The sequence below is a fragment of the Flavobacterium aeripolare genome (assembly GCF_013294025.1).
Classification (GTDB): domain Bacteria; phylum Bacteroidota; class Bacteroidia; order Flavobacteriales; family Flavobacteriaceae; genus Flavobacterium.
Genome location: NZ_JABSNL010000001.1, coordinates 283,437 through 458,059, shown reverse-complemented (window position 1 = coordinate 458,059; position 174,623 = coordinate 283,437). Strand labels below are relative to the sequence as shown.

The 174,623-nt window shown below is 35.2% G+C and carries 134 protein-coding genes and 1 riboswitch (1 of these 135 only partly in view); of the genes, 78 read left to right on the top strand and 56 right to left on the bottom strand.

Features of this window, described 5'->3' with window-relative positions; translation table 11 throughout:
- The 3 genes from HNQ00_RS01905 to HNQ00_RS01895 form a co-directional block, all read left to right on the top strand.
- On the top strand, positions 1 to 6,836 hold a 6,836-nt coding region (locus HNQ00_RS01905; RefSeq protein WP_173836543.1), incomplete at its 5' end, for an Ig-like domain-containing protein.
- Between the two features lie 64 nt (positions 6,837 to 6,900).
- A complete protein-coding gene (locus tag HNQ00_RS01900) occupies positions 6,901 to 7,815 on the top strand; it encodes a PorP/SprF family type IX secretion system membrane protein (protein WP_173836541.1) in 915 nt (304 codons plus the stop codon).
- A 15-nt stretch (positions 7,816 to 7,830) separates the two neighbouring features.
- Positions 7,831 to 9,759 carry an OmpA family protein gene (locus HNQ00_RS01895; RefSeq protein WP_173836539.1) on the top strand — a complete coding sequence of 643 codons (1,929 nt, stop codon included), beginning with the start codon at positions 7,831 to 7,833 and terminating at the stop codon, positions 9,757 to 9,759.
- Positions 9,760 to 9,841: 82 nt separating this feature from the next.
- On the opposite strand, the gene HNQ00_RS01890 is transcribed toward HNQ00_RS01895, so the two are convergent.
- Positions 9,842 to 10,282: a KTSC domain-containing protein gene (locus HNQ00_RS01890; protein ID WP_173836537.1), complete on the bottom strand. Its 441-nt coding sequence runs from the start codon at positions 10,280 to 10,282 to the stop codon at positions 9,842 to 9,844.
- Positions 10,283 to 10,442: 160 nt separating this feature from the next.
- Complete coding sequence (locus tag HNQ00_RS01885; RefSeq protein ID WP_173836535.1) at positions 10,443 to 10,691, bottom strand: hypothetical protein; 249 nt, start codon at positions 10,689 to 10,691, stop codon at positions 10,443 to 10,445.
- Positions 10,692 to 10,775: 84 nt separating this feature from the next.
- On the opposite strand from HNQ00_RS01885, the gene HNQ00_RS01880 reads away from it, so the two are divergent.
- Positions 10,776 to 11,324 carry a hypothetical protein gene (locus HNQ00_RS01880; RefSeq protein WP_173836533.1) on the top strand — a complete coding sequence of 183 codons (549 nt, stop codon included), beginning with the start codon at positions 10,776 to 10,778 and terminating at the stop codon, positions 11,322 to 11,324.
- Here HNQ00_RS01880 and HNQ00_RS01875 read toward each other — a convergent pair.
- Both HNQ00_RS01875 and HNQ00_RS01870 read right to left on the bottom strand, forming a co-directional pair.
- Positions 11,321 to 11,716 carry a response regulator gene (locus HNQ00_RS01875; RefSeq protein ID WP_173836531.1) on the bottom strand — a complete coding sequence of 132 codons (396 nt, stop codon included), beginning with the start codon at positions 11,714 to 11,716 and terminating at the stop codon, positions 11,321 to 11,323. The two genes, HNQ00_RS01880 and HNQ00_RS01875, sit on opposite strands and share 4 nt — an antisense overlap.
- Positions 11,713 to 14,556, bottom strand: a complete 2,844-nt coding sequence (locus tag HNQ00_RS01870; protein WP_173836529.1) for a PAS domain S-box protein — start codon at positions 14,554 to 14,556, stop codon at positions 11,713 to 11,715. The genes HNQ00_RS01875 and HNQ00_RS01870 overlap by 4 nt, the downstream gene beginning before the upstream one ends.
- Positions 14,557 to 14,869: 313 nt before the next feature.
- Between HNQ00_RS01870 and HNQ00_RS01865 the strand changes: the two genes are divergently transcribed.
- Genes HNQ00_RS01865 through HNQ00_RS01855 form a run of 3 tightly spaced genes read left to right on the top strand, consistent with a single transcriptional unit; the run spans position 14,870 to position 15,649 of the window.
- The gene (locus HNQ00_RS01865) at positions 14,870 to 15,022 is read left to right on the top strand and encodes a hypothetical protein (RefSeq protein WP_173836527.1); all 153 of its coding nucleotides are present in this window, start codon (positions 14,870 to 14,872) and stop codon (positions 15,020 to 15,022) included.
- Between the two features lie 10 nt (positions 15,023 to 15,032).
- Entirely contained in the window at positions 15,033 to 15,263 is a 231-nt protein-coding gene (locus tag HNQ00_RS01860; protein WP_173836525.1) for a hypothetical protein, read from the top strand.
- Between the two features lie 11 nt (positions 15,264 to 15,274).
- Positions 15,275 to 15,649 carry a YchJ family protein gene (locus tag HNQ00_RS01855; protein ID WP_173836523.1) on the top strand — a complete coding sequence of 125 codons (375 nt, stop codon included), beginning with the start codon at positions 15,275 to 15,277 and terminating at the stop codon, positions 15,647 to 15,649.
- A gap of 117 nt (positions 15,650 to 15,766) precedes the next feature.
- On the opposite strand, the gene HNQ00_RS01850 is transcribed toward HNQ00_RS01855, so the two are convergent.
- Entirely contained in the window at positions 15,767 to 17,002 is a 1,236-nt protein-coding gene (locus tag HNQ00_RS01850; protein WP_173836521.1) for an ATP-binding cassette domain-containing protein, read from the bottom strand.
- A gap of 142 nt (positions 17,003 to 17,144) precedes the next feature.
- Here HNQ00_RS01850 and HNQ00_RS01845 point away from each other — a divergent pair, with 142 nt between their 5' ends.
- The 3 genes from HNQ00_RS01845 (at position 17,145) to HNQ00_RS01835 (ending at position 20,575) form a co-directional block, all read left to right on the top strand.
- On the top strand, positions 17,145 to 18,263 hold the full coding sequence (locus tag HNQ00_RS01845; protein WP_173836519.1) for a vWA domain-containing protein: 1,119 nt from the start codon (positions 17,145 to 17,147) through the stop codon (positions 18,261 to 18,263).
- A gap of 100 nt (positions 18,264 to 18,363) precedes the next feature.
- The gene (locus tag HNQ00_RS01840) at positions 18,364 to 19,827 is read left to right on the top strand and encodes a MoxR family ATPase (protein ID WP_173836517.1); all 1,464 of its coding nucleotides are present in this window, start codon (positions 18,364 to 18,366) and stop codon (positions 19,825 to 19,827) included.
- A gap of 73 nt (positions 19,828 to 19,900) precedes the next feature.
- Positions 19,901 to 20,575, top strand: a complete 675-nt coding sequence (locus HNQ00_RS01835; protein ID WP_254598419.1) for a 2OG-Fe(II) oxygenase — start codon at positions 19,901 to 19,903, stop codon at positions 20,573 to 20,575.
- Positions 20,576 to 20,599: 24 nt separating this feature from the next.
- On the opposite strand, the gene HNQ00_RS01830 is transcribed toward HNQ00_RS01835, so the two are convergent.
- Both HNQ00_RS01830 and HNQ00_RS01825 read right to left on the bottom strand, forming a co-directional pair.
- Positions 20,600 to 21,313, bottom strand: coding sequence for a GYF domain-containing protein (locus HNQ00_RS01830; RefSeq protein WP_173836515.1), 714 nt, complete (start codon positions 21,311 to 21,313; stop codon positions 20,600 to 20,602).
- Positions 21,314 to 21,655: 342 nt separating this feature from the next.
- Positions 21,656 to 38,140 (bottom strand): HYR-like domain-containing protein, encoded by a 16,485-nt coding sequence (locus HNQ00_RS01825; protein ID WP_217425238.1) that lies wholly within the window; start codon positions 38,138 to 38,140, stop codon positions 21,656 to 21,658.
- 350 nt (positions 38,141 to 38,490) lie between these two features.
- On the opposite strand from HNQ00_RS01825, the gene HNQ00_RS01820 reads away from it, so the two are divergent.
- Positions 38,491 to 38,991 (top strand): pyridoxamine 5'-phosphate oxidase family protein, encoded by a 501-nt coding sequence (locus HNQ00_RS01820; RefSeq protein ID WP_173836511.1) that lies wholly within the window; start codon positions 38,491 to 38,493, stop codon positions 38,989 to 38,991.
- A 181-nt stretch (positions 38,992 to 39,172) separates the two neighbouring features.
- Here HNQ00_RS01820 and HNQ00_RS01815 read toward each other — a convergent pair whose 3' ends face one another.
- Positions 39,173 to 40,720: an aldehyde dehydrogenase (NADP(+)) gene (locus HNQ00_RS01815; RefSeq protein WP_173836509.1), complete on the bottom strand. Its 1,548-nt coding sequence runs from the start codon at positions 40,718 to 40,720 to the stop codon at positions 39,173 to 39,175.
- A gap of 376 nt (positions 40,721 to 41,096) precedes the next feature.
- Here HNQ00_RS01815 and HNQ00_RS01810 point away from each other — a divergent pair, with 376 nt between their 5' ends.
- The 3 genes from HNQ00_RS01810 to HNQ00_RS01800 all read left to right on the top strand — a co-directional run bounded on the left by HNQ00_RS01810 (position 41,097) and on the right by HNQ00_RS01800 (position 44,792).
- On the top strand, positions 41,097 to 41,282 hold the full coding sequence (locus HNQ00_RS01810; RefSeq protein ID WP_173836507.1) for a hypothetical protein: 186 nt from the start codon (positions 41,097 to 41,099) through the stop codon (positions 41,280 to 41,282).
- A gap of 65 nt (positions 41,283 to 41,347) precedes the next feature.
- A complete protein-coding gene (locus HNQ00_RS01805) occupies positions 41,348 to 43,558 on the top strand; it encodes a bifunctional alpha,alpha-trehalose-phosphate synthase (UDP-forming)/trehalose-phosphatase (protein ID WP_173836505.1) in 2,211 nt (736 codons plus the stop codon).
- Between the two features lie 157 nt (positions 43,559 to 43,715).
- On the top strand, positions 43,716 to 44,792 hold the full coding sequence (locus HNQ00_RS01800) for a DNA topoisomerase IB (protein WP_173836503.1): 1,077 nt from the start codon (positions 43,716 to 43,718) through the stop codon (positions 44,790 to 44,792).
- A gap of 242 nt (positions 44,793 to 45,034) precedes the next feature.
- On the opposite strand, the gene HNQ00_RS01795 is transcribed toward HNQ00_RS01800, so the two are convergent.
- From HNQ00_RS01795 to HNQ00_RS01735, 13 genes are all read right to left on the bottom strand, one after another.
- Complete coding sequence (locus tag HNQ00_RS01795) at positions 45,035 to 46,840, bottom strand: glycoside hydrolase family 15 protein (RefSeq protein ID WP_173836501.1); 1,806 nt, start codon at positions 46,838 to 46,840, stop codon at positions 45,035 to 45,037.
- 380 nt (positions 46,841 to 47,220) lie between these two features.
- The gene (locus HNQ00_RS01790) at positions 47,221 to 48,003 is read right to left on the bottom strand and encodes an SDR family NAD(P)-dependent oxidoreductase (protein ID WP_173836499.1); all 783 of its coding nucleotides are present in this window, start codon (positions 48,001 to 48,003) and stop codon (positions 47,221 to 47,223) included.
- A gap of 281 nt (positions 48,004 to 48,284) precedes the next feature.
- Positions 48,285 to 49,682 (bottom strand): exonuclease domain-containing protein, encoded by a 1,398-nt coding sequence (locus HNQ00_RS01785; RefSeq protein WP_173836497.1) that lies wholly within the window; start codon positions 49,680 to 49,682, stop codon positions 48,285 to 48,287.
- A 226-nt stretch (positions 49,683 to 49,908) separates the two neighbouring features.
- Positions 49,909 to 50,148, bottom strand: coding sequence for a DUF7218 family protein (locus HNQ00_RS01780; RefSeq protein WP_173836495.1), 240 nt, complete (start codon positions 50,146 to 50,148; stop codon positions 49,909 to 49,911).
- 245 nt (positions 50,149 to 50,393) lie between these two features.
- Positions 50,394 to 53,222: an excinuclease ABC subunit UvrA gene (gene uvrA / locus HNQ00_RS01775; RefSeq protein WP_173836493.1), complete on the bottom strand. Its 2,829-nt coding sequence runs from the start codon at positions 53,220 to 53,222 to the stop codon at positions 50,394 to 50,396.
- Between the two features lie 283 nt (positions 53,223 to 53,505).
- A complete protein-coding gene (locus tag HNQ00_RS01770) occupies positions 53,506 to 53,802 on the bottom strand; it encodes a hypothetical protein (RefSeq protein WP_173836491.1) in 297 nt (98 codons plus the stop codon).
- 131 nt (positions 53,803 to 53,933) lie between these two features.
- Positions 53,934 to 54,368 carry a hypothetical protein gene (locus HNQ00_RS01765; protein WP_173836489.1) on the bottom strand — a complete coding sequence of 145 codons (435 nt, stop codon included), beginning with the start codon at positions 54,366 to 54,368 and terminating at the stop codon, positions 53,934 to 53,936.
- A 268-nt stretch (positions 54,369 to 54,636) separates the two neighbouring features.
- Positions 54,637 to 57,624, bottom strand: a complete 2,988-nt coding sequence (locus HNQ00_RS01760) for a sensor histidine kinase (protein WP_173836487.1) — start codon at positions 57,622 to 57,624, stop codon at positions 54,637 to 54,639.
- Positions 57,608 to 58,351: a LytR/AlgR family response regulator transcription factor gene (locus HNQ00_RS01755; RefSeq protein ID WP_173836484.1), complete on the bottom strand. Its 744-nt coding sequence runs from the start codon at positions 58,349 to 58,351 to the stop codon at positions 57,608 to 57,610. The genes HNQ00_RS01760 and HNQ00_RS01755 overlap by 17 nt, the downstream gene beginning before the upstream one ends.
- 191 nt (positions 58,352 to 58,542) lie before the next feature.
- On the bottom strand, positions 58,543 to 60,327 hold the full coding sequence (locus tag HNQ00_RS01750) for a chloride channel protein (RefSeq protein WP_173836482.1): 1,785 nt from the start codon (positions 60,325 to 60,327) through the stop codon (positions 58,543 to 58,545).
- Positions 60,328 to 60,479: 152 nt separating this feature from the next.
- On the bottom strand, positions 60,480 to 62,174 hold the full coding sequence (gene ggt / locus HNQ00_RS01745) for a gamma-glutamyltransferase (protein ID WP_173836480.1): 1,695 nt from the start codon (positions 62,172 to 62,174) through the stop codon (positions 60,480 to 60,482).
- Between the two features lie 22 nt (positions 62,175 to 62,196).
- Positions 62,197 to 63,882, bottom strand: a complete 1,686-nt coding sequence (ggt, locus tag HNQ00_RS01740) for a gamma-glutamyltransferase (protein ID WP_173836478.1) — start codon at positions 63,880 to 63,882, stop codon at positions 62,197 to 62,199.
- A gap of 55 nt (positions 63,883 to 63,937) precedes the next feature.
- Entirely contained in the window at positions 63,938 to 64,519 is a 582-nt protein-coding gene (locus HNQ00_RS01735; protein ID WP_173836476.1) for an acyl carrier protein phosphodiesterase, read from the bottom strand.
- A 95-nt stretch (positions 64,520 to 64,614) separates the two neighbouring features.
- Here HNQ00_RS01735 and glmM point away from each other — a divergent pair, with 95 nt between their 5' ends.
- The gene (gene glmM / locus HNQ00_RS01730; RefSeq protein WP_173836474.1) at positions 64,615 to 66,015 is read left to right on the top strand and encodes a phosphoglucosamine mutase; all 1,401 of its coding nucleotides are present in this window, start codon (positions 64,615 to 64,617) and stop codon (positions 66,013 to 66,015) included.
- Between the two features lie 77 nt (positions 66,016 to 66,092).
- Here the strand turns inward: glmM and HNQ00_RS01725 are convergent, their stop codons facing one another.
- From HNQ00_RS01725 to recG, 14 genes are all read right to left on the bottom strand, one after another.
- The gene (locus tag HNQ00_RS01725; RefSeq protein ID WP_173836472.1) at positions 66,093 to 66,332 is read right to left on the bottom strand and encodes a DUF1059 domain-containing protein; all 240 of its coding nucleotides are present in this window, start codon (positions 66,330 to 66,332) and stop codon (positions 66,093 to 66,095) included.
- A gap of 269 nt (positions 66,333 to 66,601) precedes the next feature.
- Positions 66,602 to 67,000 carry a DoxX family protein gene (locus tag HNQ00_RS01720; protein WP_173836470.1) on the bottom strand — a complete coding sequence of 133 codons (399 nt, stop codon included), beginning with the start codon at positions 66,998 to 67,000 and terminating at the stop codon, positions 66,602 to 66,604.
- A gap of 101 nt (positions 67,001 to 67,101) precedes the next feature.
- Positions 67,102 to 67,665, bottom strand: a complete 564-nt coding sequence (locus HNQ00_RS01715; protein WP_173836468.1) for a GNAT family N-acetyltransferase — start codon at positions 67,663 to 67,665, stop codon at positions 67,102 to 67,104.
- Between the two features lie 56 nt (positions 67,666 to 67,721).
- A complete protein-coding gene (locus HNQ00_RS01710; protein ID WP_173836466.1) occupies positions 67,722 to 68,582 on the bottom strand; it encodes an SDR family oxidoreductase in 861 nt (286 codons plus the stop codon).
- Positions 68,583 to 68,606: 24 nt separating this feature from the next.
- Positions 68,607 to 69,536 carry an alpha/beta fold hydrolase gene (locus tag HNQ00_RS01705; protein ID WP_173836464.1) on the bottom strand — a complete coding sequence of 310 codons (930 nt, stop codon included), beginning with the start codon at positions 69,534 to 69,536 and terminating at the stop codon, positions 68,607 to 68,609.
- Between the two features lie 74 nt (positions 69,537 to 69,610).
- Positions 69,611 to 70,162 (bottom strand): TetR/AcrR family transcriptional regulator, encoded by a 552-nt coding sequence (locus tag HNQ00_RS01700; protein WP_173836462.1) that lies wholly within the window; start codon positions 70,160 to 70,162, stop codon positions 69,611 to 69,613.
- 230 nt (positions 70,163 to 70,392) lie between these two features.
- Positions 70,393 to 71,190: a DUF1853 family protein gene (locus tag HNQ00_RS01695; RefSeq protein WP_173836460.1), complete on the bottom strand. Its 798-nt coding sequence runs from the start codon at positions 71,188 to 71,190 to the stop codon at positions 70,393 to 70,395.
- Between the two features lie 387 nt (positions 71,191 to 71,577).
- Entirely contained in the window at positions 71,578 to 72,198 is a 621-nt protein-coding gene (locus tag HNQ00_RS01690; protein WP_173836458.1) for an FEKKY domain-containing protein, read from the bottom strand.
- A gap of 247 nt (positions 72,199 to 72,445) precedes the next feature.
- Entirely contained in the window at positions 72,446 to 72,787 is a 342-nt protein-coding gene (locus tag HNQ00_RS01685; RefSeq protein ID WP_173836456.1) for a hypothetical protein, read from the bottom strand.
- Positions 72,788 to 72,904: 117 nt separating this feature from the next.
- The gene (locus HNQ00_RS01680) at positions 72,905 to 73,762 is read right to left on the bottom strand and encodes a bestrophin family protein (protein WP_173836454.1); all 858 of its coding nucleotides are present in this window, start codon (positions 73,760 to 73,762) and stop codon (positions 72,905 to 72,907) included.
- A 63-nt stretch (positions 73,763 to 73,825) separates the two neighbouring features.
- The gene (locus HNQ00_RS01675; protein WP_254598417.1) at positions 73,826 to 75,157 is read right to left on the bottom strand and encodes a TolC family protein; all 1,332 of its coding nucleotides are present in this window, start codon (positions 75,155 to 75,157) and stop codon (positions 73,826 to 73,828) included.
- The gene (locus HNQ00_RS01670) at positions 75,138 to 78,233 is read right to left on the bottom strand and encodes an efflux RND transporter permease subunit (protein ID WP_173836452.1); all 3,096 of its coding nucleotides are present in this window, start codon (positions 78,231 to 78,233) and stop codon (positions 75,138 to 75,140) included. The genes HNQ00_RS01675 and HNQ00_RS01670 overlap by 20 nt, the downstream gene beginning before the upstream one ends.
- A gap of 39 nt (positions 78,234 to 78,272) precedes the next feature.
- Complete coding sequence (locus HNQ00_RS01665) at positions 78,273 to 79,334, bottom strand: efflux RND transporter periplasmic adaptor subunit (protein ID WP_173836450.1); 1,062 nt, start codon at positions 79,332 to 79,334, stop codon at positions 78,273 to 78,275.
- 266 nt (positions 79,335 to 79,600) lie between these two features.
- On the bottom strand, positions 79,601 to 81,706 hold the full coding sequence (recG, locus tag HNQ00_RS01660) for an ATP-dependent DNA helicase RecG (RefSeq protein ID WP_173836448.1): 2,106 nt from the start codon (positions 81,704 to 81,706) through the stop codon (positions 79,601 to 79,603).
- A gap of 1,059 nt (positions 81,707 to 82,765) precedes the next feature.
- On the opposite strand from recG, the gene HNQ00_RS01655 reads away from it, so the two are divergent.
- The 11 genes from HNQ00_RS01655 to HNQ00_RS01605 all read left to right on the top strand — a co-directional run bounded on the left by HNQ00_RS01655 (position 82,766) and on the right by HNQ00_RS01605 (position 90,645).
- The gene (locus HNQ00_RS01655) at positions 82,766 to 83,212 is read left to right on the top strand and encodes a NanQ anomerase/TabA/YiaL family protein (RefSeq protein ID WP_173836446.1); all 447 of its coding nucleotides are present in this window, start codon (positions 82,766 to 82,768) and stop codon (positions 83,210 to 83,212) included.
- Between the two features lie 74 nt (positions 83,213 to 83,286).
- A complete protein-coding gene (locus tag HNQ00_RS01650) occupies positions 83,287 to 83,847 on the top strand; it encodes a hypothetical protein (protein ID WP_173836443.1) in 561 nt (186 codons plus the stop codon).
- A 397-nt stretch (positions 83,848 to 84,244) separates the two neighbouring features.
- A complete protein-coding gene (locus HNQ00_RS01645; RefSeq protein ID WP_305793624.1) occupies positions 84,245 to 84,670 on the top strand; it encodes a MarR family winged helix-turn-helix transcriptional regulator in 426 nt (141 codons plus the stop codon).
- On the top strand, positions 84,667 to 85,089 hold the full coding sequence (locus HNQ00_RS01640; RefSeq protein WP_173836439.1) for an organic hydroperoxide resistance protein: 423 nt from the start codon (positions 84,667 to 84,669) through the stop codon (positions 85,087 to 85,089). Before HNQ00_RS01645 ends, HNQ00_RS01640 begins: the two co-directional genes overlap by 4 nt.
- 29 nt (positions 85,090 to 85,118) lie before the next feature.
- Complete coding sequence (locus HNQ00_RS01635) at positions 85,119 to 85,754, top strand: NAD(P)H-dependent oxidoreductase (RefSeq protein WP_173836437.1); 636 nt, start codon at positions 85,119 to 85,121, stop codon at positions 85,752 to 85,754.
- Between the two features lie 341 nt (positions 85,755 to 86,095).
- On the top strand, positions 86,096 to 87,007 hold the full coding sequence (locus HNQ00_RS01630) for a DUF6731 family protein (RefSeq protein WP_173836435.1): 912 nt from the start codon (positions 86,096 to 86,098) through the stop codon (positions 87,005 to 87,007).
- Between the two features lie 634 nt (positions 87,008 to 87,641).
- Positions 87,642 to 88,787 (top strand): HEPN-associated N-terminal domain-containing protein, encoded by a 1,146-nt coding sequence (locus HNQ00_RS01625; protein WP_254598416.1) that lies wholly within the window; start codon positions 87,642 to 87,644, stop codon positions 88,785 to 88,787.
- 59 nt (positions 88,788 to 88,846) lie between these two features.
- On the top strand, positions 88,847 to 89,074 hold the full coding sequence (locus tag HNQ00_RS01620) for a hypothetical protein (protein WP_173836431.1): 228 nt from the start codon (positions 88,847 to 88,849) through the stop codon (positions 89,072 to 89,074).
- A 289-nt stretch (positions 89,075 to 89,363) separates the two neighbouring features.
- Positions 89,364 to 89,762, top strand: a complete 399-nt coding sequence (locus HNQ00_RS01615) for a hypothetical protein (protein ID WP_173836429.1) — start codon at positions 89,364 to 89,366, stop codon at positions 89,760 to 89,762.
- 36 nt (positions 89,763 to 89,798) lie between these two features.
- Positions 89,799 to 89,942 (top strand): hypothetical protein, encoded by a 144-nt coding sequence (locus tag HNQ00_RS01610; RefSeq protein ID WP_173836427.1) that lies wholly within the window; start codon positions 89,799 to 89,801, stop codon positions 89,940 to 89,942.
- Positions 89,943 to 90,117: 175 nt separating this feature from the next.
- The gene (locus HNQ00_RS01605) at positions 90,118 to 90,645 is read left to right on the top strand and encodes a hypothetical protein (RefSeq protein WP_173836425.1); all 528 of its coding nucleotides are present in this window, start codon (positions 90,118 to 90,120) and stop codon (positions 90,643 to 90,645) included.
- A 324-nt stretch (positions 90,646 to 90,969) separates the two neighbouring features.
- On the opposite strand, the gene HNQ00_RS01600 is transcribed toward HNQ00_RS01605, so the two are convergent.
- From HNQ00_RS01600 to HNQ00_RS01585, 4 genes are read right to left on the bottom strand one after another with little or no spacing between them, the layout of a single operon-like run.
- On the bottom strand, positions 90,970 to 92,370 hold the full coding sequence (locus HNQ00_RS01600; protein ID WP_173836423.1) for an efflux transporter outer membrane subunit: 1,401 nt from the start codon (positions 92,368 to 92,370) through the stop codon (positions 90,970 to 90,972).
- Entirely contained in the window at positions 92,360 to 95,527 is a 3,168-nt protein-coding gene (locus HNQ00_RS01595) for an efflux RND transporter permease subunit (RefSeq protein ID WP_173836421.1), read from the bottom strand. Before HNQ00_RS01595 ends, HNQ00_RS01600 begins: the two co-directional genes overlap by 11 nt.
- 37 nt (positions 95,528 to 95,564) lie before the next feature.
- A complete protein-coding gene (locus HNQ00_RS01590; protein WP_173836419.1) occupies positions 95,565 to 96,671 on the bottom strand; it encodes an efflux RND transporter periplasmic adaptor subunit in 1,107 nt (368 codons plus the stop codon).
- Positions 96,672 to 96,693: 22 nt separating this feature from the next.
- Positions 96,694 to 97,203: a GbsR/MarR family transcriptional regulator gene (locus tag HNQ00_RS01585; protein ID WP_173836417.1), complete on the bottom strand. Its 510-nt coding sequence runs from the start codon at positions 97,201 to 97,203 to the stop codon at positions 96,694 to 96,696.
- Positions 97,204 to 97,404: 201 nt separating this feature from the next.
- Here HNQ00_RS01585 and HNQ00_RS01580 point away from each other — a divergent pair, with 201 nt between their 5' ends.
- The 15 genes from HNQ00_RS01580 (at position 97,405) to HNQ00_RS01510 (ending at position 113,350) form a co-directional block, all read left to right on the top strand.
- Positions 97,405 to 98,634, top strand: coding sequence for an HD domain-containing protein (locus HNQ00_RS01580; RefSeq protein WP_173836415.1), 1,230 nt, complete (start codon positions 97,405 to 97,407; stop codon positions 98,632 to 98,634).
- 122 nt (positions 98,635 to 98,756) lie between these two features.
- Positions 98,757 to 99,800: a UDP-3-O-(3-hydroxymyristoyl)glucosamine N-acyltransferase gene (lpxD, locus tag HNQ00_RS01575; RefSeq protein ID WP_173836413.1), complete on the top strand. Its 1,044-nt coding sequence runs from the start codon at positions 98,757 to 98,759 to the stop codon at positions 99,798 to 99,800.
- The gene (locus HNQ00_RS01570; RefSeq protein ID WP_173836411.1) at positions 99,793 to 101,181 is read left to right on the top strand and encodes a bifunctional UDP-3-O-[3-hydroxymyristoyl] N-acetylglucosamine deacetylase/3-hydroxyacyl-ACP dehydratase; all 1,389 of its coding nucleotides are present in this window, start codon (positions 99,793 to 99,795) and stop codon (positions 101,179 to 101,181) included. The genes lpxD and HNQ00_RS01570 overlap by 8 nt, the downstream gene beginning before the upstream one ends.
- Positions 101,182 to 101,253: 72 nt before the next feature.
- The gene (gene lpxA, locus HNQ00_RS01565; protein ID WP_173836409.1) at positions 101,254 to 102,039 is read left to right on the top strand and encodes an acyl-ACP--UDP-N-acetylglucosamine O-acyltransferase; all 786 of its coding nucleotides are present in this window, start codon (positions 101,254 to 101,256) and stop codon (positions 102,037 to 102,039) included.
- A gap of 99 nt (positions 102,040 to 102,138) precedes the next feature.
- Complete coding sequence (efp, locus tag HNQ00_RS01560; RefSeq protein WP_173836407.1) at positions 102,139 to 102,705, top strand: elongation factor P; 567 nt, start codon at positions 102,139 to 102,141, stop codon at positions 102,703 to 102,705.
- A gap of 11 nt (positions 102,706 to 102,716) precedes the next feature.
- Positions 102,717 to 103,646 (top strand): UDP-3-O-(3-hydroxymyristoyl)glucosamine N-acyltransferase, encoded by a 930-nt coding sequence (locus tag HNQ00_RS01555; RefSeq protein ID WP_173836405.1) that lies wholly within the window; start codon positions 102,717 to 102,719, stop codon positions 103,644 to 103,646.
- A 1-nt stretch (position 103,647) separates the two neighbouring features.
- Positions 103,648 to 104,010, top strand: a complete 363-nt coding sequence (locus tag HNQ00_RS01550) for a nuclear transport factor 2-like protein (protein WP_173836403.1) — start codon at positions 103,648 to 103,650, stop codon at positions 104,008 to 104,010.
- Between the two features lie 86 nt (positions 104,011 to 104,096).
- The gene (gene sucD, locus HNQ00_RS01545; RefSeq protein ID WP_173836401.1) at positions 104,097 to 104,969 is read left to right on the top strand and encodes a succinate--CoA ligase subunit alpha; all 873 of its coding nucleotides are present in this window, start codon (positions 104,097 to 104,099) and stop codon (positions 104,967 to 104,969) included.
- A gap of 214 nt (positions 104,970 to 105,183) precedes the next feature.
- Positions 105,184 to 105,606, top strand: a complete 423-nt coding sequence (locus HNQ00_RS01540) for a hypothetical protein (RefSeq protein ID WP_173836399.1) — start codon at positions 105,184 to 105,186, stop codon at positions 105,604 to 105,606.
- A gap of 114 nt (positions 105,607 to 105,720) precedes the next feature.
- Positions 105,721 to 105,817: riboswitch (SAM-I-IV-variant riboswitch) on the top strand.
- Positions 105,818 to 105,874: 57 nt separating this feature from the next.
- Positions 105,875 to 107,197, top strand: coding sequence for a Na+/H+ antiporter NhaC family protein (locus tag HNQ00_RS01535; RefSeq protein WP_173836397.1), 1,323 nt, complete (start codon positions 105,875 to 105,877; stop codon positions 107,195 to 107,197).
- 186 nt (positions 107,198 to 107,383) lie between these two features.
- Positions 107,384 to 108,130 carry a 3-oxoacyl-[acyl-carrier-protein] reductase gene (gene fabG / locus HNQ00_RS01530; RefSeq protein ID WP_173836395.1) on the top strand — a complete coding sequence of 249 codons (747 nt, stop codon included), beginning with the start codon at positions 107,384 to 107,386 and terminating at the stop codon, positions 108,128 to 108,130.
- Between the two features lie 73 nt (positions 108,131 to 108,203).
- Positions 108,204 to 110,231, top strand: a complete 2,028-nt coding sequence (locus HNQ00_RS01525; RefSeq protein WP_173836393.1) for a hypothetical protein — start codon at positions 108,204 to 108,206, stop codon at positions 110,229 to 110,231.
- 11 nt (positions 110,232 to 110,242) lie between these two features.
- The gene (locus tag HNQ00_RS01520; RefSeq protein WP_173836391.1) at positions 110,243 to 111,139 is read left to right on the top strand and encodes a LysR family transcriptional regulator; all 897 of its coding nucleotides are present in this window, start codon (positions 110,243 to 110,245) and stop codon (positions 111,137 to 111,139) included.
- Between the two features lie 117 nt (positions 111,140 to 111,256).
- The gene (locus HNQ00_RS01515; protein WP_173836632.1) at positions 111,257 to 112,186 is read left to right on the top strand and encodes a YeiH family protein; all 930 of its coding nucleotides are present in this window, start codon (positions 111,257 to 111,259) and stop codon (positions 112,184 to 112,186) included.
- 159 nt (positions 112,187 to 112,345) lie between these two features.
- Positions 112,346 to 113,350, top strand: a complete 1,005-nt coding sequence (locus HNQ00_RS01510; RefSeq protein ID WP_173836389.1) for a zinc dependent phospholipase C family protein — start codon at positions 112,346 to 112,348, stop codon at positions 113,348 to 113,350.
- A 54-nt stretch (positions 113,351 to 113,404) separates the two neighbouring features.
- On the opposite strand, the gene HNQ00_RS01505 is transcribed toward HNQ00_RS01510, so the two are convergent.
- Positions 113,405 to 115,501, bottom strand: coding sequence for an LTA synthase family protein (locus tag HNQ00_RS01505; protein ID WP_173836387.1), 2,097 nt, complete (start codon positions 115,499 to 115,501; stop codon positions 113,405 to 113,407).
- 179 nt (positions 115,502 to 115,680) lie between these two features.
- Here HNQ00_RS01505 and HNQ00_RS01500 point away from each other — a divergent pair, with 179 nt between their 5' ends.
- The 22 genes from HNQ00_RS01500 to HNQ00_RS01400 all read left to right on the top strand — a co-directional run bounded on the left by HNQ00_RS01500 (position 115,681) and on the right by HNQ00_RS01400 (position 139,738).
- The gene (locus tag HNQ00_RS01500; protein WP_173836385.1) at positions 115,681 to 116,115 is read left to right on the top strand and encodes a thioredoxin family protein; all 435 of its coding nucleotides are present in this window, start codon (positions 115,681 to 115,683) and stop codon (positions 116,113 to 116,115) included.
- A gap of 4 nt (positions 116,116 to 116,119) precedes the next feature.
- Complete coding sequence (locus tag HNQ00_RS01495; RefSeq protein WP_173836384.1) at positions 116,120 to 117,109, top strand: FAD:protein FMN transferase; 990 nt, start codon at positions 116,120 to 116,122, stop codon at positions 117,107 to 117,109.
- On the top strand, positions 117,102 to 117,311 hold the full coding sequence (locus HNQ00_RS01490; RefSeq protein ID WP_173836382.1) for a DUF4266 domain-containing protein: 210 nt from the start codon (positions 117,102 to 117,104) through the stop codon (positions 117,309 to 117,311). The genes HNQ00_RS01495 and HNQ00_RS01490 overlap by 8 nt, the downstream gene beginning before the upstream one ends.
- A 9-nt stretch (positions 117,312 to 117,320) precedes the next feature.
- Positions 117,321 to 118,748, top strand: coding sequence for a DUF3570 domain-containing protein (locus HNQ00_RS01485; RefSeq protein ID WP_173836380.1), 1,428 nt, complete (start codon positions 117,321 to 117,323; stop codon positions 118,746 to 118,748).
- Positions 118,749 to 118,759: 11 nt separating this feature from the next.
- A complete protein-coding gene (locus HNQ00_RS01480) occupies positions 118,760 to 119,422 on the top strand; it encodes a response regulator transcription factor (RefSeq protein ID WP_173836378.1) in 663 nt (220 codons plus the stop codon).
- Between the two features lie 2 nt (positions 119,423 to 119,424).
- Complete coding sequence (locus tag HNQ00_RS01475; protein WP_173836376.1) at positions 119,425 to 120,819, top strand: sensor histidine kinase; 1,395 nt, start codon at positions 119,425 to 119,427, stop codon at positions 120,817 to 120,819.
- Between the two features lie 57 nt (positions 120,820 to 120,876).
- Complete coding sequence (locus HNQ00_RS01470; RefSeq protein ID WP_173836374.1) at positions 120,877 to 125,211, top strand: CusA/CzcA family heavy metal efflux RND transporter; 4,335 nt, start codon at positions 120,877 to 120,879, stop codon at positions 125,209 to 125,211.
- Between the two features lie 10 nt (positions 125,212 to 125,221).
- Positions 125,222 to 126,340: an efflux RND transporter periplasmic adaptor subunit gene (locus tag HNQ00_RS01465; protein WP_173836372.1), complete on the top strand. Its 1,119-nt coding sequence runs from the start codon at positions 125,222 to 125,224 to the stop codon at positions 126,338 to 126,340.
- Between the two features lie 91 nt (positions 126,341 to 126,431).
- Entirely contained in the window at positions 126,432 to 127,157 is a 726-nt protein-coding gene (locus tag HNQ00_RS01460; RefSeq protein ID WP_173836371.1) for a VIT1/CCC1 transporter family protein, read from the top strand.
- Positions 127,158 to 127,181: 24 nt separating this feature from the next.
- Complete coding sequence (locus tag HNQ00_RS01455) at positions 127,182 to 127,679, top strand: DUF2231 domain-containing protein (protein ID WP_173836369.1); 498 nt, start codon at positions 127,182 to 127,184, stop codon at positions 127,677 to 127,679.
- A gap of 271 nt (positions 127,680 to 127,950) precedes the next feature.
- Positions 127,951 to 128,808, top strand: a complete 858-nt coding sequence (gene hisG / locus HNQ00_RS01450; protein ID WP_173836367.1) for an ATP phosphoribosyltransferase — start codon at positions 127,951 to 127,953, stop codon at positions 128,806 to 128,808.
- A gap of 114 nt (positions 128,809 to 128,922) precedes the next feature.
- Positions 128,923 to 130,206, top strand: a complete 1,284-nt coding sequence (gene hisD, locus HNQ00_RS01445) for a histidinol dehydrogenase (protein ID WP_173836365.1) — start codon at positions 128,923 to 128,925, stop codon at positions 130,204 to 130,206.
- Positions 130,207 to 130,350: 144 nt separating this feature from the next.
- A complete protein-coding gene (hisC, locus tag HNQ00_RS01440) occupies positions 130,351 to 131,400 on the top strand; it encodes a histidinol-phosphate transaminase (protein WP_173836363.1) in 1,050 nt (349 codons plus the stop codon).
- Between the two features lie 196 nt (positions 131,401 to 131,596).
- Positions 131,597 to 132,733 carry a bifunctional histidinol-phosphatase/imidazoleglycerol-phosphate dehydratase HisB gene (gene hisB, locus HNQ00_RS01435; protein ID WP_173836361.1) on the top strand — a complete coding sequence of 379 codons (1,137 nt, stop codon included), beginning with the start codon at positions 131,597 to 131,599 and terminating at the stop codon, positions 132,731 to 132,733.
- A 46-nt stretch (positions 132,734 to 132,779) separates the two neighbouring features.
- Complete coding sequence (gene hisH / locus HNQ00_RS01430) at positions 132,780 to 133,409, top strand: imidazole glycerol phosphate synthase subunit HisH (protein ID WP_173836359.1); 630 nt, start codon at positions 132,780 to 132,782, stop codon at positions 133,407 to 133,409.
- Between the two features lie 28 nt (positions 133,410 to 133,437).
- The gene (gene hisA, locus HNQ00_RS01425; RefSeq protein ID WP_173836357.1) at positions 133,438 to 134,166 is read left to right on the top strand and encodes a 1-(5-phosphoribosyl)-5-[(5-phosphoribosylamino)methylideneamino]imidazole-4-carboxamide isomerase; all 729 of its coding nucleotides are present in this window, start codon (positions 133,438 to 133,440) and stop codon (positions 134,164 to 134,166) included.
- A 77-nt stretch (positions 134,167 to 134,243) separates the two neighbouring features.
- A complete protein-coding gene (gene hisF / locus HNQ00_RS01420; RefSeq protein WP_173836355.1) occupies positions 134,244 to 134,999 on the top strand; it encodes an imidazole glycerol phosphate synthase subunit HisF in 756 nt (251 codons plus the stop codon).
- A 100-nt stretch (positions 135,000 to 135,099) separates the two neighbouring features.
- Positions 135,100 to 135,699, top strand: coding sequence for a bifunctional phosphoribosyl-AMP cyclohydrolase/phosphoribosyl-ATP diphosphatase HisIE (gene hisIE / locus HNQ00_RS01415; protein ID WP_173836353.1), 600 nt, complete (start codon positions 135,100 to 135,102; stop codon positions 135,697 to 135,699).
- A gap of 155 nt (positions 135,700 to 135,854) precedes the next feature.
- On the top strand, positions 135,855 to 136,319 hold the full coding sequence (locus tag HNQ00_RS16305; RefSeq protein ID WP_254598415.1) for a M17 family peptidase N-terminal domain-containing protein: 465 nt from the start codon (positions 135,855 to 135,857) through the stop codon (positions 136,317 to 136,319).
- A 24-nt stretch (positions 136,320 to 136,343) separates the two neighbouring features.
- On the top strand, positions 136,344 to 137,285 hold the full coding sequence (locus HNQ00_RS01410; RefSeq protein ID WP_254598413.1) for a leucyl aminopeptidase family protein: 942 nt from the start codon (positions 136,344 to 136,346) through the stop codon (positions 137,283 to 137,285).
- Positions 137,286 to 137,331: 46 nt separating this feature from the next.
- On the top strand, positions 137,332 to 138,993 hold the full coding sequence (locus HNQ00_RS01405) for a M1 family metallopeptidase (protein WP_173836351.1): 1,662 nt from the start codon (positions 137,332 to 137,334) through the stop codon (positions 138,991 to 138,993).
- Positions 138,994 to 139,045: 52 nt separating this feature from the next.
- Positions 139,046 to 139,738, top strand: coding sequence for a DUF4240 domain-containing protein (locus tag HNQ00_RS01400; RefSeq protein ID WP_173836349.1), 693 nt, complete (start codon positions 139,046 to 139,048; stop codon positions 139,736 to 139,738).
- Positions 139,739 to 139,811: 73 nt separating this feature from the next.
- Here the strand turns inward: HNQ00_RS01400 and HNQ00_RS01395 are convergent, their stop codons facing one another.
- Complete coding sequence (locus HNQ00_RS01395) at positions 139,812 to 140,198, bottom strand: glyoxalase (protein WP_173836347.1); 387 nt, start codon at positions 140,196 to 140,198, stop codon at positions 139,812 to 139,814.
- 67 nt (positions 140,199 to 140,265) lie between these two features.
- On the opposite strand from HNQ00_RS01395, the gene HNQ00_RS01390 reads away from it, so the two are divergent.
- Positions 140,266 to 140,652, top strand: coding sequence for an acyl-CoA thioesterase (locus tag HNQ00_RS01390; protein ID WP_173836345.1), 387 nt, complete (start codon positions 140,266 to 140,268; stop codon positions 140,650 to 140,652).
- A gap of 43 nt (positions 140,653 to 140,695) precedes the next feature.
- On the opposite strand, the gene HNQ00_RS01385 is transcribed toward HNQ00_RS01390, so the two are convergent.
- The 3 genes from HNQ00_RS01385 to HNQ00_RS01375 are packed head-to-tail and all read right to left on the bottom strand — an operon-like array spanning position 140,696 to position 142,787.
- Positions 140,696 to 141,244 (bottom strand): GNAT family N-acetyltransferase, encoded by a 549-nt coding sequence (locus tag HNQ00_RS01385; RefSeq protein WP_173836343.1) that lies wholly within the window; start codon positions 141,242 to 141,244, stop codon positions 140,696 to 140,698.
- 9 nt (positions 141,245 to 141,253) lie between these two features.
- On the bottom strand, positions 141,254 to 142,510 hold the full coding sequence (locus tag HNQ00_RS01380) for a mechanosensitive ion channel family protein (protein ID WP_173836341.1): 1,257 nt from the start codon (positions 142,508 to 142,510) through the stop codon (positions 141,254 to 141,256).
- Positions 142,503 to 142,787 (bottom strand): DUF3817 domain-containing protein, encoded by a 285-nt coding sequence (locus HNQ00_RS01375; protein WP_173836339.1) that lies wholly within the window; start codon positions 142,785 to 142,787, stop codon positions 142,503 to 142,505. The genes HNQ00_RS01380 and HNQ00_RS01375 overlap by 8 nt, the downstream gene beginning before the upstream one ends.
- A 105-nt stretch (positions 142,788 to 142,892) precedes the next feature.
- On the opposite strand from HNQ00_RS01375, the gene HNQ00_RS01370 reads away from it, so the two are divergent.
- The 3 genes from HNQ00_RS01370 to HNQ00_RS01360 all read left to right on the top strand — a co-directional run bounded on the left by HNQ00_RS01370 (position 142,893) and on the right by HNQ00_RS01360 (position 146,541).
- Positions 142,893 to 143,414: a DUF6155 family protein gene (locus HNQ00_RS01370; protein ID WP_173836337.1), complete on the top strand. Its 522-nt coding sequence runs from the start codon at positions 142,893 to 142,895 to the stop codon at positions 143,412 to 143,414.
- A 112-nt stretch (positions 143,415 to 143,526) separates the two neighbouring features.
- Positions 143,527 to 145,074 carry a DEAD/DEAH box helicase gene (locus HNQ00_RS01365; protein WP_173836335.1) on the top strand — a complete coding sequence of 516 codons (1,548 nt, stop codon included), beginning with the start codon at positions 143,527 to 143,529 and terminating at the stop codon, positions 145,072 to 145,074.
- 123 nt (positions 145,075 to 145,197) lie between these two features.
- Positions 145,198 to 146,541 (top strand): DEAD/DEAH box helicase, encoded by a 1,344-nt coding sequence (locus HNQ00_RS01360; RefSeq protein ID WP_173836333.1) that lies wholly within the window; start codon positions 145,198 to 145,200, stop codon positions 146,539 to 146,541.
- 68 nt (positions 146,542 to 146,609) lie between these two features.
- Here HNQ00_RS01360 and HNQ00_RS01355 read toward each other — a convergent pair whose 3' ends face one another.
- Positions 146,610 to 147,914 (bottom strand): sensor histidine kinase, encoded by a 1,305-nt coding sequence (locus HNQ00_RS01355; protein WP_173836331.1) that lies wholly within the window; start codon positions 147,912 to 147,914, stop codon positions 146,610 to 146,612.
- A gap of 286 nt (positions 147,915 to 148,200) precedes the next feature.
- On the opposite strand from HNQ00_RS01355, the gene HNQ00_RS01350 reads away from it, so the two are divergent.
- Complete coding sequence (locus HNQ00_RS01350) at positions 148,201 to 149,484, top strand: NAD(P)/FAD-dependent oxidoreductase (protein ID WP_173836328.1); 1,284 nt, start codon at positions 148,201 to 148,203, stop codon at positions 149,482 to 149,484.
- A 14-nt stretch (positions 149,485 to 149,498) separates the two neighbouring features.
- On the opposite strand, the gene HNQ00_RS01345 is transcribed toward HNQ00_RS01350, so the two are convergent.
- Positions 149,499 to 150,692: a multidrug effflux MFS transporter gene (locus HNQ00_RS01345; RefSeq protein WP_173836327.1), complete on the bottom strand. Its 1,194-nt coding sequence runs from the start codon at positions 150,690 to 150,692 to the stop codon at positions 149,499 to 149,501.
- Between the two features lie 350 nt (positions 150,693 to 151,042).
- Between HNQ00_RS01345 and HNQ00_RS01340 the strand changes: the two genes are divergently transcribed.
- Entirely contained in the window at positions 151,043 to 151,582 is a 540-nt protein-coding gene (locus HNQ00_RS01340) for a cupin domain-containing protein (RefSeq protein ID WP_173836324.1), read from the top strand.
- A 21-nt stretch (positions 151,583 to 151,603) separates the two neighbouring features.
- On the opposite strand, the gene HNQ00_RS01335 is transcribed toward HNQ00_RS01340, so the two are convergent.
- Positions 151,604 to 152,341, bottom strand: coding sequence for an NUDIX hydrolase (locus tag HNQ00_RS01335; RefSeq protein WP_173836322.1), 738 nt, complete (start codon positions 152,339 to 152,341; stop codon positions 151,604 to 151,606).
- Between the two features lie 205 nt (positions 152,342 to 152,546).
- Between HNQ00_RS01335 and HNQ00_RS01330 the strand changes: the two genes are divergently transcribed.
- Positions 152,547 to 154,031, top strand: coding sequence for a mannitol dehydrogenase family protein (locus tag HNQ00_RS01330; protein ID WP_173836320.1), 1,485 nt, complete (start codon positions 152,547 to 152,549; stop codon positions 154,029 to 154,031).
- A 115-nt stretch (positions 154,032 to 154,146) separates the two neighbouring features.
- Here HNQ00_RS01330 and HNQ00_RS01325 read toward each other — a convergent pair whose 3' ends face one another.
- From HNQ00_RS01325 to HNQ00_RS01295, 7 genes are all read right to left on the bottom strand, one after another.
- Positions 154,147 to 155,037 (bottom strand): carbohydrate kinase family protein, encoded by an 891-nt coding sequence (locus HNQ00_RS01325; protein WP_173836318.1) that lies wholly within the window; start codon positions 155,035 to 155,037, stop codon positions 154,147 to 154,149.
- Between the two features lie 10 nt (positions 155,038 to 155,047).
- Entirely contained in the window at positions 155,048 to 156,532 is a 1,485-nt protein-coding gene (locus HNQ00_RS01320) for a mannitol dehydrogenase family protein (RefSeq protein WP_173836316.1), read from the bottom strand.
- 3 nt (positions 156,533 to 156,535) lie between these two features.
- Positions 156,536 to 157,510, bottom strand: coding sequence for an ABC transporter permease (locus tag HNQ00_RS01315; RefSeq protein WP_173836314.1), 975 nt, complete (start codon positions 157,508 to 157,510; stop codon positions 156,536 to 156,538).
- A gap of 21 nt (positions 157,511 to 157,531) precedes the next feature.
- Positions 157,532 to 159,055 (bottom strand): sugar ABC transporter ATP-binding protein, encoded by a 1,524-nt coding sequence (locus HNQ00_RS01310; RefSeq protein ID WP_173836312.1) that lies wholly within the window; start codon positions 159,053 to 159,055, stop codon positions 157,532 to 157,534.
- Between the two features lie 19 nt (positions 159,056 to 159,074).
- Complete coding sequence (locus HNQ00_RS01305; protein ID WP_173836310.1) at positions 159,075 to 160,124, bottom strand: substrate-binding domain-containing protein; 1,050 nt, start codon at positions 160,122 to 160,124, stop codon at positions 159,075 to 159,077.
- A gap of 35 nt (positions 160,125 to 160,159) precedes the next feature.
- Positions 160,160 to 161,056: a hypothetical protein gene (locus HNQ00_RS01300; RefSeq protein WP_173836308.1), complete on the bottom strand. Its 897-nt coding sequence runs from the start codon at positions 161,054 to 161,056 to the stop codon at positions 160,160 to 160,162.
- A gap of 858 nt (positions 161,057 to 161,914) precedes the next feature.
- Positions 161,915 to 162,346: an FKBP-type peptidyl-prolyl cis-trans isomerase gene (locus HNQ00_RS01295; RefSeq protein WP_173836306.1), complete on the bottom strand. Its 432-nt coding sequence runs from the start codon at positions 162,344 to 162,346 to the stop codon at positions 161,915 to 161,917.
- A gap of 363 nt (positions 162,347 to 162,709) precedes the next feature.
- On the opposite strand from HNQ00_RS01295, the gene HNQ00_RS01290 reads away from it, so the two are divergent.
- From HNQ00_RS01290 to HNQ00_RS01260, 7 genes are all read left to right on the top strand, one after another.
- Entirely contained in the window at positions 162,710 to 163,384 is a 675-nt protein-coding gene (locus tag HNQ00_RS01290; RefSeq protein WP_173836304.1) for an NAD(P)H-dependent oxidoreductase, read from the top strand.
- 605 nt (positions 163,385 to 163,989) lie between these two features.
- Entirely contained in the window at positions 163,990 to 164,724 is a 735-nt protein-coding gene (locus tag HNQ00_RS01285) for an SDR family oxidoreductase (RefSeq protein ID WP_173836302.1), read from the top strand.
- A gap of 66 nt (positions 164,725 to 164,790) precedes the next feature.
- Positions 164,791 to 165,786, top strand: a complete 996-nt coding sequence (gene gap / locus HNQ00_RS01280; RefSeq protein ID WP_173836300.1) for a type I glyceraldehyde-3-phosphate dehydrogenase — start codon at positions 164,791 to 164,793, stop codon at positions 165,784 to 165,786.
- Between the two features lie 134 nt (positions 165,787 to 165,920).
- Positions 165,921 to 166,802 carry an alpha/beta fold hydrolase gene (locus tag HNQ00_RS01275; protein WP_173836297.1) on the top strand — a complete coding sequence of 294 codons (882 nt, stop codon included), beginning with the start codon at positions 165,921 to 165,923 and terminating at the stop codon, positions 166,800 to 166,802.
- A 52-nt stretch (positions 166,803 to 166,854) separates the two neighbouring features.
- Entirely contained in the window at positions 166,855 to 167,511 is a 657-nt protein-coding gene (locus HNQ00_RS01270; RefSeq protein WP_173836295.1) for a DsbA family oxidoreductase, read from the top strand.
- A gap of 351 nt (positions 167,512 to 167,862) precedes the next feature.
- Entirely contained in the window at positions 167,863 to 169,596 is a 1,734-nt protein-coding gene (locus tag HNQ00_RS01265; protein WP_173836293.1) for a response regulator, read from the top strand.
- Between the two features lie 203 nt (positions 169,597 to 169,799).
- Entirely contained in the window at positions 169,800 to 171,629 is a 1,830-nt protein-coding gene (locus tag HNQ00_RS01260) for a PLP-dependent aminotransferase family protein (protein ID WP_173836291.1), read from the top strand.
- Between the two features lie 58 nt (positions 171,630 to 171,687).
- Here the strand turns inward: HNQ00_RS01260 and HNQ00_RS01255 are convergent, their stop codons facing one another.
- Entirely contained in the window at positions 171,688 to 172,572 is an 885-nt protein-coding gene (locus HNQ00_RS01255; RefSeq protein WP_173836289.1) for an AraC family transcriptional regulator, read from the bottom strand.
- A gap of 223 nt (positions 172,573 to 172,795) precedes the next feature.
- Here HNQ00_RS01255 and HNQ00_RS01250 point away from each other — a divergent pair, with 223 nt between their 5' ends.
- The gene (locus HNQ00_RS01250) at positions 172,796 to 174,163 is read left to right on the top strand and encodes an NAD-dependent succinate-semialdehyde dehydrogenase (RefSeq protein ID WP_173836287.1); all 1,368 of its coding nucleotides are present in this window, start codon (positions 172,796 to 172,798) and stop codon (positions 174,161 to 174,163) included.
- A 200-nt stretch (positions 174,164 to 174,363) separates the two neighbouring features.
- On the opposite strand, the gene HNQ00_RS01245 is transcribed toward HNQ00_RS01250, so the two are convergent.
- A protein-coding gene (locus HNQ00_RS01245; protein ID WP_026709112.1) for an RsmD family RNA methyltransferase crosses the window boundary here: on the bottom strand, positions 174,364 to 174,623 show its 3' portion. The gene runs 334 nt beyond the window's last position; only the last 260 of its 594 coding nucleotides appear in the window; its start codon lies off the right edge, out of view — the gene reads right to left on this strand; the stop codon is at positions 174,364 to 174,366.

The following is a 174,623-nucleotide window of genomic DNA, read 5'->3' as shown; positions in this document are numbered from 1 at the left end:
ACAATTCAACAGCTACATTACAAGCGAATGACACTGATGCTGATGGCGACACTCTAACTATTACTGCCGGAACATTTGCAACCACTCAAGGAGGAGAAATCATTATTGATGCCGATGGGAATTACAGCTATCAGTCAGCGACTGGATTTATAGGAACTGATACTTATGTTTATACCGTTGGCGATGGACAAGCAACTACTACCGGAACATTAACTATTACGGTGAATGCTGTAATTCCGACGAATTCAGCTCCAGTAGCAGTGGATGATTCTGCAACAGGTACAACCGAAGTTCTTTACAATTCAACAGCTACATTACAAGCGAATGACACTGATGCTGATGGCGACACTCTAACTATTACTGCCGGAACATTTGCAACCACTCAAGGAGGAGAAATTATTATTGATGCCGATGGGAATTACACCTACCAATCTGCGACTGGATTTATAGGAACTGATTCTTATGTTTATACTGTTGGAGACGGAAAAGCGAGTGCTACCGGAACGGTGACGTTCACTGTGAGTGCTCCAGCAAATGCTACTCCAGTAGCGGTTAACGATACAGCAACAACAACTTCAGATGTGTTATACAATTCAGTTGCTAGTTTACAATCGAATGATACAGATGCTGACGGCGATACGTTTACTGTTGCGGCGGGAACATTTGCAACCACTCAAGGCGGAGAAATCATTATTGATGCAGATGGGAATTACACCTATCAATCAGCGACTGGATTTATAGGAACTGACACTTATGTTTATACTGTTGGAGATGGTCAAGCAACTACTACCGGAACGGTTACATTTACAGTGAGTGCTCCAGTAAACTCTGCTCCGGTACCGGTTAACGATATAGCGAGTGTAACTTCCGATGTGTTGTACAATTCTGTTGCTACTTTACAATCGAATGACACTGATGCTGACGGCGATATTTTAGCGGTAACAGCGGGAACATTTGCGACAGTAGAAGGAGGAGAAATTATTATTGATTCCGATGGGAATTACAGCTATCAATCTGCAATTGGATTTATAGGAACTGATACTTACGTATACACAGTTGGAGATGGTCAAGCAACTACAACTGGAACGGTTACATTTACTGTGAGTGCACCAGCAAATTCTACTCCAATAGCAGTGAACGATACAGCGAATGTGACTTCCGATGTTTTGTACAATTCAGTTGCTACTTTACAATCGAATGACACAGATGTTGACGGCGATATTTTAGCGGTAACAGCGGGAATATTTGCCACAGCAGAAGGCGGAGAAATTATTATTGATGCCGATGGAAACTACACTTACCAATCAGCGACTGGATTTATAGGAACTGATACTTATGTTTATACTGTTGGCGATGGACAAGTAACTACTACCGGAACGGTTACATTTACTGTAAGTGCTCTAGCAAATTCAGCTCCAGTAGCGGTTAACGATACTGCGAGTGTAACTTCAGATGTGTTGTACAATTCAACAGCTAGTTTACAGTCGAATGACACAGATGTTGACGGCGATATTTTAGCGGTAACAGCGGGAACATTTGCCACAGCAGAAGGCGGAGAAATTATTATTGATGCCGATGGAAACTACACTTACCAATCAGCGACTGGATTTATAGGAACTGATACTTATGTTTATACTGTTGGCGATGGTCAAGCAACTACTACCGGAGCGGTGACGTTCACTGTAAGTGCTCTAGCAAATGCAGCTCCAGTAGCGGTAAACGATGCAGCAAGTGTCACTTCAGATGTGTTGTACAATTCAGTTGCTACTTTACAATCAAGTGACACAGATGCTGATGGTGATACGTTAACTGTTACGGCCGGAACTTTTGCAACCACTCAAGGTGGAGAAATTATTATTGCTGCCGATGGGAATTTTACGTATCAATCAGCGACTGGATTTATAGGAACTGATACGTATGTTTATACTGTTAGTGATGGTCAAGCAAGTACTACCGGAACGGTGACGTTCACTGTAATTGCTCCAGCAAATTCAGCTCCAGTAGCGGTGAACGATGCAGCAAGTGTCACTTCAGATATGTTGTACAATTCAGTTGCTACTTTACAATCAAATGACACTGATGCTGATGGTGATACGTTAACTGTTTCAGCGGGAACATTTGCAACAGTAGAAGGCGGGGAAATAATTATTGATGCCGATGGGAAGTATACCTATCAATCAGCGACTGGATTTATAGGAACTGATACTTATGTTTATACTGTTGGCGATGGACAAGCAACTACTACAGGAACGGTTACATTTACAGTGAGTGCAGTAATTCCGACGAATTCAGCTCCAGTAGCGGTGAACGATATAGCGAATGTAATTTCAGGTGTGTTATACAATTCAGTTGCAACTTTACAATCGAATGACACAGATGCTAACGGCGATATTTTAACGGTTACTGCCGGAACATTTACCACAGTAGAAGGCGGGGAAATTATTATTGATGCCGATGGGAATTATACCTATCAATCTGCAATTGGTTTTGTAGGAATTGATACTTATGTATACACTGTTGGAGATGGTCAAGCAACTACACAAGGAACAGTAACATTTACAGTGAATGCTGCAATACCAACTAATTCAGCCCCAGTAGCAGTAAATGATACAGCAAGTGCAACTTCAAATTTGTTGTACAATTCAACAGCTACATTACAATCGAATGACACTGATGCTGATGGTGATGCTTTAACTGTAACAGCGGGAACATTTGCCACAGTAGAAGGAGGAGAGATCATTATCGATGCTGATGGGAATTATACGTATCAGTCAGCTACTGGATTTATAGGAACTGATACTTATGTTTATACTGTAGGAGACGGAAAAGCAAGTACTACAGGAACGGTGACGTTCACTGTAAGTGCTCCAGCAAATTCAGCTCCAGTAGCGGTGAGCGATACAGCGAATGTAACTTCAGGTGTGTTATACAATTCAGTTGCAACTTTACAATCGAATGACACAGATGCTAACGGCGATACGTTAACGGTTACAGCCGGAACATTTACAACATTAGAAGGAGGAGAAATTATTATTGCTGCAGATGGGAATTACACCTATCAATCAGCGACTGGTTTTGTAGGTACAGATTCATTCGAATACACAGTTGGTGACGGAAAAGCAACTACTACCGGAACGGTTACATTTACAGTGAGTGCTCCAGCAAATTCGGCTCCAGTAGCGGTGAACGATGCAGCGAATGTAGCTTCCGATGTTTTGTACAATTCAGTTGCTACATTACAATCGAACGATATAGATGCTGATAGTGATATTTTAACGGTTACTGCCGGAACATTTACCACAGTAGAAGGCGGGGAAATTATTATTGATGCCGATGGGAATTATACCTATCAATCTGCAATTGGTTTTGTAGGAACTGATACTTATGTTTATACTGTTAGTGATGGAAGAGTAACTACTACAGGAACATTAACTATTACGGTGAATGCTGTAATTCCGACGAATTCAGCTCCAGTAGCAGTGGATGATTCTGCAACAGCTACTACCGAAGTTCTTTACAATTCAACAGCTACATTACAATCGAATGATACTGATGCTGATGGCGACACTCTAACTATTACTGCCGGAACATTTGCAACCACTCAAGGAGGAGAAATCATTATTGATGCAGATGGGAATTATACCTATCAATCTGCAATTGGATTTATAGGAACTGATACTTATGTTTATACCGTTGGCGATGGACAAGCAAGTACTACAGGAACGGTGACGTTCACTGTAAGTGCTCCAGCAAATTCTACTCCAGTAGCGGTGAACGATACAGCAACTGTAACTTCAGATGTGTTATATAATTCATTTGCTAGTTTACAATCGAATGACACAGATGCTGATGGTGATACGTTGACTGTTACGGCGGGAGCATTTGCCACAGCAGAAGGCGGAGAAATCATTATCGATGCTGATGGGAATTATACTTATCAATCTGCAATTGGTTTTGTAGGAGAAGATTCGTTCGAATACACAGTTGGAGATGGTCAAGCAACTACAACCGGAACGGTGACGTTCACTGTAAGTGCTCCAGTAAATTCATCTCCAGTAGCGGTGAACGATACAGCGAGTGTAATTTCGGATGTGTTGTACAATTCAACTGCTGCTTTACAATCGAATGATACAGATGCTGACGGCGATACTTTAACGGTAACAGCTGGAACATTTGCAACCACTCAAGGAGGAGAGATCATTATTGATACCGATGGGAATTACACCTTTCAATCTGCAATTGGATTTATAGGAACTGATACTTATGTTTATACTGTAGGAGACGGAAAAGCAAGTACTACAGGAACGGTGACGTTCACTGTAACTGCTCCAGTAAATTCAGCTCCAGTAGCGGTGAACGATACAGCGAATGTAACTTCAGATGTGTTGTACAATTCAACTGCTGCTTTACAATCGAATGACACTGATGCTGACGGCGATACTTTAACAGTTACAGCCGGAACATTTACTACAGTAGAAGGAGGAGAAATAATTATTGTTGCAGATGGGAATTACACCTATCAATCTGCAATTGGATTTATAGGAACTGATTCTTATGTTTATACTGTTGGCGATGGTCAAGCAACTACTACGGGAACGGTTACGTTCACAGTAAGTGCTCCAGCAAATTCAGCTCCAGTAGCGGTGAACGATACAGCGAGTGTAACTTCAGATGTGTTGTACAATTCAGTTGCTACTTTACAATCGAATGACACAGATGCTGACGGCGATACATTGACTGTTACAGCAGGAACATTTGCGACAGTAGAAGGAGGAGAAATCATTATTGATGCTGATGGGAATTACACCTATCAATCAGCGAATGGATTTATAGGAACTGATTCTTATGTTTATACTGTTGGAGATGGTCAAGCAACTACTACCGGAACGGTTACATTTACAGTGAGTGCTCCAGTAAATTCAGCTCCAGTAGCGGTGAACGATACAGCGAGTGTAACTTCAGATGTGTTGTACAATTCAGTTGCTACTTTACAATCGAATGACACAGATGCTGATGGCGATACGTTAACTGTAACAGCCGGAACATTTACCACAGCAGAAGGCGGGGAAATCATTATTGGTACAGATGGGAATTATACCTATCAATCTCCTACAGCTTTTATAGGAACTGATGCTTATGTTTATACTGTTGGAGATGGTCAAGCAACTGCAACCGGAACGGTTACATTTACAGTGAGTGTTCCAGCAAATTCAGCTCCAGTAGCGGTGAACGATACAGCAACAACAACTTCAGATGTTTTGTACAATTCAGTTGCTACTTTACAATCTAATGACACAGATGCTGACGACGATACGTTGACTGTTACGGCGGGAACATTTGCCACAGCAGAAGGCGGGGAAATCATTATTGGTACAGATGGGAATTATACCTATCAATCTCCTACAGCTTTTATAGGAACTGATGCTTATGTTTATACTGTTGGAGATGGTCAAGCAACTGCAACCGGAACGGTTACATTTACAGTGAGTGTTCCAGCAAATTCAGCTCCAGTAGCGGTGAACGATACAGCAACTACAACTTCAGATGTTTTGTACAATTCAGTTGCTACTTTACAATCGAACGACACTGATGCTGATGGCGATACGTTAACTGTAACAGCCGGAACATTTACCACAGTAGAAGGAGGAGAAATCATTATTGGTACAGATGGGAATTATACCTATCAATCTGCAATTGGTTTTGTGGGAGAAGATTCATTTGAATATACTGTTGGAGATGGGAAAATAAGCATTACAGGAACAGTAACATTTACAGTGAATGCAGTAAGTCCTAACAATACTGAACCTATTGCAAATGCTGATTTTATTGCTATAAATAGTGGTGAGCCTGCAGTATTGGATGTTTTACAAAACGATGTTTTTGCTCCAGGTAGCGTGTTAAATGTCACTATTTCTTCGCTTCCAAAGAATGGAACTATTACGGTTAATAATGATGGTACGATTAACTATGTTCCTAATATTGATTTTACGACAGGGCAAGATACGTTTACATACCAAGTATGCACCACCGCAGGATTATGCAGTGCCGCTACGGTTACTTTGGCAATTATAGAATGTGTGGATATATCTAGCGCAGATTGTGATAGTGATGGAGTAACTAATCAAGATGAAAGTGTTTTGGGAACTGACCCCTTAAAGCCAGATACAGACGGAGACGGACTGACAGATGGTGAGGAAGTCACTCTGGGAACAAATCCCTTGAATCTAGATACCGATGGTGATGGCTTGAAAGATGGTGAGGAGGTAATTTTAGGAACTGATCCTTTAAATCCAGATACAGATGGGGATGGTGTTATTGATGGTGTTGAGGTTATTGATACAACAAATCCACTAAATGGATGTGATTCACTCGAAGAACATGTTACCGTTGCGCAATCAATTAATTTCTTAGCTGGAGATTGTGATGGAGATGGTTTTGCAAATGGTGAAGAGATAGGCGTAAATCCAACAAATCCTCGTGATACAGATGGTGACGGTATACCTGATTATCTTGAGCCTAATAATAAATCTGAAAAAGAGATTCATGTTAACCAATTAATAACTCCTAATGGAGATGGGTTTAATGATATTCTAGTTATTGAAAATCTTGATTCATTTCCTAATAACTCTGTTAGAATTTATAATAGATGGGGAGTTCTAGTATGGGATACTAAAGGTTATAATTCTCAAAAGAATTTCTTTTATGGTAAGTCAACTGGTAGGTTAACAATTGGCAGCAATGATATGTTGCCTTCAGGAACTTATTTCTATGTGATCAATTACGTGAATAAGGAATCAGTTAGTATTGATACTTCAGGGTATATCTACATCAATTAATGCTAAGCTCAAAATAGACCAGTCTAATGGCTGGTCTTATTAAACAATAATAAAAAACTAGAAGATGAAAAATATATTTCTGCTATTACTGGTACTTGTTGGGCTTAGTAGCTACGCACAGCAAGACGCGCAATACACCCAATATATGTACAATACTATGAGTGTCAATCCTGCATATGCAGGTTCCAGAGGAGTTCTTAGTATTACTGCTTTGCATAGATCACAATGGGTTGGGCTGGAGGGAGCACCATCGACACAAACATTTAATATTAACTCACCGGTTTCAAATCGTATAGGATTAGGGTTATCTGTGGTGGCTGATAAAATAGGTCCTACTACAGAAAATGTTATTGATGGAATGTTTTCTTATACTATTGAAACATCCCTAGAGGGCAAGCTATCCTTTGGTATAAAAGGTGGAATTAATATTTTGAACATCGATTATGATAGGCTAAGTAGGTATCAAAATGAACCAACAATGCTTAAAAACGATATGAGAAGTACAATTGCACCTAATGTAGGAGCAGGTCTTTACTATCACAATGAAAAATTTTATGCTGGACTTTCTGTTCCTAATATCTTAGAAACAAAATACTTCGATGACTCGTCATTTTCAGTGGCGAAGGAAAAAATCAATTTGTACTTTATAAGTGGGTACGTATTCGATTTGAATCATAATTTTAAGTTTAAACCTACCGTTTTAGTTAAAGCAGTTGTGGGTGCGCCGTTACAACTAGATCTTTCAGCTAATTTTATTTATAATGACAAACTTACAATAGGAGTAGCTCATCGATTAGATGCCGCTTGGAGCGCTATGGCAGGGTTTAATGCTACCGACTCTATATTATTAGGGTTTGCGTATGATAGAGAAGTTACTGAACTTGGTAATACTAATTTTAATGATGGTTCTTTTGAATTTATTGCGCGATTTGAACTGTTCAACAGATTTAATAAGTTACTAACGCCTAGACACTTTTAAAACAAAACTTAAGCTATGATTTTAAGAAACAAACTTACGATATTGGTCTTGTTAATCTGCACTAATACACTATTAGCACAAGAAAATAAGGTAGAGAAAGCAAACAAAGATTTCGAAAATTATTCTTTTTCTCCAGCGATTGATATATTCAAAAAAGTAGCCGATGAAGGGTATAAATCAGTTGAATTGTATCAGCGCATGGCGGATGCTAATTATTTTAAGGGTGACCTGACTTTAGCATTGCCGTGGTATGAGAAATTGTATAATTCGGATAAAAATATGGCTCCAGAGTACTATTTTAGGTACGCGCACGCTTTGAAAGCGTCAGGTGACATTGTTGAGGCAAGGAAAGTAATGGAGGAGTTTGTTAGGACCAAGCCTACTGATAACCGCTCTCTTATCCTTATCTCTAATCAGAATTACTTAAATAAGATCGAAAAAAATTCAAATAGGTATACTATTTCCCTCTTAAGGGAGAACACTACAGAGTCTGACTATGGGGTCGCATTTTACAAGGATAAAGTTGTATTTGCGAGCGCTAGAGATACTGGTGTTGTATCTAGAAGCATACACAAATGGGATAATGAGCCATTCACTGATTTATACATTGCTTCACTAAAGGTAGACGGGCAATTTACAGTGACTAAGAAATTTTCGAAAGCAATAAATACTAAATTCCATGAGTCCACACCGGCATTTAGTCCAGACGGGAGAACGGTATATTTTACTAGAAATAATTACATAGGCAATAAGAGAAAGCGCGATGTTGAAGGTTTAACGCGTCTCAAAATTTACCGCGCAACACTAAATAATGATAATGAATGGGGAGAGATTTTTGAAATGCCATTTAATTCTGATGCATACTCTTGTGCGCATCCTACGCTTAATAGCAGGGGAGATAAAATGTATTTTGCTTCTGATATGCCGGGAACAATAGGTGCTTCTGATATTTTTGAAGTTGCTATACGTCACGATGGTTCTGTAGGTATACCAAAGAATTTAGGTAGAGAAATTAATACAGAAGGAAGGGAGACTTTTCCTTTTATTAGCGAGAATAACATCTTATATTTTTCTTCTGATGGATTACCGGGCCTTGGTGGTTTAGATGTTTTTGCTGCAAAAATTGATAGCGATAGTACTTTTTCTTTTGTCGAAAATGTAGGTAGACCTATCAATAGTCCAATGGATGATTTTAATTACATTATTAATATAAACAGTAAATTGGGATATTTTTCATCAAATAGGATAGGAGGTAAGGGAGGAGATGATATCTATACCTTACAGGAATTAGCTCCTTTAAGCACCGTTGAAACCACAGCAATTGTTATTATTGTTAAAGATATAGATTCAGACCAAGTAATTGCTAATGCTGTTGTTTCTTTAAAAGATCTTGAAAATATAGAGATTAAAAGTAGTAGTACTGATACAGATGGTAGTGCAAAATTTAAGGAGATTCCCTTAAAACAATATTTTGCTAAAGTTAATAAGGAAGGCTATGGGACTAATGAGAAAATTGTTAACGCTTTCGCGAAAGAACAAATTGTATACTTGGAAAAAGATGTTTACAAAGCAAGCCTAGGGGAAGACTTGGGTAGGATTTTAAAGTTAAGCCCAATCTTATTTGATACTAACAAATGGGATATAAGAGGAGATGCTGGCTTTGAAATTGCTAAGGTCATTGCGGCTATGACTGTACACCCCAAGTTGAAGATTGCAATAAGATCCCATACTGATAATCGTGGTTCATCAGAATTGAATATGAATTTATCTGAAAAGCGAGCGCAATCAACAATGACTTTTATGGTTTCTAAAGGAATTGCTCAAGAAAGACTTACGGCAAAAGGCTACGGTGAGACGGAACCAATCAGGCCTTGTGCTGAAGGAACATGCACCGATGAAGAACTTCAAAAAAATAGAAGGTCAGAATTTATAATTGTTGAATGATTAATTGTCAAAACAAGAAAAGCCCAATTTAAAAATTGGGCTTTTTATTTTTAACTCAGTTAGAGTAGAAAAGGCAAATCAATTAGTCTTGATTTATTGTTTTTCTCCATGTAAATGAATTCAAGATATGTCTTTTTGCAAATCTACCTGGAGAATCAGCATTTACCATTTTTACGTAAGTAGCTTTAGGAACACTAATGTATTCGTAAACACTTCCGTTTGAGAAATTGATGATTAATCTACCTTCAACAAATTTGTAATCTGTAATTGTAGCAGTAGTAATTGTTTCAGTGTATTCTGGTAAGTTAACTTTAATAGTTTCTGGATTGATACTTACTAAAAAGTGGTAAGCCTCAATAATTTTTTTACTATTTTCTTCTGCAGCTTTTAAACCAGCTTCATCTCCTTGAAATTTATCAGGGTGAGATTCTTTCATCGCATTACGATAAATGGTTTTTAAATCTTTTAATTCTGCAGTTTTATCTACATTAAGTAACTTGCGGTATTCAACTATTTTTTTCATAAATAAGGTAACTACTTGTCTTTTAATTAGAATTTTATTCAATTGATCTTAAAAAACAACAATTTTTTGCAAAGGTACACTTTTTTTTAATCTTTTACTTAGTCCTTAAAAAAAAATAAGAAAATCATTGTTGGGTTCTAACTACAATCACAAAAACTATTTATTGTTGTGGCTTATGATTTGCTTTATCAAAGTTTTTAGACTTTTTAGGGTATTTATTATGACTGATATCGCTTGGGTTTTCGATTACGGTTTTAATCGTAACTAAATCTCCTAAAGCATGTTTAGCAACTACCATCTTGTAATCTAAAAGATAAGCTCCGCAAAAGAAATTGTTGTTTTCATCTTTTTCAATTACTCCTGTGTAAACCCCTTTCTGCAACATTTTTTCGTCTGAAGTCTTTGTCATGATATTTATTTTTAGATTTTAAAGTGGCAAAGTTAATCATTTATTCCTTGTTTTCTATTCTGTACTTTCTGATTATATTTGCGCATGGAAAAAAATATAAAACCAGCTCCTAATGCTTTTAAAAATACCTTTTGCGTTTTTGAAGAAGTTGCTATTTCGAGAATTGAAGGTTTGAAAGCACAATTTAATAGTAAAGCAGGAAGTACCTATTACTATACAGATAAAGGCATGTATCGTTTATCGCATCACTGGGGCAGGCTTGCTAATAGCAAATGGAGATTGATTGCACTTGATCCTCCATCTGTATCAAAAACTAAATTAGGTTTTGCTAATTGGGATTCCTTCTATCCTGATAATGTCATAGAAAAGCTATATTATATCGCTGCAGATTATGTTAATCGCACAGTCAACTATGAGCATAAAAATAATCCACAGTACGATCATAAAGCAGTATTGCGTACCAGCTTTGATACCACTAAAAAAATAAAGCAAATTCGGAACTTATTCGAATTAACCTCATGGGCTAAGTATTATGATTATGAGGATTTAGACGTGCTTAGAAAAACCATTATCGAGCAATTAATTTTTACCGAAAAAAGTCTAGAGGAGATTAAAAGCACGCTACTACCTTAATTAAAATCAGCGATTAATTTAAGATCGTCAATGGTAATAGGTTTAGACATATAGCCTACAATATTAGGATTGTTTTTAGCCTTTAATTTGTCTTCTATAGCTATAGAAGAACTTGAAATGTAGATAATAAGGCGCGGTGGAATGTTTTCTTTTATTAATGCAAATTCCTCCATGAAGCCCCAGCCATCCATCACAGGCATTTCTATATCTAATAATACAATATCTGGAAGTATATCCTTGTTTGAAATAGCATCCTTCAATGCACTGATTGCCTCTTTTCCGTTAGAAAAAGTTGTAGTATCACTAAACATAGCTGATTTGTCGATTATCTTTTTAATTATCGTTTTGTAAATGCGATCGTCATCTACAACCCATATCTTTTTTTGACTCATGCTAACTGTATTTTAAAAGTAGTTCCTTTTCCTAATTCACTTTCGACTGTAACCGATCCTCCCATTGCCTCGATTTGATTTTTAGTTATAAATAGCCCAATACCTTTAGAATCTACATGGTCAGTGAAAGTCTTGTACATACCGAATATTTTATCACCATTACGATTTAAATCAATACCAATTCCGTTGTCACTGATACTTAAGTACTTGACACCCTCCTCGCAGGAATAATTTATAGTTACTTCACATTGTCGGATTTTATCGCAGTATCGAACAGCATTAGAGATCATATTGTATAAGATGCTTTCTAGATAAGCGGGGTTATATTGGATGGTAATCGCATTAGTAATATTTGAATTTATTGTAATGTCATTTGCCCTTATCTCATTGCGTAAAATAGTCAAGGTGTTGTCTAAATAGGGTTTGAGTTTTATTTTCTCTACTATTAGATTTAGGTTTGTTTGAATATTTACGACCTCATTTAAATTATAAAGTGTATCATTAAGAGCATTACTTACTAATTTTAGCAAATCAATTAGTTCGTCTTTTTCCTCTGCTGTTTCTGAGTGCTGGATCAAATCTGTCAATGAGGTAATGTTACTAGTATGCGAACGTAAGTTGTGTGATACAATGTATGAAAAATTAAGCAAGCGCTTATTTTGCTCACTAACCAAGTTGAAAGAATCTTTTAAATGCTTTTCAACTTCCTTGGTTTTTGTAATATCGATCATGATCCCTCTTAGGTTAATGATTTTGTCGTTTTCAGTTACAACAGTAACAATGTCGCGCAGCCAAACAATGCTATTGTTCTTTGCTACCATGCGATATTCAAAGTCATGATCTTCCATACGATCAGTTTTGAACTTGCAAAAATCAATGATGGGCTCTTTATCCTCTTCATAAATATGATCACTCCAGAAGGTAGGAGAAGCTAACCACTCTTCGGCGGTATAGCCTAGTATTTCTTCCACTTTTTTACTTACAAAAGTGAACGCAAAGCTACTGGGATTACATTCCCATACAATACCATCAACAGTGTCTATCAACGACTGTATTTTCTCTTGAGAACGCTGTATTATTTTCTCTGCATCTTTACGTTCTGTTATGTCTTCGCTTGTTATAATTGTCTTGGCTAAGCTATTTTCATACCCTTCAATAATATTCCATTTGAAGGTGATGTGATGCAGGACATTTTCAATATCTATAATGCTTGTGTCAATTTGAAACTTTTGCTTGTTAGTAGCAATTGCAATCAATAATTTTATAAAGTGTCCCACTGTACTAGCAGGTCGATTATTTTTTCTAAAAGCAATCAATTGTTTGCTTGAATTTACTTTGTATAAATTTAGAAATGCTTTGTTAGTATGATTAATTTTGATGAGATTTCTAATTTTTTCTACAATCAAAGGATTGGCTATTAAAAATGTATTGATTTCGTCCTCAGGTTTATTCATTAAACCTAGTAATGCGAGTTCGATTTTTACTGCGGAATAATCCTCCTCTCTAATTGGTAGTGGAGAATCATCAAATAGTGCTTTAAAGTGATTTTCATTCTTTTTTAGAAGTTCTTCGTTTGCTTTTTTGGCAGTTATATCTTCGATAATACCTATAACACTAATCTGTTTTTGATCTTGGTTAAACAGTGGCGTAACAGTTAAGTTAGCCCATACAATAGCTCCGTTTTTAGAGAAGTATCTTTTTTCCATCGAATACTCTTCTATTTCTCTATCTTTTAATTTTTTAACATTATCAAGGTCTTCAGTAAGGTCATCTAAGTGTGTGATTGACTGAAACGTTTTTAATTTCATCTCTTCTTGAGTATATCCCAGCATCTTACAGAAATAGTTATTTACTTCAATAAACTGTCCTGTTCTACCATTTACATTGGCAATACCCACTGCGGCTTGATCAAAAATTGTTTTAAATTTTATTTCGTTGTCTTTAATATTTAGCGCTTGTTTATCTACTAAAACTTTTAATTGCGTGGCTCTTTTAAGTAGTAAAATAGTTAGCATTGCAAAAGTAATGGCTAGAATTAGTCCAAGAAACAGACTCACAAATAAGTTAATCATTAATCGATTGGTCTGTTTATCGATTAAATAAATTTCCCATTCCCCTTCAGGAATGATTTTTTTGACAAAGTTGTCCTTTGTGAACTTGGTTTTTTGAGCTATAAACAAATCTGTTGCTCCAGTGCGATAATTTTTTTTGGATAATTGAAATTCATATTTACTATGATCAATAATGTTAGCACCCGCAGCATCAAGAAATTTATCTAAGCTAATAATGACCGCTGTAAAACCCCAGAATTTTCCTTTTATATAAACAGGCAGTCTACCTATAATGGCTCTTCCACCTTGTTTTAATTCTAGAGGTCCTGAAAAGACCATTTTGCGAAATTTCAGGGTTTTGAGTACGTCTTTTTTTGTATGCTCTGCTTTAAATATATTTAGGTCCATCGCAGCTTCATTCCCCTCGGCAGGGTAGGTGTATTTAATAATACCATTAGGAACCAATTGAACAGCGCTTATACTAGGACTAGAGCTTACCAATTTTTTCCCTATTTCTTCAAAGTCTTGTGGTACACCTTCATCATTTATAGTGAGGGCAAGTGTTAGTGCTGTTATGTAATCATTTTTTAAGGATTGCTCAATATTTCGATTAATTAGCTCCAATGTATTTGCTCTTTTAGTATTCTTCATCTCTGTCTCAGACAAGAATTGTCTTACAGCGGTGATCGAAAAAACAATAGCTAGAAATACAAACACAATCAATCCTGAGAATCTAGGATTAATTATATGCCAATTTAAGATTTTGGACCAATATGTTTGTACTTTCATCAATTACCAGATTTGTAGGTTTTAATGCGGTTTTGCTTACTTAAAAGTAACCAAATGATTTAACATAGCAACTTATTTTGCTTTAAAGTTGCTAAATTGAGTAATTATTTACATTTTTTTAATTTATTTTCAGCTATTGTTATTAATTAAGGTGTAAATAATGTAAAACTGTTAAGCTACAGCTATTTGTCTACTCTTGTTCTTTTTTGTTACTATTGTTGTTTAAAAAAAAACGAACTTTGCAGTAAATAAAACAAACTTGATTATTATGAAAGAATAGCTGAGTTTAAATGGTAATTAAAATAAGAGAACTATGAGTAGAAATAACGATAGAAATATCAAGAAACATAATGACAAGCTACACAAAGCTCAAGATAAAGCTAAATTAGCGAAAACAACAAGAGCCGAAAAATTAAAAGAGATCACAAAAAAATTTAATGAAGCTAAAGCTTCTGGTGAAATTTAGATTATAATATATGGAAGAGAATAAATACGTTTCTTTAAAACAAAATGTGCAAGAGATTATTGATTTAATTGTTGCTAAGGATGCAGATGAAGCAAACGATAGATTGATTGAGGTAAGCGAGCAATTAGACGATTTACTAGATTTTTCAGATGATGATGACGACTTGATTGAGATTAGTAAGTATCAAGTGCTATTAAATCAATTGCAACAAAAAATCATTGCTTTGAGAAGCGCAACTTAATTTTTAATTAGATGACACATTGTTATTGTGGTTCTCATTTAACATTTGATAAATGTTGTGCTCCTTACTTGAATGGCACTGCAAAACCTGCAACTGCCGAAGCTTTAATGCGATCACGATACGCTGCTTTTGCCACTAATAACGCCAAATATCTTGTTGCTACAACTCATTTTTCAACTAGAAAGCACCATAAGCTTGAAGATATTCAAGATTGGGCTTTGAGCAACCAGTGGATTAAATTGCTAGTGGTCAATGCCACTGTGAACACCGTTACTTTTAAGGCTTTTTATATTGATAGTGAAGGACAATCTCAAGTACATCACGAACATTCTATTTTTAAACTAGAGGAAGGAAATTGGTTCTACGTCGATGGGGACTTTTATTAAAGCCAACTTCTTGTTTTGTATTTGTTTTTTTTGCGTGAGTGATTGCAACGGAAATCCTTCCCAATTTTCTGGGGAGATTGAGAGTGTAAAGCACGACCCTTGTGGTCACGCCCAAACTTAATTTATTGTAGCAGTAGAGCCAGCAGGACTAGGTACTAATTCTATGAATTTCTTGGGATGGATAGTCGCTTCTTTTCGATGGGAAACATATAAAATTGTTATGGCGGTTTGTGTCGATAAAAGCATTATCAAGCTGCTTACTAATGCCACATTTGAATCATCTAATCCCTCTAATGCTTCATCTAGAATCAATAATGGGGGGTGTTTTAATACGGCTCTAATAATTAATGCTATACGTTGCTGGCCTACTGATAGATTGCGAAATAAGGTATTTTTATGATGGGTCATTGCAACAACTTCTAACCATTGCGTAACTGCTTTTTTCTGTAGGTCTGTAGGTTTTACATAAAGTCCGATAGAATCAAAAAAACCGGATAGAATCATGTTTTCTAAGCTATCGTTTTTTTGAAATAAATCGGTCATTGCGGTAGAAAAATAGCCAATGTTTTTCTTGATGTCCCAGATCGATTCACCACTTCCTTTCTTGAACCCAAATAAATGTAAATCTTGGTCGTAACCTTTTGTGTTTTCTCCTGTAATTAACGATAATAGGGTGCTCTTTCCAGAACCATTTGGGCCATGTAAATGCCAAAAGTCTCCTTTTTCAATCGTCCAATTGATATTTTTTAAAATACCTTTTTCTAAATAGCTAACGTTTAGATTCTTCATTTCTATTAAAACATCTAGATCTAAATGTACTCCTTCAATTGGAAGCGGAATAACAGGATTAGTCTGTGAATTTAGATAGGTGGTGTCAATTTCAAAGGGATGAAAACTAAAAGAATTGTCTTTAATAACTGCCTTAGTAGTTACAAATGAAAAGAGATCTACTTGTCTATTTACAATAATAATCAAAGGAATTTTTTTCGAAATCTCTTCTAATTGCAGTGCTATTGCCGCTCTAGAACTAATATCTAAATGATCAAGAGGGTTATCAAGAATCATGAAATCAGGAAATTGATTGATACAATATTCTAGATATACTTTTTTACGCTCACCAGAGGAGAATGTTCTTAATTTTCGTCCTTTTTGTATAGGGGAGTTCGTTACATCATCTTCGTAATACTCCTTGTTGATATATGCTTCTATGGCAATATCAGAGAATAATACACCTTTCTTATTTTTATAACTTTGTAATTCAGTGATGGTGTTTTCAGTTAATATGGTTTCAATAAAAGTCTTTTTATCAACCTGATTGGAAAGTATAATTCCCCAATGTTCTAAATCGTGCATTTCTTAAATTTTGGAAATATAAATTTAAGAATAATTGTTTGATATAGCTGACTAAAATACGCACAAAAAAGTAAAATCTTTTTAACTAAAAATTAATAATCGTTTGTTTCATGAATATTATAAATGATGTAATTTTAAAGTTATGAAAAATGATAATAAAAAAGGATTTTATTTCAAGCAATACGAAGCGCCAAGTCAGTCTCCGTTTGATAAACTCTTTGGTATTTTCAAAGAATTAATCACGCATACTTCAGGAGATTTTGATGAAGCCATTGAATGGTTGCGGGAATTAGATGTAGAGTACAAACTCACCGATGAACACTATACAATTGATGATTTTATAGAAGATTTAAAGAAGAAAGGGTATATAAGAGACGAAGTTAAAGACGACGGTACATCTGGACTGGGTATAACTGCTAAGACAGAAAGAGCGATACGTCAACAAGCTTTAGACCAAATTTTTGGTAATTTAAAACGTACGAGCAGTGGGAACCATAAAACCAAGCATTCTGGTACTGGTGATGAGCATACAGGTGAGTTTAGAGAATTCCATTTTGGGGACGGATTAGAAAGTATTTCGTTAACAGAGAGCTTAAGAAATGCCCAAATAAACAACGGTGTAGCTGATTTTATGCTGACCGAAAATGACCTAGTTGTCGAAGATACACAGCATAAATCCCAAATGAGTACCGTGTTGATGATTGATATAAGTCACAGTATGATTTTGTATGGTGAAGATAGAATTACTCCTGCAAAAAAAGTGGCTATGGCTCTTGCTGAGTTGATCACGACGCGGTACCCTAAAGACACATTAGATATATTGGTTTTTGGTAATGATGCCTGGCCAATTGCTATCAAAGATTTACCGTATTTAAAAGTGGGACCGTTTCACACTAATACAGTTGCAGGATTACAGCTAGCGATGGACATGTTGCGTAGAAAACGAAATACCAACAAGCAAATCTTTATGATTACTGATGGTAAACCAAGTTGTATTAGAGAGCGCGACGGATCGTACTACATGAACAGTAATGGTCTTGATGAATACATTGTAGATAAATGCTACAACCAAGCTCAGCAAGCTAGAAAACTGCACATACCAATTACTACTTTTATGATTGCAAATGATCCTTACCTTCAAAAATTTGTAAATAAATTTACTGAGGCCAATCAAGGAAAGGCATTTTATACCGGACTTAAAGGTTTAGGCGAAATGATTTTTGAAGATTATGAAACAAATCGTAAAAAGAAAATCAAGTAAATTTTACACTATTTAGATAGCCATCGTAAAAGTGCTACTTAACAAAATAAGAATTAAGCTGAGTAATCAATTTGTGAAACTCAACTTTTAAACAAGAAAAATGAAAATAGAAAACATACATACATTAGGAGACTTAAAAGCAGCGGGATATAAAAGTATTTCGATTAAAGAAGAGCTAAGAAATAATTTAAGAGAAAAAATTAAGTCAGGAAAACCCGCTTTTGAAGGGGTTCATGGATTTGAGGATACCGTTATACCAGAGTTAGAAAGAGCGATTTTATCACGTCATAATATCAATTTATTAGGTCTTCGTGGTCAAGCCAAAACGAGACTTGCACGTAAAATGACCGAGTTGTTAGATGAGTACATTCCGTTTGTGACGGGATCAGAAATTAATGACGACCCGTTTAACCCGATATCTCGTTTTTCTAAAGATATTATTGCAGCAGAAGGAGACAATACACCAATCTCGTGGTTGCATAGAAGCGAACGTTTCTACGAAAAATTAGCAACCCCAGATGTTACCGTAGCCGATCTAATTGGAGATATTGACCCTATTAAAGCTGCCAATTTAAAATTGTCTTATGCAGATGATAGAGTAATTCATTTTGGAATGATTCCGCGTGCCAATCGTTGCATTTTTGTTATCAATGAATTACCTGATTTACAAGCTCGTATACAAGTAGCATTGTTTAATATATTGCAGGAAGGAGACATCCAGATTAGAGGTTTTAAATTAAGAATGCCTTTAGATATGCAATTTGTATTTACTGCAAACCCTGAAGATTATACAAATCGTGGAAGTATTGTAACGCCATTGAAAGATAGAATAGGTTCACAAATTTTGACGCACTATCCAGAAAGTATTAAAATTGCACGTACAATTACAGAGCAAGAAGCTAAACTAGATCAATCGCAAACAGAGACTGTTTATGTGCCTTCTCTTGCTAAAGATTTATTAGAACAAATTAGTTTTGAAGCTCGAGATAGCGAATATATTGATAATAAAAGTGGCGTAAGTGCGAGAATGAGTATTACTGCTTATGAAAACTTACTAAGTACTGCAGAACGTAGAGCACTACTTTCAGGAGCAGATAAAACTAGTTTACGTCTGTCTGATTTTATGGGTATTATTCCTGCTATTACTGGTAAGGTAGAATTAGTTTATGAAGGAGAGCAGGAGGGAGCTGCTGCAGTGGCTCAAAGTTTATTAGGATCAGCTATTCATACTTTTTTCCCAGCCTATTTCCCTAAAATTGAAAAATTAGAAAAACCAGATGCAAAAACGGCTTACACTGATTTGATCGAATGGTTCTTTGCTGAAAGCGGATTTGAATTATTGGACGATGCTACAGATGAAGAGTACAGTCGCATCTTGAATACAATCGTTCCTCTAGAAATATTGATTAAAAAATACCAACCGGAGTTAGTCGAGGAAGACAAATTGTTTATGAAAGAATTTATTTTATGGGCATTAGTCGAAAACAACAAATTAAGCAAGGACCGTATTACAAAAGGTTACCAGTTTAAAGATATCTACGGAAGCTATATTAGTAAATTATAGTAAAGCATTTATTAGTAAAAAAAGCACTTAGGAAATTCTTCTAAGTGCTTTTTTTTTTGTTCAGATTGTATGGATGGATGTAATAAGTGTAGTGATTTATACTACCTTACAAAGGTTGGCCGTCTTTGCGGCTGCGTACACTCCCATGGAAAATAGCTTTGAGGCTTTGATTACTACTTTTATCGATAGTAGAGTAGGTATATCTGAAAATTTCTTGACTACAGAACTTTCAAATAATTTAAGACAAAATATTTTAAATCTACAAAGTAAGGATTTATTTAAAGCAGCTGGAATAGGCAATGCTGATAAAATTGCTTATGATAGTGAGATTCGTAGTGACTCAATTTACTGGTTAGATAAAAAGCACAACGATCCATTTGAGAATCAATTTTTTGAACAAATGGAAGCTTTCATTTTATACCTGAACGAAAGCTGTTATGCAGGTATTACAGACTATGAATTTCACTACGCACTTTATGAAGAGGGTGATTTTTACTTGCAACATTTAGATCAGTTTAAATCTAATCCCTCAAGAAAATATTCTATTATTAGTTACTTAAATCCAGACTGGCAAGAAAGTGATGGGGGCGAACTAATGATTCATCAAAACGGAGTGGATCAATTTATAAGTCCTAATGCGGGCAAAACCGTCTTTTTTCAAAGCAATGAATTGCTTCATGAAGTGCTATTAACTAACAAAACCCGCATGAGTATTACGGGTTGGTTAAAGTGCGATAGTATTTTATAAAAGCGCAATATTACATTTTATAGTTTAATGAATGGTTTCGAGCTCAAGATAGAGTCGGTTCAATTCATTATCTAGGTTGTCTATTGACTTTATTTTTGTTTCGATTTCGATTTGGGCAGCATCAATTTGGTCTTGCTTGCGTTCTTCATTACGAAGCAATCTAAACTTTTCAGCGTTTTGTAAATCTTCTTTAAGTAGTGCCAAATCTTGTTTACTTTGAACTAGTAATTGTTTTACCTCTTCAATTCTAGAGGTGATGGTGTCTTTTCTAAATTTGGCGTTGTTCTCAGATACTATTCTCTTTTGGATTTCTTGTTGTATGCGGTCTTGGTTTGCTTCTTTTTGCTGAATTTCAACTTGAACGTTCCCATACTGTGTTTCTTTATTTCGCTCGTCTAAGATGGCTTGTTTTGATTGCTGAAGGTATTTTAAAACCCCAACACCTACAAAAATTATGGCTAGCAATACAACTAAGTAAAAATAACTCTTTTTTAAACCAAGTACAGTCGCTTTTTTACTTGCTGGAATTTCTTCCATGTAGCCACTTTTTTTTATGGGAATATCGACAACTGGGCTGTGAAAAAGTGCTTGTAATTCTGGAAACGTGTGGGCAGGTTGCCACTTTTCCATTCCTTTAGTCCATACTAAAGTTTCTTTTAAAATAGGCTGTGATTTTAATTCTTCGAGTGTGAAAGGGCCTTCATTCTCACCTCCGTTATTGCTGTAATATGTCTTCATTTTTATGATGCTAAAGTAGGTGTTTACCTGTAGTCTAAGGTTACAAAAATAACATTCTTCTAGCTTATATTAATGATTATATACTTTAAAATGATTATTTATTACATGGATGAGTATGATGAGTGCACCGAGTTCTAGCCCTAACTGAAGCGGAATTCCTTTTCTATAGAAATGTATTTTATCTTGACGTAAAAGAGCGACTGTAAGAAGCTCCTTTTATGGCTTAGAATAAAACATTTTTAAAGAAAAGAATGCAGTGAAAGCTAGGATTAGCTCCTTCATAAAAATAAAAAAAGGGCTATCCAAAATATTCTGGATAGCCCTAATTACTTACTCTAATTATTATTGCTGTTGCAAGAATAGATACCCTGCTTTTCTCTTAAGATTACTACCTGATTTATATTTAATCACGTAGAAGTAGGTTCCTGATGGAAGTTTATCATCTTTAGAAATGGTTACCCTACCTTCAGAGTACCCTCTAAAGTAGTTGTTTCTTGTTCCATATCCTTTAGTCTCGTAAACCAGCACACCCCAACGGTTGTAAATTTCAACTGTGTTTTCAGGGAATTCAAAGATTCTTCCTAATACAAGTACATCATTTTTACCATCAGAATTAGACGAAACGTAATTGTATACTTCAATCTCATCATCTGGTATGTTAGGGTTAAAGTTCCCTACCTCTAGATAGTCAGGGATTCCGTTTGCGTTAGCATCTATAGCATCGTTCGGGTTTCCGTCACCGTTAGGATCTGCACCTTCTTTTCTAGTTGAAATTCCGTCACCATCATCATCTGTATCTAAATAGTCAGGAATTCCATCATTATCAGTATCATCAGGTCCGTTTCCGTCACCATTAGGATCTAATTCATAGATGGTAAATACGCCATCATTATCATCGTCAGTATCGCGATAATCAGGTTGGTCTGTTAGGTCAGTATTGTTAGTATCTAAACTACCATTTCTAAGTCCGTTATTCACCACAAAACCATCTAGGGTGTTACTACCTTCAAAACTATCATCTAATCCATCATGATCAGCATCATTTCCTGAAAGGAACAAATCAGGGATTCCATCATGATTTTTATCAAATGCTTCAATGGTATCTGTAACGCCGTCATTATCTGAGTCATCATCTAGGTAATCTGGTAAATCAGTACCATCAGTATTTACAGGAGTAATCCCCAGTGTAGTTCCCGTCTCGTAGGCATCATCAAGACCGTTTAGATTGGCATCGATTCCAGTAGGAGCGATGTACGTTTCTGTAGCTTGTCCTTCTACGTTATCAGGAATTCCGTCATTATCAGCATCAATGTCTAGGCTATCGATAAATCCGTCTGCATCGCTATCGACAGTACCTTCAACAGTATCTAGTATACCGTCGTTATCATCGTCAATATCTATGATGTCAGCAACACCATCGCTATCTGTATCTAGGTAACTAGTAGTAGGATCTTCAAAATCTCCATCGCCATCAATATCTACATTTGTTGCGTCATTTGTGTCATCAGAATCCTCTGTAACTACAACCCCTGAAGATGGAATCATTCCGGTTACTGTTGCACTATTGTCGACAAAACCTAAGAGTAAATCATCTGCAGTTACAATATGTTGCGCAGTTGCTATAAATACTGCACCAGGGCTCAAGGTATTTTTTGTATTTGTACTTGTGAAAGTTGCATTGTTATCTTGTATAACGACATTTAATAAGCTTACTGTTCCAGTGTTTTTAACTGTTATAGTATAGGTTAGAATATCACCCAGATTTGTAAATCGAGGAGTAGCTGTTACCTTAGTCAGGTCCATTGTCGCTGTTTGCGGAATGGCAGTTACTGTCGCATCATCTGGATTTCCGTTTCCGTTAGCATCTACATTAGCTAGATTGTTAGGGTCATCAGATAAATCGCTTACAGGGTTTCCTTTAGGATCTACAGCATTTGCCGTGGCAGAGTTTGTTACGCTACCCGCATCTAAGTCACTTTGTGTGATCGTATGTAAGGCAGTAAGTAACACTTTTTGTCCTGGTTCTAATTTTACAAAGTTAGCAGGTAGTACACTTGCAACATCTGCATTAGGATCTACCACTGCTACATTAGTAAGCGTAACATTTCCTGTATTTGTTAGTACTAGGTTGTAAAGAATAACTTCACCTACTTCGTCCCATAAACCATCAGGAGCTATTGTTGCTGTTTTTGTAAGAGCTAGAACTGGTTTTTGTACTAATGCCGTTACGGTTACATCATCAGGGTCACCATCAGCATTTGCATCCGTATTTGTAGGGTTAGTAGGGTCATCAGAGATATCTGAAACCGTGTTGCCTAATTTATCGGTACTTTTTACAGTTGCTGAGTTGCTTACCAATCCTGCATTTAAGTCGGCTTGCGTAATAGTGTGAGTAGCCGCTACAGTTGCAGATTGCCCTGGAGCTAGTACCGTTGTTGTTTGCGGCACAATGCTACCACTATCTGCATTAGCATCTGTAACAGTCACTGCTGTTAATGTAGTGCTACCGGTATTTGTAACAACAATAGTATACACCACTTTCTCACCTAAAGTATCATAGGCACCATCTGCAGCTATTACGGCTGTTTTTGTAATGCTTATTTTACCTTGTACAGGGAACGAAGTCACTGTAGGATCGTCAGGATTTCCGTTGTTGTTATCATCAACGTTTGCAGTATTTGCAGGATCATCAGAAGTATCTTTAACCGTATTTCCTTTAGGATCTTGACCAGCGACAGTAGCTGAATTGGTTACTTGTCCAGCGTCTAGATCTGCTTGAGTAATGGTGTAAAGAGCCGTAAAAGTAGTAGCGTCTTTTTGGCTTGGAGCCAAATTGATTGCTGTTCCCGTTACTGTTACTAATGGATCAGTGATTACAATAGCATTAATCGAAAGATTTCCTGTGTTGGTCACTTCAAATGCGTAGCTAATTGTTTCATTTACATCTGCAAAACCATTTGCATTTAAGTCATTAAAAGTACCAATTTTAGTTAACGATAAAGATGCTTTACCTGTAAGAGCACTCACAGTAGGATCATCTGGATCACCATCTCCATTTAAGTCGATATCATTAGGATTGTCTGGATCATCAGAGAAATCACTTACATCAGTTACGGCTGTTCCGTCACGATCTTGACCAGCAGCAATAGCAGAGTTAGAAATTGAACCTGAATCAATGTCAGACTGTTTAATGGTATAAACAGCAGTAAAAGTTACATCATCAATTTGTCCAGGACTTAAATCGATAGGACCTCCTATAACAGGAACTATTGGGTCAGTAATTTTAACATCAAATACAGTTACGTTACCGTTATTACGGATGTCAAATTTGTAATTGATTGTTTCATTTGCTTGGGGTAATCCATCTCCATTTTCGTCATTAAATGTTGCTGTTTTAAATAAAGACAACTGCGATTCTCTAGCTAGAGTAGTGGTGGTGTCATCATTTTTAGCAGACGTTGTTGGGTCATCTGATTTGTCAGAAACGGTGTTGCCCATTGGATCTTTACCAGAAGCAGTAGCCGTATTAATTACATAACCTAAATCTACATCCTCTTGTGTTAAAACATAAACAGCTTGAAAAGTTGTTGTGTTTCTTGCCTTAGGCAGTAGCGTAATAGGTCCTCCAGTTACAGTTACAAGTGCATCAGCTACTGTTATTCCAGAGATTGTTACGTTACCACTGTTAGTTACATCAAAGTGATATTTAATCGTTTCACCTGCTTGCGCAAGTCCATCACTATTGGCATCTATAAAAGTACCTGTTTTAGTAATAGTCAATTGTGGGTTAGTAGCTAATGGTGTTACCGTTGTATCATCTGGTTCCCCATCTCCATTAACGTCATTATTTGTGGCGTTAGTAGGATCATCTGAAGTGTCTGATACTGTATTTCCTTTAGGATCTTTAGCATTCACAGTAGCAGAATTTTCAATAGCTCCAGCATTAATGTTTGCTTGAGTAATGGTATATGTTGCATAGAATGTTGTGCTGTTAATCTGTCCAGGTACCAGTGAAATAGGACCACCGTTAACAGTTACTAATGGATCTGTAATACGCACATTAGAAAGCGAAACATTTCCAGTATTAGTTACTTTGAAATTGTACGTGATTGTCTCGTTCAATTGTGGTAATCCATCATTATTTTCATCGTTAAAAGTAGCTGTTTTTTCTAGTGACAACGATGGTTTTTGTGTAACAAGAGTGAGAGTTGCATCATCTGGATCACCATCTGCATTTGCATCATCATCGTTCGTATTGTTTGGATCATCAGAGATATCCGTAACGTTATTTCCAAAAGGATCTTTTGATGTTACTGACGCGCTATTTGTCACTCCTCCCGAATTGATATCTGCAAGTGTTAAAGTGTGTTTAGCATTTACAACGGCGCTAGCTCCTGGTGCAATTGTAGCAATTACAGCAGGAAGTATGCTTGCAGTATCTGCATTAGCATCAGTTACAATTACGTTTGTAAGGGTGATATTCCCTGTATTAGTCACTGTCAATTTGTAATTGATAGCTTCCCCTACAGTATCATAAGCTCCATCTGCTGGTGCTAAAGCTACTTTAATTAAGCTAATAATTCCTTTTCCTGGAAGAGGAGTTACTGTAGCATCATCAGGCTCACCGTTTCCATTGGTATCTTGATTGGTACCATTGTTAGGATCATCAGATGTGTCTTTAACAATAGTCCCGTTCGGACTCACACCAGACGCGATTGCAGTATTAGTTACTTTACCAGCATCAAGATCACTTTGTTTGATCGTGTATATTGCAGTAAAAGTAGTAGTATCATTTTGAGTAGGATTCAAGGTTATTGGACCACCACTTATAGTTACTAATGCATCTGTTATAGTAATGTTGCTAAGCGTTACGTTTCCAATGTTTTTAACATCAAATGTGTATGTTATTTGTTCGCCTACTTGTGCAATTCCATCTGCATTTCGATCATTGAAAACGCCCGTTTTACTAACTGATAACTTCGGGTTCGCTTTTAACTTAGTAACCGTTTTATCATCAGGGTGTCCATCACCATTAGTATCAACATTACTAGAATTAGTAGGATCATCAGATAGGGCTGTAACCACATCTCCGTTAGGATCTTTTGCTGTAGCTGTCGCACTATTTATAACAGTCCCCACATTGATGTCATTTAAGGTTAGTGTGTACGAACCTTTGAAAGTGACAACATCTAATTTGTTAGGAAGTAAAGTGACAGGACCTCCAGAAATAGTAATCAACGGATCTGAGATTTTAATGTCATTTAAGGTTACATTTCCATTGTTTTTCACATTGAATATATAATCAATTGTTTCACCTACCTCAGGGAAACCATTACCATTTTCATCTTTAAATACCGATGTTTTCAACAAGGTCATCTGAGCATCTTGAGTCAGTTTTGTCACAGTAGCATCGTTATCAGCTATAGTTGAAGGATCATCAGATGCATCTGTAACAGTGCTGCCATTAGGAGCTTTCCCAGAAGCTGTTGCCGTATTTACAACGGTTCCGTTATTTACATCAGCTTGCAATAAAGTATATACAGCAGTAAAAGTGCTACTGTTAGTTTGACCTGGGATTAATACAATAGGTCCTCCGCTAACAGCGGTTAATGGATCGCTAATTGTAATGCCGCTCATTGTTACATTTCCAGTGTTAGTCACGTCAAATGTATATTCGATTTGCTCACCAGCTTGGGCTAATCCATCGCCATTAGCGTCAATAAACACACCAGTTTTTTTCAATGTTAATTCAGGTTTAGATACTATTGTAAAAATAGTGCTGTCATCTGGATTTCCATTTCCATTGATATCTGCATTTGTGCTGTCTTTAGGATCATCAGAGATGTCACTAATTTCATTTCCTTTTGGATCTACCGCAGTTACAATTGCTGAATTAGTCAAACTACCTGCATCAATCACTCCTTGGGTTAAGGTGTACGTTCCAAAGAAAGTAGTAGCATCTGTTGCTGTTGGAGCTAAATTAATAGGTCCTCCATTTACAGTAATTAAAGGATCTGTTATTTGGATTCCTGTCAGGTTAACATTTCCAGTATTAGTCACTTTAAAACGGTAAGTAATTGTCTCATTAAGTTGAGTTATACCATCACCATTTTCATCGTTAAATAGGAATGTTTTCTCTAAAGCAATTACTGGTTTTTGTACTATAATTGTTCTTGTAGCATCATTTGCAGCGGCGGTAGTAGGATCATCAGAGCTATCTGTTACGGTAGTGCCACAAGGGTCAAAAGCCGTTCCTGTAGCAGAGTTATCTACAAAGCCAGCGTCTAAATCAGCTTGAGTAATTGTGTGTGAAGCTGTAAATACAACACTGGTAAAGGCTGCAACCGTAGGAACTGTAAGCGGACTAATGCTATTAGCATCTGCGTTTACATCCGTCACTGACAAATTGTTCAGTGCTACTTCGTTCGGATTTTCAACTGTAATTTGGTAATTAATAACCTCTCCAAGACTATCATAAGCACCATCTGTTGCAGCTAGAGTAGTTTTAGTAACTACTAATTTAGCTTCAGGACTTACGGTAACCGTGTAGGTGTATTCGGCACCTGTACATCCTTTTGTAGACTCGGGTGTAATTTTGTAAATTACAGTTTGAACAACTCCCGTAGTATTTATCAATGTGTCTGTAATTGTAGTGCTACTACTAACAGTAGTTGTTGCACCACTTACATTAGGATTATTTACAGCCGTCCACTTAAAGTTTGCTCCTGTAACGTTAACATCAGCATTTAAATCATGGTTCAAAGGAATGTTGCTACAGATAGTTGCTGTAGGCATTATTGCTACAAAAGGTTCAGGGTTCACAGTAACTGTGATATCAAATGTAGGACCTTCACATCCTTTATTGTTGAAAGGAGTTATAGTGTATTTTACAGTGTGAACAACTCCTGTTTTATTAACTAAAATGTCATTTAATATCGTTCCGCTGCTATTGTTTTCTCCAGTTACATTAGGGTTGTCAATTGCAGACCATTGAAAAGTTGGGTTGACCAATGGCGTTACCGTTTTTAAATCATAGTTTAACGGAACACTACTACATGAGATTCTGTTTTTATTCGAAATAACCAATGTTGAAGTCACGTCGATTTGGTAAGTATAAACATAAACGTCACTATTTCCGGCACAGTCAGTGTAGGTGAATGTATATATTTTAGTTCCATCACATACAGGACTCGCATTTTCAGTAACAACTGGAATGATTGCTTTACCGCAATTATCGATAACGGTAGGAGTGGTAGGCTGAATAGCTTTTGAAATATCATTTACTGTCGAACCAGCATTAGCTGGAACAACTGGTTTTGTAGTCAAGTCGATCGTGTAAGTATAGGTATAAACCGAAACATTCGAAGCACAATCAGTGTACGTATAGGTGTATACTTTCGTTCCCTCACAAACAGGATCAACCGAAGCTGTGATCACTGGCGTAAGTGCGTTTCCACATTTATCAGTAACTGCTGGAGCAGCTGGTTGAATGGCATTAGCCAAACATTCTACTGTCGAACCAGCATTAGCTGGAACAACTGGTTTGGTAGTCAAGTTGATCGTGTAGGTATAGGTATAAATCGAAACATTAGAAGCGCAGTCAGTATAAGTATAGGTATACACTTTAGTTCCTTCACAAACAGGATCAGCCGAAGCAGTGATTACTGGCGTAAGTGCGTTTCCACATTTATCAGTAACTGCTGGAGCAGCTAGTTGAACGGCATTAGCAAGACACTCTACTGTCGAACCAGTATTAGCCGGAACTACTGGTTTTGTAGTCAAGTCAATTGTGTAAGTATAGGTATAAATCGAAACATTAGAAGCACAGTCAGTATAAGTATAGGTATACACTTTCGTTCCTTCACAAGCTGGATCTGCCGAAGCCGTAATTACCGGTGTAAGTGCGTTTCCACATTTATCAGTCACAACTGGCGTAGCTGGTTCCACAGCATCAGCAAGACATTCCACAGTTAAACCAGCATTAGCCGGAACAACTGGTTTTGTAGTCAAGTCAATTGTGTAAGTATAGGTATAAATCGAAACATTAGAAGCGCAGTCAGTATAAGTATAGGTATACACTTTAGTTCCTTCACAAACAGAATCAGCCGAAGCAGTGATCACTGGCGTAAGTGCATTTCCACATTTATCAGTAACTGGTGGAGCAGCTGGTTGTACAGCATTAGCCAAACATTCTACTGTCGAATCAGCATTAGCCGGAACAACTGGTTTTGTAGTCAAGTCAATTGTGTAAGTATAGGTATAAACCGAAACATTAGAAGCACAGTCAGTATATGTATAGGTGTACACTTTAGTTCCTTCACAAGCTGGATCAGCCGAAGCCGTAATTACTGGCGTAAGTGCATTTCCACATTTATCAGTAACTGCTGGAGCAGCTGGTTGAACAGCATCAGCCAAACATTCTACAGTCGAACTTGCGTTAACTGGAATAACTGGTTTTGTTGTCAAGTCAATTGTGTAGGTATAGGTATAAACTGAAACATTAGAAGCACAGTCAGTGTATGTGTAGGTATACACTTTCGTTCCTTCACAAACAGGATTAGCCGAAGTGGTGATTACTGGTGTAAGTGCATTTCCACATTTATCAGTAACTGCTGGAGCAACTGGTTGAACAGCATCAGCCAAACATTCTACAGTCAAACTTGCGTTAGCAGGAACAACTGGTTTAGTAGTCAAGTCGATCGTGTAAGTATAGGTATAAACCGAAACATTCGAAGCACAATCAGTATAAGTATAAGTATACACTTTCGTTCCCTCACAAGCTGGATCTGCCGAAGCAGTGATCACTGGCGTAAGTGCGTTTCCACATTTATCAGTAACTGCTGGAGCAGCTGGTTGAATGGCATTAGCAAGACATTCTACTGTCGAACCAGCATTAGCAGGAACAACTGGTTTTGTAGTCAAGTCAATTGTGTAGGTATAGGTATAAACCGAAACACTAGAAGCACAATCAGTGTATGTATAGGTATACACTTTAGTTCCTTCACAAGCTGGATCTGCCGAAGCCGTGATTACTGGCGTAAGTGCGTTTCCACATTTATCAGTAACTGCTGGAGCAGCTGGTTGAATGGCATTAGCAAGACACTCTACTGTCGAACCAGCATTAGCTGGAACAACTGGTTTTGTAGTCAAGTCAATTGTGTAAGTATAGGTATAAACCGAAACATTAGAAGCACAGTCAGTGTATGTATAGGTATAAACTTTCGTTCCTTCACAAACAGGATCAGCCGAAGCCGTAATTACTGGCGTAAGTTCATTTCCACATTTATCAGTAACTGCTGGAGCGGCTAGTTGAACGGCATTAGCCAAACACTCTACTGTCGAACCAGCATTAGCTGGAACAACTGGTTTTGTAGTCAAGTCAATTGTGTAGGTATAGGTATAAACCGAAACATTAGAAGCACAATCAGTGTATGTATAGGTATACACTTTCGTTCCTTCACAAACAGGATCAGCCGAAGCAGTGATCACTGGTGTAATATTATTTCCACATTTATCAGTCACCACTGGTGCAGCTGGTTGAACAGCATCAGCCAAACATTCTACAGTCGAACCAGCATCAGCAGGAACAACTGGTTTTGTAGTCAAGTCAAGAGTGTAAGTATAGTTATAAACCGAAACATTAGAAGCACAGTCAGTGTATGTATAGGTGTAGACTTTCGTTCCTTCACAAACAGGATCAGCCGAAGCAGTGATCACTGGTGTAATATTACTTCCACATTTATCAGTCACCACTGGTGCAGCTGGTTGAACAGCATCAGCCAAACATTCCACAGTTGAACTTGCGTTAATAGGAACAACTGGTTTAGAAGTCAAGTCAAGAGTGTAAGTATAAGTGTAAACCGAAACATTAGAAGCACAATCAGTGTATGTATAGGTGTACACTTTCGTTCCCTCACAAGCAGGATCAACCGAAGCTGTGATCACTGGCGTAATATTATTTCCACATTTATCAGTCACCACTGGTGCAACTGGTTGAACAGCATCAGCCAAACATTCTACAGTAGAACTTGCATTAGCAGGAACAACTGGTTTAGAGGTTAAGTCAAGTGTATACGTATAAGTGTAAACCGAAACATTCGAAGCACAGTCAGTATAAGTGTAGGTGTACACTTTCGTTCCTTCACAAACAGGATCAGCCGAAGCAGTGATTACTGGCGTAAGTGCATTTCCACATTTATCAGTAACTGCTGGAGCAGCTGGTTGAATGGCATTAGCAAGACATTCTACTGTCGAACCGGCATTAGCCGGAACAACTGGTTTTGTAGTCAAGTCAATTGTGTAGGTATAGGTATAAACCGAAACATTCGAAGCACAGTCAGTATAAGTGTAGGTGTATACTTTAGTTCCTTCACAAGCTGGATCTGCCGAAGCCGTAATTACCGGCGTAAGTGCATTTCTACATTTATCAGTCACCACTGGCGCAGCTGGTTGAACAGCATCAGCCAAACATTCCACAGTCGAACTTGCGTTAACAGGAACATCTGGTTTAGAAGTCAAGTCAAGTGTATAAGTATAGGTATAAACCGAAACATTAGAAGCACAATCAGTGAATGTATAGGTGTAGACTTTAGTTCCTTCACAAGCTGGATCAGCCGAAGCGGTGATTACTGGTGTAAGTGCATTTCCACATTTATCAGTAACTGCTGGAGCAGCTGGTTGAACAGCATCAGCCAAACATTCTACAGTCGAACTTGCGTTAACTGGAATAACTGGTTTTGTTGTCAAGTCAATTGTGTAGGTATAGGTATAAACTGAAACATTAGAAGCACAGTCAGTGTATGTGTAGGTATACACTTTCGTTCCTTCACAAACAGGATTAGCCGAAGTGGTGATTACTGGTGTAAGTGCATTTCCACATTTATCAGTAACTGGCGGAGCAACTGGTTGAACTGCATCCGCAAGACATTCTACAGTCGAATTTGCGTTAGCTGGAACAGTTGGTTTAGTAGTCAAGTCAAGCGTATACGTATAGGTGTAAACCGATACATTAGAAGCACAATCAGTATAGGTATAGGTGTACACTTTAGTTCCTTCACAAACAGGATCAGCCGAAGTTGTAATCACTGGCGTAAGTGCATTTCCACATTTATCAGTAACTGCTGGAGCAGCTGGTTGAACAGCATCAGCCAAACATTCTACAGTCGAACTTGCATTAGCAGGAACAACTGGTTTTGTAGTCAAGTCAATTGTGTAGGTATAGGTATAAACCGAAACATTCGAAGCACAGTCAGTATAAGTATAGGTATACACTTTAGTTCCTTCACAAACAGGATCAACCGAAGCAGTGATTACAGGTATAATATTATTTCCACATTTATCCGTCACCACTGGCGCAGCTAGTTGAACGGCATTAGCAATACATTCCACTGTCGAACCAGCATTAGCTGGAACAACTGGTTTTGTAGTCAAGTCGATCGTGTAGGTATAAGTATGAACCGAAACATTCGAAGCACAATCAGTGTATGTATAGGTATACACTTTAGTTCCTTCACATACAGGATCAACCGAAGCAGTGATTACAGGTATAATATTATTTCCACATTTATCCGTCACCACTGGCGCAGCTGGTTGAATGGCATTAGCAAGACATTCTACTGTCGAACCAGCATTAGCGGGAACAACTGGTTTTGTAGTCAAGTCAATTGTGTAGGTATAGGTATAAACCGAAACATTAGAAGCACAATCAGTGTATGTATAGGTATACACTTTAGTTCCTTCACATACAGGATCAACCGAAGCAGTGATTACAGGTATAATATTATTTCCACATTTATCCGTCACCACTGGCGCAGCTGGTTGAATGGCATTAGCAAGACACTCTACTGTCGAACCAGCATTAGCGGGAACAACTGGTTTTGTAGTCAAGTCAATTGTGTAGGTATAGGTATAAACCGAAACATTCGAAGCACAGTCAGTATAAGTATAGGTATATACTTTAGTTCCTTCACAAACAGGATCAACCGAAGCAGTGATTACAGGTATAATATTATTTCCACATTTATCCGTCACCACTGGCGCAGCTAGTTGAACGGCATTAGCAATACATTCCACTGTCGAACCAGCATTAGCTGGAACAACTGGTTTTGTAGTCAAGTCGATCGTGTAGGTATAGGTATAAACCGAAACATTAGAAGCACAGTCAGTATAGGTATAGGTATACACTTTCGTTCCTTCACAAGCTGGATCTGCCGAAGCAGTGATCACTGGCGTAAGTGCGTTTCCACATTTATCAGTAACTGCTGGAGCAGCTGGTTGAATGGCATTAGCAAGACACTCTACTGTCGAACCAGCATTAGCTGGAACAACTGGTTTTGTAGTCAAGTCAATTGTGTAAGTATAGGTATAAACCGAAACATTAGAAGCACAGTCAGTGTATGTATAGGTATAAACTTTAGTTCCTTCACAAACAGGATCAGCCGAAGCAGTGATCACTGGCGTAAGTGCGTTTCCACATTTATCAGTAACTGCTGGAGCAGCTGGTTGAACAGCGTTAGCAAGACATTCTACAGTCGAACTTGCGTTAACAGGAACAATTGGTTTTGTAGTCAAGTCGATTGTATAGGTATATTTCCAATTCGAAACTAAACCAGAACAATCAGTATAGGTATAATTATAAGTCCTTGTTCCTTCACAAGATAAAGTTGCAGGTGAATCTACTGTAGAAGCTAAAAACGCTGTAATCGTAGTTCCACAAACATCTTTGATTCCAGTTGGAGGAGTTGGAGTAGTAGCGTTAGCGATACACTCTACCGTGCTAGCTCCATTTGCAGGAAGAGTTGCAGGTGCTGTTGTGCGGTCAATAATATATGTGTAGGTATATGTTGAAACATTATTTCCGCAATCCGTATATTTATATGTGTATGTTTTACTTCCTTCACACGTTTGGTCTCCTGTCACACTTGATGTTATTACAGGTGTAACTGAAACTCCTTGATAATCCAAAACTATAGGAGCATCAGGTTCAACTATCTCCGAAGCGCATTGCACGATAATTTCATCATTTTCTGGTACTTCTAATTCAGGGTGAATAGTTACTAAGTATTTATAAGTATCTATTGTTATTCCAGCTGCATTTTTAACCGTAATATTATATTGAACGATTTGATCAAATGTTGATTGATTCGTAGGTGCATCATTAATTACGGAAGTAGTTTTTGCTGTATTTGATATTCCTGTAATTTCGTCATTTGCAACAGCAACCCAAGAAAATGAAGCTCCTGAAAATGGACCATCAGTAGTCAAATCATGGTTTAGCATAGCATTACTACAGATGGTCTCTATAGGATGAACTGTAACTGTTTTTGCAGCGGTAGGATTAGTAAGAGCAACGCTAGTATTTCTAGGTGTTCCAGTCGCAGTTACGGTATTAGTAATATCTTGTTGGTTGTTGATATCATTTTGATTGACCAAATAAGTAGCCGTCCACGTAGCTGTTTGACCAGGTGCCAAAATTTCGATTTTGTTGTTTGAAGTATCATTGTCGGTTCCTGTTGTACTTTGAATAGCAGGCAATGATAAAGTGCCATTAGCAACATGTATTTCACTTATAGAAACATTGTCAATAGTAATATTACCATTATTTGTGACAACGTAGGTATACGTTAGATTCTGTCCCACTGCAACGTTCAATTCATCGTTTACTGTTTTAGTAATTACTAGAGAGGGTTTAGCAGTCAGTAAAGTAATCGTAGGGTCGTCAATTGTATTGTTTGGATTGTCAGGGTCATCAGATAAATCTGTAACACTTCCTAAACCGGGGTCTTGAGCTCCAGCTGTAGCTGTATTTTGTACTTTTCCATTATCTAAATCAATTTGCTTGATAACATGAGTTGCTATAAATGTAGCTGTTTCTCCTGGGTCGATTTCATCTACAAATTTGTCACTAGTGTCACCATCTACGCCTGTAGTAGATTCTAGTATAATCCCTGTTGCATTCGAATCAATAATATTCAGATTCGTTAATGTGACCGTTCCTGTATTTTTTACAAAGATAGTGTAAGTAATAATTTCACCCACAGTATCAAAACTACCATCTGCAGGCGCAGCATCTCTTTTAGTAACTTCAAGTCTACCAATTTCAGGGACAGAAACTACTGTAGCATCATTTTGAGCAGCGGTCGTTGGATCGTCAGATTGGTCTGTAATTGTAGCTCCACCTACTGGTTCAGTACCAGTAACAGTGGCTATGTTCGAAACTTTACCAACATTAAAATCGGCTTGTACAATGGTGTGTTTTGCTGAGAAAACTGCAGATTCTCCAGCCGGTAAGTTTGCTAAAACAGCAGGAAGAATAGTTCCTACATCTGCATTTGGATCGGTTACGGTAATATTATTTAGACTTACATTTCCCGTATTGATAACTCTTATTTCGTAATTAATTTTTTCATCTAAGTTGTCATAAAGGCCATCAGCTGCAGGTTGTGCGATCTTTTCTAAAACTAATTTTCCTTTCTGGATGATAGGTGTGACCGTAGGATCATTAGTTGTGCTAGTTGCATTGGTAGGATCATCGGATACATCTGAAATCACATAACCGTTTGATAGTGTAGCTTTGGCTGTAGCCTGATTTACTACTTGTCCAGCTTCAATATCTGCTTGAGTTACTGTATGGGTTGCAGTAAATGTTGTTGAAGCACCTATTGCCAAAGTCGCTACAGATGATGGTGATATACTTCCTGTATCTGCCTTTGGATCTGTAAGTGTAATGTTGGTCAAGTTAGTATCACCCGTATTTTTGACAACAATGGAATAATTAATAATTTCACCCAAAGTATCATAACTTCCATCAGCTGCTGCTAATGAAGTCTTAGTAACATCAATTTCGCTATTTGTAATATTAATTGGTTCTGTATCATCGTCTACTTGTACATCTGCCTCAGGTATATCTTCGGTATTAGAAACGGTATTGATAACCGTTGAACTAGCAGTGACCTCATTAACTTTTGCAGTAATAAAAATATTAAATACTTCACCGCTGGTCATTGTTCCAATATTCCAATTAGGTGCAGTCCAAGTTCCGTGCACAGCTGTTGCGGATACAAATGAAAGTTCTGCCGGTAGCAAATCGTTTATAACTAGATTGGTTACAGGATTTACACCTAAGCTTTTTACACTCACTTTAAAAATTACGGTGTCACCTTCGAGGACATTACTTTTATCAACTGTTTTAGTCAAAATAATTTCAGGGTCGCAATTATAAGCTGATAATATAGAGGAATCATAAGTACACCCTCCTTTGGTTACTCTTACAAAAAAATCACCTGGAGTTGAAGGGGTATATATGTTAGAAGTAGCACCTGGAATTATAGTATTGTCTTTAAACCATTGGTAGGCATCAAAACTTCCCGATAGCTCTTTTAGATCTGAACCTGGTAAACAGCCACCACCTGTGATTTCTAAATCAACAACAGGTACAGTATCAAAACCAGAAAAATATCCTGCAATACCTGCATTATTATTTACTCCTATAAAACCAACGGCAATAGGACCTGTTGATTGAACGGACACATTCCCTGTTAAGTTGGAGACAAAAAAGGACTTCCAAGGTAATCCCGCAGCATTTGTAGGTGCTGGTAACGCAACGACTCCTGAACCATCAGTAACAGTGATATTACTATTTGGAGTAGAAGTAGAGGCAAGAATTGTAATTCCCCCCGTAAAATTTAAATTTGCTACATCTCTAATATCGGGTATGTTGCTCAAATTATCAGGAAGCAAACAGTTAACAGGAGCAATAAAATTAAGTCCTATAGTTTGTATACCACTAGAACCAGCTAAACATTGATAAGCATATGCTTCCTTTGAAGTAATCACAGTCATATTGGCACCAATATTGCCTGAGGAATAATTGCTTCCTGGAATTTCAAAATATTCCCCATTATTTATTGTTGCAATAGGAGTGGAAGATCCGTTAACAAAAATATCGGTTCCGTTTTGAGTTCCTATGATGATAGGAAATTCAGTTTCATCAGTTCCGTTTCCACGTACGAATACATAATCACGACCTACGATATTCTGAGGAACTGGTTGATCAATAGCAGCATCTCGCGAGCCTGAGCCTGCCCTGATTCCTACATTTAATCCCCCATTACTAATAGCAATATTTTGTGTGGCGCTAATCGAAGCTCCTAACCAACCATCTCTATTGGCTTCTGCTTCGTTTGGTGATGCCTCTAAGACAAAAGACTCTCCTGCATCCAAATTAATAGTTAATATATCATCTGTGATTGCACCTCTAGTATTTCCTTTTCTAAAGACACAATTGGGATCATAACCTTTAATGGTGACCACGGTACCATTAGTAGTAGCCATAATTCCTAAAGTATTGGTCAAAGAAGCATTATTGGCCCTATTCGGAATTCCTCCCCATTTAAATTCTTTACCAAGTGCTTGCCTTCCTTTTGAAGTTAACGAAGTGGCTTGAGCTCCTGATCTTGCACGATAATTCACATAGAATTTTTTTCCACTAGCGGCAACAAATCGCAGTCCACTATTGGTTAATCTCTCTCCTGTATTTACATTTGTTACCAGCGTAATATTGTTATCACCATCTGCTAAATCATATTTTATGGGACTGCCATTAGAAACGGTTAAAGTAGCCACAGCAGTTGTTCCTGTACCTTGAAAAACTTGCACCGTAAAAGGAGTTGCCTCTGGGGTTGATAAATAAAACGCTTGTTGGACAACCGCTTGTCTATCAGAGCTTTGTTTTAACGGCGGTAAATAATGCAAATCACTTAACTGTGAGTAAGCAGTATGCGCAAAAAGGAATAATAGTAGAGTTAGAAAAGAGTATTTCTTTATCATAAATGAGAAATTAATATATTGGCTTTCAGTTTTGGATCTTAAATTTTCCTTAAAATACAAGTAAAATCTCGTTATTTCAAGTTTAATCGACCAAAGGTAGGTATTTTCGGTTGAAATAATTTAACAACACTTTAATAGTTATTGGCTTTTGTTAACATTTAGTAGTGATTAACTTCTGGGATTTTACACTTAATTTAAATTTAAAGTTGTAGTAACAGCTTGCTAATAATACTTCACATTTTGTATTATTTTGTAAAATATTTTCAAGATTATAATGAAATAGAATTCTTATGAAAGCTTAGCTATATCTTTAGTGAATAATACAAGTACAACTCTATAAAATAATTAATATGAGCACAAAAAATTTATTTAGCGAAGAAGCCAAACAGAAAATAAAAGATCTAGCAACCGACATTGATTTTGCCATGTTTGCAAGTGGACTTAAGGAATATCCTTTACATATGGTCCCTATGAGCACTAAGAAAGTAGACGATGAAGGGTTGATTTGGTTTCTAAGTAATAGAAATAGTCAGCACAATAAAAATATCAATTTAAATAGTGCAATGCATTTGGTCTATTCTGATCCAAGTAAAATGAAATTTTTAAATGTTTTTGGGAAGGCCATTGTAACAACCAACTTAGAGATTATCAAAGAGCTGTATAAAAGTTCAGATGATGCTTGGTTTGATGGTGTCAATGACCCCAACATTACGGCTATCTCTGTGCGACCTGATCAGGCTTTCTACTGGGATCCTAAAAACAATACGCTAGTCACTTTACTTAAAATGGGAATGGGAGCAATCACTGGTGATGAGCCAGATTTGATGGATCAAGGAGAATTAAATATTTAATAAAAAAAGTAGCAATCTAATTGAAAATGCCCCAAAAAGTTAAATACTATTTGGGGCATTTTTTATGTTTTATAAATACCAACAGCTACATTTAAAAGATAATAAAATCAAAATTATATTTCTTGAGGATCAGATATAGTCATTCGAGTATTACAATTTTGATCAAGCCGCTGGTATGTGCTTATGCTATTTTACCATTCGTGATAGTACCATTGACAATTCTATATAAAGATAGCGGATTATCATTTTGCAGTGCCTTAGGTAACTTATTGTGCGGAAAATCTTGAAAACACACTGGTCTAACAAAGCGTTTTATTGCTCCCGTTCCCACAGATGTTGAGTTGGCTGCAGTTGTTGCTGGAAATGGTCCGCCATGAACCATAGCGTGACAAACTTCTACTCCAGTAGGATACCCATTAACTAATACTCTACCCACTTTTAATTCTAAAATATCAAATAACTCACTATAATTTTCGAAATCTTCATCAGTACCAAAAATAGTTGCCGTCAAATGACCTTTGAGATTTCTTGCAGCATCAAGTATTTGTTCCTTCGAAGTAGATTCTATGATGATGCTAGAGGGGCCAAAATTCTCTTCTGCTAAAAAAGCCTCTTTCTGATAATTTTCCACTGTTGTTTTAAATATTCTTATAGTCGAGTTATTGACAGCAAGTTCTTTTAATCCTAAAGCGATTTCTTCTACTTCTTTGATCTCTTGTAGTTTTGTTAGTCCGCGCTCGTAAGCAATTTTAATGCTTGGCGTTAACATAGTCCCTGAATCTGTAGTTGCAGCTTTGCCTTTTAATGTGTTGTAGAATTGTTGTAGCCCAGTTCCATTTTCGATAAAAGTGATACCAGGACTAGTGCAAAATTGTCCTACACCCATAGCAATTGAGGCCACCAATCCTTCGGCTATTTTTTCTGCTTTATCTTTTAGTGCTCCAGGCAAGATAAATACGGGGTTTGTGCTGCCCATTTCAGCATAAACTGGAATTGGTTCTGATCGTTGATTAGCATAATCAAACAACGCTTTTCCTCCATTGAATGATCCTGTAAAACCTACCGCTTTGATATCTTTATGTTTTACCAATGCTTCTCCTAGGCTTCGTGAATTTCCTTGCAATAATGTAAATACGCCTTCGGGCATGTTGCAGGTAGCTACGGCTTTTAAAATTGCAGCTGCAATTAAGGCAGAGGTATGGGGGTGTGCTTCGTGGCCTTTTACAATCACGGGGCAGCCAGAAGCTAGTGCCGAAGCAGTGTCTCCGCCAGCAGTTGAAAATGCTAGAGGGAAATTACTTGCGCCAAAAACAGCTACAGGTCCTAGCGGAATGAGTATGTGTCTAATGTCAGGTCTAGGAATGGGCAGTCTATCAGGGAGGGCGGTATCTATTCGAGCATCTACCCACGATCCTTCACGAACCACAGTAGCAAATAATTTCAATTGATTTACTGTTCGTCCGCGTTCTCCTTGAAGTCTACCTATTGGCAATCCTGTTTCTTGATTGCACACCGTTATTAGCTGGTCTCCTAGATTCATTATTTCTTCAGCGATTTGCTCTAAAAATGCTGCAATAGCGGCACTGTCTTTTTTTCGATAACTTGAAAATGCTAGAGTCGCTTTTACAACAGCATCATTTAATTCTTCTATTGAAGTATTTTTGAATTGCTTTTCTAAAGCCTCATTTGTAGTAGGATTTATCGCTTGAAAATAATTAGTAGTGTCCATTATATGTATAACTTTTTTTTGGTTGTCCAAATTGGTTTACCAAAAATAAGTAAATTATAATTATTAGTACTACAAAGCAGCTACTATTTGTCAAGTGAAATTGTAACAGCTTCCATTCGATAATAACAAGTATCGAATACTCATTGTAGCTATCCAATTTTGCGTTATGGTACTATTGTCATTTTTATTTTCGAAAATAAAACTGCTGAACGCCATGTATTAAAATACTATAAGAAGTGGCTTTAATACTATAAAATGAATTGTGGTTTTGATAATTAAATTTACAATAATTATGATATTGACATTAATACCGTAAATCTTGGGTATTAATTTTATACTAAAAATTTAATAACTAAATTTATATAAAACACTAGCTATGTTTAAAATAGGACAAAAAGTAAGACAGGAATTTGGAGTGCAAACCATGGAAATAATTGGTTTTGAAGAAGAATTAATAGAGAATGTGATAACGCAATGGAAAGATGAATTAGGCACTATTGTGACGGGTAAATTTAGTAGCTCTCAGTTGCATCTTGTAACGGATGAATCTCTTGCTAATTGATATAATAAGTAATTAAAATAGATGTTGGCATAGATCCAACTCACTAATATAACCAAAATTTTGTGATGAGTAAAACAGTAATAGTTTCAAACAGATTACCAGTAGATTTAAAATTTGATGACGATAAATTAATTGTAAAATCCAGCACAGGAGGATTAGCGACAGGAATGAAGTCGGTTCACTCTGAAGGCAACGGCGTATGGATAGGGTGGTCAGGATTAGCCAAAGAAAATCTATCTAAAGAACAAGACGAACAAGTTATTGCTGCATTAGCTGCCGAAAAATGTGTTCCTGTACCACTTAGTGAAGAGGATATTGAGTTATATTATTACGGTTTTAGCAATATGGCTTTGTGGCCTTTATTTCATTATTTTCAAGCCTACACTAAGTTTGAGTTAACGCAGTGGGAATCTTACGTAGCCGTTAATCAAAAATTTGCTGATGTTGTTCTAGAGCATGTCAATGATGGTGATACCGTGTGGGTGCATGATTATCAATTGCTTTTACTACCAGAATTACTTAGAAAGAGAAACCCAAATATTACCATTGGTTTCTTTTTACATATTCCGTATCCTTCTTACGAACTGTTTAGAACGTGTCCCTGGAGAGATGAGCTTTTACAAGGAATGCTAGGTGCTGATCTCGTTGGGTTTCATACCTATGATTATGCGAGGCATTTTATTAGTTCAGTAAGTAGAATTGCAGATGTAGAAATTAATTTCAACGAAATCTCATTTGATAATCGCATTATTAAAGTCGATTCTTTTCCTATGGGTATCGACTACGATCGCTACCACAATGCGGCGCTAGATCACAATAAATATCCTGAAGAGAATAAATCAGAATTGATGAAGAACTTAGATTTCCATAATAAATCTAATGAAGAAAGTAAATTGATTCTTTCCATAGACAGAATGGATTATACAAAGGGAATTCCTAACAGAATTAAATCGTTTGAATACTTTTTAAATAAATACCCTGAGTACAAAGGAAAGGTGAGATTGGTTATGCTGGCTGTGCCATCGAGAGAAAATGTTCCCCAATACCAAAAATTAAAGCGAGAAACGGATGAACTTGTAGGCCGCATTAATGGTGATTTGTCTACAATTAGTTGGACTCCTATTTGGTACTTTTATAGAGCATTGCCATTTGATGATTTAATTGACTTATACGTCTCATCAGATGTTGCTATGGTTACCCCAATTAGAGATGGAATGAATCTCGTTGCAAAAGAGTATGTTGCGACAAGAACAAAGGAGAATGGGGTACTTATTTTAAGTGAAATGGCTGGTGTAGCTAAGGAAATGCACGAGGCACTTATTGTAAATCCTAATAATTTTGATCAAACGGCAGATAGTATTAGAAACGCTCTGGAAATGCCGCAAGAAGAACAAAAGACAAGAATTCAAGCTTTACAAAAAAGAATTTCAAGATACAATGTGGAGCGCTGGGCAAAAGAGTTTTTAAAATCATTAGAAACAGCTGGAAATACTGTCCCTGTCCCTGTAGCTAAAGAGTTAGATCCTAGCACGCGTGCTACAATTGCACAAAATTACACGGCATCATCTAAGCGATTACTACTATTAGACTATGATGGAACCTTAGTGGGTTTTAAAAATAATCCTAGTGATGCGATTCCTACGCAAGAAATCTATGATTTACTTGATAAAATAAATGAAGATCCAAATACTGAAATTGCAATAATTAGCGGACGCGATCGCAAGACGTTAGAGAGTTGGTTTGGGGAGAAAAGTTATACCTTGGTAACTGATCATGGCGCTTGGTTGCGTAAAGCGGGAGGAGAGTGGCACACACTTGACCAATTAAAAACCAGCTGGAAAGAGAACATTCGTCCTGTGATAGAATCTTTTACTGATAGCACTCCCGGAACTCTTATTGAAGAGAAAGAATACTCACTGGCATGGCATTATCGAAAAGCTGATCCAGAGATGGCAGCGCTACGAACGATGGAATTAAAACATGTTTTGAAGAGTTTGCTATTCAATAATACCTTGTCATTACTGGAAGGAAATAAAGTGCTCGAAGTTAAAAATAGTAACATTAATAAAGGGAGAGCAGCATCTCGAATTATTTCTAATGATAAATATGATTTTATTTTTGCAATAGGTGATGATTGGACTGATGAATTTATGTTTGAAGAATTACCTGATTCGGCCTATACAGTAAAAGTAGGTAACGTAAAAACGGCAGCTCATTATTATATAAAAAGTAACAACGAAGTTCTGGATTTACTAAGAAGCATTGCTGTAAAGTAGCAACTAACTTAAATTTAATAATCGCGTTTAAAAGTAGCTTTATGCTATTTTTTAAATGCGATTTTTTATTGAAATAATATAAGGAGCAACTGTAATCTTATAATTTTTCTAACTTCTTACTAGATTATCTTTACTAGTGTTATTTAAAGAAGTAAATATGACTAGGTTAGAAAATAAATTATCAAAGATTGATAATAATCCACAGCAAACAGCAAAATTAGCTGGTTTAAGGTATTTTAGTAATGCTGACAAAGGATATTTTAGATTTAAAAAAGGAAAAGATTTTATATATAAAGATGAATATGGCGAAGCTGTTTCTGATAAAGAAATAATAGAACGTTTTAAAAAAATGGTACTACCTCCAGCATGGGAAAATGTATGGATCTCACCTTATGAAAATTCGCATTTACAAGCCACAGGAATTGACACTAAAGGTAGAAAGCAGTATCGCTATCATGCAAACTGGAACAAATTGCGCAATCAATCTAAATTTTATCGCTTGCGCCAGTTCGCAAAAGTTTTGCCTAAAATCCGAGTGCAAATGGAGAAGGATTTAAATAAAAAGGGCATGCCTTATGAAAAGGTAATCGCCTTAGTGATTAAGTTGATCGAAGTGACAAATATTCGAATAGGGAATGAAGCTTATAAAAAATTATATGGCTCTTTTGGTTTGACTACTTTATTAGACAAACATGCAAAAATAGGAAAGGGACTAATCTCGTTTGAATTTAAAGGTAAAAAAGGTGTTAAGCACAAAATTACTTTAAAAGACAAGCGTTTAATGCGATTGGTAAAACGATGTAGAGATATTCCCGGTCAAGAATTATTTCAATATTATGACGATAACGGTGATCACCATACCGTAGGCTCGGCAGATATTAATGGCTATATTAAGGAATGCACTGGTATGGATTTTACAGCTAAAGATTTTAGATGTTGGTCAGGAAGTTTAAATGCCTTGAGTTGTTTCTTAGAACAAGAAAAGCCTCTTTCGGCAAACGATTGCAAGAAAAAAATAATTAGTGTTCTTGACGATGTTTCGGCAAAATTAGGAAATACGCGCACAGTTTGTAAAAAGTATTATGTTCATCCCACAGTGATTGCGTCTTTTGAAAGTGGTTCTATCTGGAAATACCAACCTAAAAGAGCCTCTACCAATAGCAAATTGAAAGCTGAAGAGAAGGCTTTAATAAAATTGCTGTCAACTGAAAAAATCGCAGAAGTATTAGGTTAAAATCTTTCTCAGATTAGTAAGTAAAAAAAGCATTTAAGTCTACTTGTAAACTTAAATGCTTTTTTTATTTCTAAGCCAAATTTGCGAGCATAAATTACTGCAGGTATTATTTTCTTCCACCTTGACATGTAAAGAATTGAATTTACTATTTAAAAATGTTTACACGTTATCAGGCAAACAAGAAATTATTTGCAAAAAGAAAAGCCGCATTTTTCAATACGGCTGTTAATTAAAAAATCAATTTATTTTCTACCAATGGCATCAAGTACACAATCTTCGTCACTGACATTAGATAAGTTAATTGCGGTTTCTATGAGCGCAAGGTGAGAATATGCTTGTGGGAAATTCCCAAGAAGTCTTTTGGTTTCAAAATCAATATCTTCACTAAAAAGGCCCAAATGATTACTATACCCTAGCAATTGCTTGAATAGTTTTTTAGCTTTTTGAGTTTCTCCAATTTTGTACAAGCTGTTAATAAACCAAAAAGTACAAATTGTAAATGATGAAGACGGCAACCCAAAATCATCTTTATTTTTATAACGATAGAGCAATCCATCGTTGCTCAAATCACGTTCAATGGCATGCACCGTAGCAACATATTTTGAGTCCATCGCATCTATAAATCCGTAATTTTCCATTAATAGCACTGATGTGTCTAGATCTGGAGATCCATACGATTGTGTAAATGCCTGTGCATCTTCATTCCATGCATTTTCTAAAATATCTTTTTTGATGGCTGCTGCCAATGTTTGCCATTTTGCTGCATTAGATTTCTTTCCTAATATTGTAGCTACTTTAATAGCGCGATCAATTGCAGTCCAGCATAAAACTTTAGAAAAGGTAAAATGTCGCTCTTCTGTTCTAAATTCCCATATTCCTTTATCAGGTTCTTGCCAGTGTTTTTCAACCACCCAAACAATACCTTTAGTAATATTCCATAGTTCCTCACCATTCTCTGTATCGTTGTTAAAAGTGATTAGCTGCTGGTGAATAACATCCATCAAGATACCGTAAATATCATTTTGGCGCTGGGAATAAGCCGCGTTTCCTATACGAACTGGCTTGCTGCCCATGTAGCCGCTAAGATGATCAAGCGTTTGCTCTGTAAGTTTCTTCTCCTTGTTGATACCATACATGATTTGGAGCTTCTCATCTTTATCAGGAATTAAATCAACTATAAATTGCAGGTAGTTCTTAGCCATTTTTTTGTGACCTAACTCTGAGACCACTTTTACAACCATCGATGCATCCCGAATCCAGCAAAATCTGTAATCCCAGTTACGAACTTCACCAATTGTTTCTGGTAATGATGTTGTGGCAGCCGCAAGTACGGCTCCGGTTTTTTCATAACTCAACAATTTTAAAGTGATAGCACTTCTAATGATTTCTTTATTGAACTTACTGTATTTTGTAGTTTTATCTGACCATCCCAGCCAATACGTTTTTGTACGTTCAAATTCCAAATTGATTTTTGGTAGAGTAGGTTGGAGTATTTTCTCATTATACGCTAGAAGAATATAGCCGTCTCCAGAAAGCGTTATTTCTCTTCCTTCTTTAAGATCCTCCAAATCAAAGCAGCTATACAAAAATAAGGAGTCAAATTTTTCTGAGTTACTCAAACTGATGATGTGGTCGTCCTTTACGTAGGTTACCGTTTCTCCTGACGCATATTCGAGTTTAGGATCGTACGCTATTTTGAACTTTGGCGTTCCGCTGATCTTTCTAAAACACCTAATAATTTCTGGTGGTATCATATAGCCACCAGTCTCTTTACGGTATCGTGGCATAAAGTCATTTATTTCGAATGCATCACTACCGTTATCAAATGTGGTAATTAGTATGCTAGTGTTTTCAAGATATTTCTGCGAAATTTTGTAATCATCCGCAACCTGAATTTCAAAACTTCCTCCAATTTTTGCATCTAGTATTTTTCCAAATACAGATGAGGAATCAAATTCAGGTAAGCACAGCCATTCGATGGAACCAATATCAGATATTAGTGCAGCACTACGACAATTACCAACTATTCCGTAATTTAAATTATTCATAAAAAGGTTTTTTTCGTTCTACATAATTGATTTACCTAATTTAAGCAATCATTGTACGCAAGCCAAAATATGCTTCCTAAAAAAATATTAATTGTTTGCTGGTAGATAATTTCTAGGTCTTTTTTACTAATTCCCTATTTTTAATAGCCTAATTTATGAATATGGCAATAGGTATTAAACAAGCTGTTTTCTAAGACGATGAGCAAAATGCAAACTATACTATAAGGTTTTAGTTACTTAAAATTGATAAGTTAGTAAGTTAGTCAAGCTATTTATTGAATACCTATTGTTCTGTAAAATAGAAAATCCGTAAAACAGCTTGTAGCAATTAATGCCTTTTCTGGTTTACGGATTAATAAAAATATAAGGATGGTATTATTTTACATTGATCGGTGTTCTTCGGTACGTTTTTTAATTGCGTCGTACATTCCTTCCACTTTTTTATCGAATGCAACTGGGTTCTCACGATTTTGTATCACATTATCCATATCGCTTAGTACGACATCGATGTCCCCATTTTTAATTCCTGCTATTAATTTTTGAGCCACCATCTCAGGAGAATGCATCCCTTCAAGTTTGGTTTTTGTCATCATAGGAGTATCGGTTGCAGTAGGATATAAGGTAGTCACTTGAATAGGGAAGTCCTTCAATTCTCGTCTAATTGATTCAGAGAATGCTTTCACAGCTGCTTTAGTTGCTGCATAAGGCGCATAGAAAGGCATACTAATAAGGGCTAATCCTGACGAAACATTTATCAATGCTGCCTCTTTACTTTTTTTCAATAAAGGCAAGCTATACTTGGTCATTAAAATAAGTCCGGTTACATTAATATTTACCTGAGAAATAATATCATCATCAGATATCGTACTAAAAGCACCTGCGCTAACCACACCTGCGTTATTGATTAATATATCAGCCGAACCCCACTTTTTCTCTACCAGTTCTACAAACTCTCTTATATCTGTAAGTTTTGCAATGTCTCCACTATACAACTCAAATGTAGCGTTAGGGAAATCTTTTTTCAATGCTTCAAGTTTTTCTAAACTTCGACCTATTACTGCAAAATCTTTTACTCCTTCTTTGTATAATTCTGTAACGATTGCATGACCTATTCCGCTTCCACCGCCACTAATCATTACTTTTTTATTTTCTAAACTTTTCATACTTGTTTTATTTTTTCGAATTCTTAACTGGTCGTCAAGGATGACCTTCTATCAAAATTACGGTAAACCAATTGTACCAAAGAAGGATTAAGATAAATTTAATACAGCATTCCAGAATACTAACTTTACAACTTGTTTTGTGATTTAATTTTTCGAAAAAAAAAATACTTAGATAAACTGTATTGTGAATATGGTTTAATAACAGCTATTATAATAGTTAAAAAATTTGCATAAAAAAAGTGTAGCACTAACTACACTCTAATTTTTGTTTGTATAAACAGTTAAACCATAACATCTTCAAGCTGAATGATATTTTGCTTAAAATAAACTTTTCTAGAATTATTCTTGGCATAATTGTATATAAGCTGCATCATATAAGGATTACTATTATATCTAGTGACACTTTCCTTGACTGTATCTTCATCAATATCTGTTTCATCAATGTTAATGTAACCCATACCATAAAAACTACCGTTATCTACCCAAATACAACTACGTTCATTATTTGAGCGACCACTATCAATTATTGCAAAGGAGGGTTGTTCTTGAGTTAAATGTATAATTGCGGCGTCTACTTTTTCGTTATGACTTTCCATATCAGGTAAGGCTTCTTGATTTTTAGGAGCAAGATGTTCTCCTTCATTGACTGCAGCAAAATAACAAAAACGCATGTCTATTGAAAACATCGAACTTAGTTTACTGAGCATATTAATTCCTTCAAACTGACTATTACAATCTTTAATGCTATGCTGAAATTTACCTAGTTTGCCTACCGCCAAATATTTATAACCATTGCGCGCTTCATAGGTGAAAATACCATATTTTGCTTCGTATTTTTTTAAAGCTCGATTGTATTGTGGCCACAGCTGTTTAATCTCGGCACATTCTAGCAATAGCGCTATGAGTTCGTTACCACAAACTTCAAAAGAGATGTTATAAATATCTTTTAAAAAATTTTGTCGTTGAGCAGTAGTGCTATTACCGGTAAAATGAGAAGCGACTCTTTTTTGAATATTGATCGCTTTCCCTACATATATTACTTTGTTGTCTTGATTGTAAAAATAATAAACACCGGGCTTTGCTGGTAGTTTGTCAAAATCAGCAGGAGGAAGGTTAGGAGGTAAACGTTGATCTTGTGCGGTATTTTTAATCATCAAATTAAGCACACCGTCAGTATCCCATTCCATTAATTTCGAAAATAATATAGCAGTAGCATCAGCATCTCCGCCAGCGCGGTGCCTATTTTCCAAATCAATATCTAACGAATGACATAATTTACCTAAACTGTATGACGGTAATCCTGGTTTAATTTTACGCGCAGCACGCACGGTACATAATTTTCTAGCAGTCCATTTTAGCCCTGTGCGTGCTAACTCATGATGAACAAAGGAGTAATCAAAATTCACATTATGAGCCACAAAAACACGGCCATGTAACAAATCATAAATATCATTTGCAACATCGTCAAAGATGGGTGCTGTGCTGACCATTTCGTTAGTAATTCCTGTGAGCGCAAAAATCGCCATAGGAATATTTTTTTGAGGATTCACTAGTGTTTCGTATCGCTCTAAAACCTCCTCACCATCGTGAATAATAATTGCTATCTCTGTAATCCGGCTGCCATTTGCATTGCCACCGGTAGTCTCAATATCGACAATAGCATATTCTGTTTTTTTCATTTGGTATCCTTCCGTAAAATACTATGCCTGCTAATGCAGCAAAAGCTAGTATTTATAATAGGTTAATTAAAATTAAATAAAGTGCTAGGGAAATTTATACAAATTTAGCACAAATAAGAACAAATTAATGTTATAGGAATGTTATAAATTGTAACAATCTACCTAGGCTAGATATAAAAGCTTTGTTAATAAAGTTTTGCAAAACTACACCATGATTTTTGAGGCATTAATTATTTCGCAAAGCGTCAATTAATTGTCCTTTATTCATTTTAGAACGGCCTTCTATTCCTACCATTTTAGTTTTATCGTAAAGTTCCTTTTTGGTCCATTCTTCGTATGGTTTTGCTTTACCGCCTTTGGTTCCTGAATCTGGAGTGTTTGCAATTCGTGCTGATTTTTCCTTGCTGTATCCTTTCTCAACTAAAGCTTCATACTGTTCGGGATTTTTTAATCTTGATTTTGCCATACTCTTATATTTTACTTTTTTTTATTTTCGAAAATAACAGCAACACATAAATCACCTCTCTTCAAAGTAGGTAGTAATTTGCACTATTATAAAACGTAGTGGTAAAGTTAGAAAGCGCAGCTATGTTTCTATTATACTATTGTAAACTAGAGTTTTAAGATTGTCATGTTAAGATACTGAGTAAAAAAAATAGCTGCCAATTTCGTAAGTGAAATCAACAGCTATTTATATAATGTAAGGCGCGATTATAATTCTTTTTTCAAGAACTTTGCCGTATAACTTTTTTTGTTTTTGGCTACTTCTTCAGGAGTTCCTTTGGCAACGAGTTGGCCACCACCTTTTCCTCCTTCAGGACCAATATCGATAATATAATCAGCTAGTTTAATCACATCCATATTGTGTTCGATAATCAAAATGGTATTCCCTTTATCAACTAACTTATTGATCACTTCCATTAACACTCTAATGTCTTCAAAATGCAAACCAGTTGTAGGTTCGTCAAGAATATAAAAGGTGTTTCCGGTATCTTTTTTAGATAATTCTCCAGCTAATTTAATACGTTGTGCTTCACCACCTGAAAGCGTTGTGCTTTGCTGACCAAGTGTTATGTATCCCAAACCGACATCCTGAATAGTTTTCAATTTACGGTAGATTTTCGGGATCATTTCAAAAAACGGAACCGCTTCATCAACCGTCATATCCAACACATCAGAAATTGATTTTCCTTTAAAACGAATCTCTAGTGTTTCTCTATTAAATCGTTTTCCTTGACAGGTTTCGCATTCAACATATACGTCAGGTAAAAAGTTCATCTCAATCGTACGCACTCCGGAACCTTGACAAGTTTCGCAACGACCACCCTTAACATTAAAGCTAAATCGTCCTGCCTTGTATCCACGTATCATACTTTCAGATGTTTTAGTAAACAATGTGCGTATCTCAGTAAAAACTTCAGTATAGGTAGCAGGATTAGAACGCGGTGTTCGTCCTATAGGGCTTTGGTCAATGGCAATTACCTTGTCTATATGTTCAAGACCTTCAATTTTTTTATACGGCTGTGGCTTTTTAACACCATTAAAATAGTACGCATTCAAAATAGGGTAGAGGGTCTCGTTGATTAAAGTTGACTTCCCACTTCCTGAAACTCCAGTAACACAAATCATTTTACCAAGAGGCAATTCAATAGAAACATTCTTCAAGTTATTTCCTGTTGCTCCCGTAAGTTTTAAGAATTTTCCATTTCCCTCACGGCGTTTTTTGGGAATCTCAAATTTCATTTTTCCGTTCAAATATTGAGCGGTAATCGTATCTGATTTTAAAGTTTCAGCAGGAGTACCTATGCTGATAATCTCGCCTCCAAATTTCCCTGCCTTCGGACCTATATCAATTACATAATCGGCTTGTTCAATCATGTCTTTGTCATGCTCAACCACAATAACCGAGTTTCCTATATCGCGCAATTGTTCTAAGGAATGAATCAATTTTTCATTGTCTCTTTGGTGTAAACCAATGCTTGGCTCATCGAGAATATAGAGTACACCTACTAATTGCGAACCAATTTGTGTTGCCAATCGAATGCGCTGTGCTTCTCCACCTGACAGTGATTTTGAACTTCGATTTAGAGCCAAATAATCCAATCCTACGTTCATTAAAAAGTTCAATCGATCCTTAATTTCTTTGACAACCTCTGTAGCAATGCGTTTTTGTTTTGCTGATAAGTGCTTATCTAAATCTTTAAACCAAAGCGTTAAATCAGAAATATCCATAGCACACAGCTCGGCGATATTTTTATCATTTACTTTAAAAAATAAAGCTTCTTTCTTTAAACGAGATCCTTCACAAACCGGACATTTAATTTCGTCCATGAATTCCTTCGCCCATCGTTTTATAGTGGTCGATCCGCTTTCATCATATTGGTTTTTGATAAAATGCGAAATCCCCTCAAAGTCTATTTTGTAATCTCTAGCAACTCCTAAATCTTTAGAGTTGATGGTAAATTTTTCTTTTCCACCATTCAATATCATTTCCATTGCTTCCGCGGGAATAGATTCGATTGGATCTGTATTTTTAAAACTGTATTTCTCTCCTATTATTTCTAATTGCTTAAAAATCCAGGACGATTTGTATTCGCCTAGAGGCGCAAAACCTCCTGCTTTTATAGACATCTTCGCATTAGGTATGATTTTCTTAACGTTGATTTCGTTAATCGTTCCCAAACCTTTACAGTGATCACATGCACCTTTAGGAGAGTTAAATGAAAATAAATTTGGTTCTGGATTTTGATATGATATCCCAGATGTAGGACACATCAAATTACGACTAAAGTAACGCACTTCATTCGAATCTTGGTCTAAAACCATCAACACATTTTCACCATGATGCATGGCAGTATTGATACTTTCAGATAAACGTTTTTGGTTGTCAGCAGTATCTTCCACCAGCATGCGATCAACTACAATCTCGATATCGTGAGTCTTGTAACGATCTAATTTCATTCCCGAAGTGATCTCGCGAACCTCACCGTTTACTCTAACCTTTAAAAAACCTTGCTTAGCAATTTGCTGAAATAATTCACCATAATGTCCTTTTCTAGCTCTAATAACGGGAGCCAAAATATTGATGCGTTTGTCTAGAAAATCTTGGATAATTAATTCCTTGATTTGCTCATCAGAGTAGCTCACCATTTTCTCGCCCGTATTGTAACTGTAAGCATCAGCGCCACGAGCATAAAGTAGGCGTAAGAAATCGTAAATCTCTGTAATGGTTCCCACAGTAGACCTAGGGCTTTTACTTGTCGTTTTTTGTTCGATAGCAATCACCGGCGAAAGTCCGTCAATTTTATCCACGTCTGGACGTTCTAAACCACCAAGAAACTGTCTCGCATAAGCCGAAAAAGTTTCGACATAACGGCGTTGCCCTTCAGCATAAATAGTATCAAAAGCCAGTGATGATTTCCCAGAGCCCGAAAGCCCGGTAATTACCACTAATTTTTCTCTAGGAATGGAAATATCTATATTTTTAAGGTTGTGAACACGTGCCCCCTGAACCTCGATTGTATTGTCTTTATCTAACATAATTTTGCAAAAAAGCAAAGTTAATCTTTTGATTTATTCTTTCAATAGAACACTTTAGAAGTTTATGTTAAAATCAATGCGTTAGCAGTTTATTATATGAAATTTGGAAGCAGAATATAAATTGTTCACAACATAATTCCCTCCCGCTTTTCGTTTCAATCTTATCAGGCAAAACACTTGCCTAATAAGGATTTTCACTGCAATCGGGGCTATTTAATACGAATAGAAGTTTTAATTACGTAAGAATATTGTGGAAGAAGAAGTAGTAATGTCCAGCTTAGGATTATTTACAAATGCATGACTCAGTGGGATTATTATTTTGAGCCTTATTTAATACTAATTCAACTAGTGTTTCTATACCTTCAAGAATCCAAAAAATTGGTTTTAGCAAGACAACAAATCCTATAACGGTAAGTACCGAAAATAATATCCAAAATCCAAAGCCCATTTCCATCGTGAATTCATAAAAGTACAAATTCAAAAACGAATAGATCATTAACGGTATAGCGACTATAACTAGTGAAACCCATACAATATATTTAATAGCAGTGGTGGTGGTGTTCAATAATATTTGTAGCATGATAATTTTAATTTTTATGTTCTTGATATCCTCTCGCTGGTATCTTCTTTTTATTGAATTTTTTATTCTATGCTGTTCCTTTTTTTGGGCGCTGCAAATCTTTCATTAGATCACAAATTGTTCAGTACTAGCTATTTTGTAAAACTCTCAACCATTTTCAAAATACCTAGATCAGCTTTTTTTAAGTTGTGAAAGGCTAGTTTCAAGTCAACCCCATTATTAATAATATTTTCGCTATGATTCATCCACACTTCCATGCGTTTTTTACCTTTAGACTGGTTTATGGTTCTCAAGGTTACTGCAACATTCTCAGGGCAATTGACTACTTGTGCAATTTGCTCGTCGGTAAGAATCGATTTGTATTTAGTAAACAATTCTTCAGAGGAGCGTATGTGCTCGTAGTCATAAGGATCGCCTCCTCTAAGCGTTTTACCAGTATAGACATCTATGTATAAAGCGCGACCATCACCACCTCTTACTAAAGCAGCTTTTTGCATACTCGCTTTGATTTTTGCAAATTGAATATCAATTGCTAATCGGCTATATGGTCGGTCAGGGTCAATCATGGGACTATGTAAAATTTAGTTTGGTTATATGTTTTTAAATTCATCTTGCTATAATGGCAAAATCTTAAAAGATGTAAATCATGTTTACAAATCAGCTTATTTTTTCTTGTGTGATTTAGATGACAAAGCAAACCATTAAGGGCACTGTATCTAAAAATGTTTGGGGATTTAAAGTCGAAATTAAAAATTTATAAAACAATAAAAAACCCCAAATCGTAATTTGGGGTTTCTATGCTATATCAGTAATATTCTGCGCTATAATTTAATTTTAATTTTCAAGAAACAATGTTATCACGACAGTAGTTCCGGTTGCTGCAAATTTTAATTGTATTGGATTAATATTATCAGGTTGCATGATTTGTAAGCGTTCCCTAGCAATAGATAATCCTTTTGATATGTGTTTGCTTGCAGATTCTTTTTTTCCGTAGCCGTTATCTATAATCGAAATTTGGACATATTCTTGACCGAGCTTTTTAAAGGTAATTTCAAATTTCGGATTCAAGTGTTTGTCGTTAAATGCGTGCTTAAAGATGTTTTCTATAAAGGGTTGCAGTAACATTGTTGGGATCGAAACCTCTTCCTGATCTAAGGCTGTATCTACACTGATTTTATGTAAAATTCGATCCTCAAATCTTTTATTCTCTATTAAAATATAGGTTTGCAAATAGTTAATTTCATCCTCGATACTGATGGTTTGTTTGGATGAATTATCTAGTGTCTGTCGCATTAAATTGGCAACTTCACTTATGTAAATGCTGGAGTCGATGACGTCTTTGTTAAACACAAAACTTTGAATACTCGTTAAGGCGTTAAACGTAAAATGGGGATTCATCTTACTTAGTAAGGCTTCTAACTTAGCCTTAGAAAGTTCCCGGTCATTTGCAGCTTTTTGTTTGGTTTGTTTTTTTATATTGGCAGTAATTAATACAATTATTAGGATAGTGATTAGGGCAATCAAAGCCATAAACCATGTTGTCTCCCAAAATGGCTGCTTGATATTTATCTCTAAAATTTTAAAGTTTCTAATTTTCCCTGAGTGCAAATCAGTTACTTCAATTTCTAATTTGTAGTCGTCTGCTGGCAGATAAGATAAATAAACAAATGGCTTATCAGAGTACGGACTCCATTGATTACTTTCCTTTAAGCGGTATCTAAATCTTAATTTATTTGAGTAGGAGTGGCCTTTTGGCATGAAGTCAATTGCAATCGTATTCTGGTTGTAATCGCAAATTAGCTCTTCTCCAGTGTAGCGCATCCATTTAAAATATTTTCGCGAAATAGGTACTGAATTTATTTTTATATCTTTTATTTCGATACTAGAAATAGTGCTTTTATCTGCCGTCAATTTATCTAAATTGATAGTATAAAAGCCTTTTTTGGTACCCAACCATAAGCTGTTTCCAGATAATTTTGAACTTGTTATTTCTGCATCTTTCAATCCTTGATCTTTGTCAAATAATTGTAAGACGCCATTGTGATAAATGTTAATCCCCAGATCAGTACCTATCAAAATATAATTTTTATATGATTCTAGAAAGCTTATGGTATTTCCCATCAACTGGCTTTTTGGAATATTTTGAAGAATTTTAAAAGATTTTGAATCATCTACAATAGTTACTCCACCTAGCTCGGAAGCAATAATTAAGTTGCTATCTTGGTTTTTAGTAATAAATTTTAATTTGTCTTCTTTCCATATATTAGCGCTCAATAATGACTGACACTCCTTATTCACATAGGTATACAACCCTTGAAACAAGGATATAAAATACGCCTTATCTCGGTTATTTAATATACCTACAACATTTAACGGCGTATTTTTATCAAACTCAGAGTAGTGTTTTGCTCTTAAATTGTATACGTCATCATAAATGCGCACACCAGCATAAGGGATTGTTTCAATAAATTTGTGATCCTTTGTAAATTCTATTTTATAACTATGTAAGGGTAGGTAATTGATAATCTCAGCTGCGAAGTTAATTTCGTAAATACCTATATTACTAGTTAGCCATAATGATTGCTGGTGCTTGATTAACTCATAAAATTCAATTTGAGTAGCTGGAATTTTATAGTCTAATTCAAAGTAGCCTTCTTTGTGTGTAGGTACGTTGTTTTTATCATTGCTGATATAGTCTACTTCGTATTTCTTGAAAGTTTCGTTAGTAATTGTTTTCGAAATCACATTCGAACCATCTAAAAAGGAAAGCCCATCTTCGTGTGCTATAACTTTGTGATCAGCTACTATTTCAAAATCTATTACCTTCTTATTAGCAAACGGATTGTAGTCAATAGTGCTACCTAATTGTACTTCATATATTCCGCGGTCTTTTGATCCTACATATAAAACCTCATTTTTAGGATTGTAGACTACGTTTAAAATATTGGGAGAATCTATTCCATATTCTTTTGAAATAGCAGTCATTTTATTGTTGGCTATAGTGTAGAGGCCACCGCTTTGATCAAATACGCCCCAGGCTGCTGCATATAAAGTGCCTTCCTTGTCTATCGCATAATCCCAAACCGTAGTATTCCCAAAACTTTTAGTTGCTGCTTTATTTGCAAGTACATTTTTAATTTCGAATTGATTAAGAGTCGCTTTATTTCCCGCAAATAATTGACCGTCATAGAGACCTAATGAGAACGCATGTTCCACTGCAAATACTTGCTCAATACGCGGAATATCATTTTTTATTACTACTTTAAAAATACCTTCATTAGATGTAGAGAAGTAGACTTCATCTTTATATAGCATGAAATCAGTTACTATAAATACGCCGTAATGCGGCATGCTTCCTTTAGGAACTACTAGTTTATTTGTTTTTATATCAATGATAGCAATTCCTAATTCGGTACCCACATAGATCTTGTTCTTGTAAGAAAGTAGTTTGTGAGCGCGGTCATCTGGTAGTCCTTTACGATTGTCAAAGAGGCTGTATTTTTCTCCATCATATTTAAAAACACCGCCGCCATAGGTTGCAAACCACATATTACCCTGGGCATCTTGGGCGATATCCCAACAGCTATTATTGGTGATTATTTTAGGTAAAACAAGGGATGAAAAGTGTCCGTTTTCAAATTTAGAAATACCATTCTCTGTCCCTACCCATAGTTCGTGATTTTTGTCAAGAAATAGAGATCGTACGGCATTGCTAGCTAAACCATCGGCGGTAGAGTAGTTTTTTGAAGGACGGTACTGCGCGCTAGAAAGAGCAGTAGTCAACAATAAAAAAAGAAGAATGTAATTACTGACTAATCGCATCCATTAGGCTTGATTTATTATACTCTGTAACAGTGATTGCATAGTCATTTAAGAGCGTCAATTTTTTGTTTTTGGTATGGAATGACTTTATGAATTTTTTATTTACAACTGCGCTACTACTCACTTTTAAGAATGTGTCATCAGCAAGCAATTGAAAAATCTCTTTCAACGATTTAGAAACAACAATAGTTTCAGTAGCTGTTTCAATGGTACATTTTCCATTTCCGTTACCCGTTTCACAGTAAATGATTTCGCTAACAACGACAACTTTAAATCCGTCATTATTAGGCAGTATTATAGACTGATTACTAGAACTCAAATTGTTTTTTAAAACTTCAAATCTATCTTGATTTCTATTTATCCCAGTTTTATGTTCGAATCGATCTATTATCGATTTAATATTTAAGGGATTGATTGGTTTCATTAAATAATCTAAGGCACTGCACTTGATTGCTTCTACATACTCGTTAGCATGACCAGTTACAAACACGATTTCAAATGGAACTGACGTATAATGGCGAACTAGTTCGAAACCATTTTTTTGTGGCATGTCTATATCTAAAAAAACCAAATCAGGTTTGTTAGTATCGATAGATAGGATTGCTTCATCAACAGAACTGCACAAATCTACAATTGTGATTTTATCGTCACTGAAGATTTTACAAAAGTTATGAATTAACTCTCTTGATTTTAAGTCGTCGTCTACGATTATGGCTTTAATTGTCATAGGTTTAGTGGAATTAGAAAATACAGTATTGGGACAGTAATTTCTAATGTATATTTTTAGGTTAAATTGAGGTATTTGTGTGCCCTCAAACACGAACTTTGGTGCTATTATTTTAGAAATATAGCAAAAAAAACACTACCATGAAAGAAGTGTTTTTATTTTGTGCTTTACAAGTGTATCACTGATAAAAACTATTCTATAGTCATAGCTTTTAACTTACTTCTATAGGCTTCTAAAGCAACGGACTTAGATATAAAACCAAAATATATTTCATCCTTAATTACCGGTAGGAATGTCATTTTTGATCGCTCAAATTTATTCATTACCGTTTCCATACTATTAAAAGGATAAACGACCTCTCCGGGTTCTACCATGATATCTTGAACTAAGGTGTACTTCACACGATATGAGTTAAAGATGATTTCTCTAATATTGTTAAAATGAATCACGCCAATTAAATGTTTATCAGCATCGACGACTGCAAATATCACTTGGTTTGAATGCGAAATCAAATCTACCAATTTCTCTAAATTTTCGTCTGGAGATAGCGTCAAGTAGTCTGTTTGTATAATGGCACTTGTTTCTAGTGTAGAAAGTACATTGGTATCTTTATTGCTTGTAAATGCGTGGCCTTTTTTAGCTAATTCTTTAACATCCATCGAGTGTTTTTCAAAACGTTTAGATATAGCAAAACTTATCGAGGAGACTAACATTAAAGGTAACATCAGGCTGTACCCGCCAGTAATCTCAGCAATTAGAAATATCGCAGTAAGAGGAGCATGAAACAATCCACTCAATATACCTGCCATTCCTATCATAGTAAAGTTACTCACCGGTAGATGCGTAAGCCCTGTCATGTTTATGAATTTCGAAAAAACAAAACCCACGTACGAACCAACAAATAGGGAAGGAGCAAAATTACCTCCATTTCCACCAGCTCCTAATGTAATTCCAGTCGCAAAAACTTTTAACATCATAGTCAAACCTACAAATGCTAATAATACCCAATTGTTGTCTCTGAATTCGCTAAATAAAGTATTCTCTAATATTTTACCAGGATTATTATCTGATAAAACTTTAATACTTTCATAACCCTCTCCAAAAAGTGTTGGAAATATAAAAATTAATACAGCTAACATTGCAGCACCAAACAAGGCTTTCTTGTAAGGATTCATTTTTAGCTTATGAAAAAAATGTTCAGTTCGCTGGAAATATCGCGTGTAATAAATAGAAATAAAACCGGTAAGTATACCCAGTAATATGTAAAAAGGAATTTTATGATAATCGAATACTTGTTGTTGTCTAAAGTTTAATAATATTGTTTCGTCTAGCGCTATTACAGATACTAATGCTCCTGTCGCTGCAGCAATCATAATAGGTGTAAAAGCAGAGATACTTACATCAACAAGTAGAAATTCTACCGCAAATAATACTCCTGCGATGGGAGCGTTAAAGGCTGCTGCAATTCCGGCTGCTACTCCACAACCAATAAGCAACGTACGGTCTTTATAGCTTAATTTGTATTTTTGAGCGTAGTTTGACCCAAAGGCTGCTCCAGTAACCACAATCGGGCTTTCAAGTCCTGCTGATCCTCCCAAACCTACCGTTAAGGAACTAGTAAAGATTTGAGCATACATTTGTTTCTTTTGAATAATGCTGGCTTTCTTAGCAACTGAATATAAAATTTGCGAAGTTCCTTTTTCTATAGAACCTCCTAGAAAACGTTTTACCACAAAAACAGTCAGCACAAGTCCAGCAATAGGAAGAATACTATTTATAAAACTTAACTTTAATATTCCGTTGATGTAGGTCGCAAATGAAAAAACCCAGTGTGCAAATGTTTTTAAAACAATCACCGCAAACGCTGACGTGATACCCACTAATATACTAGATAAAAAGATAAATTGCTTTTCAGTCAACATGGACTGTGACCAAGCAATGATTCCTTCTAATTTAGACTTTATTTTTTTGAACATTATTCTTTGTTTGAAAATGCTAAATTACTATTATTTTATCCCCTAAATAAATTTTTGAAGGCTTCTTTTGAGCAAAATATTTAATAATGCTAACGAAAACGTATTCTTAAATATTTTAGCCTAAAACCATCTTAATTAGGTTGTTTTTACAGTTAGAAACCTACAGCCGCATCGTCTCCCCTAAAATCGGCGCCACCTTCTAAATGTCCATTTGGTAAAACCAACACAGCATCTACTTTTCCAATTACAGGCGTCGTTTTTTCATTGATTAGATAGCCTTTATTTTTTAATGTTTCTAGTGTATTTGTGCTGAAAGTATTTGGTTCGAATGTGATTAAATCAGGCAGCCACTGATGGTGAAAACGAGCTGCATTTACTGATGCTTGCATGCTGTAATCGTACTCGTAAACGTTCAATATTGTTTGTAGTACTGAGGTGATAATCGTTGATCCTCCTGGCGAACCAACAACCATAAATAATTTTCCGTTTTTCTCGACTATTGTGGGTGTCATCGAACTCAACATGCGTTTTCCAGGTGCAATACTGTTGGCTTCATTTCCTACTAGTCCAAACATATTAGGAACTCCTGCTTTCGAACTAAAATCATCCATTTCATTATTCAACAGAAAACCGAGTTCTTCACAGTAAAATTTTGAACCATAACCAGCATTCAGTGTAGTGGTTGCAGACACAGCGTTTCCAAATTGGTCTACGATAGAGTAGTGGGTTGTTTCCATACTTTCATTATACGCTACATCTCCTTGTTTTACATCACTTGATAGCGTGGCTGTGCTAGGATCAAAACTGTCCATTCGCTCTTTTAAGTACGCAGGATCCATCAATTCTTTCAACGGAATTTTAACAAAGTCAGGGTCACCTAGAAAATAATTTCTATCGGCGTAGGCACGGCGCTCTGCTTCAACAATTACCTGAATTGACTCTGGATTGTTGTGTCCCATTTTGGATAAATTAAATGGTTCAATCATCCCGAAAATTTGAGCCAAGCATATTCCTCCGCTACTTGGGGGAGCCATAGAAATAATTGTCAAATCTTTGTACTTAAAACCTAGTGGGTCGCGCCATTTAGCTTGGTAGCTTGCTAAATCTTCCATGGTAATAATGGCGCCTTTCTCTTTTAGATAACTAGTCAATATTTTTGCTGTTTCGCCTTTGTAGAATTCGTCTCGCCCATTTTTTACAATTCTCCTTAATGTGTTCGCAAGCGCAGGATATTTAATGGTATCTTTTTCTTTGTAAGTTTTTGATAGTACACTAGCAGCTCCATTGTATTTATTCAAAACATCGTGATAATCCTGTAATCGTTCTGCTTGCTTTGCTGTCACTACCACACCTCGTTCTGCTAATTCAATTACAGGTTGTAAGATTTGAGCTATTGGCAACGAACCTAATTTATCGTGTACTGCAAAAATTCCTGCAATTGTTCCCGGTACGCCTATGGCTAATGCCGTTTGCGTACTTTTCCCGGGAATCACGTTGCCGTCTTTATCTTGAAACATATCCTTTGTAGCTGCAAGTGGTGCTTTTTCTCTATAATCGAGAGTTCCTGAGCTTCCATCTGCTTTACGGTACACCATAAATCCGCCACCACCTAAATTTCCTGCATAGGGATAGGCGACTGCCAAGGCTAATTCAGTGGCAACCATAGCGTCAAAAGCATTTCCACCTTCTTGCATGATTTGCGTTCCTATTTTTGAAGCCTCGACTCTAGCCGAAACAACCATCGCTTTATTAACAACTAGTCCCTGCTTACTAGCATTATCAATGGGATTTTGAGATTTGCAACTCAATATAAGTACACTAAGCCCTAAAACAATAGATTTTTTCATTGTAATATATGTATTTCGAATATTAAAAGCCTACTGCTTTGTTGTCATTTCGTCTATCGGCACCACCTTCTAATTTTGAATTTGGCAGCACTAGAATTGCGTCAACTTGACCTATAATTTCTTTATTGTTTTCGTTGATTTGATACTCTTTTTCTCGAAGGGCTTGCAATGTTTTTTCATCAAAGGAATTTGGTTCGAAAGTGATTTCGTCTGGCAACCACTGATGATGAAAGCGAGGCGCATCGACGGCTTCTTGCATCGACATACCAAATTCATATACATTTAATATGGTTTGTAACACCGACGTGATAATTGTAGATCCGCCTGGTGTGCCCACAACCATAAATAACGCACCGTTTTTTTCGACAATTGTTGGTGTCATCGAACTCAGCATGCGTTTCTCTGGAGCGATACTGTTTGCCTCGTTACCTGTGAGTCCATATAGATTAGGCACACCCGGCTTAGCACTAAAATCATCCATTTGGTTGTTTAGAAAAAAACCTAATTCATCACAGTAGATCTTTGAACCGTAATTGTCATTTAATGTAGTGGTTACTGAAACGGCATTACCCTCAGCATCTACAATAGAATAGTGGGTTGTTTGCTTGCTCTCATAACCTGAAATTTTGCCTGCTGCAATTGCTGATGATTTTGTTGCCTTTTCAAATGTAAAATCGCTCATTCGATTTTTAATATAGGTTGAATCCAGTAATTCTTTTATAGGAAGTTTTACAAAATCTGGATCACCTAAATAGAAATTGCGATCAGCATAAGCTCTCCTCTCTGCCTCAGTAATTACTTGAATTGTTTGGGTACTGTTATGCCCCATGGAAGCGAGATCATAAGGTTCGATCATTTTCATAATTTGGTTCAAACAAATACCGCCACTACTAGGTGGTGACATTGAGGTGATTTTTAAATCTTTGTATTTAAAAGTGAGTGGTTTTCTCCACTTGGCGTTATATTTATTTAAATCTTCTAAGGTCATGTTACCACCTCTTGCTGCGAGAAAACCAACTAATTTTTGAGCTGTTTCCCCTTTATAGAATTCGTCTCTTCCGTTTTGAGCAATTCGTCTTAAAGTTCTAGCAAGAGCAGGATATTTTATGGTGTCTCCTACAGCATATACTTTCGAAAATAAACTTTCTTTTCCATTAGCCTTTATAAATGTAGCTCGATAATCAGTTAAACTGTTTGCTTGATTTGCTGTAATTATAACGCCTCTTTCTGCTAAAGCTATGATAGGTTCTAGGATTTTTGCCATTGGTAGTTTCCCCATTTTATCATGTACTTCAAACATTCCTGAAATCGTTCCCGGAATTCCAATCGCTAGTGCTGTTGCTGTACTTTTGCCAGGAATTACATTTCCATTAGCATCAAGGTACATATTCTTAAAGGCAGCTAGTGGAGCTTTCTCTCTATAGTCTAGAGCACCAGTTTCACCATTTGCTTTGCGGTACACCATGAAACCACCTCCTCCTAAATTTCCTGCTTGAGGATAGGAAACAGCTAAGGCTAACTCTGTGGCAACCATAGCGTCAAAAGCATTACCACCTTTTTTCAATATTTCTACAGCTATCGTAGATGCTTCTTCCCGCGCCGAAACCACCATCGCTTTATTTGTTACTAAGCCAGTGGGTGCTTGCGCGACTGCAATTGTTTTACAGCTAATTAAAGCTATGAACAATAAGGGGAGTACTATTTTCATGGTGGTGGTTTTTTTATTTGTTCTGGTTAGTCGTTAGTAGGTGTTGTATTTTGTGTTAGTTGCTCATTTGGTCGCTAACATGAGCACGTAAATCTTCAAAGAAAACAGTAAATTCTTCTTTAAATTCTGTGTAGTACTCTTGAAGCTCTTCGGTTGCAAATCGCATTTTAGATTTGTTCTTCGTTCGACCGTCCATTTGGGTTAAAATGTTATTGATGCCTGCTACAGTTTGATAGCTTGAAAGCCAATTTTGCTCAAACATATAAGGCATAAATCCAATTGTTTTTTCAGTGAGAACATCTTGATTTTGTCTTAGAGATTCATAAAAATTCTGGATGAATTCCTCAAGGTTTTCATTCGAATAAGAAGACCAATTTTTAGCCAAAAAATGATCGTAGAATACATCTACTATAACGCCTGCATAATGATGGTAGCGCGCATGCAATTTTTTGGTGCTTTGTCTAAAAACGGGATGGGCATCTGTAAAGGTGTCAATCGCTCTATGAATAGTAATGCCCGTTTGAATATCGACTGGAAATTCTTCAAAATGTTTCCCTCGAATTCCATCGGCCATGAAATTACCTATTTTGATAAAATCATTATCTCCTGAAAGGTATATGTGTGCTAAAAAGTTCATTCGCCTAAATTATGAATTCTATTTCACTTTATTAAACGTGCAATTATTATATTTGTGAAAATTGTACGAATCAACTAATATTTAAAAACATAAGAATGACATTAATAAAATCAATATCTGGAATACGTGGAACGATAGGTGGGAAAGTAGGGGATAACCTGACTCCTGTTGACGCTGTAAAGTTTGCATCGGCATACGGAACATGGTTGAAAAACAGTAGCCAACCTAAAACTGACAATGAAAAACTAAAAGTAGTTGTAGGTCGTGATGCTCGTATTTCTGGTCCTATGATCCATAACTTAGTTGTAAATACGTTGATTGGTCTAGGAATTGATGTGATTGATTTAGGTCTTTCTACAACGCCTACAGTAGAAATTGCAGTTCCTCTTGAAAATGCTGATGGTGGAATCATTTTGACTGCATCTCACAATCCAAAACAATGGAACGCGCTTAAATTATTGAACGCAAAAGGAGAATTCTTAAACGGTATCGAAGGTGAAAAAATTCTAGTAATTGCTGAAGCAGAAGCATTTGATTTTTCGGATGTGGATAGTTTAGGTGAAGTGACGGAGAATGATGCCTACATGGATATTCACATCGATGAAGTATTGAACTTACCGTTAGTAGATGTTGAAGCAGTAAAAGCAGCCAAATTTAAAGTGGTAGTGGATGGTGTAAATTCATCAGGAGGTATTATTATTCCAAAATTACTTGAGCAAATGGGAGTAGAGGTAGTAAAATTATACTGCGAACCAAACGGGCATTTTCCGCACAACCCAGAACCTTTAAAAGAACATTTAACAGATATCTCTGAGTTAGTGGTTAAAGAAGGCGCTCACTTAGGTGTCGTAGTTGATCCTGATGTAGATCGTTTGGCATTTATTTGTGAAGACGGAGAAATGTTTGGAGAGGAATACACATTGGTAGCTTGTGCTGACTATGTTTTAAGCAAAAATCCAGGAAATACAGTTTCTAATATGTCTTCTTCACGTGCTTTGCGTGATGTGACAAACAATCACAATAGTACTTACGAAGCATCTGCAGTAGGAGAGGTGAATGTGGTTGACTTGATGAAAAAAAATAATGCCATTATAGGTGGTGAAGGAAACGGAGGAATTATATATCCAGAATCGCATTATGGTCGCGACAGTTTAGTGGGTGTGGCTTTATTTCTAACGCATTTAGCAAATAAAAAAATGTCAGTATCTGCGTTGCGTGCTTCATATCCAGAATATTACATGAGCAAAAATAAAATTGAGTTAACACCACAAATTGATGTTGATGCAATTCTTGTTGCTATGACCGAAAAATATAAAAACGAGGATATCACTACTGTGGACGGTGTAAAAATTGATTTCGCTACAGAGTGGGTGCATTTGAGAAAATCAAATACAGAACCAATCATTCGTATCTACACCGAAGCGCCTTCACAGGAAAAAGCAGATACATTAGCTTTAAGAATTATTGACGAAATAAAAGCAGTAGCGGGGATCTAAGACTCCTACTACCAACAAAAATAGAAAACCCTTTCAAATTAATTTTTGAAAGGGTTTTTATATGGAGTCTAGTATCCTTAATTTGTAGAAGGGCAGCACTCAAAAGCTTTTCTTTTATTTTCATACCATGCATTCATCCCTTGCGGAAAATGCATTAGTTCTTGCATTTCTCTCATTGCTTTGCTGTGTGCTTCATCTGACTTTTCAATCATTTCTAATGCGTGTTTTTTACTTAATTCAGCCATCTCTTCAAAGGTTGTTGCTTGAAACTGGGCGTCACATGCTCCACCTAGTTCTTTACAGGTCATCGTTTTCATAATTTTTTATTTTATAATTAGAAAGACTAAAAACTACAATTCGTATTCAATTGTTGGTAAGATCCAAAACGTTTTTGAGCCTTTTTGAAAGGTTATTTCGTAAATATAAGTAAAAAATAGCAGAATTACGCATTTTTTATGCTGTTTTAGGTGTAAAATGGTAAAATATAGAAAATGGAAGATGTGAATAAAGTGTTGGTTTGTCCTTAGCTATTGTGTTATCATTTTGTTCCTAAAAACAAGTTTTTACTACACTTTTTGCAATTGCATTAGTCCCATTTGTTGTAAGAAGAAGCGGCTAACTTTCCGCCACCGGTAAAGAATAGCGCTAAACCACCTAATAGATACAAAGCTAGTAACTCAAGCTCTAAGCCACCGTTGCGGTTGAGTAGAAATATTTCTTGAGAATGCACTAAGCCAATTATGAATAAGATTCCAAAAACGTATGCAGCAGCTGCCAATCGCGTTCTATAACCTATCAAAATTAAAATAGGTGCTAGAATTTCGGTGATGTAGACACCATATGCCATAATTTCTGGAAGGCCTTTTTCGGTTAGCATTCCTTCAATAAATGTCGTGTGACCTATCTTTGCAATGCCGTGTAATAACATTAATAATCCCACTGCTACTCTTAAAATAAATAGTCCTAAATCGTTGTCTTTCCTCATAGTAAATAATTAAAATTTGATTTATATAAAATTCTGTAGAGCTAATATACTATTTTAATTTATAGCAGTTTTCATAAGTGTAATTGAGCTTTGTATTGAATTTAGAAAGTAGGCTGAATTTGAAAGTGAGATAAATTTTTGCCAACTAATATTTTATCAGATACGTATGTAAACCCTAAACTTTTATAGAGTTTCATCGCTGCAAAATTCTCTTTTTCGACAAGCAATCCTAGTGTCTGTTTTTGAGTTGTGACAAACCGATCAATTATAAAAGATAATAATGCGCTACCAATTCCTTTTCCTTGTTGGTTTTGCTTTACTCCAAAAGTATCGATGTAACATTCGCCATCCTGTGTTTCATCTTCAATAGTGATTTGGCTATCATAAGTGTCCTTTAAATACTTTATAATAGGTGAGCGTAATTCAGGCAAGGCTCCACCATTATAAATATTAATTGCAGCAACTACAACAGTGTCGATTGTGGCCACAAAACAATTTTGATAAGAGTACTGATTATTTTCCTGAGCAGTAAAATGTCGCATGAAAGTTAGTGCAGCTTTCGGATCTTCTTTTCCAATAAATACAAAAACGATGCTGTCCATTGCCAGTAATAAGCACTCAGCAATTTCAGGAGCATCGTTTATGGTCGCTTTTCTAAAAATCATTCGTTAGGTTTGTGTAATTATGTATTTAAAATTACGGTAATTACTTCAAATATGCTTTATAAAAAGCTATCTTTTAGCTGTGCCACTAGTAAGGTTCCATCTGGATCTGCTTGGGTTTTCAATCTACAAAAATCCTCAGCCCATTGTGAAGTCCTAATGCGTAAAGGTGGGTTTTCAGTTTCAGCTACATTCATGACAACCTTAGCCACTTCTAAACCAGTTTGATATACAGAAGTAGTACTTTCGGAAGCACGTTTTTGGCTAGCAGTTCTATATTTTTCAAAAATAGGGGCATATTCTCCTGTAGCAAATTCACCCGCAACAGTAGTTTTTCCTATTGCTGTTTTCATAAATTCGGTAGTAATTCCTCCTGGCTCTACGCAGCTTATCTTGATGTTAAATGGATCAGAGACATAGGTAGCTAATCCTTCCATGAATCCTTCTACGGCAAATTTTGCCCCACAATAGAGTTCGTTAAAAGGTTGTCCCACTAATCCTCCTACCGAAGTTAATGTTATAATCTGTCCTGATTTTTGTGCACGCATATAGGGTAAAACAGCTTGTGTACAAAACACAACACCTAAATAATTAACATCGGTCACCCATCTTATTTCGGCTTCGGTAGCTTGCTCCGTAGTTTTAGCAAAGCCAGCTCCTGCATTGTTAAGCAGTATATCAATGTGTCTTTCTTTTTCGATAATAGTTGCTACTGCTGCATTGATTGATTCAATCGAAGTTACCTCTAGCTGAAGAATGGTTATATCGAGTTTTTCAATTTCAGCTCTAGTTTGTAACTCAGTTGCTTTTTCTAAATTGCGCATGGTAGCATAAACTTTGTATCCTTTTTGTGCAAATAATAGGGCACTTTCAAATCCAACTCCGCTAGATGTTCCGGTGATTAATACATTTCTTTTCATGATTTTTTATACTTTAAATTGTTTTTATTTTACTTCATTCAAAAAGCTTATAATAGCTTCTGCTACTACCTCTGGTTGCTCTAATTGAGGAGAGTGCGAGGCGTTTTCGATGTAAACTAAGTTGCTGTTTTTTATGTTTTTATGTAAGTAGATGGGTACATTTGCTTTCACAACACTATCGTGTTTACCCCACAGTATTAAGGTAGGTACTCCTATGTTATGAATACTATTCTTTAGATTAAAATCAGCTCCTTTAACAATTGAAGGCACCAATACGTGATCTACAAAATCAAGGTTATTATTGATGGTTTCTATCATGTAATTAGCGATAGGTGCGGGTAATTCTGGTGCTTTATAAAAAACACGGTCTAGTACTTTATTAAGATCTTCAGCAGTTTTCATCGGTTTTCCAAAACCTCCATAGACAATGTGGTCATCAAGTGTCACTCCCGGAGCATTGATTAAGATTAGCGATTTAACTTCTTCAGGATAATTAAGTGTATAAGCAAGTGCAGTGTGGCCACCCATTGAGTTGCCTCCCAAATAAAAATAATTAATTTTTAAAGCTTTAAAAAATTGATTTAAAAATATTGTTTGGCCTTTAATGGAGTAATTTCGGTCCTTATCTTTAGCATTCTCACCATGTCCATTTAGGTCTGGTAATATCAAGTTATATTTTTGAGATAATTCTATTGCCGATTGCAAAAAGCTAGATTTATCATCTCCCATGCCGTGCAATAGCACTAGCGTTTGCTTTTTGTCCCAAGTCTTACTTTGATAATAGTTTACGGTATAGTTATCAATGACAATGCTCTTCTTCTCCAATTTTGCTTCTTGGCTATAGGTCCAATTGGTAGTATCAATAATTTTCTGTGGAAAGAAATAGAAGATAGTCAATCCCGCTGCTAGTGCAATTATTATTGTCAGTCCAATGTATTTTAATGCTTTTTTCATTTTTTATTAATTTAATTAATTGTATTTAGCTTGTTTTGGATAGAATATTCGTTCCAAAATAGATGGAAATTTTTTTATGCCTTGATACCGTCCCAAGTCATTTTAATATGGTTGTTTATTAAATTTTCTGTCATCATAGTGTTGTTCGCATGATTGCGCAAGAATGATAGCACTGCACCACCTACAAACTGAATCAATTCTGCTGTATCAATTTCTTTTATAATGCCATCTAGCTTGCCCTTCTCGATAAGATCATATACAGATTTTACTGCAATTAAACCACTATTTTTACTTTCCTCTGTAATTATTGGCGAAGCTTGTAATTGCTCCATAAACCTAAAGTAGGCTGTGTTTTCCCTAAAAAAAGTAATAATCGATTTAAAATATTGCTCAAACTGTATTTTGACAGCCATATCTAATTCAAAAGGAGCAAACATGCTTAACTCTCGCTGCTTTATAAACACATAAATATCATTTATTAGCACCTCTTTTGTAGGGAAGTAGTTGTATATTGTTCCCATTCCAGATCCTGCAACCTTTGCTACAGCAGACATTGGCGTATTATGTACCCCTCTTTCAGCAAGCAGTTGTAACGCAGCAAGTACTATAGAATCTTTTTTTGTCATGGTACAAAGATATATCATTTGGAATATATATTCCAAATGATATTCTTGTTTTTTTTAAAATTTTTAAGAGCAGGATAATTTTATAAACAACCACGAATAATCCTGCTGTACACTGTATCTCTTACTTATGCGAGGCAACGCAAGAGGATGCCGTTGCCATCAGGGCTATATAGTTCGCGTTATTTTCATAAGATTACTTGATGTAAATTAAATCTAGAACAGTAGCGGGACTACCACCACACAATAAAAAACTGTGCATATTCATCGCCTTTTTTTTGCCAACATAAGGGTGCTTGCTTTTCTTCGATATTAATTTTTAAGGTTTTTTCAATAGGTATTAATTCATGCCAAATTTCATTTGTACTTGGATCAATCCCCCATTCCTTTTTAGAGGGTAAGTAGTATTGATTATCTTCTTGATGGATAGATAGAAATTTAGCTAAGTTTATATAGTATCCCTTCACCGCTATTTGTATAGCGATTGGCAGCATGCCTTTAAAATTATAGGGAACATAGAGTGATGCTAACAAGCACAATCTTTGTTCCATAGTTTGTAGGTTTAAATCGCTTAGTTGCTGTGTCGTTTGCTTATGGTATAGTAAAGGAAATTGCTTTGATTCTAGCTTCTTTAATTTGTCACTAAGTGAGTCATTTCGATTAGGACCTATCCAATTTTCAATTAGGTGAGAAGACAGCGATGGATCTAGTAGATAGAATTTATATGCTAATTCTAAATGAAAGCATTGATGAGTCTGCTTGTTTTTAATTATGTAATCAAGTTCTCCAATGGTTTGCTGCTGTTCGATAATTTGGACATTCTCGTATAAGATTTCATAATTTGAGGAAGAGTGAATCAGCTCTGAAACTACTTTTTCAGCCAAATGACCTAATCGAATATTTTTAGGTAAGTCAAAATCTAAGTCTTCGGCAATAATTAAATCATCTAATTGAAACGATGGAAGGCCAGTAATAGAGCGATCTAGATTAGCAGTTTCTCTAATTGACTTGATTCTTGCTTTAGTATTCATGAGCTACAAATTTGGTTTTGACATAAGGAATGACACTATAAAGTTAACAATTATATTTTTTGAAATCGTAGGAGGGGTAAAGGACCTTGTTACTAATTGCTTATTCTAAGATTGATAAGATGCCCATTAGCCTATTTTTCAATATGCCCATCTATGGTAAGACGTTTAAAAGATATAATACTTTAAACCGAATGAAAATATTAAATAGTATTACCTATTAAGAGATGGAAAGGATCTCACATTCCTCCTTAAGATCGGCTTTGTAACAGCTAAGTTTAGAGTAAAAAAGAAGGTTCAATACTATTCATTGCTTATGGCAATAAAATAATATTGAACCTCGATTAAGTAAAGAGCATCAAGTGATGACTTTAATTTATAAATACATTCTTAAAGTCCAAATGGCTTAGCATCTAGTTCTTTCAACCAATTGTCGCCGTATTTGTCATTTAAAAATTTCGCAATAATTTCATTATTTGCTTTGGCTTTATCGCCTACTGCGGCTGCTATTTTACAGTTTTCTTTAGTAGCACCAATACCATATTTCCCTTTAAAAGCTTTGTATGATGCCGGAATGGTTTGATCTAATCCATTTATAATAAAGTTCACAGAACCTTCTATAATTAAATCTTCAATTTCAAGACTTGTTGATTTTTCAGTTAAGGTAGAAGGAAGCGCTTCCATATTAAAATCTGTTACACCTTCTGATTTATTCAATAGTTTAATAGTAATTGTATTTTTATTAGCATCTATGTACTCAGGATATGTTGTGTATACGCTAAAGTCTTCTGCCACAAATGTGAATGAGTATTTCCCTTCAGCAGCTAATTTTATTTTGAAAGTTTTGGCGCTGGTAACATCAATTTTTGTATTAGTGTTGATAATAATCAACTGTCCAGATGTTAGTTCTCTATTTGTGAGATTTTCAAAAACAACGGTTGCTTCAATTTCAGTGGCAAATACTGTTGCAGTAAAGAAGGCGATAATTAAGGTAAGGAAAGTTTTTATCATAGTTTTTTTAATTAGTTTTCTATTTGGTTAGGAATTAGCATTACAGCTTATTTAAACAAGCAGTGCTTTTCCCCGACTAAAATACGATAAATTGTGACGTTTTTATAATTAATTTAAAATATAGTTATTTTCTCGATGTCAGTCTTTGTTTGATAGGGCAGGAACATTTGAAGGCACTTTAAGAGAACTACACTGGAAGTAATGTTATTGTTAATCCAATAGCTACTTTACTGTTTCAGCCCCACTACTAATTTGCAAATTGTACTATGTAGTTTAGAAATCGGTACGTTACAATTCCCGAAAGGACTCCAATCATCATCCAAAAAATGCGTTGCTTTGTATTCGTTGCTATCGTTTTTTCATCTATTATATTGCCATCTTTAATTAGGGTTAGCGCTATTTTTCGATTACCAAATTGTACATACTTTGATTCTAAATAACAATCTTTAAAGGGAAGTTGGTGAGTAACTCCAGAAAATGAGTACTTTTTAGAAACCGTTTGATCGTTTATTATAATTTTTTCGAATCCAATCATTGTGTTGTGGAATTCTACGATTTTATTATCGATATTAAATTCAGCGTATTTCATTTTTTTTTAGGTTTATTTTTTATAGTAATTAGCTATGAGTTTGCAAGTTGTGTCCTGATTAAAGTGCTATTATTATCAAATAATTATGCGGTTTATACCTCGTACCAACACTGATAATTACAATATCTCTTCTACGTGGCGCTTGATGTTTTCGGCGATTTTTCTAGTAGGTAAATCGTTAGCATCATGGCCAAAAGGGTCCTCGATTTCCTCAGCGATAAGTTCTAAACTTGCCAAAACGTAAAAGATGAACACAACAACGGGAATCACATAATAACCCAAATTGAAAACGTAACCAAAAGGCAACGTCATCACATAAAAGAAAATGAATTTTTTTATAAAACTACTATAAGAATACGGGATAGGCGTGTTTTTAATTCGCTCACATGCACCACAAATATCAGTAAACGATTGGATTTCGTGGTTGATAATGATAAGTTGGTCGCCTGTGATTTTTTTTGAATTGTAAAGGTCATTTATTTTATGGAACAATATTTTAGCGACCTGATTGGGTCTGTGCTTGTGGTGCTCAAGAACTACATCTTCAAAGAGTTGTTTGCTCGTTTCTTCATCTTTTAAATGTTTATTTAAAATCGAGGCATAACTTGGAATGATTTTTCTAAAGAACGCACGATCTGTTTCATCATGAAGTATTGCCGAAAGCTTTAAAGCAAGATTTCGAGAATTATTAACTAGGCTTCCCCAAATTTTACGGCCTTCCCACCAGCGATCATAAGCTGTATTAGTACGGAAAACTAATAATAGCGAAATCACAAAACCGAGCATCCCATGCATGATAGAAATGTTCTTGACGTGGCTATCTTGCGATAATTTCCAATATTCAATTTCGAGATAAGCGATACCTCCAGAATACAAACCAATGAAAATCATCATGGGAATCAATTGTCGAAAGGTGTCCGCTTTATGGAAACGAAAAATAAAAGTAATCCAGTCTTTTGGGTTATAAGAAATCATGTAGTGTAAATCGAAAGTTAAAAATGCTAGTAGTAAGACAGTTCCAAGTAGTACAAAACTAACTTAAAAATTTATTGTTCCTGCCAATTCTTTCAAAGCAATTTCAGATAATTTAGCTTGAAATTGTGCATCGCTGTAGCGCACTTTGGCGTTCACATAGTTAAGCTGTGCAGTTCTAAATTCGATTGTAGTGATTGTCCCAATACGGAATTTATCTAGCGTAATATCTAGGTTTTGCTTAGCAATTCCTTCATTAGTCTCTTCTAGCGTGATCAATTTTAAGTTGGTCAAATAGGTTTGGTAGGCTGTCGCCAATTGACTTTCTAAAGCGAGGTTTTGTTGATCGATTTGCAGTGCAGCATTGTCAATTTGTAAGCCCGCTATCTTTTCATTTCGGCGTTGTGCAAATCCGTCAAATAAGTTTAACGATGCGCTAAATCCATAGTTCAATCCTCGTGCTGAGGACTGTGTGGTGAAACCCAAACTAGATTCATTGCGGGCAAAATTATAGCCTGTATTAACAGCAACGGTAGGGTAGCGGCCGCCTTTAACTTGTTTAAGTTCTAATTCGGCGACTTTCTTAGCGATAATTAAAGACTCTATTTGTGGATTTTGCTTTTCTGCCAGTTCTTTTAATTCAGCAAAATCAAGACGACTGGCTATTTCAAAATGGTCCTCGACTTTAAAATCGAGCTGCGTATCTCTCGCTAGGATTTGGTTTAAAGTAATCTTAGAATTTTTGTACAATTCCTGCTGTCTTAGCAAGGCTACTTTGTCTGTATTGATATCTACCTGAGCATTCAAAACCTCTAATTTTGATGCTTTTCCTATGGTGAAACGGTTCTTAGCTAAGCTCACGCGTTGATTCGAAATCACAATAGTGGTATCTAGGGCAGCCAGCTGCTGCTGCTGCTGCACTAAGTTGAAATAAGCAGATTGAACATCACTAATTTTTGTAATAATGGTTAGCTTTAATTGTGTCTCGCCTAATTTTTGAAGTTGCTCTAGCTGCTCTTTTCTAGCAAACATTTTAAAACCGTCAAATACTGTCCAGCCTAGTCCTACACCATAGTTTAAACTATTACTGTTACCATTATCTAAACTTGTTTTTGTGCCATCTGCTCTAGTTTGAGATAGGTTTTGCAAGTTGTTATTTTGGGATATTGTAGCGGTAGCTTTTGGTAGCATGCCGGCATTTCCCGCACTCACATTAGTCTCGCTTACTTTAAGATCGTTTTTGGCTATCTTAATTTCGTAGTTGTTTTCTAGGGCAATTTTTATCGCGTCTTCTAGCGATAAAATTTCTTGTGCGTGTCCTTGCATCATGCATAAAACAAGCAGTAATAATGTTGTACCTAATTTATTATAACGCATCTTAGTTACTTTCTTTTTCATATTCTTCAATGTGATCAAATTCTGGGTAGTGTTTGCGGGCTTTAGACCACATTAAATATAAAGCAGGGATAACAAAAAGCGTCAGTACCAGCGAGAATATAGTTCCGCCTACAATTACAACTCCCATACCAATTCTACTGGTAGAAGCTGCTCCTAAAGACATTGCAATAGGTAATGCTCCTAGTGAAATCGCTAAACTAGTCATTAAAATAGGTCTCAAGCGCGCTTCTGATGCTTCTAGAATTGCTTGTAATTTTGGTTTTCCTTGTTCTCGTAATTGATTGGCAAATTCGACTATAAGAATTCCGTTTTTTGTTACTAAACCAATCAACATGACGGTCCCAATCTGGCTGAAGATATTCCATGTTTGGTCAAATAACCATAGCGAGAATAACGCTCCCGCTACCGCCATGGGAACCGTTAAAATGATTATAAAGGGATCAATAAAACTTTCAAATTGTGCTGCTAGAATCAAGAAAATCAATAATAAAGCAAGGCCAAAAGCAAAGGAAGTATTCGAACTACTCTCTACAAAATCTCTGGATTCTCCTCCTAAATCAGTGGTAAAAGTATCGTCAAGTACTTTAGCTCTTATTCTTTCCATGGCTGCAATTCCGTCGCTGATACTTTTTCCTGGAGCAAGCGCTGCAGATACCGTAGCCGACATGAATCGGTTGTTGTGATACAACTGTGGTGGCTGACTTTGTTCTTCGGTGCTTACAATGTTGTCCATCTGGATCAGCTCTCCTTTGTTATTTTTTACATACATCGAAGTTAAATCTAGTGGTTTTGATCGGTCTTTTTGATCAAATTGACCAATGACCTGATACTGTTTCCCCTTTTTCATAAAATACCCAAAACGTTGTCCGCTTAAGGATAGTTGTAAAGTTTGCGCTATATCAATTACAGATATTCCTAAACTTTCTGCTTTTTCTCTATCTATGGTAACATTTATCTCTGGCTTATTGAATTTTAAGTTCACATCTGTCATTGAGAATGTAGGATCATTTCCTGCTTCTTCCATAAACTGCGGAATCTTCTCTTCCAGCTTCGCAAAACTTTGTGTTTGAATAATATATTGAATAGGGGGACCACCACGACGACTTACTGATATTGTAGGTTGTTGCTGTATTGATGTTCGAGCGTCAGGATATTGCTTGGTCCACTTGGTTAGTTTCTCTGCGATTTCTTCTTGTGACAATTTCCTGTCTTCTTTCTCTTCAAGTGATAATCGAATGAATCCACTGTTTACAGATGATGATCCAAAACCGGGAGAAGTAATGACCAAGCTTACCTTTTTCTCAGGGATAGAGTCGTCTACAAGTTTTGATATTTCCTGCATAAAGCGATCAGTATATTCATAACTAGATCCTTCAGGTGCGGTCATTCTTAAAATTAACGAACTCCTATCATCGTATGGTGCGGTTTCTTTTTGTAACAAATTATAAAAGACAAATATCAGCGCAAAACAAGCAAAAAGAATAGGAAAGCTCCACCATTTTTTTGTCATGAATTTACTTAGAGCAGTGGCATAATTGCTATTTAATTTTTGGAAATAGGGCTCTGTTGCAATATAAAATTTTGATTTCTTCTGTTCGCCACCTTTCATTAAATAGGCATTCAACATAGGGGTAAGCGTAAGGGATACAAAGGCTGATATTAACACTGCAGCACCTATCACCACACCAAACTCTCGGAAGAGTCGGCCCACGAAGCCTTCGAGAAAAATTACAGGTAAAAATACTGCTGCTAAGGTGATTGAGATCGAAATCACTGCAAAGAAAATTTCGTTAGACCCCTTAATTGCTGCCTCAATAGGAGTCATGCCTTCCTCGACTTTTTTAAATATGTTTTCGGTGACTACAATTCCGTCATCAACGACTAGTCCGGTGGCTAATACAATCGCTAGCAGTGTCAATACATTAATAGAAAACCCAAACAACCACATAATAAAGAAGGTGGCAATTAAAGAAACGGGTATGTCAATCAAAGGACGAAACGCAATTGCCCAATCTCTAAAAAATAAATAGATGATTAAAATTACCAGAAAAATAGAAATCCCTAAGGTTTCTGCTACTTCAAGCACTGATTTTTTTACAAATATGGTATTGTCAAGTGCAATGTTCAATTGAATGTCTTTAGGTAAATCTTTCTTTAAAGCTTCGTATTCGATATAAAATGCTTTAGAAATATCCAAATAATTTGCTCCTGGACGGGGTACAATGGCAAGTCCCACTAAGGGCAAACCAGACTGGCTTAATTTAGTTTCAATATTTTCAGGTCCTAACTCGGCTCTTCCTACATCGCTTAAACGTACCACTTTTTCTCCTTCTGTTCGAATAATGATATTGTTGAATTCTTCGGCTGTAGCCAAATTTCCAACGGTTTTCACAGTCAATTCAGTATTATCACCCGTAAGTTTTCCTGAAGGTAATTCTACATTTTGCTTGTTTAATGCAGTGCGTACTTCGGCAACAGTCAATCCATACGAAGCTAGCTTCACAGGGTCAATCCATAAACGCATCGCATACCTTTTTTGTCCCCAAATTTGTACACCACTCACTCCTGGAATCGTTTCAAGACGTTGCGAAATCACATTTTCGGCATAGTCGCTTAATTCTAATGGCGATCGAGAATCACTTTGTACTGTCATGGATATAATCGCATCACTATTGGCATCAGCCTTAGAAACCACGGGCGGTGCATCAATGTCTTGCGGCAAACTACGAATGGCTTGTGAGACTTTATCACGTACATCATTTGCAGCTTCTTCTAGGTCTTTGTCTAGATTGAATTCGACAGTAATCGAACTACTTCCTTGGGCACTAGAAGAGGTAATATTACGTATTCCGTCGATAGAGTTGATCGCTTTCTCGAGCGGTTCTGTGATTTGAGATTCAATAATATCACTGTTGGCTCCCGTATAGTTTGTTCGAATTGAAACCTGAGCAGGATCAATAGAAGGAAATTCACGCACACCTAAATAGCTGTACCCAATTATTCCAAACAACACAATTGTAATGTTCATCACAATGGTCATCACCGGCCTTTTAATACTTAATGTAGATAAACTCATTTAGTTTTATATTTTTTTAATACGGCTTACGCCAAAACGCTATTTTTTAATACTAATTTGTACTGCTGTATCATTTTTCAAGACCATTATTCCAGTTGTAATTACAGTGTCTCCTGCCTTTAAACCAGATAGTATGAGCAGTGAAGCATCTGTTCTTGTTGCTGTTTCCACCATGATTTCTTTAGCTTTACCCATATTAGAGATAAACACTTTTTTACCATTTTGTACCGGAATTACTGCTTGACTAGGTACTACAATAGCGTCTTTAATTACATCAAGAGGCAACTCAACATTAGCAAAAGTTCCAGGTAGTAATTTACCGTCTTTATTATCTGTTATGGCACGTACTTGCAGCGTACGCGTGCTAGTTTCTACTGACGGTTCTATCGCATACACTTTTGCAGTATACGTATCTGTAGATCCTGAAACATTAAATTTTAATTCAGTGTTGTTTTTTACTTGGTTGGCATATTTTTCAGGTATCGAAAAGGTTATCTTCAGTTTTCCTATGTTTACAAGATTAGCCACTAGAATGGACGGCGTCACATAAGTTCCTTTTGATATAGAACGCAAACCTATTCGACCAGAGAAAGGGGCGCGCACTGACGCTTTTGCAATTTGCGCTCTCACTAATTGGCTTTGCGCTCTCATTGAAGCATATTCGGCTCTGGCTACATCGTACTCTTCACGGCTAATCGCTTCTTTTTCAAGTAGTAATTTAGCCCTGCGCTCATTCTCACCAGCTAAGTTTTCTTTAGTTGTCGCTTGGCTCAACTGCGCTCTTAGTTCGTTATCATTAACCTTAAAAAGCAATTGTCCCTTAGTGACATTAGCGCCTTCCTGAAAGTTAATGCTCTCTACAATTCCTGACACTTCTGAACGTATTTCTACTTGCTCATTAGCTTCTATCGAACCTGATAAAGACAAATTGTTGTCAAAACTTTCTGGTTGAACCACAATTCCAGATAGCTGCATGGCCTTAGATTTGCCTCCTTTATCCTGCGGTCCTTCGTCTTTAGCATTGTTTTTACTAATTCGGTAGGCTATAAAGGCACCAAAACCAACAATTAATAGGGTGTAAATAATGTATTTGATTTTCATAATGTAGATAAAAAAGGAATGTATGTGTTTTAATAAATGGTCTAATATGCGTACAAATGCCTGCAAAATGAAACGGCAGACTTGATACAATTATACCTCCAAATAAATTGTATAACTAACAATCAGTTGGTTATAAATAAGGTGTAATTATAGTGTCCATTGCGTCGTTTATGCAAAGCATTCGATAATACTCAAAATTAGACGTTAAAAGAGGGAAATTGTTTCACTTTTAGTGAAAAAAAGATCAAAAAAAATCAAAGTGGGCATTACGAGATGTAATTCCAGATATTTTTCTTTTTTGTTAGTTCGATATACACCGTTCTAAGTGCTGCGTGCTCTGGTTTTTCTAATGGAGCATCGTTTTTCAAAATTTTCATGGCGTGACTTCTAGCAAGCGCAAGAATATCTCTGTCTTTTACAATATCAGCAATTTGTAGATTTAAAACACCACTTTGTTGGGTTCCCATTAAATTTCCTGGACCACGAAGTTTAAGGTCGACTTCGGCAATTTCAAAACCGTCGTTTGAACCTACCATAGTTTCCATTCTAGTTTTACTATCGGCACTTAATTTATGGCTCGTCATCAAGATGCAGTAACTTTGATCGGCACCACGACCTACGCGACCACGCAACTGGTGTAACTGTGAAAGTCCAAAACGCTCTGCGCTCTCGATAATCATCACCGAAGCATTGGGTACATTCACTCCCACTTCAATAACTGTGGTAGCCACCATAATATTGGTTTTACCTTCGCTAAAGCGCTTCATTTCGGCATCTTTATCAGCGGGTTTCATTTTTCCGTGAAGGATCGAAATCGAATAATCAGGCAACGGGAAATCACGCGAAATGCTCTCGTAACCGTCCATTAAATCTTTGTAATCCATCTTTTCTGATTCTTGTATCAAAGGATATACAATATAGATTTGGCGGCCTAGGGCGATTTCGTCTCGAATGAATTTCCATACCTTCAAACGGTTGCTGTCAAAACGATGTACGGTTTGTATTGGTTTTCGACCCGGAGGCAATTCGTCAATCACAGAAATATCAAGATCGCCATACAAACTCATCGCTAGCGTTCTAGGAATAGGAGTGGCCGTCATCACTAAAACGTGTGGCGGAATACTATTTTTCTTCCATAATTTAGAGCGTTGTTCCACCCCAAAACGGTGCTGCTCATCAATCACAGCCAGTCCTAGATTTTTGAACTTTACTTTGTCTTCGAGTAGGGCATGGGTTCCTATTAAAATTTGCAGGCTTCCATCTTCAAGTTCTTCGTGTATTTTTCTACGGGCGGCAGTTTTACTTGATCCCGTCAATAATTTAATGTTGATATTGAGTGGCTCAGCGAGTTCTGTTAAACCTATAAAATGCTGGTTAGCTAGGATTTCTGTAGGTGCCATTAAGCAAGCCTGAAAGCCATTATCCAGTGCAAGTAACATGGTCATAAAGGCAACAATTGTCTTTCCTGAACCTACGTCACCTTGCAGCAAACGATTCATTTGGGCATTGCTCCCCATGTCTGTTCTAATCTCTTTGATCACTCTTTTTTGTGCACCCGTTAAAGCAAACGGCAAGTGATTTTGATAAAAACCATTGAAGAATTCTCCAACGATAGAAAAAGGGTGTCCTTTAATCTTGTGTTTCTGAATCAAATTTTTTGTTATCAATTGCAGTTGGATGAAAAATAATTCCTCAAATTTCAATCTGAATTGGGCTTTCGCCAAAGCGTCACTGCCTTTAGGAAAGTGAATGTTGATTAATGCATCTTTTTTAGAGATTAGCTTTAATTCAGCAATTAAATAATCAGGTAAAGTTTCTGTAAACAGCGTATGCGTTTCTATGAACAGCTGCTGCATTATTTTGTTAATCGTACGGTTTGTAATCCCACGATTGGTGAGTTTTTCTGTTGACGGATACACGGGTTGCATCGCTGATCGCAAACTCTTTTCATGTTCGCTAAGTAGTTCAATTTCAGGATGCGGCATATTGTATGCTCCATTAAAAGAGCTGCATTTCCCAAAAATTACACAGACCTCATTGATTTTTAATGATTCGCGTACCCATTTATGTCCTTGAAACCAAACCAATTCCATTTGGCCTGTATCGTCTACAAAAGTTGCCACAAGACGTTTGCGCCCTTTACCAAATTCCACTGTTTTTACGTTGACAATTTTTCCGATGATTTGCACCTCGGCTACATTGTTTTGTAATTCGTTGATTTTGTAATACCGCGTGCGATCAATATAGCGATTAGGATAAAAATTAATCAAATCTGCATACTTATGAATCCCCAATTCCTTACGAAGAAGTTCGCCCCGACTGGGACCAACACCTTTTAAATATTCTATGGGAGTAAGTAGGAGGTTGTTCATTTTGTTGAATTGGACGCAAATAAAACGGATTTACAAAAGCAAAAACGCAGATTTAAATTGATTTTCGTTATGAAAAGCGAAGATAGTTTATTGTTTGCAAATCTGGAAAAGCATTTGGGGTTAACGTTAAAAGTTTATGCTGGACGTGGTAGGGATTCAGGTTTCAGGTTGATTTGATAGGGTTTAAAGTTTCAGGTTGCCTTGGATTGTCTTTAGTATTCTGTGCTCTTTAGATGGTTCTTCTTGGCTCTTGGCTCTTCACTATTCTCTAGGGTTTTAAGTTTCAGGTTTAAAGTTTCAAGTTGCCGTGGATTGTCTTTAGTAATCCGCGCGCTCTAGACATTTTCTCTTGACTCTTTCCTCTTGGCTCTTTCCTGTTCACTATTTCTAAAAGTTTCAGGTTTAAAGTTTAAAGTTGCCGTGGATTGTCTGTAGTAATCCGCGCGCTCTAGACATTTTCTCTTTGCTCTTGACTATTCTCTAGGGTTTAAAGTTTCAGGTTTAAAGTTTAAAGTTGCCGCGGATTGTCTGTAGTAATCCGCGCGCTCTAGACAATTTTCTCTTGACTCTTTCCTCTTGGCTCTTTCCTGTTCACTATTTCTAAAAGTTTCAGGTTTAAAGTTTAAAGTTGCCGTGGCAGAGTTTCAGGTTTAAAGTTTAAAGTTTCAGGTTGCCTTGGATTGTCTTTGGTAATCTGTGGTCTCTATACATTTTTTCTATCCTTTTGACTCTTTCCTCTTCACTTTTCTCTAGGGTTTACAGTTTCAGGTTTAAAGTTTAAAGTTGCCGCGGATTGTCTTTAGTAATCCGCGCGCTCTAGACATTTTCTCTTGACTCTTTCCTCTTGGCTCTTTCCTGTTCACTATTTCTAAAAGTTTCAGGTTTAAAGTTTAAAGTTGCCGTGGATTGTCTGATGTAATCTGTGGTCTTTAGATATTTCCTCTTCACTCTTGGCTCTTTCCTCTTCACTATCAAATAAAAATCACTTATTTTTTAAATGGCATCGTATTTTTTAACACTTTTGTAATAGCACTAATAACTAAACAAACAATTCCAAAAATGATACTAGATAAAATAGAAAATTATAAACTGTACGCAGGCATTACAGAAAGACTTGCAAAAGGATTTGAATTTTTAGCGAATAATAATTTGGTTGCTCTTGCTTCTGGAACGTATGATATTGCCGAAAAAGCGGTTTTTGCGATTGTTCAAGAGTATGACACTAAGGAAATAAAAGATTGTGTCTTAGAGGGACATACTAAGTATATTGATATTCAGTATATGATTTCGGGAACTGAATTGATGGGAGTCATCACTAAAAAAGACCAGAAAGTTGTGTCTAGCGATGTGGACAAAGACTACACGTTTTATGAAGGGGAGACCGCTTACATTAAATTAACCGAAGGTATGTTTACCGTGTTTTTTCCAGATGATTTACACCGTCCTTGTGTTCAAGATGGACAATCATCTAAAGTAAAAAAGGTAGTGGTGAAAGTTCAGATATAGGACTTTTGTACTAGTGATTTCTTCTACTGTTGCGCATTTGCCAACTACTTTATAACTTACAACACATAGAGCATATGGATAGAATAGCTTTTAATAAAACGGTGGGAGAGGCAATCCAAGAATTTTATGATGTCAATGATTTTGGTGAAGATGGAGGAATAAATAACAAGCTTGCTTGGATAAAATTTGGTTTCTTTTCAATCCCAATTCCAAACTTCGATAGCAGAAAAAATAACGTTTATCTGCACGATATTCATCACATAATTACTGGAAATAACACCTCCTGGAGAGGAGAAAGTGCAGTATCTGCTTGGGAAATTGCCTCTGGAGGTTGGGGGAAATTAATTATACCTTGGCTTTTAACTCTTTGGGCTATGGGTTTAGGCGTTTTATTTTACAACAAATCTACTTTAAAAGCATTTGAAAACGGTCTCACTATGAGAAATGCGCTAACGTGTGGAATCAAAAAAATAGATATAACTAAATTAACCGTTGCAGAAATTAGAGTAAAAGTTAGCAATCAAATCGATACCAACAAAAGCCCAATATTATGGTCAATAATCAGTTTAATCATTTTCTTTCTGCCATTTGTCCTAGGTCTAATGCTATTGGTTAGTATAGTAAACTTATTTTAGTAATAAAACGGAAATAAAAACTGTAACAGCAGACAATGATTGCGATTTATAAAATTTTTATTGCATTTTTTACAATACGTTTTATCCTAGTGTAAATGTAGAAATCATGATGCCGGCAGCAGTTGCGAATTCACTCTTGTAAACCGCAATAGTTTTTACTAACAAAGTATGGTACTTGGTATCTTATAGCGTTTAATTGTAGCTTGTCTTTTTTTATTATGCAATGAGGCAAGAGTAAAAAGGATTACTATTCGAAAATTTCCTTTATATTTTTGCTTTTTTACTGCTTCTACGATTCACAGTCCTACAATGTAAACTGTATTTTAACAATACTTTAATTTATATAAATTGTACACAATATAATTGTGCACTATCTTTGTACTCAGAAATGGAAACTATGAAAGATCAATTACATCTTAACGAGCAGCTCTGTTTTCCGGTCTATGTTTTTGCTAAGGAAATTATTAATCAATACCGTCCTTTGCTAGACGAGTTGGAACTTACCTATCCGCAGTATTTGGTGATGTTGGTTTTGTGGGAACAAGACAAGCAAACGGTAAACCAACTAGGAGAGAAGTTAAAACTGGATAGCGGTACTTTGACTCCTTTGCTTAAACGAATGGAACAAAAAGAGTTTGTTTCTCGTGTGCGAAGTACAATTGATGAGCGATCGGTGAACATTAGCTTAACTGAAAAAGGGAAATCTTTGCGAGAACAAGCACAAGCGATACCAGAAAAAATGGTGGCTTCGATGGGGATTTCGATAGAAGATTTAGAAAATTTGAAAAATATTATACACAAAATAACAAATACAAAAAAATGAAAACATTATATACAACACAAGCTACCGCTACAGGTGGTAGAAACGGACAAGTAAAAAGTGAAAACGGAGTGCTTCAAGTTGAAGTGAGACACCCAAAAGCATTAGGTGGCGCTAACGAAGATTTTGCTAATCCAGAGATGCTTTTTGCGGCAGGATATTCAGCTTGTTTTGATAGCGCTTTGAACCTGGTGATCAAAAACGAAAAAATAACTACAGGAGAAACAACTGTTTCTGCAAAAGTAAGTATTGGACAAAATGATGCTGGAGGTTTTGGACTAGAAGCAGAATTACACGCTAATATTCCAGGTGTTACTATGGAAGTAGCGCAAGATTTAATCGAAAAAGCACACAATGTTTGTCCGTATTCTAATGCGACAAGAGGAAACATGCCGGTTAAATTAACCGTATCAAACGACTAAGAATAATAATCAATTTTTAAAATAAAAGAATGGCTTTAATAGAAGATTTAAACTGGAGACACGCGGTAAAAGCATACGACCCTACAAAAAAAGTAAGTAAGGAAGATGTAGATAAAATTGTAGAAGCAGCTCGTTTAGCGCCTACATCATCAGGATTGCAAGCTTTTCAAGTTCTTGTAGTTGAGAATCAAGAGTTGAAAGAAAAATTAGTAAAAGGTGCTTTGAATCCAGAGTGCATGAGAGATTGTTCGCATGTAATTATTTTTGCAGGATGGGATCGTTATACTGAAGAGCGTATTGATAAAGTGTACAACCACACTACAGATGTACGCGGTTTAGAAAGAGGTCGTTTCAGTAGTTATACTGATATGTTGAAAAAAATGTATTTGGCTCAATCTGCCGAAGAGAATTTTGCTCATATCGCACGTCAAACGTACATTGCTCTTGGACTTTCATTAGCACAAGCAGCAGAATTAAAAGTAGACAGCACACCAGTGGAAGGTTTTGATAATAGCGTTGTAGACGAAATTTTAGAACTTGACAAATTAGGTTTAAAAAGTGTTTCTCTAATGTACGTAGGGTACGCAGATGCTCCAAACGACTGGATTGGACAAATGAAAAAAGTGAGAACTCCAACAGAAGAATTTGTTGTTGAATTTAAATAAGAAATTATACCAACAATTATTTTTTTCGAAATAGTAAAGAGTCCAAATCAAATGTATTTTTGATTTGGACTTTTTTTGTTTTCACTATTTATCGAAAATCATTTTTTTAAGATTTATCTTTCTAAAGTAAATTAATTAAAGCTATATTTGAACACCACGGAAAAACAAAATTAATCCACAACAAAAAGAGAGTACACTTTCCTTTTGCTGTGGATTTTTGTTTTTGGGTGGGTAAAGAAAATTTTAAATTGAATAACTATATGATAGTGTTATATAGTTGTGAGCAATTTTAAAACCGAATATGATATTTAGCAAAATTTTACAACTAAAAAACATAAAATATGAGTGAAATAAAATACACTAATGTTTATTATTATCAATTATTTCCAAATAATGAGGGACTAAATCCAGAGGAAAAGGATATCTTTTTTCAATATTGTGACAAGAACATATTTATTAAAAAAAATAGTTATACACGTATTCCACATTCTGATGGTTATATAAATATTTATGATCTAGAAGAGAGGCATAATAGATATGTTTTAGGAACTTTTGTTTATAATCAAACATCTAACATCCCTCCTTCATTTAATGACATTGAAAATAAACCCTCAGAATTAAAAATAGGAAAATTTGATGGTCTTGGTTTTGACAGTTCATTTATCTACGATAGAATAACAAGAATTATTGGATTAGAATCAAAAAAACCAGGGACTTCACAAAAATCTGTTGAAGATTTTATAATGAAGAATTTTGAATTAGTAAATTGTCATTTAAAATTTGTTGTACTACCCAACGAATACAATAAATTTTTAAATTCAAATAAATATACTCGTTTAGAAATGGATTTAGCAATTCCAAATAATGATATGGGGATTTTAAAGCCCAATGAAAAAAATGCAAATAATATTTTGCAATTAATGCAAGATTTAAAAGGTTCTTCTGCCAAAATAATCATTTCGAATGGTCGTTCCAGAAAAAAAACACTCTCACTTTCAAGCGTTAGACAATTAGCACAATGGTTATATAAAACAGATAAAAAAGAAACGTTAGTTCAAAATTTAAGAATTACTGGCGTTGATGTTGATTCAGAAAATAATCATATATTTGATTTAATTTCAAATAGATTAATAACTAAAATTAACATTGAAAAAACTAGAACAATTGGAAGCTTCCAAATAAAAATTAAGTACGATCAATTAGAAGGTGATTTTTTAGCATATAGAGAGGAATTAGAAAAACTCCAAAAATGAAATGACGAAATCTGAAAATATATTGAATATTATTCTTTCAATGCTAGTAACCTTTATAATTTACTATGTATCAATTCATTATTGTCATAAATTAAATTACTCAAAATTCCTTGAGCTTTTTATAACAACATTTAGTATTATTATCGGTTTTTTACTAACCATTTCAACTTTGTTACATTCTATAAGAAATGAAAAAATGGAATTTATTCGTAAATCTGGCGGAATGAAATCGCTAAATTCATCCCTAAAAAAATCAATTTATTCAGGTTTTATAGCTGTTATCTTTTCAATATTTACATTTCTTTTTGAGGACATTTTTAAGAATCATCAAGCACTTATTTATCCTATATTTTTCCTAAATATTTTATCGTTTTTAATATCATTAAACTTTATGAAAACGTTTTTAAAAATTATGTCAACAGAGTAAAAAAAAACTGCTCACAACAGCCGTTTTGATATAGCTGGAATTTAGTGGAATTAGCGTTTCGCATCAAGTCTTCGTCAAGCCGAAAATTCACCGGTTACGAACTTCCAGCCATCTCAAAATGACTTTACATTGTGCGTAATTTTACCACAGAATCGAGAATGAGATGAAAAAATCTAACAAATTTTATTGGGACAAAACAAACAAAGAATGATTGAACTGAACGCTCGAAACATTAGTAATATTCCAGATAAAAATCTGTGTATAAAGCATATTGATGATAGCGCAATCAAAAGTTTTATAAAGAAAAATTATAATATTGGATATTGCGATTATTGCGATAAAAAATTGAAAGTAGTAAGTCTTGAGAGTTTATTAGAATTTATGATGCTAGGAATTTCAAATTTCTATGAAGATGCAGGAAATTTTATGAGCTACAACGGACGTGAAGGTGGATATTTGGGAAATACTTTCGATCCTAATGAGTTAATTCAAGAGCAAATTGGCTTGGAAACTGACCCATTTGAATTAACAGAGGATATTGTAAATTCAATTGATGATATTGCTTGGTCTGAACCTGATATGTATTATGAGACTGAACGAGACGAATTAATGTACCAATGGAGCTTTTTCAAAGACTTAATAAAACACAAATCAAGATATTTATTTCAACAAAATCAATCTTCAAAGAAAAGTCAAAAAGCATTTACTATTTTAAAGGAGGTCGGTCAAATAACTAAATCACTTAATCTTATAAAAAAGATAGAAAAAGGTACAATTATTTATCGATGTAGACAACATCATTCGAGCAAAGTCGTTATTGAAAAAGAAAAATTAGTTGCACCACCTGAAAAATATGCAATTTATCCAAATAGGTTTAGTCCATCAGGAATTTCTATGTTATATTCTGCTTTCGACCCAACCACAGCTTTTTTAGAAACTATAAGTAGAGAAGATAAGAAAAAAGACTCTATCACAATTTCAAAATTTAAACTAAAAAAGGAAATCTATGTTATTGACTTTAATAGACTTCCTAATATTCCAAGTATTTTTGATTTTAAGAAAGTGAAAACACATTATTTAATCCGTTTCCTTTATGATTTAGTTAGAGATTTTACACATGAAATAAAAAAAGATGGCAAAGAACATATTGAATATGTCCCAACTCAAGTAGTTACAGAATACTTTAGGTATCCATTTAATAAGAACAGACAAAACATTATAGAAGGAATTGTTTATCCTTCTTCAAAAAACAAATTGGAATCATCGTCAGTAATATTTTGGAATAATGAAGAATGTATGGAACATCTTGAATTAATAGAATTAAGTGTAGAAAAAATAAAAAACTATATATAAGTTATGGACATGGAAGATACGGTAGTTGGAGCTATACCTTTAGGTATCAAAATGGAGATATGGAGCTTATTGGCTATAATTCCTATTCAAGTAGAGGTCCAGTACCACAATATGAGGTAAGTATAAATTTTTTGACAAGAAAGAAACTAACAAGAGACAATCTAAATAAAGATGTGGACGGAGATAACTATACGACTGATAATTTTAAAGAAACTTGGGAGCGAATAAATAGTAAACAACTGATAAGACTTTCTAATATAAAAGATTTTGATGAGCTTGATTTTTAAATAATTATCCAAATAGAAGAGCTTATAACATCCGTTTGTTACTATTGCGAATTTAGTACTAAATTAAGCATAGATTTTCTTTTGAACGTTAGTAAAAAACTGAAAATATCCTCTTGGAATTCCGCTAAATAATTAAGTCAAGAATTATAATACAACATGGTAAAAAAAATACGAAGTAAATAACTTAATACAAAAAATGAAAATAATTTTATCAGCAATTTTAGTAATCATTTCAAGTTTAATATCGGCTTAGATAAAAGTTAATGAAGAATTAAAAAATGAATTGAACATGATTAATAAAGACGACCAAATATTTAGAAGGCTTTATTTTTTTAAAGATGATTATGAGTCAAAGAGTGATTCACTTAAAAAATTATTTAAAGTTGATGATATTGGATTGAAAGAAATTCTTGTGAAAAGTATGATGAAAAATGATTCAATTAATCTTTTAAAAATTGAGAAAATTATTCAAAAATATGGTTATCCAGGAAAATCTTTGGTTGGAGAAACAGAAAGCGATGTTGCGTGGGAAGTCATTCAACATGCAACTTTTGAAACACGTAAGAAATACTTAAATCTTTTGAAAAGCACAGCAGATAAGAATGAAATTCGGTTCACTTTATATGCTTTGACCTTAGATAGAGTTTTAATGGAAGAAAATAAACTTCAAAAATATGGTAGCCAATGAAGGGAAGTTGTTTTAAGTAAAACAAAAGAAAAAATAATGATAATTTGGCCCATTGAAAACCCTGAAAAAGTCAATAAACTAAGAAGAAAAGCAGGTTTTGATGAAACAATAAAGAAATACGCAAAACATTTCGGAATAGATTATAAAGTGTATGCCATAGATGATTTAGATTTAATGTGAGAAAACCTCTTATTACTGCGGTTTCCAAAAATGGTAAAATAAGCGGAAAATATTCGGTCACGAAGTTCGCCAATTCTTGAAGCCGTGAAACTTTGTGAGTCAGTTTAATGGAGACACTGAAAATTAAGCTGACTTAATTATATAATTGTTTAAACCAAAAACATCAAAACCGTATATGGAAAATGAAAACGAATTAAAATCAGATATTGAAAAAAAATATAATCAATATTATACTCAAAAGGAAACGGTAGAATATTTATTGAAAAATGGATACACTGAAAGTGAAATTAAAAACGAAATATATAATCATTACTTAAAAGAAGATGACAAAACAGTAAAGAACGGATTCTCATATGTTTTTACTTTAATAATATTGTCAATAATTTCAATAGCACCGTTATTTGCATACTTTTTTGTGATAAAAATTTCTTTTGCTATTATTTCACTGGGCTTGATTTTATTGACTTACGGATATTCAAAATTAAATAAGAAATGCATTTTAGCTTGGTTAAGTTTTATGGTGATTTTTGTAACTTACATCTTGTTGATATCTATAATAAAATTATCGGGTAAATTTATTAATTCATTGTATTCCTATCAACTGATAATTGCTTTATTATTATTTTCATCTTTGGTTACAGCTAAAATTTATGATGTTTACCAACGTAAAACTAGATTAACCGACCAATTTGAATTCCAATAAAAGCTAACGCACTACAGCCTTTACAACACATTTAGATTGTAAGCTAAATTTAAAGATGGTTATAAAGGAAAAAATACATGCATAGAGGAAAGAACTAGCGTCTTATATTCTAATATCTGCTTGTGCTACAACCTTTCTAATATTTGTATTGGAAGGATAGAGAAAAGAATTTTAGACAATTAATAACCACTTTTGGATACACTAAGAGTTAAAATTTCTATCATTACAATTCCACAAACCCACAAAAAAAGCCCTTAAACAAATTCTGTTTAAGGGCTTTTCAAAATTAAAATTACCTAAATAATTCCGGTACAGAATTAACGTCTACTGCCATCCACCACCAAGGGCTCTGTACAATTGTATGACTGCTTTATATTGTTGGAACTTGTTGTCAACCAAACTTAATTTGGCGTTCAAAGCGTCGTTTTTAGAAGTCAATACCTCTAAATAATTTGCTAAACCGTAAGTCAATAATTCATCTGAAAACGAAGCGGCTTTTGTTAAAGCGTCTGCCTGTTTTTGACGAATTGAAAATTTATAGGTTTCGTTATTGTATTGTGCTAAAGCATCTGATACTTCTTTTCCAGCGGTAAGCAAAGATTGCTCAAATTGTAAATACGCTTTTTCTTGATTCGCTTTAGCTACTTCGTATCTTGTTTTCACTTGACGTTGATTAAAGATAGGTTGCGTTAAACCTGTGATCACGTTAGCAAAAATAGAGTTGGCACTAAACCACTCTTTCAATTGAATACTTTGTAAACCACCTGAAGCTGTAATTTTTAAGCTAGGATAAAATCCACTTTTTGCTACGTTTGTCATTTCAAAGTTGCTGATTAAATTGTATTCAGCAGCGATAACGTCAGGACGGTTGCGCAATAAGCTCGCAGGTACCCCAAGCGTGATTTCAGGTAAAGGATTTTGCGCATCAAATGTGGCACGTTCAATCTTTCCTGATGGCTCCCCTAGTAATGCACTCATCATGTTTTCGAGAATAATAGTATTATTCTTTAAATCGGCGATGATTAATTCTGTAGCATATTTTTGCGCTTCAGTTTGTTTTACACCAACTTCAGTAACATTTCCAGCTTTTTTAAGCGCTAGAATGGTTTCTACACTTTCGTTACGATTGATCAAACTCTCCTCAGCCACTTTTATCTGTGCATCGACAGATAAAAGTTGGAAATAAGTTGAAGCGATATTCGCGATTAATTGTGTTTGAATGGCTTGTTTTACTGCGGTAGATTGAAAAAACGATGCATTTGTAGCACGCTTATTACTTCTAATTTTCCCCCAGATATCAGCCTCCCAAGAAAGCGAACCATATATTTGATACTGATCTACATCTAGATTTTGTAAAAAAGTACCCGATTGACTATTTTTAGAAATTTTGTTGTGCGTCCAGTCACTAGAAGCAGATAGTGTAGGGAAGTAGCCCGCCTCACCTTGCTTCATCGTTGCCTGAGCTGCAGCAATATTTTGCATAGCAATACGCACGTCAAGATTGTTTTGTAATCCTTTTGCAATATAACCTTGCAATAAAGGATCAGTAAACATTTTCTCCCATGAGATATTTGCTAGTGAAGTAGAGTCTGATGACGCTACTTCACTGCGGTATAAGTTTTCTGTTTTTAGCTCGGGGCGCTGGTAATCTTTAGCAACAAAGCAGGACTGCAGTAATGTTGCGGTAACTCCTAAGAGTGCGATTCTATATATTTTATTTTTCATTTTTTTCATCTAAAAGTGGTACATCTGCATCGTGATTTGTTACAGGAATAGGCTTAGAGCTAATGCGTTCTTGCAAGTTTTGAAAAACGATGAACAATACTGGAATAACAAATACTCCAAGTAATGTTCCTATCAACATTCCTCCAATAGCACCTGTTCCAATCGCTTTATTCCCAACTGCTCCAGCACCTTGTGCTAACATTAATGGTAATAATCCAAAGATGAAGGCAAATGAAGTCATCAAAATAGGACGTAATCTAGAAACAGCACCTTGAACGGCAGCTTGTGCAACAGACATTCCTTTTTTTCTTGCATCAACGGAGAATTCGACTATTAAAATGGCATTCTTAGCCAGCAATCCAATCAACATAATCAGTGTAATCTGGAGGTAGATATTATTACTTACATTAAAAAAGTAAGCAAAGATATAGGCACCAGCAAGACCAACAGGCAACGAAATCAATACTGCAAACGGCAACATATAACTTTCATATTGTGCAGCAAGTAAGAAATACACAAACACTAAACAAAGCATGAAAATATATAAGGTTTGACCACCGGCACTAATTTCCTCACGCGTTAAACCTGAGAATTCATAACCATAACCAAGAGGTAAACTTTGAGCAGCTACTTCTTCAACTGCTTTAATCGCGTCTCCCGTACTAAAACCATCATTAGGCGCACCAGTAACTTTCACCGAAGTAAACAAGTTGAAACGCTCAATTGCTTGCGGTCCAAACACTTTTACAAGGCTAACAAACTGCGATATAGGAGCCATTTGTCCGTCTTTATTTCGAACAAGAATTTTATTCAACGATTCAGGATTGGTTCTAAACTCTGGTTCTGATTGATAAACCACACGGTATTGCTTGCCAAACTTATTAAAGTTAGAAGCATAAACACCTCCATAATAACCTTGCATAGTTCCAAGAACATCAGTTACAGTCAATCCAGATCTTTTAATCGAAGCCACATTTAAGTCAATGCGGTATTGTGGGTAATTAGGAGAGAATGAAGTTGCAGCATATTTAATTTCTGGACGGCTATTTAAAGCAGCCAAGAACTTATTGTTAACATCACTCAACTCTTGAATAGAACCCCCTTTTTGATCTTGTAATTGAAATTCGAAACCATTAGCAAAACCAAAACCAACTAGGGTAGGTCTAGCAAAGAAAAGCACCTTGGCATTTTTCACAGCAGCTGATCTCTTGAACAGTTCACCTACCACCATCGAAATTTCTTGGTTGGCATCTTTACGTTCGTCCCAAGTTTTCAATTTTACAATTACCATTCCGTAATTACTACCCGTTCCACTGATCAAACTACGACCAGAAATACGCAAGATTTCTTTAATCTCAGGAATGTCTTTTACTTTGTTTTCGATCTCTAACAATACTTTTTCAGTATTCTCTAGAGACGTTCCCGGAGGAAGCGAAACATCAGAAATAATTGCTCCAGTATCTTCACCAGGTACAAACGCTTTAGGAGTAATGTTTAATAGTAAAACAAATATTCCAGCAAAAACAGCAATACCTACAAAGGCTAACCATTTACGCTTGATAAAGAACTCAACTGATTTTTTATATTTTTGAGTTGTCGTGTCAAACCCTGCATTAAACGCAGTATAGAAACGGTCTAAAAATCCCGTTTTCTTAGCGTTATCATGCGGTTTTAAGAAAATTGCACACAAAGCAGGAGACAAAGTCAAGGCATTAATTGCCGACAATACAATAGCAACTGCAAGTGTTAAACCAAATTGTTTGTAGAAAACCCCAGCCGATCCACTAATAAACGAAACCGGAATAAATACCGCTGACATCACTAAGGTAATCGAAATAATGGCACTACTAATATCACCCATCGCACTATGAGCTGCTTTTTTAGGATCGTGTTCACCGGCTTCCATTTTTGCATGGACGGCTTCAACTACCACAATTGCATCATCGACCACAATACCTACGGCTAGTACTAAGGCGAATAACGTCAACAAGTTGATGGTAAACCCAAAGACACTCAAGAAAAAGAATGTTCCTAAAATCGCTACCGGTACTGATATTGCTGGAATCAACGTAGATCTCCAGTCTTGCAAGAAGATAAATACCACAACAAATACTAGTAAAAAGGCTTCAATAAGGGTGTGAATTACTTTTGTAATCGACTCATTAAGGAAGTCATTTGCATTAATTAAGGTTGTGTATTTAACTCCTTTAGGGAAGTTAACCTCTGCTTTGTCTAATACAGCAAGGGAGTTATCAATAACCTCTTGTGCATTTGAACCAGCAGTTTGTGCAATGGCAATCGCCACAGATTGGTTTCCGTTAGTCAGTGTATTACTAGAATAGTTTACAGCACCTAACTCAATTCTTGCAACATCACCTAGCTTTAATACTTCACCGTTAGGTGTAGAACGCACTACAATTTCTTCAAATTCCTTTGTTTCTTGTAAACGCCCTTTGTATTTTAAGGTATATTGAAAAGATTGGTTGCTGTTTTCTCCTAATGATCCTGGAGCCGCTTCGATATTTTGTTCTGCTAACAATGCAGTAATATCTGAAGGAACTAATCCATAAGCACCCATTACATCAGGCTTAAGCCAAATACGCATCGAGTAATCTTTTTGACCAAAAATAACTGCTTCTCCTACACCAGCAACCCTTTTAATTTTAGGTAGGATATTAATGTTGGCATAATTTTGAAGAAACGTCATGTCATAATCTGGATTTTCACTGTATAATGAGAAAATCAAGATATTATCACTCTGTCTTTTTGAGGTTGTTACCCCAGCCTTTGTTACCTCTTGCGGTAATAAAGGAGTGGCACGCGACACTCTATTTTGAACGTTTACTGCAGCTAAATCAGCATTTGTACCTAATTTAAAGTAAATGTTAATCGAAGCAGAACCATCATTATTAGAAGTCGAAGTCATGTACGTCATGTCTTCAACACCATTAATTTGTTCTTCTAGCGGGATTACTACAGAGCTCATTACCACCTCGGCACTTGCTCCTTGATAATTTGCCGTTACTGTTACGGTAGGCGGCGCTATTTCTGGGTATTGCGATACTGGAAGAGATACTAATCCAATAGCTCCTAGTATTAGGATGATGATCGAAATCACCGTTGACAATACCGGCCTGTCTATAAATTTTTGAAACATATTTGATTATTTATATGAGAGATTGAATTGTCAATTATTATTTTGTAGGATCAATTGTTGCTTGGTAATCTACTACTTCTGGTTTGATCAAGGTCCCTTCAGCTACAATACCTACCCCTTCGATAAGCATTTTATCATTAGGATTAAGTCCGCTATCAACCACGTAGAAACGCCCACCTGGAATAGGACGCACTTCAATAGGCACTGCTTTTACTTTATTGTCTTTATCAACGATCAAAGCAATTCTTTTGTCTTGCATTTCAAGTGTTGCACTTTGAGGAATGATGATTACATCTTGCAAATCTGTCGGGATTTGTACTGTACCGCTTGCTCCTGAGCGCAATAATTTATTACCGTTAGGGAAACTAGCTCTCACATTAAATGATCCTGTTTGTGCATTGGCTTGACCACTAAAAGTTTCAATTTTTCCTTTGCTTTCATACAAAGAACCGTTGCTTAGGACTAAATTCACAGCTGGCATTTTGTTAATTTTGTCTTGGAAAGATTTTCCTTCGGCATTCATAACAATATCTAACTGCTGTTTTTCATTTACTGAGAAGTACGCATAAACAGTACTAATGTCAGAGATACGCGTTAGCGGCTCTACAGTTTGACTACTTACGTAACTACCTAAACGCAAGGGTAAGCTACCTACGATTCCGTTTACAGGGCTTTTTATTGTTGCATAATTAATACGCGCCACAATACCTTGATAGGTACTTTTTACACCTGCTAAGTTTGCTTTTGCAGTTTCTAGTTGTACATCACTTATAATGTTGCGATCTACTAATGGTTTCAATCTATTTACTTCAACTTGAGCAGCAGTAATTTTAGCTTTGGCAGCAGCCGCTTCTTGATTGGCAGTTTGAGTTTCTAGTTTGAACAATATTTGTCCTTTTCTAACCTCTTGTCCTTCTTGAACATAAATTTTCTCGATATAGCCATCTACTTTTGCTCTAATATCTATATCGGTAATTCCTTCTAAACTAGCAGGATATTCTGCTAATAAGGTGGTACTTGATTTTCCTAATTCCACCACTTTGTATGGCATCACAGGAGGGGCAGCAGCTTCTGTATTTTCTTTTTTGCACGATAGCAAACTTATAGATAGTAGCACTGCGCTAATGAAGTATCTCTTTTTCATTTGGGATTATTTACTTAGTTATTTAATTGTTTATTTGTTGCTTAATGTCATTCTGGATTTCGATCTTCTTAAATTCAGCTATGGTGTGTTCAAATGATTTTTCAATTTGCTGAATATGATTTTTATATGAAACAATATTATTCAAATTGGCTATTTCTTCAACACATGAAGCTGTTTTGACTCTATATTCATGCATTCTATTTATTATTTTTCCTTCTGCTTCGATCATCTTTAAGTAATTGTTCAAACGATCACTTAAACGCGCTGATCTAAAATATTTTTTTCGGTCTCCCGATAAAGTGAAGTAAAAAACTTTCTCCATGCTCAGTAGCAATTTTAAATTAGTAGAGATTGAGCTCTTGCTAGCAGACAGTTTTTCAACTAGTGCTTCAAAGGTCAATCCTGATTTACATCCATCTACAATTAAAACGCCCATTATTCTTGCTGCCAGTGGCGGTACTTGATATAATGATTCAAAATGCATCCCGAACATTTCAATAAGCTCTTCTCTCTCTTTAGCTGTATTTTCCATGTTTTTTTTTGCAAAGTTACAATTGGTTCGCAAAACACCGAACTAGTCGAACTTAATGTTATGTTAAATTTTAAACGGTTGTTTAATTCGAAAAAAAGCCCTGCTTAAATCATTCGATTAGTAGAAAAAAAGAGGAATAAAAACACTTTCTTAAGTAAAATCTAATTTCCCTATATTTGTTGACCTAAAATGATACACAGCGTGACTCAAATAAATAAACTAAAAATATTTAATGATCCTATTTATGGATTTATTAGCATCCCAAACGCATTAATATACGACCTAATTCAGCACCCTTATTTTCAAAGATTGCGACGTATCTCTCAAATGGGACTTTCTTACCTTGTTTATCCAGGGGCAAATCACACACGTTTTCATCATGCGCTAGGATGCATGCATTTAATGCAAAAAGCCGTTGATGTGTTGCGTTTTAAAGGAATTAGTATTTCTGACGAAGAAGAAAATGCCTTGTACATTGCGATTTTATTACACGATATAGGCCACGGCCCTTTCTCTCACGCCATGGAACGCAGTATTGTTGAAGATGTGCATCATGAGGAGATTTCGCTATTATTCATGAATGAGCTCAACGTGAAATTCAACGGACAGTTAGATCTTGCTATCCAGGTTTTTAAAGGAGAATACCACAGGTTATTCATGTTGCAATTGATTTCGAGTCAGTTAGATATGGATCGAATGGATTACTTAAAGCGCGATAGTTTTTACTCAGGTGTTGCAGAAGGAAATGTGAATTCTGAACGTTTGATTCAGATGATGAACGTGGAGAATGATGTCTTGGTAATAGAAGAAAAAGGAATTTACTCTGTAGAAGAATTCTTAATGTCCCGTCGATTAATGTACTGGCAGGCGTATTTACACAAAACAAGCTTAGTTGCAGAATTAATTTTGACAAAAATATTAAAACGAGCACGCGAGCTAACCTTAAAAGGGACTGTTTTGCCTTGCAGTGATGCTTTACTGTTTTTTTTACAAAACAAAATTACCTTAGAAGCATTTGATGCCGCTACTCTAGAATTGTTTTCAAGATTAGATGATTTTGATATCATTAGTGCCTTAAAAGCATGGCAGTACCACGCTGATTTTATCTTGTCGTCATTGAGTAAAATGATTATCAATCGTGATTTATTAAAAATTAAATTAACGAATGAAAAAGTGCCAAGCGAAGATTTACAGCCTTTAAAAGAGCGTTTTGCAGCTGAAAATAAAATAAGTTTACACGATACAGACTATTTTATATTTAAAGGAAAGATAAAAAATCAAGCCTACAGCAAAGAGGCCGAACCCATACGAATCTTAAAGAAAGACCGTACTGTTGAAGACGTCATAGAGTCATCTGATCAGCTGAATTTAAAATCATTATCAAAAGCGGTAACCAAATATTATATTTGTTTCCCAAAACAACTTGTATAAATCAAGATTTAAAATCTATTTTTTTATATTTTTGTGCGAATCAAAAGTTAATCATTTTTTTATGTGTTTAGAGAACTGCGGTCATCACGCATCTTATACTATTAAAAATACAATCAAATAAGATGAAATTTACAGCAGAACAAATAGCGGGGATACTAGAAGGAGAAATCATTGGTAACCCAAAAGCTGAAGTGCATGAGTTAGCAAAAATCGAAGAAGGTAAAGAAGGATCATTAACTTTTCTTTCTAATCCTAAATACAACAATTTCATTTACTCTACAAAAGCGACTATAACAATTGTTAATAAAGCTTTTATTCCTGAGGGTGAGGTTGCCACTACCTTAATTAAAGTAGAGGACGCTTACATGTCATTTTCTAAATTGCTGGAATTTTATGACCAAGCTAAAGGCGTAAAGATAGGAATTGAGCAACCATCAGTAATTGCAGAAGATGCAAAGTATGGTGCTAATTTATATTTTGGTAGTTTCAGTTATGTTGGTTCTAGAGTCGTTCTAGGAGATGATGTAAAAATATATCCAAATTGTTTTATTGGAGATGACGTTAAAATTGGAAATAATGTCACTATTTTTGCTGGTGCAAAAATATATTCAGATACTGTAATAGGGAATAACTGTACTATTCACTCTGGTGCTATTATAGGCGCAGATGGATTTGGTTTTGCTCCCGTTGCAGATGGAAGTTATAAAAAAATCCCTCAAATAGGGAACGTTATCATAGAAGATAATGTTGATATAGGTTCGTGTACCACAATAGATAGAGCCACCATGGGGTCGACTATCATTAGAAAAGGGGTTAAGCTTGACAATCAAATTCAAGTAGCACACAATGTGGAGATTGGTGAGAATACAGTAATTGCTGCGCAAACAGGTATTGCGGGTTCTACTAAAATAGGTAAAAACGGAATGATAGGTGGCCAAGTAGGTATCGTGGGTCACTTAACAATAGGAGATAATGTTCGCATACAGGCGCAAGCTGGTGTAGGTAAGAACATCAAAGATAATGAAATACTGCAAGGAAGTCCGTCATTTGGATACAGCGACTATAGTAAGTCGTATGTTCATTTTAGGAACTTACCAAAACTTGTAAACGAATTAGAAGAGTTAAAAAAACAAATATTAAACCAAAAAAAAGCAAACAATGGTTAAACAGAAGACCATCAAAACCGAAGTCTCACTAACGGGTGTTGGACTCCATACTGGTAAGGAAGTTAAGATGACTTTTAAACCAGCTCCTATAAATAATGGTTTTACATTTGTTAGAGTTGATCTAGAAGGGCAGCCAGTGGTAGAAGCTGATGCTAACTACGTAGTAAACACACAAAGAGGAACTAATTTAGAGAAGTTAGGCGTTAAAATTCAAACTCCTGAGCATGTTTTAGCAGCTTTAGTAGGTTGTGATTTAGATAATGTGATTATCGAATTAAACGCTTCTGAACTTCCTATTATGGACGGTTCATCTAAATATTTTGTTGAAGCACTTGAAAATGCTGGTATCGAAGAGCAAAATGGTAAACGTAATGTTTATGTGGTTAAAGAAGTGATTTCGTATACAGATGAAGCATCTGGAAGCGAAATACTAGTGATGCCTAGTGATTCGTACTCTGTTACTACAATGGTTGATTTTGGGACTAAAATTTTAGGAACTCAAAATGCAAATTTAAAGAGCCTAGCCGACTTTAAACAAGAGATCGCTAGTTCTAGAACTTTTAGTTTTTTACATGAACTAGAAGCATTATTAGATAACGGATTAATTAAAGGTGGTGATTTAAATAACGCTATTGTTTATGTTGATAAAGAGATTTCTGAAACTACAATGCAAAACTTAAAAGTTGCTTTTGGTAAGGATGATATCAATGTAAAACCTAATGGTATTTTAGACAATCTTACATTGCACTATCCTAATGAAGCAGCAAGACATAAGTTACTTGATGTTTTAGGAGATCTAGCTTTGATAGGTACTAAAATCCAAGGTAAGATTATTGCAAATAAACCAGGTCATTTTGTAAACACACAGTTTGCTAAAAAAATGGCTAAAATTATAAAAATCGAACAACGCAATTATGTGCCTGTTTACGACTTGAATTTAGAGCCGTTAATGGATATTCATAAAATTATGGCGGTATTGCCTCACAGACCACCATTTTTATTGATTGATAGAATTATCGAAATGTCAGAAACGCATGTTGTGGGAATGAAGAATGTTACAATGAATGAGAATTTCTTTGTAGGTCATTTTCCAGAAGCGCCAGTAATGCCAGGGGTTTTAATTGTTGAAGCTATGGCTCAAACAGGAGGAATCTTAGTACTAAGCACCGTACCAGATCCTGAGAATTACTTGACTTATTTCATGAAAATTGATAATGTAAAATTCAAGCATAAAGTATTGCCTGGAGATACTTTAATTTTTAAATGTGATTTGATTACTCCTATTAGAAGAGGGATCTGTCACATGCAAGCAAATGCATATGCTAACGGTAAATTAGTTGCAGAAGCAGAATTAATGGCTCAAATTGCCAAAAAACAATAAAATAGGATTGTAAATAAGTGAGCAGTATATTAGCTCACTTTTTATAATTAATGCAAACATAAAAAAAAGCAGATGAATCAACCTTTAGCATATGTTCATCCTGGCGCAAAAATCGCCAAAAATGTAGTTATCGAACCTTTTACAACTATTCACAATAATGTGGTAATAGGTGACGGAACATGGATAGGATCGAATGTCACCATTATGGAAGGTGCCCGAATTGGAAAGAACTGCAATATATTTCCAGGAGCAGTAATTTCGGCAGTACCACAAGATTTAAAATTTGGTGGTGAGGAATCGTTGGCAATAATAGGGGATAACTGTACCATTAGAGAGTGCGTTACCATAAATAGGGGTACGGTTGCATCAGGGCAAACATTGATAGGTAACAATTGTTTAATCATGGCTGCTGCACATATTGCACACGATTGCCATGTAGGAAACAATGCAATTATTGTAAACGGTGTATTACTAGGTGGTCACGTAACGATAGGAAATCATGCAGTAATTGGAGGATTGGCAGCAATTCATCAGTTCATTAGTGTAGGAGATCACGCTATGGTTTCTGGAGGATCTTTAGTTAGAAAAGACGTTCCGCCATTTACAAAAGCAGCAAAAGAGCCTTTGTCTTATGTAGGGATTAACTCTGTAGGACTTAGAAGAAGAGGATTTACATCTGAGAAGATTAAAGAAATTCAAGAGATTTATAGAATTTTGTACCAAAAAAATTATAACGTTACACAAGCATTAGGAATTATCGAAGCAGAGATGGAAGCAACTCCAGAACGCGATGAAATCATTGATTTTATTAGAAATTCGTCTCGTGGTGTAATGAAGGGATATACTGGGAATTATTAATTAATAATCTCCAAATTGTGCAGCAATTGAGTTGTGTAATAAAACATAAAAATTAATATAAATTGCTACGACGGAAAGTGGTAGCCAAAATAAAAAATAATGGCATCAACATCAGACATTAAAAACGGATTGTGTATTAAGTACAATAACGATATTTACAAAATTATTGAATTTTTACACGTGAAGCCTGGAAAAGGACCTGCATTTGTTAGAACTAAACTAAGAAGTTTAAGTAACGGAAAAGTTTTAGATAACACTTTTTCTGCTGGTCACAAAATTGAGGAAGTTCGTGTTGAAAACCATAAATTTCAATTTTTGTATCCTGAAGGAGATGAATTTCATTTCATGAATACAGAGTCTTTTGAGCAAATCTCATTGAATAAAAATATCCTTGACTCACCAGATTTATTAAAAGAAGGTGAAAGCGTTATGGTAAGTATTAATACAGAGACTGATTTACCTCTTTCTGTAGATATGCCAGCTTCTGTTGTACTTGAAGTGACTTATGCTGAGCCAGGTGTTAAAGGAAACACGGCTACAAACGCTACAAAATCTGCTACGGTAGAAACTGGTGCTCAAATCAACGTTCCTTTGTTTATTAATGAAGGGGACAAAATCAAAATTGACACGGCTTCTGGAAACTACATGGAGCGCGTTAAGGAATAATTGATTAGTATATGAAATTTTCAAATACCCAATCTTTAAAGGAAATCGCTAGCATAATCAATTGTGATTATGTGGGCGATGCTCTTTTTTCAATTACAGGAATGAACGAAATTCATGTGGTTGAGAAGGGAGATATTGTCTTTGTAGATCATCCTAAGTATTATGATAAAGCATTAAACTCGGCAGCATCTGTTATTTTAATTAATAAGGTGGTAGCTTGTCCTGAAGGAAAAGCATTGCTTATTTCTGAGGATCCATTTAGAGATTTTAATACTTTAACACAGCACTTTAAGCCTTTTGAAAAAGCTACTACTGCTATTGCACAAACGGCTAAAATAGGTGAGGGGACGATTATCCAACCAAATGTATTCATTGGAAATAATGTTACTATTGGTAAAAACTGTTTGATTTATCCTAACGTGGCTATTTATGACCATACTGTTATAGGTGATAATGTTATTATCCATGCAGGATCAGTTCTTGGAGCCGACGCTTTTTATTATAAAAAAAGAGCAGAAGGTTTTGATCAATTGGTTTCTGTAGGACGTGTGGTTATCAAAGATAATGTAGGCATTGGTGCACTTTGTACAATAGACAAAGGGGTAACGGGTGATACAACCATTGGAGCAGGTACAAAGATTGACAACCAAGTACATGTAGGTCATGATACGGTAATAGGAAAAAAATGTTTGATTGCCTCACAAACTGGAATAGCGGGTTGTGTTATAATCGAAGATGAAGTAACAATTTGGGGTCAAGTAGGTACAACTAGCGGGATCACCATAGGTGAGAAAGCAGTGATTCTAGGACAAACCGGAGTTACTAAATCAGTAGAAGGCGGTAAAACGTATTTTGGAACTCCAATTGAAGAATCAAGAGAGAAATTAAAGCAATTGGCCAATATTAAGAAAATACCAGAAATTCTAACGAAATTAAAATAATATGTCTTCAAAAGAAATTATTCAAAGTTTTTATAAGTCTGATGCCTTAATTGACAGTGCAGTCATGAAGGATTTTCTACATCCAGAAATTGTTTTGGATTGGAATAGCAGTAAGGGATTTGTACAGCTTGATTTTCAAGGAATACTCGACATTGCAGCAGAATTAGGTAAAGCTTATGTGCGCTCTAAAGTGCGTGTAAGTCATATTGTAACAGAAGATGATAGCGTATCGGTACGTTATTCTCATTTTGTAAAAACAATTGAAAATCCAAGGGAAGAAATGCTTTTAGCACATTTTATGGCAATTTGGCAACTCAAAGACGGTAAATTATACCGAGGGTACCAAATGAGTCAATTATCTTAATTTATTTTGATAATAAATGCGCTCAAAATAATTTCAAAACCTTACTTTTGCAACACAATTTTTAAAAATCACATAAAATATATATCATGAGTGTTTTAGTTAATAAAGATTCCAAAATAATTGTTCAAGGATTTACAGGAAGTGAAGGAACTTTCCATGCTTCTCAAATGATTGAGTACGGAACTAACGTTGTTGGTGGTGTAACTCCAGGAAAAGGGGGGACTACTCACTTAGAACGTCCTGTTTTTAACACTGTAAAAGACGCTGTAGATCAAGCTGGTGCTGATACAACTATTATTTTTGTACCACCTGCTTTTGCTGCTGATGCAATCATGGAAGCTGCTGATGCAGGTATCAAAGTAATCATCGCGATTACTGAAGGTATTCCAGTTGCTGATATGATCAAAGCTAATGCTTACGTTAAAGAAAGAAATGCTAGATTAATAGGACCTAACTGTCCTGGTATCATTACTCCAGGTGAAGCTAAAGTTGGTATTATGCCAGGTTTCGTTTTCAAAAAAGGAACAGTAGGAATTGTATCTAAATCAGGTACTTTAACATACGAAGCTGCTGACCAAGTAGTAAAACAAGGATTAGGAATCACTACTGCAATTGGTATTGGTGGAGACCCAATTATTGGAACTACAACTAAAGAAGCTGTTGAATTGTTAATGAACGATCCAGAAACAGAATGTATCGTAATGATAGGTGAAATTGGTGGACAACTAGAAGCAGATGCTGCTCACTGGATTAAAGCTGATGGTAACCGTAAACCAGTTGTAGGTTTCATCGCGGGAGTTACTGCTCCAGCAGGACGTACAATGGGTCACGCAGGTGCAATTGTAGGTGGAACTGATGATACTGCAGAAGCCAAAAAACAAATCATGAGAGAATGTGGAATACACGTTGTAGATTCTCCAGCTGAAATTGGTAAAAAAGTTAAAGAAGTTTTAGGATAATCACTATCTCAAAATAAAAATAAAATTAGCCTCACATTTGTGGGGCTTTTTTATTATAATACAAAATTAAAGAAATACCTTTGCACCGTATTTGAAATAACTGAACTTTCCCTTTTTTGATTGTTTGCATCAAATACAAATTTATGAATAAGTGCTTTTTTATTAATTGCTAATCCTTATTTGTAAAGAGAAATTAGATAATAAATAATAAAGTATGTATAAAGAATTAGAGAAATTTAAAAGTAGCAACCAATTTTCATTAACTGTAGACGAGAGTTTAGAGGAAAAATGTAATGCTTCTGACGGGAGTGGAGTATTTTTAGTATACGATGTAGCTGACAAAAAAGAGTTAATCATGGTAGGTTCTACTGGAACGGTACAAAATGATGGAACTTTAAAAATAAAAAACGGTGGACTTTTTGAAAAAATCGTTAACGGTCATCAATTTGCAAAAACAGGAAGAAAATATTCTTGGCCAGCACAAATGAAAATCGAAAACATTACTACATTAGAAGTAGTATGGTACGAGACTTTCACTGAAGAAGTAAAAGGAATCCCTACTGCAGTAGAAGGACAAGTTTTACAAAACTTCTTAGATGAAAATGGAAAATTACCAAGATGGAATGTGGCTTTTTAAGCATTCTTTCTCATAAAATATAATATTTTAAAAAGCATTACTTTGGTAATGCTTTTTTTTTTGCAAAAAAATATTGCTATTTTATTGATTTAAAGAAATAATAATTACTTTTGCAGCCGTTATCACGAATCTCTAAATGAGATAGCAACCTGCAACAACGAGCAAGGTGCTAAAACGATAAGCCAAATCCTTTGGAAAAAATGTTGTTTTACATTCCCATTTTTTAGCTTTGTTTGTCTTGATAATTTTAACTTATTAAAATATATCTATGTCTACATTTTCAAAAAATACTGGGAATCCATTTGCTTTGATTCCGCTATTTGTTTTTATTTTTACTTTTCTAGGCGCAGGAATTGTGCTGGATGATTTTTACGCATTCCCTTCACCAGTGGCAGTACTAGTGGGTATAATCGCTGCCTTTTTACTTTACAAAACCAGCACCGATGATAAAGTGGCTACTTTAATTGCGGGTTGTGGTGAAAGCAAAATTATGACCATGTGTATTATCTATTTACTTGCTGGAGCCTTTGCAGTTGTGAGTAAAGCCATGGGCGGAGTAGATGCCGTGGTAAGTTTAGGGATTAATACAATTGATGTAGCTTATTTTCCTTTGGGTATTTTTTTAATAGCTGCTTTCCTTTCTACGGCTACGGGTACTTCTGTAGGTGCAATTGTGGCTATAGGTCCTATTGCAGTCTCGCTTGCTGATAAAAGTGGGGCTTCGTTACCACTTATATCTGGAGCTTTACTAGGAGGATCAATGTTAGGGGATAACCTATCTATGATATCTGATACGACTATTGCGGCGACGCAGTCACTAGGTTGCGAACTTAAGGATAAGTTTAAAATTAACCTTTTTATTGCTTTTCCAGCGGCTATCGTGACGATCCTGGTTTTCTTTTATCTAGGTCTTAACTCTGAAATTGTTACGGTTGATATCGCCAAAACTGATTTTTCATGGATCGCTATCGTTCCTTATTTACTCGTAATCATATTAGCATTAATAGGAGTAAACGTTTTCTCAACCTTAGTAATAGGTACTGTATTAGCAGGGATTATAGGATATGTAGGTGGATCATTTACCTTTATGGAATTTACTCAAAAAATATATGAAGGCTTTACGGGAATGACAGAGATTTTCTTGCTTTCTATGTTAACCGGTGGTTTAGCTGCTATGGTGGACCAAGCAGGAGGGATTACGTACTTGTTAGTCCAGATTAAAAAACGAATTAAAAGTCAAAAATCGGCACAAGCAGGTATCGGAGCTCTTGTAGGTTTTGCTAATCTAGCTATTGCAAATAATACCGTTTCTATTGTAATTACGGGTCCTATTGCTAAAGAAATAAATGATGAGTACAATTTAAGTCCTAAAAAAACAGCAGCTATTTTAGATATATTTTCATGTATTGTTCAAGGTATATTGCCTTATGGAGCGCAAGTTTTATTGATTTTAAGCTTTGCTGCAGGAAAACTAGACTTTTTTGATTTGATATCTAATGCTTGGTATCACTTATTCTTGTTAGTATTTACGCTTATTGCTATTTATAGTGCATTCTGGGACCGTTTAGTAAGCAAGATTTTCAAAATTTAAAAAAGTGATTCTATTTTTTCTAAATGAGATGTAAATTTTTTTTAAAAAAGGAAAAAGTATATATTTGACAAGTCGTTTTTAGCCCTGATAGAAATGGAAATCCTTTTATATTTTTTCTTAAAAATATAAAAGATTGCAATGGATAGCAGGAATAGCTCTAAATAAAAAATAAACTAATTTTTGAATATGAAATTACTAGAAGGAAAAGTTGCCATCATAACAGGCGCAAGTCGCGGAATTGGAAAAGGAATTGCAGAGGTTTTTGCTAAGCATGGTGCAAATGTTGCCTTTACTTACAGCTCATCTGTAGAATCTGCGGTAGCTTTAGAAGCGGAACTTACGGCTATGGGAATCAAAGCCAAAGGGTATCAATCTAATGCTGCAGACTTTAATGAAGCGCAAACGATGGTAGATGCCGTAATTGCTGAGTTTGGAACAGTGGATATTTTAATTAATAATGCTGGGATAACTAAGGACAATTTGCTAATGCGTATGTCTGAAGAAGATTTTGACAAAGTAATCGACGTGAATTTAAAGTCGGTTTTTAATATGACTAAAGCTATTCAACGAACATTCTTAAAAAAGCGTGCTGGATCGATCATTAACATGAGTAGTGTGGTGGGAGTAAAAGGAAACGCAGGTCAAACTAATTACGCTGCTTCAAAGGCGGGAGTTATAGGATTCACTAAATCAGTAGCCTTAGAATTAGGTTCGCGTAACATACGTTGCAATGCCATCGCACCTGGTTTTATCGAAACTGAAATGACAGCAAAATTGAATGATGATGTTGTACAAGGATGGAGAGATGGAATTCCTTTAAAACGCGGTGGTACAACTGAAGATGTTGCTAACGCTTGTTTATTCTTAGCTTCAGATATGAGCGCATACATCACTGGTCAAGTATTGAACGTTGATGGTGGAATGCTTACTTAAAATTTAAAAATTTATTGATTAAAAGATTTAAAGATTCTTAAATTTTCATATTTTTAAAGGAAATAAAAATTACATGACTTTAAACACCGTACTATTAGTTATTCTTTCATTATTAGTTGCAGGAGGTTTGTCATTTTTTCAATATTATTATAAAGCCAAAAACAAATCTAAATTGCATTTGTTTTTGGCTTTTTTGCGGTTTTTAAGCTTGCTTTTTATTTTCTTACTACTGATTAATCCCAAGATTACGAGCAGTATCGTCATTAATGAAAAGCCTGTTCTAGCCATAGCGGTCGATAATTCTAGTTCGATAAAAGATTTAAAAGCAACCACTCAAGTTAATGAACTGTACCAAAAACTTGTTTCGAATAAAGATTTAACAGAAAAATTTACAATTCAAAGTTATCAGTTTGATAGTAATTTTAAAGCTTCAGAGAAATTTTCTTTTGCTGGAAAGCAGTCAAATATAGGTAACGTTGCTAAGAATTTAGAAAATAGCAATCGCAATTCAAAATTTGCCACCGTACTGATTACCGATGGAAACCAAACGACGGGTACCGATTATGAATTTGCATTTCAACCTACAAATAAGGTTTTTCCGGTAATTGTGGGAGATACGACAAAAGTATTTGATTTGAAGATTAACCAAATCAATGCTAATAAATATGCGTATCTCAAGAATAAGTTTCCGGTTGAAGTTTTTATATCTTACAGTGGTACTGAAAATGTAAATGCTTCCTTTTCTATATCTAGCGGAAAAGAGCAAGTATTTAAGCAGTCTCTATTACTGACGCCCTCAAATAATACCGCGATAGTAACTACTAATTTGCCTGCTACTAAATTGGGTACAGTTATTTACACTGCGCGCGTAAGCAGTTCAAATAAAGAAGTCAACACAGATAACAACAGTCAAAGTTTTGCAGTAGATGTGATTGATCAAAAATCAGTTGTGGCATTAATTAGTACTATGAATCATCCTGATCTAGGCGCTATAAAGCACGCGATTGAATCTAATGAACAGAGAGAAGTTGTAGTCTTAGATCCAAAAAATAAAATAGACTTGAGTAAATACCAAGTTCTTGTCTATTACCAACCTAATGCTTCTTTTAAAGAAGTTTTTAATTTGAATAAAAAAGCGGGAGTAAATTCTTTTATAATAACAGGAACAGCTACAGATTATAAATTTTTAGACGAACAGCAGAAGGATTTAGCGTTTAAAATGAGTTCGCAGCTTGAAGACTATCAGGCTTCTTTCAATAAAGAATTTCCTTATTTTTCAACCGAAGATATTGGTTTTGAAAATTTTCCTCCTTTAGAAAATAATTACGGAAAAGTAACTGTTGCTCCCTATGTTTCTGTTTTAATGAGTTCAAAAGTAAGAGGAATGCAAACAAATGCACCGCTACTTGCTTTTGCAGATAACAACAAACAACGTACAGGATATTTATTAGGAGAAAATAGCTGGAAATGGCGCATGCAGAGTCATGTGAATTCTGATTCGTATACGCAGTATGATCTTTTTATAGATAAGATTATACAATTTATGAGTTCGAATAATAGAAAAAAATCACTAGTTGTAAATTTTGAGAACAGCTATAACTCCTCTGACGCTATTACTATTAGTGCACAGTATTTTGATAAGAATTATGAATTTGATGAGAATGCTATTTTAACCATCACTGTAATAAATTTAAGCACAAAAAAAACGCGTAATTATGAGTTTTTAAAAAGTGCTAGTGATTATAAAGTTTCATTAGATGGGCTAGAGGCAGGGACGTATCAATTTACAGTGCGTGAGACAAAATCCAAAGTTTCTTTTACAAATCAATTTGAAGTATTGCACTTTGATATAGAAAAGCAAGCAGTAAACCCTGATGCCGAAAAACTACAGCGTCTTGCCATAGCTACTCATGCTGCTGCTTTTTACCCAGATCAGCTTGAACAATTAGTGCAAACTCTACTTAAAGACGAGAGTTACAAAACAGTTCAAAAAGAGCAATTTAAGAAAGTACCTTTGATCGATTGGTATTGGTTATTAGTGGGTATCGGACTTGCATTAAGTTTAGAATGGTTCTGTAGAAAATACAACGGTTTACTATAGAAACAAACAATATGGATTTTAGATTAAAAGTGTTTTTAACTGTAGCAAATAGGCTGAGTTTTACAAAGGCGGCTGGTGAACTGTTTATTACACAGCCCGCAGTATCTAAGCATATTCACGAACTAGAGGAAGAGTATAAAATCAAACTTTTTGAACGTAGCGGTAGTAAGATTGCGGTCACTGCAGCGGGCAAACTATTGCTGCAGCATACTAAAAAAATATTCGAAATTTATAGAGACATAGACTTTGATATGAGTGCGCTAATTCATGAACAGCGTGGTTTACTTAGGGTAGGAGCAAGTACGACACTATCGCAATACATTATTCCTCCAGTCTTAGCTCGCTTTCATCAAAAACTAAAAGATGTAAAAGTCACTTTGCGTAACGGAAATACTGAACAAATAGAAAAAGCCTTACTGGCGCAGGAAATTGAAGTAGGAATTGTGGAGGGACAATTAAAAAATAAGGGAATTAAATACACCCCTTTTTTAAAAGATGAGTTGGTATTAGTGTGTAAAGCAAATCATGCACTGCTAGATAAAAAAGAAATAACTAAAAGCGATTTATTACAAATGCAGTTCTTAATGCGTGAGCAAGGTTCTGGAACGCTAGAAGTTATTGAATATGGATTGAAACCATTTGCAATTACTTTAGACCAGTTACAAATCGAAATGCAACTTGGCAGTACTGAAAGCATCAAATCATACCTTCTAAATTCAAATTGTGTCGCCTTTGTATCGATTCATGCTATTAATAAAGAGCTTGTAAACAATGAACTAGCGATTTTAGATATAAAAAATGTCACGATTAATCGGAATTTTTATATTATTACTTTGCAGGGAAAATCCGTTGCTTTATCAGACTTATTTATTAGAAATATACTAGATCATTATAACTTCAGGTTATAGTTAATTACATTTTACTATTGGTGTAAATCATTATTTCTAGTCATCTTTGTATGACAAATTACAAACAAAGCAGTTTTGGAAAATAAGCCAACAATAGTACACAACATCACTAAAATAATGCACGGTAGAAAGCTACAAGTTTTTCTATTTGTGATACTTATCATCGTTTGTATTTCAGGGTATGTGAGTCCGCCTATAGCGTTACTTTTAGGATTGGTAGTAGCTAATACTTCAGGGCATCCATTTATCGAATATAACCATAAGGCGACCTCTCTTTTATTACAGTTTGCTGTGGTAGGTTTGGGATTTGGGATGAACGTCAACGATGCGCTTACTGCAGGGAAAGAAGGATTCTTCTTTACTGTAGCGTCAATTTTGAGTACTTTAATTTTAGGATACTTTATAGGTAAATGGTTTGCTATTGATAAGAAAACTGCCCATTTAATTTCGTGTGGAACTGCCATTTGCGGTGGTAGCGCAATTGCTGCAATCGCTCCGGTTATAAATGCAGATCAAAAGCAGACATCAGTGGCGCTAGGAGTCATCTTTATATTGAACTCTATTGCTTTGTTTTTATTTCCAGTTATTGGGCATGCACTTAATTTAAGCCAGCATGAATTTGGTTTATGGTGTGCCATTGCCATTCACGACACCAGCTCTGTGGTAGGTGCTGCTAATAAATATGGTGTTGAAGCTTTACAGGTCGCAACTACTGTTAAACTTGCTAGAGCATTGTGGATTATTCCAGTGGCGTTAGTAACAGCAAGTTTATTCAAGAACAGAAGCAGCAAAATCAAGGTTCCTTATTTTATTGGTTTGTTTATTGTGGCTATGTTACTCAATAGCTACCTCCCAGGAATCACTGCGGTAAACACGGCTATTGTTGCTATTGCTAAGGTAGGATTAACCGTAACTTTATTTCTTATAGGCGCTGGATTGCATTATAAAACTTTAAAATCAGTGGGTATAAAACCATTGTTACAAGGTGTTTTACTGTGGGTTTTCATTGGAGTTGCGGCATTACTTTCGATTATTTATTTTGCTTAAAATAGATTTTAAATAAGATGGAGACTGTTTGTTTTTGCAATTGTGAATGCTACAAAGCTAAGTGATATGATGTAATTGTTAATTCTAGTAATGTTATTCGTATAATTTATATAGTTACTTAAAATTAAAATATATTTGTAGTTCTAATATACATAAAAAATGAAAAATTTTAAGTTGAAACGTCCCGCTATTATAGTGGCCGCTCTAGCCGTTTGCTTCCTTACAATCTCATGGGGAATTGTAGGACATGAGAGAATCAATAAAGCTGCAGTTATGGCTTTGCCTAAACCTATGCTTGCTTTCTTTTACAATCACATCGATTTTATCACTCAAGAATCAACAGTTCCAGATTTAAGAAAATACATATTACAAGATAAAGCCGAAGGTCCTAGACATTATCTAGACATGGAAAATTTTGAAGGATCAGAAGATTATCCTAAGACTATGGCTGATGCCAAAAAGAAATACGACGATAAGTTTTTATCAAAAAGTGGGACTTTGCCTTGGCATATTCAAGACATGATGGCAAGATTGACACAAGCTTTTAAAGATAAAAGAAAGTCAGAAATTCTATTTATTGCAGCGGAATTAGGGCACTATATTGGGGATGCACACATGCCATTACACACTTCTGACAATCATGATGGCCAATTAACAGACCAAAAAGGAATTCATTCTTTATGGGAAAGTAGGTTACCAGAACTGTTTGTAAAAGATTATAAATTTACGGTAGCTCCAGCACAATATTATGAAGACGTAGACAAAGCAATTTGGGCAATGATCAACGACACGCACAGCTTAGTTCCAGCGTTGTTAGCTGCGGATAAAGGGTTACGTACAAGCTTAGCGCCAAATCAAATATTTGTAACGGACGCAGAAGGCAATATCGTAAAAAATAAATACAACGGTGTTCGTTACACAGATGAATATGCTGGTAAATTCCATGAAGCTTTAAACGGAATGGTAGAAAGCCAAATGAAAAAAGCAGTTACAGCAACAGCAAGTTTTTGGTACACTGCTTGGGTAAATGCAGGAAAACCTAACTTAGATAACCTTGATGCTTCTTCATTAACAAAACGTAATGCTAAATTTCTTAAAAAGGATAACAAGCTTTTCAAAAAAGGAGACCTTTTTGGAATCGAAAGTGATAAAGACGCAGAATAATTGTCGTTTTATAAAAAAGTTAAAGCCTGTGAATTTCACAGGCTTTTTTTATGTTTAATTTTTTTGATCTCTTTTTTTCTTCAGTATGTCAGATGCAGTTTGATAGTAGGAAATGGTTTCGTTAATTAGATCCTTCCTTTCTGTTTTAAGTGGCTTTTGATCGTAATACAATTGGAAAGCATCTTCAATACCCTCTTTAGGAATCAATGTTAATTGAAATTGTTTTACTTGTTGTTTTGGCGACAAGATAGTGAGTACATTATCTCTTATCATTCCTAAATCTTGATAGGTAGCAATTAACGCTCTAGGCTTATAATCTGCTTTTAAAACATCTTGACCAAAGAATTTAGAATGGTAATTAAAATTAAGTATTCCAAAAACCGTAGGCATAAGATCAATTTGTGATACTAGATTAGTGTATCGTTGTGGCGCAATAAATCCTGGACTATAAATCATGGCAGGAATGCGGTATTTATCTATAGGCAATTCTGTTTTACCAGCGCTCGAAGCACAATGATCAGCAACAATAACAAAGACAGTATTAGCAAACCAAGCTTGCTTTTTAGCCATAGTAAAAAACTTATTTAAGGCATAATCAGTGTATTTAACTCCACCATCTCTGGATTTAGCATCTCCAGGAATATCAATTTTGTCATTAGGATAGGTAAACGGTCTGTGATTACTCACGGTCATCCAGTGATTAAAGAATGGTTTTCCTGTTTTAGCTTCTGCATTCATCACTTTTATGGCTTTGTTTGCCATATCTTCATCACAAACACCCCATACATTAGAGAAGGTTATTTCTTCTGGAGTAAATGTTTTTTTATCAACAACATCATAGCCATTACCTAAGAAAAAATCTTCCATATTATCAAAGAATGCGTCACCACCATAAAGGTATTTGACTGCGTATCCTTTCTCCTTAAAAACACTTCCGGTAGTAAATTTATCTTTATTATCTTTTCGTTTTACTACACTTTCACCTGCCGTAGGAGGCAAGCACAAAGTGACCGCCTCGAGTCCACGAACCGTTCTGTTTCCCGAAGCATAAAAATTGGTAAAAACCATACTTTCGGTAGCTAGTTTATCTAGAAAAGGGGTAATGTTTTTATCATTTCCATATGCTTTCATGAAGTTAGCACTATAACTTTCGATTGTGATTAATACAACGTTCTTGTGCATTTCAGCTGCAGCACTTTTAATATCTCGTAGAGTTGATGATCCATTAATTCCAGGTATCTGCTTGTCTAAGATCGCATAGGCTTCTTTTTCAGGAAGGGTTTTGTAAAATTTAAAATAATCTAATTCACTGTTTACAAAAGCCAAGTAAAAACGATACATTCCGTTTGCTTGTAATTCATTTGTAAAGGTATTTTGAGAGTTTTCTAATTGTGCTAGTTTAGGTACAGCAAATAATGATAGTGCAAAGAGCACAAAATAAATAACAGAAATTTTAAGTTTTTCTACAAATGTGGGAATGTCTTGTACATACACCTTTGATTTTTGAATAATAAAAAAAGAAACGAATCCTGCAATAATGAATAAACCTGAAAATAGCGGAATCACTGGGTAAGACTCCATAATATTCCCAATTACCTCATTGGTGTAAACCAAATAATTGACAGCTATAAAGTTGTACTTAACACCAAATTCATTCCAGAAAAAATATTCGCTTATCGCGTTTTGTAAGATCACGACAACAAATAAAAACACTACAAAACTATATAACCAGAATCGTATTTTGTCTCTAAGTCTTGGTAAAAATAAAAGTAATGCAAATAAAGATGTTTTAATCCCTATAAAGATCATCCCAATCATAGGTAATGCGCCTCCATATTCATTAAGGATCGATTTTCCCGATGCGATGTAAAGTAGCAGACCAATAAACAAACCTAATAGTATGTAACCGTAAGGCTTGTAATATTTACTATTGGATATAAAAATTAAATACAACCATAAAAGGCTGCTAGCAATGATAAATACAAAAAAATCAGAGACGAGCCCTAAACTGAAAATCTTTAACGCGTCAGCAGTACTGAAACTTGCCTGCGTTATAGGGTGAAATAATAACACGATTCTCAAAATAAAACTGACTACAATATAAAAGATACCTAAGTTGTAGAAAGGGGATAGTTTTTTTAAAAATGACATACTTATATTTTTGAGTAAAATTAATTAAACTACTGTTTTCTCGAACTTTCTATTCTTAAGTTTGGCTTAAGAAAATTTGCGTTAACAATTTTAAACTCCACTTTTATAGTACTTTTGAAATCATAATATGCCTACATTTATAATTAACTTTTCGAGAGTTAAAAATACGTAAATAACTAATGAAAAAAATACTATCACTTTTATTATTATTCATAGCCTCACTAGGGTATTCTCAAGATTGGAGAACAAACTTTAAAGAAGCTTCTAGTGATGCTGCAGCTCAGAGTAAACCTATTGTTTTGGTTTTTTCGGGATCAGATTGGTGTGCACCATGCATAAAGTTAGACAAGAATATTTGGCAGTCAGAAGCTTTCAAGAATTACGCTACTGCTAATTATATTTTAGAAAGAGCTGATTTTCCTAGAAAGAAGCAAAACCAATTAGAAGGAGAACTAGAAAAACAAAATCGAGGTTTAGCTGAAAAGTACAATTCTGATGGAATCTTTCCATTAGTAGTGGTTTTAGATGCTAAAGGGAAAGTTTTGGGCAAAACGACGTATAAAAATGTTTCCCCAGAAGAATATATCCAAGAGTTAAATGATTTTATAAAATAAGATAATGAAATTATTTTCAATATTATTTTTAGTCCTTACCGTTAATATAGGTTTTACGCAGGTAACTCATAAACGAACACTTTCGATGTTAGGAAGTCCCTTTGAAATGACGGTTGTTGCTAAGGATATTCCTCAGGCTGATATATATATTGATCTGGCTGTTGCCGAAGTGTCCCGACTAGAAAATTTAATTTCTGATTGGATCCCTACGACTCCTATTTCTGAAGTGAATAGAAATGCTGGCGTAAAACCAGTAAAAGTTCCCACAGAAGTATTTGAATTAGTGCAACGTGCAATCAATATTTCAAAACTTACATCAGGCGCTTTTGATATTAGTTACGCCTCAATGGACAAAATATGGAAGTTTGATGGTAGCATGAAAAAAATGCCCACAGCAGAAGAAATTAAAAATTCGGTGGCTAAAGTTGGTTATCAAAATATCATTCTAGACCCTACCTACCAAACCATTTTTCTCAAAAATGTAGGAATGAAATTAGGTTTAGGTGGTATAGGACAAGGGTTTATCGCTGATAAAATAAAGGCTATGTTAATTGCAAAAGGGGTAGTGTCTGGAATTGTAAATATTTCAGGTGATATCAACACTTGGGGAAAACAAATTGATGGTAAGCAATGGAAAGTAGGAATTAAAAACCCATTGAACAAGGATAAAATCTTTGCTACATTTCCTTTAGAAAATAGTGCTGTAGAAACCTCTGGTAGTTATGAAAAATATGTAGTATTTAACGGAAAGCGCTATTCTCATATTATTGACACCCGCACCGGTTATCCTGCAACTGGAGTAATTAGTGTTTCGGTATTTGCATCCTCTACAGAACTGGCTGATGCTCTTGCTACAGGAATATTTGTCCTTGGTGTAGACGTAGGAATTGATTTAATTAATCAGCTAGCTGGTGTAGGTTGCATATACGTAGAAGAAAATGGTAAAATTACCGCCTCAAAAAATATAGATTTAAAAAAGTATTCAAATGAATAAGATAATCCTTTTAGTGATAGTGGCTTTTGCAATGCAGTCCTGTGTAGCTGTAAAAGAATATGACAAACAGTACATCAATGATCCCGATATGAAACTAGCAGCAAAGTCTTCAGAACGTTACGAAACTACTTTTCAGGTATATCGTGAAGCCGCGGCTGGAGCAAATGGAGGAAAAACAGGTGGTGGTTGTGGATGTAATTAATTGATTCAAATGAAAAAAATATTTTTAACAGTAGTAGTGCTATTTAATTTTGCGGTTTATTCGCAAGATAAGGATACAACTACGGTGTTTAAGAAACGGGTTTTAGAAAATAAAGAAGTAGATTTTTTATTGAGTTATTACAAACAAGATGGAACACATTCTGCAGTAGGTGGAGGAGTGGGGTCTGAAGATTTAAGTGATATAGCTAGTAATATTATAGTATCGATGCCATTAAATGCTGATGATGTTTTAACTATTGATGTGGGTATTTCGGCATATACATCGGCTTCTTCTAGTAACATCAATCCCTTTGAAAGTAGCAATAAAACAAATAGTGGTGCATCAGATTCAAACAGTGCAAATTCATATCCTGAAGGTACTCCGTGGTTAGCGAGTTCAGGAGCATCTGCTAGTGATCAATTGGCATCTGTTAATGCTAATTATAGTCATAGCTCAGATGATAGAAATACAATATGGAATGCTGATGTTTCTTTTTCGAATGAGTACGACTATACTTCTATTGGTTTTGGTGGTGGAATGACCAAATTATTCAATCAAAAAAATACGGAAGTTAGCATCAAAGCAAATGCTTATTTAGATCAGTGGCGTCCTATTTACCCAACAGAATTGAATGAGTATGGCAAATACGGAATCAATTTTCAAAATCAAGGTTATTTAAAGGGAGTTGCCATCTTAGACCAAGACGGGAATAATTCTACAGATTATTTACCTACTGCTTTTAAAAGTTATGATAAGACGAATCGTAATTCCTATTCTGCATCGATTTCCTTTTCTCAAATTCTGACTCGAAAAATCCAAATGTCGGTTTTTATGGATATTTTGATGCAAGATGGTTTACTCGGTACGCCTTATCAAAGAGTCTATTTTGCTGATAAAGCCAATTTTTTTATAGGTCAAGCACAGTACATACCGGTTTATAATAGTAAGGAGAATATAGGGGTTTACCAATTAGCGGATGACAATGAAAATTTACCAAGTTCGCGTTTTAAAATACCCATTGGTGCCCGCGTTAATTTTTATATTAACGAATATGTGGTTGCTAAAACCTACTACCGTTATTATCAAGATAATTGGGGAATTCAAGCGCATACAGCATCCATAGAAGTACCAATTAAGCTGTCGACTAAATTTACTGTTTCGCCATTATACCGCTATTACACGCAAACTGCTTCAGATTATTTTGCGCCCTTTGATACCCATTTATCCACCGAAAAATATTATACATCGGATTATGATTTATCACGATTTACTAGCAATCAATACGGTTTTGGTTTAACCTACACCGATATTTTTGCTAAAGCCAAAATTTTTATTTTAGGATTAAAATCAGTTGATTTGAGATTAAATCATTATGAACGCAGTGATGGATTATCGGCTAACATAGGTACGTTAGGATTCAAGTTTGAAATTGAATAAATAGATACAACATGCACATTTTAATAGTTGAAGATGAAGTAGGAATTATACAGTTTCTACAACAAGGATTAGAAGAGGAAGGATACACCGTGAGCTGTGCTACCAATGGAGGAATGGGTTTTGAATTGATTCAAAAAAATCATTTTGATCTAATATTACTAGATTGGATGTTGCCTAAAATGAGTGGTTTAGAACTATGTATAGCCATTAGAAAGAAAGATAATACAACACCAATCATCTTTTTAACTGCCAAGGATACGGTGCAAGAAACTATCGAAGGTTTAAAAGCAGGGGCAAATGATTATATTAAAAAACCTTTTAGCTTTGAGGAACTTGTGGAACGTATTAAGATTCATTTTAGAAATGAAACAGATATTCAATTATTATCTTTAGGTAGTATTGAAATTAATTTGACAAAACACCTTGTTACCGTTAGCAATCGAGAGGTTTTCTTGACACAACGAGAATTTGAATTACTTTCCTATTTAGTACGCAACAAAGGAAAAGTGTGTACGAGAAACCAAATTATTGAGGACGTATGGGACATTCACTTTGATTATGATACCGGAGTAATTGATGTGTTTATTAATGCTATTCGCAAAAAACTTAATTTAAAAATTGAAGAAGACTACATAAAAACCATCCGTGGTGTAGGCTATATCGCTAACGATTAAACATGCAACAACTTTCATTCAAAAATAGAATTGCTTCAAACTATATTATCACAACTGCATTATTAATTTTTGTAGTTTTTTGTGTGATATATTCGGTAGTGCGATTAACTTTCTATAACGATATTGACGGTGACATAGCGCTCGAAGTTACTACTCATTTGAACGAAATAAAGATTAATAAAAATGATTTTCACCTTGTTCATGAAGATGAATGGAAGGAAAGAGAACACAATACTGTTGATGTAAACCCTGTGTTTATAGCTTTTTTTGATAAGGAGGGTAACGTTTTGGAAAAATCTCCTAACCTTAAAAATGAAGTTTTACATTTTGATCCATCAGCAGCAGATAATGAATTGTATGACACTAAATTATTAAAAAATAAAATAAGACAAATTCAAGTGCCTATTTTTTCGAATAATGTTAGCATTGGGCATATTATCATTGCAATGTCACTTGAAGGACCTACGCTAGTATTAAATCGGTTGGCACAAGTACTTATTATTACCTACCCTTTGATTCTGGTACTGCTATTTTTTATCGCTCGTTTCATCGCAGGTCGTAGCATTAAACCTATTAGTGCAATTATTAACACCTCAAATAATATCACTAGAGATAATCTTACCGCTCGTATTCCTTTACCACAAAATAAGGATGAATTATACACACTTTCTAAGACGATTAATAATTTATTAGATCGAATTGAAAATGCAATCGATAGAGAAAAACAATTCACCTCTGATGCTTCTCATGAGCTGAGAACACCACTTACGGTGCTAAAAGGGACACTAGAAGTCTTGGTTAGAAAACCCAGAAATACAGAAGAATATCTTGATAAAATTACTTTTTGCATCACTGAAATTGACCGTCTCAACCAATTAGTAGATCAATTGCTACTCTTAGCACGGTTTGAAAACCAAAAGAAGAGTTTATCTATCGAAAATCTGTATTTAAACGGTACTTTATTAGACGTGATTTCTAGATTTTCTAGCACTATAGAGAATAAGAACATTCAACTACGAGCAAATTTCAATGAAGATTATTACGTACAAACGGATAATTATTTGTTTTCGATAATTATTAGCAACTTACTTTCTAACGCTATTAAATACTCTGCACAAGATGGTGTAATTGTAATAAATATACAGCGTAAAAATAACAAAATAGAATGTAGTATTGTGGATTCAGGAATAGGTATCGCCGCCGACGATCTGGAAAAAGTATTCAATCCTTTTTTTCGATCTGATGCTAATGAACATCCACAAATTAAAGGAACAGGTTTAGGGCTTTCTATAGTCAAGAAATTATGTTTATTGCTTGCTATTGAAATTAAGTTTACAAGTAAAGTAAATAATGGTACATCGGTAAATTTAAGCTTAGACGAAGCTAAACTTAAGTAGTTCTTAAGTCTTTTCTTAAATTCTTGCTGTATTTTTGAAATATAAAAGAAAGTAAAAATGCTTGAAAAAATTATATCCTTTAGTTTAAAAAATAAACTCATCGTATTACTATTTACTCTTGGAATATTCGGTTTCGGAGTTTACTCTATATTCCAAATTTCCATTGGCGCAGTACCTGATGTTACGAATAATCAAGTTCAGGTCATTACGACTTCTGGAAATCTTTCTACTCAAGATATCGAACAATACATTACGTATCCTGTCGAAATTGAAATGGCCAATTTGCCTGGTGTAGTAGAAATTCGTTCTATTTCAAAATTTGGATTGTCTGTTGTTACTATTGTTTTTGAGGATGATTTGGGAACCTATCTACCAAGACAATTAATTGCCGAAAAAATCAAATCAGCCTCTGAGAAAATTCCTGCTGGCTTTGGAACACCTACGATGGGACCTATAACTACCGGCCTTGGAGAGATTTACCAATACACTTTAGAGGTAAAACCCGAATTTAAAAATAATTATTCCGTTACCGATTTAAGAACCATTCAAGATTGGGTTGTAAAAAGACAATTATCAGGAATCAAAGGGGTGGTTGAGATCAATACCTGGGGAGGTTATTTAAAGCAATACGAAATAGCCATCAATCCGTCGCAGTTAAAAGCGATGCATATTGCAACAACTGATGTGTTTACTGCCTTAGAAAAGAACAATAGTATCGCTGGTGGTGCGTATATCGAAAAGGTAAATCAAAGTTATTTTATTCGTGCCGAAGGTAAAGTGAACAACTTAGAAGACATCGAGAAAATAGTTGTTGCAAGTAATAATGGCTTTCCTATTTACATAAAAGATGTTGCCCAAGTCCGTTTTGGTAGTGCTAATCGTTTTGGTGCCATCACAGGAAATGGAGAAGGCGAGAAGGTATTAGGGCAAGTAATGATGCTTAAAGGAGCCAATTCTAAACAAGTAATTACTGATGTTAAAGCTAGAATCGCTTTAATTGAGAAATCATTGCCTGAAGGTGTTTATATCAACGGATTCTTAGAACGTAGTGAGCTAGTAGGGAAAACTACTTTGACTGTTGCCGAAAATCTAATTTTAGGTTGTTTGATTGTGATTTTTGTAGTGGTTTTATTGTTAGGAAATTGGCGCTCTGGTTTGGTAGTTGCTTCTGTGATTCCTTTATGCTTATTATTTGCTATTTCCTTGATGAATATTTTCGGAATTGATGCCAATTTGATGAGTTTGGGTGCAATTGATTTCGGAATTATAATTGATGGCGCGGTGATTATTGTCGAATTTATCGCTTTCCAGATAGCTAGTAAATCGGCACAATTAGGACCACTCTCGAAAGAAGACAGGCAACTCGAAATAGACCAAATTACGTATAAGAGCGCCTCAAAAATGATGAACTCCGCTATTTTTGGTCAATTGATTATACTCATTGTTTTTATCCCGATTCTTTCATTGACTGGTATCGAAGGTAAAATGTTTAAACCTATGGCAATGACTTTTAGTTTTGCTTTGGTAGGAGCTATGATTTTTTGCTTTACTTATGTTCCAGTCGTTTCTTCCCTATTTTTAAAACCCACAATCGAAAACCCGAAATCAATTTCTAGCCGATTGATCCGCAAGTTAAATTCATGGTATTTGCCTATTATTACTTGGGCGTTAATCAATACCAAAAAAGTGTTGTACGGTGCAGGTGCTTTATTAGTAATAGCAATTACCCTATTTATTACCATGGGAGGAGAGTTTATCCCCACACTTGATGAGGGTGATTTTGTAATTCAACCCGTTTTGAAAACAGGAACAACTCTAACAAAAACAATTGCTACAACTACAAAAATCGAGAAAATAGTACTTAAGAATTTTCCAGAAGTGGAACAAGTAGTAAGCCGTATTGGTGCTGCCGAAGTCCCTACAGATCCTATGAGTATGGAGGAAAGTGATGTCATTGTAAAACTAAAACCAAAATCAGAATGGGTTTCTGCAGCTACAAAAGATGAATTAGCCGACAAAATTAAAGCGGCGATAGAAAAAGAAATTCCGAATATGGAAATTGAATTTACACAACCGATTGAGATGCGTTTTAACGAATTAATATCTGGTACACGCTCTGATGTGGCAGTGAAGATATTTGGTGAAGATTTAAATGTTTTGGCTCGAAAAGCCAACGAAATTAAGAGAGCGATTGCAAAAGTAGAAGGAGCTTCGGATATTATAATCGAAAAAACTGAAGGCTTACCACAAATGACCGTGAGATACGATCGTTCTAAAATTGCGAGATATGGCTTGAACATTTCAGATCTTAATGACATGATTGCGCTTGGCTTTGCTGGTAAAACAGTCGGAAATGTGTTTGAAGGCGAGAAACGTTTTGATATGGTGATTCGTTTAGATCAAGCCAATAGAAAAAGTATCAATGACTTAAAACACCTTTATATTACAGCGCCATCAGGAGAGCAAGTGCCCTTGCAAGAATTAGCAAATATTGATTATACAGAGGGTCCTGCTAAAATTTCTAGAGACAATACAAACCGTAGAATTGTGGTAGGTATTAATGTTCGAAATCGTGATTTACAAAGCGTAGTTACCGACATTCAAAAAATTGTAGCTACTCAAGTCAAATTACCTACGGGCTATTATGTGCAATATGGTGGTCAGTTTGAAAACTTACAAAGCGCAAAAGCCAGATTGATGGTTGCCGTACCTATTGCATTATTTTTAATATTTATCTTATTGTATTTTGCTTTTGGTTCTGTAAAAGAAGCTTTGATGGTGTATTCTGCCATTCCTCTGTCTGCTGTTGGTGGAGTACTGTTTTTATGGATTAGAGGATTACCTTTTAGTATTTCAGCAGGTGTTGGTTTTATTGCCCTTTTTGGAATCGCGGTGCTAAACGGAATTGTATTAATTGAACATTTTAAAGAATTGAAACACCAAGGAATGAAAAATATTGACGAACTAATTTTAAAAGGAACGACTGATAGATTGCGTCCGGTATTATTAACCGCGGCAGCTGCAGCATTAGGTTTTTTACCTATGGCTATTTCGTCATCGGCAGGAGCAGAGGTACAACGCCCGCTAGCGACTGTGGTGATTGGAGGTTTGTTTACTGCTACTATTTTAACGATGATTGTATTGCCTATTTTATTCAAGTTATTCGATCAAAATGAATTTAAGAAACCACAATTTAAAGCACACAACAGCACTACTTTAATTATTTTGTTGTTTTTATCAACCTCTTTTGCTTTCGGACAAAACAATCAGTCAGAACTTGATAGTCTCATTGCAAAAGGAATTAGCAATAACAAAGGATTAAAGGCGTATCAGTTGCAAGTGGAGAAGTACAAAGCCAATATTAACAGTGCTTTTTCTTTCGATAAAACAAATATTTATTACAATTATGATCAAAATAATGTAGCGTACAACAACGAACCCTTAAAAGTATTTGGTGTACAACAACGCTTTGAATTCCCTACGGTTTATGGTGCTCGAAAGAAAGTAAATACAACCGAATTCGAAAAGGAAAAAGCTAGTTTTGAGATTCAGCAAAACAAACTTTCATTAGCTATTGCAAAAGGATATCACCAAATAGTATACCTGCAACATCAAGAGAAATTGTATGTGTACTTGGATAGTTTGTACCATACTTTCTCTAAAGCAAGTGACAGACGTTTTGAATTAGGGGAGACCAATTACCTAGAAAAAATCACTGCAGAATCTAAATTCAGGCAAATAAAAACGAAGCTGACGCAAATAGGGAATGAGAAGCAATTAGAGTACAGTGCACTCCAAAATCTAGTTCAAACGAATGATAAAATAGTAATCAATAGTAGCAAAGTTCTTCCATTGCAATTTTTAAGTAATGATGCAAGTATAAAAGTATATACTGCTTATTTAGAAACGGTTAGTAAGAATTATGAAAGCCAAATTAAATTACAAAAACAAAGTTGGTTACCTGATTTACATTTTGATGTTTTTAGAGGTTCGAATAAAGGAATTTCACAATCTTTAAATGGTTTTCAAGTGGGTATAGCAGTTCCTATTTTGTATACAGCTACGGTTTCTAAATCGAAAGTGGCGCAACTCGAATTGCAAAGTTGGGAGCAACAGAAGCAGAATGAAAATCAAAAAATGGAAAGTTATTTAAATCAGAAAAAGGAAGAATTAGCAAAATATCAGGAAGCGATTAACTACTACAATCAATATGGCAAAAAGCTGTCTGACGAAATTATTAAAGTTGGAAGCATGAGCTATAAACATGGCGAGATTGACTTTTTTCAATATATTCAAAGTTTAGAAAACGCAACCATCATACAAATAGACTATTTAGATAATGTACTTCAATTTAACAAAACACAATTAGACATTCAATACTTAAATTACTAAAACGTCAAAAATGAAAAAAATACTATATATATTCACTCTTTCCATGCTTTTTGTGTCTTGCAAAGAAGAAAAAAAGGAAGAAGTGTCAACTAAAAACACTGATTTTATAACGGTTACAGCAGCACAATTTAAATCTGGTGCAATGGCAATCGCCGAGCCTATGGAACAAGATTTTGATGTAACGGTTAAAACTTCTGGAAAAGTAGATGTTCCACCACAAAATAGAGCGCAAATCACCTCTTTTATTGGCGGCTATGTGAAAGCTACTTCACTATTGGTTGGTGACAAAGTAACTAAAGGACAAGCTTTACTTACTTTAGAAAACACAGAATTTTTAGATATTCAAAAAGAATATTTGGATGTTGCAGAGCAAATTAAGTACCTAAAGTCCGAATATGAGCGTCAGAAAACACTATTTGATGAAAAAATAACTTCACAAAAAAATTATTTAAAAGCAGAGAGTGATTACCGCAGAGCCAAAGGAATGTATCAAAGTTTAAGAGCGAAGCTAGTGATGCTTAATATTAGTCCCTCTAATGTTGAAAAAGGGAAATTAACCTCGGTTATTATTATTTATGCTCCGATAGCGGGAGATATTGTGGTCATGAATGCTAATGTAGGTAGGTTTGTTGCTCCATCGGATGTGATCTTGGATATCATTCAAACATCACACTTACATTTGGAACTAAACGTGTTTGAAAATGATATTTTGAAAGTAAAAGAAGGACAAGTGGTTAAGTTTACCGTTCCTGAAGCATCAAAAGAAACTTTTAATGCCGAAGTGCATTTGGTTGGAAAATCTATTGAAGGAAATGATAGAACGATCAATGTACATGCTCATTTAGAGGATAAAATGACTCAAAAATTAATCACAGGAATGTTTGTTGAAGCCAATATTATAGTTGATTCCCAAAAAAGTCTGGCTGTACCAATTGAAGCTTTAATTACCGAAAACACCAAAAAGTACGTACTTTTATTAAAGGAAAACAAAAACAACACGTACTACTTCAAAAAAGTAGCAGTAAGTACTGGCGAACAATCAGAGAAGTATGTAGCAATTACAGCAAACGATCAAATTAATAGCAAGTCTAAAGTACTCGTTAAAGGTGTTTTTGATGTAGCAAATTAATTAGAACGTAGTTTAGCTAAATTTAAAAGACAGAAAACGAAATCTAGATTAAAAAAAGATTTCAAAAAGACAATAAAGTAATTCGAATTACATGACAAACGACAAAAGCAAACCAACGCTAACAATTGATAATTATTTAGATAATCATTACATCCATCGTAGCAATTGGTTACGAGCGGCTGTACTTGGAGCAAATGACGGTATCATTTCTATTTCGAGTTTGGCTATTGGGATAGCTGCCGCAAGTGCAACCAGAGAACCTACTGTTTTAGCAGCTGTTGCTGGACTTGTAGCCGGGGCCTTATCTATGGCCGCAGGCGAGTATGTTTCTGTAAGTTCTCAAACTGATACTGAAAAGGCAGATATTGAAAGAGAGAAAGTCGAACTTAAAGAAATGCCTGATGAAGAGTTAAGCATATTAGCTCAGATCTATGAGAGAAGAGGACTTAAAAAAGAAACGGCAATGCAAGTGGCGCTTGAACTTACTGAAAAAGATGCATTAGCTGCACATATAAGAGATGAGTTAGGTATTAATGAAATCAGTCAAGCGAATCCAATTCAAGCAGCACTAGCCTCAGGAGCTTCTTTTACTATTGGTGGTGTTTTACCGCTTTTAGTGGTTCTTTTTGCACCAATAAAAGGTATGGAATATTGGCTCTATGCATCTACGATTTTGTTTCTTATCATATTAGGAGCAATGTCTGCAAAAACAGGTGGTTCAAGCATCTCCAAAGCAATTTTGAGAATTACAATTTGGGGTACAATTGCCATGGGACTTTCGGCATGGGTAGGTTATTTATTTGGTATAAAAGTATAAACAAACAAATTTATAGTAGTAGTTATGAACGACGCGCATTGGCACTTAGTATTTAATCATTTTCCAATAATAGGAACCATCTTTGGTTTAGGAACTTTGATTGTTGGTTTGGTTTTAAAAAATATTTCAGTCAAAAACACGGCTTATATTTTATTTGTTGTGGCTGCAATTTTTGCATTTGCCAGCATGGCCACTGGTGATGGAGCAGAAGAAATGGTAGAAGACATGCCCAATATAGGCCATCAAATCATTCATGAACATGAAGAATTAGCCGAAAAATTGGCCATAGTTTTATACGCTACAGCCATTTTTAGCCTACTTTCTCTCTACACCAATTTAAAAAAGCACAAATTTTTAAAAATCGCTTCTTACATCACTTTAGTTTTGGCTTTAAGCGCCACTGTTCTAGGATCATTTGTAGGCACCTCTGGAGGAGAGATTAGGCATACTGAAATTCGCGAAGGGCTAGTAAAACAGCCTATTCAGAATACTATTCCCAACTCAGAATCAAAGGAAGATTAAATGGTGAATTAATTTTTTAACAAAAAAGCAACATTAAGTTAAACTAATAATTGCTTTTTAATTAAAAAATCTTTTATATTTGCATAAGAAAAATACAACAAGTCATGTTTACAAATAAATTACATCATCATCATTTTCATTATTGCTCTCAAGCGATGTGTTAATGGTATGCATGTAAATCATCATATTAAAAAACCCGTTTGAGTACATCAAACGGGTTTTTTATTGCCTTAAATTGTACTCAGACATAACTATTAAAAAATAAAATAAAATGAGTACTTTAAAAATTGCAATTCAGAAATCAGGACGTTTAAACGAAGACAGTATCCAAATCCTTAAAGACTGCGGAATCTCGATTAACAACGGAATCGATCAGTTAAAAGCCGAAGCGTCTAACTTTCCTCTTGAAGTTTTATACCTTAGAAATTCAGATATTCCTCAATATTTAATTGACGGTGTGGTAGATATTGCTATTGTTGGTGATAATTTATTAGTCGAAAAAGGAAAAGGAATCCAAGTAGTTCAAAAACTAGGGTTTTCTAAATGTAAAGTATCGGTTGCTGTCCCTAAAACATTCGAATACAAGTCTATCAAAGACCTAGAAGGAATGCGCATCGCTACTTCATACCCAAACACAGTTATCGAATATTTCAACTCTTTTGGAGTAAATGTTGATATTCACCAAATTTCAGGTTCGGTTGAAATCGCTCCAAATATTGGTCTTGCCGATGCAATTGTAGATATCGTTTCTAGCGGAAGTACTTTGTTTAAAAACAATTTGAAAGAAGTTGAAATTATCTACAAAAGTGAAGCAGTACTTGCGGTTTCGCCAAAAGTAACTCCAGATGTTCAAAAATTAATCGACACTTTAAAATTCAGAATCGAATCTGTTTTAAGAGCACGTAGATCAAAATACATCTTGATGAACGTACCTAATGATAAAATTGAGGAAGTAGGTAAGATCTTGCCTGTTTTACGTAGTTTAACCGTATTGCCACTAGCGCAAGAAGGATGGAGCAGCGTACACTCTGTTATCGATAAAGATACTTTCTGGGATGTAATCGATCAGTTAAAAGATGCCGGTGCCGAAGGGATTTTGATTTGTCCAATTGAGAAAATGGTGCTGTAGCCCCCTAACCCCCGAAGGGGGAACTAGTAACTATAGCTTGAAATATGTAACTACAATAAAAATACAGGTTACCTCTCCTGTAACAATTCCCCCTTTGGGGGCTAGGGGGCTAATATGAACAAAATATACAACCCAACACCAGAAACTTGGTCTGCTATTTTAGAGCGACCTACAAAAACGGTTGACGATATAGAGCAAACTGTAAAAGAGATTTTTAAGGAAGTTCAAAAGAAAGGAGATGTTGCTGTAACCAAATATACTTCGATTTTTGACGGAGTAACTTTTGACAATTTAGAAGTTTCACAACAAGAAATTGAAAAAGCGGTAGCTGAAATTCCTAATGAATTGAAAGAAGCGATTCAATTGGCTAAAAGCAACATCGAAAAATTTCATGCGGCTCAAAAAACAGCCAAAGTGGAAGTTGAAACAGTTGAAGGTGTACAATGTTGGCAAGAAAAAAGACCAATTCAAAAGATTGGTTTGTATATACCAGGAGGAACAGCTCCTTTGTTTTCAACAGTATTAATGTTGGCTGTTCCTGCAAATATTGCGGGATGCAAAGAAATAGTCTTGTGTTCGCCACCAGACAAAAACGGAAATATAAATCCAGCAATTTTATATGCTGCCAATTTATGTGGCGTTACTAAAATATTAAAAGTAGGAGGGATACAAGCAATTGCTGCAATGACTTTTGGTACAGAAACAATTCCTAAAGTGTACAAGATTTTTGGACCAGGAAATCAATTTGTGACTGTCGCAAAACAATTAGCAACACAGTTTGGTGTAGCAATTGACATGCCAGCTGGACCTTCTGAATTGTTGGTTGTTGCTGATGATGCTGCTGTTCCTGCATTTGTAGCTTCAGATCTATTGTCGCAAGCAGAACATGGAGCAGATAGCCAAGTGATTTTGGTTTCTACCTCTAAAAAATTAATCGATGCCGTTGAAGAGGAAATTCAAATGCAATTAGAGCAATTACCTCGTAAATCAATTGCTGAGAAAGCGATAGCCAACTCTAAATTGATTTTTGTTGAAAACGATACAATCGCCTTAGACTTAATTAACGAATACGGACCAGAACACTTTATTGTTTGTACTGCTAACGATGAATTTTACATCAACGGAATAGAAAATGCAGGTTCGGTTTTTATTGGGAATTATACTCCTGAGAGCGCGGGTGATTATGCCTCTGGGACTAATCATACCTTACCAACAAATGGTTATGCTAAAAACTATAGTGGTGTCAATCTAGATAGTTTTACTAAGTCAATGACTTTCCAGAAAATTTCTGAAAAAGGAATTCAAAACATTGGAAAAGCGATTGAAGTTATGGCTGAAGCAGAAGGTTTGCAAGCGCATAAGAATGCAGTAACATTGAGATTGAAGACTTTAGAATAAGTCACAAGAGAAAAGAGGCAAGAGATAAGAAACAAGAGGCTAGATTCAAGAGATAAGATTAAAGTTTTAGGAGAAGTAGACACAATATAATAGTCTTTTCTCTTGACTCTTGATTCTGATTTTCACCTCTAAAAACATAAGAAAATGGAAAATTTCGATATAAATAATTTAGTTCGCGAGAACGTCAAGACTATGAAGCCGTATTCATCGGCGCGTGATGAATTTAAGGATTTTGATGTGGCTCAAATGATATTTTTGGATGCTAATGAAAATCCGTATCAAAATGGCGTAAACCGTTATCCTGATCCACAGCAAAGCAGTGTTAAAGCCGTTTTAGCGAAGCAAAGAAATCTTAAAACGAATCAAGTTTTGTTAGGAAACGGAAGCGATGAAGTATTGGATTTACTATTTAGAGCTTTTTGCGAACCTAAAGTTGATAACGTAATAACTTTACCACCAACATACGGAATGTATGGTGTTTTGGCTAACATTAATGCTGTAGAAAATAGAGAAGTTTTACTATCTCAAGATTTTCAACCACAGATCGAATCTATTCTAGAGTCTGTTGATGCCAATACAAAAATGATTTTCCTTTGTTCGCCTAATAATCCCACAGGGAATTCGTTTGCTGATGAAAGTGTGGTCACTTTATTGCAAAATTTCAAGGGATTAGTCGTTATTGATGAAGCCTATATTGATTTCTCAAAAAAACCAAGTTGGTTGAACGAACTAGATGAATATCCTAATTTGATTATTACGCAAACCTTATCAAAAGCGTATGGTTTGGCTGGAATTCGTTTGGGAATTTGTTACGCTTCTGTAGCAATTATTGCGGTTTTAAACAAAATCAAGCCACCTTACAATGTGAATGAGTTGACACAACAAAGAGCATTAGAAAGACTGGCTGATAAAGAGAAAATACAATTAGAAATTGACTCTATTGTAATACAAAGAGATGAATTACTTAAAGTATTAAGTGAAGTAAAATTTATATCGAAAATTTACCCAACAGAAGCAAATTTTGTTCTAATAAAAGTGGATGATGCTAATAAAAGATACAATGAATTAATTCAAAAAGGTATCGTGATTCGCAACCGAACAACACAACCTTTATGTGAAAATACCTTGCGTTTAACGATAGGTACAGCGGATGAAAATAAGATTTTAATGGAAGCCTTAAAAGCAATTGGCTAATTAGGAATAGAATTAAATTCATAATTTTATCGCCAAACGTTTTGCGTGAGGGATAGTAGTGGAGCTCTTTTTAGGACGGAGGAACGAAGTCCTAAAAAAGCGGGAACATCCCGAGGCTTCGGGAGCTAGACCCGCAGGGTCACGCCCAAATAAGAATATTAAATATAACTAAGCTACAGGCTCAAAGCGTAAATAAATGAAAAAAGTACTTTTTATCGATCGTGATGGAACGATTGTTTTGGAACCAGAAGGATACCAATTAGATAGTTTAAATAAATTAGAATTTTATCCAAAAGCGTTTCAGTATTTGGCTAAAATTGCAACCGAATTAGAATACGAATTGGTAATGGTTACCAACCAAGACGGTTTGGGAACAGACAGTTTTCCAGAAGATACGTTTTGGCCAACGCAGAATTTCATTTTGAGAGCTTTCGAAAATGAAGGCGTTTTATTTGATGATATTTTTGTAGACCGTTCGTTTCCTGAAGATAATGCACCTACACGCAAGCCGAGAACGGGGATGTTGACTAAATACATCGATAATCCTGCTTATGATTTGGCGAACTCGTTTGTGTTAGGAGACCGATTGACAGATGTGGAATTGGCTAAAAATCTTGGAGCCAAAGCGATTTTCATGAATGAATCTGAAGGCGCTGGAAGTTCTGAAATCGCTTCTAAACGGGAAGAATTAGATGATGTGATTAGTTTACAATCTACAGATTGGAAAGTGATATACGAGTTTTTGAAACTAGAAGCACGATCGGCTACGATTTCGAGAAAAACAAACGAAACGGATATCTACATTAACTTGAACCTTGATGGAACTGGGAAAAGCAAAATCGAAACCGGAATTGCTTTTTTTGATCACATGCTAGACCAAATTGCACGTCACGGGCAAATGGACTTAGAAATCAATGTAAAAGGAGACCTAGAAGTAGACGAGCACCACACGATTGAAGACACAGCAATTGCCTTAGGAGAAGTTTTTGCAAAAGCGTTAGGGAACAAGCTAGGGATTGAACGTTATGGTTTTTGTTTACCTATGGACGATTGCTTAGCACAGGTGGCGATTGACTTTGGAGGTAGAAACTGGTTGGTTTGGGAAACGGAATTCAAACGTGAGATGGTAGGGAAAATGCCAACAGAGATGTTCTTGCATTTTTTTAAATCATTCTCTGATGGAGCAAAAGCAAATATCAATATCAAAGCCGAAGGAGACAACGAACACCACAAAATTGAAGCTATTTTTAAGGCTTTCGCCAAAGCAATAAAAGTTGCCGTAAAACGCGATACTGAGAAAATGATTTTGCCGAGTACGAAAGGGATGTTGTAGCCCCCTAACCCCCGAAGGGGGAATAACTAAGTTTGAACTAAAATTTATGGAAAAAGATAACACACAATCCACTTCGACTCCCCCTTCGGGGGCTGGGGGGCTTGTAATTATAAATTACGGAGCAGGAAATATTCAAAGCATCATGTTTGCCATTGAAAGATTGGGATACAAAGCGGTTTTGAGTAATGATCCAGCCGAGATTAAGTCAGCGGATAAAGTAATTTTTCCGGGTGTGGGTGAAGCGAGTTCAGCGATGAAAATGCTTTTGGCAAGTGGTTTGGATAAGTTGATTCCAACATTGACGCAGCCTGTATTAGGAATTTGTCTTGGAATGCAGTTGATGTGTAACAAAACCGAAGAAGGAAATACGAAAGGATTGGGGATTTTTGACGTTGATGTGCTTAAATTTTCATCGAAAGTAAAAGTGCCGCAAATGGGTTGGAATACGATTTACAATTTGAAATCAGATTTGTTTAAAGACATTTCAGAAGACGAGTACATGTATTTGGTACACAGTTTCTACGCTCCTAATTGCGCTGAATCGATTGCTACGACAAACTACGAACTAGAATATGCTTCGGCCTTGCAAAAAAACAATTTCTACGGAACCCAATTTCACCCAGAAAAAAGTGGTGATGTAGGGGAGAAAATTCTTGGGAATTTTCTGCAACTTTAAACTTTAAACCTGAAACTAAAAAGAAATCATGCGTATTATACCAGCAATAGATATCATCGACGGAAAATGTGTTCGCTTATCAAAAGGCGATTACAACACCAAAATTATATACAATGAAAACCCGCTAGAAGTAGCCAAGGAATTTGAAGCGCACGGAATTGAATATTTGCACTTAGTAGATCTTGACGGAGCAAAATCGAGCAAAATAGTCAACTATAAAATTCTGGAGCAAATTGCGAGTCAAACGAGTTTGAAAATCGATTTTGGTGGTGGCTTAAAGTCGGATGCCGATTTGAAAATTGCGTTTGAAAGTGGTGCGAACCAAATCACAGGTGGAAGTATCGCTGTAAAAAATAGAGCTATTTTCGGAAAATGGATTACTGAATATGGTGCTGATAAAATTATCCTTGGAGCAGATGCTAATAACGAAAAAGTAGCCGTTTCAGGATGGTTAGAAGAGTCAGATCAGGAGTTAGTTCCTTTTATTCAAGGGTATCAAGAAAAAGGAATTCAGTACGTGATTTGTACCGATATCGCAAAAGACGGAATGCTGGAAGGACCTAGTTTTGATTTATATGCTAAAATATTGGCGAAAGCCGAAGGAATAAAATTAATCGCTTCAGGTGGAATTTCGACCTTTGATGAATTACCTAAATTAGCTGAATTAGGTTGTGAAGGAACCATTATTGGTAAAGCAATTTACGAAGGAAGGATTTCGATGAAACAACTAGAGCAATATATATTAGAATCTAAATAATTTGAAGATGTGAAAATTTGGAAATGAGGTAATGCATTTTCAAATTTTTTAATTTTCAAATTTTCAAATTAAACGAGATGTTAACAAAAAGAATAATACCCTGTTTAGATATAAAAAATGGACGTACCGTTAAAGGCGTAAATTTTGTAGATTTGCGTGATGCTGGTGATCCGGTAGAATTAGCCAAGATCTATTCGAATGAAGGAGCTGACGAATTGGTTTTTTTGGATATATCAGCAACGGAAGAACGCCGAAAAACATTGGTGAAGTTGGTTCGTGAAGTGGCCGCTACAATTAATATTCCGTTTACGGTGGGTGGTGGAATATCCTCTGTAGCCGATGTGGAAGTGTTGTTGCAAAACGGAGCAGATAAAGTTTCGATTAATTCATCAGCGATAAAAAATCCGCAGTTGATTAATGATTTGGCTAGTAAATTTGGAAGCCAATGCGTGGTCGTTGCTATTGATGCCAAACAAATAGACGGGCTATGGATTGTACATTTAATGGGTGGAAAAGTACCCACAGAACTAAATTTATTTGACTGGGCCGTTGAAGTAGCCGAAAGAGGAGCTGGTGAAATCTTGTTTACCTCGATGGATAACGACGGAACAAAAAATGGTTTTGCTAATGACGCTTTGGCTACATTATCAACTTTAGTTAATATTCCGATAATTGCTTCTGGTGGTGCTGGAAACATGCAACATTTTGTAGATAGTTTCACCGAAGGAAAAGCAGATGCCGCTTTAGCCGCAAGTGTATTTCACTTTAAAGAGATTGAAATTAAAACGTTGAAACAAGAACTTAAAAATAATAATATAGCAGTAAGACTTTAGGAGTAAGTCATAAGTAGTAATGATTAAGTTATCATTATTTAATTTGAACCACTTTGCCACTAATACTTAATACTTACAATCTAATACTTAATACTTGATAATGAACATAGATTTTTCAAAAAGCGCACACGGATTAATTCCGGCAATTATACAAGACAGTGAAACTAAAGCAGTTTTAATGTTGGGTTACATGAATGCAGAGGCGTACCAAAAAACAATTGATACTCAAAAAGTCACTTTTTTTAGTCGCTCCAAGCAAAGACTTTGGACCAAAGGCGAGGAGAGTGGTAATTTTTTGAACTTAGTGGATATTAAAAACGATTGTGATGGCGACACTTTGTTAATTCAAGTAAAACCTGTTGGTCCAACTTGTCATACAGGTGCAGATACTTGCTGGCAAACAGAAAACAAAGGAGATTACGGTTTCCTTTCACAGTTGGAGCAAACTATTAAAACAAGAAAAGAAAATGCTGATTCTGAGAAAAGTTATGTAGCTTCTTTATTCAAATTAGGAATGAATAAAATCGCTCAAAAAGTAGGAGAGGAAGCGGTAGAAGTGGTTATCGAAGCTAAGGACGATAACGATGACTTGTTTTTGGGTGAAAGCGCCGACTTGTTATTTCATTACTTAATTCTGCTTCAAGCAAAAGGATTTGAATTAGAAGATGTGGTTAAGGTTTTAAAAAGCCGCCAAAAATAAAATAGGATTTTTAAATAAATTTAAACGAAACCCAATAGTAAATTGATTTATTATTGGGTTTTGTTTTTCAATCAAAACGCAATTCCTATATTTACTTTGTATTATAGGACTACAAGTAACAAAGCTAATAATACTATAATCTTGAAAAAGTAACTATGAAAACGATACAAGTTAAAGACATTAATAATTTTGAAGGAACAATTATAGTTCCGGTATTTGAAACCACTGCTCACAATGTAATTCCGATTACATTTGATGATGTAGAAGTATCTTCAAGAGTATTTTACGGTAAAAAAGATAGTTCGTATTTAGTTGAAAGTAAAGCTACTACTTATCTTTTTGTAGGATTAGGAAAAGAAATTGATTACAAGTCACTTAAAACTATTTTTAGAAGAGTTGCAGCTAATAGTAAAGATATTTTTGGGAAATCAGTAGTGTTAGCATTGCCAAAAGAGTTTACAAGCGAACAGCTGGAAGCAAGTATATCAGGTTTGGTTTTAGGGACCTATAATCTGGGACATTATAAAAAGCAATTTACGCATCCTTTTTTAGGACCTGAATTTGAGCTTCAAATCCTTTCAGAAAATAACTATAAAGAGGTCACTGAAAGAGCTATTTAAATAGCGAAGGCACAATTAGAAACATTGGCTTTAGTTGATTTACCTCCCAATCGTGTTACACCAAAATACTTAACAGAATGGGCTGTTGACCGTGGAAGTAAGTATGGTTTTAAAGTAAAAGCTTTAGGGCTAGAGGCATGCGAAATTGAAGGGTTAGAAGCTTTTATATCTGTGGGGAAAGGAAGTCAAAACGAACTCCAATTCATCATTATGAGTTATGAACCAAATACACCTATTGAAAATCTAAAACATGTAGGTCTAGTAGGGAAGGGGATTACTTTTGACACCGGTGGTTTGAACATTAAAACTGCTGGAATGTTAGATATGAAATGTGATATGGCAGGTGGTGCAGCGGTTTTTGGAGCGATGCAATTAATAGCTGACTTACAATTACCGGTAAAAGTTACTGCAATTGTTCCTTGTGCGGAGAATGCGGTGAGCAGCAAATCTTTTCTACCTAGTGATGTAATAAAAAGCTACGGCGGAGCAACTATTGAAATTATTGATACAGATGCCGAAGGACGATTGATTCTTGCGGATGGGCTAGCATATATGGTGAAAAATTATAGTCCAGAGTATATTGTTGATATTGCTACTTTGACGGGGAGCAGTATGGGGACATTTGGTCACGAATGTGCAGCTTTATTTACTAATAATAATACTGTTGCGACAGCATTGCAAAAAGCTGGAGATAGTATAGGCGAGCGCATGTGGCCTTTGCCATTGTGGGAAGCTTACAATACGGATATTGAAAGTGATATCGCAGATGTGCGCAACTATAGCGGTAAGCCATTAGCGGGAGCAATTACAGCAGCCAAATTTTTAGAATATTTTACACAAGGGCATAAGGCGTGGGCGCATTTAGATATTGCTGGAGTAGCTTTTGGTACAGATGAATTTGCTAAGAGCAAACATGCTACCGCTTATGGTGTCCAGCTATTAGCTAAATTTATCGAAAATATTTAAGGAATAATAACGGTAATAATTTCGATAGAAATTGAAATATTTTATAATGAAAAAATGTAATTATCTTTCTCTAATAGCGCTTTTGACTTTGAATATGGTTAGTGCGCAAGGGCTTTTGGGCAAAGACCAAGCGGTGTTTACGAGGCAGGATTCCCTACGTGGAACTGTAACTAAAGAACGTATTTGGTGGGATGTGAAAAACTATAAATTGGATATCAAAGTAAATCCATTAGATAGTACAATTACAGGGTCTAACGCTATTGAATACAAAGTATTGAATGCCTATAATATTATGCAAATTGATTTGCAAAACCCAATGGAAATCACGCGAGTAATGCAAGACGGTAAACCATTAGAATATACTAGAGAAGGCAATGCTTTTTTTATAAAATTACTCGCTAAACAAGTTGTCGGTTCTACTAAGGAACTAACTGTTTTTTACGGAGGAAAACCTAAAGTAGCAGTCAATCCACCATGGGATGGTGGAATTACCTGGAAAAAAGATGCCAACGGAAAACTATTTATTGCTTCTTCATGTCAAGGCCTAGGAGCAAGTGTATGGTGGCCTAACAAAGACCATATGTATGATGAAGTAGAGGGTATGACTATAAGTGTAAATGTTCCTGGTGATTTAATGGATGTCTCCAATGGTCGCTTGAAAGAGGTAAAAAAACTAAAAGACGGAACCAAAACATATACTTGGGTAGTAACCAATCCTATCAACAATTATGGTGTAAATATAAATATAGGTGACTATGTTTCGTTTTTTGAAAAATACAAAGGAGAAAAAGGAATATTAGATCTTAACTATTATGTGTTGAAAGATAATTTGGCTAAAGCCAAAGAACAATTCACAGATGTTCCTAGAATGTTAAAGGCATTTGAACACTGGTTTGGTCCTTATCCATTTTATGAAGACAGCTATAAACTTGTAGAGGCACTGTATTTAGGTATGGAACATCAAAGTTCAGTAACCTATGGCAATGGGTATAAAAATGGCTACCGTGGCAGAGATTTAAGTGGAACAGGATGGGGATTAAAGTTTGATTTTATCATTATTCACGAGTCTGGGCACGAGTGGTTTGCTAATAATATCACTTACAAAGATATTGCCGACATGTGGATTCATGAAAGTTTCACTAATTATTCTGAAAGCCTTTTTGTAGAATATTACTACGGCAAAGAAGCTGGAGATGAATACGTACGCGGAATTAGAAAAAATATCGAAAATGACAAACCCATTATAGGGCATTATGATGTGAACAATGAAGGTTCTAGCGACATGTATTACAAAGGCGCGAATATGTTGCATACTATCCGTCAGATTGTGAATAACGACGAAAAATGGAGAGTAATTTTAAGAGGGTTAAATAGTACTTTCTATCATCAAACGGTAACTACAAAGCAAATAGAAGACTATATGACTACGCAAACGGGAGTAGCGCTATCCACTGTTTTTAATCAGTATTTAAGAGATGTACGCATACCTACATTAGAATATTTTTCTCAAAATAATACACTTGGATATCGTTGGACAAATTGTGTTGAAGGATTTAAAATGCCGGTAAAAATCACAATTGATGGCAAGGAGCAGTGGCTGGAACCTAGCACTGAGTGGAGTAATACAGCTATTCCAAACGATAAAGCTGTCGTTAAAATTGATCCAAATTTTTATGTGGCAGGAATTGATATTACCAGAGAAAATTAGCTAATTTTACCATTGGAAAATATGCTGAAAATAACTTTTTAAAAGGTGCTTTATGAAAAAAACAATTACATCATTACTGCTTATTATTTTTATTAGCACCTTAACTTATGGGCAAACAAGTGTAACGGCTACAGCTGTTAGCAAACCACTTGCAGTAACTGTATTAACACCGGCGATTGCTGATACGCTAAGTTTAGAAAAATCAAGCGAAATGCTTGATGAAGCTACCTACTGGAATATTATTGACAATTCTATAAAAAATAGTTCTAATCAGGCAGATCAGGAAGTAGTTTTAATTGCTGATCTTGAGAAATTATCACCTAAGGAAATCGTAGGTTTTAGATTGCGTACTGATAAGTTGCTTTTTGACACCTATAATCAAGAGTTATGGTGTGCAGCCTATATAGTAAATAATGGTTCAACAGATGGTGGCTTTGATTACTTTAGATCATGGCTCATCTCTAAAGGTAAAGACGCGTATTATAGTGCGGTAAAAAATACTGATGCTATTTTAAAAATCATTGACGCAAGTGAAGAGGAGGAGTACGAGTTTGAAGCTTTTGGGTATGTAGCGGTAAGTGCATTTAAAGCGGTAACCAATCAAGAGTTATTTGACTATATTGATTACGACAAATTCACTACAAACGATGAGAATTATCCAATCTTGAAGTTTACATGGAATGTTGACGAACCAGAAACAATGCAAAAGGTATGTCCTAAACTATACGAGAGATTTAATAAATAAAATTGTAGAATTTGAAAGAAGCGGTTTGCACTAGTTTAGTACTATTGCAAACCGCTTTTTTTGTTAATTATTTCTATAGAACGGTGAGCTGACTTTTAATACGCTCTTGTAGCATGCTCATCATTCTTTTATTCAAGTTGGAAGTATTTGATGCATAGGTTCGGTATTCTTCTAGAGTGAATAATCCTACAACCATACCCTTCAATGTATTTCTATATTTAGTGTCTTTTTGTATGCTATTTTCTATAAAAGCATTTTTTTTCTCTAATGTGAAATTCGCAAAATCACCTTTATTTTTTGAGATATAGTTTTTGAATGAAGCGATAAATAATTCATTCTGTAGTTTTAGTATCGGACGTAGTACTTGGTTTTGAAATAATTCTTCTGCTGACGACTGAGCACCCACAGATCCTATAGTTTCTGAGCGAAACTCTTTTAAAAATTGCTCTCTATCTTTCATCTTTTTTTTATAAAATTAAACATTTTTTGACTTCTAAATCTTATTTTAGCAATACTAAATTATTAAGATGAGATTTCACACTAGAAAATGGGTAAAACCAGAAGACTTAAACCCAAACGGAACCTTGTTTGGCGGACAATTATTAGCTTGGATTGACGAAGAACTAGCACTGTATACCATCATTCAATTAGAAAATTCGAGAGTGGTGACAAAACACATGTCTGAAATAAATTTTAGAAGTTCAGCAAGGCAAGGAGATATTATCGAGATTGGTATTGACGTGGTGAAATTTGGTAATAGCTCATTAACGCTTAAATGCGAAGCTAGAAATATGATGACACGCGAGACCATTATTAGTATTGACAGTACAACAATGGTAAACTTGGGTGAAGATGGAAAACCAAAGGCACACGGCAAAAAAGAGATTGAATTTGTTAGAAATAGAATGCTTTAAATAGAAAACGAGATAGTAAATTGCTATCTCGTTTATTATAAATTTACCTTTTAAGTACTTCGTAATCACTTTCTAGAATGGCGTATTCATAATTATCAGACCAACCAGATTTTAAAGGTAATACTTGTCGACAACGACCCTCTCTAAGCATGCCTACTTTTTCAAGCACTTTAATAGACCCAATATTATCGACGGCACAACCTGCTTGAATCCTATGAAGTTGTAAGTGGTTGAATCCATAATCAAGCAGTGCATTCAGGGCTTCAGTTGCGTACCCTTTTCTCCAATGATTAGGATGTAATTTGTACCAAACTTCGGCTCTGCTATTTTTTTTAGGCCATAATTTGAGTCCGAGTAGCCCTATGAAAGTTTTACTATCAGTTAATTCGATAGCAAAAGTATAGTTTGTGATTTCCTTCTGGTTATTGGCTAAAAGCCAAAATTCAATAAGCTGAGTCGTTTCCTGTAAATCTGCTGGAATACCTAAAGTATTAAACTGATCCACCTCGGGGATTGAATGCAACTGATGGATGGATTCAATATCTAAGGGGCTAATTAAACGTATTTGCAAGTTAGCAGTTGTCAATTTCATAGCTATGGTTTATGCAGTGTAAGTTCCTTTTGAAGGGAGTTCAAAAACTTCTAAATCAAAGTATTTAACCGAGGCAAAAATATGGTCAAACACATCAGACATTACATACTCATAGTTCTCCCATCGTTTGTCGCTTGAAAAAGCATAAATTTCGATAGGAACTCCCTGAGCAGTAGATTGCAGCTGCCTACACATTAAAAGCATCTCTTGATTTAATGCAGGATGGTTACGTAGATATTGTGTGATGTATTTTCTGAAAAGTCCTAAATTTGTCATGTTGCGACCGTTGATTGCTAGGGACTTGTCAACATTGTTATCTAAGTTAAACTTCTCGATTTCGATTTTTCGAGTATCAATATACGCACTAATTAAGCCAATGCTTTTTAACTTTGTTAACTCAGCATCAGATAGAAATCGAATACTACTACTCTTTATTAGAATATGTCTTTTTATTCTACGCCCGTCTGATTTTAGCATTCCTCTCCAGTTTTGAAAGGAATCAGAACTCAAACTATACGTAGGAATCGTAGTGGTTGTGTTGTCAAAATTTCGCACTTTTACCGTAGTCAAGTTGATTTCTATAACATCTCCATCGGCACCAAACTTGTCCATTGTAATCCAGTCTCCTATTCGAACCATATCATTTATAGACACCTGTACACTAGCCACAAACCCTAAGATGATATCTCTAAAAATCAAAATAATTAATGCTGAGACAGCTCCTAATGTGGTTAAAAGTTCTTTAAACTGTAGATCAAATAATTTAGAGATAATCACGGTAACTCCCACCATCCATAGCACAATCATGATTACTTGAATGAAACTATCAATAGGCTTGTCACTGTAACGTGGCTTTTGTTTTAAGTAATCTCTTAACGCATTAAAAACGGTTCTTACAATCCATAAGACTAGAAAAACGATATATATTCCAATTAGTTTACCAAAAATACTCTCCCAATATTCAAATTTTTCAAGAATAACGGGAACAGATTTATAGATGAACAATAGCGGAATTAGATGTGCAATGTACTTTGCTGTTTTATTCGAAACTAAAAAATCATCAAATTGTGTCTTTGTTCGTTGTGCAATAAAAACAATAATTGTAACAAGTATAAGACGAAAAATAATATAGATACCATAAGCTAAGACACACAACAAGGCAATGTTGATGAACAAGCTTAAGTAAGAAGAAAAACTGTATCCCATTCCCCATTTCCTAAACATAGGATATAGAAAACCAAATACTTTTTCGATTGTTTTATACATTTTTCAGGTATTTCTGTTCGATATAAAAAGTTCCAAAAGGAATTAATGAAGCAACTAAAATAATACCAAACGTTGTGAATGACCAGCCCATACTCTTTTTTAAAAGCGCAGCTAATAATAGGTATCCTATAAAAAGCACTCCGTGACTCATACCAATAGGGTATAATAAGGTGTGATATAATTCAAAATTTGTTGGTTTTATAAACAACATATTTGAAAACAGTACAAGATAAGAAATTCCTTCAAGGATTGCGACAATTTTAAAAAGCTTGAGCATGGAGATAATTTTAAGTAATAAACCGCAAAATTAAGTATTATGATTCATTATAATGGCATTGCTGCCTAAAGTAATTTAACTTTGTGGTAGTAAAATTGAAGCACTATGAGTAAACGAGATTTAAAAAAATATATAGCTACTCTTACTAAGGAACAATTAGAGGAGCAGTTGGTAGATTTGTATGACAAATTCCCTCCAGTAAAAGTGTATTATGATTTTGTTTTTAATCCAAAGGAAGAGAAACTGCTGCAGGAAGCCAAGCTTAAAATTTCGCATGAATATTTCCCTTTGAAAAAAGGCCGCAAAAAACCGAAAGCTAAGATGCGTAGATCTGTGGCTCAAAAAATCATCAAGCACTTTATAGTATTAGGTGTAGACCCATTTGTAGTTACTAACTTAATGTTGTACAATATCGAAATTGCCCAAACCTATGCTTCAGAAAATACGATTATTCAAGAATTGTTTTTTAAAAGCATGTTGAATTCTTTTGAGCAAGCGACGCAATATGCGGTCTCAAATGGTGTGTTTTCAGAATTTAACGGGAGATTTACAGCTATTTATGAAGAGGCAAAAAGGTTAAAATGGAAGAATAAAGGGCAATTTGAAGCAGTTTTAGAACGATTATGAGTGTAATTCCACTATAAATCAATTTTATTTAAGGTTAGCATTATATTTTATCGAAATTACTGCTGATAAACTGTTTTTTCGGTGTATTTTTGCAAAAACCCAAGAAAAAGCAATGTTTGAAAATTCAATAGAAGAAAAAAAAGAAACTAAAAAACAACTTTACGCATACCAACAAAATGACATTGATGCCATTTTTGAACGTATCGATACTGCACCCAAGAAGCACCATTTGCTGTACCAACTTCCTACAGGTGGAGGAAAAACGGTGATTTTCTCTGAGATTGTACGTAGATACTTGGCTAATAATGACAAGAAAGTAGTTGTTTTAACACACCGTATCGAGTTGTGTAAGCAAACTTCAAAAATGTTGAAAGGTTTTGATGTAAAAAACAAAATCATCAATAGTAAGGTAAAAGAGCTTCCAGATCAAAACGAGTACTCTTGTTTTGTTGCTATGGTCGAAACTTTAAAAAATCGTATCAACGATGAAAAATTACACCTTGATAATATAGGTTTGGTTATTATCGATGAGGCGCATTATAACTCCTTTAGAAAATTATTAAGCTCATTTAAAAACGCATTTATTTTAGGTGTTACCGCAACACCTTTGAGTTCGAATATAAAATTACCAATGCATCAAAGTTATGATGAATTAATCGTAGGTGATACGATAAGTTCGTTAATCGACAATGGATTCTTGGCAAAAGCCATCACTTATAGTTATGATGTGGGTCTTACTTCATTAAAGGTAGGTATCAACGGAGACTATACCGTTAAATCATCTGATGATTTGTATACTAATATGGCGATGCAAGAGAAATTACTGCATGCTTATACCGAAAAGTCATTAGGTAAAAAGACCTTGATTTTTAACAATGGTATCAATACATCATTATATGTATATGAAACTTTTAGAGAAGCAGGATATCCTATTCGTCATTTAGACAATACGAGTAGTACTGAAGAGAGAAAAGAAATACTACACTGGTTCAAGCATACGCCAGATGCAATTTTAACCTCTGTAGGGATTTTGACTACTGGATTTGATGAGCCTACTGTAGAAACTATTATATTGAATAGAGCAACTAAATCCTTGACGTTATATTACCAAATGATCGGTCGTGGATCGCGTAAATTGCCAAATAAAGACATGTTCTCAGTAATTGATTTAGGAAACAATGCAGCTCGTTTTGGGTTGTGGAGTGAACCTGTAAACTGGCAACATATCTTTAAATCACCAGAATTTTATTTAGAGAACTTGCGTGATGATACTGAGATTGAATTGTACTTTAAATATGCAATGCCTCCAGAATTACGTGCTAAATTTAGTAAAACTGCCGAGGTAACTTTTGATGTAGATGAGGAGCACAAGCTTGCCATAGCACAAAACCTACGATCTAAGGTTGTTCTTGAAAAATCACTGGAGCAACATGCAGCAATGTGTGTTGATAATACAGAGACGTTACAAGAAGCTAAATCATTAGGTAAAGAGCTAGACGAAGATATTGATTGTCGTATAAAGCGCTATTCAAAGTGTCTTAGTCAATGCAGTAAGAACTACCGCGAATGGCTTGTTGACGATTACAAATTAAAAATGACCTTATTAATTGGGAAAAAGTATCGTGAGAAAATCATGAACGAACCTGATGACGAGGAATAAAATAAGGAGCTTCCCGGCAGCCATCGGGATAGCTACCTAGTGCTGCGTTCCTAAAAGGACTGCAAAAACTAGAAACCCTATATACAAATGCCCTGTTTTTTATAAAATAATAAATCCAAACAAATGTCAAAACAATTCTCAGATTTAGGAATTGCATCTCCTATCTTAAAGTCACTTACCGAATTGAAAATTGTTACTCCAACAGAAATTCAAGAATTAACAATTCCGTTACTATTGCAAAATAAAACGGACTTAGTTGGTCTGGCAAAAACCGGAACTGGTAAAACAGCTGCGTTTGGATTACCACTTTTACAATTAATAGACAGCGCTGCAACGAACGTTCAAGCCATTATTCTTGTTCCTACAAGAGAGCTAGGACAACAAATATTTAAAAACCTAGAGGATTTTGCTAAGTATTTACCTGAAGTTTCTATAGCAGCAACTTGTGGAGGTATTCCTATCAAACCGCAAATAGAGCGTTTATCACAGCCTACTCATATTGTTGTAGCAACTCCGGGACGTTTAATTGATTTGATTCAGCGCAAAGCAATAAATTTGAAAGAAACTAACTTTCTTGTTCTTGACGAAGCTGATGAAATGGTTTCTATCTTGAAAGAAAGTTTAGACGAAATTGTAGCAGAATTGCCTAAGGAGCACCGTACATTTTTGTTTTCGGCAACCTTACCAGGTACAATCAAGCAGTTAGTTCAAAATTACTTGAATAAAAATGTAGTGCAAGTAAGTGCTAGCATGGAGACTGTGGGAAATCAAGGTATCGACCATGAATATATTGTAGTTGATCCAATCGAGAAATTAGATGTTTTAATGCATTTTTTAAATTCGAAAGAAGGCGAACGCGGAATCATCTTTTGTAAAACAAAAGCTGCTGTAAACAAATTAGCTAAAAATTTAGCAATCAATCGCTTCTCATCTGGAGCACTACACGGTAGTTTGTCACAAGGAATTCGTGATCGTATAATGGAACAATTTCGTGAAGGACATATCAATATATTAGTAGCTACGGATCTTGCAGCGAGAGGAATTGACGTAAAAGAAATTTCGTATGTTGTGAATTACCATTTACCAGATGCTTATGAAGCTTACGTTCACCGTAGTGGTAGAACTGCAAGAGCAGGAGCAAAGGGGCTTTCTTTGACAGTATTACAACCTGAAGAAGAAAAAGAAATAGTTGATTTTGAAAGAGAGTTAGGTATTAAATTTACCCAATTCAAGAAACCAAGTGCCGCAAGTATTGAAGACAACAACATGTTATTATGGGCAAAGCAAATATTCAAAACTAAGCCTAATCATGAAATTGATGCAGACTTAAAAACTAAAGTAAAAACGGTTTTCCATCATCTGACTAAAGAGGAATTGATCGAAAAATTAATGGCTAATTATATTTTGCAAAATAAAAATGAGCCGGTAGAGAAACCAGTCAAAAGACAAAAGATGAAACAGAAATAAAAGCTGTTTCCTAGATTATCAACCATTACAATACTTCAAGGAGTATGTAATGGTTTTTTTTATTTTTATTACACGTTTGATTTTTCACACGATTTCTTTAAGAATACATAGAAGGTACTGCCTTTTCCTTGCACACTTTCTGCCCATATGTGTCCATCATGCTTTGAAATAAAGTCACGACATAACAGTAATCCTAATCCTGTGCCTCTTTCCTCTATATGCTCCTCACTTTTATGAGTTCCAGATTCATCAAATAAATGTTTCAAAGTATCCTCGCTCATACCTAGGCCATTGTCAGAGATTAGTAATGTGGTACCCTCATGATCGATTAGGGAACTAATGCAAATCTTTCCACCCACAGCTGTAAATTTTATGGCGTTAGAAACTAAATTACGAAGTACAGTTTGCATCATATTCTTGTCTGCAACAATACTGTGATTTTCAAATATGTTAAAGTTAATTGTAATTTGCTTGCTACTTGCAACCTCTAGTGGCATTGCTAAGGCTTGAGGAATAAAATCTTTGAGACTAATAAGCTGTGGCGAAAATTGAATTTCGTTTGTTTGCGAAAGTGACCACTCAAGAAGATTCTGTAACAAATTATATGTTTTTGTAGAGGTATCATAAATGGCATTTACAAATTCTTCTTTCTCGATTTCTGCTAGTTCGTTTTGTTGCTCTTTTAAAATTTGGCTTAAGCCAATTAAAGCATTAAAAGGCGAACGTAAATCGTGAGATATGATGGCAAATAATTTGTCTTTAGTTGCATTTGCCTTTTGTAGTTCCTCATTCTTCCTAATATACAACTCTTGCTGCTGTCTGTAATTTGTCTTTAAATAACGTATTGTTAAATATATCGTTAGCAGCAAAATACCTAGGGTTAGTGCGGTATCAAAGTACCTAAAAGACGGATGATCATAATGAACATAGATCATGTCTGGATACCAATATTCTAAAAAGAGCAAACTGTAAGCAATCCCTAATTGAAACAACATCCAAAAAAGCAATTGCTCTTTTTTAACGATAGAAGCATAGATTATAAAAGTTATTGCAAAAATTAAAATAATAGGACCATTTATGCCGCAATTAAAGAGGTATCCTATAATGAGTATTGCTGAGATGCAAATCGCAAATATTGAGAAGGTAGCGCGGGACTGCTGCTTATATCTAGAGAAGTAAAATAGAATCAGTAATAATATTAGTGCAACTAGCAGTACGTATCCAAAAATAAGTAGACCGAGAGAGAAGTTAGCAGGAAACGAAATTAAAAGAACAAGAGAAGTAATCAAACATACGCCATGGAAAATTCTCTTTTCTAGGGAAAATTCCTTGTCTGTACCTATTAAGTCAAGCCACTTTTGTTTGATATTCATAATCAACTTGTTTTGTACAAGTTACAAAAAAAAGGAATACACTAAGTAGAATGTTAATTTTTTAATTAGGAGTCTCTTTTAAGTAGTAAAATAATTTTAACCCTTTTTTAATAGTTTTGATTTAGCTGCTTTTTATAAATTCTCTATATTTATAGCTTTATTTTTTAGCAGCTAATTAAGTAATTCATAGTATAATTACTTTGTTTAAATTTTAAAGTTTGAATAGTAAAAAGTAGCATTTAAATAGAAGATTAATAAAAATTAGTACACCCTTAAAATCACGCATATGGAAATTGTTATTATAGGAGGAGGTTTTGCAGGTCTAAATCTAGCCAAAGAACTACTAGATCAAAAAGACGTGCACGTTACTTTAGTAGATAAGAACAATTACAACTTTTTTCCTCCCTTAATATATCAGGTAGCCACAGCTTTCTTAGAACCTTCAAGTATAAGTTATCCTTTTAGAAAATTTTTTGCTGGGAAAAAGAACTTACAGTTTAGGTTAGGAAAGTTACAGCAAGTAGTTCCTGAGGAGAATAAAGTTATTTTGCACAACGGAGAACTTCACTATGATCAATTGGTTTTTGCTACAGGAGCAGAGACTAGCTATTTTGGAATTGAGAATGTGAAGAAAAACGCCATCCCAATGAAGACATTAAACGATGCCATTGTGATGCGTAATACTATCTTAAAGAACTTAGAGAAAGCCGCCATTTGTAAAGACATGCGCGAGCGTCGTAAACTATTAACGATTGTAGTCGCTGGTGGAGGACCTACAGGTGTGGAAGTGTCAGGAATGTTTGCCGAAATGAAGAAAAGTGTCTTCATGAAAGAATATCCAGAACTGGCTACTGCAGCCAGCAATATATACCTCATCGATGGTGGACCCGCTTTATTGGCACCCATGAGTGAAGATTCTCAAAAAGATACATTAAATGCTTTAACAGATTTGGGCGTAGTTGTAAAATTGAACAACCGCGTTTTAGATTATGTTGATGACACCGTATTTTTAGAAAATGGAGAAACAATTCAAACAAAAAATTTAATCTGGGCCGCTGGTGTTTCGGCAATGACTTTTGAAGGAATCCCTTTAGAAAGTTACGGTCGCGGTCGACGTATGGCAACAGATGCATTCAATAAAGTAAATGCTACCACTAATATATATGCGATAGGAGATACTTGTCTACAATTAACTGATAAAAATTTCCCGCAAGGACACCCACAAGTTGCACAAGTAGCTATTCAGCAAGGAATTAATTTGGCAAAGAATTTCAAGTTAATGATGCAAAACAAGTCATTAAAAGCTTTTGAATATAATGATAAAGGATCGATGGCTATTATAGGTAAAAATAAGGCAGTTGTAGATCTACCCAAGCCTAAAATGCACTTCAAAGGATTTTTTGCATGGAGTATCTGGCTATTTGTTCACCTAATTTCGCTAATCACTTATCGCAATAGAGTTAAAACTTTTTATAACTGGATGATTGCTTACTTAGCTAGTGATCAATCTTTAAGAATGATAATTAGACCAGATAAAAAGGTTAAACTAAATAAAGAAACAAGCTTATAGCTTGTTTTTTTATTTTAGTGTTGTATTTTAATTCTTCGTTTTCCTATTAGTAGTACAATTAACGCAATGATAGTTGACGCTGCCATAATAATGACCATTGGATAAATAGATTCTTTTACAAATGTCCCCACTGCAAATGAAGCAAGCGCACCTAAACCTAATTGTATAGCTCCCATCAATGCTGACGCGCTACCCGCGTTTTTAGTAAATGGAGCGAGTGTAAGTCCGGCTGTATTGGGGTTTGATATTCCTAAACATGCTAAGAATAAAAATAACATAGTAATGGTTTGATATAGCCCTAACATGTTATTAATCGCTAGAAATAAAAAGACTAGAGCCACGGCAGATTGCGTGATTAAAGCACCTAGTATTAACTGCTCGCTACTGTACCACTTTAATAAAACCGAATTTAATTGACTAGCAAGAATAAAACTCAGTGACATGAATGCAAAAATCCAACCGTACATTTTAGGATCTACCTTATAAATATCCATAAATACAATAGGAGATGCAGCTACGTATGTAAACAAACCAGAGAATGCAATTGCCCCTGTAAACGCGTAGGTATAGAATTGAGGTTCTTTTAAAACACTAGCAAAATTAAGTAATATTGGCTTTGGCTTTAGCGAAATAGTAGTGTCTGGCACATAACTATCGGGTAGTCCAAATTGTGCTGCAAGCATGATTATTATTCCAATAAACATCAAAATAACAAACACCATATGCCAACCATACCAGTCGGTTACGTATCCACCTACAGTGGGTGCGAGCATAGGAGATAATCCTACAACCAACATAAGCAGAGAGAAAACTTTAGGTATATCTTTCACAGGAAAGAAGTCACGAACCATTGAAACAGAAGCAACTGTAGCAGCACAACTTCCCACAGCTTGAATAAATCTCAGTCCAATAAAAGTATCGATATCTTTTACAAACACGCAACCTAGAGAAGCTGCAATATAGACTAACATCCCAATAAACAGTGGCTTTTTACGACCGTAACGATCGAGCAGTGGGCCATATAATAATTGTCCCGCAGAAATACCAATGAAGTAACTAGATAAAGTCATTGCCACACTTGCCACAGTTGTGTTTAAATCGGTAGCAATTTGAGCAAAACCAGGCAAATACATATCAATAGAAAAAGGTCCAAGAGCAGTAAGAGATCCTAATATTAGAATCAACTTGAAGTAATGTGCTTTTGTCATGAAGGAATTTATTTTTTTTGCAAATGTAAGTATTTAAAAAGCTAAAATAGCGGTTGTAAATGGCCTAATTCAACGGTTTTATTAAGTAGCAAGTTCCTGCTATTCGTTACAAGCTTACCGGCTTCAAACTCATTTTATAGTATCCCGCAGGAGCTTCTTGCAGTCGCTCTGCCGCATCCATAAAATGTAGTTTTCTTTCCGTTAAGGCTTTACACTACTATCAGGGCTAGGGTGTACTGGTTTTTACAAGAGATCAAGAGTAATAGAATAGTAGCATAAATTAAAAAGGCTATAAAAGTAATTTTCAAAAGTGTTTGTGGTATTTTTGATCTAGCTATTAAAAAAAATGCATGACTACTTCCAGACTTAAGTTTTCTAATCCTATAATCAAAGATGAGATTGAAATTCAATCAAATTCTATGGGAGAACTTGTGTTTACCACACTTGTAAAACCAGGAGGGAAGCAAGCGGGAGTGCATTATCACACAAAAATCACCGAAGTATTTACAATTATCTCAGGAGAATTGAACGTCAATGTAAATAAAGTACGTATGATTCTTAAAAAAGGGCAAACTTTAGTAATTAGACCATTTGACCGTCACCAGTTTTTGAATGAATCAAGCAAGGATGTACTTTTTAAAGTGCAAGTAACAGCTGCAGGAGAAATGCAAATGGGCTTGCAAATAATTTATGGCTTGGCAAATGATAAAAAAGTTTTTAAAAATGGTTTGCCAAAAAATAGCTATCAGGCTGCAATTGCTATTAAAATGATGGACGCTTTTATTCCTGGAGTGCCATTAATTATACAAAAAATAGGTATAAATGTTATAGCATTTATTGGGAGCGTTATTGGGGTAAAAAAGAGATTGATTGCGAGATACTGTAGTTAGTAATTAATTAATTAATACGAATTAGAGTATCGAACTAACGATATGATCTTTTACTGAAAGCTTTTCAAAAATATCGCTACTAAACATATACAGCTTAGAAGGCTTCTTTGACATTTCTGTCTTCTTTTTGTCTTCTAGAGGTACAATGTACGGCTTGCTGATTGCTTTCTTTCGAAAATTACGATTATCAAGTGTTATGTTTAAGGCAATTTCATAAGCTATTTGCAACTCGTTAAGAGTGAATTTCATGGGAACTAAATTAAACATAATGGGTTCAGTCATTATTTTACTTTTTAAATCCTCATAAGCATCTGTAATAATAGACTCGTGATCAAACCCTATCTCGGGTAATTTATTTATGGGAAACCATTTAAGATCTTCCTTTTCCTCTATATTAATAGTCTCTATAGGTAGTGCTAAATAGTATACAACAGTTAGATTGCGAGATTCTACTCCTTTACTTCTTGTCCATAATAGATCTTTCTCAGTGTTCACGCGGCGATTGCTACCGTATGTTTTAAATTGTTTCTTGTTTGTAAGCGGCTCCTTAGTGAAGTTTTTTAAAATAGAATCTGCAGATTGTTCTAAGTTGCTGCTCTTGTAAACATGTTGTCCAGGAAGCATCCAGTCATCAATAACTGGAAAATTATCGTCAAATAGATTCAGCGTTCGCTTGTTTAGTAACACATTGAGGTTATCAGCATCTAGACCAAAAATTACACATGCTACCGATAAGTTATTTATTTTTCTAAAATCCATAATTTGTGATTACTCAAGTAACGATCAAATACAAATATAAAGAAATTATGCACGAATAAGTTACTGTTTGTTTCTTCTTTGTAGTTAGAAATAGCTTTTTTACTTTGCAGGCTATTCTCTCCTAAACTGGGGGGAGATTTCAATTTAAAAGTGTATTTTTATATATTGAAAACAACTTCTATCAATTAAAGATTACTCTACTAATATGGCCAAATTTTATTCCTTAAATGCTGAAAATTTAGATCTTTTACCAGCAAAGGTAGTCGTACCATCTTACGATCGGGACGTTATAAAAACTAGTGTTTTACACATAGGTGTAGGGAATTTCCACCGTTCGCATCAAGCATATTATGTCAACGAACTCATTGACAAGCATAAAGAATTAAACTATGGTATTTGTGGAGTTGATTTATTAGATTCTAATAGAAAAATGTATAATATCTTGAAGGATCAAGATGGACTGTACACCGTATATATCAAAGAAGCAAATGGTGCACATAAAGCAAAAATAATAGGATCCATTGTTGAATATTTCTATGGTCCAGAAAATCCGCTAGCGGTTATAGAGCGCATGGCAAGTCCTGATATCAAGATTATTTCTCTAACAATTGCAGAAGATGGCTATCATTTAAACGAAATTACAGGCGCATTTGATATAAATCATCCTGCGGTTACAGAGGATATTAAAGATCCCTTTAATCCTAGAACAGTTTTTGGTTATTTGACGCAGTCTTTTAAATTGAGAAAACTACGCAATTTATCAGGTTGTACAGTATTGTCCTGCGACAACATAAAATCCAATGGGGATACAATGCGTCAATCGTTGTTAGATTATGTAAGTAAGGTTGAGCCAGATTTAGTTACGTGGATTATTGATAACACAACTTTCCCTAATACGATGGTCGATCGCATTAATCCCATCACAAGCTCGATTGATCGCAATGCTTTAAAGCAAGATTTTGCTATTGACGATCAATGGCCTGTTATTGTTGAGCCTTATTCACAATGGGTGATCGAAGATAAATTTGTTCATGAAACACCGGCGTGGGAGCAAGTAGGAGTGCAGTACACTGATGCTATTGGGCCTTTTGAAAATTTAAAACTACAGTTATTAAATGCGAGCCATACTATTTTAGGAATTTTAGGTTCATTACATGGGTATAAGACAGTTTATGAGGCAGCAAGTGATGTAGATTTCTTAACGTTTTTACAATCATTTCTAGACGAGGAAGTTTCGCCCACATTAGTCGATTCATCGGCAGCAGCAATTGATGCGTATAAAAAAAGTATTCTGACAAGATTTCAGAATTCACATATCAATGACCAGTTGTTCCGTATTTGTCAGGAGAGTTCTGCTAAGGTTCCTTTGTTTATATTATCGACAGTAAAAGCACAGTTGCTTTCGAATAAAAAAATAAAGAAAGCAGCATTTATTATTGCTGCATGGTCTAAATATAATGACGGTATCGATGATCATGGCAATAGTTACGAGATTATCGATACTATGAGCGGTACTTTGATTAGAACGGCGGCACTTTCGATACAAAACCCAATGAAATTTATCGAAATAAAAGCCATCTTTGACGATTTAGCCCAGCACACACAATTTTCAAATGCCTATCTAGCTGCAGTTGAGAAAATTAGGAGTAAAGAAATTAAGCAATGTATTATGGAGGAAAACCAACAATAGAAAGGGAGTACTGTTTATTAGTATAAAGAGAAAAGCTTCATAAAATTAATTATGAAGCTTTTCTTTTTATACTATAACAGTATCTAATTCCTAACGTGTGTACTATTTATTCTGTTTATAGTGTGCTCGTGCCAATAAGATTAGTAATATCCTCAGCCGTTATTACTGGATTTGCACCCTCTCGGCTGGCTACTAGTGCGCCAATTGCACAGGCATGATCGATAGCTTCTTGCGGATCATCGTTATTCATTAATTTGCTGGTTATGGTTGCTAGGAATGAATCTCCAGCACCCACAGTATCGACTACCTCAACATGATATCCTGAGTTATAATAAAAAGTACTATCTATGTATAGAACAGCACCTTGACTTCCTCTAGTTACACAAATACATTTAGCCTTTGTTTTCTCAGCTATAAACAAAATATTGTGGTCAAATGACTGATCTGTAGATCCTAGAAGAGTAGCTACTTCATATATTTCGTCATCGTTGAATTTTATAAAATCGGCCTGAACCAATAAATTTTCCAATACTGCAGCCGTATAATGAGGTTGACGTAAGTTAACATCAAATATTTTATAATTTGCAAATTTTAAAAGTTCGTTTAGCGTATTTGCCGTTACTTCATTACGAGAAGCTAAACTTCCGTAAATAAATATGTCAGCCTCCTTTACAAGTGTGATTGCCGCATCTGTAAGTTGGATATTATCCCAAGCTCTCGGTTGCATAATATCATAATAAGCAGATCCTTTTTCATCAAGAGTAACTTTAACCTTGCCCGTTTTATACTGCTCATCAATTTGAACTGCAAGAGTAGCTACAGCGTTTTCATTCAAAAATTGAATGAGCTGTTTCCCTTTTTTACCTTTTCCCACACGGCTTATAATCCCTACTTCATTACCCATAGATGCTAATCGTATGGCGACATTAAGCGGAGCACCTCCAATTTTTTTGTGAGTAGGGAATACATCCCATAATATTTCTCCAAAACAAGTGGCTTTTATCATAATTTGAAATTTATGAATTGCTATTCAATTCGATTATACATTTCGTCATACCATAAGCGTTGATGTCGTTGTAAGCTTTTGTATATGCTTTTACAAATACTTCAGATGTACTAACTGAACCAAATACGGCTTCAATTTGTATGAAAGTTATCGGATTTGTTTGCGCTAGTTGCGCTTTTGCAAATAGTAAATCTTGCAATGCGTCTTTAATAGTGATGCGTTCGTTTTTCTCGTTTATTCCCAAACTATAAATTGCCCAAGCTGCAATAACAAATGCGGCGTTTGTGACAGTTCTATTGGCGGTTAGTTGACTTACAACTGTTGGCATAATAAATTTAGGCATTTTTGCTGATGTCTCTGAACAAATACGTTCGATTTGGTCTTTGATATATACGTTGCTAAAACGTGCTACCAATGTTTTCTTATATTGAGCTAAATCTACTCCTTCAAGATTATTTAAAGTAGGTGTGACCTCATTGTCTAAATAATTTGCTAAAAACTGCGCGATCTCTGGATTATGGATTGCTTCGTCGATAGTATTGTACCCCATTAAACTACCTAAAATCCCCACCACGCTGTGTCCTGCATTTAGTAATCCTAATTTCATCTTCTCGAAAGGAGCAACATCTTTGACAAACTGTACTCCTACAACCTCTAGATTAGGTCGTCCAGCGATAAAATCATCCTCGATAACCCACTGCTGGAACGATTCGCAAACCACAGGCCACTGATCATCTATACCTGAAGTTTCTAGTAATAATTGCATATCTGAAGATACTGTTGCAGGTGTTATGCGGTCCACCATACTATTAGGGAAAGAAACATTAGCCTCTATCCAGTCTAATAATTCTGGTTCAGCAAATTGCACATAGGCTAGTAACATTTTTTTAGTGACATGACCATTTCCTTCAATATTGTCACAAGATAAAATGGTTACCGCACCATTATTTTGAGCTTGACGAACTTTTAATGCTTGCGTTAAATAACCAAAAATCGTCTTGGGATCAGATGGATTATTTTTATCTGCAATAATAGCAAGATTATCATAATTAAAAGTTCCAGTTGCTTCGTTTAAGTTGTATCCTCCTTCAGTGATTGTAAGAGTGATAATCTTTGTTGCTTTATCAGCCATTTTTTCAATAACGGCTTTTGGACTATCGGGCGCAAATAAGTACTCTGTGATAGACCCTATAACTTCTTTAGTTAAGGTACCATCTAATTCTTTAATTATTAGCGTATACAAACCGTCTTGATCTTTTAAGACATTGTATATTTTTTGGTCGAAATTAAGTAATGCAACTCCACAAATACCCCAATTAGCATTAGCAGTATCCTCTAGCAATTGATCAATGTACATTGCTTCATGCGCTCTGTGAAAACCACCAACACCTACATGTACAATGCCTGTTGTAATATTTTGTCTGTTGTAATTTGGTACAGCCACACGTTCAGAGATTGCTGATAAGTTGCTGTTATTTAATTTATAATGCTTCATGATTTATTGTTTTTTTCCTTCAAATTTTTGAAATAATACTGCTAGAATGATAATTCCTCCTTTTACGACTTGTTGCGGGTAAGAAGGCACATTTAAAAGATTTAAGATGTTCCCTATTAATCCTAATATTAGCACACCCATCAAAGTATTGATTGCAGTCCCTTTACCGCCATTTAAACTTGCTCCTCCAATAACTACAGCTGCAATAGCATCAAGTTCCCATGAAACGCCCATATTAGGAGAACCTAGATTAGTTCTCGAAGCAGTTATTATCGCTGCAATGGCAGCTAATGATCCAGACAACGCATATACTAAAAATTTATATTTATTGACTTTGATACCAGATAGGCGAGAAGCCTCTTCATTGCTACCCATAGCGATTACTAAACGACCAAACACATTATATTTTAACATTACCGAAGCCATAGCAACAATAATAAAAAAGATGATTGCTATGTTAGGAACGCCAAGAGTTGCATTGTTTGCAAAATCAGACATGAATGCTCCTCCAGCAGATTCAAAAGTAACAGGCGAACCCTTAGCGTAAATAAAACCCAAACCTCTCGCGATAGTCATTAAAGCTAGGGTCGCTATAAAAGGGGCCATCTTTTGATAAGCAACTAAGTAACCCGAAACACTACCAAGGGCAAATCCCATTGCAATTGTAAGTACGATAGCAGCCGGAAGAATGACAACATTAATTAGCAATGCAAAGGTTACGGCAAGCAGCGCTACTAGCGAACCAACAGAAAGATCAATTCCTCCTGTTAAGATGACAATTAGCATCCCAATACTGATAATGCCAATTCCTGAGACCTGCTTTAATAAATTAGATAAATTGGTTTGTGTAAAGAACACATCAGATATTAAAGCTGAGAAAATCATTAGCAATACAAAAATGACAATTGTATTGTGCTTAATTAGGAACTTTAGAATTCCGCTTGGCGTGCTAAGCTGTTGTTTTATAGTTAAATTCATTAGGTTGTATTTTTATATTATTTAAAATTTAATTTTCAATTCCTCACCAATAGAATACCTTAAAATATTCTCTTCAGAAAACTCTTCTTTAGGTAACTCACCAAAAATGCTTCCTTTATGCATGACTAATATTCGATCTGCAATTCCCATTATTTCAGGCATGTCAGACGAGATTACAATTACAGCGACTCCCTTCTTAGCCACTTCATTAATCAAGTTGTATATTTCGACTTTTGCACCTACATCAACACCTCTTGTAGGTTCATCGATGATGATAAGTTTACTATCAATACTCAACCATTTTGCAAGAGCTACTTTTTGTTGGTTCCCACCTGATAGATTTTGCACATCAATCTCAGCATTTGGTGCTTTGATGTTGAGTTTTGCTATTAAATTTTGAACATTATTTTGCTCTTTTTCATTATCTATAAAACCGAGCTTGCTAGCAATAGGTTTAAAACTGGTAATACTTATATTTTTTCGAATAGATAAAGGAAGAAAAACACCTTCTTCTTTTCGATCCTCAGATACAAAACCTATCTGTTGTCTTACTGCATCTACAGGATTTCTAGTGCTGATGACTTTCCCGTTTAAAGTTAGTGTCCCCGATTTCTTTTTATCGGCACCAAAAATTAGTTTAGCCATCTCTGTACGACCGCTTCCTCCTAAACCAGCGACTCCTAAAACCTCTCCAGCACATACCGAAAAAGAGACCTCTTTTACAAAACCATCGGCTCCACTTAATCCTTCAACTTCAAATACAGGATCTTTGCTAACGGTTACATTTCGAACAGGGAATAAATCTTTCAATTCTCTACCTATCATCAACCTGATGACGCCATCTTTATCGATGTTTTCTGTAGAAACGCATCCTGTGTCAACACCGTCTTTTAAAACAGTAATGGTATCTGCTATTTTGAATATTTCCTCTAAGTGGTGCGAAATGTAAATAATAGACATACCGCCTTTTTTCAATCGCTCTAAATTTGCAAATAATTTTTTAGCATCATTTGGATCAAAGACAGTTGTAGGCTCATCGAGAATCAAAACTTTAGTATCTTCTGATAATGCTTTTGCGATTTCGACCACTTGTTTTTGAACGATACTTAAATCTCTAACAATTGCTGAAGCATCTATCTCAAAACCTAATGAATCGATTAGTTCTTGTGCGTCTTTTGTGATTTTTTTCCAATTCATCCAAAACTTACTTGCACCCAATTTATGCAGGTATATATTTTCGGCAACTGACAAATCGTTTACCAATGAAAGCTCCTGATATACGACACTAATACCTAATAGTTGACCATAGTGGGTATTTTTAGGACTGATTTCAATGCCATTTAGCAATACCGTCCCGCTGTCTTTTTGGTGTACACCACTTAAAATTTTAATCAGTGTTGATTTTCCAGCACCATTCTCACCAAGCAAGGCATGGATTTCCCCGTGTTTTACTTTTAGATTTACACCTTCAAGAACAGAAACAACTCCAAAACTTTTAGTTATTCCAGTCATTTCAAGACGGTATTCGCTTTCTGAATTTCCCATTTGAGTACTTTTTTAAATTTTAAAACAATGCTTTTGGATTGTAATATTGAGCAGCGTTTTCCTTAGTGATCAATAAAGGAGCTGTGTATGATTTGATAGGAAAATCTCTCTTTCCATTGATGTATTGTATAGCGCATTCTACTGCATTTCGACCTATTTGAACGGGACTATTCATGGCAGTACAACCGTAAAAATCAGTATCCATGATGTATTTAATCGCTTCTTTTTGACCGTCTGCACCAGCAACTATTAAAATATCATTTGTTTTACCCGCTTGAGCAATCGCTTTTATTGCCCCTAGAACACAAACATCAGATTCTGTAATAACGACATTAATATCTGGATGGGCTACTAAAACATCTTCCATAGCTTTTAACCCACCTGCGTAAGTCCATTCTGTGTACATTTGAGTAACTACATTTAGATCAATATATCCTAAAGTTCGCAATTGCTCTTCAGTGATTCCTTGTAACAAACCTTGTTTTCTAGTTAATCCTACAGGATTTCCAGCATTCCCACTTAGTAAAGCGATTTTCATTTTTTTAGTTCCAAATTTCTTTGCTACCCAAGCACCAGCTAATTCTCCATTAGCCAAATTATTTGATTGGATTGTTGTCACAAAATCGGCAGAAGGATCTATTGAACTATCGATAATAAATACGGGAATACCTGCTGCTTTAGCTACTTTAGTTACGGCCACTAAAGCCATTGGGTCTTTAGGGTTTAACAATAAAGCATCAACACCTTTTGTAATTAAGTCTTCAACGGCAGCAATTTGTTTGTTGATATCACCTTGACCGTCAGCAGATAAAAACTCCATTCCGTTAACTTCCGTATTTTCTTTGATACTAGTTAAAAGCGCTTGGTAGTAAGGAGCATCAAGGGACGGAGTACAGTATCCTATCTTCATTCCTTTAAGATCTTTTACACTTTCTATTTTAGTAAGTTCAGTGCCAGTTGAAGGGGCATCTGCTTTTTTGTTATCACCTTTATCGATACAGCTAACTGCACTTAAAGTGATTGCCAACATTAATAGTGGCTTAACTGCTTTTTTGAAAATTGTTTTCATATAATAATTTTTAAGAGTTATCGTTCGTGAATTTTTTAAAAAAGGGCAATGTCAACTTGTAATACTGTTTTTTGTTTTTCGGGATTCCACATAGCTGTCATTTCTATTGGAAAAGAAAAGCTACCCGCTTTAACTGTTCGCGCATATACTGCACCTACATTTATAATGTTTGCTTTTTGATCTGTATAAAATGTTTTATCGGTAAGGAAAGAAAATGCTCCACTAGTAAATAGTGTTAAACTGTTATTTTCTTTTTCCCAAACCTTATGTTTCACTTCTAAATAGTGCGTGTAAGAATCTTTTAATGAGCCATCACGCTGCACTTCATAATCACCAGCTCTACCCGCTATAATAGTTGCTAAGTAAAGTGAGGTCTTCTTAGTAACTTGGTAACCAAAGTTTAAATCTACAAAATTATATCCTTGTGTTTTTTTATAACTCCAGTAATGTAGGACATCTCCTCGTTCCTCTACACCAGTATAATTGTTGTGAGAGACCGCTTCAACAAAGAATTTGTCTGTAATATGATAGGATGTATAGATGGATACTTCTTTATAATTAGCATTTACTCGATCGCCGTCATTAGTTGTAATTGGGTCTCCAGAAAAACCAGCGCCACCCCACAAACCAAAGACAAATTTCTTGTTTTTAGAATTGTATTCTAATGATGTAGCCACCATAGGACTAGGTGTTACTACGAAACCATGCCAAGTGTGCATATTCTTTAAATGCATGTGTATGTTGAACGGTTTATAATCATCATCGACAACAACTGTATTTTTAACTTCCCCTTTGCTGGTATCTTGCGCATAAATACCATTTTGAGAAAATAGTAAAGTTGCAGTTATAACTGTAAAAAAGAGTCTAGAACTTGGTTTGAAAAGTTGTAGTAATGGTCTAGCAGTTGCTGTTTTAATTTGTAATAAGTTCATATTCTATGGTGTTAGGTTTGGCTGTTTTTATAAAACGTAATAATTACGTTTTATAAAAACAAATGTATATTATTTTTCAAAACAAAAAATTTTTATGCGACAAAAAATAATGATAAATGTATTTTTAAACTCTAATTGTTGAATATTACGCATAAAAACAGCAGAATTATTACGTAATTATATTACGTATAATGAACGCTTTATTGAATATTATTGAAAATATTAATAGAATAGCCAACTGAATATGTAAATAATTCAAAAAGCCGCTTGCAGGGAGTAATAAGTAAAAATAGAACAACTACATCGTTTTAATTAGTAAGTTAAATATTATATTTTTGAATTAATAGGTAATAAATTGCTTTTCGCAAACGATATATCTGTCTATAATTTATCTATTTAGAGTGCATTATGAGTTCATAATTGCATTATAGCAGGTAGTGTTTCAGGATAAAATATAGTACTTGAGTTTACTACATTGCAATTGAGTACCTTATTGTTGTAATTAATTATATTAAAACTGTATAGGATACTTATTGCTATTGTTTTCCAACGCAATACTTTTTTCTAAGAGGTAAAATCTTGACAGCGATGCTATGCTTTAATTTGCGGATAACTATAATTGGTTGGATTCCTGCTTCCATTTGGGCTGTACTCTCATTACAAAAAGCAACAGCAAACAAGCGGGATAAAAAATTGATTAGAGCCTTGAATAGGAGGTAGTTTACTATATTATATCATGAAATTAATAGACATGAACTTTTTTTAATTAAACAACAGTTCAATCCTACTCAGCGATAAACAAAAAAAAGGCCTGAAGAATTTTTATTCTTCAGGCCTTATAAATAATATAGTGTATACTTATTCAGAAATCTCAACAACTTCAAGATCAAAAATAAGATCCTTACCAGCTAATGGGTGATTACCGTCTAATACTACTGTCTCTTCTCTTACTTCAACAACCATAAGATTCATTTCTTGTCCTTCTGGAGTTCTAGAAACTAATCCCATACCTACTTCAGGAGTCATCTCTTGAGGTAATTCGCCTTTTGGTACTTCGATAATTAAATCTTCACGAGGGTCACCGTAAGCATCGTCCTTAGTAATGTTGATTGTTTTTTTCTCATTTAATTTCATATCAATTAGGCCTTTTTCAAAACCAGGAATTAAACGTCCTTCTCCAAGAGTAAAAGCCAATGGCTCTTTCCCTTCAGAAGAATCAAAAACTTGTCCGTCTGCTAGTTTTCCTGTGTAATGTACTTTAACCGTGTTGTTCTCTTTAACTTGAGTCATATTTTTTTAATTTTAAAACCTCCATTTCATTGTTGAAAAGGCTTCTGTTTAAACTTAATTGTAGTGTTTATTGCCAAAATTAAGCCAAAAACCCCTTTTAGAGAAGAAAACTGCTTTTTTATCATTTTATTAAAAGCTATGAGATTTGTATCGTGTAATTGGTTGTTTTGTAGCTCTTTACAATGTGCTGTCATGTTATGGTATTTTTTACTGAAAAAATGGCAGTGTGTTTTAAATATAAAAGGGACACTGTTTTAAAAATCCTTGTTTTGTACCGTTATTCCCTTTTAATATACTTTTAAACTACTGTTTTGTCACCCTATATTTGTATGCTGATAAATAAAATAAAAAAAGAATACAAATATGACCACACCTAATATCGCTAAAGACGAAATATTAAATGCATTTAATTTTAGACATGCAACTAAAGAATTTGATGCTTCAAAGATCATTTCTGATGATAATATGAAGTTTCTTTTACAAACTGCCCATTTGTCTCCTAGTTCTTTTGGATTTGAACCTTGGCACTTTGTAGTTGTTCAGGATAAAGAATTACGTGAATTATTGAAACCCGTAGCTTGGGGAGCTCCTTTGAAATTAGACACAGCAAGTCACTTTGTTTTAGGCTTATCAATGAAGGCACCTATGGTTAAGCACAATGCAGATTACATTCAAACGATGATGAAGGATGTAAAGAAAATGCCAGAGGAAGTAATCGAAATGTATTCTAAATTCTACAGAGAATTTCAAGAACGTGATTTTGCTTTAGATTCTGATAAAAAGTTGTTTGATTGGTCTTCTAAGCAAAATTATATTGCATTAGGGAACATGATGACTGCAGCAGCACTTATAGGAATTGATAGTTGTCCTATTGAAGGTTTCCATCAAGAGGAAGCAGAGGCTTTGCTAAGAGAAAAATTCGGAATCGACACGGATAAATATGGTCTTGCTTTCATGATTGCTTTTGGATATAGAAAAAACGATCCTGCACATGAAAAATCAAGAAGAAATTTTGATGATATTGTTACGTGGATGTAATTTTTATCATTTTAGAATGTAAAAAACCTGCTCAATTTTATAGTGAGCAGGTTTTTTTTATTTATCTGAGTTTTAAAATCAAGTTTCAGTTTAAATAATTCTTCTTTTTAAATAATTAGAAAATTCGAAAATAAAATGTGCTCGATAATTTATACGATACGCTTTTATTATGATAAATAGGTTTGCTACGAGCTATCGATAGTCTTAGTCCGTTTTTGTATTATTTCATTTTAATATATCATCATTTTAATCTTTTATCTAATTGTATCTGGTTTTCAGTAAATTACGTAATGTTTGTAAAAGCTTAATTATTTAAGCCTTTAGGCTAAAGAAAAGTTAATTGCTATGTTGTTTCTAATCGAATGCTTAGCTTTGTTTAGCAGCAACTTAAAAAAGCGGTCATTACCCAATCATTCCATAGCGTATTGATTCGTGTTTTTGTTCAATAATTGTATTGTAGTTTAACAGATTTCGATGCAAATTAGTTGACTTACAGTATGCATTATAGGTAGCATAAGACAGTAGTAGAGGTAGGGATAAATCTACTAAAGCTAATTGAATGAACTAAGGGAAATGAATTTATAATAAATAAAGAGATTGACAAAATGAATAAAGCGATTAAAGATAAAGTAATAGTAGTAACAGGTGCAAATAGAGGAATTGGTGCAGCAATTGTAAGTACTTTTCTTGAAGAGGGTGCGAGCAAAGTATACTTGGCAGTTAGAGATGTTAAATCAACTAAAGATTTAGAATCTAAATTTGGTGACCGCGTAGTAACGATACAAGCAGATGTTTCTAGTACTCAATCAATTCAAGCACTTGCCGAGAAAACAACTGATGCCAACATTGTAATAAATAATGCAGGCGTGGGAACGCCACAGGCAACTATAAGTGATAATGTTGAAGAAGATTTCAAATTTCAGTTAGAAGTAAATGCTTTTGGACTTTTACGCGTAGCTAACGCTTTTGCAAATACATTAGAAAAAAATAAAGGTGTATTGGTTCAATTGAATTCAATAGCCTCTATGAAAAACTTCGCTCAAGTTTCGACTTATTCTGCTTCAAAGGCAGCCTCATACTCTTTAACTCAAGGGCTACGTACAGAATTAGGTGCAAAAGGAATCACAGTTATTAGTGTGCATCCTGGCCCTGTAGCTACTGATATGGGTAAAAGTGCAGGGTTTGATGGTGGAGCGACAACTGAATCTGTGGCCAAGGCTATCGCAGCAGGAATTGAGCAAGGAGTATTCCATATTTTTCCCGATGATATGGCAAAACAAGTTGGATCAGCCTACCAAAGCTTTGCAGAAAATATAGTTCTAGCAGATTTTTCAGAGTAAGTAATAATCAATAATAAAACAAGTAAGACAAACGTCTTACAATTCTATAATTTAAATTTTAATAAGATGAAAAGAATAGCAATAAACGGAATGGGTCGTATAGGAAGAGCAGCATTAAAAGTAATTTTAGATACGCCACAATTAGAACTGGTCGCAGTAAATGATATTGTATCAATAGAAAATATAGTCTATCTATTAAAGTATGATTCTGTATATGGGACCTTCGAGAAAGAAGTAACGCATGACGCTACTAATTTATATGTAGATGGAAAAACGATCAAGTATAACTCAGAGCGCAATCCTGAAGATTTGCCGTGGAAAGAAAATAATATTGATGTTGTAATTGAAAGTACTGGATTTTTTACTAAAAGTGAAGACGCTAAAAAACATATTAAAGCTGGAGCAAAATCAGTGATTATCTCAGCTCCAACAAAAAGTGAGGATATTCCAACGGTTGTTCACGGTGTAAATACAAAGGATGGAAATACAGAAATTTTCTCTTGTGCCAGTTGTACCACCAATAATATAAGTCCTATTGTCGAAATTTTAGGACGTCGTGTGGGAATCAATAAAGCAATTATGACCACTGTTCATGCTTATACGGCCTCACAAGCAATCGTAGATGCACCTTCTAATAAAAATTTTAGAATGGGTCGTGCTGGTGCCGCTAATATTGTTCCTACATCAACTGGTGCTGCGATTGCAACAGCAAAAGCTTTACCAGAATTTGCAGGGAAATTTGACGGTGTGGCATTAAGAGTGCCTATTCCCGTAGGTTCTATGTCAGATTTGACTTTTGTGACTAGCCGTTCTGTTACTGTTGAGGAGATCAACGCTATTTTTCAAGAAGAAGCACAAACTGATCGTTATAAAAATGTATTGTCGACTACAAACGAACCTTTAGTTTCTTCAGATATTGTGAAAAACCCACATGCTTCAACAGTAGATTTAGGAATGACTAGAGTGGTCGATGGCGATTTACTAAAAGTGATGACCTGGTATGACAATGAGTGGGGTTTTACTAATCAAATGATTCGTCAAATTTTAACCGAAATAGCATAATTAAGTACTAACACCATAAGTGGTTGTGTACCTAATTCTTTATAGGTTAAAGACAATTATCTTTCGCTTTAAGCGAAAGTAAATTACACAGCCGCTTTATTTTGTTTGTTAAATCATAATTTAAAATGGAAGGTATGAAAGACAGTTATGAAAAAACGGCAACTATAAAAAGACACGAAGCTTCTGGTAAATATTTTGACGTTGACGGTCTAAGTTGTTTTGCATTAGATAGAGGAGAAGGCGAAGCTGTATTGTGTCTACATGGCGTACCTACCTCTTCATTTTTATATAGAAACATCGTTCCCGAGTTGGCTAAAAGAGGCTATAGAGGTGTTGCAATAGATTTCCCAGGCTTGGGACTATCAGACCGTCCCGAAGATTTTGAGTATTCGTTTCGTGCTTTGGCCAAATTTACAGCCAATGCTGCAGTTAAGTTGGGACTAGAGAAGTACCATCTTGTTATTCATGATGTGGGTGGTCCGGTGGGATTTGCCTTGGCTGCTCTAAACCAAGAAAGTATTTTGTCAATTACAATTTTAAATACTTGGATTGATGTAGTAAACTTTACTAAACCGTGGCCCATGCGTCCCTTTGAATCAGTTGTTTTAGGCGAAATCGAATTGGCAATGCTGCAACATCCAACATGGAAATTAATGTTTTCACAGATGGGAGTTAACGATATCAGTGTTGTTCCAGATGAAGAAATTGAAGCGCATCTCGATATATTAAAGCTAAAAGATGGGGGAGATGCGTATCTTAAATTGATGCGAAATTTTGATAATACAGCCTCTTTTAGAGATTTGTGTTATCAAGCGGTGCAGAATGTAAGCTATCCTATTCAGGCAATTTGGGGTGTTGATGATCCTTTTTTAACTTTTGACACCTATGGAGAAGAAATTAAGAAAGTTGCTAATCTAGCTACAATACATAAAATTGCTTCCCGCCATTTCTTACAAGAAGAAGCCCCTTTAGCCATCGTAGATAAAATCGAAGAAATAATACGAGCTAATAAATAAACCCACTGCATTCCTTGATTTAAGGGAATGACGCTAACGATAATTAATAGTTATGAAAGATAAAATAAAAATAGATATTGTATCAGATGTGGTGTGCCCATGGTGCATAATAGGATATAAGAGATTAGAAAAAGCAATAATCGAAATGGGAATTGAAGATCAGGTTACGATCGAATGGCAACCATTTGAACTTAATCCTTATATGCCAAAGGAAGGGCAGGACTTGAGAGAGCACATTTCTGAAAAATATGGTTCGAATGAGCAACAACAAGACGAATCGCAGCAAAGAATGACACAAGCGGGAGCCGAACTCGATTTTGCGTTCAATTATAATCAGGAAATGCGCATGGTAAACACCTTTGAAGCGCACGTATTGCTTGACTATGCAGCGCAATTTGGAAAACAAACCGAATTAAATTTAGCATTGATAGCGTTTTTCTTTACAGATCAAAAAGACGTTTCTAATCGTGAAGTTTTAAGAGAAGCCATGCTTAAAGTAGGTTTAAATGCTGATGAAGGATTATCGAAACTTGATGACAAAACAGTAGAAAAAGATGTAAGAGATAAGCAGCAATATTGGAAAGACATGGGAGTGAACTCGGTGCCAACAGTCGTATTTAATAGAAAAAGCGCTGTTACTGGAGCGCAACCGGTAGATACATTCAAGAATATTTTAAAAGAATTACTTGATAGTCAAACCACAGTGTAGTTAAAGTAACACTTATAATAAGCGAGGTTAAAAAGCATTATCACTGTTTTTTAACCTTGCTTTTTTTTTTACATTAATTTCCGAAACACTTTTTGTTCGCATTGTACTTTTAGATTATAAAAATTAGGAGATTGTAGCTAGTTTTATTAAATCTTTGAGAATAATTTACCGCACATTAATTGTACAGCTGTTGTAGTGTTTGAATAGTTCTAAGCTAATGTAATAGCTCACAATTAAGGAAAATAGTATGCATGCCTAATTGATTTCGTTTTTAATTTGTTTTTCCTGTTAAAAAGTGTATTTTTAACTAGTAATAAGTAGATAATTGTAACGTACTACCACTTTTATTTTATGGAAAACCCAGAATCCCCACAGCCTTCAGTAAAACGACCATTATATAAATTTAGTAAACTTAATAATTTTAGTTTTAACTTCTTTACAGCGCAATTTTTTATTGTTACTGTATTCTTGTTCTATATTGAATTGAATTATGTTGCTTGGGGTAGTATACCAATCTTTTTAGTATTTGTATACTTTTCTAGTACAAAAACATTGCGATTTTCAAAGAAAGCGCTTATTTCTACCTATATGTTGATGGCTTATTTTACATACGCCTACATACTGTACGGTAAGTTTTTTAATTTTACCGTACTCCTTTATATCATACCCGTTGTCTTACTTATTATTATACGCTATCATAGGCTGGTTTTGTATGCAATTTTATATGTTGCTATTACAGTTCCCACCATTATCTATTTTGATTACTTTGGATATGACTTGGGTGGGATTTACAATTATAATAAAGACATTTACAATGAATTCTTTTACTTTACTGTAATAATGATCATGATTTACTTAATAGTGCTGTTAACTGCACGAACAAATTTAGTTAAGTATATCATTGAGGATTTAAAAAATAAAAATATCGAGTTGGAAGAATCAAGGGTAAAGCTGAAGAAACTCCAAATCAATAAAGAATCGTTTTTTGCCATTATGAGTCACGAGATACGGACACCACTAAATGCAATTAAAGGGATCTCTGATATTTTAAAAAGTAATGATCATACAGAGGAAAATAAACATCTCTTAGAGTTAATGGACTATTCTTCCAATCATTTATTGGCTTTAGTTAATAATATTTTGGATTTCACTAAGTTAAATGATGGCGCATTCTCATTGCAATATTCGTCATTTGACTTAAATAGTGCTTTGAGTTCTTCGTTTAAAATGAACGAAAGATTAGCATTAGAAAAAGGATTGACTTTTAATTTTATCGTTAACGATAGCTTACCTACGAAGGTATATGGAGATAGAAATAGAATTAACCAAATTATTCTAAACCTATTAAACAATGCAATCGAATATACTCAAGAGGGGAAGATCGAAATGATTGTAGGAGGTTCATACAACGATGAAAATGCTCAAGAATTTAATTTGACAATACAAATTTCTGATACTGGATCTGGTATAAGTGAAGAATTAGGAACTAGGCTTTTTCAGAAATACGCTACCACAAATTCCTCTACAAACAGTGTTGGTTTAGGATTGACAATTTCAAAAGGATTACTGGATTTAATGCATGGCCAAATTAGATTTGAGTCTGTTGCTGGTACAGGAACAACTTTCTTTATCGATTTACCGCTTCCTATTGTGATTGAAAATGAGCAAGAATTAGAGAGTTCTCAATCAGATTTTAAATTAACTGCTTTGAATATACTTATTGTTGATGATAATAAAATCAACTTAATGGTATTAGAAAAACAACTTAAAAATAAATTAAAAAACAGTACTGTAACTATTGCTTACAATGGTTTAGAAGCGCTAAATATTGTTAAGGAAAATGATTTTGACTTGATCTTGATGGATGTTTTAATGCCAGTAATGGACGGAATTACAGCTACAAAACATATAAGAAACCTTAATAAAAAAAATAAAAAAACGGTTCCTATCATTGCTTTGACAGCAAACGTAGGTGAAAAAGAGCTCTTTGAATGCTCAAATGCAGGAATGAATGATTTTGTGACTAAGCCTTTTGAAATAAATGAACTTCTTAAAGTGATTCAGAATAGTCTACTTAAAAACTAATAATGGTAGCTATAAATTTAAAATAGCTATCAGCTGACTTCTAATCTTTATAGCGCGTTTAAACCATAGGCTGCTTTAATAATTTTCACTGTATTCGAAAAAAGAACTGAGGGTGATAAAAGCTAGTGCTAGGCTTTCATGCCTTCCCAAATTATTGTAATTTTGTATTACTTTCTAATTTAGAAATTAAAAAAGCAAAATACATGAGAAATTATATCAAAGAAGTTCTTAAAAACATGCCTGCTGGTTGGCTTCTTACCACTACACATAGACTAGATATTTACAATGAAGAGTTAGCTAAGACTGAATTTTTAGATCAGTTCGAGACGTTATACAAAGATAATGTTGCTACTACCACCGCACTTAATGAATTACCTACAGCTTACGATTATATTAGGTTAGGTCATCCATTGTCTTGCGTTTTAGAATGGGCTATAGCAAAATTAAGCGCGGTAGATTCAGAGAATGTAATTAGTTTTTCGTCTAAAACTGTTCCGGTACTTTCTATTTTGAGAAAGAATGCTCTAGAAGGTAAAAAAACGCAAATCTTACACGACGGAGCTTTAGATAAAATATTTGATGCGGCTATTGTCAAAGAAATATATGGTTATAACTTTGATCTTAGAAAAGTTGGAAGTAGCTTAGTAGAAACAAAATTTGATGGTAGTACAGTATATGTTACAGCCGAAAAAGAATTTGGAAGAGTCGCTTTAAATGATAGTATTGACTTTTATATTGGTCTTTATGATCATTTGGGAAGTGTTCTTGTTGTGAACGGCGATGATAATAAAAAATACATATCAGATATTCAGCACGTACGTAGAAGAGAAACGGTAGCAATGACACCAATAAATTGCATGACTGCGCTAAAATCATTAGTTACTCAAACTGCTTTTGAATATTATGCAAGTACATTACAGCAAGATAAAACGGCTACATTAGCATCAATACGCGAAATAACTAATACTACAATTGCTCCATTAGTAGCTTCTAGTGGTTTATCAATTCAATATGCGATTTTGATGGGATTAGTTCATGATGCCTTAGAAAATCACAAAGGAAAAGCAATTAAAATTATAGTTCCCCCTAATTGTTATGGAGGAACAAATGATCAAGCGCGACGTGTTGCTGAGAGTATAGCTGCTGTTTCTATTGTTGATTTACTAGTAGACGGTGATAATGACATGGTGCAAAGTATTGAGAGCGTTTTGACTGCGATGGCTCAAGAAGATGCTGTTCCATTAATTATTGCAGAGATACCTACAAATCCAAGAGTCGAAGTGCCTAATTTAGCTGATTTAAAAGCTACTTTAAGTAAAGTTCGTACCACTCCCGCGGGAAACAAGGCAATTGATCCTGTTTTTATTTTAGATCAAACATTTTGTCCTAATGTAAATTTCTTAGGAGAAGGGGCGGTGTTGTCAAGTGTACGCACTATCTCGTTTGCCAGTGGCTCAAAGTTCCCTAGTGGCGGACAATGTACTGCAGGATACTGTGTGGGTAACAACAATACAACTGCTTTAATGAGTAAGATTGCGCTGCATTTAAGTTTGTGCGATAATGAAGCAACTGATTTTCAATATGAGATATTAGCAAAACAATTGCCTTCGATGAATCAACGAATTGAAGCTGCATATAAAAACACACGACTGTTTGTGAATTATATTCACGAAGTTCTGGCTGATGCCAAAATAAATTTTGTTTCAGAAGAACTAGCAGAGCAAGGATTTATGCCTTCTGTGTTTTCATTAGATTTACCTACAAAGGGAAACAGTCCAGAGGAGAAAGAGGCTCATAAAAGAGCACTAAATCTCAAATTAATTAATATGATGATAACTGAAATTCCTAATGAAAGTAAGTTTTGCGTAAGTTACGGCCAACTTAAAGGTTGTTACTGGACAATTCCAGCGACGTCAACACAAGGGACAACTAAGGAAGGTGATAAAGATTATATTGTAAGAGCTTCGCTTTCGCCAGATTTGGACCTGGAAAAACATAAGCAAGTCTTCTTAGAGTTTGTGAAAAGTATGTAAATAAAAAAGGGAGATTCTGTATGAATCTCCCTTTTTTAATTTTAAATGATGCTGCGGCTTAAGCAGAACAAGTAGTTCTTTTTAACAATACGTATTCTCCCTCTAATTTAAATTGGCGAATAGACTTTCCTGAGTATTTCTTGAAGGTTTTTGAAAGATGACTAACATCTGTAAATCCTAAATCATCGGCTATTTCAGTGACTGTGAAAGCAGAATTTAACAATCTAATTTCGACTAGTTTTAATTTTGCTTTAATAATATATTCCCTCAAAGGGATATGGACTTGCTTTCTAAAATATTCACTCACATAAGTGGGGGACATTGCAAATGTTTGAGCCAAATTATCAATTTTCACTAAATCTGGCTTGTCAATATGTTCATTTATATACGTTAGCATCTTTGTAATGCGTTCGTCGTTATTACCAATACTTAGTTCGTTAAAACTACCTTTCTTAATATTCCGAATCAGTATTTCTAGAATGCTCATCATTAGGCTCATGATAAAACCTACGGCTTCATCACCATCGCTTTCTGTTTCCAGTAAGATCATTTCTATAAGCTGTTTCAGGTAATTTCTATCTAAATCGCTTTTAATAATGTCACCCGGCATTTGATTATAATTAGATAAAATATAAGAAGCTTCTTTAAACCACTCGTTGCGATCAATTGAGAGTCGGTTAGCACTTTTAAAAATAGCATCGTTAAACTTTAAAAACACAAATTTTGATGGTTGTTCGATAGTAAAAGAATGACACTTTAAAGGTGGTAATAAAAAGATGCTGTTTTCATTATAGGAATAGTGATTGTAATTGATGCACTGTGTACCGCTACCTTTTTTCACCAAGACCAATTCGAAAAAATTATTTTTCACAGGTCTTTGTTCCCATGATGTTAATTCAATTTCTTGTATTTCAAAAGGTTTGTAGGATTCAATTACTTGCATAAGCTCGTTTTTTCTAACAAAAATAGTAATTATTAGCTATTCAAGGTAACTTTCAGGGTTTATTAACCTTTAAAGTTACCATTGGTAGTCCTTTTTTGTTTTACAGTCTCCTATTACAGCGCTGCAAATAGAGTAAGACTAAAAATTAGCAATTAATTAGCATACAAGATTCCATAGTTTGCATCTGATTAAGTAATTTTAATGATTATATAAAATTAATATCATGAGCTCAACGACAACAATAAATCCCGCTACGGGAGAAAATATAGCATCTTACGACCGCATATCTGGTCAAGAGGCAAAAGATAAAATTGCAACAGCACAACAAGTGTATGCATCCTGGAAAATGAAAAGCTTTTCAGAGCGTGCAAAATTGATGAATAGCCTAGCTACTATTTTTGAAGAAAACAAAGAAGAGTATGCGCAGTTAGCCACTCGTGAAATGGGTAAGGTGATAGGACAGTCTAGAAAAGAGATCGAAAAATGCGCTTTAATTTGTCGCTATTATGCTGAGCACACACAAGAATTACTAGCAGATAAAAGTGTGGCTACAGAAGCGACTAAGAGTTATGTTACTTTTCAGCCACTTGGAATAATACTAGCAGTAATGCCATGGAACTTTCCTTTTTATCAAGTTATTAGGTTTGCTGTTCCTGCGTTGATGGCTGGAAATACAGCAGTATTAAAACATGCTTCTAATGTACAAGGATGTGCCTTAGCGATACAACAAGCATTTGAAAAAGCAGGTTTTCCTGTTGGTGCTTTTAACAACTTAAACATCGACTCTAAACTTGTTAAAGAAGTGATCGAGGATAAAAATATTGTAGCAATCACTTTAACAGGTAGCGACCCTGCGGGACGTTCAGTGGCTTCTATCGCCGGACAGAATTTAAAGAAAACGGTAATGGAACTCGGTGGTAGTGATGCTTACATTGTCCTTGATGATGTTGATTTAGAAAAAGCAACCGACCTTGCAACCTTTGGACGTTTGCAAAATAATGGGCAGACCTGTATTGCAGCCAAACGTTTTGTGGTTCTTGATGCTATCTATGACGAGTTTCTAGCGCTATTTACAAAAAAGATGCAGGCGGCAAAAATGGGCGAACCTACAGATGAATCGAGTTATTACGGACCTATGGCGCGTAAAGATTTGCGTGACGAGCTACATGAGCAAGTGCTAAAAACAGTTTCTCAAGGAGGTCGATTAGTAATAGGAGGAACCATCCCTGATAGTAAAGGAGCGTATTATCCAGCGACAATTTTAGCTGATTTAAAACCAGGCATGGAAGGATTTGACAATGAATTGTTTGGTCCAGTAGCTTCAGTTATTCGTGCTAAAGATGATGCTGATGCAATTGCACTGGCTAATAATTCTCAATTTGGTTTGGGATCAGGTGTGCTAACCAGCAATAATGAACGTGGCGAAAAAATCGCACTGCAGCTAGAAGCAGGTAGCAGCTTTGTTAACAAACTAGTTGTTTCTGACCCTCGCTTGCCTTTTGGAGGAGTTAAAAACAGTGGTTATGGTAGAGAGCTTGCTTCGTACGGAATTCAAGAATTTGTAAATACTAAGACAATCTGGATAGACTAAAAAGAGTTTTTTAACAAAGTGTATGTTTTGCAAATTAATAAATAATACAAGAGAAACTTGATGTGAGTAAAATTATGTGTGTTATCTATCACTATTTATAGTTTACGTAACCATGTAGTAACATTGAGTTTGAACAATAAAAAAAAAGCAATAAAAAAGCCTTAGTGAGAACTAAGGCTTTTGTTGTGTAATGTTATGTATTATTCGTCTTCTTCGTCATTTTCAAATAACTCAGGATCTAATTCCTCACTATTTGAAGGCAGTTCAAAAAAGCTAAATATAGATCCACCATAACTTTTCTTGAATGAAAAGTGAATCATGTGGTCTAATTTTGTGTATTTAGAATGTTCAATTACCATCATCCCATCTTCATTAAGCGTATTCCTTTCAAAAACGAGTAATACTATTTTTTCAAAAGTAGCTTGATCAAGAGCGTAAGGAGGATCGGCAAATACAATAT

Coding starts and splice junctions, on each gene's coding strand:
- HNQ00_RS01900 (WP_173836541.1), top strand. CDS start 6,901: ATGAAAAATATATTTCTGCTATTACTGGTACTTGTTGGGCTTAGTAGC.
- HNQ00_RS01895 (WP_173836539.1), top strand. CDS start 7,831: ATGATTTTAAGAAACAAACTTACGATATTGGTCTTGTTAATCTGCACT.
- HNQ00_RS01890 (WP_173836537.1), bottom strand. CDS start 10,282: ATGAAAAAAATAGTTGAATACCGCAAGTTACTTAATGTAGATAAAACT.
- HNQ00_RS01885 (WP_173836535.1), bottom strand. CDS start 10,691: ATGACAAAGACTTCAGACGAAAAAATGTTGCAGAAAGGGGTTTACACA.
- HNQ00_RS01880 (WP_173836533.1), top strand. CDS start 10,776: ATGGAAAAAAATATAAAACCAGCTCCTAATGCTTTTAAAAATACCTTT.
- HNQ00_RS01875 (WP_173836531.1), bottom strand. CDS start 11,716: ATGAGTCAAAAAAAGATATGGGTTGTAGATGACGATCGCATTTACAAA.
- HNQ00_RS01870 (WP_173836529.1), bottom strand. CDS start 14,556: ATGAAAGTACAAACATATTGGTCCAAAATCTTAAATTGGCATATAATT.
- HNQ00_RS01865 (WP_173836527.1), top strand. CDS start 14,870: ATGAGTAGAAATAACGATAGAAATATCAAGAAACATAATGACAAGCTA.
- HNQ00_RS01860 (WP_173836525.1), top strand. CDS start 15,033: ATGGAAGAGAATAAATACGTTTCTTTAAAACAAAATGTGCAAGAGATT.
- HNQ00_RS01855 (WP_173836523.1), top strand. CDS start 15,275: ATGACACATTGTTATTGTGGTTCTCATTTAACATTTGATAAATGTTGT.
- HNQ00_RS01850 (WP_173836521.1), bottom strand. CDS start 17,002: ATGCACGATTTAGAACATTGGGGAATTATACTTTCCAATCAGGTTGAT.
- HNQ00_RS01845 (WP_173836519.1), top strand. CDS start 17,145: ATGAAAAATGATAATAAAAAAGGATTTTATTTCAAGCAATACGAAGCG.
- HNQ00_RS01840 (WP_173836517.1), top strand. CDS start 18,364: ATGAAAATAGAAAACATACATACATTAGGAGACTTAAAAGCAGCGGGA.
- HNQ00_RS01835 (WP_254598419.1), top strand. CDS start 19,901: ATGGATGTAATAAGTGTAGTGATTTATACTACCTTACAAAGGTTGGCC.
- HNQ00_RS01830 (WP_173836515.1), bottom strand. CDS start 21,313: ATGAAGACATATTACAGCAATAACGGAGGTGAGAATGAAGGCCCTTTC.
- HNQ00_RS01825 (WP_217425238.1), bottom strand. CDS start 38,140: ATGATAAAGAAATACTCTTTTCTAACTCTACTATTATTCCTTTTTGCG.
- HNQ00_RS01820 (WP_173836511.1), top strand. CDS start 38,491: ATGAGCACAAAAAATTTATTTAGCGAAGAAGCCAAACAGAAAATAAAA.
- HNQ00_RS01815 (WP_173836509.1), bottom strand. CDS start 40,720: ATGGACACTACTAATTATTTTCAAGCGATAAATCCTACTACAAATGAG.
- HNQ00_RS01810 (WP_173836507.1), top strand. CDS start 41,097: ATGTTTAAAATAGGACAAAAAGTAAGACAGGAATTTGGAGTGCAAACC.
- HNQ00_RS01805 (WP_173836505.1), top strand. CDS start 41,348: ATGAGTAAAACAGTAATAGTTTCAAACAGATTACCAGTAGATTTAAAA.
- HNQ00_RS01800 (WP_173836503.1), top strand. CDS start 43,716: ATGACTAGGTTAGAAAATAAATTATCAAAGATTGATAATAATCCACAG.
- HNQ00_RS01795 (WP_173836501.1), bottom strand. CDS start 46,840: ATGAATAATTTAAATTACGGAATAGTTGGTAATTGTCGTAGTGCTGCA.
- HNQ00_RS01790 (WP_173836499.1), bottom strand. CDS start 48,003: ATGAAAAGTTTAGAAAATAAAAAAGTAATGATTAGTGGCGGTGGAAGC.
- HNQ00_RS01785 (WP_173836497.1), bottom strand. CDS start 49,682: ATGAAAAAAACAGAATATGCTATTGTCGATATTGAGACTACCGGTGGC.
- HNQ00_RS01780 (WP_173836495.1), bottom strand. CDS start 50,148: ATGGCAAAATCAAGATTAAAAAATCCCGAACAGTATGAAGCTTTAGTT.
- uvrA (WP_173836493.1), bottom strand. CDS start 53,222: ATGTTAGATAAAGACAATACAATCGAGGTTCAGGGGGCACGTGTTCAC.
- HNQ00_RS01770 (WP_173836491.1), bottom strand. CDS start 53,802: ATGCTACAAATATTATTGAACACCACCACCACTGCTATTAAATATATT.
- HNQ00_RS01765 (WP_173836489.1), bottom strand. CDS start 54,368: ATGATTGACCCTGACCGACCATATAGCCGATTAGCAATTGATATTCAA.
- HNQ00_RS01760 (WP_173836487.1), bottom strand. CDS start 57,624: ATGCGATTAGTCAGTAATTACATTCTTCTTTTTTTATTGTTGACTACT.
- HNQ00_RS01755 (WP_173836484.1), bottom strand. CDS start 58,351: ATGACAATTAAAGCCATAATCGTAGACGACGACTTAAAATCAAGAGAG.
- HNQ00_RS01750 (WP_173836482.1), bottom strand. CDS start 60,327: ATGTTCAAAAAAATAAAGTCTAAATTAGAAGGAATCATTGCTTGGTCA.
- ggt (WP_173836480.1), bottom strand. CDS start 62,174: ATGAAAAAATCTATTGTTTTAGGGCTTAGTGTACTTATATTGAGTTGC.
- ggt (WP_173836478.1), bottom strand. CDS start 63,882: ATGAAAATAGTACTCCCCTTATTGTTCATAGCTTTAATTAGCTGTAAA.
- HNQ00_RS01735 (WP_173836476.1), bottom strand. CDS start 64,519: ATGAACTTTTTAGCACACATATACCTTTCAGGAGATAATGATTTTATC.
- glmM (WP_173836474.1), top strand. CDS start 64,615: ATGACATTAATAAAATCAATATCTGGAATACGTGGAACGATAGGTGGG.
- HNQ00_RS01725 (WP_173836472.1), bottom strand. CDS start 66,332: ATGAAAACGATGACCTGTAAAGAACTAGGTGGAGCATGTGACGCCCAG.
- HNQ00_RS01720 (WP_173836470.1), bottom strand. CDS start 67,000: ATGAGGAAAGACAACGATTTAGGACTATTTATTTTAAGAGTAGCAGTG.
- HNQ00_RS01715 (WP_173836468.1), bottom strand. CDS start 67,665: ATGATTTTTAGAAAAGCGACCATAAACGATGCTCCTGAAATTGCTGAG.
- HNQ00_RS01710 (WP_173836466.1), bottom strand. CDS start 68,582: ATGAAAAGAAATGTATTAATCACCGGAACATCTAGCGGAGTTGGATTT.
- HNQ00_RS01705 (WP_173836464.1), bottom strand. CDS start 69,536: ATGAAAAAAGCATTAAAATACATTGGACTGACAATAATAATTGCACTA.
- HNQ00_RS01700 (WP_173836462.1), bottom strand. CDS start 70,162: ATGACAAAAAAAGATTCTATAGTACTTGCTGCGTTACAACTGCTTGCT.
- HNQ00_RS01695 (WP_173836460.1), bottom strand. CDS start 71,190: ATGAATACTAAAGCAAGAATCAAGTCAATTAGAGAAACTGCTAATCTA.
- HNQ00_RS01690 (WP_173836458.1), bottom strand. CDS start 72,198: ATGATAAAAACTTTCCTTACCTTAATTATCGCCTTCTTTACTGCAACA.
- HNQ00_RS01685 (WP_173836456.1), bottom strand. CDS start 72,787: ATGAAATACGCTGAATTTAATATCGATAATAAAATCGTAGAATTCCAC.
- HNQ00_RS01680 (WP_173836454.1), bottom strand. CDS start 73,762: ATGATTTCTTATAACCCAAAAGACTGGATTACTTTTATTTTTCGTTTC.
- HNQ00_RS01675 (WP_254598417.1), bottom strand. CDS start 75,157: ATGAAAAAGAAAGTAACTAAGATGCGTTATAATAAATTAGGTACAACA.
- HNQ00_RS01670 (WP_173836452.1), bottom strand. CDS start 78,233: ATGAGTTTATCTACATTAAGTATTAAAAGGCCGGTGATGACCATTGTG.
- HNQ00_RS01665 (WP_173836450.1), bottom strand. CDS start 79,334: ATGAAAATCAAATACATTATTTACACCCTATTAATTGTTGGTTTTGGT.
- recG (WP_173836448.1), bottom strand. CDS start 81,706: ATGAACAACCTCCTACTTACTCCCATAGAATATTTAAAAGGTGTTGGT.
- HNQ00_RS01655 (WP_173836446.1), top strand. CDS start 82,766: ATGATACTAGATAAAATAGAAAATTATAAACTGTACGCAGGCATTACA.
- HNQ00_RS01650 (WP_173836443.1), top strand. CDS start 83,287: ATGGATAGAATAGCTTTTAATAAAACGGTGGGAGAGGCAATCCAAGAA.
- HNQ00_RS01645 (WP_305793624.1), top strand. CDS start 84,245: ATGAAAGATCAATTACATCTTAACGAGCAGCTCTGTTTTCCGGTCTAT.
- HNQ00_RS01640 (WP_173836439.1), top strand. CDS start 84,667: ATGAAAACATTATATACAACACAAGCTACCGCTACAGGTGGTAGAAAC.
- HNQ00_RS01635 (WP_173836437.1), top strand. CDS start 85,119: ATGGCTTTAATAGAAGATTTAAACTGGAGACACGCGGTAAAAGCATAC.
- HNQ00_RS01630 (WP_173836435.1), top strand. CDS start 86,096: ATGAGTGAAATAAAATACACTAATGTTTATTATTATCAATTATTTCCA.
- HNQ00_RS01625 (WP_254598416.1), top strand. CDS start 87,642: ATGATTGAACTGAACGCTCGAAACATTAGTAATATTCCAGATAAAAAT.
- HNQ00_RS01620 (WP_173836431.1), top strand. CDS start 88,847: ATGGAGCTTATTGGCTATAATTCCTATTCAAGTAGAGGTCCAGTACCA.
- HNQ00_RS01615 (WP_173836429.1), top strand. CDS start 89,364: ATGATTAATAAAGACGACCAAATATTTAGAAGGCTTTATTTTTTTAAA.
- HNQ00_RS01610 (WP_173836427.1), top strand. CDS start 89,799: ATGATAATTTGGCCCATTGAAAACCCTGAAAAAGTCAATAAACTAAGA.
- HNQ00_RS01605 (WP_173836425.1), top strand. CDS start 90,118: ATGGAAAATGAAAACGAATTAAAATCAGATATTGAAAAAAAATATAAT.
- HNQ00_RS01600 (WP_173836423.1), bottom strand. CDS start 92,370: ATGAAAAATAAAATATATAGAATCGCACTCTTAGGAGTTACCGCAACA.
- HNQ00_RS01595 (WP_173836421.1), bottom strand. CDS start 95,527: ATGTTTCAAAAATTTATAGACAGGCCGGTATTGTCAACGGTGATTTCG.
- HNQ00_RS01590 (WP_173836419.1), bottom strand. CDS start 96,671: ATGAAAAAGAGATACTTCATTAGCGCAGTGCTACTATCTATAAGTTTG.
- HNQ00_RS01585 (WP_173836417.1), bottom strand. CDS start 97,203: ATGGAAAATACAGCTAAAGAGAGAGAAGAGCTTATTGAAATGTTCGGG.
- lpxD (WP_173836413.1), top strand. CDS start 98,757: ATGAAATTTACAGCAGAACAAATAGCGGGGATACTAGAAGGAGAAATC.
- HNQ00_RS01570 (WP_173836411.1), top strand. CDS start 99,793: ATGGTTAAACAGAAGACCATCAAAACCGAAGTCTCACTAACGGGTGTT.
- lpxA (WP_173836409.1), top strand. CDS start 101,254: ATGAATCAACCTTTAGCATATGTTCATCCTGGCGCAAAAATCGCCAAA.
- efp (WP_173836407.1), top strand. CDS start 102,139: ATGGCATCAACATCAGACATTAAAAACGGATTGTGTATTAAGTACAAT.
- HNQ00_RS01555 (WP_173836405.1), top strand. CDS start 102,717: ATGAAATTTTCAAATACCCAATCTTTAAAGGAAATCGCTAGCATAATC.
- HNQ00_RS01550 (WP_173836403.1), top strand. CDS start 103,648: ATGTCTTCAAAAGAAATTATTCAAAGTTTTTATAAGTCTGATGCCTTA.
- sucD (WP_173836401.1), top strand. CDS start 104,097: ATGAGTGTTTTAGTTAATAAAGATTCCAAAATAATTGTTCAAGGATTT.
- HNQ00_RS01540 (WP_173836399.1), top strand. CDS start 105,184: ATGTATAAAGAATTAGAGAAATTTAAAAGTAGCAACCAATTTTCATTA.
- HNQ00_RS01535 (WP_173836397.1), top strand. CDS start 105,875: ATGTCTACATTTTCAAAAAATACTGGGAATCCATTTGCTTTGATTCCG.
- fabG (WP_173836395.1), top strand. CDS start 107,384: ATGAAATTACTAGAAGGAAAAGTTGCCATCATAACAGGCGCAAGTCGC.
- HNQ00_RS01525 (WP_173836393.1), top strand. CDS start 108,204: ATGACTTTAAACACCGTACTATTAGTTATTCTTTCATTATTAGTTGCA.
- HNQ00_RS01520 (WP_173836391.1), top strand. CDS start 110,243: ATGGATTTTAGATTAAAAGTGTTTTTAACTGTAGCAAATAGGCTGAGT.
- HNQ00_RS01515 (WP_173836632.1), top strand. CDS start 111,257: ATGCACGGTAGAAAGCTACAAGTTTTTCTATTTGTGATACTTATCATC.
- HNQ00_RS01510 (WP_173836389.1), top strand. CDS start 112,346: ATGAAAAATTTTAAGTTGAAACGTCCCGCTATTATAGTGGCCGCTCTA.
- HNQ00_RS01505 (WP_173836387.1), bottom strand. CDS start 115,501: ATGTCATTTTTAAAAAAACTATCCCCTTTCTACAACTTAGGTATCTTT.
- HNQ00_RS01500 (WP_173836385.1), top strand. CDS start 115,681: ATGAAAAAAATACTATCACTTTTATTATTATTCATAGCCTCACTAGGG.
- HNQ00_RS01495 (WP_173836384.1), top strand. CDS start 116,120: ATGAAATTATTTTCAATATTATTTTTAGTCCTTACCGTTAATATAGGT.
- HNQ00_RS01490 (WP_173836382.1), top strand. CDS start 117,102: ATGAATAAGATAATCCTTTTAGTGATAGTGGCTTTTGCAATGCAGTCC.
- HNQ00_RS01485 (WP_173836380.1), top strand. CDS start 117,321: ATGAAAAAAATATTTTTAACAGTAGTAGTGCTATTTAATTTTGCGGTT.
- HNQ00_RS01480 (WP_173836378.1), top strand. CDS start 118,760: ATGCACATTTTAATAGTTGAAGATGAAGTAGGAATTATACAGTTTCTA.
- HNQ00_RS01475 (WP_173836376.1), top strand. CDS start 119,425: ATGCAACAACTTTCATTCAAAAATAGAATTGCTTCAAACTATATTATC.
- HNQ00_RS01470 (WP_173836374.1), top strand. CDS start 120,877: ATGCTTGAAAAAATTATATCCTTTAGTTTAAAAAATAAACTCATCGTA.
- HNQ00_RS01465 (WP_173836372.1), top strand. CDS start 125,222: ATGAAAAAAATACTATATATATTCACTCTTTCCATGCTTTTTGTGTCT.
- HNQ00_RS01460 (WP_173836371.1), top strand. CDS start 126,432: ATGACAAACGACAAAAGCAAACCAACGCTAACAATTGATAATTATTTA.
- HNQ00_RS01455 (WP_173836369.1), top strand. CDS start 127,182: ATGAACGACGCGCATTGGCACTTAGTATTTAATCATTTTCCAATAATA.
- hisG (WP_173836367.1), top strand. CDS start 127,951: ATGAGTACTTTAAAAATTGCAATTCAGAAATCAGGACGTTTAAACGAA.
- hisD (WP_173836365.1), top strand. CDS start 128,923: ATGAACAAAATATACAACCCAACACCAGAAACTTGGTCTGCTATTTTA.
- hisC (WP_173836363.1), top strand. CDS start 130,351: ATGGAAAATTTCGATATAAATAATTTAGTTCGCGAGAACGTCAAGACT.
- hisB (WP_173836361.1), top strand. CDS start 131,597: ATGAAAAAAGTACTTTTTATCGATCGTGATGGAACGATTGTTTTGGAA.
- hisH (WP_173836359.1), top strand. CDS start 132,780: ATGGAAAAAGATAACACACAATCCACTTCGACTCCCCCTTCGGGGGCT.
- hisA (WP_173836357.1), top strand. CDS start 133,438: ATGCGTATTATACCAGCAATAGATATCATCGACGGAAAATGTGTTCGC.
- hisF (WP_173836355.1), top strand. CDS start 134,244: ATGTTAACAAAAAGAATAATACCCTGTTTAGATATAAAAAATGGACGT.
- hisIE (WP_173836353.1), top strand. CDS start 135,100: ATGAACATAGATTTTTCAAAAAGCGCACACGGATTAATTCCGGCAATT.
- HNQ00_RS16305 (WP_254598415.1), top strand. CDS start 135,855: ATGAAAACGATACAAGTTAAAGACATTAATAATTTTGAAGGAACAATT.
- HNQ00_RS01405 (WP_173836351.1), top strand. CDS start 137,332: ATGAAAAAATGTAATTATCTTTCTCTAATAGCGCTTTTGACTTTGAAT.
- HNQ00_RS01400 (WP_173836349.1), top strand. CDS start 139,046: ATGAAAAAAACAATTACATCATTACTGCTTATTATTTTTATTAGCACC.
- HNQ00_RS01395 (WP_173836347.1), bottom strand. CDS start 140,198: ATGAAAGATAGAGAGCAATTTTTAAAAGAGTTTCGCTCAGAAACTATA.
- HNQ00_RS01390 (WP_173836345.1), top strand. CDS start 140,266: ATGAGATTTCACACTAGAAAATGGGTAAAACCAGAAGACTTAAACCCA.
- HNQ00_RS01385 (WP_173836343.1), bottom strand. CDS start 141,244: ATGAAATTGACAACTGCTAACTTGCAAATACGTTTAATTAGCCCCTTA.
- HNQ00_RS01380 (WP_173836341.1), bottom strand. CDS start 142,510: ATGTATAAAACAATCGAAAAAGTATTTGGTTTTCTATATCCTATGTTT.
- HNQ00_RS01375 (WP_173836339.1), bottom strand. CDS start 142,787: ATGCTCAAGCTTTTTAAAATTGTCGCAATCCTTGAAGGAATTTCTTAT.
- HNQ00_RS01370 (WP_173836337.1), top strand. CDS start 142,893: ATGAGTAAACGAGATTTAAAAAAATATATAGCTACTCTTACTAAGGAA.
- HNQ00_RS01365 (WP_173836335.1), top strand. CDS start 143,527: ATGTTTGAAAATTCAATAGAAGAAAAAAAAGAAACTAAAAAACAACTT.
- HNQ00_RS01360 (WP_173836333.1), top strand. CDS start 145,198: ATGTCAAAACAATTCTCAGATTTAGGAATTGCATCTCCTATCTTAAAG.
- HNQ00_RS01355 (WP_173836331.1), bottom strand. CDS start 147,914: ATGAATATCAAACAAAAGTGGCTTGACTTAATAGGTACAGACAAGGAA.
- HNQ00_RS01350 (WP_173836328.1), top strand. CDS start 148,201: ATGGAAATTGTTATTATAGGAGGAGGTTTTGCAGGTCTAAATCTAGCC.
- HNQ00_RS01345 (WP_173836327.1), bottom strand. CDS start 150,692: ATGACAAAAGCACATTACTTCAAGTTGATTCTAATATTAGGATCTCTT.
- HNQ00_RS01340 (WP_173836324.1), top strand. CDS start 151,043: ATGACTACTTCCAGACTTAAGTTTTCTAATCCTATAATCAAAGATGAG.
- HNQ00_RS01335 (WP_173836322.1), bottom strand. CDS start 152,341: ATGGATTTTAGAAAAATAAATAACTTATCGGTAGCATGTGTAATTTTT.
- HNQ00_RS01330 (WP_173836320.1), top strand. CDS start 152,547: ATGGCCAAATTTTATTCCTTAAATGCTGAAAATTTAGATCTTTTACCA.
- HNQ00_RS01325 (WP_173836318.1), bottom strand. CDS start 155,037: ATGATAAAAGCCACTTGTTTTGGAGAAATATTATGGGATGTATTCCCT.
- HNQ00_RS01320 (WP_173836316.1), bottom strand. CDS start 156,532: ATGAAGCATTATAAATTAAATAACAGCAACTTATCAGCAATCTCTGAA.
- HNQ00_RS01315 (WP_173836314.1), bottom strand. CDS start 157,510: ATGAATTTAACTATAAAACAACAGCTTAGCACGCCAAGCGGAATTCTA.
- HNQ00_RS01310 (WP_173836312.1), bottom strand. CDS start 159,055: ATGGGAAATTCAGAAAGCGAATACCGTCTTGAAATGACTGGAATAACT.
- HNQ00_RS01305 (WP_173836310.1), bottom strand. CDS start 160,124: ATGAAAACAATTTTCAAAAAAGCAGTTAAGCCACTATTAATGTTGGCA.
- HNQ00_RS01300 (WP_173836308.1), bottom strand. CDS start 161,056: ATGAACTTATTACAAATTAAAACAGCAACTGCTAGACCATTACTACAA.
- HNQ00_RS01295 (WP_173836306.1), bottom strand. CDS start 162,346: ATGACTCAAGTTAAAGAGAACAACACGGTTAAAGTACATTACACAGGA.
- HNQ00_RS01290 (WP_173836304.1), top strand. CDS start 162,710: ATGACCACACCTAATATCGCTAAAGACGAAATATTAAATGCATTTAAT.
- HNQ00_RS01285 (WP_173836302.1), top strand. CDS start 163,990: ATGAATAAAGCGATTAAAGATAAAGTAATAGTAGTAACAGGTGCAAAT.
- gap (WP_173836300.1), top strand. CDS start 164,791: ATGAAAAGAATAGCAATAAACGGAATGGGTCGTATAGGAAGAGCAGCA.
- HNQ00_RS01275 (WP_173836297.1), top strand. CDS start 165,921: ATGAAAGACAGTTATGAAAAAACGGCAACTATAAAAAGACACGAAGCT.
- HNQ00_RS01270 (WP_173836295.1), top strand. CDS start 166,855: ATGAAAGATAAAATAAAAATAGATATTGTATCAGATGTGGTGTGCCCA.
- HNQ00_RS01265 (WP_173836293.1), top strand. CDS start 167,863: ATGGAAAACCCAGAATCCCCACAGCCTTCAGTAAAACGACCATTATAT.
- HNQ00_RS01260 (WP_173836291.1), top strand. CDS start 169,800: ATGAGAAATTATATCAAAGAAGTTCTTAAAAACATGCCTGCTGGTTGG.
- HNQ00_RS01255 (WP_173836289.1), bottom strand. CDS start 172,572: ATGCAAGTAATTGAATCCTACAAACCTTTTGAAATACAAGAAATTGAA.
- HNQ00_RS01250 (WP_173836287.1), top strand. CDS start 172,796: ATGAGCTCAACGACAACAATAAATCCCGCTACGGGAGAAAATATAGCA.